This window comes from Streptomyces sp. NBC_01549, assembly GCF_026339955.1.
Lineage (GTDB): Bacteria > Actinomycetota > Actinomycetes > Streptomycetales > Streptomycetaceae > Streptomyces.
This window is the reverse complement of sequence record NZ_JAPEPW010000004.1, coordinates 510,386-735,839: the sequence shown is the minus strand read 5'-3', so window position 1 is coordinate 735,839 and position 225,454 is coordinate 510,386. Positions and strand designations below refer to the sequence as shown.

The 225,454-nt window shown below is 68.2% G+C and carries 212 protein-coding genes, 1 tRNA gene and 42 pseudogenes (2 of these 255 cut by a window edge); 127 read left to right on the top strand and 128 right to left on the bottom strand.

The genetic code is table 11. The annotated features are described in order from the left end of the window. Together OG819_RS54305 and OG819_RS54300 are read left to right on the top strand one after the other, a co-directional pair. Positions 1-114: the 3' portion of a hypothetical protein gene (locus OG819_RS54305; protein ID WP_266635662.1), read on the top strand. Its footprint begins 117 nt before the window's first position; 114 of the gene's 231 nt are visible here — the last part of the coding sequence; its start codon lies beyond the left edge, outside the window; its stop codon occupies positions 112-114. After that, on the top strand, positions 92-385 hold the full coding sequence (locus OG819_RS54300) for a DUF6879 family protein (RefSeq protein WP_331760805.1): 294 nt from the start codon (positions 92-94) through the stop codon (positions 383-385). The genes OG819_RS54305 and OG819_RS54300 overlap by 23 nt, the downstream gene beginning before the upstream one ends. A gap of 903 nt (positions 386-1,288) precedes the next feature. On the opposite strand, the gene OG819_RS54290 is transcribed toward OG819_RS54300, so the two are convergent. Together OG819_RS54290 and OG819_RS54285 are read right to left on the bottom strand one after the other, a co-directional pair. Beyond that, a complete protein-coding gene (locus OG819_RS54290; protein WP_266657310.1) occupies positions 1,289-3,196 on the bottom strand; it encodes a hypothetical protein in 1,908 nt (635 codons plus the stop codon). Positions 3,197-3,273: 77 nt separating this feature from the next. Then, positions 3,274-3,711, bottom strand: a complete 438-nt coding sequence (locus tag OG819_RS54285) for a transposase (protein WP_266657308.1) — start codon at positions 3,709-3,711, stop codon at positions 3,274-3,276. 1,328 nt (positions 3,712-5,039) lie between these two features. On the opposite strand from OG819_RS54285, the gene OG819_RS54280 reads away from it, so the two are divergent. Together OG819_RS54280 and OG819_RS54275 are read left to right on the top strand one after the other, a co-directional pair. Beyond that, positions 5,040-5,177, top strand: coding sequence for a hypothetical protein (locus OG819_RS54280; protein WP_266635676.1), 138 nt, complete (start codon positions 5,040-5,042; stop codon positions 5,175-5,177). Positions 5,178-5,989: 812 nt separating this feature from the next. Continuing rightward, on the top strand, positions 5,990-6,295 hold the full coding sequence (locus OG819_RS54275; RefSeq protein WP_266635678.1) for a hypothetical protein: 306 nt from the start codon (positions 5,990-5,992) through the stop codon (positions 6,293-6,295). Positions 6,296-6,667: 372 nt separating this feature from the next. Here the strand turns inward: OG819_RS54275 and OG819_RS54270 are convergent, their stop codons facing one another. From OG819_RS54270 to OG819_RS54245, 6 genes are all read right to left on the bottom strand, one after another. Then, positions 6,668-8,461 (bottom strand): RICIN domain-containing protein, encoded by a 1,794-nt coding sequence (locus OG819_RS54270; RefSeq protein WP_266657306.1) that lies wholly within the window; start codon positions 8,459-8,461, stop codon positions 6,668-6,670. A gap of 129 nt (positions 8,462-8,590) precedes the next feature. Next, positions 8,591-10,348: a trehalase family glycosidase gene (locus OG819_RS54265; RefSeq protein ID WP_266657304.1), complete on the bottom strand. Its 1,758-nt coding sequence runs from the start codon at positions 10,346-10,348 to the stop codon at positions 8,591-8,593. 108 nt (positions 10,349-10,456) lie between these two features. Then, the gene (locus OG819_RS54260) at positions 10,457-11,299 is read right to left on the bottom strand and encodes a carbohydrate ABC transporter permease (protein ID WP_266657302.1); all 843 of its coding nucleotides are present in this window, start codon (positions 11,297-11,299) and stop codon (positions 10,457-10,459) included. After that, the gene (locus tag OG819_RS54255) at positions 11,296-12,267 is read right to left on the bottom strand and encodes a carbohydrate ABC transporter permease (RefSeq protein ID WP_266657300.1); all 972 of its coding nucleotides are present in this window, start codon (positions 12,265-12,267) and stop codon (positions 11,296-11,298) included. Before OG819_RS54255 ends, OG819_RS54260 begins: the two co-directional genes overlap by 4 nt. A gap of 20 nt (positions 12,268-12,287) precedes the next feature. Beyond that, positions 12,288-13,535, bottom strand: a complete 1,248-nt coding sequence (locus OG819_RS54250; protein ID WP_266657298.1) for an extracellular solute-binding protein — start codon at positions 13,533-13,535, stop codon at positions 12,288-12,290. Positions 13,536-13,685: 150 nt separating this feature from the next. After that, on the bottom strand, positions 13,686-14,717 hold the full coding sequence (locus tag OG819_RS54245) for a LacI family DNA-binding transcriptional regulator (protein WP_266635690.1): 1,032 nt from the start codon (positions 14,715-14,717) through the stop codon (positions 13,686-13,688). Positions 14,718-15,144: 427 nt separating this feature from the next. Here OG819_RS54245 and OG819_RS54240 point away from each other — a divergent pair. Continuing rightward, positions 15,145-15,384, top strand: a pseudogene (locus tag OG819_RS54240) (transposase); the annotation flags it as partial. Here the strand turns inward: OG819_RS54240 and OG819_RS54235 are convergent. From OG819_RS54235 to OG819_RS54220, 5 genes are all read right to left on the bottom strand, one after another. After that, complete coding sequence (locus tag OG819_RS54235; RefSeq protein ID WP_266657296.1) at positions 15,369-15,779, bottom strand: hypothetical protein; 411 nt, start codon at positions 15,777-15,779, stop codon at positions 15,369-15,371. The pseudogene OG819_RS54240 and the gene OG819_RS54235 sit on opposite strands and share 16 nt — an antisense overlap. After that, positions 15,683-15,961, bottom strand: a complete 279-nt coding sequence (locus tag OG819_RS59445; RefSeq protein ID WP_353963277.1) for a hypothetical protein — start codon at positions 15,959-15,961, stop codon at positions 15,683-15,685. The genes OG819_RS54235 and OG819_RS59445 overlap by 97 nt, the downstream gene beginning before the upstream one ends. Continuing rightward, a complete protein-coding gene (locus tag OG819_RS54230; protein ID WP_266657294.1) occupies positions 15,870-16,061 on the bottom strand; it encodes a hypothetical protein in 192 nt (63 codons plus the stop codon). Before OG819_RS54230 ends, OG819_RS59445 begins: the two co-directional genes overlap by 92 nt. A 179-nt stretch (positions 16,062-16,240) precedes the next feature. After that, entirely contained in the window at positions 16,241-17,143 is a 903-nt protein-coding gene (locus OG819_RS54225) for an NmrA family NAD(P)-binding protein (protein ID WP_266657292.1), read from the bottom strand. A 187-nt stretch (positions 17,144-17,330) separates the two neighbouring features. Further along, entirely contained in the window at positions 17,331-18,920 is a 1,590-nt protein-coding gene (locus OG819_RS54220) for an MFS transporter (RefSeq protein ID WP_266657468.1), read from the bottom strand. Between the two features lie 241 nt (positions 18,921-19,161). Between OG819_RS54220 and OG819_RS54215 the strand changes: the two genes are divergently transcribed. Next, complete coding sequence (locus OG819_RS54215) at positions 19,162-19,785, top strand: TetR family transcriptional regulator (protein WP_266657290.1); 624 nt, start codon at positions 19,162-19,164, stop codon at positions 19,783-19,785. 633 nt (positions 19,786-20,418) lie between these two features. Here OG819_RS54215 and OG819_RS54210 read toward each other — a convergent pair. Continuing rightward, a complete protein-coding gene (locus OG819_RS54210) occupies positions 20,419-20,634 on the bottom strand; it encodes a DUF6243 family protein (RefSeq protein ID WP_266635700.1) in 216 nt (71 codons plus the stop codon). Between the two features lie 871 nt (positions 20,635-21,505). On the opposite strand from OG819_RS54210, the gene OG819_RS54205 reads away from it, so the two are divergent. From OG819_RS54205 to OG819_RS54195, 3 genes and pseudogenes are all read left to right on the top strand, one after another. Continuing rightward, positions 21,506-21,844 carry a thioredoxin domain-containing protein gene (locus OG819_RS54205; protein ID WP_266657288.1) on the top strand — a complete coding sequence of 113 codons (339 nt, stop codon included), beginning with the start codon at positions 21,506-21,508 and terminating at the stop codon, positions 21,842-21,844. Positions 21,845-21,891: 47 nt separating this feature from the next. Then, positions 21,892-22,287, top strand: a complete 396-nt coding sequence (locus tag OG819_RS54200) for a hypothetical protein (RefSeq protein WP_266657286.1) — start codon at positions 21,892-21,894, stop codon at positions 22,285-22,287. After that, positions 22,229-22,549: pseudogene (locus tag OG819_RS54195) on the top strand (glycerol-3-phosphate acyltransferase); the annotation flags it as partial. The gene OG819_RS54200 and the pseudogene OG819_RS54195, both read left to right, overlap by 59 nt. 1 nt (position 22,550) lies before the next feature. On the opposite strand, the pseudogene OG819_RS54190 reads toward OG819_RS54195, so the two are convergent. Together OG819_RS54190 and OG819_RS54185 are read right to left on the bottom strand one after the other, a co-directional pair. After that, a pseudogene (locus OG819_RS54190) lies at positions 22,551-22,859 on the bottom strand (transposase); the annotation flags it as partial. An 85-nt stretch (positions 22,860-22,944) separates the two neighbouring features. After that, positions 22,945-23,823, bottom strand: a complete 879-nt coding sequence (locus OG819_RS54185) for a patatin-like phospholipase family protein (RefSeq protein ID WP_266657284.1) — start codon at positions 23,821-23,823, stop codon at positions 22,945-22,947. A gap of 396 nt (positions 23,824-24,219) precedes the next feature. Here OG819_RS54185 and OG819_RS54180 point away from each other — a divergent pair, with 396 nt between their 5' ends. Both OG819_RS54180 and OG819_RS54175 read left to right on the top strand, forming a co-directional pair. Further along, on the top strand, positions 24,220-24,369 hold the full coding sequence (locus OG819_RS54180) for a hypothetical protein (protein ID WP_266657282.1): 150 nt from the start codon (positions 24,220-24,222) through the stop codon (positions 24,367-24,369). Positions 24,370-25,271: 902 nt separating this feature from the next. Continuing rightward, positions 25,272-25,978, top strand: a pseudogene (locus OG819_RS54175) (IS6 family transposase). 129 nt (positions 25,979-26,107) lie between these two features. On the opposite strand, the gene OG819_RS54170 reads toward OG819_RS54175, so the two are convergent. The 5 genes from OG819_RS54170 to OG819_RS54155 all read right to left on the bottom strand — a co-directional run bounded on the left by OG819_RS54170 (position 26,108) and on the right by OG819_RS54155 (position 30,288). Further along, the gene (locus OG819_RS54170) at positions 26,108-26,596 is read right to left on the bottom strand and encodes a DUF5134 domain-containing protein (protein ID WP_266657280.1); all 489 of its coding nucleotides are present in this window, start codon (positions 26,594-26,596) and stop codon (positions 26,108-26,110) included. 208 nt (positions 26,597-26,804) lie between these two features. After that, the gene (locus tag OG819_RS54165; protein WP_266635712.1) at positions 26,805-27,206 is read right to left on the bottom strand and encodes a cupin domain-containing protein; all 402 of its coding nucleotides are present in this window, start codon (positions 27,204-27,206) and stop codon (positions 26,805-26,807) included. Positions 27,207-27,600: 394 nt separating this feature from the next. Further along, on the bottom strand, positions 27,601-28,074 hold the full coding sequence (locus OG819_RS54160; RefSeq protein ID WP_266635714.1) for a carboxymuconolactone decarboxylase family protein: 474 nt from the start codon (positions 28,072-28,074) through the stop codon (positions 27,601-27,603). 188 nt (positions 28,075-28,262) lie between these two features. Further along, a complete protein-coding gene (locus OG819_RS59440) occupies positions 28,263-28,538 on the bottom strand; it encodes a WD40 repeat domain-containing protein (RefSeq protein ID WP_353962888.1) in 276 nt (91 codons plus the stop codon). A gap of 418 nt (positions 28,539-28,956) precedes the next feature. Continuing rightward, positions 28,957-30,288 carry a hypothetical protein gene (locus OG819_RS54155; RefSeq protein WP_266657278.1) on the bottom strand — a complete coding sequence of 444 codons (1,332 nt, stop codon included), beginning with the start codon at positions 30,286-30,288 and terminating at the stop codon, positions 28,957-28,959. Between the two features lie 50 nt (positions 30,289-30,338). On the opposite strand from OG819_RS54155, the gene OG819_RS54150 reads away from it, so the two are divergent. Beyond that, on the top strand, positions 30,339-30,509 hold the full coding sequence (locus OG819_RS54150; RefSeq protein ID WP_266657276.1) for a hypothetical protein: 171 nt from the start codon (positions 30,339-30,341) through the stop codon (positions 30,507-30,509). 25 nt (positions 30,510-30,534) lie between these two features. On the opposite strand, the gene OG819_RS54145 is transcribed toward OG819_RS54150, so the two are convergent. Further along, positions 30,535-31,308: an IclR family transcriptional regulator gene (locus tag OG819_RS54145; protein ID WP_266635722.1), complete on the bottom strand. Its 774-nt coding sequence runs from the start codon at positions 31,306-31,308 to the stop codon at positions 30,535-30,537. A 136-nt stretch (positions 31,309-31,444) separates the two neighbouring features. Here OG819_RS54145 and OG819_RS54140 point away from each other — a divergent pair, with 136 nt between their 5' ends. Further along, positions 31,445-32,638 carry an FAD-dependent monooxygenase gene (locus OG819_RS54140; protein ID WP_266657274.1) on the top strand — a complete coding sequence of 398 codons (1,194 nt, stop codon included), beginning with the start codon at positions 31,445-31,447 and terminating at the stop codon, positions 32,636-32,638. Here the strand turns inward: OG819_RS54140 and OG819_RS54135 are convergent. The 3 genes from OG819_RS54135 to OG819_RS54125 all read right to left on the bottom strand — a co-directional run bounded on the left by OG819_RS54135 (position 32,628) and on the right by OG819_RS54125 (position 33,697). Then, entirely contained in the window at positions 32,628-32,909 is a 282-nt protein-coding gene (locus OG819_RS54135; RefSeq protein WP_266635726.1) for a nuclear transport factor 2 family protein, read from the bottom strand. The two genes, OG819_RS54140 and OG819_RS54135, sit on opposite strands and share 11 nt — an antisense overlap. A 62-nt stretch (positions 32,910-32,971) precedes the next feature. Then, positions 32,972-33,376, bottom strand: coding sequence for a hypothetical protein (locus tag OG819_RS54130; RefSeq protein WP_266657272.1), 405 nt, complete (start codon positions 33,374-33,376; stop codon positions 32,972-32,974). 27 nt (positions 33,377-33,403) lie between these two features. Beyond that, positions 33,404-33,697 (bottom strand): DUF3500 domain-containing protein, encoded by a 294-nt coding sequence (locus tag OG819_RS54125; protein ID WP_266635730.1) that lies wholly within the window; start codon positions 33,695-33,697, stop codon positions 33,404-33,406. A gap of 136 nt (positions 33,698-33,833) precedes the next feature. On the opposite strand from OG819_RS54125, the pseudogene OG819_RS54120 reads away from it, so the two are divergent. Next, a pseudogene (locus OG819_RS54120) lies at positions 33,834-34,023 on the top strand (DDE-type integrase/transposase/recombinase); the annotation flags it as partial. Between the two features lie 84 nt (positions 34,024-34,107). Here OG819_RS54120 and OG819_RS54115 read toward each other — a convergent pair. Next, positions 34,108-35,814 (bottom strand): MFS transporter, encoded by a 1,707-nt coding sequence (locus OG819_RS54115; protein WP_266657270.1) that lies wholly within the window; start codon positions 35,812-35,814, stop codon positions 34,108-34,110. A 269-nt stretch (positions 35,815-36,083) separates the two neighbouring features. Here OG819_RS54115 and OG819_RS54105 point away from each other — a divergent pair. Together OG819_RS54105 and OG819_RS54100 are read left to right on the top strand one after the other, a co-directional pair. Next, positions 36,084-36,299, top strand: a pseudogene (locus OG819_RS54105) (amino acid transporter); the annotation flags it as partial. 83 nt (positions 36,300-36,382) lie between these two features. Next, positions 36,383-36,492, top strand: a pseudogene (locus tag OG819_RS54100) (site-specific integrase); the annotation flags it as partial. A gap of 71 nt (positions 36,493-36,563) precedes the next feature. Here the strand turns inward: OG819_RS54100 and OG819_RS54095 are convergent. Continuing rightward, positions 36,564-37,052, bottom strand: a pseudogene (locus OG819_RS54095) (TetR family transcriptional regulator C-terminal domain-containing protein); the annotation flags it as partial. A gap of 1 nt (position 37,053) precedes the next feature. Between OG819_RS54095 and OG819_RS54090 the strand changes: the two are divergent. The 3 genes and pseudogenes from OG819_RS54090 to OG819_RS54085 all read left to right on the top strand — a co-directional run. After that, positions 37,054-37,302, top strand: a pseudogene (locus OG819_RS54090) (indole acetimide hydrolase); the annotation flags it as partial. 4 nt (positions 37,303-37,306) lie between these two features. Next, positions 37,307-37,591 (top strand): annotated as a pseudogene (locus tag OG819_RS58985) (hypothetical protein); the annotation flags it as partial. A 140-nt stretch (positions 37,592-37,731) separates the two neighbouring features. Then, positions 37,732-38,478: a phosphotransferase family protein gene (locus OG819_RS54085; RefSeq protein WP_266635734.1), complete on the top strand. Its 747-nt coding sequence runs from the start codon at positions 37,732-37,734 to the stop codon at positions 38,476-38,478. Positions 38,479-38,748: 270 nt separating this feature from the next. On the opposite strand, the gene OG819_RS54080 is transcribed toward OG819_RS54085, so the two are convergent. From OG819_RS54080 to OG819_RS54070, 3 genes are read right to left on the bottom strand one after another with little or no spacing between them, the layout of a single operon-like run. Further along, a complete protein-coding gene (locus OG819_RS54080; protein WP_266657268.1) occupies positions 38,749-41,502 on the bottom strand; it encodes an alkaline phosphatase family protein in 2,754 nt (917 codons plus the stop codon). 4 nt (positions 41,503-41,506) lie between these two features. Continuing rightward, entirely contained in the window at positions 41,507-42,862 is a 1,356-nt protein-coding gene (locus OG819_RS54075; RefSeq protein WP_266657266.1) for an ABC transporter permease, read from the bottom strand. Continuing rightward, positions 42,859-43,800 carry an ABC transporter ATP-binding protein gene (locus OG819_RS54070; RefSeq protein ID WP_266635740.1) on the bottom strand — a complete coding sequence of 314 codons (942 nt, stop codon included), beginning with the start codon at positions 43,798-43,800 and terminating at the stop codon, positions 42,859-42,861. The genes OG819_RS54075 and OG819_RS54070 overlap by 4 nt, the downstream gene beginning before the upstream one ends. A 300-nt stretch (positions 43,801-44,100) precedes the next feature. Between OG819_RS54070 and OG819_RS54065 the strand changes: the two are divergent. Continuing rightward, a pseudogene (locus OG819_RS54065) lies at positions 44,101-44,999 on the top strand (leucine zipper domain-containing protein); the annotation flags it as partial. A gap of 136 nt (positions 45,000-45,135) precedes the next feature. Here the strand turns inward: OG819_RS54065 and OG819_RS54060 are convergent. Then, positions 45,136-45,216, bottom strand: a pseudogene (locus OG819_RS54060) (transposase); the annotation flags it as partial. A gap of 249 nt (positions 45,217-45,465) precedes the next feature. Between OG819_RS54060 and OG819_RS54055 the strand changes: the two are divergent. After that, complete coding sequence (locus OG819_RS54055; protein ID WP_266657264.1) at positions 45,466-46,086, top strand: hypothetical protein; 621 nt, start codon at positions 45,466-45,468, stop codon at positions 46,084-46,086. Positions 46,087-46,582: 496 nt separating this feature from the next. On the opposite strand, the pseudogene OG819_RS54050 reads toward OG819_RS54055, so the two are convergent. Next, positions 46,583-47,047 (bottom strand): annotated as a pseudogene (locus OG819_RS54050) (IS5/IS1182 family transposase); the annotation flags it as partial. A gap of 634 nt (positions 47,048-47,681) precedes the next feature. Here OG819_RS54050 and OG819_RS54045 point away from each other — a divergent pair. From OG819_RS54045 to OG819_RS54010, 8 genes and pseudogenes are all read left to right on the top strand, one after another. Beyond that, positions 47,682-48,206 (top strand): PadR family transcriptional regulator, encoded by a 525-nt coding sequence (locus tag OG819_RS54045; protein ID WP_266635744.1) that lies wholly within the window; start codon positions 47,682-47,684, stop codon positions 48,204-48,206. Next, positions 48,203-48,895 (top strand): ABC transporter ATP-binding protein, encoded by a 693-nt coding sequence (locus OG819_RS54040; RefSeq protein WP_266635746.1) that lies wholly within the window; start codon positions 48,203-48,205, stop codon positions 48,893-48,895. Before OG819_RS54045 ends, OG819_RS54040 begins: the two co-directional genes overlap by 4 nt. After that, positions 48,892-51,237, top strand: coding sequence for an ABC transporter permease (locus tag OG819_RS54035; RefSeq protein ID WP_266657262.1), 2,346 nt, complete (start codon positions 48,892-48,894; stop codon positions 51,235-51,237). The genes OG819_RS54040 and OG819_RS54035 overlap by 4 nt, the downstream gene beginning before the upstream one ends. Positions 51,238-52,158: 921 nt before the next feature. Further along, a complete protein-coding gene (locus tag OG819_RS54030; RefSeq protein ID WP_266657260.1) occupies positions 52,159-52,926 on the top strand; it encodes a hypothetical protein in 768 nt (255 codons plus the stop codon). Between the two features lie 483 nt (positions 52,927-53,409). Continuing rightward, entirely contained in the window at positions 53,410-54,480 is a 1,071-nt protein-coding gene (locus OG819_RS54025) for a ferritin-like protein (protein WP_266657258.1), read from the top strand. Beyond that, positions 54,477-55,202, top strand: coding sequence for a CDGSH iron-sulfur domain-containing protein (locus tag OG819_RS54020; protein ID WP_266637675.1), 726 nt, complete (start codon positions 54,477-54,479; stop codon positions 55,200-55,202). Before OG819_RS54025 ends, OG819_RS54020 begins: the two co-directional genes overlap by 4 nt. Further along, positions 55,201-55,374 (top strand): annotated as a pseudogene (locus tag OG819_RS54015) (transposase); the annotation flags it as partial. The gene OG819_RS54020 and the pseudogene OG819_RS54015, both read left to right, overlap by 2 nt. Positions 55,375-55,500: 126 nt before the next feature. After that, the gene (locus OG819_RS54010; protein ID WP_266657256.1) at positions 55,501-55,791 is read left to right on the top strand and encodes a DUF6233 domain-containing protein; all 291 of its coding nucleotides are present in this window, start codon (positions 55,501-55,503) and stop codon (positions 55,789-55,791) included. Between the two features lie 53 nt (positions 55,792-55,844). On the opposite strand, the gene OG819_RS54005 is transcribed toward OG819_RS54010, so the two are convergent. The 3 genes from OG819_RS54005 to OG819_RS53995 all read right to left on the bottom strand — a co-directional run bounded on the left by OG819_RS54005 (position 55,845) and on the right by OG819_RS53995 (position 57,923). Continuing rightward, entirely contained in the window at positions 55,845-56,030 is a 186-nt protein-coding gene (locus tag OG819_RS54005; RefSeq protein ID WP_323139479.1) for a hypothetical protein, read from the bottom strand. Between the two features lie 171 nt (positions 56,031-56,201). Then, positions 56,202-57,047: an SDR family oxidoreductase gene (locus OG819_RS54000; protein WP_266635755.1), complete on the bottom strand. Its 846-nt coding sequence runs from the start codon at positions 57,045-57,047 to the stop codon at positions 56,202-56,204. A 99-nt stretch (positions 57,048-57,146) separates the two neighbouring features. Next, on the bottom strand, positions 57,147-57,923 hold the full coding sequence (locus OG819_RS53995; RefSeq protein ID WP_266657254.1) for an SDR family NAD(P)-dependent oxidoreductase: 777 nt from the start codon (positions 57,921-57,923) through the stop codon (positions 57,147-57,149). Positions 57,924-58,100: 177 nt separating this feature from the next. Here OG819_RS53995 and OG819_RS53990 point away from each other — a divergent pair, with 177 nt between their 5' ends. The 3 genes from OG819_RS53990 to ltrA (OG819_RS53980) all read left to right on the top strand — a co-directional run bounded on the left by OG819_RS53990 (position 58,101) and on the right by ltrA (OG819_RS53980) (position 62,629). Further along, a complete protein-coding gene (locus OG819_RS53990) occupies positions 58,101-58,985 on the top strand; it encodes a helix-turn-helix transcriptional regulator (protein ID WP_266657252.1) in 885 nt (294 codons plus the stop codon). Positions 58,986-59,239: 254 nt separating this feature from the next. Beyond that, positions 59,240-60,808, top strand: a complete 1,569-nt coding sequence (locus tag OG819_RS53985) for a hypothetical protein (RefSeq protein ID WP_266657250.1) — start codon at positions 59,240-59,242, stop codon at positions 60,806-60,808. A 564-nt stretch (positions 60,809-61,372) separates the two neighbouring features. After that, complete coding sequence (gene ltrA / locus OG819_RS53980; RefSeq protein ID WP_266649880.1) at positions 61,373-62,629, top strand: group II intron reverse transcriptase/maturase; 1,257 nt, start codon at positions 61,373-61,375, stop codon at positions 62,627-62,629. A gap of 68 nt (positions 62,630-62,697) precedes the next feature. Here ltrA (OG819_RS53980) and OG819_RS53975 read toward each other — a convergent pair whose 3' ends face one another. Continuing rightward, on the bottom strand, positions 62,698-63,348 hold the full coding sequence (locus OG819_RS53975) for a hypothetical protein (RefSeq protein ID WP_266657248.1): 651 nt from the start codon (positions 63,346-63,348) through the stop codon (positions 62,698-62,700). A 40-nt stretch (positions 63,349-63,388) separates the two neighbouring features. Between OG819_RS53975 and OG819_RS53970 the strand changes: the two genes are divergently transcribed. The 3 genes from OG819_RS53970 to OG819_RS53960 are packed head-to-tail and all read left to right on the top strand — an operon-like array spanning position 63,389 to position 64,953. Then, positions 63,389-63,928, top strand: coding sequence for a hypothetical protein (locus tag OG819_RS53970; RefSeq protein ID WP_266657246.1), 540 nt, complete (start codon positions 63,389-63,391; stop codon positions 63,926-63,928). Then, on the top strand, positions 63,925-64,362 hold the full coding sequence (locus OG819_RS53965; RefSeq protein WP_266657244.1) for a hypothetical protein: 438 nt from the start codon (positions 63,925-63,927) through the stop codon (positions 64,360-64,362). The genes OG819_RS53970 and OG819_RS53965 overlap by 4 nt, the downstream gene beginning before the upstream one ends. 48 nt (positions 64,363-64,410) lie before the next feature. Continuing rightward, complete coding sequence (locus OG819_RS53960; RefSeq protein ID WP_266635765.1) at positions 64,411-64,953, top strand: GNAT family N-acetyltransferase; 543 nt, start codon at positions 64,411-64,413, stop codon at positions 64,951-64,953. A gap of 242 nt (positions 64,954-65,195) precedes the next feature. Here OG819_RS53960 and OG819_RS53955 read toward each other — a convergent pair whose 3' ends face one another. The 4 genes from OG819_RS53955 to OG819_RS53940 all read right to left on the bottom strand — a co-directional run bounded on the left by OG819_RS53955 (position 65,196) and on the right by OG819_RS53940 (position 66,994). Then, positions 65,196-65,489, bottom strand: a complete 294-nt coding sequence (locus tag OG819_RS53955) for a hypothetical protein (protein ID WP_266635767.1) — start codon at positions 65,487-65,489, stop codon at positions 65,196-65,198. An 11-nt stretch (positions 65,490-65,500) separates the two neighbouring features. Beyond that, positions 65,501-65,644: a hypothetical protein gene (locus OG819_RS53950; protein WP_266635769.1), complete on the bottom strand. Its 144-nt coding sequence runs from the start codon at positions 65,642-65,644 to the stop codon at positions 65,501-65,503. Positions 65,645-65,782: 138 nt separating this feature from the next. Further along, positions 65,783-66,148, bottom strand: a complete 366-nt coding sequence (locus tag OG819_RS53945; protein WP_266657242.1) for a hypothetical protein — start codon at positions 66,146-66,148, stop codon at positions 65,783-65,785. Between the two features lie 54 nt (positions 66,149-66,202). Continuing rightward, the gene (locus tag OG819_RS53940) at positions 66,203-66,994 is read right to left on the bottom strand and encodes a TetR/AcrR family transcriptional regulator (RefSeq protein ID WP_266635773.1); all 792 of its coding nucleotides are present in this window, start codon (positions 66,992-66,994) and stop codon (positions 66,203-66,205) included. 106 nt (positions 66,995-67,100) lie between these two features. Here OG819_RS53940 and OG819_RS53935 point away from each other — a divergent pair, with 106 nt between their 5' ends. Both OG819_RS53935 and OG819_RS53930 read left to right on the top strand, forming a co-directional pair. Further along, positions 67,101-67,559 carry a nuclear transport factor 2 family protein gene (locus tag OG819_RS53935; RefSeq protein WP_266635775.1) on the top strand — a complete coding sequence of 153 codons (459 nt, stop codon included), beginning with the start codon at positions 67,101-67,103 and terminating at the stop codon, positions 67,557-67,559. 267 nt (positions 67,560-67,826) lie between these two features. Next, the gene (locus OG819_RS53930; protein ID WP_266647505.1) at positions 67,827-69,530 is read left to right on the top strand and encodes an IS1634 family transposase; all 1,704 of its coding nucleotides are present in this window, start codon (positions 67,827-67,829) and stop codon (positions 69,528-69,530) included. 114 nt (positions 69,531-69,644) lie between these two features. Here the strand turns inward: OG819_RS53930 and OG819_RS53925 are convergent. Beyond that, positions 69,645-70,489: pseudogene (locus OG819_RS53925) on the bottom strand (IS982 family transposase); the annotation flags it as partial. A gap of 419 nt (positions 70,490-70,908) precedes the next feature. On the opposite strand from OG819_RS53925, the gene OG819_RS53920 reads away from it, so the two are divergent. After that, positions 70,909-71,313, top strand: a complete 405-nt coding sequence (locus OG819_RS53920; RefSeq protein ID WP_266657236.1) for a hypothetical protein — start codon at positions 70,909-70,911, stop codon at positions 71,311-71,313. An 11-nt stretch (positions 71,314-71,324) separates the two neighbouring features. Here the strand turns inward: OG819_RS53920 and OG819_RS53915 are convergent, their stop codons facing one another. Beyond that, the gene (locus OG819_RS53915; RefSeq protein ID WP_266635783.1) at positions 71,325-71,711 is read right to left on the bottom strand and encodes an integral membrane plasmid transfer protein; all 387 of its coding nucleotides are present in this window, start codon (positions 71,709-71,711) and stop codon (positions 71,325-71,327) included. 359 nt (positions 71,712-72,070) lie between these two features. Here OG819_RS53915 and OG819_RS53910 point away from each other — a divergent pair, with 359 nt between their 5' ends. Next, a complete protein-coding gene (locus OG819_RS53910; protein ID WP_266657234.1) occupies positions 72,071-73,033 on the top strand; it encodes a pentapeptide repeat-containing protein in 963 nt (320 codons plus the stop codon). Positions 73,034-73,109: 76 nt separating this feature from the next. Here OG819_RS53910 and OG819_RS53905 read toward each other — a convergent pair whose 3' ends face one another. Further along, a complete protein-coding gene (locus OG819_RS53905; protein ID WP_266635789.1) occupies positions 73,110-73,448 on the bottom strand; it encodes a hypothetical protein in 339 nt (112 codons plus the stop codon). A gap of 140 nt (positions 73,449-73,588) precedes the next feature. On the opposite strand from OG819_RS53905, the gene OG819_RS53900 reads away from it, so the two are divergent. From OG819_RS53900 to OG819_RS53870, 7 genes and pseudogenes are all read left to right on the top strand, one after another. Then, on the top strand, positions 73,589-74,803 hold the full coding sequence (locus OG819_RS53900; protein WP_323139478.1) for a tyrosine-type recombinase/integrase: 1,215 nt from the start codon (positions 73,589-73,591) through the stop codon (positions 74,801-74,803). Between the two features lie 13 nt (positions 74,804-74,816). Then, positions 74,817-75,746 (top strand): hypothetical protein, encoded by a 930-nt coding sequence (locus OG819_RS53895; protein ID WP_323139477.1) that lies wholly within the window; start codon positions 74,817-74,819, stop codon positions 75,744-75,746. Positions 75,747-75,779: 33 nt separating this feature from the next. Beyond that, a complete protein-coding gene (locus OG819_RS53890) occupies positions 75,780-76,373 on the top strand; it encodes a hypothetical protein (RefSeq protein ID WP_266657232.1) in 594 nt (197 codons plus the stop codon). A 231-nt stretch (positions 76,374-76,604) separates the two neighbouring features. Further along, positions 76,605-76,781 (top strand): annotated as a pseudogene (locus OG819_RS53885) (IS630 family transposase); the annotation flags it as partial. Between the two features lie 106 nt (positions 76,782-76,887). Continuing rightward, complete coding sequence (locus tag OG819_RS53880; protein ID WP_266653077.1) at positions 76,888-77,718, top strand: IS5 family transposase; 831 nt, start codon at positions 76,888-76,890, stop codon at positions 77,716-77,718. Then, the gene (locus OG819_RS53875; RefSeq protein WP_212726660.1) at positions 77,715-78,137 is read left to right on the top strand and encodes a hypothetical protein; all 423 of its coding nucleotides are present in this window, start codon (positions 77,715-77,717) and stop codon (positions 78,135-78,137) included. Before OG819_RS53880 ends, OG819_RS53875 begins: the two co-directional genes overlap by 4 nt. Positions 78,138-78,440: 303 nt before the next feature. Further along, positions 78,441-79,133 carry a transposase gene (locus OG819_RS53870; RefSeq protein ID WP_266657230.1) on the top strand — a complete coding sequence of 231 codons (693 nt, stop codon included), beginning with the start codon at positions 78,441-78,443 and terminating at the stop codon, positions 79,131-79,133. A 53-nt stretch (positions 79,134-79,186) separates the two neighbouring features. Here OG819_RS53870 and OG819_RS53865 read toward each other — a convergent pair whose 3' ends face one another. After that, complete coding sequence (locus tag OG819_RS53865; protein WP_266647905.1) at positions 79,187-80,524, bottom strand: IS110 family transposase; 1,338 nt, start codon at positions 80,522-80,524, stop codon at positions 79,187-79,189. A gap of 286 nt (positions 80,525-80,810) precedes the next feature. Here OG819_RS53865 and OG819_RS53860 point away from each other — a divergent pair. Together OG819_RS53860 and OG819_RS53855 are read left to right on the top strand one after the other, a co-directional pair. After that, a pseudogene (locus OG819_RS53860) lies at positions 80,811-81,203 on the top strand (transposase); the annotation flags it as partial. 10 nt (positions 81,204-81,213) lie between these two features. Then, positions 81,214-81,513: pseudogene (locus tag OG819_RS53855) on the top strand (transposase); the annotation flags it as partial. 326 nt (positions 81,514-81,839) lie between these two features. Here the strand turns inward: OG819_RS53855 and OG819_RS53850 are convergent. Both OG819_RS53850 and OG819_RS53845 read right to left on the bottom strand, forming a co-directional pair. Beyond that, positions 81,840-82,232 carry a GntR family transcriptional regulator gene (locus OG819_RS53850; protein ID WP_266635799.1) on the bottom strand — a complete coding sequence of 131 codons (393 nt, stop codon included), beginning with the start codon at positions 82,230-82,232 and terminating at the stop codon, positions 81,840-81,842. Between the two features lie 2 nt (positions 82,233-82,234). Then, positions 82,235-83,179 (bottom strand): DUF1648 domain-containing protein, encoded by a 945-nt coding sequence (locus OG819_RS53845; protein ID WP_266657228.1) that lies wholly within the window; start codon positions 83,177-83,179, stop codon positions 82,235-82,237. Positions 83,180-83,489: 310 nt separating this feature from the next. Between OG819_RS53845 and OG819_RS53840 the strand changes: the two are divergent. Next, positions 83,490-83,667, top strand: a pseudogene (locus OG819_RS53840) (transposase); the annotation flags it as partial. Between the two features lie 185 nt (positions 83,668-83,852). Here the strand turns inward: OG819_RS53840 and OG819_RS53835 are convergent. After that, positions 83,853-84,788: a LysR family transcriptional regulator gene (locus OG819_RS53835; protein WP_266635803.1), complete on the bottom strand. Its 936-nt coding sequence runs from the start codon at positions 84,786-84,788 to the stop codon at positions 83,853-83,855. 140 nt (positions 84,789-84,928) lie between these two features. Between OG819_RS53835 and OG819_RS53830 the strand changes: the two genes are divergently transcribed. Both OG819_RS53830 and OG819_RS53825 read left to right on the top strand, forming a co-directional pair. After that, the gene (locus tag OG819_RS53830; RefSeq protein WP_266657226.1) at positions 84,929-86,173 is read left to right on the top strand and encodes an MFS transporter; all 1,245 of its coding nucleotides are present in this window, start codon (positions 84,929-84,931) and stop codon (positions 86,171-86,173) included. Between the two features lie 100 nt (positions 86,174-86,273). Next, positions 86,274-86,873 (top strand): cysteine hydrolase family protein, encoded by a 600-nt coding sequence (locus OG819_RS53825; protein WP_266635807.1) that lies wholly within the window; start codon positions 86,274-86,276, stop codon positions 86,871-86,873. A gap of 246 nt (positions 86,874-87,119) precedes the next feature. Here the strand turns inward: OG819_RS53825 and ltrA (OG819_RS53820) are convergent, their stop codons facing one another. Further along, positions 87,120-88,376, bottom strand: coding sequence for a group II intron reverse transcriptase/maturase (ltrA, locus tag OG819_RS53820; RefSeq protein WP_266649880.1), 1,257 nt, complete (start codon positions 88,374-88,376; stop codon positions 87,120-87,122). 1,592 nt (positions 88,377-89,968) lie between these two features. On the opposite strand from ltrA (OG819_RS53820), the gene OG819_RS53815 reads away from it, so the two are divergent. Continuing rightward, a complete protein-coding gene (locus OG819_RS53815) occupies positions 89,969-90,499 on the top strand; it encodes a hypothetical protein (RefSeq protein ID WP_266657224.1) in 531 nt (176 codons plus the stop codon). On the opposite strand, the gene OG819_RS53810 is transcribed toward OG819_RS53815, so the two are convergent. Then, positions 90,451-90,987: a 2'-5' RNA ligase family protein gene (locus OG819_RS53810; RefSeq protein WP_266635812.1), complete on the bottom strand. Its 537-nt coding sequence runs from the start codon at positions 90,985-90,987 to the stop codon at positions 90,451-90,453. The genes OG819_RS53815 and OG819_RS53810 overlap by 49 nt on opposite strands. A 158-nt stretch (positions 90,988-91,145) precedes the next feature. On the opposite strand from OG819_RS53810, the gene OG819_RS53805 reads away from it, so the two are divergent. After that, complete coding sequence (locus OG819_RS53805) at positions 91,146-91,559, top strand: YrdB family protein (protein WP_266635814.1); 414 nt, start codon at positions 91,146-91,148, stop codon at positions 91,557-91,559. Between the two features lie 122 nt (positions 91,560-91,681). On the opposite strand, the gene OG819_RS53800 is transcribed toward OG819_RS53805, so the two are convergent. Further along, entirely contained in the window at positions 91,682-92,110 is a 429-nt protein-coding gene (locus tag OG819_RS53800; RefSeq protein WP_266657222.1) for a DUF4240 domain-containing protein, read from the bottom strand. A gap of 406 nt (positions 92,111-92,516) precedes the next feature. Continuing rightward, a complete protein-coding gene (locus OG819_RS53790; RefSeq protein ID WP_266657218.1) occupies positions 92,517-93,404 on the bottom strand; it encodes an NAD(P)H-binding protein in 888 nt (295 codons plus the stop codon). A gap of 63 nt (positions 93,405-93,467) precedes the next feature. Here OG819_RS53790 and OG819_RS53785 point away from each other — a divergent pair. The 4 genes and pseudogenes from OG819_RS53785 to OG819_RS53770 all read left to right on the top strand — a co-directional run. Then, positions 93,468-93,633 (top strand): annotated as a pseudogene (locus tag OG819_RS53785) (TetR family transcriptional regulator); the annotation flags it as partial. 548 nt (positions 93,634-94,181) lie between these two features. After that, positions 94,182-94,346: pseudogene (locus OG819_RS53780) on the top strand (SAM-dependent methyltransferase); the annotation flags it as partial. A gap of 399 nt (positions 94,347-94,745) precedes the next feature. After that, positions 94,746-96,227 carry an IS1182 family transposase gene (locus OG819_RS53775; RefSeq protein WP_266652810.1) on the top strand — a complete coding sequence of 494 codons (1,482 nt, stop codon included), beginning with the start codon at positions 94,746-94,748 and terminating at the stop codon, positions 96,225-96,227. A gap of 255 nt (positions 96,228-96,482) precedes the next feature. Further along, positions 96,483-96,827: a hypothetical protein gene (locus tag OG819_RS53770; protein ID WP_266657216.1), complete on the top strand. Its 345-nt coding sequence runs from the start codon at positions 96,483-96,485 to the stop codon at positions 96,825-96,827. Positions 96,828-97,201: 374 nt separating this feature from the next. Here the strand turns inward: OG819_RS53770 and OG819_RS53765 are convergent, their stop codons facing one another. Continuing rightward, positions 97,202-98,227 (bottom strand): PIN domain-containing protein, encoded by a 1,026-nt coding sequence (locus tag OG819_RS53765; protein WP_266657214.1) that lies wholly within the window; start codon positions 98,225-98,227, stop codon positions 97,202-97,204. A 188-nt stretch (positions 98,228-98,415) separates the two neighbouring features. On the opposite strand from OG819_RS53765, the gene OG819_RS53760 reads away from it, so the two are divergent. Continuing rightward, entirely contained in the window at positions 98,416-98,916 is a 501-nt protein-coding gene (locus tag OG819_RS53760; RefSeq protein WP_266657208.1) for a hypothetical protein, read from the top strand. On the opposite strand, the gene OG819_RS53755 is transcribed toward OG819_RS53760, so the two are convergent. From OG819_RS53755 to OG819_RS53720, 8 genes are all read right to left on the bottom strand, one after another. Further along, complete coding sequence (locus tag OG819_RS53755) at positions 98,831-99,790, bottom strand: IS5 family transposase (RefSeq protein ID WP_266657206.1); 960 nt, start codon at positions 99,788-99,790, stop codon at positions 98,831-98,833. The two genes, OG819_RS53760 and OG819_RS53755, sit on opposite strands and share 86 nt — an antisense overlap. Before the next feature lie 40 nt (positions 99,791-99,830). Next, complete coding sequence (locus tag OG819_RS53750) at positions 99,831-100,571, bottom strand: caspase family protein (protein ID WP_266657204.1); 741 nt, start codon at positions 100,569-100,571, stop codon at positions 99,831-99,833. A gap of 5 nt (positions 100,572-100,576) precedes the next feature. Beyond that, positions 100,577-100,957 carry a hypothetical protein gene (locus tag OG819_RS53745; protein WP_266657202.1) on the bottom strand — a complete coding sequence of 127 codons (381 nt, stop codon included), beginning with the start codon at positions 100,955-100,957 and terminating at the stop codon, positions 100,577-100,579. Positions 100,958-101,497: 540 nt separating this feature from the next. Then, entirely contained in the window at positions 101,498-102,502 is a 1,005-nt protein-coding gene (locus tag OG819_RS53740) for a HEAT repeat domain-containing protein (RefSeq protein WP_266635829.1), read from the bottom strand. Positions 102,503-102,900: 398 nt separating this feature from the next. Then, positions 102,901-103,467: a dihydrofolate reductase family protein gene (locus OG819_RS53735; protein WP_266635831.1), complete on the bottom strand. Its 567-nt coding sequence runs from the start codon at positions 103,465-103,467 to the stop codon at positions 102,901-102,903. A gap of 56 nt (positions 103,468-103,523) precedes the next feature. Further along, positions 103,524-103,718: a hypothetical protein gene (locus OG819_RS53730; protein ID WP_266657200.1), complete on the bottom strand. Its 195-nt coding sequence runs from the start codon at positions 103,716-103,718 to the stop codon at positions 103,524-103,526. Between the two features lie 43 nt (positions 103,719-103,761). Then, positions 103,762-103,902 carry a hypothetical protein gene (locus OG819_RS53725; RefSeq protein ID WP_266635833.1) on the bottom strand — a complete coding sequence of 47 codons (141 nt, stop codon included), beginning with the start codon at positions 103,900-103,902 and terminating at the stop codon, positions 103,762-103,764. Then, entirely contained in the window at positions 103,899-104,174 is a 276-nt protein-coding gene (locus tag OG819_RS53720) for a hypothetical protein (RefSeq protein ID WP_266657198.1), read from the bottom strand. The genes OG819_RS53725 and OG819_RS53720 overlap by 4 nt, the downstream gene beginning before the upstream one ends. Positions 104,175-104,279: 105 nt before the next feature. On the opposite strand from OG819_RS53720, the gene OG819_RS53715 reads away from it, so the two are divergent. Both OG819_RS53715 and OG819_RS53710 read left to right on the top strand, forming a co-directional pair. After that, entirely contained in the window at positions 104,280-104,840 is a 561-nt protein-coding gene (locus OG819_RS53715) for a hypothetical protein (RefSeq protein ID WP_266657461.1), read from the top strand. A gap of 135 nt (positions 104,841-104,975) precedes the next feature. Continuing rightward, a pseudogene (locus OG819_RS53710) lies at positions 104,976-105,143 on the top strand (Tn3 family transposase); the annotation flags it as partial. A gap of 100 nt (positions 105,144-105,243) precedes the next feature. Here OG819_RS53710 and OG819_RS53705 read toward each other — a convergent pair. Next, positions 105,244-106,329, bottom strand: coding sequence for a helix-turn-helix domain-containing protein (locus tag OG819_RS53705; RefSeq protein ID WP_266657196.1), 1,086 nt, complete (start codon positions 106,327-106,329; stop codon positions 105,244-105,246). A gap of 99 nt (positions 106,330-106,428) precedes the next feature. Here OG819_RS53705 and OG819_RS53700 point away from each other — a divergent pair. Further along, positions 106,429-106,689: pseudogene (locus OG819_RS53700) on the top strand (MFS transporter); the annotation flags it as partial. Between the two features lie 96 nt (positions 106,690-106,785). Here the strand turns inward: OG819_RS53700 and OG819_RS53695 are convergent. The 3 genes and pseudogenes from OG819_RS53695 to OG819_RS53685 form a co-directional block, all read right to left on the bottom strand. Next, a pseudogene (locus OG819_RS53695) lies at positions 106,786-106,973 on the bottom strand (IS5/IS1182 family transposase); the annotation flags it as partial. A gap of 210 nt (positions 106,974-107,183) precedes the next feature. Further along, positions 107,184-108,200 carry a hypothetical protein gene (locus tag OG819_RS53690; protein WP_266635838.1) on the bottom strand — a complete coding sequence of 339 codons (1,017 nt, stop codon included), beginning with the start codon at positions 108,198-108,200 and terminating at the stop codon, positions 107,184-107,186. A gap of 35 nt (positions 108,201-108,235) precedes the next feature. Next, positions 108,236-109,072 carry an oxidoreductase gene (locus OG819_RS53685; protein WP_266657194.1) on the bottom strand — a complete coding sequence of 279 codons (837 nt, stop codon included), beginning with the start codon at positions 109,070-109,072 and terminating at the stop codon, positions 108,236-108,238. Between the two features lie 146 nt (positions 109,073-109,218). Between OG819_RS53685 and OG819_RS53680 the strand changes: the two genes are divergently transcribed. From OG819_RS53680 to OG819_RS58980, 6 genes and pseudogenes are all read left to right on the top strand, one after another. Further along, the gene (locus tag OG819_RS53680; RefSeq protein WP_266635841.1) at positions 109,219-109,890 is read left to right on the top strand and encodes a TetR/AcrR family transcriptional regulator; all 672 of its coding nucleotides are present in this window, start codon (positions 109,219-109,221) and stop codon (positions 109,888-109,890) included. Between the two features lie 141 nt (positions 109,891-110,031). Further along, a pseudogene (locus tag OG819_RS53675) lies at positions 110,032-110,541 on the top strand (IS6 family transposase); the annotation flags it as partial. Positions 110,542-111,050: 509 nt separating this feature from the next. Further along, a complete protein-coding gene (locus OG819_RS53670) occupies positions 111,051-111,995 on the top strand; it encodes a hypothetical protein (protein ID WP_266657192.1) in 945 nt (314 codons plus the stop codon). Positions 111,996-112,066: 71 nt separating this feature from the next. After that, positions 112,067-112,495 (top strand): hypothetical protein, encoded by a 429-nt coding sequence (locus OG819_RS53665; protein ID WP_266635845.1) that lies wholly within the window; start codon positions 112,067-112,069, stop codon positions 112,493-112,495. Between the two features lie 206 nt (positions 112,496-112,701). After that, positions 112,702-112,824: pseudogene (locus OG819_RS53660) on the top strand (GNAT family N-acetyltransferase); the annotation flags it as partial. A gap of 86 nt (positions 112,825-112,910) precedes the next feature. After that, positions 112,911-113,162: pseudogene (locus OG819_RS58980) on the top strand (hypothetical protein); the annotation flags it as partial. A gap of 275 nt (positions 113,163-113,437) precedes the next feature. Here OG819_RS58980 and OG819_RS53655 read toward each other — a convergent pair. The 5 genes and pseudogenes from OG819_RS53655 to OG819_RS53635 form a co-directional block, all read right to left on the bottom strand. Next, positions 113,438-114,172 (bottom strand): G1 family glutamic endopeptidase, encoded by a 735-nt coding sequence (locus tag OG819_RS53655; protein ID WP_266657190.1) that lies wholly within the window; start codon positions 114,170-114,172, stop codon positions 113,438-113,440. Between the two features lie 706 nt (positions 114,173-114,878). Beyond that, a complete protein-coding gene (locus tag OG819_RS53650) occupies positions 114,879-115,034 on the bottom strand; it encodes a hypothetical protein (protein ID WP_266635849.1) in 156 nt (51 codons plus the stop codon). A 16-nt stretch (positions 115,035-115,050) separates the two neighbouring features. After that, a pseudogene (locus OG819_RS58975) lies at positions 115,051-115,263 on the bottom strand (transposase); the annotation flags it as partial. A gap of 101 nt (positions 115,264-115,364) precedes the next feature. Then, positions 115,365-115,586 (bottom strand): annotated as a pseudogene (locus OG819_RS53640) (hypothetical protein); the annotation flags it as partial. 142 nt (positions 115,587-115,728) lie between these two features. Beyond that, on the bottom strand, positions 115,729-116,112 hold the full coding sequence (locus tag OG819_RS53635; RefSeq protein ID WP_323138297.1) for a hypothetical protein: 384 nt from the start codon (positions 116,110-116,112) through the stop codon (positions 115,729-115,731). A 243-nt stretch (positions 116,113-116,355) separates the two neighbouring features. Here OG819_RS53635 and OG819_RS53630 point away from each other — a divergent pair. Continuing rightward, positions 116,356-116,429, top strand: a tRNA-Met gene (locus OG819_RS53630). Positions 116,430-117,376: 947 nt separating this feature from the next. Beyond that, positions 117,377-118,006: an antibiotic biosynthesis monooxygenase gene (locus OG819_RS53625; protein ID WP_266657188.1), complete on the top strand. Its 630-nt coding sequence runs from the start codon at positions 117,377-117,379 to the stop codon at positions 118,004-118,006. 131 nt (positions 118,007-118,137) lie between these two features. Here the strand turns inward: OG819_RS53625 and OG819_RS53620 are convergent, their stop codons facing one another. From OG819_RS53620 to OG819_RS53595, 6 genes are all read right to left on the bottom strand, one after another. Further along, positions 118,138-118,533, bottom strand: coding sequence for a transposase (locus OG819_RS53620; protein ID WP_266657186.1), 396 nt, complete (start codon positions 118,531-118,533; stop codon positions 118,138-118,140). Positions 118,534-118,611: 78 nt separating this feature from the next. Beyond that, positions 118,612-120,405 carry a group II intron reverse transcriptase/maturase gene (gene ltrA / locus OG819_RS53615; protein ID WP_266657172.1) on the bottom strand — a complete coding sequence of 598 codons (1,794 nt, stop codon included), beginning with the start codon at positions 120,403-120,405 and terminating at the stop codon, positions 118,612-118,614. 609 nt (positions 120,406-121,014) lie between these two features. Beyond that, positions 121,015-121,293 carry a transposase family protein gene (locus OG819_RS53610; protein ID WP_266657170.1) on the bottom strand — a complete coding sequence of 93 codons (279 nt, stop codon included), beginning with the start codon at positions 121,291-121,293 and terminating at the stop codon, positions 121,015-121,017. A 1-nt stretch (position 121,294) separates the two neighbouring features. Beyond that, positions 121,295-121,666 carry a transposase family protein gene (locus OG819_RS53605; protein ID WP_266635857.1) on the bottom strand — a complete coding sequence of 124 codons (372 nt, stop codon included), beginning with the start codon at positions 121,664-121,666 and terminating at the stop codon, positions 121,295-121,297. A gap of 71 nt (positions 121,667-121,737) precedes the next feature. Further along, on the bottom strand, positions 121,738-122,235 hold the full coding sequence (locus OG819_RS53600) for a DUF6234 family protein (RefSeq protein ID WP_266635859.1): 498 nt from the start codon (positions 122,233-122,235) through the stop codon (positions 121,738-121,740). An 89-nt stretch (positions 122,236-122,324) separates the two neighbouring features. Continuing rightward, on the bottom strand, positions 122,325-122,459 hold the full coding sequence (locus OG819_RS53595) for a hypothetical protein (RefSeq protein ID WP_266635861.1): 135 nt from the start codon (positions 122,457-122,459) through the stop codon (positions 122,325-122,327). Between the two features lie 299 nt (positions 122,460-122,758). Here OG819_RS53595 and OG819_RS53590 point away from each other — a divergent pair. The 4 genes and pseudogenes from OG819_RS53590 to OG819_RS53575 all read left to right on the top strand — a co-directional run. After that, positions 122,759-123,292, top strand: a pseudogene (locus tag OG819_RS53590) (IS6 family transposase); the annotation flags it as partial. A 232-nt stretch (positions 123,293-123,524) separates the two neighbouring features. After that, positions 123,525-124,148, top strand: coding sequence for a histidine phosphatase family protein (locus OG819_RS53585; protein ID WP_266657168.1), 624 nt, complete (start codon positions 123,525-123,527; stop codon positions 124,146-124,148). Positions 124,149-124,356: 208 nt separating this feature from the next. Further along, positions 124,357-124,530, top strand: a complete 174-nt coding sequence (locus OG819_RS53580; RefSeq protein ID WP_266657166.1) for a hypothetical protein — start codon at positions 124,357-124,359, stop codon at positions 124,528-124,530. Positions 124,531-124,563: 33 nt separating this feature from the next. Continuing rightward, positions 124,564-124,926 carry a hypothetical protein gene (locus OG819_RS53575; protein ID WP_266657164.1) on the top strand — a complete coding sequence of 121 codons (363 nt, stop codon included), beginning with the start codon at positions 124,564-124,566 and terminating at the stop codon, positions 124,924-124,926. A gap of 173 nt (positions 124,927-125,099) precedes the next feature. Here OG819_RS53575 and OG819_RS53570 read toward each other — a convergent pair whose 3' ends face one another. After that, on the bottom strand, positions 125,100-125,768 hold the full coding sequence (locus OG819_RS53570) for an HD domain-containing protein (protein WP_266635877.1): 669 nt from the start codon (positions 125,766-125,768) through the stop codon (positions 125,100-125,102). 73 nt (positions 125,769-125,841) lie between these two features. Between OG819_RS53570 and OG819_RS53565 the strand changes: the two genes are divergently transcribed. The 4 genes from OG819_RS53565 (at position 125,842) to OG819_RS53545 (ending at position 129,904) form a co-directional block, all read left to right on the top strand. After that, complete coding sequence (locus OG819_RS53565; RefSeq protein ID WP_266635879.1) at positions 125,842-126,798, top strand: GlxA family transcriptional regulator; 957 nt, start codon at positions 125,842-125,844, stop codon at positions 126,796-126,798. Positions 126,799-127,728: 930 nt separating this feature from the next. Further along, complete coding sequence (locus tag OG819_RS53555) at positions 127,729-128,196, top strand: nuclear transport factor 2 family protein (protein WP_266635884.1); 468 nt, start codon at positions 127,729-127,731, stop codon at positions 128,194-128,196. Positions 128,197-128,261: 65 nt separating this feature from the next. Beyond that, positions 128,262-128,930, top strand: a complete 669-nt coding sequence (locus tag OG819_RS53550) for a winged helix-turn-helix domain-containing protein (RefSeq protein WP_323139487.1) — start codon at positions 128,262-128,264, stop codon at positions 128,928-128,930. Between the two features lie 677 nt (positions 128,931-129,607). Continuing rightward, positions 129,608-129,904 (top strand): DUF4158 domain-containing protein, encoded by a 297-nt coding sequence (locus tag OG819_RS53545; protein WP_266657162.1) that lies wholly within the window; start codon positions 129,608-129,610, stop codon positions 129,902-129,904. Here OG819_RS53545 and OG819_RS53540 read toward each other — a convergent pair. The 7 genes and pseudogenes from OG819_RS53540 to OG819_RS58970 all read right to left on the bottom strand — a co-directional run bounded on the left by OG819_RS53540 (position 129,886) and on the right by OG819_RS58970 (position 137,634). Beyond that, complete coding sequence (locus tag OG819_RS53540; protein WP_266657160.1) at positions 129,886-130,545, bottom strand: monooxygenase; 660 nt, start codon at positions 130,543-130,545, stop codon at positions 129,886-129,888. The genes OG819_RS53545 and OG819_RS53540 overlap by 19 nt on opposite strands. A gap of 324 nt (positions 130,546-130,869) precedes the next feature. Beyond that, the gene (locus OG819_RS53535; RefSeq protein ID WP_266637310.1) at positions 130,870-131,685 is read right to left on the bottom strand and encodes a class I SAM-dependent methyltransferase; all 816 of its coding nucleotides are present in this window, start codon (positions 131,683-131,685) and stop codon (positions 130,870-130,872) included. A gap of 285 nt (positions 131,686-131,970) precedes the next feature. Further along, a pseudogene (locus OG819_RS53530) lies at positions 131,971-132,558 on the bottom strand (NADH:flavin oxidoreductase/NADH oxidase); the annotation flags it as partial. Positions 132,559-132,626: 68 nt separating this feature from the next. Beyond that, the gene (locus OG819_RS53525) at positions 132,627-133,436 is read right to left on the bottom strand and encodes an alpha/beta hydrolase (protein ID WP_323139476.1); all 810 of its coding nucleotides are present in this window, start codon (positions 133,434-133,436) and stop codon (positions 132,627-132,629) included. A gap of 127 nt (positions 133,437-133,563) precedes the next feature. Next, positions 133,564-134,262 (bottom strand): alpha/beta fold hydrolase, encoded by a 699-nt coding sequence (locus tag OG819_RS53520; protein ID WP_266635894.1) that lies wholly within the window; start codon positions 134,260-134,262, stop codon positions 133,564-133,566. Positions 134,263-134,403: 141 nt separating this feature from the next. Next, a complete protein-coding gene (locus OG819_RS53515; RefSeq protein ID WP_266657158.1) occupies positions 134,404-136,638 on the bottom strand; it encodes an XRE family transcriptional regulator in 2,235 nt (744 codons plus the stop codon). 369 nt (positions 136,639-137,007) lie between these two features. Further along, positions 137,008-137,634 carry a transposase gene (locus tag OG819_RS58970; protein WP_323138317.1) on the bottom strand — a complete coding sequence of 209 codons (627 nt, stop codon included), beginning with the start codon at positions 137,632-137,634 and terminating at the stop codon, positions 137,008-137,010. Positions 137,635-138,017: 383 nt separating this feature from the next. On the opposite strand from OG819_RS58970, the gene OG819_RS53500 reads away from it, so the two are divergent. Together OG819_RS53500 and OG819_RS53495 are read left to right on the top strand one after the other, a co-directional pair. Further along, the gene (locus OG819_RS53500; RefSeq protein ID WP_266657156.1) at positions 138,018-138,320 is read left to right on the top strand and encodes a 4-oxalocrotonate tautomerase family protein; all 303 of its coding nucleotides are present in this window, start codon (positions 138,018-138,020) and stop codon (positions 138,318-138,320) included. Positions 138,321-138,376: 56 nt separating this feature from the next. Further along, a complete protein-coding gene (locus tag OG819_RS53495) occupies positions 138,377-138,892 on the top strand; it encodes a cupin domain-containing protein (protein WP_266635900.1) in 516 nt (171 codons plus the stop codon). A gap of 65 nt (positions 138,893-138,957) precedes the next feature. Here OG819_RS53495 and OG819_RS53490 read toward each other — a convergent pair whose 3' ends face one another. The 4 genes from OG819_RS53490 to OG819_RS53475 form a co-directional block, all read right to left on the bottom strand. Then, positions 138,958-139,944, bottom strand: a complete 987-nt coding sequence (locus tag OG819_RS53490) for a zinc-dependent alcohol dehydrogenase family protein (RefSeq protein WP_266657154.1) — start codon at positions 139,942-139,944, stop codon at positions 138,958-138,960. Positions 139,945-140,207: 263 nt separating this feature from the next. Next, a complete protein-coding gene (locus tag OG819_RS53485; protein ID WP_266635904.1) occupies positions 140,208-140,387 on the bottom strand; it encodes a hypothetical protein in 180 nt (59 codons plus the stop codon). Then, positions 140,369-140,659, bottom strand: coding sequence for a YciI family protein (locus OG819_RS53480; protein ID WP_266635906.1), 291 nt, complete (start codon positions 140,657-140,659; stop codon positions 140,369-140,371). Before OG819_RS53480 ends, OG819_RS53485 begins: the two co-directional genes overlap by 19 nt. Before the next feature lie 55 nt (positions 140,660-140,714). After that, on the bottom strand, positions 140,715-141,122 hold the full coding sequence (locus tag OG819_RS53475; protein ID WP_212726445.1) for a nuclear transport factor 2 family protein: 408 nt from the start codon (positions 141,120-141,122) through the stop codon (positions 140,715-140,717). A 343-nt stretch (positions 141,123-141,465) separates the two neighbouring features. Between OG819_RS53475 and OG819_RS53470 the strand changes: the two genes are divergently transcribed. The 8 genes from OG819_RS53470 (at position 141,466) to OG819_RS53435 (ending at position 148,814) form a co-directional block, all read left to right on the top strand. Further along, positions 141,466-141,768 carry a 4-oxalocrotonate tautomerase family protein gene (locus tag OG819_RS53470; protein ID WP_266635909.1) on the top strand — a complete coding sequence of 101 codons (303 nt, stop codon included), beginning with the start codon at positions 141,466-141,468 and terminating at the stop codon, positions 141,766-141,768. Between the two features lie 32 nt (positions 141,769-141,800). Continuing rightward, on the top strand, positions 141,801-142,235 hold the full coding sequence (locus OG819_RS53465) for a heme-binding protein (RefSeq protein WP_266435075.1): 435 nt from the start codon (positions 141,801-141,803) through the stop codon (positions 142,233-142,235). An 85-nt stretch (positions 142,236-142,320) separates the two neighbouring features. Then, a complete protein-coding gene (locus tag OG819_RS53460; RefSeq protein ID WP_266657152.1) occupies positions 142,321-143,154 on the top strand; it encodes an alpha/beta hydrolase in 834 nt (277 codons plus the stop codon). Positions 143,155-143,260: 106 nt separating this feature from the next. Further along, positions 143,261-143,539 (top strand): WhiB family transcriptional regulator, encoded by a 279-nt coding sequence (locus tag OG819_RS53455; protein ID WP_266657150.1) that lies wholly within the window; start codon positions 143,261-143,263, stop codon positions 143,537-143,539. Between the two features lie 237 nt (positions 143,540-143,776). Then, a complete protein-coding gene (locus OG819_RS53450; protein WP_266657148.1) occupies positions 143,777-144,646 on the top strand; it encodes an aldo/keto reductase in 870 nt (289 codons plus the stop codon). Between the two features lie 236 nt (positions 144,647-144,882). Continuing rightward, positions 144,883-145,047, top strand: a complete 165-nt coding sequence (locus OG819_RS53445) for a hypothetical protein (protein WP_266657146.1) — start codon at positions 144,883-144,885, stop codon at positions 145,045-145,047. A 45-nt stretch (positions 145,048-145,092) separates the two neighbouring features. Continuing rightward, positions 145,093-145,920, top strand: coding sequence for an alpha/beta fold hydrolase (locus OG819_RS53440; RefSeq protein ID WP_266657144.1), 828 nt, complete (start codon positions 145,093-145,095; stop codon positions 145,918-145,920). 71 nt (positions 145,921-145,991) lie between these two features. Next, positions 145,992-148,814, top strand: coding sequence for a LuxR family transcriptional regulator (locus tag OG819_RS53435; RefSeq protein WP_266657142.1), 2,823 nt, complete (start codon positions 145,992-145,994; stop codon positions 148,812-148,814). A 116-nt stretch (positions 148,815-148,930) separates the two neighbouring features. Here OG819_RS53435 and OG819_RS53430 read toward each other — a convergent pair. Next, positions 148,931-149,089, bottom strand: a pseudogene (locus OG819_RS53430) (TetR/AcrR family transcriptional regulator); the annotation flags it as partial. Between the two features lie 135 nt (positions 149,090-149,224). On the opposite strand from OG819_RS53430, the pseudogene OG819_RS53425 reads away from it, so the two are divergent. The 5 genes and pseudogenes from OG819_RS53425 to OG819_RS53405 form a co-directional block, all read left to right on the top strand. Further along, a pseudogene (locus OG819_RS53425) lies at positions 149,225-149,614 on the top strand (carbohydrate ABC transporter permease); the annotation flags it as partial. Between the two features lie 55 nt (positions 149,615-149,669). After that, positions 149,670-151,365, top strand: a pseudogene (locus OG819_RS53420) (class I mannose-6-phosphate isomerase). Then, a complete protein-coding gene (locus OG819_RS53415; RefSeq protein WP_266657140.1) occupies positions 151,362-152,345 on the top strand; it encodes an ROK family protein in 984 nt (327 codons plus the stop codon). Before OG819_RS53420 ends, OG819_RS53415 begins: the two are co-directional and overlap by 4 nt. A gap of 401 nt (positions 152,346-152,746) precedes the next feature. Continuing rightward, the gene (locus OG819_RS53410) at positions 152,747-154,090 is read left to right on the top strand and encodes an endonuclease domain-containing protein (protein WP_266657138.1); all 1,344 of its coding nucleotides are present in this window, start codon (positions 152,747-152,749) and stop codon (positions 154,088-154,090) included. Between the two features lie 112 nt (positions 154,091-154,202). Next, positions 154,203-154,472 (top strand): hypothetical protein, encoded by a 270-nt coding sequence (locus OG819_RS53405; RefSeq protein WP_266657136.1) that lies wholly within the window; start codon positions 154,203-154,205, stop codon positions 154,470-154,472. Between the two features lie 382 nt (positions 154,473-154,854). Here the strand turns inward: OG819_RS53405 and OG819_RS53400 are convergent, their stop codons facing one another. Next, positions 154,855-155,226 carry a calmodulin-binding protein gene (locus OG819_RS53400; protein WP_266657134.1) on the bottom strand — a complete coding sequence of 124 codons (372 nt, stop codon included), beginning with the start codon at positions 155,224-155,226 and terminating at the stop codon, positions 154,855-154,857. A 618-nt stretch (positions 155,227-155,844) separates the two neighbouring features. Here OG819_RS53400 and OG819_RS53395 point away from each other — a divergent pair. Then, entirely contained in the window at positions 155,845-156,615 is a 771-nt protein-coding gene (locus OG819_RS53395) for a glutamate ABC transporter substrate-binding protein (protein ID WP_266657132.1), read from the top strand. A gap of 78 nt (positions 156,616-156,693) precedes the next feature. On the opposite strand, the gene OG819_RS53390 is transcribed toward OG819_RS53395, so the two are convergent. Further along, a complete protein-coding gene (locus OG819_RS53390; RefSeq protein WP_266657130.1) occupies positions 156,694-157,434 on the bottom strand; it encodes a hypothetical protein in 741 nt (246 codons plus the stop codon). 105 nt (positions 157,435-157,539) lie between these two features. On the opposite strand from OG819_RS53390, the gene OG819_RS53385 reads away from it, so the two are divergent. From OG819_RS53385 to OG819_RS53375, 3 genes are all read left to right on the top strand, one after another. Further along, positions 157,540-157,863 carry a hypothetical protein gene (locus OG819_RS53385; RefSeq protein ID WP_266657128.1) on the top strand — a complete coding sequence of 108 codons (324 nt, stop codon included), beginning with the start codon at positions 157,540-157,542 and terminating at the stop codon, positions 157,861-157,863. A 53-nt stretch (positions 157,864-157,916) separates the two neighbouring features. Further along, the gene (locus tag OG819_RS53380) at positions 157,917-158,060 is read left to right on the top strand and encodes a hypothetical protein (RefSeq protein WP_266657126.1); all 144 of its coding nucleotides are present in this window, start codon (positions 157,917-157,919) and stop codon (positions 158,058-158,060) included. Positions 158,061-158,221: 161 nt separating this feature from the next. After that, positions 158,222-158,806 (top strand): GNAT family N-acetyltransferase, encoded by a 585-nt coding sequence (locus OG819_RS53375; RefSeq protein ID WP_266657124.1) that lies wholly within the window; start codon positions 158,222-158,224, stop codon positions 158,804-158,806. A 237-nt stretch (positions 158,807-159,043) separates the two neighbouring features. Here OG819_RS53375 and OG819_RS53370 read toward each other — a convergent pair whose 3' ends face one another. After that, positions 159,044-159,202 (bottom strand): integrase core domain-containing protein, encoded by a 159-nt coding sequence (locus OG819_RS53370; protein ID WP_266657455.1) that lies wholly within the window; start codon positions 159,200-159,202, stop codon positions 159,044-159,046. 865 nt (positions 159,203-160,067) lie between these two features. On the opposite strand from OG819_RS53370, the gene OG819_RS53365 reads away from it, so the two are divergent. Continuing rightward, positions 160,068-160,484 (top strand): DUF2809 domain-containing protein, encoded by a 417-nt coding sequence (locus OG819_RS53365; RefSeq protein WP_266657122.1) that lies wholly within the window; start codon positions 160,068-160,070, stop codon positions 160,482-160,484. Positions 160,485-161,004: 520 nt separating this feature from the next. Here the strand turns inward: OG819_RS53365 and OG819_RS53360 are convergent. Continuing rightward, on the bottom strand, positions 161,005-161,574 hold the full coding sequence (locus OG819_RS53360; RefSeq protein WP_266635970.1) for a TIGR03086 family metal-binding protein: 570 nt from the start codon (positions 161,572-161,574) through the stop codon (positions 161,005-161,007). A 205-nt stretch (positions 161,575-161,779) separates the two neighbouring features. On the opposite strand from OG819_RS53360, the gene OG819_RS53355 reads away from it, so the two are divergent. Then, positions 161,780-162,361, top strand: a complete 582-nt coding sequence (locus OG819_RS53355; RefSeq protein WP_266657120.1) for an alpha/beta hydrolase fold domain-containing protein — start codon at positions 161,780-161,782, stop codon at positions 162,359-162,361. A 161-nt stretch (positions 162,362-162,522) separates the two neighbouring features. Here OG819_RS53355 and OG819_RS53350 read toward each other — a convergent pair whose 3' ends face one another. Further along, positions 162,523-163,860, bottom strand: a complete 1,338-nt coding sequence (locus tag OG819_RS53350; RefSeq protein ID WP_266647905.1) for an IS110 family transposase — start codon at positions 163,858-163,860, stop codon at positions 162,523-162,525. 393 nt (positions 163,861-164,253) lie between these two features. Here OG819_RS53350 and OG819_RS53345 point away from each other — a divergent pair, with 393 nt between their 5' ends. Next, entirely contained in the window at positions 164,254-165,333 is a 1,080-nt protein-coding gene (locus OG819_RS53345) for a PP2C family protein-serine/threonine phosphatase (protein WP_266657118.1), read from the top strand. Positions 165,334-165,504: 171 nt separating this feature from the next. Continuing rightward, positions 165,505-165,723: pseudogene (locus OG819_RS53340) on the top strand (GNAT family N-acetyltransferase); the annotation flags it as partial. 52 nt (positions 165,724-165,775) lie between these two features. Here OG819_RS53340 and OG819_RS53335 read toward each other — a convergent pair. Then, positions 165,776-166,372 carry a nucleotidyltransferase family protein gene (locus OG819_RS53335; RefSeq protein WP_266657116.1) on the bottom strand — a complete coding sequence of 199 codons (597 nt, stop codon included), beginning with the start codon at positions 166,370-166,372 and terminating at the stop codon, positions 165,776-165,778. 32 nt (positions 166,373-166,404) lie between these two features. Continuing rightward, on the bottom strand, positions 166,405-166,674 hold the full coding sequence (locus OG819_RS53330) for a transposase (protein WP_266635974.1): 270 nt from the start codon (positions 166,672-166,674) through the stop codon (positions 166,405-166,407). Positions 166,675-166,713: 39 nt separating this feature from the next. On the opposite strand from OG819_RS53330, the gene OG819_RS53325 reads away from it, so the two are divergent. Next, positions 166,714-166,878: a hypothetical protein gene (locus tag OG819_RS53325; RefSeq protein ID WP_266635976.1), complete on the top strand. Its 165-nt coding sequence runs from the start codon at positions 166,714-166,716 to the stop codon at positions 166,876-166,878. A 154-nt stretch (positions 166,879-167,032) separates the two neighbouring features. On the opposite strand, the gene OG819_RS53320 is transcribed toward OG819_RS53325, so the two are convergent. After that, positions 167,033-170,710: a S8 family serine peptidase gene (locus OG819_RS53320; RefSeq protein ID WP_266657114.1), complete on the bottom strand. Its 3,678-nt coding sequence runs from the start codon at positions 170,708-170,710 to the stop codon at positions 167,033-167,035. Positions 170,711-171,536: 826 nt separating this feature from the next. Further along, on the bottom strand, positions 171,537-173,267 hold the full coding sequence (locus tag OG819_RS53315; protein WP_266657112.1) for an FAD-binding protein: 1,731 nt from the start codon (positions 173,265-173,267) through the stop codon (positions 171,537-171,539). A gap of 300 nt (positions 173,268-173,567) precedes the next feature. On the opposite strand from OG819_RS53315, the gene OG819_RS53310 reads away from it, so the two are divergent. Together OG819_RS53310 and OG819_RS53305 are read left to right on the top strand one after the other, a co-directional pair. Beyond that, a complete protein-coding gene (locus OG819_RS53310) occupies positions 173,568-176,375 on the top strand; it encodes a LuxR family transcriptional regulator (RefSeq protein WP_266657110.1) in 2,808 nt (935 codons plus the stop codon). Between the two features lie 158 nt (positions 176,376-176,533). After that, positions 176,534-177,226: a sigma factor gene (locus OG819_RS53305; RefSeq protein WP_266635984.1), complete on the top strand. Its 693-nt coding sequence runs from the start codon at positions 176,534-176,536 to the stop codon at positions 177,224-177,226. Between the two features lie 82 nt (positions 177,227-177,308). Here OG819_RS53305 and OG819_RS53300 read toward each other — a convergent pair. Then, positions 177,309-177,431, bottom strand: a pseudogene (locus tag OG819_RS53300) (IS5/IS1182 family transposase); the annotation flags it as partial. Here OG819_RS53300 and OG819_RS53295 point away from each other — a divergent pair. Beyond that, positions 177,372-177,518 carry a hypothetical protein gene (locus OG819_RS53295; RefSeq protein ID WP_266657486.1) on the top strand — a complete coding sequence of 49 codons (147 nt, stop codon included), beginning with the start codon at positions 177,372-177,374 and terminating at the stop codon, positions 177,516-177,518. The pseudogene OG819_RS53300 and the gene OG819_RS53295 sit on opposite strands and share 60 nt — an antisense overlap. 349 nt (positions 177,519-177,867) lie before the next feature. On the opposite strand, the gene OG819_RS53290 is transcribed toward OG819_RS53295, so the two are convergent. Further along, complete coding sequence (locus OG819_RS53290) at positions 177,868-178,218, bottom strand: hypothetical protein (RefSeq protein ID WP_266657108.1); 351 nt, start codon at positions 178,216-178,218, stop codon at positions 177,868-177,870. A gap of 705 nt (positions 178,219-178,923) precedes the next feature. On the opposite strand from OG819_RS53290, the gene OG819_RS53285 reads away from it, so the two are divergent. Next, complete coding sequence (locus tag OG819_RS53285; protein WP_266635988.1) at positions 178,924-179,472, top strand: GNAT family N-acetyltransferase; 549 nt, start codon at positions 178,924-178,926, stop codon at positions 179,470-179,472. 382 nt (positions 179,473-179,854) lie between these two features. Here OG819_RS53285 and OG819_RS53280 read toward each other — a convergent pair whose 3' ends face one another. Next, entirely contained in the window at positions 179,855-180,142 is a 288-nt protein-coding gene (locus OG819_RS53280) for a hypothetical protein (RefSeq protein WP_266657106.1), read from the bottom strand. Further along, the gene (locus OG819_RS58965) at positions 180,136-180,648 is read right to left on the bottom strand and encodes a hypothetical protein (protein WP_323139475.1); all 513 of its coding nucleotides are present in this window, start codon (positions 180,646-180,648) and stop codon (positions 180,136-180,138) included. The genes OG819_RS53280 and OG819_RS58965 overlap by 7 nt, the downstream gene beginning before the upstream one ends. 157 nt (positions 180,649-180,805) lie before the next feature. Between OG819_RS58965 and OG819_RS53270 the strand changes: the two genes are divergently transcribed. Next, on the top strand, positions 180,806-181,360 hold the full coding sequence (locus OG819_RS53270; RefSeq protein ID WP_266635992.1) for a hypothetical protein: 555 nt from the start codon (positions 180,806-180,808) through the stop codon (positions 181,358-181,360). Positions 181,361-181,463: 103 nt separating this feature from the next. Here OG819_RS53270 and OG819_RS53265 read toward each other — a convergent pair. Further along, a pseudogene (locus OG819_RS53265) lies at positions 181,464-181,601 on the bottom strand (transposase); the annotation flags it as partial. Positions 181,602-181,639: 38 nt separating this feature from the next. On the opposite strand from OG819_RS53265, the gene OG819_RS53260 reads away from it, so the two are divergent. Beyond that, the gene (locus OG819_RS53260) at positions 181,640-182,089 is read left to right on the top strand and encodes a MarR family winged helix-turn-helix transcriptional regulator (protein WP_266635993.1); all 450 of its coding nucleotides are present in this window, start codon (positions 181,640-181,642) and stop codon (positions 182,087-182,089) included. Between the two features lie 492 nt (positions 182,090-182,581). Here the strand turns inward: OG819_RS53260 and OG819_RS53255 are convergent, their stop codons facing one another. From OG819_RS53255 to OG819_RS53245, 3 genes are all read right to left on the bottom strand, one after another. Next, on the bottom strand, positions 182,582-182,785 hold the full coding sequence (locus tag OG819_RS53255; RefSeq protein ID WP_266635994.1) for a hypothetical protein: 204 nt from the start codon (positions 182,783-182,785) through the stop codon (positions 182,582-182,584). 91 nt (positions 182,786-182,876) lie between these two features. Beyond that, complete coding sequence (locus tag OG819_RS53250) at positions 182,877-183,572, bottom strand: hypothetical protein (protein WP_266657104.1); 696 nt, start codon at positions 183,570-183,572, stop codon at positions 182,877-182,879. A gap of 143 nt (positions 183,573-183,715) precedes the next feature. Then, entirely contained in the window at positions 183,716-186,961 is a 3,246-nt protein-coding gene (locus OG819_RS53245; RefSeq protein WP_266657102.1) for a Tat pathway signal protein, read from the bottom strand. Between the two features lie 34 nt (positions 186,962-186,995). Here OG819_RS53245 and OG819_RS58960 point away from each other — a divergent pair, with 34 nt between their 5' ends. Continuing rightward, on the top strand, positions 186,996-187,361 hold the full coding sequence (locus tag OG819_RS58960; RefSeq protein ID WP_323139474.1) for a hypothetical protein: 366 nt from the start codon (positions 186,996-186,998) through the stop codon (positions 187,359-187,361). A 294-nt stretch (positions 187,362-187,655) separates the two neighbouring features. Further along, on the top strand, positions 187,656-188,180 hold the full coding sequence (locus tag OG819_RS53235; protein ID WP_266657100.1) for a hypothetical protein: 525 nt from the start codon (positions 187,656-187,658) through the stop codon (positions 188,178-188,180). Positions 188,181-188,811: 631 nt separating this feature from the next. Here OG819_RS53235 and OG819_RS53230 read toward each other — a convergent pair. Next, positions 188,812-189,516: a response regulator transcription factor gene (locus OG819_RS53230; protein WP_266657098.1), complete on the bottom strand. Its 705-nt coding sequence runs from the start codon at positions 189,514-189,516 to the stop codon at positions 188,812-188,814. Then, positions 189,513-190,799, bottom strand: coding sequence for a sensor histidine kinase (locus OG819_RS53225; RefSeq protein ID WP_266636001.1), 1,287 nt, complete (start codon positions 190,797-190,799; stop codon positions 189,513-189,515). The genes OG819_RS53230 and OG819_RS53225 overlap by 4 nt, the downstream gene beginning before the upstream one ends. 132 nt (positions 190,800-190,931) lie before the next feature. On the opposite strand from OG819_RS53225, the gene OG819_RS53220 reads away from it, so the two are divergent. Further along, positions 190,932-191,498, top strand: a complete 567-nt coding sequence (locus OG819_RS53220) for a methyltransferase domain-containing protein (protein ID WP_266657096.1) — start codon at positions 190,932-190,934, stop codon at positions 191,496-191,498. A 415-nt stretch (positions 191,499-191,913) separates the two neighbouring features. Next, positions 191,914-192,321, top strand: a complete 408-nt coding sequence (locus OG819_RS53215) for a hypothetical protein (protein ID WP_266657094.1) — start codon at positions 191,914-191,916, stop codon at positions 192,319-192,321. On the opposite strand, the gene OG819_RS53210 is transcribed toward OG819_RS53215, so the two are convergent. Further along, complete coding sequence (locus OG819_RS53210) at positions 192,303-192,755, bottom strand: hypothetical protein (protein WP_266657092.1); 453 nt, start codon at positions 192,753-192,755, stop codon at positions 192,303-192,305. The genes OG819_RS53215 and OG819_RS53210 overlap by 19 nt on opposite strands. An 89-nt stretch (positions 192,756-192,844) precedes the next feature. Here OG819_RS53210 and OG819_RS53205 point away from each other — a divergent pair, with 89 nt between their 5' ends. Beyond that, positions 192,845-193,639 carry a hypothetical protein gene (locus OG819_RS53205; protein ID WP_266657090.1) on the top strand — a complete coding sequence of 265 codons (795 nt, stop codon included), beginning with the start codon at positions 192,845-192,847 and terminating at the stop codon, positions 193,637-193,639. Between the two features lie 379 nt (positions 193,640-194,018). Here the strand turns inward: OG819_RS53205 and OG819_RS53200 are convergent, their stop codons facing one another. Continuing rightward, positions 194,019-194,849 carry an alpha/beta fold hydrolase gene (locus OG819_RS53200; RefSeq protein WP_266636011.1) on the bottom strand — a complete coding sequence of 277 codons (831 nt, stop codon included), beginning with the start codon at positions 194,847-194,849 and terminating at the stop codon, positions 194,019-194,021. Positions 194,850-195,042: 193 nt separating this feature from the next. Continuing rightward, the gene (locus tag OG819_RS53195; RefSeq protein ID WP_266637316.1) at positions 195,043-195,708 is read right to left on the bottom strand and encodes a DUF4097 family beta strand repeat-containing protein; all 666 of its coding nucleotides are present in this window, start codon (positions 195,706-195,708) and stop codon (positions 195,043-195,045) included. 238 nt (positions 195,709-195,946) lie between these two features. Between OG819_RS53195 and OG819_RS53190 the strand changes: the two genes are divergently transcribed. Then, positions 195,947-196,702, top strand: coding sequence for a helix-turn-helix domain-containing protein (locus OG819_RS53190; protein ID WP_266636013.1), 756 nt, complete (start codon positions 195,947-195,949; stop codon positions 196,700-196,702). A 122-nt stretch (positions 196,703-196,824) separates the two neighbouring features. Here OG819_RS53190 and OG819_RS53185 read toward each other — a convergent pair whose 3' ends face one another. From OG819_RS53185 to OG819_RS53165, 5 genes are all read right to left on the bottom strand, one after another. Further along, positions 196,825-197,028 (bottom strand): hypothetical protein, encoded by a 204-nt coding sequence (locus tag OG819_RS53185; protein ID WP_266657088.1) that lies wholly within the window; start codon positions 197,026-197,028, stop codon positions 196,825-196,827. 224 nt (positions 197,029-197,252) lie between these two features. After that, positions 197,253-197,630, bottom strand: a complete 378-nt coding sequence (locus tag OG819_RS53180; RefSeq protein ID WP_266637318.1) for a toxin Doc — start codon at positions 197,628-197,630, stop codon at positions 197,253-197,255. After that, positions 197,627-197,878 (bottom strand): YlcI/YnfO family protein, encoded by a 252-nt coding sequence (locus OG819_RS53175; RefSeq protein ID WP_266636017.1) that lies wholly within the window; start codon positions 197,876-197,878, stop codon positions 197,627-197,629. The genes OG819_RS53180 and OG819_RS53175 overlap by 4 nt, the downstream gene beginning before the upstream one ends. Before the next feature lie 389 nt (positions 197,879-198,267). After that, on the bottom strand, positions 198,268-198,696 hold the full coding sequence (locus OG819_RS53170; protein ID WP_266636019.1) for a VOC family protein: 429 nt from the start codon (positions 198,694-198,696) through the stop codon (positions 198,268-198,270). Positions 198,697-199,008: 312 nt separating this feature from the next. Then, on the bottom strand, positions 199,009-199,419 hold the full coding sequence (locus OG819_RS53165; RefSeq protein ID WP_266636021.1) for a hypothetical protein: 411 nt from the start codon (positions 199,417-199,419) through the stop codon (positions 199,009-199,011). A gap of 80 nt (positions 199,420-199,499) precedes the next feature. Here OG819_RS53165 and OG819_RS53160 point away from each other — a divergent pair, with 80 nt between their 5' ends. Both OG819_RS53160 and OG819_RS53155 read left to right on the top strand, forming a co-directional pair. Beyond that, complete coding sequence (locus OG819_RS53160) at positions 199,500-199,706, top strand: hypothetical protein (RefSeq protein WP_266636023.1); 207 nt, start codon at positions 199,500-199,502, stop codon at positions 199,704-199,706. Between the two features lie 118 nt (positions 199,707-199,824). After that, complete coding sequence (locus OG819_RS53155; RefSeq protein WP_266657086.1) at positions 199,825-200,259, top strand: hypothetical protein; 435 nt, start codon at positions 199,825-199,827, stop codon at positions 200,257-200,259. A gap of 54 nt (positions 200,260-200,313) precedes the next feature. On the opposite strand, the gene OG819_RS53150 is transcribed toward OG819_RS53155, so the two are convergent. From OG819_RS53150 to OG819_RS53115, 8 genes and pseudogenes are all read right to left on the bottom strand, one after another. Next, a complete protein-coding gene (locus tag OG819_RS53150) occupies positions 200,314-200,589 on the bottom strand; it encodes a hypothetical protein (RefSeq protein ID WP_266657084.1) in 276 nt (91 codons plus the stop codon). A gap of 297 nt (positions 200,590-200,886) precedes the next feature. Then, positions 200,887-201,531, bottom strand: coding sequence for a dihydrofolate reductase family protein (locus OG819_RS53145; RefSeq protein WP_323139473.1), 645 nt, complete (start codon positions 201,529-201,531; stop codon positions 200,887-200,889). A gap of 23 nt (positions 201,532-201,554) precedes the next feature. Then, on the bottom strand, positions 201,555-202,061 hold the full coding sequence (locus OG819_RS53140; RefSeq protein ID WP_266636034.1) for an SRPBCC family protein: 507 nt from the start codon (positions 202,059-202,061) through the stop codon (positions 201,555-201,557). A gap of 3 nt (positions 202,062-202,064) precedes the next feature. Continuing rightward, a pseudogene (locus OG819_RS53135) lies at positions 202,065-202,397 on the bottom strand (ArsR/SmtB family transcription factor); the annotation flags it as partial. A 208-nt stretch (positions 202,398-202,605) separates the two neighbouring features. Continuing rightward, the gene (locus OG819_RS53130) at positions 202,606-203,085 is read right to left on the bottom strand and encodes an SMI1/KNR4 family protein (protein WP_266636036.1); all 480 of its coding nucleotides are present in this window, start codon (positions 203,083-203,085) and stop codon (positions 202,606-202,608) included. 1,052 nt (positions 203,086-204,137) lie between these two features. Next, positions 204,138-204,482: a hypothetical protein gene (locus OG819_RS53125; protein WP_266657080.1), complete on the bottom strand. Its 345-nt coding sequence runs from the start codon at positions 204,480-204,482 to the stop codon at positions 204,138-204,140. Positions 204,483-204,667: 185 nt separating this feature from the next. Next, positions 204,668-205,606, bottom strand: coding sequence for a tetratricopeptide repeat protein (locus OG819_RS53120; protein ID WP_266657453.1), 939 nt, complete (start codon positions 205,604-205,606; stop codon positions 204,668-204,670). Between the two features lie 759 nt (positions 205,607-206,365). Then, positions 206,366-206,752 (bottom strand): VOC family protein, encoded by a 387-nt coding sequence (locus OG819_RS53115; RefSeq protein WP_266657078.1) that lies wholly within the window; start codon positions 206,750-206,752, stop codon positions 206,366-206,368. A gap of 357 nt (positions 206,753-207,109) precedes the next feature. Between OG819_RS53115 and OG819_RS58955 the strand changes: the two are divergent. Continuing rightward, positions 207,110-207,298, top strand: a pseudogene (locus tag OG819_RS58955) (DUF4265 domain-containing protein); the annotation flags it as partial. A gap of 143 nt (positions 207,299-207,441) precedes the next feature. Here OG819_RS58955 and OG819_RS53105 read toward each other — a convergent pair. Both OG819_RS53105 and OG819_RS53100 read right to left on the bottom strand, forming a co-directional pair. Continuing rightward, positions 207,442-208,433, bottom strand: a pseudogene (locus OG819_RS53105) (IS5 family transposase). A 141-nt stretch (positions 208,434-208,574) separates the two neighbouring features. After that, positions 208,575-208,808 carry a DUF5958 family protein gene (locus OG819_RS53100; protein WP_266636046.1) on the bottom strand — a complete coding sequence of 78 codons (234 nt, stop codon included), beginning with the start codon at positions 208,806-208,808 and terminating at the stop codon, positions 208,575-208,577. An 11-nt stretch (positions 208,809-208,819) separates the two neighbouring features. Between OG819_RS53100 and OG819_RS53095 the strand changes: the two are divergent. The 6 genes and pseudogenes from OG819_RS53095 to OG819_RS58950 form a co-directional block, all read left to right on the top strand. Next, positions 208,820-209,281, top strand: a pseudogene (locus tag OG819_RS53095) (transposase); the annotation flags it as partial. A 507-nt stretch (positions 209,282-209,788) separates the two neighbouring features. Continuing rightward, positions 209,789-210,094 (top strand): hypothetical protein, encoded by a 306-nt coding sequence (locus OG819_RS53090; RefSeq protein WP_266657484.1) that lies wholly within the window; start codon positions 209,789-209,791, stop codon positions 210,092-210,094. A gap of 104 nt (positions 210,095-210,198) precedes the next feature. Continuing rightward, positions 210,199-210,330, top strand: a pseudogene (locus OG819_RS53085) (IS630 family transposase); the annotation flags it as partial. A 255-nt stretch (positions 210,331-210,585) separates the two neighbouring features. Next, positions 210,586-211,230 (top strand): dihydrofolate reductase family protein, encoded by a 645-nt coding sequence (locus OG819_RS53080; RefSeq protein ID WP_266636048.1) that lies wholly within the window; start codon positions 210,586-210,588, stop codon positions 211,228-211,230. A 37-nt stretch (positions 211,231-211,267) separates the two neighbouring features. Further along, a complete protein-coding gene (locus OG819_RS53075; protein ID WP_266636050.1) occupies positions 211,268-211,444 on the top strand; it encodes a hypothetical protein in 177 nt (58 codons plus the stop codon). A 486-nt stretch (positions 211,445-211,930) separates the two neighbouring features. Continuing rightward, positions 211,931-212,230, top strand: coding sequence for a hypothetical protein (locus OG819_RS58950; protein WP_323139472.1), 300 nt, complete (start codon positions 211,931-211,933; stop codon positions 212,228-212,230). Between the two features lie 230 nt (positions 212,231-212,460). On the opposite strand, the gene dnaE is transcribed toward OG819_RS58950, so the two are convergent. Then, positions 212,461-216,054 carry a DNA polymerase III subunit alpha gene (dnaE, locus tag OG819_RS53065; RefSeq protein ID WP_266636051.1) on the bottom strand — a complete coding sequence of 1,198 codons (3,594 nt, stop codon included), beginning with the start codon at positions 216,052-216,054 and terminating at the stop codon, positions 212,461-212,463. Positions 216,055-217,573: 1,519 nt separating this feature from the next. On the opposite strand from dnaE, the gene OG819_RS53060 reads away from it, so the two are divergent. Together OG819_RS53060 and OG819_RS53055 are read left to right on the top strand one after the other, a co-directional pair. Further along, entirely contained in the window at positions 217,574-217,819 is a 246-nt protein-coding gene (locus tag OG819_RS53060; protein WP_266657071.1) for a hypothetical protein, read from the top strand. A gap of 256 nt (positions 217,820-218,075) precedes the next feature. Further along, on the top strand, positions 218,076-218,528 hold the full coding sequence (locus OG819_RS53055) for a hypothetical protein (protein ID WP_266657069.1): 453 nt from the start codon (positions 218,076-218,078) through the stop codon (positions 218,526-218,528). 283 nt (positions 218,529-218,811) lie between these two features. Here OG819_RS53055 and OG819_RS53050 read toward each other — a convergent pair whose 3' ends face one another. Continuing rightward, positions 218,812-219,369 carry an XRE family transcriptional regulator gene (locus OG819_RS53050; protein ID WP_266636054.1) on the bottom strand — a complete coding sequence of 186 codons (558 nt, stop codon included), beginning with the start codon at positions 219,367-219,369 and terminating at the stop codon, positions 218,812-218,814. Between the two features lie 6 nt (positions 219,370-219,375). Next, positions 219,376-221,637 (bottom strand): helix-turn-helix transcriptional regulator, encoded by a 2,262-nt coding sequence (locus OG819_RS53045; protein WP_266657451.1) that lies wholly within the window; start codon positions 221,635-221,637, stop codon positions 219,376-219,378. 216 nt (positions 221,638-221,853) lie between these two features. Between OG819_RS53045 and OG819_RS53040 the strand changes: the two genes are divergently transcribed. The 3 genes in view from OG819_RS53040 to OG819_RS53030 are tightly spaced (each overlapping or abutting the next) and all read left to right on the top strand, a layout consistent with a single transcriptional unit that may run on beyond the window. Then, positions 221,854-222,717 carry a TnsA-like heteromeric transposase endonuclease subunit gene (locus tag OG819_RS53040; RefSeq protein ID WP_323139348.1) on the top strand — a complete coding sequence of 288 codons (864 nt, stop codon included), beginning with the start codon at positions 221,854-221,856 and terminating at the stop codon, positions 222,715-222,717. Continuing rightward, positions 222,683-224,767 carry a transposase gene (locus tag OG819_RS53035; RefSeq protein ID WP_266649865.1) on the top strand — a complete coding sequence of 695 codons (2,085 nt, stop codon included), beginning with the start codon at positions 222,683-222,685 and terminating at the stop codon, positions 224,765-224,767. The genes OG819_RS53040 and OG819_RS53035 overlap by 35 nt, the downstream gene beginning before the upstream one ends. Beyond that, a protein-coding gene (locus OG819_RS53030) for an ATP-binding protein (RefSeq protein ID WP_266649863.1) crosses the window boundary here: on the top strand, positions 224,758-225,454 show its 5' portion. 359 nt of this gene lie beyond the right edge of the window; only the first 697 of its 1,056 coding nucleotides appear in the window; the start codon lies at positions 224,758-224,760; the stop codon falls past the right edge of the window. Before OG819_RS53035 ends, OG819_RS53030 begins: the two co-directional genes overlap by 10 nt.

The following is a 225,454-nucleotide window of genomic DNA, read 5'->3' as shown; positions in this document are numbered from 1 at the left end:
GAGCGCCTCGGGCAGATGGACATCCCCGGCCACGAATCGGTGGTGGAGATCCCCCAGCGCATGGTGCAGTTCTTCCTGGAGGTGAAGAAGGTTGACGAGGACCCCGGCGTTTGAGGATCTGTTCCGCGACTGCCAGAGGACGGCCGTCCATCTGGAGATGCGTGACGCCTACATGAAGTCGGATCCGGCTTTCATCGACTGGAAGGCCGGCATGACACTCGACCCGGCCGAGCGCTGGGGCGACTGGCACGGCATCGTCACGAAGGCGACCTCGCGAAGCGTCGAGGTCCGCCGGTCCCCCCGTGCGACGGCAAAGCACTCCCCACGGACAACCCCCTCCATCATGATCAACCCGAAGATCATCCCAACCGGTCAGCCAACGTGACAGCGCTCGAAGTTAGGCTCGCTTAAAGCTCTGAGGCGAGAATCCGATCTTTGCGTCCATGTCGGGGTAATTACCCTTTGATAGGACGCCGGTTCGTCCTTTACAGCCAGGGAGCGCGTAAAAACGCACCTTCTTTTTGAAGCGGATCTTCGCTGACGCCAACAATTCGTCGCCGGAGTCATAAGATTCGAAGCAGATTCCTCGATTTACGGCCGTATAGGTCGTGTTCCCCTTGTATTTGTCGCGCATCCAGAAACACATGTTGCTAGTGCAAGTCGCACTGGCGGATCCGTGGACTGCGGTCGGCGCATGGCCCTCGGCTGAGGCGGGAGATGCAATGCCGCATGCCGCAACCGCAGCAGCCGACATCGCGAATGCTTTCATGCCGCGATACATCGTGCCTCTCCATTCTGATTGGGCGACATTCATGACCCGGCCTCACACTCGCTACGCCGGGAGTAGGTACCGGGGTCACCATCAGACTGACGGATGGATGGTGGGGACGTCGTTAGCGATGAATCCACGAGTGCTTGGCGATGCGTCTACCCGATGGGGCGCTGGGCTTCGTGGCGGTATTCGCTGGGCGGCATGTCGTAGGCGGCGCGGAAGGCGCGGGTGAAGTCGGTGGCACGGGGGAAGCCCCCAGTGGGCGGCGATGGCGTAGATGGGGATGGTGCGCAGGCTGGGCTCTGCGCGTTCGCGGCGGGGAGCCCAAACCCAAGAGCCAGACCAACCTAAAGAGTCCTATTAGTGGGGCCGGCTCGAGCCGCCCGGGTGGGGCCACCGAACGACATCGCAGCCAGCCCCGCAGGCGCGCCGGAGGCGCACGTACGACCGGGGTACGGCGGGTGGTTTGCGGGGTCGGCGTAGGGGTGACTGGCTGAGGTGTGCCGGAGTCCAGCGTCAGACCGCCCCGGCCGCCGCGGCCAGGATGCGGTGCAGGACGGGGACCGGGATCGCCGGGTTGGTGACCGCCTCGCATGCCGTGGCACGGTCGTGCAACAGCCCGGCCAGGACGCGGGCCGGCAGCTGCGGATTGCGTATCGCGGTCCCGCGGACGTGGGCCGCCGGGTCGTTCAGCAGCCGCACCGCGTCGGCCGGTGGCAGCCGGGGGTCCTCGGCCGCGCGGCGGCGCACCTCGGCTTCGGGATCGCGGGCGAGTCGCGCGACGTCGGCAGGTGTGGACTCCGGATCGTCCAGGGCCAGGCGGCGCATCCGCCCGCCGGGGTCGCCGGCGTAGCGCAGCAGGCCGGTGCGGGGGAAGTTGGGGTGGCTGCGGGGGCGGCCGGGATGGCTGAAGCTGCCGTCCCACCAGCGCCAGACCTCGAGCAACATTTCGGCCGGCGCGTCGTCGCACGATTCGGCGAGGAACAGGCGGACCGTCCGGTCCTCGTCCCACGCCAGACGCTCCACGACGTCCGGTGGAAGATGCCGGGCACGAGCCACGCTTCGGCGGATGAGCGGATGGGACGATACGGCCAGGCGGCGCATCGCGTCGGCGTCACCGTGCAGGCCCTCGACCCAGGGCAGAGTGCGCGACATCGACGTCGGGTCGAAGTCGTAGCGCACCGCGGCACGCTGCTCCTCGTTGAGGTCAGGTCGCAGCGCCACCACCGAGCGGATGTCGTCGTATGGGTCCTGCGCCAGGACGGCGACACTGTGCGCGCCGAGCCGTGGATTGGCGGCCAGCGCCCGGCGTACCCCCGCGTCCCCGTCCCGGACCAGCTCCGCCTCCAGCTCGGGCGCGAGACGGCACTGTTCGAGCGCGCGCCGGGGCGCAGGCAGCGCGGCAAAAACCTCGCGAGGCATCGGGACGCTGGTGTGGTGGGCGAGCAGCGCCGCCGTACGCACCGCGTCGTCGGTGTCGGCCAGCAGCCGCTCCCGCAGCGCCGCGGCGAGGTCCTCCCACCGGGCGCAGGCAGTCGCCCGCACCCGGGGATCGGCGTCGGCCGCGAGGCTGGGGAGGTGGTGCGCGGGGAGCCCCGGGAGTTCGGCGGCCTGAGCGCGGGACGGGCCGGCGAGGAGGTCGTCGTACGTGTCCCCGGGGAGTTCGACGCCCCCGGCGCAGGCATGCTCGGCCCAGAGCACGCGCCGGCTCGGCGACGGTTCGGCGCGGACCAGGCGTACCCACTGATCGGACGTGAGCTTGGGCCGGAAGGTGTCCGCGGGCCTCGAGCGCACCCGCGGATCGGGATGCGCCACGGCGGCGTCGAGTACGGCGGGCCGGTCGCAGCCGTGCAGGAAGCCCACCTCCACATCCAGCAGCCGGATCAGCAGCTCGTCCGGCGCGGCCGGATTGGACCCGATCCCCTCCGCCCAGTGCAAAGGCCATGCCGGCCGGCCGGGCACCGCCGCCCACACCTCGGCGCGCTCGACCTCCGTCTCGCGCCCGGCGGCCGCGGCGGCCTCCTCCAGCCGCTCCGGCAGTCGGTCGAGGGCCGTCACCCGAGACCCGTCCGCGCCGGGCACCTCCGCCAGCAGCACCTGCCCGTCGAGGGAGAGCGCCACGAACCCGGGGTCGCCGGTCAGCCCCGGCACACCGCCGCCGGCGTAGCGGACCCGGGTCCACCAGGAGTCGTTGCCGCCGATCCGATGTCCGAGGACGGCCACCAGGAACTCGCCGTCGGCATCTGCAAGGCGGCGCCACCACGCGGCGTCGAGCGCTTCCCGGACCGCGCCGTCCGGCGCCGCGATCCCCCGCGCGATGCGCCAGCCGGCCTCTGGCGGGAACAGGCTGCCCGGGCGCATGTCTTCGACGACCGTGAGCCCGACGCGTGGAAGCAGTTCGTGGAGTTCCTCTCGGTGTTGCACGCGGTCATGATCCCCGCCGACTCGCGGTGGGACAAGGCCCTCAGCCCAGGCGCAACCAGCCCTCACCCGCGTACACGTCATTGGCTGCGATGCGTTCGGACGCAAGTTCCGTGACGTGGCGACGCCTTGTAGTTGTTGATCTTCCTTTCGGTAATATGCAAGTCGCCTCGAAATCGCTCCTGGCGCGAGTGGAACGGCCGACATTCGGTAGCCGTGGACGAGGTGCTGTCCCAGCTGCAGGAGTTGTTGTTGTTCTTCTCCGACATCTCCCGCCGCAGCCGCTCCAGCTCGGCGCGCTCGGCCTCGCGCATCCGTCCACCCGGCGGCGCGGGCTCGGTCGGCCGGTCGGACGACGCCGACCCGTTGCGCCGCCACCGCGACACCCAGCTGTGCAACGTGCCGGAGTGCACGCCGAGTTCCTCGGCGACCTCCGGGATCGGCCTGCCGGTCTCGATCACGATGCGTACAGCCCCCTCACGAAACTCAGGCGTATACGTCCGTTGCTTGGACCCCATGAACCCCAACTTCCCCTGCAATCACGGACTCCACGCTACGAGGGGAGGGACAGTCCCGCCCTGGTTGGAGGGCCACGGCGGGCAATCCGAGGGCTACTGCCACCGACACATGCTCAACGCGGTGCGCTAGCTGACTGACAACGGAATCAAGTGGAAGGCGGTGCCCGCGGACTTCCCAGTCTGGGACCGGGTCTAACGCCTTCACTCCGCCGCTGGCGGGTGGCGGGCCCGCTCGCCGAACTGCACGACCGGCTGCCCGGCTTGGTCCGTGAGGACGCAGGCCGGGATCCGGAGCCGACCGCCGCAGTCATCGACGCGCAGTCACTGCGGGCCGCGCCGACCATCCTGCCCTCGATGTCCGGATGGGACGGCGGGAAGAAGGTGGGCGGGCGCAAGCGGCTCGACTGCCTGGGACTGCTGCTGGTCGTGATGGTCACTGCGACCGGTGCTGTCCGGCATGCAGGCGTGCCGTCCGTTCCTCGGGCGGGGCGTCTGCCGTCCGGTCGCCCGGCTGGCCCCGGCCCGCCCTCTCGAGATTCTCTCGTGCTGCAGGCTCCCGCGCCTCCCGTGCCACCCCGACGGCCCAACCGGCTCATCGCGACAACCGGCTCTCGCGGCCGTGTCCCTGCATCAGCTGGAAACCCCGAAGCCACCGACCCGGGTGGCGCCACCGCCACCCCCTGCAGACAGTAAGAAACATGAACCGTCACCGACGCTCACCCCGTCGAGCCCCGTGGATCGCGGGCGGTGCCGCCGTGCTGATCGCCGGTGGCGTCGGCATTTGGGCGTTAGTGACGTCCGACCATGAAGCCCCTCGGCCCACGCCGTCGGGCGTAACACAGCCCACGTCGACACGCACTCCGAGGCCCAAGCCGACAGCGACGGCTCGTCCCCGGCCATCGGCACCCTCGAGCAACCGGCCTCAGCCGACGCCCCGCCAGACGGCGACGGCCCCCTCGTCCGGGCCAAAACCGAAGCCACCAGCAACACGGCTCCCCGTGCCCAAACCGTCGGCGACAGCAGTACCGAAGCCTACGCCGAAACCGCCTGTACCGTCCCTGCACAAGCCCACGCCCACGCAGCCTCCGGCACCCAAACCACCGACAACAGCAACAGCAACAAAGCCCATACCGACACTGACCGCGCCGCTCCCGCCCATGCCCACACCGATACGGCCTTCTGCGCCCAAGTCGCCGACGACAACACCGAAGCCCGCATCAACGCCACCTACGCCCAAGTCCACGCCGCCCCCGCTGCCCCCGCCGCCCGTGTCGCCGTCGCCGACACGGTGGTACACAAGCGCGGAAGCAACGGCCGCTGCTCAGCGCATGGCCACCGCCGGAGTGGTCGGCGATCCTGCCTGTTCGCTGGCGGCCGTCGGCAAGCCGGACCCGGCACTGCTTCCAAAGGGCCTCACGTCGGTCGGCGCCGGCCATGCCGGCAACTACTGGTGCCTGATCTGGTAGCGGTCGTGCCAGGTGTCCTCGCGGCCCGAGCGCAGCACTCACGGGAACGGGGAGACCTTGCCAGACGAGATCTCCACCTTCGGGTGCTGCGGACGCGTTCATGGTCGGCTGCGGACGCCGACAGCAGCCAGACGGCGGGCGGTGGCAGAAGCGGAAGGGGGCAAGAAGTCCCCCTGATGGTGCGGGCACCCTGCCCGCAAGCGGCCTTCGCGGTCGCCGTGGGGACAGATGCGGTGTGCGGGTGACGGCCGGTCGACCGCACACACTCTGTCCACCTCACGGTGTGTGGGTCGACGGCGGACGGGATAGGAGCTGGGGAAGGTGGTGGGTACAGGACACTCCGAACCTTCTGTAAGGGGGGTAAAGATCGCGCTAAGAACCTGAGCGGTTCATTCCGGCCGTATGACTGGCCTGACACGCTCTCTGCGTTGCGGGAACGAGTCGCAGTGATGCCGTGGGGGGACTGGGGTGTCGGTGGACGTCATGGACTGGATCTGTATAGCGATCGCATGGCTCCTAACCTTTGGGTCAGGAGCTGTAGCGATCTTGCGTGGCCGGCTGCCCTTCCCATGGCGCAGGCCCATCGCATCTCCGCGCATTTGGGGTATCGGGGCGATCGTGGTGGGTCTGGCGGCCACGATCGGGATCACCACGCATGGACGTTCTTACGCTGATGCGGCCACGGCTACGTGCCTGGTCATCACTGGCCTTTGCCTCATGGCCTGGGCTGCCCCCTAGGCACCGACGGACAGGTCACACAACCGACACGTACGGGAGATTCGTGCCGACGAGGGGTATCGATGCTCAGGTTCATGGACTGGTCCGTCGTTGTGATGGGCTGCTTGCTGGTTCTTCTCAGCTTCGGCTGCCGCTGGTGGGAGCAGGCGAAGATTCGCAAAGGAGCGAGCCCCCGCCAGGGCGTGCGCTTCTACTCGATATGGCTTCCCCTGCTCATGGGTCTTGGCATGCTCATCGCCAAGGTGCCGCACATGGTCGGCGCACCGTTCGCCGTCGTCATGATTGCTGACTCGTTGAATGTTGTGCTGGCGGTCACGGCGGTGCTGGTCTTGGCTGTACAGGCAAGGCATCGGGCCGGCTCTGGGCCATCCGTTGAGTGACGGCAATGCTTGTCAGGGCCGCGTACGGCGGCTGACACCAACAAGCGCGAATAGCGGCGGTCGACGCCGAACCTCCGCACACGATCAGCCGAGGTGCAAAGCCGGTTGGTCGACGTCGAAGGTCCGGCAGGATCGACCTGGTGGAGATGAGGCCAGATCCCAAAGACTGAACCGCCCCGGGTTCGGTAGAGATCTCAGATTGTGGTCGTGACCTGGGGCTTCGTCAGCGGGCCACGGCATGCCCCTGCCGGCTCAGCTCGCGCCAGATCTTCCGGGCCCCATAGACGCGGTAGTTGGACGAGAACCGTTCCGGTTGAACGATGTGGAGGGGCATGTGGACTACCCCCTCCACATCGTCATGGGTGACGGCAGTCAGCTCTTGCCCAGCAGACGCCAGATCTGGTTCTTCTTGGTGCTCAGTACGCTCGCCGCGTCGCAGGTCCACTGGTGGATCTGCGCGCCGGCCGTGGTCGAGACGTTGCTGACGTCGACGCACTTGCCGCTGTGGACGGCGACCAGCTGGTAGTCGTGGCCGTTGCCGAGCGCGGTGACAGGGTTGAGGGTGAACTGCTGGTTGGTGGCGCCGTTGCAGGTGTACTGGATGACGGCGGCGCCGTCGGTGGTGGACGCTCCCGAGACGTCCAGGCACTTGCCGCTCAGTTCGTCGACCACGCTGTACGTGTTGGTCTTGCCGCTCACCGGCTTGAGATCGAGCATCTGCTGGTAGCCGCCCTCGCAGTAGTACTGCTGGTACTGCGTGCCGTTGGCGGTGGAGCGGTTGGTGTCGTCAAGACACTGGCCGCTGTTCTGACTGACGGCGACCGTGGAGACGGTGGTGTTGGACGGAGGCAGCAGAGTGACGGTGTAGCCGTCCTTGGCGTTCGTCCACGGGAGGCTCACCGAGGCGGCGTTGCCGCTGACCGTGAGGGTGGTGTCGGTGATCGTCTCCGGGCCGGTCACGGCGGCCCCGCTGTTGTAGGGGATGCGCTGGACGACGGCACGGACCTGGCTGTTCTGCACGACGGAGGTGGTGTTGAGTCCCGTCAGGTTGACGGTGACAGTGCCGGTGTTGCCGCTGCTGCCGAGCAGCACCTTGGCGTTGCCCGCCGAGTTGTCCTTGGTCGCCAGACCGTCGGTGCCGGTACCGGCGGTGAGCTTGACGATGTTGCCGGTCTGGGAGCCGTAGTAGCGGTACATGAACCACTCACCGAGCGGCAGGTACTGGCCGGCGCTGTTCTTGGTGAGCAGGTTGGCCTCGTTGTCGTGCAGGGCGGTCCCGGAGGCCCAGTTGCCGCGCAGACCGTCGGCGCCGGCCCGTTCCAGGCGGCCGATGAACCATGCGCCGCCGCCCGGGGACTGCATGGACAGGGTGGCGTACTCGTTGATCTGGTAGGCCCGGGTGTTGGTCAACCCGGCTGCGGCGAGAGTGGAGTTGGCACGGCCGACGTCGGTGGCGGGGTCGCCGGGTTCGTCGTGCCAGCTGTAGATGTCGGGGGCGACGTTGTTCGCCTTGACGTAGGCCAGGTACGTCGTCCACCAGCTGTTGGAGGAGTTCGGCTGGCCCGCGATGCTGGGACCGACGATGAGCTGGGCGGGGAAGGCTGCGCGCACCTTGGCGTAGAAGCGCGACCACATCTGCAGGTACTGCGTCTGCGACGCGCCCCAGAAGCCGCTGCCGTCGGGCTCGTTCCACAGGTCCCACTGGACCGTCATGTTGTTGGCCTTGACGTCACTGATGAGCTGGGTGGCGAAGGCGTCGAACTGCGTCCAGTCGCCGTTGTCACCGGGCCAGCCCTGACTGGTGGTGCCGTCGGCGCCCCACAGGTCGTGCGGCAGGAGGACGAACGTGCCACCGAGGGCGGCGGTCCGCTTGTACTGGGCCAGGGTGGAGGCCCACCGGGTCTGGTAGTCGGCGAGGCTGGTGGCGTAACCGCCGCTGTTGAGCTGGGCGCCCCCTGCCCGCATGAAGTGCCACTTGATGTCCGTGAAGAAGTGGTCCTGCGGCAGCGAGCCGTCCGGGGTCATCCCGTAGATCATCCCCGAGGCGTGGTACGTGGGGGCTCCTCCGGCGGTGGAGAAGTCGACGGTGACGGAGGTGTCCGCGGCGTGGGCCGTGGTCGCGGGGAGCGTGACGGCGGCGAACGAGGCGAGGAGCGCCGCGATCACGGCGGTCCTGCGGCGTCTCGGAACGGCTGGTCTGCCGGGGCGTCCGGCTGGGGAAAGGATGCGAGATATGCGCATGTGCGGGTCTCCCGAAGGGGGTGCTGCCCGGGCGCGAGTCGCCCAGGGGGTCTGTCAGCCGCCGACGGCCTCGGCGGTCTCGGCGCGCCTCAGCTCGTGGGCCTCGGCGAGGAGGAGGTAGCCGGCGGCGGTCCAGGTATAGGCGCGGTCGCGCAGACCTACGCCGGTGAGGGCGTCGAAGTTCTCCGCGAAACCCGAGGTCTCGCACAGGGCGCGGAAGCGGGTGCTGATCTCGTCCGCGAGACGGTCGTGGCCGGCCCGGCGCAGGCCGTCCTCGATCAGGACGGTGGACGGGGCCCAGATCGGCCCGCGCCAGTAGCCGTCGTCCAAGTAGTGCGGTGAGGTGGGCAGTTCGGTGGCGAGACCGTACGCGGTGAGGTGGGACTCGATGCGGTCGGCCAGTGCGTCGCCGATGCTCTGGGGCAGGTGCTCGCCGAGCACGACGGGCATCAGGTCGAGCAGGCTGGAGCTGGTCCAGGTGGCCCCGCCGTGTGCCGAGCGGGCGACGAACCGGTCGCCGGTCCACAGCTCGTCGAGCAGCGCCGCCTGCGTCGCGTCGGCCACTCGGGTCCACTTGCGCGCGTCGGCGGGCAGCCCCAACTCGTTTGCCAGACCGGCGAGTTCGCGCAGTTGGAGGACTAGGAAGGCGGCCAGGTCGGCGCTGACGATCACGCGTTCGGGGTCGAAGGTAGTGGCGTTGTCCCAGCCGCTGTCGTTGCCGTGCTGGTAGTGGGGGAGGGTGGCCCCGGGTGCGCGCCGCATGGTGAGCCAGAAGTCTGTCCAGCGGGCCAGCCGGTCGTACGTCTCGGTCAACTCCGCCTCGCCGAACGGGTCGGGGAGCCGTCGGCGCAGGTGGCGCAGGGCCCAGCCGTGGATGGGGGGCTTGACGAAGTTGTAGAGGATCTCGGAGTGGGCCACCGAGTCGGGCAGCGCACCGGTCTCGTCCTGGTGGTCGAAGGGCAGCGAGAACTGGTCCAGGGCGAGTCCGGGGCTTCCGGAGGCCAGGGCAAGGGCGTTGAAGCAGTGGTCCCAACTCCATACCTTGTCCATCCAGTGCTTCGACATCAGCACCGCGGGCCGGGTGACGAAGCCTTGCGGCCGGACGGTCGCGGACCACAGGACATACGCGGCGAGTTCGGCGGCGGGCGTGCTGGACGAGCGCCAGGGCGCGATGGTGTCGGCGAAGGAGGAGAAGGCGCTGTGCGCGGCGTCCACGACCTGGCCGAAGGGTGTCGAGGACGCGTACGGGCGGCGCGCGGTCTCGTACTCCTCGACCGCGACCTCCCAGGCTGCACCGGCCTCGGCGCCGATCGTGACACCTCGCACGGCGCTGCCCAGCGTCTGCGTGCCGGACGCTTCGGCCAGGGTCCCCGACAGCACGGTGACGCGGTAGCGCCGCCCGGTCTCGTACGAGGTGAACACATGCGCCCCTGTGCCGGGTTCGCGGTAGAAGTAGGTGCCGCTGAACGGGGTCAGCGCGGTCGCCGACGCGCCGATGTGCAGGCCCAGCCCGTCACCGCGCAGGCGTACGGTGTCCGGCGATTCGTAGGCGAGGTCGATGCGGCCTTCGCCGCCGGTCCAGCTGAGCAGGCTCGGTGTCGCGTGCGGGCTGGTGGCGGCGCGGTCGCCGGTGGCCATGTCGAGCGGAACGAGACACAGCACGGCGTGCATGCCGTTCTGGTGCGAAACGAGGTGAAGATCTTCGGCGTACGTCTTCTCCGCCACCACGGGCGAAATACCGAACCATGACCCGCGGGTGCTGAACGGGATGTCGTGGACGGAGAAGGCCGGGCCGAACGGGGCGGCGGTCATGAAGCGGGACTCGTTTCTGGAGCAGGGGTGATCGACTCATGGGCATGCAGGAATGACAGGCCGGCCGGCAAGCGGCCCGTGGGTGGACCGTGACGGGGCGGGGAGGAGTCAGTCTTTGACGGCGCCGGCGGTCACGCCTGCGGCGACGTACCGCTGGGCGAGGACCAGGATCACCGCGGCGGGCAGCGAGGCCACGACGGCGGTGGCCATGATGGCGTTCCACTCCTGGTTGTTGTTGCCGATGTAGTGGTAGATGCCGAGGGTGATCGGCTCGTGCGGGCCGCCGTTGGCGAGGGTGCTGGCGAAGACGAAGTCGGACCAGGACCACAGGAACGCGAACAGTGACACCGTGACGATGGCGTTGCGGCTCATGGGCAGCACGATCGACCAGAAGGTACGCATGGGCCCCGCGCCATCCGTCTTCGCGGCCTGGAGCAGTTCGCCGGGGATGCCGGACATGAACGCGGTGAAGATGAGGACGGCGAAGGGGACGGCCAGCGTGGAGTCCGCGACGATCAGGCCGGGCACCGACTGGAGCAGGCCGAGGCTGAGGTAGATGGCGTAGAAGCCCATGGCCATGATGATGCCGGGGATCATCTGGGCGACCAGGAAGAGGAAGCTGAGCACGCCGCCGCCACGCGGGCGCAGTTTGGCGAGTGCGTAGCCTGCGGGCGCGGCCAGTGCCACGGTGAGGACCACGGTGCCCAGACCGATGACGAGGCTGGTGCCGAGGTACGGCAACTGCTGGTCCAGGACGGCGCGGTACCCCTCCAGGGTCCCGTGCAGAGGAATCAGGTCCGGAGGGCTCTTACGCATGTCCTGGTCGCGAGTGAAGGACACGTTGAGCATCCAGTAGACCGGGAAGAGCATCACCGCGGTGAACAGCACGCCGATGGCCGTCTGCCACCACGTACGGCGGCGGGGGCCCGCGGCGATTCCAGCACTCGTCATGACAACCCCTGCTTCCGCTGGACCCTGACATAGACCAGTCCGAACACCAGGGCGGCGACCACAAGCAGGTTGCCGACGGCCGCTCCCGGACCGAAGGCCGGCAGCAGGTTGCCGAAGCCGAGCTGGTAGGACCAAGTGGCGAAGGTGGTGGACGAATCGGCCGGGCCGCCCTTGGTCATGATCCAGATGATGTCGAAGACCTTGAGCGTGTAGACCAGGCCCAGCAGCAGGGTGATCGCGGACACCGGGCGCAGCAGCGGGAAGGTGATCCGCCAGAACCGCTGCCAGGCGTTCGCCCCGTCGAGGGCTGCGGCCTCGTACAGACTCGCGGGGATGGACTGCAGGCCGCTGTGGAGGACCACCAGGTTGAACGGCACGCCGATCCAGATGTTCGCGATGATCACCGAGGCCAGCGACCAGCCCGGTGCGGTCAACCAGTTCACAGGCCCAACGCCGACAGCGTGCAGGACGGCGTTGACGACACCGGAGTCGCTGTTGAGCATCCACGACCAGGTGGACGCCGACACGATCAGTGGGAGGAGCCAGGGCACCAGGAAGAGGGCTCGCAGGGTCGCGGAGAGCCGAAAGCGCTGGTTGAAGAAGACCGCGAGGGCCAGGCCGATGGCGTACTGGGAGAACAGACACACAGCGGTGAAGACCACGGTGTGGACCAGGGCTGGGGAGAAGGTCGGATCGTCGAGGACGGTGCGGTAGTTCGCGAGGCCCGTGAAGGGAGCATCGCCCTGGACGAAGGACCGGACCGTGTAGTTGCGCAGGCTCAGGTCGATGTTGCGGTAGAGGGGGTAGGCGTAGAAGAGGACGAGGTAGAGGGTCACCGGGGCGAGGAAGCCCCAGGCGGCCCACTGCTGGGACGTGAGCCGGCGCCGTGCCCGGGGCGGTGCGGTGGGGGCCGCACCGCTGTGGTGGCGCACGGCCCGTCGGTGTGGCACTTGGGTCATGTGACTCATCAACTGGCCCTGATTTCCGATTACTTGACGGCAGATTGAGCGGCGGACAGCGCGTCCTTCGGCGACTTCGAACCGCTGAGCGCGGACTGGACTGCCTTCCACAACTGCTCGGAGATCTTCGGGTACTTGGTGCCCAGGTCGTCGCTGGTGCGTCCCTTGGCCGCCTTGACCGCGTCGACCCAGGGCTTCAGTTCGGCGTTCGCCGCGACCTGCTTGTCCTGGACCTCGGTGGTGGGTGCCACGTAGGACAGTGTGGTGTCGGTGTTGAGGAGGTTGTCGGCGCTGGTCAGGCAGGTCACGATCTTCTGTGACGTCGCGTAGCGGTCGGTCTTGCCCTGGACCGGGATGGTGACGAACTCGCCGCCGGTCGGGGCGGCCGCGTTGCCGCCGGCGGCTGCGGGAACGGGGATGACCCCGTAGTCGAAGCCGGCCTTCTTGGCGTTGGCGAGCTGCCAGGTACCGTTCTCGCTGAACGCGTAGTCGCCGGTCGCGAACTCCTGCCAACTGGTCGTCTGCGTGTTGTTGAGGACCGAGTTCGGGGCGTAGCCGCTCTTCAGCCAGTCCTTCCACAGCGTCAGGGCGGAGACCGCCTTGTCGGAGTCGAGCGCGGTCAGCTGGGCGCCCGATCCCCAGTACCAGGGCAGGAATTGGAAGGTTCCCTCCTCCGTGCCGATCGCGGAGAACGTGATGCCCTTCTTGCCCGCCTTCTTGACCTTCGCGAGCGCCGCCGTCAGCGACTTCCAGTCCTTGAGCGAGGCTATGTCCACCCCTGCCTGCTTCAGCACCGCCTTGTTGTAGTAGAGGGCGAGGGTGTTGGCACCGATCGGCATGCCGTACGTCTTGCCGCCCGCCTGTCCGGCCGCGAGGAGGTTGGTGTTCACCTTCGAGGTGTCCAGCTTGTTGTCCTCGGTCGTGGTGAGGACGCCGGCCTCGGCCAGGGTCGACACCACCGGGTTGTCGACGATGAGGACGTCCGCGGAGTTGTCCTGCTGGGCTGCCAGCAGTGCCTTGTTCGCCAGGTCGCTGGTGTCGAGCGCGGTCCGCTTGATTTTCACCCCGGCCTTGGTGCCGCAGGCGTCGAGCAGCTTCGCCCACGCGGAGCTCTTGTCGAACTGCGGGTACGGGTCCCAGATGGTGTACGTGCCGCTGTCCGCGGCCTTGGTGCCGGTGCCGCCCGCACCGGAGGAACAAGCGGTGGCGGTGCCTGCGACGGCGAGGACGGTCACGGTCGCGGCGGTGAGGCGGAGCCGTCTGACGGAGCTGTGCATTGCGCGTTCCTTCGTTTTCTGGCACGGGTGTGCCGAGGGTGGGTGACGAGGGGGGAATCGGGCATGCCGAACAGCCCGGGCGGTGCATACGGTGAGGGGGACGCACGCTGCCCGTGATCCGTGGTCAGAAGGTGGTGTTGATGGCCGACGTCAGGGGGCGTCGATGGACGGTGTGCCGGGGCCGGGCCCCGTGCTGGCACGTAGCGAGATCGGCGGCGCGAGCAGGTGGTGCCGGGGCGGCGCGTCAGGGTGGTCGATCCGCTCGACGAGGAGGTCGACGGCGTATCGGCCCATCTCCTCCGCCGGTACGTCCGCCGCGGTGAGCTGCGGGGTCACCGTCTCCGCCCACCGGCCGGCCACGACTCCGGTGACGGAGAAGTCGCGCGGTACGTCACGGCCGGCCTGGGCCAGTCCGCGGTACAGGCCGCCGAGGGCAGCCTCGTTGAGGGTGACCAGGGCCGTGGTGGTCGGGTCGTCGTGCAGGATCTGTTCCAGGCACGCCTGGCCGGACGCGGCGTCGTCCCCGCAGCAGTACGTCCGGACGGTCAGCCCGCGCTCGGCCGCGGCCTTGGTGAAGCCGTCAAGGCCGCGGTGGGCCGACTCGTATCCGGCCCGCAGCAACTGCTCGGGCCGGTTGACGAAGGCGACCCTGCGGTGGCCGAGGTCCGCGAGGTGATGGACGCACGCCGCTGCCAGCGCGGTGTGGTCCAGGCCGACCCACCAGGTGCCCTCGGGATGCGCGGTCCGGCCGATGGCTACGGAGGGGAAGCCGAGGGCTGCCAGGTGGTCGACCCGGTCGTCCTCCAGTCTGATCTCCATCAGGATCGCGCCGTCGACCCTCCGCTCCCCCAGCAGCCGCTGGAACGAGCGGTCGCTGTCAACGCCGCTGGGAGACAGCAGCACGTCGTAGTCGTGGGCCGCGGCCGCCTCCACCACGCTGCCGATGAAGTCGAGCTGCATTCCGGTGTAGTGGTTGCCGGCCGGCGGAAAGACCAGGCCGATCGTGTTGGTCCGACCGTTGGCCAGGGCGCGCGCACTGGCGTTGGGCCGGTAGTCCAGTTCGTCGATGACGCGCTGGATCTTCCGGCGGGTGTCCTCCGACACGGCGCGCTTGCCGCTCAGCGCGTAGGACACGGTGCTCCGCGAGACACCGGCCCGCCGGGCGATCTCACCGATGTTCACGGGCACTCCTTGGACGGATCGAACCGGTTCGATGTGCGGAACCAGTTGTCGAACCGGTTCGCGTGAAGTGAAGGTAGGAACAACCCCGGCGGCTGTCAACACATCTCGCCGCACTTCTCGTAACGGCCCCGAGATCCAGGAGGAGCTGCCGCAACTCCCCGTGTCGGAGGTATTGCTGGTGGATTTCCGCGGTGCTAGCTTCCCTCGAACCGGTTCGATAGAGCTCGGGTTCCCCCTCTGCATGAGCTGTGTCCTGCACCGGGGGCATCATCGAACCGGTTCGATCCGTCTCTTCCAGCGTCCGAACCCTCAGGGAAACCACGGAGATCTCAGTGCGACGAACGAGAACGACGGGAGCCGGCGCCCCGGTGGCGGCGATCCTCGCCACCCTGCTCGCCGCCCCCTTCTCTGGGCCGGTGGCGGTGGTGAGGGGGCCAAGTACTGGCTGCACGTGTTCACCGAGCTGAAGAACCGCGGCCTGGACGACGTGCTGGTGCTGGTCTGCGACGGGCTCAAGGGTCTTCCCGATGCTGTGGAGGCCGTCTGGCCTCGCACGATTGTCCAGACATGTGTGGTTCACCTGCTGCGCAATTCGTTCCGTTATGCCGCCCGTCAGGACTGGGACAAGGTCGCGGGGGCCCTCAAGCCCGTCTACACCGCACCCAGCGAGGATGCGGCGACGGAGCGGTTCCTGGAGTTCCAGGAGTCCGCTTGGCGACGCCGCGCGCCTTCGGCCCGGCGGGCGAGGGCGGCCTCCCGGTGAGGATTTCCCATCGCGTCCCAGAGGTTGTGCCGGTCCTCACGGCCGAAGCGCCAGAACGCGGGCCCGGCCGGGCCGTGCTCGCGCAGCAACTCCAGAGTGGTCGCCACGATCGGCATCTTCTCCTCGTAGATGCGGAAGCCGCCCTCTGCCCACCGGCCCTGCCAGTGCTCGCGGGTCAGTGCGGCGACCCGCTCCATCTGCTTCAGCGCGGACCGCTTGCCGACCTTGTGGACGACGAGCAGGACCGGCGGGTGCGACGCGTCGCCCCACCGGGGATCGGGCGCGGACCAGCGCGCCACATCGGCTTGTCCAGGCCGTCGGTGTCCTTGACCTTGCGGCGGTAGTGACGCATGTACTTGTCGAACTTGGCCGCGATGACGCTCGCGTCCTCAGTGCAGTTGTCGGCCTCCATGAAACAGCAGCGGCAGCCCGGCCTCCGGGGCGATGAGGACGATGTCGGCCCACGCGCATCCGGCGCCAGGGTTCTTCCACGTGCCCGTCGACGGGAGGGCAACTTCGGTGGCGTAGGAGGTGATGATGCCGATCCCGTCGGAGGCGTCGACACAGGCCTGCGGGGCCACGATGGCCCCAGGTACCGCGGTGAAGTACACAAACGCCGCACACCGGAACAGAGCGCTGCTCCGAATCCAACTGACGGGGCGACACCGCTCACGGCTACCTGACCGAACGTGGCCTTGATGCCAAGACGAGCCTCGGACATACGGGCACCTGCCCAGGACGGCGGCTGATCGGGGGTGGCTCAGCCCAGGTAGAAGTTCTTGCGGGCGGCCACGAACGCCTCGATCGACTGAGGAGGGACGCCCGTCACGCGCTCCACGCCGTCGGTCGTGCGGTCGTAGCGGTTGTCGCGGTGCAGCTTGGCCATGGTGATGACGTGCTGGACGACGTGCGGTGGCAGGCCCAGCTTTGGGAGCTGTTCCTCCCACCTCTGCGGGGGCAGGTCTACATAGGAGACCTCGCGGCCCAGCGCCCGGGAGAATTCCGTGGCCAGTTCCGTCATGTCGACCGAGCGCGGCCCGGTCAGCTCGTAGACCTGCCCGATGTGCAGAGCTGGATCGCGGAGCACGGTGGCGAGGACCCGTGCGACATCGTCCACGGCGACCGGTGAGGTGCGTCCGGTGCCGAACGGCAGGGCGATCGTGCTGTTTTCCTTGATCGTCCGGGCCGCCAGATCGGTGAACAGCGGAGTGTCCAGGAACACCGTCGGCCGGATGTGCACCACGGGCAGGCCGGACCAGTCCAGCACCTGCTCCGCCAGCCAGTGCAGCCGTTGCTGGTGGGACTCCTCGGTGCTGGTGGCGGTCATCTGCGAGACGGTCATCTGCGACAGGTCGACCAGGGCTTCCAGCTGTCCGTACTCCCTTGCTACGGAGGCCACCATGGTGGCCGCCAGCAGGTGATGCGGCGACACAGCCATCCCGAAGTACATTCGCGTCACACCCTGCAGTGCGGCCGCCACCGTTTCGGGCCGGGTCAGGTCGCCGACGACCACCTCCGCGCCGAGCGCCCGCAGCTCGGCCGCACGCTCGTCCTCGCGGCGCACCATGAAGCGCACCGGCACGTCCTGAGCACGCAGTTGCTCGAAGACCGTACGGCCCACGCCGCCAGCACCGGGGATGAGCACAAGGTTGTTGGTGACCATCAGTGGATCTCCTTCGTATGAGGTGAATGTCGGAGTCGAGGTGTGATCGGACCTGTCGGCGACGCGGCACGGGCTTCGCCCCCGCGAGAGCGCTCTTCGAAGGTTGTCTCGACCATCGCCTCGGGCGGTTGCGCGGGACGGCATTGGTCGGGCGGTCGCCTGCGGTGTGTCGCAGGCTGACGGGGGATCACTGCTGGGCTTCCAAGGTCTGGCGCTGGGATCTGTCGGCGCCGGCAGCCGCGGCGGCGGCCTTGCGCGGCAGAAAGACCAGCACGACGACGGCGCCGAGCAAAGCGACGGCCGCGGAACCTATGGCGGCGATGTGCATGGCGTGGATGAAGGCGTCGTTCGCGGGCCGCACCAGCGCTCGGCCAGCCGGTCCCATCTTCTCGGCGACAGCCAGGGTCGCCTGGACGGATTCACCTGCGGCGGGCCGGTCGGAGGGCGGCAACATGTCCAGGTGGCCGTTGATGCCGTTGCGGTAGCTGGTGGACAGCAAGGATCCCAGCATGGCGACGCCCATGGCCCCGCCGACCTGCCGGAAGGTGTTGTTGATCGCGGATCCGGAGCCGGCCTTCTCCCGCGGCAGCGACGACATGATCATGACCGTGGCAGGCGGCATCACGTGGGCCATCCCGGTGCCCATCAGGAAGAACAGCACTTCCAGCACCCAGATGGGAGTGTTCTGGCCCAGGAGCAGGAAGCCGGCGAAGGCCGCGGCGGTCAGGACCAGGCCCGTGGCGCACACGGCTCGGGCACCGAAGCGATTGACGACCAGCCGCGCGCGCGGGGCGAAGAACATCTGGGACGCGGCCAGCGGCAGCACAAGCAGCCCGGACTGCAGGACGCTGTAGCCGCGGACGCTCTGGTTGTAGAAGACGCTGAAGAACGTGACACCCATGAGGGCGAAGAAGACCAGCCCGATGGCGGCGACGGACGCGGAGAACCGCCGGTTGCGGAAGTACGTGACGTCGAGGGCCGGGTGGTCGCTGCGGGCCTCGTAGACCACGAAGCCGGCGAGGACCGCCAGGCCGGCGAGGATCATCGCCCAGGACTCGGGCCGGGTGAAGTCGCCGTACTGGCCGCCCTTGATGATGCCGTAGACCAGCAGCGCCAGACCGACGATCGACAGCAGCACGCCGAACGGGTCGAGCCTGCCGGGCTTGGGGTCCTTGGAGTCGGGGACGATCGCGGCCATCGCGGCCATCGCCGCGACCACGATCGGGACGTTGACCAGGAAGACCGAGCCCCACCAGAAGTGCTCCAGCAGGATGCCGCCGGTGATGGGGCCAAGAGCGATGGCGAAACCAACCACACCGGTCCAGATCCCGATGGCCTTGGGCTGCTCCTCGCGCTCGAAGACATTCATGATGATCGCGAGCGTGGCGGGCAGAATGAACGCGCCGCCGAAGCCCATCACGGCCCGGAAAGCGACGAGTTGCCCGGAGGACTCCGACATCGCGGAGAGCACGGAACCCACGCCGAACACCAGCATGCCGAAGAGCAGCACCTTCTTGCGGCCGAGGCGGTCACCGAGCAGGCCCGCGGTGAACAGCAGTCCGGCGAAGACCAGCGTGTAGGAGTTCACCGCCCACTCCAGCTGACTCTGGGTGGACCCGAGACCGGTGGGAGCGGGCTGGGCGATGGTCTTCATCGCCACGTTGAGGATCGAGTTGTCCAGCATCACCACCAGGAGGCTGAACAGCAGCACGGTCAAGATCGCCCAGCGTCGGCGGTGGACCGCCTCGGGAACCCTTTTTCCCTGGCTCGGCGGCACGGGCGGCGTGGACGCGGCGGGCGTCGAGGACTTGGTGGGGCCGGGCGGTGATGACACAGGAATTCTCCAGTGCTGTCAGTGATGATGCGATTTCGGAGCGGAGCACGCGGGCCTCGGATGGTGGAGGCGGCGCCAGGCCCTGCTCGGCCCGGCGGGCGATCCGGTTAATTAGATTTCGCATGACATCTAAACAAGAGCTACGATAGATGTCAAACGACATCCATCAGAGGAGAGTGATCCCATGGGGCGCGTGTCCCAGGCGCAGGCACAGGAAAACCGGCAGCGCGTCGTCGCCACCGCCTCCCGGATGTTCCGCGAGAAGGGCACCGCGGTGAGCGTCGCCGATCTGATGAAGGCCGCCGGGCTCACTCACGGCGGGTTCTACAAGCAGTTCGCATCGAAGGAAGACCTCGTCGATGAGGCCATCACTCACGCCTTCGAGAATCCGGCGCCCTACTCTGCGGCCGCAGCGGTCACGCCGGAGGAAGGTGAGGACCACGAGGCCGCCCGCCAGGCGATGATCGACGACTACCTCTCGATCTGGCACCGCGATCACGCCGCAGAAGGCTGCCCGGTCTCCGGATTCGCCGCCGACCTCGGGCGCGAGCCCGACCAAGCCGCCGGCGCCCGCGAGGTCTACATCAACGGGGTACGGAACCGCGCCGCCCGGTTGGCCACCGGCGACGACGACGGCCTGGCCCAGTTCTGTACCCTGGTCGGCGCCCTCGCCCTCGCCCGCGCCACCCGCGGCAACCCGCTCTCCGAAGAACTCCTGCAGGCCGCGCGAACAGCACTGACGGAGATTGACACCAAGGGATCCGAAGGGCCAGTTCCGGGGGCCAGCTCTCCTGCCACCACCGGATGACGATCCGGGCGTCGGCGCCGGCGTCCCGCTCTCCGACATAGCGCCCCCTCGATGAGGTCGAGCCCGCTGTGCGACCTCCTGGGTTTCGGTCAGTGGCCGCTCCGAGCCGCCGGTCTCCGGCTCCTCGTTGTAGATCCGGTAGGGGATGGCGACGGTCTCGCCCTGCACCTCAACAACCTCGAATGACTCCGCTGGCGCTAGCCTGGCATCCGGCATGACCGCCAAGACGCTCTGCACGGCACCGGCAAGATGTGCCGGAAAGGCTGCCACAAGGACATGCGTGACGTTCGACGGATCCCGAGGCAGCTGCATGACACGAGGAGGGCGGCGAGCCCTCGCTCCCTCAGCCGCCCGCCTCAACGATGCGGGGCAGGCTTTAGCTGCGGTGTCGCCCGGGCTGGGCACGGGGAACGCGCTGAGGTGCTGGTGCAGCTCGGGGTGGTGGCGGTGACGGGGCTGCCGAATCTGCGGCTGCCCCGGGTGGTCAGCCGAGACGCGGGTGGTCGGCCGAGAGCTGAGCGGGACCGGCCGCGCCCGGTACGGCAGCAGGGCCCCGATACGACAGCAGGGCCCGGACCGCGCGTCGCGGTCCGGGCCCTGCCTCGTGCGGTGCCGCCCTACGGCGGCGGTGCGTCAGCTCTGTGCGGTGTCGTCGCCCGCCTGCCCGGCGCCCTCAGCTGCGCCTGTCCTCTCGCGCATCTTGCGCACCAGCTCCGCCTTCTGGTCGGCTGCACCCTGGCGGTCGCGGTTGCGGTGCGGACCGTTGTTCTGCCGTTCGGCGCGGGACAGCTTCTTGCGCTGGCCGCCGCCCATGCCCACGGGGTTGTTGATGTTCTTGCTCACGGTCACGGATTCTCCCGGTAATGATGTGAAGTGATCTACGGATTCATCGGTGGAGGACGGGCGGCGACGTCGAAGGACGTCAGCAGGGGCCCATCACGCTCTCACTCGTAAATCGGCGTCTGGAAGAACATGACAAAGACATTACCCGCTTCCGTCGGCCCCGCACACCAACCTTTTCGCCGTCCCGGCGTCGGCCGGGCCTTCGGCGAGCGCCCGGGGTCAGCCGTTTCCTTCCGGGAATCTCAGCACCGCCAGCACCCGCCGGTGGTCGCCGCCCGCCCGGGCAGGTCCAGATGGGCGTTACTGGGCCGCCGCGGGCGTTGTCAGTGGTCGCGAGCACACTGACGGCATGAGAGATCATCTCACTTGCGCCCCGCCGTTACGGGACAACCTTTACACCACACTCAAAGTGCTCCAGGACAGCGGAACTCCGCCAGTTATCCCAGGGCAAAGACCGGCAGAAGGTCGACCAGCTGAAGGAGCCGATCGCTGAGCACGGCCTCGAAGAGCCGATTCTGCTCTGAATCGAACCGCGCTGGCGCGACATCTACGTGTCACGACAGCCACCACCGGTCCATCACCGTCATGGAGTTGGGACTCCTGATGACAGTCTCCGACCACCGCGCCGAGATGACCATCCGCTTCGCCATCCGGGACCAGATCACCGGCGCTGCCAGCCGGCCCGCCACGGCCTGAACACAGGCCCTGACCGCGGGCCCACCACGCCCCGACGCACCATCAGACAGTCACGTACTCAACAACGTGACAACGCCCTCACGCGCCCATCGGTCAGCCAGACGACCGACCGGACTCAGCCTGCCCCACCTCGCGGGGGAAGATGGGGATGAAATGACGGAACGCGAGGTCAGGAGCTTCCATGGCGAAGCGGATTCACCAACCCCGTGAGGACGCGGAGTTCGATTTCATCCTCGGGATGAGCGGAGTCCCGGTCCTCGCATACTTCACCGGGACATGGCCCAAGGCAATCGAGCCTTGCCGGGCGATGGACCTCGTCGTGGGTGACATCGCAGACGAATACACGGGCCGCCTGACGGCCGTCCGCACCGACATGACGCGCTGTCCGTCCGCAACCAAGCGATACGGGATCACCGGAGCCCCGTCCTACGTCCTGCTGAAGGAGGGGGAGGCGGTGGCCCACGGCACGGGGCCTATGACCATCGCCGAGGTACGGGAGTTCCTGGACGGCCACCTCTGAGCGGTCGCCGCGGCACTGCGGCCGCCACGTCCCTCACGCAAGCCGTAGTGCCCGGGCTGCGGGCGTCGGTGGTGGAGCAGGCGCGCGCGGCCGGGCTCACGGTGGAGTACATCGACGAGCGGCCGGACGAACCGGCGATGGGGAGGCGCTTCTACCCGCTGCGGCAGCCCCACGAAGCGGAGCTGCGCCGGGAGCTCGGTGACGACCAGGCGGCGCGGGAGGACGAGCTGGTCCTGCCCCGGTTGGCGACGCGCGAGGCCGTGGCCGTGACGCTGAGGAGGCCTTCGGGCGGCGGATGGGGTCACCAGGGTCAGGGCTCGCGAGGTGGACGGGGTGTCGGGTGGCTCGGGTTGCGTGCTCTCCGCAGGGTCATGGGGAACGACGATGGCGAAGGTGTTCGCCGACGCCGGCAGCGACGTCACGATCCACGCCAGACGGCCTGAGGTCGTCGCCGAGACCAACGTCCGGCACCAGAACGCCCGGTACCTGCCCGACGTTGTCTTGCCCGACCGGCTCCGCGCGACAGTAGACCCAGTCGAGGCGCTCGCCGGGGCCCGGCATGCCGTGCTGTCGATCCCGGCGCAGGCGCTGCGGGCGAACCTCGCCGCCTGGGCCCCGCACATCGAGCCGGACGCGGTCGTGGTGAGCTCGATGAAGGGTGTCGAGACGTACTCCGGGATGCGGACGTCGGAGGTGATCCACCAGGTCACGGGCATCTCGTTCGAGCGGATCGCGGTGCTATCCGGGCCGAACCTGGCCCGGGAACCCCGGCCGCGGCCCTCCGCAGGATCTCCCGCTCGAGCTCGAGTTCCTTCACCCGCGCCCGCAGCTGCCGGTTCTCCTTCTCCATCGCGGTGGCCTCCACCGCGCCAGGGCGGGCGGCCTGCTCGGCATTCCGCACCCACGTGCGGAGCGTCTCGTGGTTGACGCCCAGATCCTTGGCCACCGACGCGTACGTCCCACCCGGGCTCGAGCGATACAGCGCGACGGCATCGACCCGGAACTCAGACGAGTACTTCTACGTCCCCAACGGGAACTCCTGTCCTATAGATCATCACGATCCAATGATCAGGGTGTCCACGATCAAGGGGAAACGCCCTTCACAGGCTGCCCCCCGATATGGAAGAAGTGGATGCCTCGCCCGGACTGGCGGGTGTCGAAGGTTCGTCGACCCGATACAGTCCCGGACCGCTGATGCGCAGTCCGTCGAGAAAGCGCCCCGCCGTGCGGGACGCGGTGCTGATCAGGCGCTGAGTCTGGCGGAAGTCCCACGGAGCGGGCCAGGCCTCGATGCCGGTCGGCAGCACAACGGTCGGGATGTGCTTGGACACCTCGTCCAGGTCACGCTCGATCTGATGGTGCAACAGCACCAGCCCGGCCCTGGCGGCGATCGCGCTGGCACGCCGGCGCGTGGCGGTGGGGCGCAACGGCGAACTCTCCGGCCCGGTCGGCACCACCACCACGCTGGCCGCCCCGGCCTGCAGGGCCGCCAGTACCGGGACATAGGCGGTCACTCCGCCGTCGACGAGCACCCGGCCCTCACGTTCCACCGGGGGCAGCATCCCGGGAACGGCCGCGCTGGCCAGCAGCGCGGACTCGAGGTCTCCGTGGTCGAGCAGTACCGGATCGCCGGTGTCCAGGTCCGTGGCCACCGCGGTGAACGGGACCGGCAGCTGCTCGATCCGTGACGGCAGCCCAGCCCCAGCGATCAGTCGACGCAGGCCGCGATCGGTGAAGATGCTGGCCCGTGAGAACAGGCGGTAGCCGAGCGGATACACCTCACGTCGATGCAACTGGGTCCACACGTGGTCCAGCCACGGCGCGGCCTTGTCGGGGTGGGCGGCCGCAATGGCCCCGTTGAGGGCACCCACCGAGGTTCCGATGATCATGTCCGGGACGAATCCGTGCTGTTCCAGCGCGTACCCGATACCGACGTGCGCCGCTCCGAGTACCCCACCGGCGCCCACCACCACTGCCACGGGACGGGGAAGAGCGCGCAAGCCCGCCGACGTCGGGTTCCCTGGCGGCCGGCTCGATGACGAGGGAATCGTCCCCCTGTCGCCCGTCATGGTTCGACGTCTCTCACGGCTACTCGACGACTTGCCTCCGCCGCAGCGCATGCCCATGAGGTTGGTCTTTGAGGCAAGTAACCCTCCGCTTTTCTGATCATGGCGCCGAATCGGATCGGTTTTCCAAGTAAGACCGGGTGGCCACGCGGTTTGTGACACCGCCGACCAGGCGTGTCCCGGTGAGGCCCGTTACTGAGACCCGTGACAACGCACTGCATCCGCAGGCCTGGAGGTGCATGCCGTCTCGCGAGACCTGTGGCTCCGGTGGTCTGTCAGCACTGTCAAGCGGAGAGGTCGAGTACGCCGGTGACCTCGAGCCCCACGCCCCAGGCCGTGAGCTACGTCATCGAGTTGTTGCCCGAGCAGACCGGCGGGCGCGGGATCTCCGTTGTCTACCGATACAGCCAGAACCTGGACTCGGCGCTCATTCTCTGGTTGATCGCCGGCCGTCCGTAGCGACCGCGGTCACCGAGGCGCCCGCCGTGGGGGTGCAGGTACTTCCCTGTCCTCCAGGGGCCTGGTCGACGACGGGTAAGAGCCGAGGTGCGCGACCCGCAGGCCCGAGGGAGGCCAGTCGTAGGTGCGGACCAGGACCCGGTCGAGCCGTCGAGGCCGACGCTCACCTCGTACGCGATCCGACCGTCCGGCCGGTCCTGCTGGGCCATCACGGTGGCCGTACCCTTGCCAGCGGTGGCGACGACACAACCGCGCGCCTGTGGGACCTGCCTACCTCATCCTGGCTCCCGATGGTGTGAATCACTTCGGATCACCCGCCGCGGCCGGTCGACGTCACCGCGGTCTTTCCTCAACGCGTCACCATGAGCGCCGGGTTGAGAGGGCGGACGGAACGGCGCAGCCGCTGTGGGCCTCGCGGGAGCTGTCACATTGGCTGGTTCCCGAGATGATCTCGGGGTTGGTCATGGTGGAGGAGGGTGTCCGTGGGGCCCGGGTTCGACGTAATTCGGAGCCTCTGGAGCAACGGCATGCCCGCTGGCCTGCGGCTTCACCTTCTCGGCTGCCGCAGGTCGTTTCTCTGGGCGTTCGCGTTTCCGCAGGTGGCGGGGCCTCCGGTGCGGCTTCCGAGGACCTGGCCGAAGACCGTCTCGAAGCCGCTGCGTGATCGACGATAGAGCGTCGATCACGGACCCCATCCTGAGGCCGCCAACTTGCCCCGTTTCAGAGGGGTTTATCTCCACCGTCCCTCGGCTCATTGTTGGCCCATCGGCCTGATCGGCCAAGCCGCTTACCTGCCCGTTTCTCTATGCCCAAAGAAACGGGCGATTCGGGGCGCAAGCGGAGAGTCCGCAGGTCAGCGGGCACCTCGCGCCTCCAGGCGAGACGAATTATGTCGAACGCGAGTGGGGGACGCGTCGCCGTCGCACAAAGGGCACCGGTACCCGGTCGAGGTCATCTCCCCCTGTGCGTGGCTGTACTTCCGCTTCCCGCTGTCGTTCCGCGAGGTAGCGGAGCTGATGCTCGAGCGCGGTCTGATCATCTCGCATGAGACGGTGCGGCGGTGGTGTGGGAAGTTCGGCCAGGACTACGCCGACGTGCCGCGCCGCAGGCAGTCCCGGCCTGGCGACACGTGGCATCTGGACGAGGTCTTCATCAAGGTGACGGGGAGCGGAAGTACCTGGGGCGGGCCGTGGAAAGAAGGGACGGTGCTGATGAACATCCTGGTTCAGAAGTGCCGGGACACCGCCGCGGTCAGGAGCTTCTTTCGCCACCTGCTGACGACGCGTACGGTGGCGCGGGTGGTCGTCACGGACAAGCTCCGCTCCTACGGCGCGGCCCACAGCGGGGTCATGCCTTCCGTGGAGCACCGCTCGCACAAGGGGTGAACAACAGGGCAAAGAACAGTCACCAGCCCACGAGGCAGCGGGAACACGCGATGAAAGGCTTCCGCTCAGCGCAGCGGTTCCTGTCCGCGTTCAGCGGCATCTCACCCTACTTCCGACCCCGCCGCCACCTGATGAACGCCCCTGAATACCGCGCCGAGATGACCATCCGCTTCGCCATCTGGGACCAGGCCACCAGTGTCGCCGGCCTGCCTGCTGAAGCCTGAGCACCGACCCCAAACCCGACTTCCGCCACAACCCGCGGGCTGCGTGCTGACGGCAACAGGAATACGCCCCTGATCCGTGCTGCCGGGCCGTGCGTCGGCCACATCCTGCGGTCCGGGGGCTGTCGGCGGTCAGTGGTGCATGAGCAGCATGATGACCGTTCCCAGGGTCATCGATCCGTCCCAGAAGTGGCCGAAGGGCTCCGCGATGCGGGTGGAGATGCGTTCGGCGTTCGAAGTTCTGCGTAGCGCGGGCATGTCACGGGTCAGTGACCGAAGAGCGCACACAAGGAGGTACAGCGACAGAGCTCCGATGACCGCGTTGCCGGCCGTCGATTCCCCTGCGGAGTGACCGAGATGCGTGGCCTGGTGCGCCGCTGGGAGACCTTCGGCCAAGGTCTCGTGCGAGGCGGAAGCCATGGAGTGCGCCATCCAGGCCATCGTGGCCATGCCGGCCGTGTACTGCAGCCTCTGTGCGGTCGCAGTCAGTACCGACTTCTCGCAGCGGCTGACGGCGCTCAGCGGAAACCACAATGCTGCGGCTGCGAACAAGGCCGTCAGCGGCGCCTCCGGCAGCATGCGCCCCCAGCTCCAAGGCATCATCGCCATAGTCAGAGCCATGGCGGTGTGTGTGCAGGAAATGGTCAACTCGACTGCGCCACCTGGCACTCCGCGACAGGACGCCATGCCGCAGCGCGCGGATGGCCGCTGCCGCGAACAACGCTGTCAGCATGCCGTACACAACATCAGTGGCGCTCATGCCTCATTGCGCCCTTTCCCGGAGCAGACGAGCTCCGTTCGGACCCGGACTGTTCGAGTAAGCGGCAGGTCAGTCGGTGGGCCGCGGGGCGCGCAGGTGAGCCCGCTTCTCGAACTCCTCTTCGTCGACCATCGTGAGCATCGGCTGGCCAGGGACGCACATCATGAACACGATGTACTTGGCCGGCGCGTCCGACAGGGCGTTGCCGTTCTGGTAGCGGATCACGTCACCGCCCGGCTCCCAGAACGTCTCACCGGCCTTGATCACGCGCTCCGGCTCACCCTCGAACTCCCACCGGAGCTCGCCTTCGATCACGTAGCCGAAACACGGCCCCGAGTGGCGGTGCGGAGGCGTCCCGGGGTCACCGGGAGGCCACTTGACGAGGACGGTCATCCCCGAAGCCCCCTCGGGAATGAAACGCGGCTTGACGTCCGCCAACATCGCGGGACCGAACCCGTCCGCTGAGTCCATCTCATGCACTGTGCCAACTCCGTAAGACCTGCCCGGATTGGACGTTCTCGCGTCGGCGATTCCGGGCTCAATCAGCTTTTTTCACGGTGAAGACACAGCACGGCCCGCATCGGTGTCCCGCCGTCTGTCTTCTGCCGTCTGTCTTCTGCCTCTGCGCAGAGTCTCGAGACCACCCAGCCTCTTGCCGGCCTCCACAGTCCGGGAGGCCGCGGCAACGAGACCGCGGCCCGCACTCGCGTTTGACGGCGGCCTCGGGGAAAACACGGTCGATCCTCGATAAGTACCGTCGCGTGGTTGAGCGTGGACGGCTGGCACCCGAAGTCCCTCTCTCCGCCGGAGGCCGGGGCGACACGGAGACGGATCATGTGCGTGCGGTCGGGCCGGACGCCCTGACTCAGCCGAACTGGCCCACTTGGTAACTGCCTGCGGGCTCCTGGTTGATGATGTTGATGCGGTTGTAGCTGTTGATGACGGCGATGAGGGAGATCAGCGCGACGAGCTGGTCCTCATCGAAGTGCTTGGCGGCGTTCGCCCAGGCCTCGTCCGTGACCCCGCCGGCCGCGTCCGCGATCCGGGTACCCTGCTCGGCCAGCTCCAGTGCGGCGCGCTCGGCCTCGGTGAAGACCGTCGCCTCCCGCCAGGCGGCGACCAGGTTGAGCCTCACCGAGGTCTCCCCGGCGTGGGCCGCGTCTTTGGTGTGCATGTCGGTGCAGAAACCGCAGCCGTTGATCTGGCTGGCGCGGATCTCCACCAGATGCTGAATGGCGGTCGGCAGCGTCGAGTCCGACAACACCTTGCTGGCCAAGTAAAAGTGCTTCAGCACCTTGGCCGCCAGGCCATTGCCGTAGTAGTTGAGACGCGCATCCACGGGTCCTCCTAGCAGCGTCGGCGTTACGCACTACTGACCGGGCAACCCGGCAAGGTGTGACACCGAGACGCTGTGTGCTGTGAGTCTCCGCGACCACGTCATCGCCGTATTGACGGCACCCTCGACGCACGTGCCGATCGAACTGGGGCGTGACGCGGGCATTCGGCGTTGTCTCCACGCCTTTCCTGTCATGGGCACGGGGGGTGGTAGGGCAGGTTGCCGACGTAGCGTCTCCACTCACTCTTGGTCAGGGTATGAGCAGTAACGGCGCAAACGCGGCGGGTTGTGCGCCCGGCGTCAAGTGCCCAGAGGCGGATCACACCGTCTTCACCCCCCGTGGCGAGGGTCTGGCCGTCGGGGCTGAACAAGAGGCTCTCGACGGAGGACGCTTGGCCGGAAAAGGAATGCCCTTTGGCGGCGGGGTGGACTGGATCAGCCGTGTCCCACAGCTGGATCTCGCCCATCCGGGGTACTGGTATCCCACAGCTGAATCGTCTCATCGCCGCAGGTCGTGGCCATTGTTCGGGCATCGCTGCTGAACCCGGCCGGGGTCAGGTCGCCGCAGTCAAGAAGCATGACCGGCGGCAGACGCCATACACGAAGCGTCTGGGTATCCTCCACGATCAGACTCTGACCGTCAGGCCCGAACGCCATGGCCGTCTCTCCCTGCGCCTGTGAACGGCTGCTCAGCGGCTGTCCCAGGCGTCTGGGTGACTCGGGCACGGTGGTGTTCCACAGTTGGATTCCGCTGGGTCCGATGACGGCGAGGAGTCGGCCGTCCGGGCTGTAGGCGACGGCGTCAGCGCGTGTCCCGCCGGGAGCGCTCACCTGCTGATTCAGGTTCTCATCCAGGGCATACGGATGCCGAGGATCGGTGATGTCCTACAGCCACACTTGTTCGTGGTCGGCGCCGCCGGTGGCTAGAGTCTGTCCGTCTGGGCTGAAGACAAGAAGGTCCCCGTCAACCACCCGTCCGCTGAGCACCGAGAGCGCGGTGGGACGATTGCGTCGGGAGATGTCCCAGAGTTGCACAGTGCCGTTGTCGGTGTCGCGCGTCGCCAGCAGCGGCCGACGCGGGCTGAAAGCCGCAAGGTCACATGGCATGGACCGGACGAGCTCGGGGTGGCTGATGTTGTGCACGTTCCACAGGGAGGAGGTGCGCTCGCCGCCTACGAGAAGCATGCTGCCATCGTGGCTGAAGGCCATGAACTGCCCAGGGGCGTCTCCGGGCGGAGGGAGCGTGCCGAGCTTACGAGGGTGGGACAGGTCAGAGGTGCTCCACAGGCCGACGGTCAGGTCATAGTTCGCAACGGCCAGGACTTGTCCGTCGGGGCTCAGTGCCGCCTTCCACCCCGCCAACGCCCTGCCGACAGGCTTGGGGTGCGTGAAGTGGCTGGTGTCCCAAAGCCGTATGAGGTTGTTTCCGGTCAGAACCAGGACGCGGCGCGCGGAATCGTAAGCCACTCTTCCATTGCCCGGCGTGTAGCCGCTGGAGTTTGCGTCCTTGTTCCGCTCCCGTACCTCGGTGAAGAGCGGTGCGGTGGCTTCGCTGATGAGATTCGTGTACGTCTGCGGCGAGGGCCGCATGCGGTAGGCGGTGATGTCGAGTTGCGCCGCAAGCGCTTCATTTTGATATTGAGTGGGAAGGTCTGCGGCACGCAGCCGGTCTGCCTCAGCGGCGATTTGACGGGAGATCGCAGTGGTCCGCTCGTTGCGCGCCGTGGCACGCTGCTGGAGGGAGATGGCCACAGCTGCACAGGAGACCAGGAGGAGGGCAGATAGGCCTGCGACAAGGGAGCGCAGGCGTCGGGTGATCCGCACTGCAGCCCGCCGTTCATCCGCGCGCGCGGCAGTACTTGCGGCGAGAAACTCCTCCTCCAGCACGGTCAGTTCGCGTCCGCGACCCGGGGCGGCGAACGCCTCCTCTGCGGTGTCCAGCCGAGCGCCACGGTAGAGCGCGCCAGGGTCACGGTCCAGCGCGTCCCAGGCCTGCGCCGCCTCGGTGAGCCGACGGTGCGCACGCAGCCGTTCGCGGTCGGTGTCGATCCAGCCGCGTAGCCGAGGCCAGGCGGTGATGAGCGCCTCGTGCGCCAGGTCGACGGTGTCGTGGTCCAGGGTGATCAGCCGGGCGCGGGCCAGCCGCTCCAGTACGGTCGCGACGTCGCCGGGGCCGTCCGCAGGGCCTGGCCCAGCAAGGATGCGTTGCTGCTGCACCTACTGGAACGCCTTGAGGCTGAGACCGAGGAAGGGACGGACCTCACCGAGTGCCGCCGCGGGACGGTCTGTTCCGCGTCGAGGAGAGCATCCGGCACACCTACCTCAGCGAACACTCCGACACCAACCTCGGCGTCCTGACCGCGGAGATCCGCACGCTGCCCGAGCTCAACGCCGTCTTCCTCCGTGCGGTCATCGGCCCACGCCGACCACCAGCCTGAATATCCAGGCCTCAGGAGAGCCGGCCTATCGGACTCCGGCCGAGGGATGCCAGCCCAGCCTGCGAGACACGGCCAGACCGGAGGCGATGACCGCCGGCCGTATCGCCCGGAGATCGACCGACCCGGCGCCCACGACGACCGACAGGGCCGCGACCACCTCACCATCGGCGTTCAGGATCCGGGTGGCCACCGAGTCAACCCCAAGCGTCGTCTCCTCACGGACGACAGCCACACCGGTCTCGCGGCACTCCGCCAGCATCGACCGCAGCCGCGCCGGATCGGTGACGGTGCGCTCGGTGTACGTCGGCAGGCCCTGCGCAACAACCTGCTCCACCAACTCGGGGCCGGCGTGCGCGAGCAGCACCTTGCCCACGCCGGAGCAGTGCAGCGGCAGCCTCCCGCCGAGCCTCGACATCACGTCGACCGCCTTGCCCGCCGACAGCCGCTCGACGAGAACCGCTTCTGTGCCCTCCAGTACCGCCAGCTGTACGTGCTGGCGCAGTGCGGTGTGCAGGTCGTCCATGAACGGGAGTGCGGCGGTGCGCAGCGGGACACTCAGCGGTGCCAGCGTGCCCAGCTGCCACAGCTGGATGCCCACGGTGAACCCGCCGTCCGGTGCCCGGTCCAGCAGCCCGGCCTCGACGAGTTCCAGCGCCAGTCGGCGCACTGTGGCATGGGGCAACCCGGTCTGTCGGGTCAGGTCGGCAAGGGTGAGCCGGGACCGGCCGGGCCGGAACGCGAAGAGAACGTCGAACAGCCGTGAACTCACGCTGCGACCGGGCTGACCGGAACGGGGCATCAGACGTCAGCTCCTCGTGGCGGCCGCCGAAAGGGGGTGTCCATTGAATGAACATAGATGTTCTCGGCGGTGATGGAGGCCGGTGAGAATCGAGTTCTTACCAGGACGTTCGCCTTCGAGGCAGAGGAGTGGCTCCATGCCCGACCTTGTGCACGGCCCGCGGATCGCCATCATCGGGGGTGGCATCGGCGGTCTGGCCGCCTGCGCCTTCCTGCGCCGCGCGGGGCTGACCGCCACCGTCTACGAGCAGGCTCCCGCACTCGCCGAGGTCGGCGCCGGACTCGTCGTGGCCCCCAATGCCGTACGGCTGCTGCGTCGGCTCGATGTCATGGAGCGGTTCCTGCGCCGGGCGGTGCCGCTGGACTGGGGCTGGGAGTTCCGTCGCTGGGCGGACGGGGGCGTGCTCTCGGTGGAGAAGCTGAGCGGTGTGTGCGAGCGGCTCTACGGCGAGCGCACTTATGCCGTTCACCGGGCGGATCTGCTTGGCGCCGTCAGGAGTGCCGTGCCCCATGAAGGGATACGGCTGGGCGCACGGTGTACGTCGGTCGAGCCGCGCCCGGACGGCGCGCTGCTGCGCTTCGCCGACGGCAGCCAGGTCGAGGCCGATGTCGTCATCGGCGCCGACGGCGTGCACTCCGTCGTGCGTGGCGCGGTGGCCGAGCCCGCCCCGCCGGAGTACTCCGGCATCTGTGCCTTCCGCACCGTCGTGCCCGCCCATGCCGCGCCCGAGTTCGCGCTTCGCCCTGCTCAGACCCTCTGGCTGGGGCCCGGACGGCACTTCGTTCACTATCCGATCGCCGACGGGAGCGCCGTCAACATCGTGGCCTTCGCGCCCGCCGGGGACTTCACCGACGAGTCCTGGAGCGCGACGGCCACGATCGAGGAGTTCCATGCCGAGTTCGCCGGCTGGGATCCGCGGGTGACGGACCTCATCACCTCCGGCGGGGTTCCCGGCCGCTGGGCACTGCTGGACCGGACACCTCTACGGCACTGGAGCCGGGGCCGGATCACGCTGCTCGGGGACGCCGCGCACCCCATGTTCCCCTTCTTCGCCCAGGGTGCGGCCCAGTCCATCGAGGACGCGGCCGTGCTCGCTCGCTGCCTGGCCGCGTCCGCGGACGACCCCGAACAGGCGCTGAAGCGGTACGAGTCGGCACGCATCGAACGCACCACGCGCCTTCAGCAAGTCAGCCGCGCCCGCCGGGACATCAACCACCTGCCCGACGGGCCCGACCAGCAAGCCCGGGACGCGGCACTCGCCGCAGCCGACCCCCTGGTGAGCAACGGCTGGATCTACGGCTACGACGCCGAGGAAGCACTCACCTCGTGAACGACCTCACCGGCCGCAGAAGCCGCTGCGCGACGGCGCGCTCCCCCGCCACGTCCGAGGTGTGCCCGCCCAGGAAGTGCAGGATGCTGACGCCGTTGTCGAAGCCCTCCTTGCTGGCGGCTATGAAGTCCGCGGCCGGGCCCTGGAACCATGTGGCGCTCATCCAACCGTCCGGATGCCAGGTGGTGGCGAATCGGTTCCAGTGGCCGGCGTCCCGCCACAGCGCCCAGTTCTCCACGAGCTGCCTGATCTTCGTCTGATCCGCGTTCATCGAGACCTCCGCCTCATTTGATTGCCGGCAGCGATCGACGGGTGCGTGCGTTGACCGTGTGGTCAGGCACCTGGCTGCTCGGCGGCTTCTTCTTCGGACCGGTCCGGGTGGAGCCGGTCCAGCAACCGCAGTCCCTCCCGTGCCCACTCGACCTCCGCGCGGGCGCGGGCGATGAGGCCGCTGTACGCGAACGCCCTGAACTCCACGACCGCGTCCTGCTCGCTCGCCGGTGTGCGCTCCAGGCGGGCCAGGAGCAGGGGAACACGGCGGGCGAGGATGTCCTCGCGCTGCTTCTCGTACGACGCCCGGGCGTCTTCGTGGAACCGCACGTGCGTCTCCAGTCGGGCACGCGCCGCCTCCGGACTCGCCCATTCGAAGTAGGCCGCCTTGAGACGCTGGGGGTCCCGCTCGCGCCGTGGTTCCTCGACCTCGTCCACCCAGGACCGAAGCTGATCCCGGCCGGTCAACGCCTGCGCCGAACTTGGATCCCGCATTCAGACGGACCGGTGTTCCTGCCAGGCGCGTACGTAGGCGCGGCCGTAGTCGTTCCCGTGGGGAGTCCGCAGCACGGTGTGGATGTGGAACGGTTTCGGGGTGTCGTAGTCGAGGAAGACGCCGCAGTGATGGTCGAGTTCGGCGATGAGCACCGGTGACTGGACCCGGTAGTAGAAGACGTACGGTCGGCGGCGCCGACATACCCGTGCCCTCCGCCGAAGACGGTCTGGACTGGGAGGGCGAGATGCCTCCGCTTGGTGGTGTAGCTGCGCGACCTCGCGCGAATCGTCCACGCCTGTCTGCGGCTCGGGCAACCCTGTCGGCCCGAGCTGGCTGTGTTGGGGACTTCGGGGCACCTGAGACCGGGCCTGCCGACGTCAGGTCCGCCGGCGGAACAGGCCGCGGAGCCCGCCGGGTTCCTACCCGTCGACCTATGTACGGACCTGGTCCGGCTGGGTCTGTGTCGCCTTCGTCCGTGTACTCGCGGATGATCGTCGGATGGCAGCTTGCCACCCACATGCGCCTCGAACTCCCGCTGAATGCCCTGGAGATGGCGCTGTGGCGGCGCGGCATCAAGAAGGGCTCCGGCCTGATTCATCACAGCGACAGGGGCAGTCAACCCGGGGTGCGGGGCTTCGCTGCCCCGATACACGCGACCGCGGAGACGGCCGGCCCGCCCACGGCCGGCCGGCTCCGCGTCCGGTCACTCCTCGGCGGCGGCGAGGGCGGCCAGTTCGCGGTCGACCGCTAGCTGGTGCGCCTCGGCGTCCTCACGCGCCTTCTTCGGGCTCCAGCGACCTGCCATCACGAAGACGAAGGGTAGGAAGAGCACCTGGCCGCCGACGCAGATCCACCACCAGTTGCGCCACTCGCCAGGCCCGTCCTTCGACGCCTTCTGGACCTCGGGGCCGTACTCCTGCAGCAGCTTCAGCTGCGGCGCCGCCTTCTGCACGACACCCAGGTTCTCCGCACCGACCTCCTTGACGGCGCGGGCGCCCAGCGCGGGCGGCACCGTGGTCGGGGTGTACTTGTTCAGCTCGGCGAAGAGCTGAGGGTGCGCGTTGACGATGGCCAGCGCGGGCGCAGCCTGCACCGAGGCGGCCTTGACCTCGGTGCCGTGCTCCACGAGCGGGGTCACGGAAGTCACCAGCACCGGGATGAAGGCCGCGGAGACGGCGACCACGATGCGCACCGTCCAGCCCCACACCGCCAGGCCCGCCGCGGTTGCCGCCGGGTTGTGCTTCTCCACGGTCTCGGTGAAGCTCGCCATCCAGGGCGCGTAGGCGATGCCGCTGAAGACGCCGATGCCGATGAACAGCCAGGCGAAGGTGTAGTAGTCGGTCGTCAGGTGGGTGGCGCGGGTGGCGAAGATCGCGGTCACCACGACGGAGCCGACCGCGCCGACGATCATGAAGGGCTTGCGCACCTTCAGCCGGTCCGAGAGCAGGCCGACCAGGACCAGGGCGATGGCGTTCGCCCCCCAGTACCAGTTGGCCAGCGCGTTCGTGCGCTGCTCGCTGTAGCCGAAGGTGGTCGCGAAGTAGACGACGAAGTTGCCGACCGCCGCGTAGTACAGCAGCAGGAACACGGCGATGGCGAAGGCCGAGCCCAGAACGTCCAGGCGCATCATCTGCCGCCACTCGCCGCGGCGCACCGCCTCGGTGTCCAGTCCCTTGGCGCGCGCCTCGACCAGTGCCCGGTCCCGCAGCGACACCATGATCTGGTCGCGCAGCGCCGGGGACAGCTCGCGCAGCGCGAAGATCGCGACGACGAAGACGACGAACCCCGCGATCGCCGAATAACGCAGCTCGTCCTGCCAGGTGGCGCTGTCGAGGGTGTTGCTGGTGACGGTGGTGACCACCAGGGAGCCGATGACTGGGCCCATCGTCCAGTACCCCATCGCGGTGGCCCGACCGAGCTGCGGGGAGAAGTCCCTGATCAGCGCAGGGGTGGCGACCAGCACGATGCCCTCGATGAAGCTGACGAGCGCGAAGAGCACCAGATAGGTGGTCTTGTTCGCCGCGTTCGGCAGCCCGAAGAAGACCAGCAGCGCGGCGATCAGCAGCCCGTAGACCACCAGATTCGCCCGACCCCAGCGATCCGCAAGACCGGCCACGAGCGAGGCGAAGGCCCCGATCGCGTTGCCGATCACCGAGACCCAGACGAAGTAGCGGTATGTCATGTCGAAGTGCGTGATGATCGACGTCGCCACCGCGTACTGGATGTACAGCATGTAATACAGGACGACGGTGGTGATGACCACAATCGCGAGATACGCCATACGGCGACCGGTGGGCGGGTAGTCCGCCAGGTCGCGGCGGTACAGCCAGGCCAGCGGGCCGCGGGCGTCCACGGCGGGCCCATCGGGCGTGGGTCTGTCGGCGTCGAACGCCGTCGAAGTGGCGGACATACGGCTCCTCCTGGGATACGGAAACCGGGTGTTTGCGTCGGGGCGACGGGAGCGCGCTGCGCCCGGCTCCGAGAGCGTGGCCAGAGGCTAGTACCGACTAGTCGGTACGCCTAGGGGTCTGCGCAAAGTCATTCACCCCGTTCATCACCCGGCCGCCGACGGACCCCAGCGAAGCCGTCCAGAGCGACGAGCAGATCCGCAGCCGCACCATGACCCTGCTCATCGCCGGCCACGACACCACCGCCGGCGCTCTGGCCTGGGCCCTGCACCAGCTCGAACTCCCGCTGGTCTTCGCCGACGACGGCTCGGCAGTGCAGGCGTCACCCGAACCCGAGCGTCCATTCACCTACCCGTCCTCATGCTTCGTGACGGGCACCATCCATGGGACGTCAGTCCCGTGCTCGTCCGCCGAACAGCAGGTCTACTTCCACCAGGGCTACGAGCCCTCGGAACGCGATCGTCACGACATGGCACAACTCCGCCGCCTGAACTTATGGATAGCTCGGTGGCTCGTCATGGGTTCTGATCTGGTGCTTTGCGTGGCGGACATGTCCGTGACGGGTTACGCCGGCCGCTGGCCTCGGTCGCGGACGACGAGATCGGCGAGGCTGCCCTGGAACTGCTGTGGGGCACTTCTGCGGTGAACACCTGAACTCCCGCCGGGCGTCGGTGCTGTCCGCCCCGGTACAGCCGACGCTGATCGCAGGCGGCCCGATTCGCCTGTCGCTTCCCGCCTCACTTGGTGCGGTTCACGGAAGTGGGGAGTCTGGGGAGGGGGTGCGCGTGATCGGTTGGTCCCAGAGGCCGGCCAGGTGCGTGTGGAGGACGTCGTGTGCTTCGTGCGGGGTGAGGTGGCCGACGAGGACGTGCACGGTGAGGCCGTCCGCGAGGGCGAGGAGGGTGCGGGCCTCGAGTTGCGGATCGAGGCGCACGGCGCGGTCGGCGCCGTCGCCGGCTTCCGAGATGAGGCGGGTGAACGCCTCCTGCAAGGTTGCGTAGTTCGCCGTCAGCGTCCCTGCAAGCGCCTTGCTCACAGCCGCCTGCGCAACGAAGGCGAGCCAGACCCTCGCCTCGGCGCGGTGCTCTTCCCGGAGCAATGAGATCTCGGTGGCCGCGTGGCCCAGGGCGGTGCCGGCCGACTGGGCCGGGCTCCTGAGGAGGCGGGCCTGTACGCGCTCGCTGATCCGCTCGCTGATGTGCCCGAGAGCGAACACGAGCATCTCTTCCTTGGTGCGGAAGCTGGAGTCGCGTGACAGGTCAGGTAGGGACCGTGTCGGGTCGGGAATGCGTCTGTGCACCGTGACCAGCTTCGTGGGCGTACCCGGCGTGGCCATACCGACCGGGATGGTCGACGGGCTCCCCTGCGGAGTACAGATCGTCGGGCGCGCGTTCCGGGAGGACCTGTGCCTGGGCGCAGCCCAGGCGATCGAGGACCGGCTCGGCGTTCTCACACCGGTCAACCCGCGACTGGGAGGCCGGGTTGATTGAGCCCTTGGGCCATAGAGGGCGCGCGCGGCGCCCCCTCTACCCCTCACGCTCCTGCCCCGGCGACTTGGTCGGTCTCCTCGCCCAGACCGACCGGCGCGCCGCCTACGCGGGCCTCGCCCTCGGCGCGACCTCCTTGGCGGAGGTCGCAGAACTGGCCAAGCTCCGCCCACCGGCCGCTGCCGCGGCTCTGCAGAAGCTGACGGACGGCCGGATCGCCGCCTTCGACAGCGAAAAGCGCACGTACACGCTGCTCGACGACACTTTCCGGCTCGCAGTCCAGGCCGAGGTTCCTAACAAAAGTGGTGGGCTTGACCTGGTCAGAGGTCGGTGTCGCGCACGAGGCCGCCGGGTAGCGGGACGCGGTCAGCCGCGTAATCGCACGCGATAAACCCGGCGACTCGGCGATGATCCCCGGGATACTGGTCGCCCATGGATGAGGTCAAAGTCGTCGTCGCCCATTCCGAGCGCGCGACTCTGCGCGTCGGCGACGTGTTCTTGAAGGTGGACGCCGATCAGGCGCGCATCGACGCCGAGGTCGAGGCGATGTCCCTCGCGCCGGTCCCGACCCCGGAGGTTCTGTGGCGCAAGCCGCCCGTGCTCGCGATCGCCGCACTCCCGGGGACGACGCTTGGGCGCCTCGGCGGGCCGTCGACCGGGTCGCCTGCGGCGTGGGCTGCGGCGGGCGCCGCCATCCGGAAGCTGCACGACGCGCCCCTGCCGCCCCTGCCGGGCCGGGCCGGCCGGAGCATCGTCGCGCTGGCGGCGGAACTCGACGACGAGTGCGAGTTGCTCGTGACGAACGGTGTCCTGCCCGCTGATCTGGTCACCCGCAACCGCCAGGTCGCCGAGGCCGCGCTCCGGCCGTGGACTCCGGCGTTCACGCACGGCGACCTGCAGATCGCGCACGTCTTCGTCGACGGCGACGAGGTAACGGGCATCATCGACTGGTCCGAGGCGGGCCAGGGTGATGCCCTGTACGACCTCGCCACCTTCACGCTCGGACACGAGGAGCACCTCGACGACGTCGTCGCCGGCTATGGCACCGACATCGACCTCGACGTGATCCACGCGTGGTGGTCGTTGCGAAGCCTGCTGGTGGTTCGCTGGCTGATCGAGCACGGCTTCGACCCGTTCGCGCCGGGCTGTGAGGTCGACGTGCTGAGATCCCGGATGTGAGGCTGCGCGGGCCCGACTGCCACGAATGCGTGCTGAGGCATCGAGCAGGCCATCCCCTGGGGCGCGTCGCCTGCCCTTACTCTCGACAAAGTGCGGTGCGCAGTCGTCGCCAACAGATGTATGAGTTTTTCGGCAGGGGCAGGTCCTCCGCTTGGGCAGACGTCGATGGTCCAACAAGTCCGCATCCTGTATGTGCCGCACAGGGGGACGGAAGGGGCCCCTGGACGGCGGTGACGCCGCACAGGGGGCCCTTGACGAGGTGAGCCTGCGTCAGCCGTCGGACTCCGACGAGGGGATGTAGGCGCCCGGGACGTCCTTGGGCGCGAAGATCTTGTTCTCGCCGGGGTAGGGCTTCGTCCACTCGTGTGTCTGGTACCACGTGAAGTGGTTCATCTGTGCGGGGTTCGCGAAGTCGGGAATGGCGCCCGGCCCGGTCAGCCGCTGGTGCGACTTCCACTCCTCCCACTTCGCCGCGAGTGCCCGCTTGCTGGCCGGCACCTTTGCCGAGGGCACGGCCGCTGCGCTGGGGTCCTGCGGCGCCGGGGTGTCCAGGCCGCAGGCAGGCGGGGTCTTCAGGCCGTCGGTCAGCGAGGTCCGGTTGGGCAGCACCTTGAACGGCGTGAAGTCGGCGTGCCGGGTGAACGCCCCACGCATCGGGCTGGCCGCGCTGTCCTTCTGGTTCATCGGGTGGATCCCGAGGATCTGCTCGATGGTCCGGATCATCGTGATCTGCGAGTAGTAGCGGCTGTCGACGGTGCCGTGCTGGGCCCAGGGGCTGATGATCTGGATCGGGGCACGGTGGCCGTCGACGTGGTCGAGGCCGGCCTGGGAGTCGTCCTCGACGACGAAGATCGCGGAGTCCTTCCAGTACTTGCTGTGCGAGATCTCGTCAACCATCCGGCCGACCGCGAGGTCGTTGTCCGCGACCTGAGCGGCCGCGTTCGCCGGACCACCGGTGTGGTCGTTGGAGAGCCAGAACATGTTCAGGTTCGCCGGACCGTTCTTCTCGAAGTCCTGCTTCCAGATCTGCTCCTTGTAGATGTCCGGGATGCTGGTGTCGAACAGCGGGAAGCCGGGCACCGACACCTTGTTGAGCGATGGGATCGCCGAGCCCGTTTGAATGGGGTAGGCGGTGTCCTGCCCGGTCGCCTCCATGTTCTTGGTGTCGCAGTAAAGGTTCTGCCAGGACGCGCCGGCCGGCTTGCTCTCGAACGACTGGAACTCACCGAAGTCCTTGACGGACTTCCCAGCCGCCTGCGCACCGGTCCAGATGAAGCCGGACTTCTGGTGGCCGAGAGCGTCGTCCTCGGTGTCGTAGCTGCGCGTGTACTCACCGGCCGAGGACTCGGTGTACTCCGGGTCATCGGCCTGCATCAACCAGTTGTGACCCTCAGCGGAGTTCGTGCCGATGTCGTACGTGTTGTCGTACAGCCCGAACTGCGAAGCCAGCGCGTGCTGGTTCGGCGTCACGTTCTCGCCGAACTGCGTCACCGACGGGTCGCCGTTGCCCTGCGGCATGTCACCGAAGACCTGGTCGTAGGTCCGGTTCTCCTTGACGATCATGAAGACGTGCTTGATCGTCGAGGGAGCGCCGAGCCGCGCCGGGACCGGCACCGGCCTCTGGTTGCCCTTCCCATGGGCCAGCGAGACCGAGCCGCGGGTCCAGCCGTTCTGTTGGAAGACCTTGCCCGTCTGGGACCTGATGACGCTGTCGTCCGGCAGCGTGAACTGCGTCAGGCTCGACGTCGTGTCGTGGGTGCCGTGCCCGGCCTTGCTGGTGGGGCGGCGGGCGTCGATGCCACGGGTGTTGGAGACGACCACCTTCTTGCCCACGGTGGTGATCTCCGCGGGGAAGTAGTCCGTCGGGAGCAGGCCGACGTAACTGGTCGGCTCCTGCGGGGACTTGTACCGGTAGACGGCGACGGCGTTGGCGCGGCCGAGCGTCACCAGCAGACGACCGTCGTCGGTGAGCGTCACCGCGTCGGGCTCGTAGCCCACCGACGCCTCCGGCCACGGCTGGGTGGCGATGGTCTGCACGACCTTGTTCTTGCGGGTGTCGATGACCGACACATTGTTGTCGGCGGTGTTGGTGACGAACACCGCCCCGTTCTTGGCGTACAGGGCTGTCGGGTGCAGACCGACGTCGATGCTCCCGACGGCTGCGGTCGGGTCGGCCAGGTCGATGACACTGACCGTGCCGGTGGTGGTAGCACCGGTCTCCGGGTTGGCCGGAACCTGGGTACCGTAGGAGTTGATCGTGGTGTCGCCGGCCTTGGCCGGACGCCCGCCCTCGTTGCTGACGTAGAGCTTGTTGCCGGCCATGGCGATGCCACGGGGTGCGTTGCCAACGGCCCAGCTCTGCTTGATGGTCCCGGTCGCCGCGTCGATGGCGGCCACCCGGTTCTGGCCGTTGACCGCGCAGTACACGGTGGAGCCGTCGGCCGAGAACACCGCGGCACCCACGAGTGCGTGCTTGGAGCCGTCGGCCGGGATCGGGATGGCCGTCGGGCTGGCGAGGGTGCCGTCCGGGTTCACGGTGAACTTGGTGTAGCCGTCGCTCTGGCCCAGCCACAGCTGCGAACCGTCGGGCGAGTACGTCGGGCCCTCCTGGCCGACGGCGCCGCTCGGGATGCGCAGGTCGTCCGTCGAGGCGGTGCCGACGCGCTGCTTCACCTGCCCGGTCTTGAGGTCCATGACGACCAGCGACGCGTCACCGTCGGTGATCGAGGCCGCGAGATGGCTGCCGTCCGGGCTGACCGAGGACGACATGATCTTGCCGTTGTTGATGACGGTGCGGCTGCCGTACGGGGCGATGTACTGGTCGCTCGAGATGACCTGACCGTTGGCGGTGACTTGGCCGACCTGCTGGGTGGCGAACTGGCTCGTCGAGGCAACAGCGGTGCCCGTGACGGCGAGGGCCACAGCGATGCCCGCCGCTACCAGAGTGCTCCGGCGGCCGACGCGTCTGCCAAAGAGGTTGATCTGTTCCTTCTCGTTGCTCCGACGTTGCCGTGCTACCTGCATGGAGTTATCCCTTCGGGGTGGCGAGCAGGTCGACGTTGCCGTCGAACTGCCACAGCGGGTTGGGTGCGTCCCCGGTCGGGGTGCGGACCAGGAAGTAGCCGTTGACTTCCTTCGGTCCGTCGCCGTCGGCCATGTAACGACCGTCAGGTGTGAGGTCGAGCTGATAGATCGCCGTCCCCACGACCTCGATGCCGGGCAGATGCCAGGACACGACGCAGCGCCAGTCGTTGCCCGGCCCCTCGGCGGCGACCTTGACGCTGCCCTTGTCGCACGTCGCCGTGGCCTTCAACTGCGCTTCTGTGACGGCAGGGCGGTTGAGCTGCTCGGTTTGCAGGCGATAGAGGTGGGCGAACGCCGTGGCGACCGAGCGCTGCACTTTGTCCTGCTCGATCCCGGAGCCCGAGGCCCCGCTCGCCGAGGCGAGCACCGCGACCGTGACGGCGACCAGCCCGGCGAGCGGCAGGCCTGCGGCGATGACCGCGCGGCGCCCCGAGCCGTCGTAGGTCGGGTTGGTGAAGTCGCGCCGCAGGAAAAGCACGTAGGCCAGCGCTGTCGCGGTCACGGCCCACAGCAGGCTGACCCCGATGCCGATCAGGAGCGGGCCGAGCTGCATGGGGCTGGTGAACAGACCGTTCCAGGCGATGAAGGCGTAGCTGGGCAGGGCGAGGCGTACGGCGACGGGCAGCGGCATCATCTGGGCGAGCTGCATCGCGAGCGCGACGAGCGCGGGCAGCAACAGTCCGATCGGGGACCGCCCCAGCGTGACGGACCCGAGCAGTCCGATCGCGGCGAGGGCCAGGGTCGGGGCGAGTACGCAGATCCAGGCGAGCAGGACCTTGCCGGCGGCGTCCGCCGGGCTCAGCAGGTGGCCGTCGAGGCCTGCCAGCGGCTGGTTGCCGACCGCTACGATCCCGCCGGCCGTGCTGGATGCGGCCAGTCCGGCCACGAGCAGCAGGATGACGGTGAGGCTGGCCAGTGCCTTCGCGGCGAAGATCCGCCTGGGTGAGCGGACCGCCACGAGCAGATGGCGCCAGGTGCCGAGCCGGTCCTCGGAGGCGAACACGTCGCCGGCGACCACCGAGGTCAGCAGCGGGAGCGCCCAGGTGCCCGCGAAGCCGAGCATCACCAGCGTTCCGGCCCACCCGGTGGTGTGCATCCAGCGGCCGAAGAGGGTGTCGGAGGGGAGTGTGCTCTGCTGGCTCACCGCGGCGACGAAGAGCGCCGGCGCGATCCAGCAGGCGAGGACCAGCAGGCGGATCCGCCATTGCGAGACCAGCTTGACCAGCTCGAAGCGGTAGGCGCGCGGAACGGAGACGCGGCGGGCTGCGGCAATGTTGTCGTCGGCGATGGTCGCGGTCACCGGCCGTTCTCCTTCTGCTCGGTGAGGGCGAGGAACGCGGCTTCGAGCGGCGACACCAGGGGGGCGAACTCGCGCAACGCGATGCCCGCCTGCACGAGCCGCACGACCAGTTCATCGAGGGCGGGCACCGGCGCACGTACGACGAGCGCCTCGGCGTCGTGCCGTGCCCCGATGTCGTCGACGATCCGGATTCCGGCCGTGTCGAGGGCCAGTTGACGGGCCGCCTGCGGGTCGGAGGTGAGCAGCCGGTAGTCGAGTGCACGGTTCTCGGCGGCCAGCTTGCTCAGCGGGCCGGAGAAGACGACCCGTCCCGTGGCAACGATGGTGGCCTCGGAGCACAGTGCCTGGAGGTCGTCCATGCGGTGGCTGGAGAGCACGACGCTGGTTCCCTCCGCCGCGAGCCTGGTGAGGACACCGTGTACGTGTTTTTTGCCGGCCGGGTCGAGGCCGTTGGACGGTTCGTCGAGCACGAGCAGCCGGGGCTTGGTGAGCAGGGCGGCGGCGAGCCCGAGCCGCTGACGCATGCCGAGGGAGAAGCCGCGGGCCTGGTCGTCGGCGACATCGGTGAGCCCGACCTGGTCGAGCACGTCGTCGACTCCCGCTGTCCGCGCGTCGTGGCCTCGCAGAGCGGCCAGCGCGGCGAGGTTCTGCCGGGCGGTGAGCGAGGGGTAGAGGCCGGGCCCGTCCACGAAGCCGGCGACGCCGTCGGGAGCGGCGAGCGCGCGCCTGAGCGGCGTGCCCAGGATCTCGAGGTGGCCGCTGTCGGCGACGGCCAGGCCCAGCAGGAGACCGAGCAGCGTCGTCTTGCCGGCGCCGTTCGGTCCGACCAGGCCGTGGATCTGGCCCTGCGCCACGTCCAGATCGACGCCGTCGAGTGCCACGACGTCACCGAAACACTTGGTGATCCCGCGAGCCTGAACTGCGAGAGGTGTGTCCATGAGCCCCTTCTTCCGAAACACTCAGGGACCTTAGGGACGGCACACAACGCAGGCACAGGCGGCTGGCTGAACGTGCAGGAAACGGATCGTCAAGGCGTGGGCAAGTCCGGGTGCACAAAATGGCCAGCATCGAGCCAGAGTTGGGCAACCCCTGAAAGCACCGGGTCGGCGCGAACACCGTCCGCTTCGAACCCGTCGAGTCCACTTGAACCCGCGACCTTCATCCGGGGCCTCGCAGAACGTCTCACTCATCGTCACTGGCGCACGGCACCACGCGTCCCGTACAGCCTCGACCACACCATGACCCACGCGAACGCACCGGTGTCCGTGGAGGGTCGCCGCCGATTGATCGAGCGTTGCAAGACTCGTCCGATCGCGCATGTAGCCGCAGAGATGGGGATTTCCCGAGCAACGGCGTCGAAGTGGATAAACCGGCACCGGCGACATGGCGAACTCGGGTTGATTGATCGAAGCTCGACGCCGCATCATCAGCCAAGTGCGACACCAGTCGACGTGGTCACACGCATTGAGGAGATGCGGCGTGCCCACAAGTGCTCGGCCACTCGCATCGCCCGCGAGCTCACCGTCGACGGGATGGTGATTTCGCGCCGCACGGTCACCCGCCACCTGGCCGTCCTCGGTCTGAACCGACGGAAGTTCATCGACCCCAACGGCAAGACCCACCGAGAGCCGCGGACGATCACTGCTCGACGGCCCGGCCACATGGTGCACGTCGACGTGAAGAAGGCCGGCCGGATCCCCGACGGTGGTGGCTGGCGTGTCCACGGTCGCGGAAGTCAACAGGCAAAGGCAGTCGCGCGCCGCAAGGGCAAGAGCGAGTGCGGCGGCTACGTGTACCTCTATTCCGCCATCGACGGGGCATCACCCACATCGAGCGAGTCGTGCCCGCCAATGGTGCCTGCTACCGCGCTGACGCATTCGCTCGGTCCCTGCTCGGGTCACGCCACCAGCGGATCACCCCGTACACGCCTCGACACGACGGGAAGGTGGAGAGATACAACCGCATCCTTGCCGAGGAGTTCCTCTACGCACGCACATGGCTATCCGAAGACCAGCGTCGAGAAGCACTCGCGATCTGGAACATCCACTACAACTTCCACCGCCCCCACAGCGCCGCTGATGGAGAACCTCCTGCGTCGCGGCTACGCCAAGGCGTCAGCAATGTCCTGGCCTCCTTCGACTCGAAAGGCGGACGGTGGCAGTCCCGGTCTTCGCCCTCGCGGCGGGGCCTGGAAGGGTAGATCTTCTGACTGACGGATCCTGAGTGGGAGTTCATCGGGCCGTACCTGCCCATCGCCGAGACCGACCAAGGCTCACGCCTGCATCACGCCACTGCCGAAAGCGGTTGTGCACGGTCGACCAGGCGCCGAACTCCTGCGGCATCTCCCGCCACTGCGCTACTGCTTCCTGGCGAAGCTGCCGGTGTCGATCTCCGTGCGGCCACGCTGTTCGCGTCCCGGAAGACGGAGGAAGTCCATCTGACGTACGTCTACCTGAAGTTGCACGTACGTTCACGGACGGATCCGACGCGGCTGCTGACGGCGGCGGATTTGGTGGACTGGCGGTCGCTGGTGAGCTGATGTGCTGGTGGATTGAGTACGGGTACTCATGTGGGCGGTGGTCGGCAGCCTGCATGGTATGGACATGCGATCGATATTCCTCCCGAAGTCCTTGCTGGCAACCGCTCTTGGCGGCGTCGTCGTCCTGGTCGGCTTCGGCGCGCAGAATGCCACCGCCGATCAGACCTCCGTGGTCAGCACCGTCGCGGCGACAAGCGACGACGGCGCGGAGGCGCGGTTCCTCGAGATGGCGGACCTCATCTCGCAGAGTTGTGCCCCGGACGCCTCCAGCGGCGTTGCTGCCGTGGCATCGGCCTCGGCCGACACCACGGCAGCGGAGCCGACCCCCGACTCCACCCTGCCCGTCCTGGTCGACCCGGTGCCGCTGACTGTGACAGAGGAGTGCGCCGCCCAGAGGCATCAACTGCGCATCAGCAGGGCGTTCTCGGGGAAGGACACGGCCACGTACGGGGAGATGCGGGACACGCTGACGAGCCTGAACTACCCGGCGGCGCGGATCCACCGCATGCCGGACTTCTCGGGTGAGCCCGTGGCAAGGCTCGACGTGCGTGTGGGGGCCGAGCACTTGGCTCTGGAGGTCACCGCCATCAGCAACGGCGTGATGGTTGAGGCGTTCGGCGCTCCGGAGGGCGTGAGCGTGACCGAGGTACGGCTGGAGCCGCAGCTGGACCCGCCCACATCATGAGGCACCTGCCGACGCCCCGCCCGGGCTGTGCCACCGGGTCACTCCGAAGGCGTCGGATCCGGCGGGGTGGTACCACTGCCGGCGTTTCCTCTTCCCTGCTTGGTGAGCGCGCCGAGGTCCGGGGGGGCGTAGTGCGCACGGGGATCTTCAGGCCCGCGTCGGCAGCCGTGGCCGGCGCGGAGGCGATTCGGCAGCGGTTCGTGGTCGAGGGCTTCGCAGACATCACGGGCCCGCAGCGGGCGCCTGTGGCCTCATTGAAGACGGCCAGGACTACGGGGGTGGTCCGGGTGATCGAGCAGGCTGGGCGAGACTGGGTGGGCGGGGAGCCGTTCGCTGAGGGTGGTGACGGTCTTCCGGGTGATGGCCAGGCGCTCGAGGTGGGGCTCGGTTCCCCGCAGCCGTTCCTACAGTTCGGTGATCTGTGTGCGGAGGTCGTCGGCCCGGGCCCGGGCGGCGTCCTCCTGGATGCCGAACGTGTCGAGCAGGGGCTGGATGTTCACGCGGTCACCATCTGAGGGTCGCGCCAGGTGGGAGTGTTCGCGCCGGTGAGTTGGCGGGCCATGACCTGGGTCCATCGCCCAGTAGACGCGGGAGGCGGAGGAGGCGGGGCGGTGTTCGTAGTCGCGGACCAGGCGCCGGTGCATAGGATCCCGTAGGTCTGCTCGACCCTCCATCGCTTCGGCTGCGGGACGAACCCCTTGTCCTGCGGGTTGCGTGCGACGGTTTTGACGTCGATACCCAGGAGGGTGCCGTGGGCGGCAACCTGGTTCTTGAAGCCCTGGTCGACCAGGGCTTTCTCGACGGTGCCTCCGGCGTTCCCGGCGACCTGGTCGAGTGGGGCGATACCCGCGGCGTTGGCGTGCGTGCTCGCGGCGAGGACAGTAACGGCGATGACCAGGCCCAGCACGTCCACGGCCAGTCCCCGCTCGCGGCCCGGCACCCGTTTCGCCGCATCCCGGCCGGCGCACGCAGTTCAGCCGGCCTCGGCCTTGCCGATCCCCGGCCGGGCGGAAGGGGCCGTAACCACCCGCCGGACGGCGCGTTGCTCAAGTGAGCCTGGCGACGTGCCCACCGTACGGCGCCGGGCTTCCCACTACCCTCCGGCCAAGCGCCGCCCTTACGATGATCACCCTGACCACCCGCCGCACTCTTGGCACCGGCCCCGAGGCTCCCTGCAGAACATCCGCGCCGCCCAGACCGACCTTCTCGACGCACTGCCCGGCGTCCATCTGCCAGACCTCGGCGAGTTGCGAGCCCGCCAAGTCCTCGGAACCCACCCCACAGAGCTGCCCAGCCCGCGACGATCCCTCGGCGCCGGCCACACGGACGACGCAGTGCCGGATCCCTCCGACCCGCGGCCAACCGACGGAATGCGCTGACCTGCTGAAATACGGCCGCTGCCGAGTGAGGGTCCCGCGTAGATACGTGGAGATCCCCGGTGAACTTCTATCGGGGTGGTCAGTTCGGGCTCGACCCGTTTCGGAATCGTGACAAGTGGCGGCTTCCCCTCCCTCACCTGCACGACCGTACGCCCCGCCATGAGCTACACACTCGACGTATACATGCAGCGTATACATGGTGTGTATAGTGTGCTCATGTCCATCGGTCACACCCTTTTGGGGCTCCTGGAGTCCGGCCCGCGACACGGTTACGACCTGAAGCGGGCCTTCGACGAGACGTTCGGTCACGACCGGCCGCTGCACTACGGCCAGGTCTACTCGACGATGTCCCGGCTGCTGAAGAACGGCCTCGTCGAGGTCGACGGGATCGAGGCCGGCGGCGGCCCGGAGCGCAAGCGCTACGCGATCACCGACGCCGGCATCACCGACGTAGAGCAGTGGCTCGCGACACCGCAGAAGCCGGAGGAGTACCTCCAGTCGGCCCTCTACACCAAAGTCGTCCTCGCGCTGCTCACCCACCGGAACGCCGCCGACATCCTGGACACCCAACGCTCCGAGCACCTGCGCAGCATGCGCATCCTGACCGACCGCAAGCGCAAGGGCGATCTGGCGGACCAGCTGATCTGCGACCACGCCCTCTTCCACCTCGAGGCCGACCTGCGCTGGCTGGAACTGACCGCCGCCCGACTCGACAAACTCCGTGAGGCTGTAACCCCATGACGACTTCTCCCCCTGGTTCCCTGCTCACCGCGCGGGACCTGCGCAAGACCTACGGGCACACCCACGCCCTCGACGGCGCCGAGTTCTCCATCCAACCCGGCGAGGTCGTCGCCGTCATGGGCCCCTCCGGCTCCGGCAAGTCGACGCTGCTGCACTGCCTCGCGGGCATCCTGCCGCCCGACTCCGGGTCGATCACCTACAACGGGCGCGAGGTGACGACGATGAGCGACGCCCAGCGCAGCGCGTTACGCCGCTCCCAGTTCGGCTTCGTGTTCCAGTTCGGGCAGCTCGTGCCGGAACTGACCTGCGTGGAGAACGTCGCCCTGCCACTCAGGCTGAACGGCACCTCCCGCAAGGAAGCCGAGCGGGCGGCGCTCGGCTGGATGGAACGCCTGGAGGTCGACGACCTGAAGGGCAAGCGGCCCGGCGAGGTCTCCGGCGGCCAGGGCCAGCGCGTCGCCGTGGCACGCGCGCTGGTCACCGGCCCCCGGGTGCTGTTCGCCGACGAACCGACCGGCGCGCTCGACTCCAACAACGGCGAGCGCGTGATGGAACTGCTCACCGACGCGGCCCGCTCCACCAACGCCGCCATCGTCCTCGTCACCCACGAGACACGGGTGGCCGCCTACTCCGACCGCGAGATCGTCGTACGCGACGGCAAGTCCCGGGACATGGAGCACGCCATATGAGTCCGCGCCGGTGGTCCAGAGACCTCGCCATGGGAGCCCGGTTCGCCGTCACCGGCGGCCGCGAGGGCTGGGTCCGAATGACGCTGACAGCGGTCGGCGTCGGCCTCGGCGTGGCGCTGCTCCTGCTGTGCACCGCGATGCCCAACGTGTTCGCCGCCCGCAGCAAGGTGGAAGACGCCCGCTATGCCAACGTGTACTCCCGGACGGTCCCGCCCAAGGCCGACAACACTCTCCTGATCGCCGACGCCGACACCACCTGGCACGACGACGACATCCAGGGCCGGTTCGTCCAACCCGAGGGCAGGCGGGCGCCGCTGCCCCCGGGGGTCGACCGCTTCCCGGGCAAGGGCGAGATGGTGGTCTCCCCCGCACTCAAGGACCTGCTGGACTCGGACGACGCGAAACTGCTGCGGGAGCGCCTGCCGTACAAGATCACCGGCACGATCGGCGAGAGCGGACTGATCGGCTCGCACGAACTGGCTTACTACGCGGGCGCCTCGGGGTTGAAGCTCACGGACTCCTCCCTGGTGGCACGGCTGACCAAGTTCGGCAAACCGGACGCGACGCCCGAGAAGACCGACCCGGTGCTGCTGCTCATGGTCTTGGTCGTGTTCGTGGTGCTGCTGACGCCGGTCGCCGTGTTCATCGCCGCCGCCGTCCGCTTCGGCGGCGAACGCCGCGACCGCCGCCTCGCCGCGCTGCGCCTGGTCGGCTCCGACCGGGGGATGACCCGGCGGATCGCGGCGGGCGAGGCGCTGGCCGGAGCCCTGCTCGGCCTGGCCGTGGGCACCGGCTTCTTCTTGCTCGGCCGCCAGAAGCTGGGCACCGGCGAGTTGCTGGGCGTGAGCGTCTGGCCCAGCTACCTCGACCCCACTCCCGCGCTTGCCGCGCTGGTCGCGGTGGCGGTGCCGGTCTCCGCGGTGCTGGTCACGCTGCTCGCGATGCGCGGCGTGGTCGTCGAACCCCTCGGTGTCGTGCGCGCGGCCAAGCAGAGCCGCCGCCGGCTGTGGTGGCGGCTGCTGCCGACTCTGGCCGGCCTCGGGATGCTCTACCCGATGATCGGCCAAGGCCACAAGAACGGAAACTTCAACCAGTACCTCGTCATCGGCGGCGTCCTGATGTTGCTGATCGGCATCACCGCCCTGCTGCCCTGGGTCGTGGAGGCGGTCGTCGTCCGGCTCGGCAAGGGCCCCCTGTCCTGGCAGCTGGCCGTGCGACGGTTGCAGCTGAGTAGCGGCACTGCCGCCCGCATGGTCAACGGCATCGCCGTGGCGGTGGCCGGGGCCATCGCGCTGCAGATGCTCTTCACGGGAACGCAGAGCCAGTACACCGAGAACACCGGCAAGGACCCCAGCCGGGTCCAGATGCAGGTCGACTTCAGCGGCCCCAAGCCGCTGTCCGGAATCGAGCGCGAATTCACCGGCACCAAGGGTGTCCGGGCCGCGGTGGCCCTGGCCCGCTCCCAGTACGGGGACTCACGTCGCAACCCGAAGAACAGCAACGGCCTGACCGTGGGTGACTGCGCCGCCCTGCGCGAACTCGCCACATTGCCCTCCTGCAAGGACGGTGACGTGTTCATCACGCGAACGCGGAGCGGCTACTCGGCCCCCAGCAACGCATCCGAAATCGCCCTGGTGAAGCCCGGTCGGCAGCTCTACATCGACCCGTCGTACGACGGCGCCGAACGCGGGCTCGAGGTGCCCTGGACCGTTCCGGCGAACGTTCGTGAGGTGAACGCGCGCAAGGACTCACTGCAGGACTACACCAGTCTGCTGGTCACCCCCGCCGTCCTGCCCCACAAGGCCGCGCCCGCGGTGTTCTCGGACGGTGTCTACCTGCGTCTGGACCCCTCGGTGCCGGACTCACGGGAGTACATACGCAACGTCGCCGCCCGCATCGACCCCCTGGCACAAACCTACGGCTGGTCGGCGACCCAGGAGGACGTCAAGTACACCTCCATCCGCACCGGCCTGTTCGTCGGCTCCGCCTTCGTGCTGGCACTGATCGGAGCGAGCCTGCTGGTCTCCCAGCTGGAACAGCTGCGCGAGCGCAGGAAGCTGCTCTCCGCGCTGGTCGCCTTCGGCACCCGGCGCCGCACGCTGAGCCTGTCGGTGCTGTGGCAGACAGCCCTCCCGGTCGGACTCGGTCTCGTACTGGCCACGACGGTGGGCGTCACCCTCGGCGCAGTACTGCTGAAGATGACCCGTACACCGGTGACCATGGACTGGGCGAGCGTGCTCACCATGACCGGCGTGGGCGCGGCCGTGGTCGGCATGGTCACGCTGCTCAGCCTGCCGCCGCTACTGCGCATGATGCGCCCAGCGGGCCTGCGCACGGAATAACCCCTCACACATCCCATGAAGTGGGCTCCTCCTACCAGGAGGAGCCCACCCCTGCACGCAGGCAAGCCCGGTCGGCGTCAGCACAGTCACCGTCAGGGCGCCCTCGGCGCACAGCAGGATCCTCAGCCGAGGCCAACACGCCACCAGTCGGCGTCGTCCGGACGACTCCGACGCAATCAGCAACTGCGGGTCCTTCAGGTCGCTGCCGAAGTCGCGGCGCTGGTCCGCGGTCCAGGTGTCGGCGCCGGAGCGCCAGGCTTCCGCGAGCGGGACCATGTGTTATCCGCACCTTGTTCGCGGTGCCGCTCACGTCTGTGACATAAGTGATGTGCACCGTGTCAGCTCCCTGAGCGATGCGATATCCGGTATGCGGTGAGATGTCGCCGACAGTGATGACAGAGGGGGCACGGTGGCAAGTACCCAGCGGGGGGTCATGGGCGAGGCCGTGACGCGATCGGGGTCACTGAACTCGGTACGTTCGTAGGCAAGTTGCGTCGCGGAGGCGTGGCTGAGGACGTCGTGGCGCTCTACGGACGGCCGACGCGACCGTGGCCAGCCGGGTCCACGCGGTCATGGGCTTCTACCGCTATCACGCCGCACGCGGGGCCGGTCGCGGGCCGGCCTGTCCGCGGGACGCCAACACCCCACACGAGGCGAATGACGACGGACTGGCAGGACGAACCTCGGGTGCAGCGTGGTGACATCAAGTTCCCCCCGTGACGTGATCTGTGGCGGAAGCGTAGCTGTACTGCGATGAACCGCTGAGGAGTTGAGGGGTAAACGTAAGAGCCCCGACCGTGGTGGTCAGGCCCCTAGAAGCTGTGTCTCATCACGCATGCCCATGGCGAAGGGGTCACCTCACGAGGGCCCGGTGGCTGGAGCCCGGCGGGAAAACACTGGGGTGATCGCCAAGGAGGTTAAGTGGTTCAGGATCAACAGTCTCAGCAAGGACCGCAACCAGCGGATGACGGAACATCGGATCAGACTCAAACCAACGACTCCTCCACCCAGCAGCCGCGGCGCATCGACTGGATGCAGATCAGCACTGTGATCGCGGCGCTCGCAGCCTCCGTAGGTCTGGCCTTCTCCGGCTGGACCAGTTACTACAGCGTTCGGACTGCACAGGCCCAGCTCGACCAGTCACGCGAGGACGCCGACCGGGAACTCCGTCAGCAGGCTGTACAGGTCTCGACCTGGACCCAGATCGACGGCACCAACGCGCCACGCGGAGAGCCGGGCAAGATCACTGGTTTCGTCATGAACCGCTCATTGGATCCGGTCGCTCAGGTCATCATCGGCATTACCACGGAAGCCGATATCGGTATCGTCAACGAAAGAGCGCACAACTTCACGCTCGACCTGGGAGAACTGCCCCCATGCTCCAAAGTGACCATCCCAGCTGAAGTTGTGCATGCCGTAGGCATCAGAACGGAAGTCAACTACAGGATCGTTGGTGTGTCCCTCGTTGACGTCTACGGTCAGCGGTGGACCCGCCTCGCGTCTGGCCCTCTGCTACCGATCAAGGAGGCGTCAGCCAAAGACACGGATGGGTCCATCCAGTACCAGATGGCGATCAACAAAGCGCTATTCGGGAACATGAACGTCTCAGGCGCGAGTGGCACCCCAGGAGCGGGCAACTCTCCAGTGGATGCCCCGGAGCCGCTGAAAGACTGCGGGACAGACAAGTAGGCAACTCTTCGCCCCCAAAATCACCTGCCCGTCGTACGGTGCCCGTAACGGGCAGGGACGGCGCGTCGCCACTGCCGTTCGGCTACCCGTCCATCGACACTCGTCCGAACGGCAAGCGGTACGCCACCGTGCTTCAAAACCCGACCTCCGGAAAGAGGCTGTGTAGCAGCTCCTTTAACGGGTGTGGTGTCCTTTCACCCACTTCTGGCACGCATCGAAGGCCCTGGGCACGGTCTCATGCTGCTCGTGCACCACTGACCGCCGTGTGACCATCACGCCGTCACGCCAAAGCATCGCTGTGGAGACCCCCAGGCGCGCGGAGTTGTCACAGATCGTATGGCTGCGCGGTCTTGGTTGATGATCTGACAGCAACGTATGCCGCGGCGAGCAAAACGGTGTCCCTGCCGTCATCACCGCGCGGCAACGCTTCTTGCGCGCCGACGTACTTGCCCGACCCCCTCGACAGCTGAAGTGAGACCATCCATGAATCACCCGGAACAGCTCGAGATCGCCGAGGTGCCTTCGACCGCACGGATCGCCACGCTCGAAAGCCTTCGGGAGCATATGCAGTGGGCGATCGAACTGGAACACGCCACTTTGCCGCCCTATCTCTGCGCGCTCTACTCGCTCGAACCGTCGCGGAACCCGGATGCCGTTCAGGTGATAGCCGGCGTCTTCGTCGAGGAGATGATCCACCTGTCGCTGGCGGCGAACCTCCTCAACGCGGTCGGCGGGCAGCCTCGCCTGGACACGCCGCAGATGCTGCCTCGCCACCCCCGGTCCCTGCCGCACGGCGACCGCTCCCTGGAGTTGTCACTCGTCCCGTACGGCGCGAAGGCACTGGAGATGTTTCTCCGCCTCGAACAGCCGGCGCTGCCTGGTGCTCCGGCCGAGGGCGACAACTACGAGACGATCGGGCAGTTCTACGACGCGATAGAGGAAGGACTGCGTCACCTGTGCGCCGAAATCGGCGAGCGGGAGGTCTTCTGCGGTGACCCGGCTCGCCAGGTCACCGCCGGTCCCTTCCTCCACACCGGCGGACAACTGGCTGCGATCACCGATCTCGCCTCGGCTTTGACGGCGCTGGAGGAAATCGTCGAGCAGGGCGAAGGTACGGCACGCGGCGAAGTCTGGGACGGCGACCAGGACATCTTCCACCCCGAGCGCGACGAGGTCTCGCACTACTACCGCTTCCAGGAGCTCAAGTTGGGCCGGCGATACCGGCGCGGTGACACGCCGCAGTCCGGCCCCACGGGTACAGCGGTCGCGGTCGACCTCGCCGACGTCCGCCCGATGCGCCCCAATCAGCGCATGGCGGATCACCCTGTGGGCAGTCCGATCCGTACCGCCCAGGAGGAGTTCAACCGGACGTACTGCGGACTGCTCCATCTCCTGGATCAGGCCTTCAACGGCAGTCCGAAATCGCTCGGGGCCGCGACCGGCATGATGTATGCGCTCAAGGCGCAGGCGCAGGGCCTGATGGAGATGCCCGACGCGGACGGCACCACAGCCGGCCCGACTTTCGAGTACGTCGCCCCCGAGTCCCGCCGGTGAGCGGCGACGAGCGGCGCCGGATCGTCGTACTCGACAATGGCCCGTACGTGGTCTACGGGCGGATCCCGCTGAGACGCAAACGCAAGATCGTGTCCGAGCAAGACGATTCACTGGGCTGGGAAACACGTGAGACCCTCCAGACCGAGGAAATCTACGTGCTGTGCCGCTGCGGACGCTCGGGCTCGAAGCCGTTCTGCGACGGGACTCACGCCGTGATCGGCTTCGACGGCACGGAGTCGGCGGATGTCCGTCCCTACGAGGAAGTGCAGCACGTTCACGACGGAGTGGGCATCTCAGCCAAGCGAGTCGGCGAGCTGTGCATCCACGCCGCCTTCTGCATCGGCCGCACCAGGCCGATCGCCGAGATGCTCGCCGACACCGACGACAGCGACGTACGTTCCAACGTCATGGGACGGATCGGCGACTGCCCGTCCGGGTCGTACAGCTACGCCCTTCAGCGCGACGGCAACCCGATCGAGCCCGACCTTCCGCAGGCGATCTCGGTCCTCGAGGAGGAGAACGGTCAGGCCAGCGCGTTGTGGGTCACTGGCGGAGTGCCTGTGTTCAGGGCGGACGGTCAGCCACTGGAGACCCGCATCAGGATGACGCTGTGCCGCTGCGGCCACTCAGACAACAAGCCACTCTGCGACGGGACCCACCGCAAGATCGGGTTCCGCGATGAGAACACCGTGTCGGGAGGCACGCCCGAGTCCGACACATAGGTTCGGTCCGAACCCGGTTGACCGTGCGCGGCCGAGCTCGAAGCATCATGTGCTGACCGACGCGCACGGCACCCCGCTGCGGGTGTCGCTCACCAGCGGCCACCGCAACGACATCACCCGGCTCCTGCCACTGATCGACGGGCTGCCGCCGGTGCGGGGCAAGCGGGGCCGGACCCGGCGCACGCTCTCGGGTGTGGTGAAGCAGTGTTGGACAGCCATCCGCGCCGCAGCAGGGACCAGCCGCCCTCATCTGGCTGATACGCCACAGAGTTGACAAAGCTGATTCCACAGATTGCGGGTGTGGCACGCCATGTGGCTGCAGCGCATCGACACCAAGATCGCCGACCTTCAAGAGCAGGAAGCCGAACAGGAACGGGTCCTGAAGAACCGGCCACAGGAGCCGGACTGGATCGTCGAAGTCGGCATCGGCAACGGACGCCCGCCCATCGAAGTGCACGTGGGCAACTGCTACGCCGCAGGCAAACGACGACGCCCCGTCCCGCGCAACGAAGCACGCCGACTCCTCACCTCCGGCGTGCGCGCCCGTACGCACTGCAAGCCCGACGCGCAGCTCCACATCCTCGACTGACCCGCCACAGCCGACGCCGCACCTCTACTCCCCCACCTGCACGGGACTTCGGGCTAGGCGCCCCGCTGCCGCCGGGCCGGCTTCTTCGCCGCCGCGGACTTCTTCGCGGTCTTCTTGGCAGGCGCCGCCTTCCCGGCCGTCTTCTTCTTGGCCGTCGGCATCTCGTGGACCTCGGCATCGCCCGTGTCCTCGCCGCGCGCAGCCTGCGCCTTGCGGACGCTCTCCTGCAGGACGGCCATCAGGTCGACAACCTGGCCGCCCGGCTGCCGGTCACGTGGTGCTCGGTTCCGATGGGTCCCGTTGATCCCGAGTAGCCCCACTTCAGGGATCGGGAGGGGGCTACGTTCGCTTTCAGTAGTCATCGGGCGGGCCGGGCCCGCCCGATGCGTGACTCTGCCACTGGCTGGTGCTCAGGCGTTGTCGTCGCCATATGCCAGGTCGCCGCCCAGTTGGCGGGATGCCTGGGCCTGTGCAAGAAGTTCTCTGGCCTTGGCTTCGACGCCTTCGATGGCATCGGCACCGGCGACGAAGCGCAGCAGCGGCTTCTCCTGGTCGGCGATGGTCAGCAGGGCGCGGGCGAGCTTGGCGGGGTCGCCGGTCTGCTGGCCGTTCATGCTCTTCCAGGCCGTGATGGTAGCCGTGGTGCGTTCGGTGTAGTCGTCGATGGTGGGCTCGGGCCAGGTGGTGGAGCCGTCGACCAGGAGTTCGGTGCGGAAGAAGCCGGGCTCCACGACCGTGGTGTGGATGCCATAAGGCTCGACGTCGTAGCGCAGCGACTCCATCCAGCCCTCCACGCCAAACTTGGAGGCGGCGTACGCGACACAGAACTCCTGGCCAATCAGACCGGCGGACGAAGAGAGGGTGACGACGTGCCCGGCGCGCTGCTTGCGCATCACAGGCAGGACGGCACGGGTGACGTTCATCGGTCCGAAGAGGTTGGTCTCGATCTGCTGGCGCATCTGCGCGGGCGTGATCTCCTCGAAGTAGCCGGCGAAGAAGTTTCCGGCGTTGTTGATGAGGGCGTCGATGCGACCGAAGCGGTCGACGGCGGCCTGCGCGGCGGCCTCGGCGTCCTCCAGGCTGGTGACGTCCAGCTTGGTGACCAGCAGATTGCCCTGCGGCCCGCCCAGGGTCTTCTCGACCTGATCGGGGCGGCGGCCGGTGGCGACGACCTGGTGGCCGGCAGCGAGGGCCTCGCGGACGATGTCCGTGCCCAGGCCGCGTCCGGCACCGGTGACGAGAATGACCTTGCTCATGGGGGGTCCTTTCAGGTGCCGTGCTCCGGCACCCGGTGTTGTTCGGTGATGTTGTGTGGCGTCCCGCGGAGGCCGAGCAGTGGATGGGAGGAGAGGAGGTCAGGCTTGGTCGGTGGGCATGATCCACAGTTCGCCGACGGAGGCGTGGCGGGGGCGGGTGACCATGTAGACGACGCCGTCGGCGATGTCGTCCGGGGCGAGGACCTCGGTCGTCTCGTAGAACGGGGTGATCATCGCGCCCTGGATCTCGGGCCTGTTGTGCGAGCCCAACTCGGTGTCCACACCGCCCGGTTCGAGGACACCGACGCGCACGTGGCGCTGGGTGACCTCCTGGCGCAGGGACTCGGTGAAGCCGTTCACACCGAATTTGGTGAGGTTGTAGACGCCGTATCCGTTCCACGCCACGCGGCCGGCGATCGAGCTGATGTTGACGATGTCGGCGACCCGGCGCGGTCCCTCGTCGGCGGCCTCGATCAGGTGTGGGAGGGCGGCGCGGGTCATGTGGAGGAGGCCCCGGACGTTCACGGCGATCATCCGCTCCCACTCTTCGGCGTCCGCGCCCACGACCGGGCCCAGGAGCATCAGGCCGGCGTTGTTGACCAGGGTGTCCAGCCGTCCGAAGTGCTCGACGGACTGCTGTACGGCGGCCTCGGCCCGGGCGCGGTCGCTGATGTCCGCTTCCACCACCAGGGCCGTGCCGCCCGCCTTCTCGATCTCGGTGGCGAGGTCGTCCAGCCGGTCCTTGCGGCGGGCCACGAGCGTCACGGAGGCACCGTGCTCGGCCAGTAGGCGGGCGGTGGCGGCGCCGATACCACTGCTCGCGCCTGTGACGAGAGCGACGGTGCCGGTCAGATTCGATGCGGTCGCGGGAGCCATGGGGGTGTCCTGTTCTCTGAGCCAGGTGGGGTTGGGCGTGCGGTGCGGTGGGCCCGTAATCCAGGCAACCACCCGCCGACCCCGCCCGGGACGCCGTAAAGGGCACCCCTCCACCGGGGGTCCCGCAGTACCCCTTTCCCGGCAGCCGACGGTCCGGGGCGGCCGTACCGTGGATTCATGGACCGCAGCACCGAGATCCGGGAGTTCCTGCGCACCCGCCGCGCCCGGGTCACCCCCGAACAGGCCGGCCTCACCCCGCAGCCGGGCGCCCGCCGGGTCCCGGGGCTGCGGCGCGAGGAAGTCGCCCAGCTCGCCGGGGTCAGCGTCGACTACTACGTCCGCCTGGAGCGCGGCCGCACCCAGAGCGTCTCCCACGCCGTACTGGAGGCCGTGGCCGGCGCCCTGCAACTGGACGACACCGAACGCGCCCACCTCTTCGATCTCGCCCGGCCCACCGAGACCCGGGTCCGCCGCAGGCGACCGCTCAGCCCGCAACGGGTGCGCCCCGTCCCGTACCGGGCCCTGGACGCACTCGACACTCCCGCGATCGTCCTGGGCCGACGTATGGACGTCCTGGCCGCCAACCGGCTCGGCTACGCCCTCTTCACCGACTTCCAGGCCCGGCCCCACCGCGAGCGCAACTTCGCCCGCTACGTCTTCCTCGACGAAGCCGCCCACGCCCTGTACGCCGACTACTGGGACACGGCCGCCGGAGACTGCGTCGCCACGCTGCACCTGTACGCCGGACGCCATCCCGACGATCCCCAACTCACCGAGCTAATAGGGGAGCTGTCCGTGCAGAGCGATGCCTTCCGCCGGATGTGGGCCGACCACCATGACGTCCTCGCCCACACCACCGGCACCAAACGCCTCCACCACCCGCTGGTCGGCGACCTCACCCTCGACTACGTCGTCCTGGCCGTCGAGGGCGACCCCGACCAGAACCTCACCATCCTGACCCCCGAACCCGCCTCACCCTCCGTAGAAGCCCTCGCCATCCTCGCCAGCTGGACCCACACGTCCGGCGGGCAGGTGAGCGAAGGGAACATGCGGAAAAGCTGAGCTCGACGTGAGCGAGCCATCGCCAGGTCAATTCGTGGCCCGCGCGCGCCGCACAGAACTCGGTGGACGGCTGCAGCACGGAAACCTCCAGGACCGTCCATCCAGGAGCATGAGGGTTGCTGCACGAAAGAGTGCGGCACCCCTGACTGGACGGACAAGGCAAATGGCACTGTTTCCCGTTTCATCTCTCCATGGTTTTGCGGTGTCTGACTGCAAAGGGTGGTTTGATCATCGGCCTCTAGATCATTTGCGGTTTGTCCTGTTCTTCTCTGTTCTGGGCGATGTTCCAGGGAGGGAAGTTGGACCTGTACTTCGTGAAGCGGCCTCTGGTGGAGAGGTACGCGGAGGGACTGCCGGAAGCGTCGGCGGGGGCGGTGTCGCTAGTGGACCGGCGGGTGCTGCCGGACGGGATGCCGGTGGTGCTCGGGGCGGACATGAACCCGGTGGAGCCGCTGTGTTCGTGGTTTCGACATCTGGCCTATCTGGGGCGGGACCCGGAGACGATGCGTTCGTACGCGTACGTCGTGCTGAGGCTCGCCGACTATCTCGCCTTCCGCGGGCGGGACCTGCTCTCGGCAACCGAGGGCGACCTGGTGGCCTATCGCCGTCAGCGGCTCGAACTGCGAGCGGTCCCGATCGGCCCGGAGACGTGGGACCGGGAGTCCTCGACGGTCAACGGGCTGTTCGCCTGGCTGCGTAAGGCGGGGCACCTGACGCATGGGCCGCTGCGGATGCCGAAGGCGTACGGCTCGGGGATGTTCCACGGGATGCAGGTCCGGCACCTGGCGCTTGAGCAGTACCTGTTCTTCCGCGATGTCGGTCTGGGCGGACAGCGTCCGGACGGAGAGGTGGACTCCGCCTTCCGGGGCGGGTTCCCGCACCGCAACCGGGCGGCGGCCGAGCTGGCGCTGATGACCGGGATGCGCAAGCGGGAGTGGTCCACGGTTCTGCTTCCGGAACTGTTCACGAGCGCCGAACTCACCCGTCCCAAGGACGACCATCCGGGCGGTGAGCTGATCTTCGCCCCGTTCGACACTCACAGGATCGGCGGCGTTTTCGCCGGCTGGCTCAAGCGGCGGGGCGTCACGGTCGGCGGGAAGCAGGACATCCGCCGGTTGAGGAACCGCACACGTGGAGTTCGACTCATGACCACCGCCGACTGGGCACACAACTCCGTACACCACGCGCCGCCCGCACCCGAGTCGAAGCTGTTCCGCCCCGACGAGCCGGTGCTTCAGGGCCGTCCGCTGCGGTCCGGCATCGAGGTCCCCGCCTTCGGCCGCAGCGACCGCTGGCCCTTCGACGCCGTCCGTCGCCCCGCGAACGTCGCCCCGGCCCACTGGGTGGCCATCTTCAAGCTGTTCCCCGGCGAGTGGAACATGCGCATCCGGGAACTGCTGATGGTGGTGCTCAACCCCCAGCACCCCGCGCTGCTGGACACCGGGGTCGACCTGGGACGCGACCCGATGGACCTGCGCACCATGCCCAAGTTCCTCTCCGGCTTCCGGACTCTGATCGCATGGACCACCCAGGAAAGCCTGGGGCCGCATCCCCTCGCCTGGACGTCCAGCGACATGCACCGCTTCCTCACCAGCAAGGAAGACGCAGACCGGTCCCCGGCCTCCCTGCGTCTCTACGCCAAGTCCGTCCGGCTCCTGCATAAGCTGTCGCCCGCCCTGACGGGCGGCGGCCTGCCGGCCGACCCCTGGCCGGGCCGCACCATCCGGGCCATCGCCAACGACACACGCGACACCAGCGAACTCACCACCCCCAACATCCGGCCCGAGACGTGGTTTGCGCTGGTCGTGTGTCACGAACGCTGAAGGAGGCGTCGATGTAGGAGCTTCTGGAAGCGGTGCTGTGCAGGAGATGGAGGTAGGTCCTCCGGGGTCGCCCTGCAGGGGGAGGCTTCAAACCACCGCAGGCTGCGTCGGTTAAGTGCCGTTCGTGGTGAGCGCTGCGGGAAAAGGCGCGACCTGATCGCGTCAGGTGTGGGTCAGGAAGGCGAGCGGGAGCGAACCGCTGATGACGTGTCGTAACAAATTCCAGTGGCGTCGAAACCAGGGCGAGACCAGGGCTCTGGGACAAGTCCGGGGGGAGCCTGCTGACTGCCCGGATGGCGTCCGGCATGTAGGCGGCGCGAGCCTGACCTGGGCTCTTGCATGGAACGTGAGAACCTGTCGCCCCGATACTGCTGCCGGCCCGTGGGGCCGGCGCCGAGAGGGAGATCCCCAAGCGGCCAACACCGCAAGGGGCGGAGTACTGACGCGGGGCACGGGGGCAGACCGTCTCGTAGTAGTGACGAAGCCCGGTAATGCGGGTGGAGCGAAGGGGACGGATCATCCAGGTCTGCTTGGCGGTCAACCGGAGTTCCCGGGAGGAGCCGGATGAGTGGGCTGAAGTCGTTCGAGATTTCGAAGCATGTGGTCTGGGAGGCGTATCTCAGGGTCAAGGCGAACGGGGGAGCGGCCGGGGTTGATGGCGAGTCGATCGAGCGGTTTGAGGCTGACCTGCGGGGCAACCTCTACAAACTGTGGAATCGCCTGTCGTCGGGCAGCTACTTCCCGCCGCCGGTGCGGATGGTGGAGATCCCCAAGTCTGGGGGATCGGGCAAGGTCAGGGTTCTCGGGGTGCCGACGGTCGCGGACAGAATCGCGCAGACTGCGGCGGCCATGGTCCTGGAACCGGAGGTGGAACCGATGTTCCACCCCGATTCTTATGGATACCGGCCGCGCAGAAGCGCGCTGGACGCGGTCGCGGCCTGTCGGGAGCGGTGCTGGAGGACGAACTGGACGGTCGATATCGACATCCAGGGGTTCTTCGACAACCTCGACCACGACCTGGTCCTCAAGGCGGTGGCCCACCACACCGACCAGCGGTGGATTCTGCTGTATGTGGAGCGCTGGCTGAAGGCTCCGCTGCGGCACAAGAGTGGCGAACTGGTCGCGCGGGATCGTGGGAGTCCCCAGGGCTCGGCGATCTCGCCCCTGTTGGCGAACCTGTTCATGCACTACGCGTTCGACACCTGGATGGATCGGGTCTTCCCGGGTGTCCGGTTCGAGCGCTACTGCGACGACATGGTGGTTCACTGCCGCACCGAGGCCGAGGCGCACCAGGTGCGTCAGGCGATCGGCCAGCGGCTGGCCGAGTGCGGGGGCTTGCGGCTGCATCCCGACAAGACCCGCATCGTGTACTGCAAGGATGGCAAGAGGCGTGGTTCGTACGAGCACGTCTCGTTCACCTTCCTCGGGTACACGTTCCGCTCGCGGAAAGTCCGGTCGAGGACGGGGAGTTACTTCTTCGGCTTCAACCCGGCGATCAGCGACGAGGCGGCCAAGCGCATCCGGGCACAGATCCGCCGATGGCGGCTGCACTTGCGCAGTGGGTCGTCCCTGGCAGACCTTGCACGGGAGATCAATCCCGTCGTGCGGGGATGGATCAGCTACTACGGGCGGTTCTATCCGTCCGCGTTGGTCCCGAGCCTGAAGGGCATCGATCAGTATCTGATGCGATGGGCCGTGCAGAAGTACAAGCGGCTCCGGCGTCGCCGGAGCCGGGCATGGCAGGGCTTGGAGAAGACCGCCAAGCTCTACCCGGGGCTCTTCGCCCACTGGAAACTCCTCCGGCCTCGAACGACCGGGTGATGGGAGCCGTGTGAATCGAGAGGTTCACGCACGGTTCTGAGAGAGCCGGGAGGTGAGATCCCTCCCGGCTACTCGCTAAAGCCGCCTGGACCTACATCCACACCTTCTCGGCCGACATCATCCGATCCCGCGACGCATTCGTGAACGACGACGAGCCGAGCGCGCTCAACCTCATCGACGATCCGGTGCAGGTGACCCGCCCGGACGACACGACCGGACCCTGGCACCCCGGGCTCAACGGCCGAACACTGGAGGACGAATGCCGGGCCCTGCGGGCCGCCTGCTACATCTTCGTGGCCGCGCTGTCGATGATGCGCGACAGCGAGATCCGGGAGATCAGCCGCGGCGGCCTGGTCGACGAGTTCTTCGGCGCCCCCGCAGTCGTCTCCCGCAAGCGCAAGCAAGATCCCGGCAGGCCGCTGGAGCACTGGTGGATCACGGAACCGGTCGCCCGCGCGATCGTGGTCGCCGAAGAACTCGCGCTCCATCCCGAACTCGTCTTCGCCGACCCCGGCCTGCCCGAAACCGCCGATCGCTTCAGCGCGAGCCAGAAGTTCATCGACCACTACGTCCGGCACGTCAACGCACACCGCCAGGACACCGGACTGCCGGAGATCCCGGACGACCACGTCGCACCGCACCAGTTCCGCAAGACGATGTCCATGCTGGTCAGCAACGAGCCCGGCGCCGAGATCGCCCTGGGACTCCAGCTCAAACACTCCGCGGTCCGGGCCCTGGCCAACCGATCCACCCAGGGCTATGCCGCCTCCGACACCCGTTGGGCCCGCCTGGCTGGACTCCGCGATCGAGCACGCCCGGTTCACCCGCCTGCACGAACTTTACGAACGGCACCACGCAGGCGAGACCATCGGCTACGGCCCAGGCGCCGAGAAACTCGCCGACACCTTCGACGCGGTCAAGAAGGCGGCTGACGAGGCGACCCGCACCGCGAAGAGCGGCGACAAACGGACCGAATACGACTTCCTCCGCAAGACCCGTGTCTCACTCCGCTTCGGCAAGCTCAACCACTGCACCTTCGACCACAACCGGCCCGACGAGGCGAAGTGCATCGAGGAAGCCGTCATCCCGCCCGGCCACACCGGACCCCTGATCGACCGCTGCCAGCCCGGCCGCTGCCCCAACAGCGTGATCACCCCCGAGCACCTGAAGATCTGGCGAAGCGAGGAGACCAGCCTGCTGACCCTGCTGGAGACACCGAAGCTCCCCCGATGCCTCCGAGATCAGCTCAACCACCACCTCGACGACGTCCGATCTGTGATCCGGAGGGCCGAGAAATGACCGGCACCCGCGTCTCCGGCCAAGCCGAGAAAGCCCTGCGAGCCGCCATGGAACGGCTCCTGGCAGGCAAGCCCACCCGCACCGACGGACGCCTGATCAAGGAAAACCTCTACAGAGAAGCCGGCGTCAGCAGGGCCACATTGAACCGGGCCCCCGACATCCTCACCGAGTGGAACGAGCGGACGGCCGCGACCGGCGCACGCACCCCAGGAGAAGCCCGTCGAGACACCGAACTCGGCGAAGTCCGACGCCAGTTGAAAGAACTGAAACGTGAGCGGACCCAGCTCCAGGGCCGCCTTGAGGCAGCAGCCACCGTGATCGCCGCCCTGCACCATGACAACGCGGGCCTCCGCGAGGAAGTGGCCGGACGCGGCGCCGTCATCGCGCTCGACGAACGACGCGCCTCCCGAACCGAAACGATCGGCCCATGCTGATCCCGGACCCACCCAGAACTGTCAGTGCTGGGTGCAAGGATCTCCTGCATGAATAGTGGACCCCTCGACCTGCGACAGGTCACAGCCCCAGGTGACGTCACGCCGGAACTCAGGCAAGCACTCATTGGATGCTGGATTGAGGTCACCAACGCCGGCGGAGCAGCAGGATTCCCCTTCCCGCCCATCGACGCGAGCCAGGCCGCCCCTGCGGTCGACTCCCTCATCGAGGGTCTTGTCCCTGAGACGAGCCGCCTCGTGGTCGCATCGATCAACGGCAACCTCGCCGGGTGGCTGAATGTTCGGCGTGATCCCTTTGAGGTCATCTCCCACTGGGGGACGCTCCACCATGTCCAGACACGGACGGGCCTGCGGGGCCGCGGCATCGGGGCTGCTCTCATGAATCACGTTCGTGACATCGCCCGCGACGAGATGGGGCTGGAACAACTCCACTTGGCTGCACGCGGCGGCGTTGGGCTGGAGGACTTCTACGGCCGCTTGGGCTGGAAGGAGATCGGTCGTTGGCCGGGCGCTCTTCGCCTCGCCCTCGGCGATGATCGCGACGAAATCCTGATGATCCTGGCACCGCTCTGACGCCAAGCATCTGTCTCAACACCATCGCGACAAAAGATCCCGTGTTCGCCCCGATGAACACGGGATCTTGCATGTCAGGCAGACCTCACGATGTCTCATGAGACACCGAAACGGTGGGGAATGTTTCCTCTCCGCAGACGGGAGGCGCTGCTCGCGACGAGAGGGACCCGCCAGGTCGGCTGCCGCCCGACCTGGCGGGGAGCGGATAACCGTGAGCTCATGGCGCGCACCGGATGCGCCGATCAGCACCAGGAGCGCGTTCTTGGGCAGGGGGTAGAGGGGGCGGTCATTCGGCTACTCCTTGGGGCAAGGGCGCGGGCTGCCCAGGTCAGGCGCATCCCGGCGTCGTCGGCGAGCAGCTCGGCGGCCAGGTCGAGGACGGACGGGTCGGCGTTCACAATGAGCTCGCGCAGGATCGCGGCAAGCTCCGCTTGGTCGACGTCGCCGGCATTGAGGTGGTCGTCCTCGATCTGCTGGAGGGCCAGGGAGGCGGTGGCGACCGAGGCGCGGACGCGTTCCAGACGCGTGCGGGTCACCGCGGCCGCCGTCACAGCGCGAGGCCGGAGGCGGCCAGCGCGAGCAGGACCAGGGCGGCGAGCAACAGGTCGACCGCGCACCGCAGGTGGGTGTACTTCCGTACGGCGAGGACGGACAGGACCCGGAGGCGGGCGGCTCGGGTGTCGCCGTCCATGCAGGCGCGGATCTCGTCTTCCTCCAGGCGTGCCCTCTAGATGATCAATTCCAAGGGGCTCAGCAGCGCCGCCCGCGACTCCAAGCACCCCGCAAGCCGAAGCCCTCGCCGTCACCCCGGAGGCATTCGGTGCCTTCGTCACGGCGGCTGCGGACAGTTTCTTCGGTTGATTCGGCCGTCCATGGGTGGTCCGCCGACCAGCATGACGAGCAGCATGACGAGGCAGTAGAGACGGTGCGCGCGGGCCCGGGCGGCCAGCTCGCCGAGTTCGTGCAGGAAGCCGACGGCCCCTTCCGGGTCGGTTTCCGGCGGGAACTCCTCGATCCGGGACCAGGGTTCGGCCAGGTCCCGGGGCCGGTCCGGCGTCGCGGTCGCGAGGGCGTCCCGCAGTTCGTCGGTCAGGGTGAGCAGCCAGCGGCTCTCGACCTCGGGGGCGCTGAGGAGGCGGTTGAAGCGGGGCCATCCGAGCAAGCCGAGTACGAGGACGCCCTTCGCCTTGCACACGCACCGCACGATTCGAAGCCAGCTCTTCGGGACGGCGCGACATCGGACTTGATTCTAGCGAGCGCGCAGCCGATGGGCCTTCTGGCGGCAGGCGTCGCTGCAGTACCTGCGGGGACGACCAGTTGCCGCGACCGGCAGCGGGCTGCCGCACACAGGGCAGAATCCCTCGCCAGTTTCGTTACAGGCTGACGTGTCATTTTCGTTACGGTCGGGTGCGCTCGGTGTCGATTCAGTTTCCGACACGGGTTCCGCTATGGCGGCCGGCAGCTCGGTCGCGGCTGCCGGGCGCAACGCGTCGCAGGCAAGGGCCACCATGCGCCCGGCGGAGCCCCGGCCGGCTTCCATGGCGATACAGCCGGTCGCCAGCGCGACCACGTCGGCGTCGTCTACGTCCGCACGCACCGCCCCTACCTGTTGGGCCCGCAGCAGCAGCGCGGCGACTGCCTCGCGAAACTCCCGCTTCAAACCGGAGGCCACCGCGGGGCGGATCTGCGCTCGGCCGTCCAGCGCTGCAACCAGGGCCTTGTTGAACGTGACTCGCTCAACCATCTCGGTGAAGAACGTGAAGAACGCCGCGCCAGGATCATCAGCTGCGGTCATCGTGCGGGTGTCCGCGGCCATCCGCGCGATGCGGTCAACGATGACGGCCTCGAACAGGGCCTCCTTACTGGGGAAATGACGGTAGACGGTGCCCGCGCCGACCCCGGCTCGACGGGCCACCTCGTCCAGCGGGACGTCAGCCCCCTCAGCGGCGAATGCGGCCTCGGCGGCCCGCAGCACCCGGGCCCGATTGCGACGGGCGTCGGCGCGCGACTGCCGACCGGTCTGAGTGTCTGCGTCCGCCATGGTGGTCGGCCTCTCTTCTCCCGTAAATCCTCGATTGACAACCGGGGCGATCGTTCCGTAACTTCAATCGGGCTGTGCGTTCCGATTCTAAGCTCTGGAGTCCACCATGACCGAAGTCAGCGCACCCAGCCCGCGCGAGGCCGCCGAGCGCTTCCTGCGGGTCGCCTCGGAGGGCACCCCCGACGAACTCGCCGACCTGTACGCCGAGGACTCTGTGATCGAGATGCCGTTCGGACCGCAACCCGGCGTCCCGCTGCGCTTCGAGGGCCGCGAGGGGCACCGCGCGCGGTTCAAAAACTTTGCGCCGTCGATACGGGTCGAACGGATCGACCCCGTCGCCCTGCACGTGACGGCCGACCCGGAAGTCGTGATCGCCGAGTACGACTACCACGCCACAGCGGTCCCCACCGGACGGTCGTTCACCAACCGCTACATCATGGTCATGCGCATACGGGACGGCCTCATCGTGCATTCCCGCGACTACGCCAACCCCCTTGGCAGCGCTGCTGCTTTCGGCAACCTCGACCGCCTGCTCCAGGCTGCCCGGCAGTCCACCGCCAGCTAAGACATCAAGTCCAAAACTTCTTCGGATGAAAGGGGTCAGTGGTCGTACGCGGTGAGCGAGCGGAGGGTGGCTTGTCCCGTCTGGTCGTTGTGCCAAATGACGGCGGTCACCTGCGTTCCACAGTTGAGCGGGGTTCTCGGGGGTGTGGCAGGGCATCGGTGCAGGTCAGGCGGTTGCACCTAGCGCGAAAGGCCGAAAACGCCTAGTGGCACGATGTTGTCACCCCCATGCCTGTGACATGGAATGATGTGCGTATCGTCTAGCGGCATGTATGTGAAGACGACGTCCCGGCGGAACAAGGACGGGCAGACGGTCCGGTATCTGCAGCTGGCCCACAACGAGTGGGACCCGGCCGTGGGGCGTTCGCGTACGAAGGTGCTGCACTCCTTCGGCCGGGAGGACGAGCTCGACCGCGAGGCGGTGCGCCGACTGGTCGGCGCGCTCTCGAAGCTGCTGGACCCCGCGTCCGCGCTGGCCGCGACCGGCTCGGGAGACCTGTCACTGATCAGTTCCAGGCCGTGCGGCGGGGTGCACGCGCTGGACGGACTCTGGCACCGGCTCGGCCTCGACGGTGTCGTGCACCGCCAACTGGCCGGGCGGCGGCTGGATCCGCGCGTCGAACGGGTGCTGTTCGCGCTGGTCGCCAACCGGGCCCTGGCCGCCTCCAGCAAGCTCGCCGCGACCGAGTGGATCGCCGACGACGTCCACATAGACGGCCTGGAGGCGATCAGTGACGAAGCCTGCTACCGAGCCATGGATTACCTGCTGACCATCGAGCCGGCCCTGGCCAAGGAGACGTACTTCCAGGTCACCGACCTGCTCAACCTGGAGGTGGACCTGCTGTTCTTCGACACCAGCTCCACGTACTTCGAGACCGAGGACGCCGACGAACCTGTCGCCCGCGACGAACACGGCGAGCGCCTGGCCGCCGACGCGCCGGCCGAAGACGCGGTGCGACACGACGGGTTCCGCACCCACGGCAAGTCCAAGGACTCCCGCGACGATCTGCCCCAGGTCGTCATCGGCATGGCCGTCACCCGCGACGGGATCCCGGTGCGGGTGTGGTCCTGGCCCGGCAACACCGGTGACCAGGCCCTGATCCGGCAGGTCCGCGACGACCTGCGCGAGTGGACGCTGTCGAAGATCGTGTGGGTCGCCGACCGCGGCTTCACCTCCGCCGCCAACCGCCGGGCGCTGATGCGCGGAGGCGGCGGCTACATCATCGGCGAGAAACTCCGCACCGGATCACCCGAAGTACGCGCCGCCCTCTCGCGGCAGGGCCGCTATGCGTCCGTGCGCGACAACCTCCAGGTCAAGGAGGTCAACATCGGAACCGACGACCGGTTCGTGATCTGCTTCAACCCCGACCAGGCCACCCGCGACGCCGCGATCCGTCAGCGGATGGTCACCCAGCTCACCGAGGCGATCGAGGCCACGGACAAGCTGCCCAGGCCCGAACGCGACAAGCTGGCTGGGGTGTTGTCCACCAAGCCCGGTCTGAAACGGTTCTTGCGCACCACCCCGAGCGGGCTGCTGCGGGTGGACAAGAAGAAGATCGCCGCCGAGGCCAACCTCGACGGGAAGTACCTCCTGCGCTCCTCGGATCCGAAGCTGTCGGCCGAGGACATCGCCCTGGGTTACAAACAGCTCCTGGAAGTCGAGCGCGGCTGGCGCGACATGAAGCAAATTCTCGATCTCCGCCCCGTTTACCACCGCCGCGAGGACCGCATCCGCGCCCACGTCCTGCTCTGCTGGCTCGCCCTGCTGCTGATCCGCGTCGCCGAGACCTCCACCGGCCAGACCTGGAACCGCCTGCGCGCCGAACTCCAGCGCCTGCACGCGGTCACCTACACCGGCCCGGCCGGCACCTTCCGCCAGTCCACCGACCTCACCAAGCCCCAGCGCGACATCTTCACCGCCCTGAACGTCACCCCGCCCAAGAAGATCATCGATCTGACCGCAGGCCGCTGACCAGGCACTATCCCCCCGCCTAGTGACACGCCATCTCGGCGTGCTCACAGGCGTTTCCGCAGGTCAACCCACGTTTTCGTTCCCTAGTCGACACCGCTAACTGTGGAACTCAGGGGTCAGGGCGAGTATTCGCTGCATGACGCGGGCGATGACACCGCGGGGTGTCCGTCCTCGGTGCTGTTCGAGGTCGAGCTGTCCCTTGAAGGTTTCGTTGATCGACTCGATAACCTGCCGCAACGGCTTGAACAGGGGTCCGCCGGGCCGCTGCCGTTCGCCCTTGCGGGTTGGCCGGAGCAACTGGATGCCGTACTCGGCCAGTTCGCGTTCGAAGTCGCGGCCGAAGTAGTTCTTGTCCCCGATCAGTGTCTGGCCGGGCCGGCGGCGAGGAGGTGCGGTTCGGCCGCGAACAGGTCCAGCAAGGTCTCGCACTCGTCGGCCTTGGCCCCGGTCAGGGTGAAGGCGACGGGCAGGCCATGGAGGGTGCATACCAGGTGCAGCCGCAGGCCCCAGAAGAAGCGGCTGTGGCTGGCGCAGTAGCCGTACTGGGCCAATCCGGCCAGGTCGGAGCGTTTCACGGTCTCCCGAGAGCGGCCGCATTCGACAGGTGTGGAGTCCGCGATCCATACGTCGTCGCTCCACACCGAGGTGCTGGTGGCCAGGATCCGAGTGACTCGGCGAAGCAACTCGGCGGCCTTGCGTAGCCGCTTGTTGTAGCCGGGTTGCTGGGGCAGATACGGAAAGAGGTGCCGCAGGTGGGCCCGGGCATGCCGAAGCCACCTGGCCTCGGAGGTGAAACCGAGCATGGCCTGCATCATCGCGAGGGTGACCAGCTCGGCGTCGGTGAGCTGCGGCGCGATGCCCACGGCCGGCCGCCACGACGCCAGGTCCGGACGCTCTTTCGGCAGGTCGTCGGTCGTCGCATAGAGTGCTGTCGCGAGGGTGTCCAGGTTGTTCGTCACAAAACGATCTTGGACACCCTCATTCTCGTCTCCGCAGACACCCCTTGGAATTGATCATCTAGGGGAAGGACGCCTTGTCGTCGCCGCGCAGGCGGGGCCTCACGACCAAGAGCAACAGTTCGGCTTCGCCAGATCGATGCTGAGCAGGAAGCCCCGGGCGGGGTGGTTGCACGACAGATGCGGCCTATAGGAGCACCACTTACAGCGCAGGATCGCGACCGTGCCCTTGTTGCTACCGGGGCTGAGGCCCATGTCCCGCAACTGGCGCCGTGTGGCCAGGCCTTCGGGGACCGCGCTGCGGTCGTACTCGGAAACCAGCGGGTTCGCGGATTCTGAAGGTCGGCCGGAAGCGAACCTGCTGGTAGTGGCGAGCATTCGGAGGGCTGGGCACTCAGGTTGAGCGCTGCTTGAATGCTCCAGTGATCGAACTAGTGGTTGCCCTGGCAGCGGCCGGGCCGACGGCGTGGCTGTTCCGTCGCAAAGCGAAGCAACGTGCAGACAGTGCCGCTCAGGGAGATTTAATCAAGGTTCCCTGCCTGCTCCGGCATCCTTCGCCTGAAGGGCGGTGGCTCCGTGGGTGGCTGTTGATCGGCCCCTCCGGGATGGCCTGGGAGCCCCGAACCAAGGCCGGTGCGGCACTATCACTTCCGGATGAGTTGCGGCAGATCAGCGTGCGTTCACCGTCGCTGCGCGAAGCAGTGAAGATCAACGGTGGGTCCAGGATCGTTGAGTGCACCTCGTCCGAGGGCGCTCTTCTTGTTGCCGTGATGCCGAATGAGTTGGATCACGTGCTCACGGGCTTGAACAGCAACGGAGCAGAATAGACAGCGTTCCCTCATGCCTGGGTGGGATCGATGGTGAAGCGCTCGGGGTGGACGGTGCCGATGAGAGCGACGCCATCGATGACGATGAGGGCGACGGCGGCCAGCAAGAGGTAGGGGGCGCGCCCCTGCCCCTGGTACTTGCGGAGCGCGATCTGAGACAGGACACGGATGCGGTCCGGTCGGCGGTCGTCGCTCATCTCCGCGCGGATCTGCTGGGAGTCGCACCGGGCCCAGTAGGGGAAGCTCACGTGGTCAGTGCCGCGCAGGCGGGGAAGATTCACGAGCAGGACCGGACGGCGGAGTTCGGCAAGCGCGATGGCGTACGCCGCACAGGAGCCGGAGCTGAAGTCCCGGGCGGGCTCCGGTCGATCCGGTGATGTGGACGCGGACCCAGCCACGCACCGAGGGAATGCGGACGATGTCGCCTGGCCGCAGCCCTCAGTGGGGCAGCCGGCTCGGACTGCAGTGTTCGTCTCCGAGCCCGTTCTCAACCCGTCGCCTTCCAGGCGAGGTCGTGCACGGGCGTTTGAAGACCGTTGCTGAGACGCATCCTTCTGCCATTGCGGCGGGCACTGGCAGGAAGTGGTGGAGGATGGTCAGGTCGTCCAGAGGACAGCGGGTCCTGCCCGGGCATCCCCTGCGCGAGGCGATACCCCCCAGGCTGCGCCGCCCTGGCCGGTCATGGGCGACGAGCCTCGCCATGGTTTGCGGCAGCGTTGCTCTGGTCATCTTCGTCACCGTGGTGGCACCCCGGTATTTGCTGAACTGGGACGCTCCATCGACACCCGCCGCAGACCGGGCGAAAGCGATCAACGACATCCGCACCACGCTGCTGCAGGGCCTGGCGGGCATAGCCCTGCTGATCGGTGGATTCTTCACCTGGCGGCAGCTGGACATCAGCCGCCAAGGGCAAATCACCCAGCGCTTCACAGCAGCCGTGGAGCAGCTGGGCAACACCAGTCCGGAAGTACGAATCGGTGCGATCTTCGCCCTCGAACGTATCGCCCATGACTCGCCGGACGACCGCGGACCGATCGCGGAGGTGCTGTGCTCCTTCGTGAAGCACAACGGACTGGCGACTCCCCTCAGCGAGCGTCCGGTCCCCCATGATCAGGCGCACAAGGGCGAGCTGGCGCGCACCCACGGCGGGGAAGAACCTCTGCCCGTGCGGCACCCCGTCCGGCAGGCGGCGATGACAGTGCTCGGCCGCCGGTCGCCGACGCCGCGCAGTCAGCCGCTGCCCTTGGACCGGGTCGACTTTCGGCGGGGTCTGCTTGCCTTCGCCAACCTTGCCGACGCCGACCTGCATTACAGCGATCTCTCCGGTGCGGCCCTGGCCTGTGCGAATCTACGACGCGCGCAACTGACCGGCATCTGGCTGGCTGGCGCCGTGCTCGTCGACGCCGACCTGCACCAGGCCGACCTGCGCAGTGCAGTCTTATGGCATGCCCGACTCGACAGCGCGGACCTGAGCGCGACGGACCTGACCGGAGCCGACCTGACGGGCGCGGTCGTCAAAGGCACGCGGTTCGAACTGGCCGATCTACGCGGCGCTGACCTGACTGGTACCGATCTGGCTACGGCCAGCCTGACAGGCGCGGTGAGTGACGCCACCACGATCTGGCCCACTGGATTCGACGCCGCAGCCGCCGGCCTGATCACGGCCAGCGACGACGCACCGCCGCTACGCCCGCACTCGTACCACGACCGGTCCCGGTGAGCCAGTGCCTGTCTGCGGCGCCGTCCGGGTGCGAGGCCGTTGTCCGGGGCCGGGGTGGCCTGAGGAGCAAGCAGGGTCACAGGGTGTGTTCTCCTTGCGGGTCAAGGAAGTTGGCAGCCCAGATCAGGCGCTGCCCGGCGTTGTCGTTGATCAGGACGGCGGCCTTGTGCAGCGGGCAGGAGGAGTAGCGGTCGGGCTCGATCTGCTCAGCCCGGCGCGCGGCGGCTGTGACCAGCTGCGCGAGCGAGGGGACGAAGCCACCGGGCGGGTCGGCGTCCACGATGAGCTCACGCAGGATCGCAGCGAGCTCCGCCTGGTTGACGTCGTCCGCTTTGAGGTCGTCCTCGGTCTGCTGGAGAGCAAGCTGGGCGATGTCGACCGAGGCGCGGACGCGTTCCAGGCAGGTGCGGCTCACCGGCGGGCCCGGGTGCGGGTGGTGAGCCAGGTGGTAACGGCGGCGGCGACGCCGATCGCGCGGTGCAGGACCGGGTCTGTTAACTGCACTAACTCGGAGGGCCGTTCGGTCCGGGGGCCTTGAGTTCTGATCATGGGATCGTGCATGAGACTCCTTCGCTTCATCGAGATCTGATTGACGGGCGGGTACGGCTGCCGCAGGTCGGCAGTGTGATCGCGGGTACAACGCCGTCGCTGCCGTGGCTGGTGGTGGACGCCGCCGACCGTGAGATCGAGCCCGCCAGCGCCTACCTGCGGGACCGGATGCTCGGCGACGCCAGTACGGCGACCTGCCGGAGTTACGACTACGCCCTGCTGCGCTGGCACCGCGTGTTCTGGGCCCTGGACGTGGGATGGGAACAGGTCACCGAGGCCGAGACCGCCGCCCTGGTGGGCTGGCTGAGGCACGCCCGCAAACCCCAACGTCAACGGCGACGCCCCGGCAGCCACCCGGCCGGGTCCGTGAACACGAAGACCGGCAAGCCCACCCTGCGGGCCGGATACGCGCCGTCGACAATTGGCCGCAACCTGACGGTGGTCCACGGCTTCTACGCCTTCCACCAGCCCTTCGGCCGTGGTCCGTTGGTCAACCCGGTCCCGGAGAGCGCGGCTCGACGGGCTGCGCTTGCCCACCGGTCGCCGTTGGAGGTCCACCAGCAGTACCGACGGGCCCAGCTGCGTCCGAAGGTGCCCGTCAGGCATCCGCGGTCTATCCCCGATGACCAGTGGGACGAGCTGTTCGCGCAGATGAAGTGCGTCCGGGACAAGGCCCTGTTGTCGAACTACCTCGCCTCCGCTTCCCGGGCGTCCGAGCTGCTGGGAGTCCGCCTCGGAGACATCGACTGGACCAAGGGCCAGCTCTGGGTGATCTCCAAGGGCACCCGGGCCCGGCAGCCGGTCCCGACCTCCCCGGAGGGCTTGGCCTACCTGGCCGCTTACCTGGAGGAGGACGGACTGCCGCCGGAGGGGACACCGGTCTGGCGGACCCGCCGGGGCGAGCCCCGCCCGCTGACCCACTGGGCGGCCCGCCGGATCTTCCAGCGGGCCTGCGAGGTCCTCGGGGCGAACTGGACTCTGCACGACCTGCGGCATATGGCCGCGAAGCGGATGGCCCGGGATCCGGAGCTGAAGCTGCACGAAGTCCAGACGATCTTGCGGCACACGCATATCAGCACCACCGAGCTCTACACGGCCGTCGGCCTCGACGACCTGTGCGACAAGCTCGCAGCCTTCTACTCCCGGCCTGTCCAGCCCACGACCTGGCCGACCCAGTACGCCCAGGACGACATCGAGGCGGTGTTCGGTGCCGGCCAATAGGGTCGGACACAGCATGCGGATCCAGGGACCCACGACCAACCGGGTCCGCCGCCGCGAGGTCGAGGACCTGGTCCCGGAAGGCATGTTCGTACCGACTGCGCTCCTCCCGGCCCCGCCTCCGCCGCCACGGCAGCCGCCGCGGTCGCTGGGTGACTTCAGCACGGCACCGGTCGAGCAAGTCATCACGGTCGCCGCCGATCACAGTGTGCCGCAGGGGTCGCAGAGCGGCCCACGGTCGGCGATCCCTCGGGTACTGGATAGCGTCAGCCTGGTGAATCTCAACCTCTTCAACGATGTGCCCGATGGCCTGACTCAACGAGCCCGGTCATTCGTCCGCGCGCACGGCGTCAAGGTCGACATCCGGCCCATCGAGGAGCACAGGCAGTGGTGGCTTGAGCGAGACATCCCAGCGGCGGTCATCGACCGGATGGCGGCCTATGAAGAGCAGTGGGGTGGCCTGGTACTGCCACCCTCACCGCAGTATGACGGCGGACCCAGGTACCTCGAAGCGGACTCGCCCGAGGGCTCAACCTCCGATGGGTGGTGGTTCGAAGCCGGGATGCAGCGGACCGCTGTCCCGTACTCGTTCATGATCGGGCCGTCCGGTGAGTTCGGCATTCACACAGGTCGGTGGGTGCCCCTCCATGCCACCGTCGCAGGCTGGGTGGAGTCGCTCGCACTGACTCACCACGTGTCCGTGTGCGCAAAGCAGATCGTCAAGGTCACCGGCGACGATGTCGATAGCATCGTGCTGGACGGGTACGAGCCAGTGCGCGAAGTGAAGGGCCTGGCCGACACCTGGTGGCGAGGAGCCGACTCGCTTGTGACGATCTATTCAGGGGAGGCCGAGGCCCTCTCCTTTCCGCGGGGCCGCACTGCGTTGATCTATTCCGGCCTGGATGAGTGGGGCCTGCGAGGAGGCGTCAAGGACAGCGACAGCTGAGGACGTCAGGAGCCCTTGGTCCAGAATCAGGACATGGACGTCCCCAAGCTGCTCGAAGCCGCGACCCTGCTTGTCCCCGAGGAGATCGCCACAGAGAACGACATCACGGTGCGGGACGTCTGGGAGTACCTCAGGGAAGACGAGTGGGAGGTTGCCCTCGGGCTACTGGAGGAACTCGGCGACGTCCATTCGCTCCCAGTCAGCTTCTGGGAGAACCTGGCCACCGCAGCCGAGCAGATGCGACTGGAGAGGAGCGCGGCCTGGTGCCACTGGCGCTGCTACGAGACCCGCAACGGCATCATCCGAGCCGACCTCACCCTGCGGTCGGCCTCCGAAGCTCGACGGCAATCCCCCTTCGACGGTGCCGGTGTTTTGCGTCCGATGTGGAACATCGGAAATCGCACCTCGACCGGCGAACCCGCCCTCAACATCGCGCGGCTCTGGGTGGAGTTCGTGCCCTTCCTGGAGCTCGGTGGGCAATCCTCGGTGCGGCTCGCTCCTCTCGACCCCTCCCAGTGGCAGCACCTTGATCCCGGACAAGTGATCACGATGCATGAGGACCGATCCGTCGCCGGAACGGCCATCATCCTGGAGATTCAACGCCCTGCGACGGCGGCCACCGAGTAGAGCAAAGCGACCGTTGGTGCAGAGAACGTCCAGCTCCATCCACGCGCTGCCCGGGCCGGTCAGCTCCAAAGTGACCTGGTTGTCGACGGTCACGCCGTAATTCCCCACCTGATCGCCAGGCACGGTGCCTCGGCCTGAGGGGGCCGCCGGCTGGCCAATGACCTCTGGCAGACTCCGCGGCATGGGGTTGTTCAAGCGGGCCAACAAGCCAGACAGTGCTGCTAGGGGGCGACTCACGACTATGTGCGCGCCGGCACCACCACCTTGTTCGCGGCCCTGGAGGTCGCGACCGGCAAAGTGATCGGCTCTCTGCACCGCAGGCATCGGGCCGAGGAGTTCAAGAAGTTCCTGATCAAGCTCGACAAAGAGGTGCCTGCCGGCCTGGATGTCCACCTCATCTGCGACAACTGTGAGAGTGCGAGATGTGGCGTTCCGTCGGTCTTGTCATCGCTCGATGGTGTGATGTTGGGGCATCGCTGGTGGTCAGGAGTTCGGGGTTCGCTTGAGTTGTGGCATGAGCATGCGCAAGCCGTACCCGAGTGATCTCACCGACGAGCAGTGGGAGCTCCTCGAACCCGTGATCACGGCATGGAAGGCCCGGCATCCGTCAGTCAGCGGGCATCAGGGGAAGTACGCGATGCGGGAGATCGTGAACGCCATCCTCTACCAGAACCGCACGGGTTGTCAGTGGGAGTTCCTGCCCCATGACATGCCCCCGCCCGGAGCGGTGAAGTACTACTTCTACCTCTGGCGCGACGAGGGCACCGACCAGGACATTCACGACCTGCTGCGCTGGCAGCTGCGGGAGAAGCGGAAACGATTAGCCGACCCGAGCCTGGTGGTCCTGGACACACAGAGCATCCACGCCGCCGTCGGCGTCCCGGCCACGACGACGGGCCGGGACGCCGCGAAAAGGGTGCCGGGCAGGAAGAGATGCCTGGCCGTGGACGTGCTGGGCCTCGTCATTGACTGCGTCGTCCTGCCCGCCTCCGCGCACGAGAACACCGCCGGCATCGCCCTGCTGGACGCTGTCACCGAGCAGTGCGACACGGTGAAAAAGGCCCTGGTCGACCAGGGCTTCAAGAAGAAGGTCGTCGAGCACGGCAAGAACGTGGGTATCGACGTCGAGATCGTCGAGCGCAACCCGGACGACAAGGGCTTCGTTCCACAGGCCAAACGGTGGATCGTGGAGCAGACGAACGGGATCCTAATGTTCTACCGCCGTCTCGTACGCGACTACGAACACCGCCCCGCCTCCTCCCGCTCCCGCGTTCTGTGGGCGATGGCCTCCGTCATGAGCCGTCGCCTCACCGGAGCCACCAGCGCCTCCTGGAGGACCGCATGAGCGAGAACCCGCAGGTCAAAGTCATCCTGGAACACATCGAGACCCGCGAACGCGAACTGGACGACCAGGCCGGGCAGTTCCGGGCCCGCATCGAAGAGCTCACCCGGCAGCTCGGCGAACTCGACGCGGAGAGCGAGAACCTGCGCATCACCCGCAAGACCCTCCTCACTCTCCCGCTGCCCTCACCCTCCACCGGGCCGGACCGCCCCGACATCCCGGACCACCCCGCCTACCAGCAGATCCTTACCGCCCTGACCGACGCGGGCCGGCCGATACGCGCCCGCGACCTCTGCCAGGCCCTCGACCTGCCGATCCTCCCGAAGAACACCGAAGGCATCCGCTGCAAACTGAAACGCCTGGTCAGCCGGGGCATCCTCATCGAACCCGAACCCGGCCTGTTCGCCTGCCCCGGCGCCTGAGGACCACCCCCCACCCGCGACCAGCGGTCCTTCCACAACCTCAACCACGAAACGGACAAGAGCCCACGTTCCGCACTCTGAGACTCACGGGGTGCCGTCGGGGGCCGGAGCCTGACCCGTGTGACAACTGGCCTCAGCTGCCTTGGAGTAGATCTGTCGGCTTCCGGCCCCGGGCGGTGCCGCTGTCGCCGGACCGGCGGGCGTGTCCCGATAGGGGCCTTGCCGTGAACAGGGCACCATCACAGTTCTGACCGCCCACCCGGCCCGGCGTCGGCTACAAGCCCCAGCCGATGAAGGAGCCGCGTGACCGTCACCAGCATGCCCCAGCCGACCCTGCCCGCGCAGCAGGCAGCACAGCCCGCGGAGGACGTGATCCTCGGGGTCGACACCCACAAGGACGTGCACGTCGCCGCAGTGATCACCGTGCTCGGCGCGCTCCTGGCCCACCAGGAGTTCCCGACGACCGCTGCCGGATACCGCCAACTCCTCGTCTGGGCACGCTCGTTTGGCGCCCTGCATCGTGCCGGAGTGGAGTGCACCGGATCCTACGGATCGGCACTGGCACGGTTCCTGCACGGGGAGAACATCCAGGTCATCGAGGTCAACCAACCGGATCGTGCCACCCGGCGCAAGCGAGGCAAGACCGACGCCGTCGACGCGGACGCCGCTGCCCGCGCGGTCTTGTCCGGACGCGCCACCACCACGCCCAAGACGGGCGAGGGCCCGGCTGCCGACATGCGCGTCCTGAGACTGGCCAAGGAATCGGCGGTCAAGGCCCGCACCCAGGCGATGAACCAGCTCAAAGCCGTACTCCTGGGTACCGATCCCGCACTGCGCGAGTCTTTGTCCGGACTCAGGAACCCGGCGCTGATCGCCCGGTGCGCGGACGGCCTGGCCGACAGTGACGACGCGGCCGTGTTCACCCTCCGGCTGCTGGCCCGCCGCATCCAGCACCTGACCGGAAAACTCAACGGTCAGATGGGGATGGCGAGATAGCCCCTCGATGGTGACGGTCGGGGGCTGGTGTGGGGCGGTGGGGTCGTGGGATGTCAGGCGGCTGCCGGGGTGAGGGTGACGTCGTGGCCGAGGGCCTTGAGCTGGCGGACGAGGTCGCGGCTCTTGCGGGCCGGGTCGAGGTTGCGGGTGTGGAAGTCGGGGCCGAGGTCTCGGTAGCGGGCGGTCGGGTCGTTCATGAGGTGCCAGACGGCGACCAGGATGGAGCGGGCGACGGCGACCAGGGCTTTCATGTGGCCGCGGCGTTTGACGATGCGGCGGTAGCGGGCGCCGAGGAAGGTGTCGGTGCGGGCGGCGGAGATTGCTGCTTCGCCGAGGGCGCCGCGGAGCCAGGGGTTGCCTTTGCCGGTGGGGCCGGAGGTGTTCTTGTTTCCGGACTGGAGGGTGCGTGGGGAGAGTTTCGCCCAGGACACGAGATGGCCGGCGGTGGGGAAGACCGTCATGTCCAGGCCGGTCTCGGCGAGGATGACCTGCGCGGTGCTGGGGCCGACGCCGGGGATCTCGTCGAGGCGTTCGGTGTCGGTGATCGGTATGAGGGTGCCCTGTCCGGGGCCTTCGTCGTCCTCGGTGGTGGACAGCTCGGCCAGACGCAGGGTGATCCGGGCGGTGAGCTTGTCGATCTGCACGGTGAGGTAGTCGACGGTGTCCAGCAGCATCCGGCACATGAAGGCGTGGTGTTCTTCGAACCGGCCGGTCAGGGCCTCGGCCAGGGTGCTGTGGCTGGCCTTGATGGTGCCGTGGGCCAGGTCCGCCAACGCCTTGGGGCTGCGTTCGCCCGCGATCAGTGCCTCCAGCATGGCCCGGCCGGAGACGCCGAAGATGTCGGCGATCACGGTGGACAGCTTGATCTGGGCGTCCTCGAGGAGTTTCTCGGTGCGCTGCTTGTGGCGGGTGCGCTCGTGGGTCATGACGGCCCGGGCCCGGGTCAGATCGCGCAGTTCACGGACCGGCTTCGGGGGTACGAACGAGGGCCGGAGCATGCCGCGTTCGGTGAGCTTGGCCAGCCAGACCGCGTCCAGGCGGTCGGTTTTGGGCCGGCCCGGGACGTTCTTGACGTCACGGGCGTTGACCAGCCAGCACTCCAGACCACGCGATTCCAGCAGAAAGAAGTACGGCTTCCAGTAGGTCGACGTCGCCTCCATCACCACCCGGGTGACGCCCTGGCAGACCAGGTGGTCGGCCAGGTCCAGGATCGCGCCGCTGGTCGCGACGGTGTTGAAGACCCGCTGCACGCGCTTGCCGGGCTTGTCCTCGTGCGGCACCCGCACACAGACCATGCCCGACGCCTTGGCGATATCGATCGCCGCGACACGGGCCACGAGCTCCTCGGCCTGCTCGATCTCCTCGACGCCACCGTCGTCGGTGTCCGCCATGCACAACTCCCTGGTATCGATCCGTACGGGCCGACGCCTGCCCAGGGGCCGCGGGGGAGCGAAAATCTGACCGGCGTGCTCGATGGCAACAGTGCGTGGCCCCTCTGCGGCCCCGGCACCAGACTGACCTACGGGCTCAACGTCCCAACGAGCTACCGGCGTCGGCGGGCAGGCGCCGCAGCCATGTTTTCACGCCGGCAAGGCGCACCCGAAGGGAACAGGGGGACTGACCTGCGAGGTCAAGGAACTCACCCGCCGCGTCACCCAAGCCGTCAGCACCCACCGCCCGCAGCTGCTGGAGATCGTCGGTATCGGTCCCGACAGCGCCGCAGCCCTCCTCATTGCCGCCGGCGACAACCCCGACCGGATCCACAACGAGGCATCCTTCGCCGCCTTGTGCGGCGTCAGCCCGGTCGAGCGGTCCTCCGGCAAGACCCAGCGCCGACGGCTCAACCGCGGCGGTAATCGGCAGGCCAGTGCCGCCCTCTATCGCATCGTCATGACGCGAATCCGCTGGGACGAACGCACCCGCACCTACCTGGAACGACGCACCAAACAAGGCATGTCGAAGCGCGAGATCATCCGCTGCCTCAAACGCTACGTAGCCCGCGAAATCTACCGTCACATCCAACCAATGACGGCATCCGCGTTCCATCCTTCACCGCTTGACGAAACATAGGGGCATCTACGCCACCCACAAGACTCCCGCCATCAAGAAGTGGCTGCTGGCCCACCCCCGGTTCCACCTGCACTTCACACCGACTGGCTCGTCCTGGCTGAACCTCGTCGAGCGATGGTTCGCCGAACTGACCAACAAACAGATACGGCGAGGCGTTCACCGGTCCGTCCAAGCCCTGGAGAAGGACATCCGCAACTGGATCGCCGCATGGAACACCGACCCGAAGCCCTACGTCTGGACGAAGACCACAGACGAGATCCTCGAACGCCTCGCCAGCTATCTGAACAGGATTCCTGACTCAGGAGACTAGGTCGAAGACCAGATCGCATCGCGAAGCGACGGCGCTCTGTCGCATCGCCAGGTGCCGGAGTGCCAAGGGCTCATTCAGCCCACATCCCGAGCCGCTCGGCCAGGAAGGCGATGATCTCGTTCCGGGCCTGCATGGTGGGGTGACCGGGCCGCGATCACGCTCATGACCAGGCGCATCACCCGCAGGCAGTCCCGCCGGACAGGGCAGCCCACATCCTGCGAGGGCGACAGGGACTGACGGTCGCCCGGACCACCGACACCCAGCCCTCGCAGCGCTCCCGGCCCCTCAACTCTCCAACGGGAGGCAGAAACCCAAGCCGGAGGCGTTCAGTCTCCAGGGGCCGGTGGCGTGGTGACGAGTTCGCTGGCCAGGCAGTTGTCAACCATGGCCAGGAGCTCCTGGTCCGTGAGACCGAGCTCGCGCGCCTGGGTGATGAGGCCGTGCACGGCCTCAGTGAGCCGGGCCTGGTCCGCGACGCCGGGCGCCGCGGTGATCACCGCGCCCCGGCCACGGCGCAGCTCGATCAAGCCCTCGTCACGCAGTCGCTGGTAACCGCGCAGAACCGTGTGCACGTTGACGCCCAGCGACTCGGCGACCTGGCGGCCAGGCGGCAGTCGCTCACCGGGAGCCGCCGTGCCGTTGGCGATTGCCCCCCGTACACATGCGGCGATCTGCTCGCCCAGCGGCACGGGAGAGCCGGAAAGCACCCGAAACAGCATCCCTACTCACGCTCCACGTGACGATTGACCAAGCCGTTGAGCAGCGCGGCCGCGGTAGTCGAGTCGTCGACGGTGACCACGTATTCGCGTTTCCCCACCGTGCGGACCGAGAGCGCCTCCCCCGAGCGCAACACCACGCCCCGCCGGTTCGGGCGTATCCGATAGCCCCAGCCGCCGAAGTCCCCCATGGCGTTGATCTGGATGCTGCTGGCACTGACGATGCTGCCGAGCGGCAGGGCCAGCCGGGGCCTGGGCAAGACCGTCGAGGCAACCGTGAGTCCGCGCCGGTCGACGGTAACCCGGACACCGACGAACGGTGCGCAGGTCATGCCAAGGACGAGCGACAGCAGTCCTGCCTGCCACGGACCGAGCGCCACGACGAACAGCCCGCTTAGCGTGACGGCGCCGGCCGGTACCAGCAGTGCGCGGGAGATCATGGTGCGGCTCCAGACCGCAGCCTCGCCCTCGGCCAGCGGCAGCGAGGGGGTCGGTGGCGCGGGCGCGGGGCGCTGCCCGGCTCTCATCAGCCACCAGGCCAGCGCGCCGGTAGCCACGCCCGCGAGCAGCAGCACGGCCACATGCCACATCGGCAGTTGCACATCAGCCGGGTCCTGGACGTCCGTGTTGACAAGGACGGTGAGGATCAACGCATAGCCGAGCGTGACGGCAGTGCCAGCGCCGACTGCCGCGGTCAGCCTCGACCCCGAACTCTCCTTGGAGACCAGGGTCAGGACGGTGAACAGCAGTCCGAGACCGAGGAGCAAACCACCGCCGAACCACAGTGCGGCGGTCCGGCTCGTGAAGCCGTCAGCCCCGCCATCCCCCGAGAAATGGGTGGCGATCCGCCCGGGCAGCCGGTCGTAGCTTGCCAGAAAGATACCGATGTAGGCGACAGTAGCGATGCCGAACGGAACGGCCGCCAGGGCGCACCTGCGAGTGGCGGTCACCGACTCCCTCACATCATTGTTCTCATTCAAGTAGAACAATGACACCCTACTTCAACAGAGAGTTCAGAAACAGGCACTAAGAGGTCGTTTTCACCTTAGTTGCTAAGGTATCGACTATCTTGCGAGTCGTGGGGATTCGATGCCGGTGAGGCTGTCGGTGGGGTGGAGGCCCGTGAGTTGGACGGTGTGACGCCTGGGGTGGGACGCGGCTTGTGCCTGTCTCATTCCTAGACGTCCTGGTCCAGGCCGTGCTTCCACGACTGAAGTCGCACGCCTGGGCGCACTCGGCTCGGGACGGTATGCCCAGGTCATGACTGAGCGACGTTCGTATCCGAGTGATCTGTCCGATGCCTGCTGGGAGTTGATCGAGCCGGTTCTGAGGGCCTGGCGCTTCGAGCGTCGCGGGCCGGGACCTGGACTTCGGAAGTCCGCCCGAGCATGAACTGCGCGAGATCATGAACGCGATCCTCTATGTGGACCGCACCGGGAGACCCTCCCGGATGTGGACCGCACAGGAAGACCCTCCCGGCCCGTTCCGAAGCCATGATCCACCTGGCCATGACCGACCTGATGGCCCGCCGCCTCACCGGCGAAGCCACCATCTCCTGGCGCGACCCGACATCACCGGATCAAATCCGCATCACGGGATGAAACAACGGGAGAAAACGACCTCTCAGCGCGGAATCACCCAGCCCGGCCTCCAGGTCCCGGCGGCATTGTGGTCAGCCGCTGTGGCGGCGAGGTGGGCGCGGAGGGTGGCCAGCGCCGGGTGGGGGTTGTCGCGGTGCCAGAGGAGCGCGTGCGGGTAGACGGGTGTCGGGTCGGTCACCGGGATGCGGCGCAGGCCATGGCCGGCGGGCCAGACGAGGCGGGTCTGCTCGGTCGTGAAGGTGGCCAGGGTCGGGGTGTCGGCGACGGTGTCGAGGAGCGCGTCGGAGCCGAAGTTGGGGCCGGTTGCCTCGATGGTGAGGCCGAACTCGGCGACGAGGGCGTCGTAGTAGGCGGCCCACTCGGTTCCGGGAACGATGCCAGGCATCCAGATCCGGTGGCCGGCGAGCTGGGCGACGGTCACCGACCGGGCGCGGGCCAGCGCGTGGGCGGGTCCAGTGAGGAGCTGGTGCGGCTCGTCGAGCACCCGGACGGACTCGATGTCCTCGGGGAGGGGCCGGCCGGGCATGGCGACGGCACGGAAGGAGGCGTCGATCGCACCGGACCGGATGGCGGCGACGGCCGTCTCGACGTCGAACAGCATCACCACGTCGAGGTCGATCTCGGGGTGCGCGTGGTGGAAGCCGCGCATCAGGCCCGATGGCGCGACGCGCGAGGCGATCACGTCGACGCGCAGAGGACGGCGGCCGGTGCGCACGGAGGCGACCGCGCGTTCCCCGACGCGCAGCAGCTCGCGCGCGTGGGGCAGGAACGCCTGCCCGTCGATGGTCGGCTCGGCGCCGCGCGGCGTGCGGGTGAACAGCCGCACGCCGAGGTCGCGCTCCAGCGCAGCCATGCGCTTGGAGACAGCCTGCTGGGTGATCGACAGGTCGGCGGCGGCTTTCTGAAACTGGCCCGCTTCCGCGACGGTGACGAAGGTACGTACTGCTTCGAGATCCACGCCGACCCACCTTAGCGAACAACGGATGGTTGTGGATATCTGGCATGACAGTTGTTTGACCTGCTGTTCTCCAGCCCGCTTAGCTCTCACAGGTCAACGTCAGTTTGTTCGTGTGGTTCGCCAAGGGGAGCGCGCTGAGCATGATGGGCAGGAGACCGTTGGGCCGGCAGTTCGGCTGGCTGTGGGCGGCATACGCGGTGAGCGCGTACGGGTCCGGGCTGGGATTCGGGGCATTGCCGCTGATCGCCGTGCTGGCGTTGCATGCCGGCCCCGCTGAGGTGTCCGCGCTGCCCGCGGTGGGGCCTGCGATGGGCGCGCTGATCGCGGTGCCACTCGCGCCATGGGTGGAGTTCCGGCGCAAGCGCCCGGTCATGATCACGATGGACCTGACCCGGTTTGCGGCCATGGCGACGATCCCCGTCGCCTACGCCTTCGGTCGGCTGAGTTTCGTCCAGCTGCTTGTGATCTCGGCCGTGGTCGCCGCAGCCAAGATCGCGTTCAACGCGGCCAGCGGCGCCTACCTCAAGGCCCTCGTCCGGCCGGACGACCTGCTCGTCGCCAACGCGCGGTTCGAGTCCACGAACTGGAGCTCCATCGCGGTCGGGCCACCTCTGGGCGGGGCGGCGATCGGTCTGTTCGGGCCGGTCACCACCGTGGTGGCCGACGCGCTCAGCTACCTGTTCTCTGCACTGGGCATCACCGCGATTCGCGGCCGAGAAGAAGCGCCGCGAACAACCGATAAGAGCTCGGTCCGGGCGGGCGCGGTGCTTGACGGCTGGCGACACATCCTGCGCCATCCCGGTTTGCGGGCGCTCTACCTCAACCAAGTGCTCGTCGGCGGTCTGATCATGGCCACCGAGCCGCTGCTGGCCGTGCTACTCCTTCGCCAGCTCGGGTTCCCACCTTGGCAGTATGGCCTCGCCTTCGCCGCCCCCTGCGTCGGCGGTCTCATCGGCTCCCGACTGGCCCGCCGTGTCGTGGCCCGCTTCGGCCGGCACTGGGTCTTCCGGACCGTCGGCACCCTGCGCGCCATCTGGCTGATCGGCCTGGCCTTCGTCCGTCCCGGCATCATCGGCCTCGTCACCGTGATAGCCGTCGAACTGGCGATCATCATCAACATGAGCCTGTACACCCCGGTGCTCGCCACCTACCGGCTCGAACACACCCCCAAACATCTCGTCGCCCGCACCCTGTCGGCCTGGTCGATCGGCCAGCAGGCATCCATCGCCATCCTCACCGCGCTCGCCGGGCTGCTCGCCGACGTCACCAGCCCACGCACCGCTCTCACGGTCGCGGGACTGCTCATCCTGACCACCCCGCTCCTGCTTCCCCGCGACGACCACACGCCGCAGCACGAGCCGGAACTGGCTCATAGCCAGTCATGACACACCGCAACTCGCCGCTGAAGCCCCGCAGGCCGCAGCTGGTCCGCCGATACGCGTCCGCCTCGACCAGGCGCACATCACCCGCCAGGAGAACACTCACGTGAGCACTGCCCCCGCACTTGACCCCGCGCACACCGCACTTCTCGTCATGGACTACCAACCCGCGATCCTGGCCGTTCTGCCCGAAGACGGAAACCGCAAAGCCCTGCTCGATCGCGTGGAAGGGGCCATCGCCGACGTTCGCACAAACGGCGGCACCATCGCCTACGTACGCGTCGGCTTCACCGACGCCGACTGGGATGCGATCCCGGCCGCCAACAAGTCCTTCGCCCCGCTGGCCCAACACCGCGTCATGCACCACGAGGACCCTGCCACCGCCATCCACGAGCGCCTGGCTCCCCAGGACGGCGACATCACCGTGCGCAAAATCCGCTACGGCGGCATGTCCACCACCGACCTCGACCAGCAACTGCGCGAGCGCGGCATCACCACTCTGGTCGTCTCCGGCATCAGCACCAGCGGCGCCGTCCTGTCCACCGTCATCGACGCGGCTGACCGCGACTACCAGCTCTACGTCCTGTCCGACGGCGTCGCCGACCCAGACACCGAAGTCCACAACGGCCTGCTCCACAAAGTCTTCCCCTCACGGGCCCACATCATCGACACTGCTGAGCTGCACGCCCTGCTCCGGACTGACTGACCCGAACCACGAGCCGATCCCACCTGCGGTCGCCGCACCCACCCGTGTGGCGGCCCGCCCGCACCCCCGTGCCGGACCAGCAGCAGCCCGGAGCGCTCACCAGCCGCCTACCGCACCCGCCGCCACGCTCTCCGCCGACGTGATGGCTCCCAGCACCCTACGAGCCGGTAGCGAGTAGCCGGGAGGGATCTCACCTCCCGGCTCTCTCAGAACCGTGCGTGAACCTCTCGATTCACACGGCTCCCATCACCCGGTCGTTCGAGGCCGGAGGAGTTTCCAGTGGGCGAAGAGCCCCGGGTAGAGCTTGGCGGTCTTCTCCAAGCCCTGCCATGCCCGGCTCCGGCGACGCCGGAGCCGCTTGTACTTCTGCACGGCCCATCGCATCAGATACTGATCGATGCCCTTCAGGCTCGGGACCAACGCGGACGGATAGAACCGCCCGTAGTAGCTGATCCATCCCCGCACGACGGGATTGATCTCCCGTGCAAGGTCTGCCAGGGACGACCCACTGCGCAAGTGCAGCCGCCATCGGCGGATCTGTGCCCGGATGCGCTTGGCCGCCTCGTCGCTGATCGCCGGGTTGAAGCCGAAGAAGTAACTCCCCGTCCTCGACCGGACTTTCCGCGAGCGGAACGTGTACCCGAGGAAGGTGAACGAGACGTGCTCGTACGAACCACGCCTCTTGCCATCCTTGCAGTACACGATGCGGGTCTTGTCGGGATGCAGCCGCAAGCCCCCGCACTCGGCCAGCCGCTGGCCGATCGCCTGACGCACCTGGTGCGCCTCGGCCTCGGTGCGGCAGTGAACCACCATGTCGTCGCAGTAGCGCTCGAACCGGACACCCGGGAAGACCCGATCCATCCAGGTGTCGAACGCGTAGTGCATGAACAGGTTCGCCAACAGGGGCGAGATCGCCGAGCCCTGGGGACTCCCACGATCCCGCGCGACCAGTTCGCCACTCTTGTGCCGCAGCGGAGCCTTCAGCCAGCGCTCCACATACAGCAGAATCCACCGCTGGTCGGTGTGGTGGGCCACCGCCTTGAGGACCAGGTCGTGGTCGAGGTTGTCGAAGAACCCCTGGATGTCGATATCGACCGTCCAGTTCGTCCTCCAGCACCGCTCCCGACAGGCCGCGACCGCGTCCAGCGCGCTTCTGCGCGGCCGGTATCCATAAGAATCGGGGTGGAACATCGGTTCCACCTCCGGCTCCAGGACCATGGCCGCCGCAGTCTGCGCGATTCTGTCCGCGACCGTCGGCACCCCGAGAACCCTGACCTTGCCCGATCCCCCAGACTTGGGGATCTCCACCATCCGCACCGGCGGCGGGAAGTAGCTGCCCGACGACAGGCGATTCCACAGTTTGTAGAGGTTGCCCCGCAGGTCAGCCTCAAACCGCTCGATCGACTCGCCATCAACCCCGGCCGCTCCCCCGTTCGCCTTGACCCTGAGATACGCCTCCCAGACCACATGCTTCGAAATCTCGAACGACTTCAGCCCACTCATCCGGCTCCTCCCGGGAACTCCGGTTGACCGCCAAGCAGACCTGGATGATCCGTCCCCTTCGCTCCACCCGCATTACCGGGCTTCGTCACTACTACGAGACGGTCTGCCCCCGTGCCCCGCGTCAGTACTCCGCCCCTTGCGGTGTTGGCCGCTTGGGGATCTCCCTCTCGGCGCCGGCCCCACGGGCCGGCAGCAGTATCGGGGCGACAGGTTCTCACGTTCCATGCAAGAGCCCAGGTCAGGCTCGCGCCGCCTACATGCCGGACGCCATCCGGGCAGTCAGCAGGCTCCCCCCGGACTTGTCCCAGAGCCCTGGTCTCGCCCTGGTTTCGACGCCACTGGAATTTGTTACGACACGTCATCAGCGGTTCGCTCCCGCTCGCCTTCCTGACCCACACCTGACGCGATCAGGTCGCGCCTTTTCCCGCAGCGCTCACCACGAACGGCACTTAACCGACGCAGCCTGCGGTGGTTTGAAGCCTCCCCCTGCAGGGCGACCCCGGAGGACCTACCTCCATCTCCTGCACAGCACCGCTTCCAGAAGCTCCTACATCGACGCCTCCTTCAGCGTTCGTGACACACGACCAGTGCAAACGTCACCGCACGGACGGCCCGGCGGTGATGGCTAACCGCACGGGGTTCACATCTCTTCGACCGCGTCCGGTCGCGCAGCGGATGCAGGCCGCCGGGCAGATCGGGGGCCGGCGCCGCGCTCGGGGCCTGGTCCTGCCGTGGCCAATGCGCGGGGCACCTTCCGCGTCGGCGGACTGCTGCCCCGGGGCCTGCGTCGTGCTCCTTGGCGGGCGGCACTGCCCGGGAAGCCGCTTCAACGGTCCCGCAGCCAGCTCTCGGTTGACGAGCCGCATTGACGAGACTGGCCTTACGTCCCTTAGCCAGCCAGCCAAGACCATCTGACCTGGGCAGATACCCTCGGGATCTAGATAAGGACCGTCACCAGACCAAAAGAAATGGCGCCACTCCACAGCGGTCGGGGCATCACAGACCTCCACGACAACCCCGCGCCCCACCAGCCCATGAGCCCCCAGAGCGGCCCACTTCCCGACGACGCCAACGCGCTCCGCGGCGTCTCCCAGCACGCCTCCGACCCTCACCGGAAGACTGCACGTTGCCGGAGTGGTGACGCATGCCTGTGGAGTCACGTACAGCTGTGCGGCGCAGCCGCCGCCCCCGCGGCTGCGGAGGTGCCAGCGCGGGGTGAGGTCTGTGTAGAGGCCGCCGGGCGTCTGGATTCGTGCGGTGATGTTCGCCTGGTGTTTTCCGGGGGCCAAGTTCTTGAAGCGGACGGATCCTGCGTTCCAGGAGGAGATGGTGGGCGACCCGGTGAATTGGCAGGTGGCCTGGGCGAAGGGGAAGGACTCGGTGGTGTGGAAGCGGATGTCCACGTCGTCCTTCTGGCCGCCGCCGTCCAGGTCTGCGACGGAGACGGTGTCGATGATCGTGTCGATTCCTACGGTCAACCGTGTGGGGCTGAGCGTTGTGCCCGAGGGGCCGGAGGCCTGGATCCATCCAACTCGGAGAGGAGACGCGGGCTGAGACGCACTCGCCCAGGCGCCGTCGTGTCGGTCTGGCATGTGTCTCATGAGACACGTCAAAGTCTGGAGAACGACGGCCACAGGACCGTGCTGTGGCGGACCGAGGACGGTGTCCGGCTGCAGTCCAGAACCGGCCGCGACGTCACCGCGCTCTGGAGGGACCTGGCGGTTGCCGCCATGCGCCTGCCTCCCGGCGTGATCCTGGACGGCGAGGCGGTGGTGTACGTCGCCGACAACGACGGCAGCGCGCAAATCAGCTTCGAGGCGGCGCAGTCCGGCGCACTCTCCGGGCCGCGCCGGGCCCGGGAGCTCGCCGCCCGGCACCCCGCGACGTACGTGGCCTTCGACGCCCTGGCCCATCCCGGGGCGGGCACCCCTGACCTGCGGCCGCGTCCATACGTGGAGCGCCGTCAAGCCCTCCTGGACGTGCTCGCCCACGTCGGCCCGCCGATCGAGCCAGTGTGGTCGACCACCTACCAAGGCCCAGCAGAGCGGCCGCTGACCGATGACCAACAGAGGGATCACCGGAGCGCGAACGACGCTCGCTGCTGCCACCTTGTTCCGTCGTGAACCATCAGATCGACCGACGACACACGGCCAGTGACGGGAAGCCGGCTGCGAAGGTCGGTCTCGGCCTCCTCCAGCACGGCATCGTCTTGCCCCTGGGCGATGGTCAGATGCGGGACGACCTCGTCGAACTGCCCGCCGAACGGCGGGGTCTCCGGCCACCGGTCCGCGATCGCCTCGGTGAGCCGACGGAACGGGATGTCCGGTTCGGGGACGAGATACAAGATCCCCGGGAATCGACCGCAGTGCTCGAACCGGGCCTCGAAGGGCCGGTGACGCCCGATCACTTCTCCGATGGCAGCGCAAGCACCGTCGTCGATGCGGCTCTCGTCGAGAAACGGGAAGAGGATGGTGACATGGGCCGGAACACCCGCACGGGCTGAGGGGTCCAGCCGGTCACGCCACGCTCGAACAGCAGGTTCTGCCTCGGGGACCCTCACGATGAGTCCCGACTGCCCTGCCTGAAACGCACCGGAGTCGTCGCCTGCCATCGCACATCTGTATCAGCAAGCCCAGAACGACAGCGACCCGATTACGATCGAGTGATGGCGCTCGTTGAAAGCTCAGGGCTCTGTCCGCAGTTCCATGATTGCCGCGCCTACGCTCTGACCGCGGTGTCATGCTGGGACACGGAGCAGCGGGAGGGAACATGGCGGGGGGCAGTCGTGGTGCAGCCGGGCTCGATGCGCGGCCCTGGTATGCCGCGAATGAAGCCGTGGCGTTTCTGCTGGAACTTGCCGCGCTGGGCTTTCTGGGCTGGTGGGGATTCGGTGCGGGGCATGAGGGTGCCCTCCGGATCCTGCTAGGCGTGGGGACACCCCTGTTAGCCGTCGTGGTCTGGGGGCTGTTCGCGGCACCCCGGGCGCGGTGGCGACCGCGGCTTGTGCTCGTCCTGGTGGTGAAGGCGCTGGTGCTCGGTGGTGGCGCCGCCGCTCTGTACGGAGTGGGGCACCCCGTCGTGGCAGGCGCCATGGCGGTCATGACGGCTGCCAATATCACGGTCGCCGAGACTTTCCGCATCCCCCTGTCGACCGGCGCCAAATCGACTGCACGGACCGGGTAGGCGCGACTGACAACCAGGACCGGTTCACGCAACTGCGGCCAGAGCCTTGAAAGGATCAGGCACATATTCCGTGAGGACAATCAAGGTGGTTCGACTTCGTCATCAAAAGTGAGAGACGGCGTTCAGCCAGTCCAGCCCGCGGTGTTCGAGTACGACTCATAGGAGTAGCGGGTGTTGCGGTCCCATTTCTCGCCGGTGATGCGTTCGTATGCATGGTCCGGTGTGTAGAGCAGATTCTCGGCCCAGATGTCGCCGGTGGCGTACGGGACAAAATCCGCAGGGTCTCGCATGACGCTTTCGAACGCGGTGCGGCCAGCGGCAACGACCGCGCAGCGTGTGTAGAGGAAGGCGTCGCCGGACAGGCCCTCTCCATGTTCCTTGCGGTCCAGACGGTAGAGCGTCCACGAAAGCTGTTCGGCGAAGCCGGTGACCACGAACAGTGGGGACCGGGCAAGGCGGTCGGTCAATTCAGCTGTGAGCCGTTCGGCGTCAGGGTGCGGTCCCGTGGGTCTGCAGTCTTCGATGAGCTGCCAGAAGGCGTCTTCGTTCATGCCGGTGAGCATGACGCACCGGTCTGACACTCGGCTGCGGTGTCCTCCTGTTTCCTGCTGCCGTCAGGAGGACACGTTTGCGGAGCAAGGGGAGCTTGGCTCGTCCCAACATCTGGCGTTTGATCATCTTGATGTGATTGACACGGCCTTCCACCGGACCGGAGTTCCAGCAGGTGGTCAGGCCCTGAACGACAGCGTCCGGGCTCTGTCCCCGAGTGGTGGACACCTCTGAGCCCGGCCCCGGCAGGGGCCGGGTAGGAGGGATCTCTTATGGTGATGAAGGTCTACTCGCCCGAGTTCAAGGCGGACGCCGTCGCGCTGTACCTGTCGGACCCGAGCCACACCTTGGCGGGGGCCGGGGCGACGGCGGACTGAGGGGCGGGGGCACAGGTCGCGGTCGACGAGGTTACGAACCCTCCGAACCCTCCGTGAACGCGGTGACGTGGTCGGCGGCCCACTGGCGAAACGTTCGCGGCGCCGTCCCGAGGATGTCGGCCACCGCAGTGGTGATGTACGCGGGCTGTCCGACCGCCGCGCTCCACGCGGCGAGCAGCATGTCGACGACCGAGCTGGGCGCCGTACCCTCCGACAGGCTTCGGAACTCGTCCGGCGTCATCTCCTCGAATGCGATCAGGCGCTCCAGGGCGTCACCGATGACGTCCACCTGCGCGGCTTGGGTCAGCGATTCGGGGCCCGTAAGGACGTAGTCGCCTCCGGCGTATCCGTCCTGATAGAGCGTCCGCGCCGCGACGGCTGCGACGTCGCGGTCGTCGACCGGTGCCGTCTCGGCAGCGCCGTAAGGCCACTGGACGACCTCGCCGGCCTGGATCGCGGGCGCCCACCAGGCCAGCGAGTTCGACGCGAACATCCCCGGCCGGATGATCGTCGACTCGAGTCCGGTGGCCGCGATGAGCCGCTCGATGTCGGCGTGCAGCATCGCCATGGGATTGGGCTGCTGGAAGAAGGGGTGCGGCGTCTGGTGCGGGGAGGAGAGGAAGACGACCCGCCGCACGTGGGCTGCCAGCCGCTCGACGACTGCCGCGGCGGTCTGAGGCGGGGCGGTCCAGACGAGGAAGACCGCACCGGCGCCATTCAATGCCGGGTCGAGCGACTCGGGCACGGTGAGGTCGCCGGTGAAGACCTCGACCTTCGCCGGCAGCGTTGCCGCCGCCTCGGAGCGATGGGTGAGGGCGCGGACCGGCACGCCCGCGTCGAGGAGTTGGTCGATGACTGCGCGGCCGACCCGGCCCGTCGCCCCGGTTACGAGCACGGGAGGAGTGTCTGTCTGATTCATACCACCCATGGAAACGTTACTCAGTTAAAAAAGCAACCCGGTCATGAACGTTACGGTGGTCAGATGAGCGAGTCGACGGGACTGCGGGCCCCGCAAGAAGGAGCGGACGCGCGACGCCATCAGCGGCGCGGCCGTCTCGCTGTTCCTGGAGCGCGGCTTCGACCGCGTCTCGGTCAACGACATCGCCGCGGCGGCCGAGATCTCCAAGCCGACCCTCTTCCGGTACTTCAGAAGATCGCCGACGGTCGAACCGCCCAGGACGTCCACCCCGAGGCCGTAGCCGATGCCGACCAGGCATTCAACCAACTGCAGTGGCAGGCGACGCTCCCGGTCGAGGAAGGCTCCGCGGCCCGGTGCACGCGTTTCCACGGGCCCGGTCAGGCCGCTTCTGTGGATGCTGGGGGCACCGCCTCGTCGGAGACAGGTCGCCGGCATGGTTCCGATCCGGTAGTCACGGAAGGTGAGGGGGCGCGGCCAGATAGCTCCCTGTCAGGTGGCCGCCGGTGGGGAATCTGAACTGGCCACTGACATTAAGATCCCTCCGACACTCGCGGACGGTCGTCGCCGGAGCGCCGTCATGGATGATGGCGCAGAACGGGCAGTTGGGCCGGGGGTGTTTGCGGGGGACCGGCGGCCAGTCGATGTGGTGGTGTGTGACCGCGACAGCAGCGCCGGCCTCTTTCATGCGACGGCTGATCGCGTCGGCAATGGCCGGGGCACTTCTCCGGACTAAGAAAGTGATCACGTGGGCTGCGGGGCCTCACTAGAGTCGCCCGCATGCCTGATCTCTCCTACCTCGCCGCCGTCCGAGAGTCGTACGACACTGTCGCCTCCGACTACTTCGAACAGGTCAAGCCTCCGGCGGAGCTGGATCCGCTGTCACGAGGGATGCTGAACGTCTTTGCAGAGGTGGTGCGAACGGCCGGCCTCGGACCGGTTGCGCGCACCTACAGCGGGGGCTGGGCCTTCCCCGCTCGGCAGTACAACGGCGTCAGGTGGGCCTTCTACGGGGGCTACATCCGCGCGGTGTCCCTCGACTGGTTCGAGGAGAGGTTGCGTCAGATCGCCCAGATCCCGGCCTCCTACCAGGATGACGAGTACGACGAGAGGCCCCGGGGGCTGTTTCTGGTCAGCCACGACGTCGACGGCATGAGCGAGTGGAGGGTCCACAACGGCGGCCTAGTGATCGGCCTCCCGGATGGGGATTACCACTACCTCGACGCCTAGCTAGATCACGAAGTCGCACTGGAGTAACTAGGAGCGTGTCTCAGTAACGGACACCCCGCTTGCGGTTCGTGATCATTCATGCGGGATGATCTCGGTATGCGTGATCGGGATGGTCTGTTCGAGATCGAGCCGGGTGAGAAGGAGCAGCCGCAGGGTCGTCCGGCGGCGGTGGACAAGACGTTCCGGGCGTTCGACCCGCACCAGGTCCTGCTGCTGCCGCCGTCGCTGGACGACTGGCTGCCCGAGGATCACCTGGCCCGGTTCGTTGCCGACCTGGTCGACGAGGTGCTCGACCTGTCGCCGATCCTGGCGGACTACACCGAAAAGCGCGGCTACCCGCCCTACGATCCGCGGCTGATGGTGCGGCTGCTGATCTACGGCTACACCACCGGGGTGCGCTCCTCGCGGGCGATCACGCGTAAGTGTGTCGATGACGTCGCGTTCCGGTTCCTGGCCGCCGACCAGGCTCCGGACTTCCGCTCGATCGCCCGGTTCCGCCGCCGCCACCTGGACGCGCTCGCCGGCCTGTTCCTGCAGTCGCTGCACCTGGCGCGGAAGCTGGACATGGTCAAGATGGGCCGCGTCGCGCTGGACGGCACCAAGCTGGAGGCCAGCGCATCCAAGCACAAGGCGATGAGCTACGGCCGCCTGATCGGCAAGGAAGAGCAGATCGAAGCCGAGATCGCCGCCCTGGAGGCCACGGCCCGGTCCCTGCTGGACGACGCCGAAGCAGTCGATACCGCCGAAGATGCCCGGTTCGGCGTGGACGGCAAAGAGGCCGACCTGCCCGCCGAGCTGGACCGGCGCGAGAAGCGCCTGGCCAGGCTGCAGGCCGCCCGCGCGCAGATCGAGACCGAGGCCGCCGACAAGGCCCGCGCTCACGCCGAAGACAAGGAACGCCGCCGTCAGGAACGCGCCGGGACCAGCGACGAGCGGGCCGTCACCGACGCGGGCGAGCAGGCAGCAGCCAAGGCCCGGCCCAAGCCCAAGGCCCAGGCCAACTTCACCGACCCCGACTCGCGGATCATGAAGAACAGCGACGGCGCCTACATCCAGGCCTACAACGCCCAGGCCGTCGTCGATGAAGAGCACCAGGTCATCACGGCCGCCGACATCACCACCAACGCCTCGGACGCGCTGAACTACACCCCGATGCTCGACCAGTCCGCGCAGAACACCGGCGTCCACCCGGGGCAGGCCCTCGTCGATGCCGGCTACTGCTCCGAGACCAACCTGCAGGCCTCCAAAGAGCGCCAACTCGCCTGCGGCACCGATACGTTCATGGCCACCGGCCGACTCGGCCACGACGAACAGGTCCCGCCCGCACCCCGCGGACGCATCCCCGCCAGCGCCACCCTCAAGGAGCGCATGGCCCGCACACTGCGGACGAAGCCCGGCAAGGCCGCCTACAGCCGCCGCAAAGCGATCGTCGAACCCGTCTTCGGCCAGATCATGACCTGCCAGAACGGCCGCCAACTCCTCCTCCGCGGCGAGGACGGAGCCCGCGGCGAGTGGCGACTGCTGGCCGCCTGCCACAACCTCCGCAAGATCTTCCGACACGCCGGAACCGCAGGACTCGCCGTCCTGGCCGGCTGACCATCCGGCCACACCGGCCTCAGCGGGCCGAAATCCCCCTCCGACCGACCCGCTCATCGGCCCCACAGGCGCTGACCGAGCGACCACGACCGATCCCGCCCATCACGACCTCCCGGCCAGTTGCCCGTTACTCAGACACGCTCCTAGCTAGACCACGATACCTCGCTATCTGTGGCCACCCTGTCGGGAGTCGGCAGGCTTCAGCCTTGCAGCGGCCGACAGTTGGTTCTGACCCCGGATGGAGGCATCCTCAGCATGAGTAGCACCGAGCCTGTGGGACTACTGCAAGTGGAGATCATGTACGAGCGGCCCTCGGCGCATAGGGTGGTCTGTCACGCCCGCTGCATCAGTCTGGGGCGGAGCGTCTTCCCGGGCGATTCGGTGCTCCCGGTGGACAGCCCACCGGATGACGGGACTCCCCCGGCCCGGGTACTCCGGATGTACCGAGAGCCATTCGGAGAGTTCACCGAGATGACCCCCGGCTGGAGCACCGTCGTCGAACTCGAGGGCATGGACCTGTCCTGGGTGCAGCCCATGGCGAAGCTCCGAGTGGTCCCGCCGGCAACCGGCGCGGATCAGGAACAGGAACAGGCGGGCTGAGCGCCGTCCTCAGCGGCATCCGACCAGAACCTGTGCGGCAGTGATCGGCCCGACGCCAGACATCTCCAGGAGCTGGGAGCCAGCCGGCGGACGAGGCCGAGGATCTCTCCTTCGAGGTCCTCAGCCTCACCTTGCACGGACTGACGAGATCGCCATCACCGGAAATGAGCCCTCGAGGCACTGCCCGCCTTGGGCGCAGGTCAGTACGGCAACTGGCGTGGGACCACACGAGCTTCCCAAGCTGGCTGCGTAGATGAGAACCAAGATCTGTGCCAGAGCCGTTTCCAAGAATCCCCATCAGCTGCGGTGCGGCCACGTCGCTAACTACCGTCAGGTGGCGTCTAGCGCAGTGTTACTGCCGTGGTCCTCGTTTCTCAACTGACCGTAGGAGCCTCGGCTTCGGCCTGTCGGGCGCGCCGCTGCGCGCGGACGCCAGTGCCAGACCCGTCCGGGGCCGACCAGTCCGGCTCGTCCCCGGGGTCCTTCGTCACCACTTTGGACACCTGCAGCCCGGCGGCCCGGCCCCGGGTGTGCTGACTCGTATCGCACGTCAGCAACCGAACGTCGCGGCCAGCCAGGCCCTGGATGGCCACCGTCCGGTCAATGATCTCGACATCGGGGCGGTCCAGGCGCACGTGGCCGGGAGGATCGAGGACGATCTCCACGTTGACCCTGCCGCAGGTCTCGCCGTCCTGAACGGTGTGCTCCCCCTCATGCAGGACCCCGTGGCTGCCGCCGTTGAGGACCCCGTCGAGGAGACCGAGCGTGTGGGCGGCACGCCAGCGGGCCCGCTGCTTGCTGGCGTCCTTGAGGTCGTCCAGCTCGTCGACCACCACGATCGGGAACAGCAGGCGCACGAACTGCCAGCGCGGCACGTCGAGCACCTCGTGCAAGTCGACGTCGGCCAGCTTCACCTCGTTCTGGATGTAGAAGCTGGAGTCGGCCACGACGAACACCTCCCGCTGGCTCCACCGGCCGATCCGCGTGTCCAGCGCGGCCACGGCCGCCTCGAACGCCTCGATCCGTTCGGCGACCTCAAGTTGGACCAGGCCGTTCACGAGGCGCTCCTGGGCGGTCCCGGCGAGCGTGCCACAGCTGCCCAGCAGCGCCCGGTAGCGGTCGGTGAACACGAGCTGGTCGAGGTCCCGGTCGTGCCACAACTGCCGTGCTCGCCGCGCGACTTCGCGGTCACCGTCCGCGATGAGCCCGAGCAGCGCCGCCTGCGCCGTGTCCCGGGTCGGCTCGCGTACGCTGCCGAGCAGCTGCTCCACGAGATGGAGGGAGCCAATGCGTTTCCAGGGCTGGGAGTCGACCACGGCGGATCGCATCTCGGCGAGGCGGTCGACGTCGGCGTGGCGTGGGCTTCGTGCCAGGTAGATCGTGCCCTGGGCGCTGTCCACGCTGAGCGTCGGGGTCTGGCCGGCGATGCGCTGCCGTACCTGCTCGTGGACGTAGTCGTAGAGCTCGTCGACTGAGAGGGCTTCTCGAAACCGAGTGTGGTGGCTGAGTTTGTGCTGTTCAGGCGTGATGCCGGGGCGGGTGAGGTAGGTCCGGTGCGTCCGTGGAGGTGGCGTGCTGGAGGTGTGTGATGGCGTCGGTGTTGGGGCGGCTGGAGGAGCGGGAACGTGCGGCCCGGCAGCGGGTGGAGGAGTTGCAGGCCGAACTGGAGGCGGCGCAGTCGGAGTGGGACGAGTGGCTGATCGCCCGCAGGCGAGTCGGCGAGGTGTGGGACGCGGGTGAGACCGCAGGCCAGGAGGCTGTGGCGGGGAAGACGCCGGAGGAGAACAAGGCCAGGACGCCGTCGGCGGTGAAGCCCGGGTCGCTGGTTCCGGTTTGGCGAGAGGGGTTGTCGGCCGAGGTGCTGGCGCCGGAATATCAGCAGGTCATGGGCCTGCTGGCCGAACGCCGCGTCACCGGCGGTCAGCCACTGAACTGCCGTGAGATCACTGCCTTGTTGGGGTTGGATGTGGTTCCGGCGAAGATCGAGGGCGTGCGGTGCAGGCTCAAGCGACTCGTTGCGCGGGGATGGGCGCACGAGCCGGCACCGGGCCGGTTCGCCTGCGGTGATGGCCGAGACGGCGGGTCATGACCATGGTCATCGACCACAGGATCATCGCTTCCGACGACGCGGGCAGCCGCTCGTAGTCGCGGGCGAGGCGCCGGGAGCGGGTGAGCCAGGCGAAGGTCCGCTCGACGATCCACCTTTTGGGCAGCACGACGAAGCCTTTGTGGTCGTCGCTGCGGCGGATGACGGTCAGTATCAGGTTCAAGGCGGTCGCGCACCAGCCCACGAGCATGCCGGTGTATCCGCTGTCCGCCCACACGCGTCTGAGCCGGTGATGCCGTGTGGTGGCCTGGGCCAGGAGGTTCTGGGCGGCGTCCCGGTCCCCCGTCGAGGCGGGGGTGACCATGACCGCGAGGATCAGGCCGAGGGTGTCCACCACGATGTGCCGCTTGCGCCCTTTGATCTTCTTCCCGCCGTCATAGCCGCTGGTCGCGGCCTCGACGGTGGATGTGCCTTTCGCGGACTGCGAGTCGATCACTCCTGCCGTCGGCTCCGCCTCCCGGCCCTCCGCTTCACGGGTCGCGGTGCGGAGCCGGTCGTGGAACTCGCCGATCAGCCCCTGCTTGCGCCAGCGGGTGAAGAACCGGTGCACCGCCTTCCACGGCGGGTAATCGGCAGGCAGCGCAGGCCACTTCACGCCGTTGTCCACCACGTACCGGATCGCGTCGAGTATGTCTCGGTGGCAGTACTCCTCCGGCCGGCCACCCCGGCCCTCGGCCCACGCGGGCTTCGGGATCATGTCGCGGACCGCCGCCCACTCCGCGTCCCTCATGTCGGTCGGATAGCCGTGCCCGCCGGACGGATTGTCCGCGGCGTTGCCGTACGTGTGGGCGAAGCAGTCGCACGCCCGGGTGTCCCAAATGGACTCTTTCGCAGCAGACAGATACAACTGCGGCAACAGGGCCTCCCGGTGAGCAGTGGCGTAGACACCCTCTGTGCTACCGAGAGGCCCTGCCTTCATGCCCCCACGCGGCCACAATCACCTGAACAGCACACCCGTACGGAACCCCCAACCCAACACTCGGTTTCGAGAAGCCCTCTGAGACCAGGCCATCGCCGTCCAGGTCGGCCGAGCCGTCCCGCAAGCCGTTCACCACGGCCGAGGTGAAGACGGAGGGCTGGGCCGGAGTCCGGCTGTAGCGGACGTCCTGTTCGCCCTCGTGGGCGTACTGGAGAGCCGTTGACGCGGTGAGGACGACCCGGCCGTTGCCCGCGAAGGGCTCGGCGATGTCGACGATGGGCGCCCCGGCGTCGCGGCGCAGCGCGTTCATAGTGAACGCTCCGCTGTAGCAGCAGTCGAGCATGACGACGATGCGCCGGGAGCGGCTCTCGCTCATCCATGTACCGATCGTGTCCGCGGAGATCGCTGTGGAGCCGGGGTAGTCGCGTTCGGTGTCGCACATGACGAAGTACAGGCGGTTTCGGAGGTCCTTCCAGCCGTGCAGTGGCAGGTGCAGCAAGAGCAGGTCGTCGGAACTGGCCTGGGTGAAGAAGGATTCGAGCGCCCGCATGGCCGGGCGCTGTTCGACGTCAACCAGTGTGTCGACCGAGAAGTCGCCGACGGCCGGGTCGCCGAGTACGTTCGCCAGCTCCGCCGCGTCCGCTGCGGCTGCTGGAAGCGCGGCGAAGTGGTCGTCGTCGTAGCGGCTGTTGGCAATGATCAGGGCGCGACTTGCCACGGTATTCACTCCCCGTGGCGTCGGAGGAACTCCTCCAGGGCTCGCTGCCGCATCTCGTCGGAGGTCGCGGTGAGTTCGATCTCGTCGTCGCCGATCTTCAGACGGATTGTGCCGGACCGCTGCCGGTTCAGCCAGTCCTGTACGAGGCCGACGAGCACCGGGAGCAGTGCGCCGCTGCCGCCGAGGCCGATCAGCAGCGCGCCCAGTTCGACGGCATCCCCGCTGCGGGTACCCGAGGGCGCCGGGGCGCGGGAGACGCGGTTGATGCTAGTAAGGTCGATCTGTTGCAACTCGGCAAGCAGGTACTGGAGTTGCTCTTCGGTGTACTCCGGGTCCCCCTCCCCTGTGTCGAGCACCAGCTCGACCGGTATCCGCTTTACCGCCACGACGCCTCCCCGTTCAAGCGAGCAAGGCAGCAAATTTAACGCCCTGCAGGGGCATTGCGAGGAATTGACGGGCACACAGGAACCTCAGCCGGTACGGCCTACCAGTTCCCAGCGCGTTCGCCTCGCACGTCTAACTTCGCTGGCAAGGAAGCCCGAGCGACTGGATTCGTTGTCAAACGCCCGATTGGATGACAAAGGACAACTGCTGTCCCCTGTCATCCTGTAGGGTCTCGCGGCTGATGTCGTAATCTCACGGGCCGTGTCGTACCGATGTCGTATACGACATCACCGTGAGACTAGCGCTGTCCTGTCGCACTGAAACTGTCGGGTTCTCACCGCTTCTCGTTCGCCCTGTCGGATTCTCACTGCGCCGCGTGCTGAGCGACGGTGTTTGCCCCGTACGTGGGGTTTGATCTCATTTCTCTGGTCCAGTTCTCGCTGTACCTGTCACGGTCGTTCTCGGCAGGTACGCGGAGCCGGGACCACAGCGGACTGCGGACAGGTCTTGTTCTTGGACCAGATCAGCCGATGTCCGTGTGATCAGAGCAGGGCTCGGATGGCGTCGCGCTGCTCCGGCAGGCCGGCTTCCCTGAGCCAGCGGAATTTGTTGCCAATGCTTCCCCAGCAATTGTCGTTGGCGGTGATGGCTTGCAGAAGCTCTCGTTGCGTGGCCGACAGCGGCAGGCCAGGGCTGTAGCCGGTGGGGAAGGCTTTGACGAGCAGCGGACCCCAGTCGCGGTCGACGGTGTAGTCGCTGGCGAGCGGTATCAGGGCCATGGCCGCCGGGGCTAGGTCCTCGAAGGCGCCGACGCGGTCAAGGACGGCCTTCAGAAGGGTGAAGCGGAGCCAGCCGTCGATCTGGGGGAGGGGGTCGGGGAACCAGTGGTCTGCCTCGGCCGGGCTTTGCAGGGCTTCGAGCAGGACGGCGGTGGCTCGTGGCATGTGCTCGCATCCGGTGGCCAGAGCGGCGCAGGCGCGCACGGCTGGATCGGGATCGTCGAGGAGGCCGGTGGTGTCCTGGCCCCAGGCGCCCATCGCCAGAGCTGCGGAGGAGCGTTCTCGGCGGCCTCCGTCTGCTGCGAGAACGTTGCGCAGGCGGTGGGCGGCGCGGGGGACGAGCTCAGCGAGGTCGGGTGCCTTCAGAAGCAGGGTGACCGTTCCGAGGGCTGCCTCTCGGATGTCCGGATGCGGATCGTCGAGGAACGGTTCGACCGCGTCGTAGAGCTCGCGTCGGATACTCCGGCATGCGTGGATCGCTTCAAGCTCGTCTTCGTCCTCGCCGTCGTACTCATCCCCGTACTCGTCCTCGCTGCCGGGGTCTTCGCCGTAGGAGGCCGAGTCGGCGATCTGGCCGAGCCAGTCGAGTAGTGCGGCACGCAGGGGCCGGGTCCGGTCATCCCAGGGGAAGAAGCTCTCGTGCTCGGCCAAAGTCTGGGGATGGGTCAGGATCGCTGCGACGAACAGTGCGGCCGGCGGGGTGGAACTGTACAGGGATCCTTGATGCAGCACGGACATATCGAGCATTCCCAGTGCCTCGGCCTGCACCTCGGGATCCTCGTTCAGGAGTTGACACAGGTACGGCGGGGTGTCCTCGGCACTCCCATATGCATGCTGCAAGGCGCCCCATTCAGTTGCGATGAGCAGCTCCCTGGCCGCCGAAGGCAGTCCAGACCAGATGGGGACGCCACGTTCCTCGTTTCGATTCGTCACATGCACACCCTGCCGAACAGCACTGACAACCGGTTGCACCGGGGTGCCGGGGTCCCTGCAGGCATGTCTCACCTGCTGCCGCCTTTGGGCGGTTCTGTGAACACCCTCCACGAAAGCCAGGTCGTTTGAGAACCCCGAGCCCCCTCTTCTCAAACGGCCTGGCATCCCAGCAGGTCAACGGCTCGCCATCTGACAGATGCAATTCGACAGGACTAGCGCGTGGGTGCTGCTGCTCAGCGCCTCGTCTCGTACCTGGTCAGGACCACGCCGCCGGGAAACGTCCGCGTCTCCACCAGGTTCAGGTTCGCCCAGCTGTCCAGCGCGGTGAAGAACGGCGTGCCGCTGCCCACCAGGACCGGATAGGCGGCGATCGCGTACTCGTCGATCAGCCCGGCGCGCATGGCCGCCCCGGCGAGCGTTGCGCCGCCGATGTTCATTGGGCCGCCGTCCTCGGCCTTGAGCCGGGTGATCTCGGCGATCGCGTCGCCGGTGACCAGGCGGGTGTTCCAGTCGACCTTGTCGATCGTCGAGGAGAACACCACCTTCGGCGTGTCCCGCCAGTTCCGCGCGAACTCGATCTCCGCCGGGGTGGCGTTGGGCTGCTGGTCGCCGGTCGGCCAGTAGGAGCTCATCGTCTCCCACAGTTTGCGCCCATACAGCGACAGGCCACTCGCCTGCTCGTGGTCGAGCCACCACTGGAACAGCTCGTCGCTCGGCGGTCCGCTCCAGCCGATGTCGTCGCCGGCCGCGGCGATGTAGCCGTCCAGGGTCAGGTTCATGCCGTAGATCAGTTTCCGCATGGCTCAGCCTTCCGTTCGTGGGTGTCTGGCGTATAGACCAGCGCGGCGCGGGAAACTCATCGGTGCGCGATCTGGGCTCGCCGGTAGCCTTCGCGCTCGGGGCTCAGCGCGATGACGGTGAAGCTGGTCGTGCGAGTGCGGGGTGAGCAGCGCACCTGGGCCTGGCTGGCTATCGGGTGGCCCCGCGCATGGGGGGTGACCCAGACGCCAAAGACCCGCCACGGGATGATCTTGAGGGCTTGCGGACTCATCGCTCGACTTGCCCGGCCCGGGCCCTGAGCCGGGCCGGGGCGGTTACTCAGTGTCGATGTCGCGGCCATCGTCGTCGATGCGTCGGCCACGGAACCGTCGTACGGTCAGGGCACACAGGGACAATACGCAGGCGGCTGCGAGGGAGCCGAGGAACTCCGGCAGCGCGGCGGTGAGGACGGTCATGCCTCACCCCCTCGAACGACGCGCTCCCCCTGGCGACGTGCGTACTCGGAGCCCAGGCGCTTGAGCTTGCGTCGTACCCGTTCCCCGTACGCCGCTTCCTGCCCGGCGCCATCTGCGGTGTCGGCCCAACTGTCCCCAGTGCGGGCCCAGCTGAGTGCGATCTCCGTCTCCGCAGCTGGCAGTTGGCTCAGTACGGTGCCGATCCGGTCATCGATGTCTGTGTCGTTCAGCAGGGCTTCCGGGCTCCGCGCCCCGGGGAGCGCGTCAGCCAAGGTCAGACCCTCGCCGACAGGCCGGCTCAACAGTGCTGTCCGCTTGCCCTGCACCCGCCGTTCCCACAGGGGTTGCAGCCGCCGATGCTCTGTCTTGCGGTGGCGATGCAGCAGGTCGGTGACGAAGGGATCGTGCGCGCTCCCGCCAGAAGCAGCAGCCCTGAGGACTACAACGAGGGGATGACCGTCTTCCTCTGTTCCAAGTGCGGCACCGCGATCACGCGGGAGTTGGCCGAGCTTGCTGCCATCCCTGACGTCTTCGACGACGAGCGTGACCGGGACAAGGAGACACGCCGGGCACCTTCCACCGTTCCGCGAGGCCGCTACGTGATCGATCCCGAGCCCTGGGGACCTCCCTACGTCGTGCAGGACGATCAGGAGGACCCGAAGCCGGCTCAGTCGCGCGGACCTGTGGTCTGCCGGGAAGGAGGCTTCCTCATCTCGGCGGGCAGCCGACAGACAGTGCTGCTGCACCCCGACGACGCCGCCGGCCTTCAGCCACTGCCCAACTGGGAGAACGGCAACGGGTGCTGCGGACCGACAGGCGACGAGGGGCTCAACCGAGCCTGCCCCTGCGGTACTCCAGTCGCGACCCTCGCGGCCGACTGCTTCGGGCCCTACGAACTGCACCTCGACCCCGTCCGGACCTACGCGTTCTCCCAGTAGGACCGCGAAGCGCACGGGGACGACGCGACCGACACGCCCGGCGGAACACGTCCGCCCAACTCCTTCACGACTACTTTCCGTCGTGAGTTTTGGCTCGCAGGCGGACACGTCCCTGAACTGGGCTAGTTCGGATAAGACCAGATCGGCGCGCTCGGCCTGGCCCTCAACGCACTCGTGCTGTTCAACACCCGCTACATGGACGCCGCCGTCACCCAGCTCCGCGAGGACGGCTTCGATATCCGGGACGAGGACGTCGCCAGGCTGTCCCCGTTCGTACGCCACCACATCAACGTGTTCGGCCGCCGAGGACAGCAAGCGGTCGCGCCGGTACTGCACGGCGCCTGCCGAGTTGGACGATGTTGCGAAGGCGGCGGTCGCCCGTGTTCTGGCAGACCGAAGCTACTCAGCGCAGTACGGCCGCCAGCAGGTCGGCCCCCAGCGCCGTCAGATCGGGCAGATTGAGGGCGTAACGGACGTAACGACCGTGCCGCCGGGCCGTGAGCAGGCCCGCGCGGCGCAGGACAGCGAGGTGGCGGGAAACCTCCGGGGGTGAGAGTTCCCAGGCGTGGGCCAGCTCACCGGTGGTGTGCGGGCCGCGGGCCAGGGTGCGCAGCAGCCGCAGCCGTACCGGATGCGCGAGTGCCTCCAGCCGTAGCGTGACCGTTTCCAGCGACACCGGCTCCGATGGACTCGCCTCGGCCACGGGGTACTGCACCACCGGCTGCCACCCGGGCGCATAGACCGCCACCAGGTGCGGGCGGCCGAAGATGCTGGGGAGGAAGGTGACCCCGGTACCGTGCGCGGCGGTCGCATTGTCCTGCAGCTTGTCCACGATGATGCAGTCGCCGTCCGGCGCCAGGGTCACGGCGCCGGAGACCGACGCGAGCGCCGCGCCGATGCCCTGGCGCTTCAGCAGGTCGTTCTTCAGGCGCAGGTCGGTGGCGAGTTGCACGGCGACGCCCGTCCAGGCGGCGTCGAAGAAGGCCTCGGCGCACTGTTCGAGAGTGTCACGCACCCGCGCCCGCACGACGGCCGGGTCCGAGAGCAGCCGTTCCGCGAAGGCTTCTTGGAGCGCGCCGCGGGCCTGGGCCCGGTCCAGGGCCCGTTCGCGCGCCGTCGCGTCGGCGAGCGGCGACGGCGCGGCGAAGTGGACCCGGTTGCTGCCGCACGTGGTGATGAGCGCGGCGGTCACATAGGTTTCATCGTCGATCCGGTCTACATCGTCCAACTCCTCGGCGAGGGTCGGCCGGGGACGAGCGGGGACCAGGAAGTCGGCTCGTGAGGAACGCCAGAGGAACTCCGCTTCCCTGAGCCGCTCGGCCAGCTCCGGCCGCAGCCCGGCCCAGACGTCCCCGGCCCAGCCGGCGAGCTGCGGGTGATGCGCGGGTTCGGCCAGAACGTGCAGCATCGCGGTCAGCTCGGCCAGCGGGGAGGCAGCGAACCGCAGTCGCCCGGACGGCAGGCCGCCGATGTCGATCCTCAACGTCATCCCCTCATCATCGCTGGCCGGACGGCCGACGAACGCGTCGATTGACGGTGTCCGTCAACCGACATGGTCGGCTCTGCGGCCGAACGCACCGTTGACGCCATGGCAACCACCACCAAGCTCCAGCCGCGCGCCCTCGTCCGTGCCTCCGGAGGCCCCCGCTATGCCGTCGCCCTGGCCGTGGACGCGCTCGGCACCGGCCTGCTGCGGCCCTTTCTGCTGCTCTACGGGATGACCGTGCTGAGGCTGTCCGCGTCGGCCACGGGCATCGCCATGACGGTCGGCGTCGTCGTGGGTCTGGTGTGCATGCCCGCTGTCGGCCGATGGCTGGACCGGGGCGCACGCAGCACGGGTCTCGCCTCCCACGGCTCGGCTGCCCTCTGGGGCAGCCTCGCCGCTGCGACGCCCAGCTGAATCCGCCCTGGCAGCCGTGGTCGGCATGATGGAGACGGCCCTTCGGTCGGCTATGACCCGCACGTTCATGCCGTGCCTCTTGTGTTTGCCGGAGCGGAAGGGGCGGTTGGCGGCGATCCGGTCGATCGGCAGAGGGGTTCCGTCCAGGGTCAGGTACGCCTTCGTCGATGCGGCCAGTGCTGCTTCGGCGAGTGTGGGGCGAGGGCGGCCAGGAGTTCGACGGCCTCGGCGATGTTGCCAGGTGTTTCACCTGTCTGCCAGGCCAACTGCCCAGCTGGCGCAAGAGCTTGGAAAGGCGCAGAACCTGAGCCGCCGGCCGGTGTGCCCGAGCCGCTGCCTGCCGTCCGAGGTACGTACTTCCACGCGCCGGACTGCGTCTGGCCGGCGATCGTAGTGATCCAGCCGTGTTGCGGGGAGGCGTGACGGAGGCCGACCCGGCGGGGTCATGTGGTGTGGGTTCGCCGTGTGATCCGGACGAGGTGTTCGGTCTGGGCGTCGACGGACTGGGGTCCGTTGCCGGTCAGCAGAGTGTGCTCGTCGTCCCAGACGACTTTGACGGCGGCGGGGTTCAGGGTGAGGCCGACGTCGTACCCGGCCGCGTCCAGGGCGACGTCGACATAGTAGGGCAGGCGGGTGGCTTCGCCGGGCACCTTGGGGTACTGCATTTCCAGCATCATTCGCTCGCCGTAGCGGGGGACCGTGGTGATCCGTGCACCCTTGAACAGGTGCTGTTCATCGGTGGTGACGTCGCCTTCGTCATCGACGCGGTAGCGGGCGGAGGTCAGCGCGACGGGCGCGTGACAGATGAGGGAGATCGGCACGGCACTCTCCCGGAGGGTGTGCAACAGCTCGCCCATCCACGGGTTGTCGTGGAAGTCGACCATCGGCGCGTGTCCGCCGGGCATGTGGACGAACGCGAGGCCGTCCAGGGAGAAGTCGTTGGCCGGGTCGCGGTGCCGGCGGATCAGTTCGGGGATCGAGTGGTAGCGGCGCTGTGGCAGGGATTCGAAGCTCGCGACGACGTCGCCCCTGATGGAGGCGGCCTCACGGTCGGTTCTGGGCAGGGCCTGGGAGACCGGGATACGTCCGAGGTGCCGCCGCGCAAGGGCCAGTTCGGCGTTACGGCGTTCCAGCAGGGCGGGGTTCTTGGCGCGCATCGACTGGGGGCTGGAGTGCTTCGCCGCGCTCTGGACAGTGGTGCGAGCGGTGGCACTGCCCAGGTTGCCGGCCGCGTGGAAGTTGAGGGCGAGGCCGTTGATGTCGAGCTGGGGCGGGTTGCCGTCGGGAGTGGCGAGGATGAAGTCGTAGTCGTTCTCGAACGCGGCCATGACCGCGGCGAGTTCGACCAGGAAGAAGCCGGTGGGGATCCCTGGGTGGCCGACCGGTCTGCTCAGCGGCAGAGTCCGGGCGGAGGACAGGACGAACAGGGCTTGGGGGCGGGGCTCGACGGGACTGGACACCAGAGGGCCTTTCCTTGTGCTGACGGGGCTGGGAGTCAGGCCGGTACGCCGGAGCCGCGCTTGATGAGGGCGTCGAAGGCGCGGGCGGGCAGGAGCCGGCTGAGCAGGATCAGCGGGCCGGCGCCGAAGCCGACGCGGTAGCGGATGCGCGGGCGGCGGGCCGTGGCGGCCTTGGTCACCGCGTCCGCGATCACGGAAGGGGGAGAGGTCATCCGGGCCCCCTCGCGGGAGCTGCTTTCCAGGGACTTCGCCATGGCCTCGGCCTGTTCGGCGTAGGGGCCATGACCGGAGACGGCGCGCAGCTTGTCGGCCGCGATGGCGCCCCACTCGGTGTGGATCGAGCCGGGCTCGATGAGGACGACATTGACGTCGAACCGATTCAGTTCGAGCCGGAGCGCGTCGCTGAGTCCTTCCACGGCGAACTTGCTGGCGTGGTACCAGACCCCCATCGGGGTGGCGAAGCGCCCGCCCATGGAGCTGATGTTGACGATCGTGCCGCTGCGCCGGCTGCGCATGTGGGGCAGTACGAGCTGGGTGAGGTGGGCCAGGCCGAAGAGGTTGACGTCGATCTGGGCACGGGCCTCGTCCAGGGGTACGTCCTCCAGAGCTCCGTAGGAGCCGTAGCCGGCGTTGTTGACCAGGACGTCGATACGCCCCTCGTCCTCGATGACCCTGTCGATCGCGGACTTCGCCGAGGTGCTGTCGGTGACGTCCAGTGGCAGTGTGCGTACGCCCGCGGCGGTGAGCGCATCCATGCGGTCGACCCGCCGCGCGGCGCCGTAGACGATGAATCCCGCCTCCAGTAACCGGAGTGCGGTGGACTCACCGATACCGGAGGAGGCCCCTGTGACCAGTGCGACCTTGTTCGACATGAGAGTTCCTTCGTTCGTGGCAGGCCCGGTGTGCGGGCCGTCGGCCGGGTGGGCTTCCCGTCGCCACAAACATAAGAGACCGGCGGTCTGAACACAAGAGGACGGCGGTCTCTAATCAAGAGACTGCCAGTCTGTAGACTTCGGACATGACCACGTTCCAGCGGGCGAGGAGTGAGGAACAGCGCCTGGCGCGAAGGCAGACCATCCTGCAGACCGCCGCGGCGATGCTCGCCGAGATGCCGGTCTCCGCGATGAGCCTCAATGAGCTGAGCCGCCGTGTCGGGCTCGCCAAGTCCAACGTGCTGCGCTACTTCGAAACACGTGAAGCCGTACTGCTCGACCTGCTCGACCAGAGCGCCCGTGACTTCCTGACAGAAGCGGGCGAACAACTTCGCTCACTGGTGGACGCGCGCGACCCTCTGGACGTCAGGACCGACGCCGTGGCATCCGGGCTGGCCGCGTCCTTCGCTGCCCGGCCGATGCTGTGTGAACTGCTCAGTGCGCAGGCGGGCGTACTGGAGCACAACATCTCCATCGAGGTCGCGACCCGATACAAGGAAGGCGCCCGCGACAGCCTGCTCGGACTGGCCGAGCTGCTGCGGCGCCTCTTTCCCGAGCTCGACCAACCACGTTCCGAACAGGGCGCCAACCTGATCATCGTCTTGGTCTGCAGCCTGTGGACCCACACACACCCCGCGCCCGCGGTGCGCGCCGTCTATGACGCCGACCCGAGCTTCGCGTTCATGGACTCGAACTTCCCGGACGCCCTGCACCAGACGTTGTACATACTGCTCACGGGTCTCCTCGTCCGTAGCTGACACACTCCGCCCCGTCCGGTGTCCGCTCGCGCCGACTTGCCCGACCTGGACGCCGGCACGAGCGGCTTACGGCCAACACCCCCCGAGTACCGACCCGAAGAACAACTCGCAGGGCGCTGTCACGTTGGCCGACCGGGTGGGATGATCTTCGGGTTGATCACGCTGGGAGCGGTCGTCCGTGGGGAGCACGTCGCCGTCGTACAGGGGCAGCGGTACCCGGTCGAGGTGATCTCCCACTGCGTGTGGCTGTACTTCCGCTTCCCGCTCAGCTTCCGCGAGGTCGAGGAGCTGATGCTCCAGCGAGGCGTCATCGTCTCCTACGAGACAGTGCGCCGCCGGTGCGCCACGTTCGGCCAGGCCTACGCGAACGGACTGCGCCGCCGCCGGCCCCGGCCCGGCGACAAGTGGCACCTGGACGAGGTGTTCGTCAGGACCCACAGGGAGCTGAAGTACCTGTGACGGGCCGTCGACCAGGACGGAATGGTGCTGGACATCCTCGTGCAGAACCGCCGGGACAAGGCCGCCGCCCGACGCTTCTTCCGCAGGCCGATGAACAAGACCCGCGCGGTGGCGCGGGTGGTCGTCACGGACAAGCTCCGCTCCTACGGTGCCGCCCACCGTGAGGTCATGCCCTCCGTCGAGCACCGCTCTTGACGGTCGTGGCGGTGTCATCGAGTTCAACGACGCCGCCTAGTTTTCGAACACGTGTTTTTCGGTCGGTCTGCGAAGCCCGGCGATGTGCGGCTGCTGTCAGGTGCGAGATACAAGGACCCTTGTCCCGCAAGAGCGCACCGGAAGGACTGGTTGGCCAAAACGCCGATGCTCTGTCGGGAGCAAGGCCGACGCCCCTGAGACCCCCGGCTGGGGGGCGGTGGCTTCGGCGAGCGGCATGACGAACCAGTCGTGGGTGGGGCTGAAGTCGTGGACCGGCATGACGTGCGGGTTGCCGCCGAACCGCAGGGGTCGTCACCTCGCGGCGCATACGCCGTGCGTCCCTCTCGCCCCTGCCTGTGCGCTTCTTGAAGGCCACGATGGTGCCGGTCGGTTTGTGTTCGGCGCGGTAGACCTCGGCTTGGCCCTCGCGGGCCAGAGGCAGTCTCTCGAGCCGGTAGTCCTGGCGCTCGCCCCGGGCTGACTGACTCACCGCGTCGTATGCGGCGATGAGCAGCTCAGCATCCGGTCTCGTGCCGGTGCACATCGGCCAGCCTGAGCCCGAATCCAAGCGAGGGCGTGAGCGTCCCGCGCCGATGCGCGTCCCGGCGGACGTGGACTGGCAGCGGCACGGTCTTCAGCCGCGGTGGCTGGGAATGGAGAGCAGCGACTGCTCGACGGCGCTCTCACCGGGGTACTTCCACGACCAGGGCGCCGAGGAGATGAAGCGGCTCGCTGCCGGTGCCCACCAGCGCGGCGAACTCGCCCTCGTAGTCGCGGTGATCGGTCGCGTTGACGAGGACCGTCCGCGCAATCCGCTGTCGTCCGCAGACGCGTCCGTACACGTTGGCGACCTGCTCACGAGCGTGGGCGGCCGGCGTCTTCCTGCCGGGATGCGGCCTGAGATCGCGCCGGGTCTGATCGGCGCCGACCGGGATCTGGCAATCCGGCTGCTGACCCGGCCCGAAGGATCCCCTTGGTGGAGCCTGCACCTGAGCGGTGTCCGCCTGGAGCGCGGCGACGGCTCTGGCTCTGAGGACCGCCCCGCCGAAGGCGCACTGCACCCCATCCTGGTCGACGCTCTGGGAGACCCGGTGGTCGCCGCCTGGACGTCATCCGCGGGCAACCAGCGCTGGTATGTGATCCCCGATGACACCAATTGGGACAACATGTTGGGCTGGCTGGTTCATCGGGCGCTGCCGGAGTACGTGCCCGATGCGCTGCGCCGGGCCCGGTCGCCATTCTTTGTCGACCTTGCTCTGCAGAGCGTCGGCGAGCAGGCCGTCCGGCGGGCCCTTGACGATCTCGAGGAGCGTTACGCCGACGAGAAGCTGCGCCTGGAGCAGGTGTTGCGGGAGGCGAAGCAGAAGGCGGAGCCGGTGCGGTACGGACTGCGGTACGGCAGCGGCTCGGAGCCGGTCGACGCGGTGGCTCACGTACTGACCGAGGCCTGATTGCACGCCGCAGATCTGGACACGGAGTTCGGCGGCACGAAATCGCCGACCTGCTGGTCAGCGCCCAGGCCGTGTCCGCGCGCCTGGTCGAAGTCAAGGGCGCTTCTGGTCCCGCACAGGAGCACCTCGTCGGGCAACTTCACAAGCATCTGGAGACCTGGCCGCGACTGCGGCCCGACGAGCCGGTCTCCGACGGCGTCCTGATCGTCAACCACCAGCACAAGCTGCACCCGTCGGAGAGCACGATGGCGGTGTACTCGCGGCCCGAGTTCGTCGCCGCACTGGATTCGCTGCCGGTGACGGTCATCAGCACGGTGGAGCTGTTCAACTGGTGGCGTGCCGACGATTGGACGGCGATCCGTATGGCCGTACTCGGCGGCACGAACGCGTCGACGGGCGTACCCGTTGAGTCGGCGAAGCCCCAGACCGATGACCACGCCGGTGGTGGAACGACCGCCGCCAGTAGCGGCATGCGTCCGGGCCTGCCGACGTACGGTTGACGGCTCCGTTCAAGGAGGGACTGCGACAGGGCCGGATAGGGTCACCGGGGTCAGGACTCAGGACGTGGATGGGGTGTGTCGGGTGGCCCAGTGCACGTAGTGGTCAACCGGACTGTTCGGCCTGGCCACCGGGCCGTCATTCCACGCAGGCCGCCGCACCGCGACCACCCGCCCCGTCACCCTGTACTTCGTCGCACACGCCGCCTTTGGAGAAGTCCGGACTGGCCTTCCTCCGGAACTACACCGGGGACTGGCCGGAGTCGCTTCCTGGTTCCGAGCACGGCGAGGTCGAGTACGAACTCACACGGGCGGAGTGGGAGCGGCCCTGAAGGAGACAGATCAGCGGATGGCCAAGGTGGACTGAGTAGGTCGCCGCGATGCTGGTGCCACCGGAGCCGCCCGCGCGCTCGATCGGCGTTTCGAGGACCACCTCAAAAGCTCGAGCGCGGTGCGGACCATGCAGGGCTCAGGTTGGGTGACCATACGGCTCGACCGCAACGTAGACGTTGATCCGCTGCTGAGGCTGATGAGCCTCGCCGTGCAGGGCCCACCAGGGGCGGCCTGGTCTGGACGATCCACCGCCGACGTAGTGCAACGGCTACCGCGCCACTGCCCGTCCACGAGAGATTGCCGGCGAGCCCCAAGAGGGCGGTTCGCCCGGAAATGAGTTGGTCTGTCGTTGCCTGATGGTGTGGGTGTGGGGCGGAATCCGCCGATCCGCTACCGGTGGTCTGCTGGTGTGGCGGGGTGAGTGAACTCGGTCAGGAGGCCTCGGCCGGTGCGACCGCTCCGTGCCGTCGCACCAGCCGGTGCCGGAAGCCCTTCGGCAGTGTGCCCAAGTAACCTGCCGTACGCGCACACCCCCCGTGTACGCGTCGGAGTCCATGGCGCCGACCGCGTTCGGTAGATGAACATCCTCAGGTGAGAGCGGGCTGGGCAAGGTCAGTACCGAGGTGCGTACAGGTTGCCCGACTGCGGGTACGGGCTGCCCGACTGCGGGTACGGGCTGCCCGACTGCGGGTACGGGTTACCCGACTGCGGGTACGGGCTGCCCGACTGCGGGTACGGGTTACCCGACTGCGGGTACGGGCTGCCCGACTGTATGGTGAACGAGCCGTTGAGCAGCGGCCCCGGCGTATAACCGCCACTGGGCAGCGCCTGCGGCGCCATGGCATCCATTGACCCTCCGTCCACGGTGACTTGGGTGAAACGCACGCTGTCGAGTTCCGGATAGGCCTGGTTGGGCGACTCGATCACCGCCTCCGCGCTGACATTTTTTGCTTGAAGCGTCTTTTTGACGTGCTCGGTCCAGCCCTTGGTGTTGTTGGTCAGGGCCAGCGAGTAGCCACCCGCGCCATCGGAGGTGACCGACGCGGTCATGCTGTCTCCCTCGGAGACCGGATCCTGCCAGTACACCGGTGGGGCCGGATACATCTCGTACCAAGCGGTTCTCACCGGGGAGCCGCTGGAGCAGTCGGTCTGCACCCCAGCTTGCTCCACCGTGCGTGAGCCCCAGCCGTCCAGCCCGACCCAGGGGGCGAACATGTCGTTGTTGGAATGGCAGACGACATGCGGCTCCGTCCACGAGCCGGTGATTTTGGTGAAGCTGCCCTGGGTCACGTAGCCGGCCCAGTTCGAGTCGCCTGACTGCTGCTGGGCCGTGGGGTCGAACCGCACAGTCGGCATCGCGGTGGCTGCGGAGGCCGCCGGGGAAAGAGCTGTCGCGGCGAGAACCAGCCCTGCTGCCGCGAATGCGGCCGGGGTGCGCCGTGTGGTGCCTGCGCTGCCTATTCGCATAACGATGACCGGTCTCCTTGCGAGATGTGGAACTCAAGTCGGGTGAGAGGGGACCGACCGTGCGGACGGTCTACGGGGACTGGTGGTGACAGTGCCGTCCGAAAGACGTCGTGCTGCGGACCTACGTGACACGAACACGCCGCAGGGGCGGCGAGTTGCCGACGAGCCCTTGGCTCGTCGCGCGGCGTCGTGGGCTCCGGCCCGGCGACGACTTGCTCGGATATTTCATCCCGCTGGTAGCGATGACAAGTGTTTTGTGATGGTCGTCACCACGTCGCTTCGTCACATTGCCGCCGGCGAGCCAGATACGTTTTGGGATAGTTAGCACCGTTTCAATACGGTGTAACCGCCCGCGAGAACCGTCATTTCGGACACCAGGGGGCTGACAAGTCAAGTCCGGACTCCCGATACCCAGAGCGCCACTTGCCGTCGCGCTGGGCAATACCTGCAGGTTGACCGCACCTCTATATGCACCAATTGCCGTAAATATGCAGGAACACTCTAAACAGCTCGCTTATGGACGGTTCGCGAGCTTATGTCCGTTTCAAGGTGATGCTTGAAGCAGGGGTGCTGGCCGCGGCGCGGGCTACTGCTTCGTGGCGAAGTTGCCGGTGTCGGCTTCGGTGAGGATGCCGAGTTTGACCGGGCGCTTCAACTTGGCCCAGGTGCCTTCGACGATCTTCGGCAGCAGGCCGTGGCCGAAGGCCTGGCTGACGTCCTTGGCTCGCAGGGGGCCGGTCACCTCGTTGAAGACAGCGAAGACGCGCCAGCAGGACGATACCCGCGGTGTTGTCGTGGATGTTCGCGGCAAGGACCACGACCCCGATGACCAGGCCGAGGACGTCCACGGCCAGGCCGCGCTTGCGGCCCGGCACCCGCTTGGCCGGATCGTGGCCGGTCGTGGAGGCAGGGACCCCGACGGCCGCGTGGACACTCTGGGTGTCCAGCACCATCAGGGTCGGGCCCTCTAGGTCGTTTCTGATGGCTCTTGCTGGGTGGGTGGATCAGCGCTTGGGCTGGGCAGGTGCGTGTCATGGTGCGGCGACATGAGCTCACGGATGCGCCGTGGCGGACCGTTGCCCTCGTTGATCAGCGACCGCACGCCCCACTCCCAGCGCTCGCAGAACGACTTGAACTCCCCCGTCAGCCCCTCGTGCCCGAGTTCCAGGCCGGAGAGGGCGAGGTCGCCGAAGCCGCGCCCGGCCCCGGCCGTGCCGACCATGCCAAGCTCCTTCAGCTCGCTGAGGGCCTCGGTCAGGCCCTTCGCGATCAGGCCGAGCCCGTCGGTCTTCAGGTCCTTGCCGCCGTCGCCGGTCTCGTCATCCGGTGCAGCCACAACCCGTACGCCACGACGTGATCTGCTCCTGCGTCAGATACAGTCGCCACCGCTTGATCCCGTGATCACACGAGGCCGCCCTGACCTGCTCGCCAGCCCATCAGCCCGCGGCACCCGGAGCTGGCTGGTGAGGCCGACAAACACCCGTAAGGCCGCCACCCGCGACGGGATCAGCTCCACCCGCCTGCCGGTCCGGGGCTGCCTCGCCGGGCGGGGGCTCGGCGCGGGACTGGCCGTAGGTGAGGGTGTCGTGGCCGTACGGCGTCAGGCGGGCTGCCCACCGCACGGGTCGACCCTCCAGAACTGACAGCTCCGCGTGGTCCTCCCGGCCGGCAAGCTCCACCAGGCCATGACTCTCCAGGGCGTTCACCTGCTGCTGGTGTGGTGGGAGGATCCCCGTGTCGAGCGCCCAGCCGTGCCCGGCCGCCTGCCCGCGCTCGCGCAGCGCCTCCAGCACGCACAGCGCCCTCTCCCAACTCCTCATCCCACTCCCCCGCGTTGTGTGCCGCGCCCGTACGCGTTTGCCGACCGTAGACGTGGACGCCGGGCCAGGCAGCGCCAAGGCGGGGAAGGCCAGCCCATCGGGGGAATCCGTCCGCCGCTCGGCGCGCTCTCGGCAAGGCGACGGGGCCGGAGGAAGTGGCAGCCGCGACCGCCGACACCTCGCGGCAGGCAGGCAAGCATGGTCTCCGGGGCGGAATAGTTGGCGTAAGGTGGAGCAATCCGACGCGGGGTGGAGCAGCTCGGTAGCTCGCTGGGCTCATAACCCAGAGGTCGCAGGTTCAAATCCTGTCCCCGCTACTGAAACCTGAGGGGCCAGCACATGGTGCCGGCCCCTCGGGCGTGTCCAGCCCCGTGGAGAGCTGACGACGCTGCCGTCAATGTGCCAGCGCTCCCCGTGCCCGGGTCGGATGCCCTCGGCGTCCAAGACGGCGGCGATCTCGCGGTAGGACAGTTCGTCCTCGTCCCGGAGCCGGCGGGCGCGGGTCCGGCCGGCTTGCTCCGTCTCCTCCTCGGTCAGTTCGTTCTTGTGGGCCTGCCAGCCGTACGGCGGGGCGCCGTAGGCGTACCGGCCCTTCTCCTTTTGTGTGATGCAGGTCTCAAAGAAGTGGTGCAGCAGAAACGGCCACTCCACGCTTAAAGGGGGCAGGAAGGGAGGAGCAGTGCGGCTCTGGCAGCCAAATGGAATTCACTGCCTTCCGAGGCGAGTCGAACCAGTCGGCATGGCCGGTCCGATTCGACGTCGGCCGGAATCGACCCGGGGGAGGATTTCCAGTCCTTCGTCGCGGCCCGCTCGGGGCGCTGTTCCGAGGGGCCCTGGCCCTGACCGGAAGCCGCAGGGCCGCCGAGGATTACGGGACAGCCCTTAGGTCGGAGCAGGCCGCAGCTGAGTTTCAGCTGCGGCCAACCGAAATTCTCAATGGCTAAGTAGCGAGCTCAGTCTCAACTGAGAGTTTTGTAGCAGCCCTGAATTCCTCGCCGCTAATACGAGATATCCAGCCACTCAACGTCTGCAAAATCCGCTCGAAGGCCCTTCCGCGTGGTCCCGCCCAGCCCCGCTCAGCGCTCTTCCAGCTCAACCCTTCCCTTGAGAGGAACCGCACCCATCAGGGATCGGGGGATGGGTCGGCCGGTGGCAAAGGAGCGTCACCATGCGCAGGCGGTCGTGGACATAGTTGCGTCGCTCGCCAGGTAGCGTGACCGGATCATCTTGACCTGAAGTATGGTTGAGGATTCACGATGGTGCGGTGACTGATAACGGAATCACCCTGATCGACGCGTGGGAACTGCCCGAGGACCGGATCGACGAGTCCACCGCACGCTGGCGGGAGCGCGTCGGGCTCATCCACGCCGCCCCCGGTTTCCGGGATGCGCGGCTTCACCGCAGACTGTTCCCGGAGTCCCGGCTCGGCCTGGTCAATGTGGCGCACTGGGACAGCATCGAGGCCCGGGACGATGCTCTGGCGAATCCCGGCTTCACCGCGTCGGCAGCCACCGCGGCCAGCTATGCCACCGTGTACGGCGGATGGTATGAGGTGGCGGCCGAATTCCGCGCAGTGGGAAATGGTTCGGGCGAAGGGCCGGGAATCACCTTCGTCAATGCCTTCGAGCTGCCCGCCAAGCGGATCGATGAATTCCTGCCTCACTGGCTCGGCCGCGCAGAGCTGCTGAGCAAGGCGCCCGGCTTCCGGGACAACCGGCTGCACCGTGCGGTGGACCCGGACACTCGCTTCCAGCTGGTCAGTATCGCGCACTGGGACAGCCCCGACGCATGGCGCACGGCAGACAACGACCCCCGCTTCCAACAGCGCCTCTCCTCCTCCCCTGACTTCGCCATCGCCGACCCCGCACTCTTCCGGGTTGTCGTCGAGTTCTGAGCGCGGGTCGTACGCTCCCGCCCCGTTCGCCCCGGTGGTCGGATCCGCCAAGTAGGCAAGGGACAACCCAACGGGCTGTCCCGTGATTGATTATGGGGTGTGCTGGCCTGAGGGTTCGGCTGGTGGGTGGTTCAGCAGGTGGTCGTGCGGACGTGCACCGGCTCAGTGCTCGGCCGACGGCGGGTGGTGCGTTTGGCGGAGCGGTCGCAGACCAGGGCGGCGATGGCGCGGTGGGTTTCGCCGTAGGTCTCACGGCGCTGGGTGTACCGCTGGAGCGGGCGCCACTGGCGGTGTTCGGCGTTGGCGTGTTCGACGCAGATGCGTCGGGAGGACTGGCGGCGTCTGTGCTCGCGCCAGCCGTATCGTTCGGTCAGCGACGCGGTGTCGTCGTCCAGGCCCTTCGGCTTGCGGGGCGGGGCCAAGACCTGGCCGGGGAACTCGTTCGCGAGACCCCGGTAGCCGTCGTCGACTACGGCTTTCACGGCTGGGTGCTGGCGGAACTGCTCGGTGATGCCCTCGGTGCGCATCGCGGGTCGGGTAGCGGCGGCGCATTGCTGCGCCGCCGCCCCCTCAGAACCCGGCGTGCGCCGTTAAACGCACCGGGCTCAAGCAAGCCCCAGTGGGCTCGCGGACGGGCAGAAATGTGCTGGTCGAGTGCCGAGTCGGCGTCGGCAGTGCGCGTGTACGAGGCTGGGTGCGGCGAGTGTGTCCGACGTTCCCGGTCCGCTGGTGACGATCGCCTGTCGGCGGCCCGCCTTGCGGATGACCTTGAGCCATTGCTCCCACTGGTCTGGGCTCTGCGGCTCATGGTCGGCGTGCAGCAGGAGTTCCCCGCAGAGCGGGCAACGGCCGCGCTGGGCTTGGAGAAGCCACAGTCCGGTCGTGCTCAACGGGGGCTTCCGGCGGCGTCGCCGCTGGGTCCAGTAGTCGGTCAGGGCCGGGTCGTCCGGAGACGCCCTGCCCTTGACCATCTGGTGTCGGACAATCTTCGTCCAGGAGAATTTGGCGAGGTAGGCGCCGCTGTCGCGGTCGCCGAACACCCACCGGTCGCGCCTGGAACGGTCGAACATGCCGAAGTGCCGATCAACTATCCAGTGCCTCGACTTGTTCGGGTGGCTGCGTTTGGCCCACTTGTAGGTGAGCTTGAACGCGTAGTGATCCAGCTGAGCGTAAGTCCTGCTGGACACTGCCGTCCGGTAGTAAGCGGCCCAGCCCCGGATGATGGGGTTGAGCTTGCCGATCACCGCCTCGGCGTTGGCCCCGAGGAGGGCCCTCGTCTCGGCGGCGAGCCGTTTCCGGATGCGCCGCACGGCCGTCTTGCTCGGTTTGATCAGCAGCTTGCCGCTGCGATACCGGCGGATGTTGAACCCCAGGAAGTCGAACCCGTCTTCGAGGCGGACGATGCGCGTCTTGTCCTCGTTGAAGGTCAGCCCCCTGGGCCCCAGCCATGCCGCCAGCCGTGCCTTGACCTGGTTGGCCTGGTCGCGGCTTTCGCAGAGCGCGACAAGATCGTCTGCGTATCTCACCAGCACGGGGCTGCCCGGCACTGCGCTCCCGGCATCTCTGCCGGTTGCGAAGTAGCGGACCCCGGCGGCCTCCTCCATCCCGTGCAGGGCCACATTGAGCAGGACGGGGCTGATCACCCCGCCTTGAGGACTGCCCTCTTCGGTCGGGGCGAACCGGCCTTGGTCGACCACGCCCGCCTTCAGCCACTGCTCGACCAGTCCCCTGGCGGGGAACGAGCCGAGCTGCCGGAGGAGATGTGAATGGTCGATTCGGTCGAACGCCGCCGCCAGGTCCGCGTCGAGCGCCCACCGTCTGCGCGGGTTCTTTCCGCTGGCGGTGTTGAAGATGGCTTCGATCGCGTCGTGGCAGCCGCGGCCCGGCCGAAATCCATAGGATCTCGGTTCGAACCGTGCTTCCCACTCGGGCTCAAGTGCCCCAACCGCAACAGCTTGTAGTGCGCGGTCAGCGATCACGGGAATCCCGAGAGGGCGCCTGCCCTTGGCCTTGGGGATGAACACGCGTCTGACGGGCTTGGGGGTCCACGGCCGGGAGCGGTGCTGCACCCAGTCGGCCAACTCGGCCTGGGACTGGGGCAGCAGTGCCGTCCGTCCGTCGATTCCCGCCGTCTTTCGGCCAGCATTGAGCTCCGTCACGCGGCGCACGCTCAGCAGCGTGTTGGCGCGGGAGCGGAGCATCAGTTTCTGCAGGTTGCGGACCTTCTTGAGGTCTCCCGCCTGCGATGCCGTGAAGATGCGTTGCCGCAGCCGCCGTACGTCCTCTTCGACCTGTCGCCAGTCGATGGACTGCCAGTCGGTGAGGTCGTCCTGGGGTCCGTTCACCACGGCGGCGCCTGCCGGGGCAGCCGCAGTGGCTATGCCCGGTTGCGTCGTCATGGCGTCCAACTTGTCCCTCGGTTCCGTCGTCGTCGGTCATCGTTCTTCACGGGCTCACCCGGTCCACGTCAGCACCCTTTCGGGTCGGGGCAACTGTCCCTGTCCGGCCGGTTATCCGGGACGATCGGCGGAGGAGCCGATCACGCTGTCCCGGTTTCCCGCTTCCTTTCGGCCGCCGGCATTCGCTTCTTGGACCGTCCTGTGCCCGCCGGGGATCTGGGCCTTCCTCGCGGTCGGCTTACCGGCCACCAGCGGTGGCCGGACCCCGTCGGGGTTGTCACGTTGCGCACGTACGAGATGCGACCGGGGTGGGTGCCCCCTCTACTCCGGGAACGGCGGTGTCCACACGGCCGATACCAAATCCTCAGCCGCCGCCTGCCGCCTCACAACGGCCGGTTCCTGAACCCCGGTGGTGCACTCCATCAACCGAGGTGATGCATCACGAAGCATCATCGAGGGTTCACTCGCGTTCACCCGTCCGGTCTTCCCCTCGCCTGTAGCCACCGGATGGTTCGGCGTCCCTTGGGCTTCTTCCCCCGGGCTTCACACCCCGCCGTTACCAGCGGCGCATGCCGGGGTGGGGACAGGCACTCGGACACTGGCCTGGGATTACGCCGCCGACATCAGTCGGCCTCCTTTCCGCGCAACCGCTCGCTGCGTGCGCCTTCGTGTCGCACTCTGGTCGTGCATCCGGCCCGGCCGTTCGGCTCCCGACCACAGGGTGCGGCCCTGCTCGTCGCTGACGGTGGTGGTCTTGATGGTGTTCTGCTTCCGCTTGCCCGAGACGAACGCCCGCCGGCCCGGTCTGCCCGCTTGCGGGCGGCGGACCTGAGTCTCCAACCCGTCGATCCTCAGCGTGATGTCCTCAGCTTCGGCGTAGGCGAACACGTCATCGAGCGTGCGCAGCCGCACCCCGGGCCGGTCCGGGACGGCGAACGCGCGCGGCGAGCAGTGGACGCACCTCGCAGATCGCCCGGCTGATGGTGGACGAGCCCACCTCGTAGATCACCGGGGCCTCGTAGGTGAGTCCGGTTCGCAGGTGGACCAGCGTCACCAGCAGCCGGTCGACGAAGACCAGCCCGTACTTCGGGCCAGCCCCGGCCTTCCGCAGGCGGACACCCTCGTGACGTTCGTGCCGTCCGGACTCGCACCGCGCCTCCCACCGCGGCCCGAGTTCGGCGGCCAATTCACCGAGGTGTAGGCCCGAGATGCCGCAGCAGGCAGGATGAGAGATGGCCGCGCGGGCCTGATTGATCGTCACAACCCAGAGAGTCGCGCCGCCTCCGCCATGTCCCCACCCGTGACGAAGATCATCGATCGCAGGTCAGCCCGTTAGGATCCGCCACATTCGCTGTTGTCGCCGCCGGACCGGCACAGCGCGCCCGGGTTGATGGAGGGAGAGGTCGGGGCGGGCTGTGGGTGCGCTTTGCGGTCTGCGTCGTGAATTCCGATGACGGCCACGAGCACCAGGACCAGCCCGGCGAGGACTTGGACGCCGCTGCTGATGATCGCGCGGGCCATGAACAAAAGGAACGCGGAGACCAGGACGATGCCGCCGACCACGGCTACGTAAGCGAAGGGGCGGGTGAGGGAGACGGACGAGTTGTCGGCTGCGGGGTCGAACATCACGTATCCCGCGGCGTCGAGTCCGAATACGAACGCGATGAGGGGGGCGATGACATCGATCACGAGGAGGCCGATAGCGAGTGCGATGTCTGCGGCCGTGTGCAACCACCTGCGCCGCTGCGGCGGCAGAGGATCGGTGACCCCTGTGTAGCGGGGGTGGCGAGTCGGCCACGGCGGGGTGTTGAGGGGAGGCGGCGTGGTCATGGGCCTAGCGTCTCTCAGAAGCGGACCGGGGGCCTGAGTAGAAGTACTCAGGCCCCCGGCAGGCGGTCGGTGCAGGATCGGCGAGCCGGTCAGCTTCCACGCCTGGCACCCTTGCCGCCGCCCTCGATGTCGTAGATGACGGTGGCGTCCGAGGAGTACCACAGGCCCTTGTCAAGCGTGGCGGACGGAGCCGTGCACGTCCGCACGACGACCTGCTGAATCACCCACCAGCCAAAACCCCAGGCCAGCACACCCAAAAATCAATCGCGGGACAGCCCGTAACGCTCCAACGCCGTGGTCTCAACTGAGACGGCACTCCTTCTGAGACAGTCGAATTGTTCCTAAGGTCCGCAACATCGGGAAGGGCCGACGCTCCCCGCTCGCCGCCCTGGTGAAGGCGAAGGAACCGCTGCCGTGTGAGCGGGCGCCACCCGTGTGATGACAGCCGGGCGGTTCGGCGAGAGGCTCAGCAGAAGGTCGAGAACACCATAGACGGCGCTGTCACGTTGGCCGACCGGGTGGGATGATCTTCGGGTTGATCACGCTGGGAGCGGTCGTCCGTGGGGAGCACGTCGCCGTCGTACAGGGGCAGCGGTACCCGGTCGAGGTGATCTCCCACCGCGTGTGGCTGTACTTCCGCTTCCCGCTCAGCTTCCGCGAGGTCGAGGAGCTGATGCTCCAGCGAGGCGTCATCGTCTCCTACGAGACAGTGCGCCGCCGGTGCGCCACGTTCGGCCAGGCCTACGCGAACGGACTGCGCCGCCGCCGGCCCCGGCCCGGCGACAAGTGGCACCTGGACGAGGTGTTCGTCAGGACCCACAGGGAGCTGAAGTACCTGTGACGGGCCGTCGACCAGGACGGAATGGTGCTGGACATCCTCGTGCAGAACCGCCGGGACAAGGCCGCCGCCCGACGCTTCTTCCGCAGGCCGATGAACAAGACCCGCGCGGTGGCGCGGGTGGTCGTCACGGACAAGCTCCGCTCCTACGGTGCCGCCCACCGTGAGGTCATGCCCTCCGTCGAGCACCGCTCGCACCAGGGGCTGAACAACCGGGCAGTTCATGGCGACGTATCACCCGACCATGATCCACCACTCAAGATCTTTTGAAGACGCGGCCTAGGGGCGGCGGTCTCGACGAAGACGACGGCGAGGATTAGGGCCCGTCTTCCGGACCTTGCGATGCGCTGATCCGGCTTGAAGCCCGACCCCAGCCGTACGTGGAACCGGCCCGCGCTGGTCGGCGTCCCTCCATGAGTCCGTAAGATCGACTTCACCGAAGGACGCGTCCATGACCGGTATGGCTGCCCGCTACCTCTATCTCACCCGCCATGGCGAGGCATCGTCGGACGAAAGTGAACTGACGGATGCGGGCCGCCACCAGGCCGCCTTACTGGGGGAACGGCTCCGTGGGGTTCCGCTGGCGGCAATCCACCACGGGCCTCTCGCCCGTGCTGAACAGACCGCCCGGCTGGTCGCTGAACGGCTCGACGACGTTCCCCACCGTCGCTCCGAAGCGGCTGGCGACTACCTCCCCTACCTGCCGACACGCGAAGAGCTGCCGCCGGAGGCAGCCGACGCCTGGCTCAAGTTCCTGGACCAGTTCACGACTGAGGAACGCGAGCAGGGCCCCGGGCTCGCGGCGGCGGCGCTCGCAGACTTCACCGGACCTGTCGTCGGCGACGAACCGCGCCACGAGCTTGTCGTCACCCACAACTTCCTCGTCGGCTGGCTCGTTCGAGCCGCCCTCGACGCGCCGAAGTGGCGCTGGCTGGGCATTAACCATGCCAACGCGGCCCTGACCGTCATCCGCTACACACCCGACCGCCCCCCGGCGGTCCTCCTCTTCAACGACACCGGCCACCTCCCCACCGAGCTCCGCTGGACCGGCTTCCCGCCAGAGCTCCACGTCTGAGGACCGTAGGTGAGATCGATGTTGATCAATCGGAGGGAGCATCTGATCCTGTCGGCAATCGCGTTTGCCGACAGGAGATACATGCATCCCATGAACCCGGACAATCCAGGGCGCCGGGACGGCGCCGATCCCATCAGATCCGATGGTGATTGATGACAGGGTTTGACGACAGACAGGGTCCGACCCTCCGCATGGAACGGGTCCTTCGGTGGCGAACCTGGTCTACAAACGGATCTCGATCGACCAGCAGTCGACTGCCCGGCAGAACCTCGTCCTGGCCGAGGCCGGGATCGAGGACCCGGTCGTCTTCGAGGAGCAGGCCGGCACCTCCAGCCGCCTCCACCCGCTCCAGCGCCCGAAGGTCAGCGAGCTGCTGACGTAGGCACGGCCGGGCGAGACCGCGCACATCTCCGAGATGTTCCGCCTCGTGCGCGGCACCCAGCGCATCCTCGACGTGCTCGACGTCCTCCATCGCGATCGTCTCCCCCTACGCATCCACGACGGCGCGTTCTCGGCGATGGACCTCACCGCCCACCACCCGCGCACCGGAGAGCTGTTGTCCACCGTGAAGTTCATGGTGCAGACCCTCGCCGCCGCCGGCGAACTCCAGCGCGACCTCCAGCGCGAGCTGACCTACGACGGACTGCGGGCCGCCGAGGCCAAGGGCAGCAAGGGCGGCCGCCGCCCTACCATCCCGACCGGGAACACCGACGCCGTCCGCACGGCGTACCTGGACGGGTCGGTCCATCGCCGCCCTGGCCCGCGAACGAACCGGTGACGATCTCCCGAGCCAGTGCTTCATCGAAACCCGGCTGCGCTCGGAACGTGAACTCCACAAGATCAGACACTGCTTGACTCCGCTTCTCATGGCTGACTCCCCGGCTTTCTCGGGAAGCCAGGAACGTTTCAGAAAAGGAATGGGGACGTGGCACCGGCGGTGAGGGCTCTTCGCTACTCCCCCCACGGTCCGCCGACCACGCCCCGCTCCATGGTGGTGATGCCGTCGGCTGCCCGCTCCTGCGCGAGGTGGAAAGCGAGCGCGTAGGGAGGCGCCGCTGTCTCGGAACGGGCTCCGTGGGCAAGGACTTCCTTGGCCAGATGGTGGGCCATCTGAAGCCGCGGATACGCGGCATGGATCTGACTCTGCTCCGCGGCCACGAGGTCGGCGTTCTTGCCGAAGTCGACCCAGATGCCTTCGTAGGTCAGGTGGGTCAGCAGCCCCATTCGTTCGGGAATCTGCGGAGTGGTGTGCAGAGCGATGGCCTCCCAGACCTTGTCGACATCTGCCGCCGGGGCGCCGAGGCCGGTCAGCAGAGCGGCGGCGAGATCGGCGCTCTCGATCTCGAACCGGAGCAGGCCCGGTGCGTCCGGCCCGGTGCCCAGGTCGTGCAACACGTTGGCGGCGAAGAGGAGTTCCTCGTTGTAGTCCGCGTCGTTCAGAACCCCCTTGTGGGCGGCGAACAGGCGGGACCAGTAGAAGCCCCGGACGCAGTGGTTCAGCACGGACGGATGCACCGCGGCGCGGGCTGCGGCGAGGCTCGCCTCGACCAGCGGCCCGGAAGGGAGAGCGAGTACACCGTCGTGCAGCCTGTTCGAGAGGGCGGGGGGAGTGTTGGTCATGATGTGACGCTACGAGAGCGGATCTCGTGCGAAAAGTGGCACGGGTGCCATGCAGCGCTACTGTCGTGCCACTATGACGAACAGACATCATGTCGCCGTGCTCGTGCTGCCTGGTGTGCTCGCGCTCGAATTCGGCGCGGCTACGCAGATCTTCTCGACGGACCCGCACTACGAGCTGACCGTGTGTGCCGACAACGGGCCCGGACCCGTGCCTGTGTCCGGCTTCGTGATCACTGTCGCAGCCGGCCTCGAAGCACTGGAAGACGCCGACACCGTGATCATCCCGGGTTACGACGACATCGACACGGTCCATTCACCGGGACTCCTGACGGCGCTGCGGGCGGCTCACGCCCGGGGCGCCCGGCTCGTCTCCATCTGCACCGGGGTCTTCGCCCTCGCCGCGGCCGGACTGCTCGACGGGCGCCCCGCCACCACGCATTGGCGGCATGCCGAGCAACTGCGGCGGCGCTACCCGCACGTCGATGTGCTGCCCAACCAGCTCTACGTCGACGACGGCGACATCCTCACGTCCGCCGGCGTGACGGCGGGGATCGACCTGTGTCTGCACCTGATCCGCACCGACCTGGGTGCGGCGGCGGCGAACACGCGCGCCCGAGACCTCGTCGCGCCGCCACGGCGACGGGGAGGCCAGGCCCAGTTCATCGAACAGTTCCGCCCCGAAGCCAGCGGAGACGAACTCGCTCCCCTGCGGGAGTGGATGCTCGACAACCTCGCGGCCACGTTCACTGTGGACGACCTCGCGGAGCACGCCCTTATGTCACGGCGGACCTTCATCCGCCGCTTCCGTGAGGAGACCGGCACCACGCCGATGGCCTGGCTGACCGACGCACGCATCGACCGGGCACGCGAACTGCTGGAGGCGGGCACCTTGCCCGTCGAGCAGGTCGGCCGCCTCACCGGCTTCGGCGCTCCCGCTTCCCTGCGGGCCGCCTTTCACCGGCATCTCGGCACCTCCCCCCAGGAGTACCGGACTCTGTTCCGCCACAAGGCGGAGCCGCTGCAGACCTGATGGTGCGCCCGCCAGTGCCCGGCGGGCCCCCATGGGGCCGGTTCGAAGGCCACCCGAGCATTCTTGACATGCCGTTCCAGAACCCCATAGGGTTCTTGACAAGGCAGTCTAGAACTCCGCCGCCAGTCGCTCTCGACACCCCTCGAAGCCCACGGAACGGAAAGAGACGCATGTCTTCGCAAGATCAGATGGCCCCTCCGCTAGCACAGAGGGGTCTCTTCGTTACGGACAGCCTCGGTGGCTGCCACCGGTACGGGGTTGGTTTGTGCAGGCGCCAAGGGACGGAAGTTCCAAACCCACTCTCACGCACATGCTCATCGCGTGCCAGTGCGAAATTTCTGATGAATAGCTCCGCACCCGCCCTCTGGTCTCGAGCACGGCGAGCCCGACCACGTTCCTATGGTTTCCGCGCACGGTTCGTGCAAAGCCCGATCTGGTAGACCATGACGACGCACACTCGGCCCCCGTGACCGGCGAGATCACCTTGGCCGTCGCCGTCCATATTCAGTCGCCGCACCATTTGGGGCCCGGTCGCAGGGCTCTTTCAGATCCCGGTGTGCACCGTTCTGCCGTGCCAGGCGATATTCCTGCGCAGACCGACATTGACGGAGACGAGTCCGACCGCCATGGCGCACCTCACCGCCTGGCCCCACCACCAGGTTCTTCGCTGGTATGCCTGCAGAGCGTCGGGGTCCCGGTGCTGGCGCGGGTCCTCGGTCCTGGGTCAGTGGGCCAGTACCCGGATCCGCGTGTGCGTATGTCGATTCCGCCGACAAAGTCGGCATCCGGAACCGACGTGTCCTCCCAAGCCAGTGTGGTAAACGGCCTCTAACCTTAAAGGAGGTAACGGCCTGCCCGATAACACACGCCTGGCCCGCGCTATGCCTTTCATGGGCGACCCGCAGATCCCATCATCCGGGAGGAACTGTCATGACCACACGTCCACCCGTGCCACCGTTCACGCGGGAGACGGCGATCGAGAAGGTCCGGCTGGCAGAGGACGCCTGGAACTCACGCGATCCCGAGAAGGTGTCGCTGGGCTACTCGGTGGATTCGCGCTGGCGCAACCGCGCGGAGTTTGTCAACGGACGCGAAGAGATCGTCGCCTTCCTGACCCGCAAGTGGCACCGCGAGCTGGACTACCGACTCATCAAGGAGTTGTGGGCGTATACCGATAATCGGATCGCGGTGAGGTTCGCCTACGAATGCCACGACGACTCCGGCCAGTGGTACCGCTCTTACGGCAACGAGAATTGGGACTTCGGCGAGGACGGCCTGATGAGGGTCCGTCTCGCCTGCATCAACGATCTCCCGATCGCCGAATCCGACCGTAAATACCACTGGCCGCTAGGCAGGCGTCCCGACGACCACCCCGGCCTGAGCGATCTCGGGTTCTGACATCCCGCATCCTCGCCCTCTGCCCACCACTACTGAACTTGAATGGGTGATGTCGGGTCGTTCGGCTGAGCCTTTGGCCCTCTGCGCTGTACCACGGCTGGGCTGACCAGCGGTGGACCCTGGCGCGCGTCAAGAAGCTGATCGGTCGGCTCTTCCGCATCTCGTACACGGTGGAGGGCACGTGGCGACTGCTCAAGCGGCACAGCTGGTCGTGGCACCAGCCCGCGCGCCGCGCGATCGAGCGTATCGACGACGCGGTGGAGCTGCGGAAGAAAGAGGTCTGGCCGCGGGTGGCAGGCATGTCCTGCTACACGACGGGCGAGCGAGCGCGGCTGATCTACGCGGTCCGCGAATACCGCGGACGCAAGAACCAGCCGAAGGGCTTCGGCTCGCGGGACTTTCGCGCCCTGCTGGTTCGCGCCCGGATCCAGGTGGGTGGTCCGATCGTGCTGGTCCGGGGCAACGTCAGCATTCACCTGACTGCAGACTTGCGCGAGTTCTTCGCGACCAACACCGACTGGCTCACGGGGTTCCAGCTGCCTGCCTACGCACCGGACCTCAACCCGCAGGAAGGCGTGTGGTCTGTGGTCAAGCGCGACCTCGGCAACCTCGCCGCCGCAGACCTGGGGCAGATCACCGGGACCGTGAAACGACGCAAGCTCAAAATGCTCCAGTACCGGCCACAGGTGCTCGACGGCTGTCTCGCCGACTCTGGCCTGGCCCTCGACGAGTGACCAGCTTGGGAACCTGACACCCGAACATACGTTCAGTAGCATCGCGTCGCCTGGATCAGGTTCCGCCTGACGAATCGAGTGACACACTCACCGTTGTCGACTGTGGTCAGAATCTGCAGAAGATCGGCTGTCCGTGCTGCGGGGCGTCGATCGACACCGAGCGGTGGGCTGACCTGCTCGAAGCCCACTGCGACGACGGCTTCGCCACCCTCGCCGTGGTGGTCCCCTGCTGCGGAGCCTCGACCTCGCTGGACGCGCTGGACCACGACTGGCCTTGTGGCTTTGCCCGATTCGAGATCGCCATCTGGAACCCCGAGCGTGCCTTGTTCAGCGACGAGGAACTGACCACCATCGGGGACACGCTCGGACATCCAGTGCAGCAAGTCAGGGCCCTCAGCGGCTCGCATGTCAGCTGCTCCCGCAGCCACCGGCCTCGCAGATGCCGTGGTCGGCCGCCCAGCAGGTCCGGAACATGATGCCGGCGCTGCAAGACCGAGCCGACCGCCTCCGGTTCTTGCTGCGCGACCGCGACGGCAGATTCTCCGCCGCCTTCGACATCGTGCTCACCGGCGCCGACATGCAAGTTCTGCTCACCCCGCCAAGACCTCCGAAGGCGAACACCTTCGCCGAACGCTGTGTGCGGGCCGTCCGACGCGACTGCACTGACAGTCCACGAGGTGGAGGTCCGGTTCCCGGAGTCGGTCAAGGAAATGCCCGGGGCGGCGGTGGAGTACGTGGCCCAGCAGATGAAGGTGCCTGCGGAGGCGTGGGCGGACTACGACTGGCATGGCGACCGGATCAAGCATCATCGCAAGAAGGTTCGGGCGGCGTGCGGGTTCCGGGCGAACACCGAGGAGGACCAGGACCGGCTGGCCGCATGGCCGGCCACCGAGCTGTGCACGGTGGAGCTGTCGCGTGACCGGCGCTCGGCTGCGGTCGTGGCCCGGTGCCGCCATCAGGTGGCGATGGCCTGAAGCCTCGCGTTGCGAGCGTCGATCGCTTCCTGCGTGGAGGGCACGATGAGTTCGCCGCCGTCCGTGACGCTGTTCTGGGCGAACTCGACGTAGGGGCGCTGGCGTTGCTCGTAACGCTCGAACGCCACCGTGTGATCGCCGCCTGCGTCTTCGAGTTCCTCGGCCAGAAAGTGCGCGCCGCCGAGGGCCAGTGAGGTGCCGCGGCCGGAGAGCAGCGCCGCGCAGTGCGCGGCGTCGCCGATCAGGGCGATACGGCCTCGGTACCAGGTGGGCATGTGGATCTGGCTGACTGAGTCGAAGTAGAACTCGGGATCGGCGCGGACCGCGTCGAGCAGCTGCGGGATCTTCCACTCGGTGTGTCCCGCAAAGGCGTCCAGGAGGATCTTCTTCTGGGCGTCGAGGTCGCGGTAGTCGTAGTCGAGGAGCCCGGAGCGGAAGAGGAACACTCCGAACGCCTTGTTCTTGTAGCGGGCGATGCTCGCAAGGTGGCCGGGGTAGTTGTACAGGGGGCTGGTCCGGTCGGCTCGGGCTTCGGTGGGCAGGTCGGTGAGTGCGACGTAGAGGCCAAAGTGGCGCAGGTAGTCACGTTCGGGCCCGAAGGCCAGCCTGCGGGTGACCGAGTGCAGGCCGTCGGCGCCCACGACGAGATCGAAGCGTTCGGCGCGGCCGGAGACGAAGTGGACGTCGACGCCGTCGCCGTCGTCGGCGAGTGCATCGACGGAGTCGCCGAAAACGATGTTGCAGTATGCGTAGGAGTTGAACCCGCCCTCACACCGGGTCGGGCCGTTCCCCGTTGAACCCCAGGAGACTCACGAGCCCTGCTTCGTCAGCCTCTAGATGATCGATTCCAAGGGGTTCAGTGGTCGTAGGCGGTCAGTGCGCGCATGACCGGCTGGCCGCGCATGAACCTGGCTCCACTCATCAGGCCCCCTTGGCATCGATCATCTAGGGAACCGGGAGGCGCTCTACCGGCGGACCGCCGAGATCAGTCCGCCGGGCCGCTCCTCGCGCTGCGGCGGGGTGCTGATCGGGCGGCCGTAGGCGGCAGCGCGCTCGCGCAGGGTGTGGCTGTCGGCCTCCCAGCCGTGCCCGGCCAGCCAGCCCACCGGGTCGTCGGGCATCTCCGAAACCCACATGGACGCCGGCGATCCCGGCACGGCGTCCGCGCCGAAGCGCTCGATCACGCCGCGCGAGCCCAACGTCAGCCCCATCCGACTGCCTGCCGCCGACTGCGTGCTGATCCGGGCCAGCAGCAGCTCCACCGCGTCCTCGGGCAGATAGATCAGCAGTCCTTCGGCGATCCACACGGTCGGCGCCGCCGGGTCGTGCCCTGCGGCGGCCAGCGCGCCTGGCCAGTCCTCACGCAGATCCACCGCGACGGTGATCCGCTCGCAGCGTGCGACGGCCCGCTCCTGGCGCAGCACCGAAGCCTTGAAGTCCAGTGGCGCGGCGGTGTCGACCTCGAACAGCCGGGTGCCCTCGGGCCAGTCCATCCGGAAGGCCCGGCTGTCCATGCCGGCGCCGAGCAGCACGACCTGCCGGACCCCGGACGCGAAAGCCTGCCGCAACAGGTCGTCGAGGAACTTCGTCCTGATGACGATGGAGAACGACACGGCCAGCCGGCGGCGTCGCGCGGCCTCGTCATCGGGCAGCGGCGGCGAGGAGGGCCCCAGGCCGCCGGCGGTGGCGAAGGCCTGTGCCAGTGGGTCGCGGAACAGCGCGTTCTCCCGCTCGGTCTCCAGCGCCCGCACCCTGGCCACCCCCACCGCCGTGGCCCACACTCCCGACGGCTGCACCCGCTCCTGCTCATCAGTCACCGCGCCAGCCTAGATGATCGATTCCAAGGGGGCCCGATGAGTGGAGCCAGGTTCATACACGGCCAGCCGGTCATGCGCGCACTGACCGCCTACGACCACTAATCCCCTTGGAATCGATCGTCCAGATCCGTCACACCATCGATCATCTCGGCTCAACGAGTCGTCCACCAGCTCGTCACCGGTCCCAGATCAGAGGTCAGGCCCTTGGCGCATACAGAGTGCCGCCCGGCGGCGCCTTCACAGATGGCCTTATGCGCGGTGGTACTGGATGGGGAAAGTGAGATCGCGGCCGAGTTCTCGGGCTGCGTGGTGCGCCCAGTACGAGTTGCGGAGCAGCTCGCGGGCCAGAAGTACGGCGTCCGCCTTGCCCGTGGCGATGATCTCCTGAGCCTGGACGGGCTCGGTGATCATACCGACGGCTGCCACAGGCATCCCGGATTCGTTGCGGACTCGATCGGCGAAGGGCACCTGGTAGCCGGGCCCTGTCTCGATCTTGGCATTTGGGGCGTTGCCGCCGGTGGAAACGTCCAGCAGGTCCACGCCACGCGCGTGGAGCTCCTTGGCGAATCGGACGGTGTCGTCCGCGGTCCAGCCGTCCCGGTCGTCCGCGGGGTTGTCCGTGAGCCAGTCGGTGGCGGAGATGCGGAAGAAGAGTGGCAGGTCCTCGGGCCGTACGGCGCGGACGGCGTCCACGACTTCAAGGGCGAAGCGGGTCCGGCCCTTGAAGGATCCGCCGTACTCGTCGGTGCGGCGGTTGCTGTACGGGGAGAGGAACTGGTGAATGAGGTAGCCGTGGGCGCCGTGGATCTCGGCTACTTCGAATCCCGCCGCGAGGGAAACCGTGGGCCGACGGCATGCTGTGCCCCGGCCCGTCATCGTGCGGGCCGGGGCAGATGGGCCGGAGATCAGACGGCGGCTTGGGCGGCGTCTTCGACGAGGCGGGCGGTGATGCCCGGGTGGCTCATCATGGCGACATGGGATGCCCCCGGCACATCGACAACCTTGCGGGCGCCTGCGCGCTGGTAGAAGAAGCGTTGCAGGGCGGGCGGGATGGCCTGGTCCGCGTCGGCCACCAGTCCCCAGGACGGGATGGTGTGCCAGGCGGCGGCAGTGGTGACGTCGGTGAAGCAGGCGGCGCTGAAGGGCCGCTGAGTGGCCTGCATCAGGCGGGTGGTGGCGACGGGCAGGTCGGCGGCGAACGCGGCCCGGAAAGAGTCGGCCTCCAAGTACAGGTCGGTGCCGGTGGTGCCGTCGGGGCTCGGGCAGGGCACTGGCCGAGTTCCGGCCTGGATGATGCTGCCGGGGTACTTGTTGATCAGCACGCCGAGTTGCTCGCCATCGTCGGGGGCGAAGGCGGCGATGTAGACCAGCGCCTTGACGTTCGGGATGCCGGCGGCGGCGTTGGTGATGACGGCACCGCCGTAGGAGTGGCCCACCAGCACGATCGGACCACTGATCGACTGGAGGACGCTGGCGAGGTAGGCGGCGTCGGTGGGCAGGCTGCGCAACGGGTTGGCGGGGGCCATGGTCGGGTAGCCGGCGTGCTGGAGTCGCTCGAGGACGCCGTTCCAGCAGGAGGCGTCGGCGAATCCGCCGTGCACCAGCACAATGGTCGGTCTGGTCCTGTCCTTGGAGCGGTCGGCGGCAGAGGCGGCCGAGGAGAGGGGTCCCGTCAGTGCTGCCGTGCCCGCGACGACGGCGCCGGCGGCAAGCACTCAGCGTCGGGTGAGCTCATGGCCCATGAGGGGTTCCTTCACGGTGGGTCGGGATGGGAAGGGCTCTCGCCCGGCTGCAGGCCGGGCGAGATGTGCTGGTGACGCGGTGGGGCAGGGCCCTTCGCTGCTACGCCTGACCGTTGAGTCCTTGGGCGGCGTGGGCGATGACGGCGGCCACGACGGCCGGGCGGGAGACGTAAACGGCGTGGCTGCCGGGGGTTTCGGAGACGGTGGCGCTGGCCCTCTCCGACATGGCGCGCTGGGCGGGCGGCGGAATCATGCGGTCGTCCGTGGCGACCAGGTACCAGGACGGCTTGGTCTGCCAGGCCGGTTCGGAGACGGCCCCTTCGAGGGCCTCGACGCCCCAGGGGACCTGCGAGTCGGCCATGAACGCCGACAGCTTCTCGGGCACATCGGCGGCGAAGGAGGCCGCGAACCTGTCCCGGTCCAGGAACAGGAACTCGTCCTGGGGCGGCAGGATCGGCGGGACCGGCGCCCCGGGCGGCGGGTCGGCGATCAGGGAGCTGACCGACTCGCCCTTGTCCGGGGCGAACGCGGCGATGTAGGCGAGCGCCGCGACGTTGGGGTGGTTGCCGGCCTCGGTGATGACGACACCGCCGTAGGAGTGGCCGACCAGCACGGCCGGGCCGTCGAGGCCGTCGAGGACCTGGCGGGTGGCGGCGACATCGCCGGCCAGCGACAGGGTCGGGTTCTGCACGACGGCCACCTTGTAACCGTCGGCGCTCAGGTGGTCGTAGACCCCCTGCCAGCCCGATCCGTCCACGAAGCCGCCATGCACGAGAACGATGTTCCTGATGGTTGCCATGGTCACTCCTGACCTGGAGGGACAGTGCCTTGGGGTCTGTCCCGGTGCACATCAGCCAAGTCGAAAAGACGCGGTCGGACCACGCAGAACAGCACGCAGAAGTACCCGCCCGATTCTCTGCGGGTAGGACCTTGGACGAGGTCAGGGGGCGGCGGTCGCCAGGGCGTGGCAGCGGCTGCTCGCCACGGGGTCACCGATCGCTTCGAAGACCTGCGCCGCCCTCGCGTAGGCACGGCGACTCTTATTGGACCGGCCTTCGCCGGCGAGCAGAGCGGCCAGTGTCTCCAGGGCGCCGGCCTGCCGGTAGTCGGACATCTGGAACATGTCGATGACGTCGATGCCCTCGCTGAGCATGGTGATCGCCTCCGCACGGCGGCCGAGGCGTTCGAGACAGTGGCCGATGCGGATCAGCGCGAGGGGCTGGCTGACAGTCACGACGCTCGGTGTCATCCCCGACTCCGGGTCCTCCAGCAGAGCGAGCAGTCCAAGGTATTGCTCCAACGCTTCCGTGTAGCGCCCTTCGTCGAGAAGGCAGTTGGCTATGTGGGCGAGGCACTGGACGTAGGCGTCGATGTCGCCCATGGTCTTGAACATCTCCGCCGCCCGGGAAGACGCTGTGACGGCTTCACCGAACCGGCCGAGCAGACGCTGTGCCGAAGCGGCGTACTCGTGTGACCAGGCAATCTGCGCCGTGGCACCGCCCCGGGTGGCCAACTCCAGCGCCCGGGCCGTATACCGCAGCACAGCCTCAGGATCGCTGGGCGGCACCGAATGGACCCAGGCCAGATAGTTCAGCTGGCTCGCCTGCTGCGCCAGGTCACCAAGAGCGGCGGCCGCTTCCGCGCCGAGCGTGAACACCTCGCGCCAGTGCGGGCCGTGCGCCCACAGATCGGAGAACCAGTGCATCGACTCCGCGCAGTCGAGGATGAGGGAGTGCCTGCCGCTGCCTGCCGCGGCCCGCATCGCGCCCAGCCAGTTGTCCACGTTCCCCCGAAGCCACCCTTCTGCCTCCTGCGGAGAGGCCAGGACGGCGAGATCGGGGTCGGGCCGGTCGGGACGGCCGTATCCGGGTTCGAACCACCGCCCGGACAGCGTGGCCATCCGCAGCAGCCACGACGTCACCCTCGCCGTCAGCGCCTCGCGCTCGGTCGCGGCCTCCTCCTTGTGGAGCCGGTCACGGGCGAACAGACGGACCAGGTCGTGGAAGCGGTAATGGCCTGTGGCGCTGTCATACAGCAGGCCGAGATCGACGAGGTCGTCCAGAGCCTCCCAGGCATCCTCGACCGACACCCCGCCGACCACGGCCGCCAGGGCTTCGTCGAAATCCTGTCCCGGTACCACGGCAAGCCGCCGGAACATCCGCCGCGCGGAATCGGTGAGCTGCTCGTACGACATCCCGAACGCGTTGGCGATCTTGAGATCACCGGCCTTGAACTGATCCAGCCTTCGCTCCTCGTCCGCCAGCCGCGCGGCGAGTTCGGCAGCGCTCCATCCGGGCCGGCTGACCAGGCGGTTCCCGATAATCCGCAGCGCCAGCGGCAGACCACCGCACAACTCGGCGAGCCGGCTGAGGGCCGATTCCCCGTCGGACGCGGAACGTTCGCCCAGAATCCCGGTCAGCAGTTGCGTGGACTCCGGCAACGGCAGGGGCCCGAGGACAAGCCTGCGCACCCCCTCCAGACCCGACAGCAACCGCCGGGTGGTGATCAACGCCCTACCCGCGCCCCCTCCCGGCAGCAGCGGGCGCACCTGCTCCTCCGACGCGGCGTTGTCGAGAACCACAAGGACACGCCTGTCCCGCAGCAGCGACCGGTACAAGGAGCCGCGCTCCTGGGTGTCGCCCGGGATCTGCTGGTCCGCGACACCGAGCGCGCGCAGCAACAGTTGCAGAGCCTCGGCGGCGGCCAGAGGCCGCTGGGACATGCCCAACAGATCGAGGAAGAACACCCCGTCGGGAAAGCTCGGCCGTACCGAATGAGCGGCACGGACGGCGAACGTGGTTTTTCCCAGGCCCGCGGATCCGGTGATGAGCCCCACCACACCGCCCCCCGGCGAACTCTCGGCGTACACCAGCTCGCTCACCCAGACCAGTTCCGTGGCATGGCCGGTGAAGTCGTCGACCGACCGGGGCAGTTCACACAGACCGGTCGGACGCGTCCAGTGATCCCGCAGCCGACCCTCGCGCGCCAACTCCAACAACTGCTTGCGGACATCGCCCTCCAGCGCAAGGGCATCCGCCAAAGCGGTCACGGTCCGATGCTGAGGTCCTTTGCTGCGGCCACGCTCCATGTCCGACAGCGTCCGAGCACTGACCCCCGACACCTCGGCCAGCCGCTCCAACGTCAGACGTGCCGCACGCCGATGAGCACGTAACACCTCCCCGAAACCGAGACGTCCAGTGATGGCGCCACACCCCCTTCAGCGGCGAAGGCACCCCACCCGCCGCAACCGAGCAGCGAGCCTGCTCAGACCGTCTTTCACCGCGCACGTTCTACCACCACTGACCCGCACCGAGGCCGGCTCGTCGAGCAGCGCGATTGTCGTGTCGGATATATCGGACACATTCAACCGCCTACCGAGTGTCACTGCGTCGAAGCCGGTCGTGGTCATCGAGTACTGCCCTCGGAAGTCTGGGAAAGCTGGCGGTATGGTGCTCCAATAACGCGCCCCTTTTTTCACCTAATGACCGAATAGCGATCGTTTTTGTGACAGCGCTGCTGCCTTGGCTGATACCGCTCCCGTCCTTCAGGTCGCCGTAGGGCTGCCAGCCAGGTAAAGCTCCAAGCTGTCGACTGACCCACCCCGCCTCCGGGCAACCTTTGCGCGCACCTCGAACTGCAGCAGTCGCGTGACGTCCGTTTCGTGAACATGTGAGTCCGAGGAGGGCGACCGGTCGTCTGGCGTCGCGGGCGTTGTGCCGGAGGCCGGCGGCGATGGCGAGGCGGAGGACGCCGATCGCGAGGTTGCGCCAGGACGCCACGGCGCGGGGGGCGAAGCCGGTTCGCAGCTGAAGGCGTCCTCGGCGAACATCACATCTCTGATGTGATGCAGGGCCTCGGGCAGCGGTTCACCAGCCCGTCTCCGAGGCCAGCGGGCCGCCTTGCGCAGAATCTCCCGTTCCTTCTTCAGCTCGGCGTTCTCCCGCCGCAAGGCGGCGACCTCGGCCTCCAAAGCCAACGGCACCACCGCAACCGCCGGCGGCTTTGCCGTCCGACGGCTGCGCGGACGACTGGTGCCCGCGTCTCGGATCCAGTGGCGCAGCGTTTCCGGGTTCACACCCAGGTCGGCGGCAATCCGCTTGATCGTCGCCTCGGGCTGCGACTCGTACAGCGCGACCACGTCCGCCTTGAACTCGGGCGGATAGTGCTTCATGGCCACGACACATCCATCTCTCAGACCCTCAAGATCCACTATCTCGAGTGTCCACGATCAGGGGGAAGGTTCACACTCTGCGGCGAACCCGGTGTGGGCAAGTCCGCGCTGCTCGACACGGCCGCCGATCTGGCCCTGGCGTACGGCATGCGGACGCTGCGGGCGGCCGGGGCCGAGTTCGAGGCCAATATCGCGTTCGCGGGACTCAACCAACTGCTGGTGCCGCACTCACCGCCCTCGGCCAGCACGATCGGCAGGGCCGGCAGTAACCGGGCGGAAGAAACCAGGTCGGATGACTGGTGCGGGCCGGATGCCCCCAGGATGACGATTCAGTTGTCCCCGCCATTCGGCAGGACAACGCATCCTGATCCAAGGAGCACCCCATGCCGTTCGTCAACGTCAAGCTGGTCGAGGGCGTGTTCACCACCCAGGAGAAGCACGACATGGCCGCCGCCCTGACCGAGGTGATGGTCAAGTTCGAGGGATCCGAGGCCTTCCGCGAGGTCGTCTGGGTCCTCATCGAGGAACTCCACACCGACGGCTGGCACATCGGCGGCAAGCCCTTCGCCGGCCCCGCCAGCCTCCTGGACACCCTCGGCCGCTCCGCCGCCACCTACCAGACCATCGACGGCCACCCCGTCACCCGCCCCGACCTCGCCAAGGCCGCCCCCTACGTGGAGAAGTAACACCACCCCGCACAACGAGAAGTGCACCACCATCTTGATCACACGGGAGCCACTGAATGAGTTTCGTCGTACCCGCATCCGCCTCCGGTCTGGAGCCCGTAGGCGGCGGGCTGCACGTGCCCGCCGCGGAGGGCATCACCACCTGGTTCAACGGCGACATCTACACGACCAAGCTCACCGCGGAGCAGTCCAACGGGGCGTTCGGTTTCGTGGAGGCCAGCGTGCCTCCGGGCGGCGGGCCGGCTCCGCATGTCCACGCGCACACCGACGAGACGTTCTACCTCGTCTCCGGGGAGCTGGAGTTCCTCGACGGCGACAGGGTGTTCACCGCGCGCACCGGCGACCTGGTGTTCTGTCCGCGAGGGAACACCCACCGGTTCACCAACACCGGGCTGCACCCGGCGAAGCTGCTGTTCATGTACACCCCAGGAGGAGCCGAGGGCCTGTTCGTCGAAGGCGGCGACGAGCCCCGGCCGGGGGTGCAGGTGCAGCCGTGGGGGCCCGAGCGTATTGACGAGCGGATGCTGGGCCTGCTGGCCAAGTACGACACGGGCCTGCCCGCCGCGCAGTAGCAGGCGCTGAACAGTAAGGAGCCCGGTAGCGCGATGGTCGCGCTACCGGGCTCCTTGCTGTTGGGTCAGGCGTCGATGTCGACGACAATCTTGGCGTGGGCCGAACCGTCCTCGACGGCCGCGTGGGCCTGGGCGATCGTCTCCAGGTTGTAGCGGCGGGGATCGAGCAGCGGCTTGAGCAGGCCCGCGTCGGCCAGGGCGGCGGCTTCGCGCAGGATTTCGCCGTGGTGGCCGCGGCCGTTACCGGTGAGCATGGGCAGCAGGGTGAAGACCCCGGAGTAGGTGGCGCCGCGGAAGGAGAGCGGGGCCAGGCTGTGGCTGCCCCAGCCCAGGGCGCTCAGGACGTGGCCGGTGTAAGGGCGCACCGCTGCGAAGGAGTTGTCCAGGACGGTGCCCCCGACGGTGTCGAAGACGATGTCGAAACCCTCGCCGCCGGTGTGGGCGGCGACGTACTCCTCCACCTCGGTGGTGGCGTAGTCGATCGCGGTGGCGCCGAGCCGGCGGATGGTCTCGGCGTCGGCGGCCGAGGCGGTGGCGAAGACCTCGGCGCCGCGGGCGCGGGCGATCTGTACCGCGACGTGGCCGATGCCGCCTGCGCCGCCGTGTACCAGGACCTTGTGCCCGGCACCGACCTTGGCCCGGTCCACCAGCCCCTCCCATGCGGTGACCACCGACAGCGGCAACGCCGCGGCCTCGCGCATGGTCAAGGTGGCGGGCTTGTGGGCGAGCAGGCGGGCGTCGGCGGCGGCGTACTGAGCCAGTGATCCCTGCAGGTCGCCGACGCCGCCGCTCAGCCCGTACACCTCGTCGCCGACGGCGAAGCCGGTTACCTGCGGCCCAACCTCCTCGACCGTGCCGGCCAGGTCCAGGCCCAGCACCGCGGGCAGGACAGCACGGGCGTGCGCGGCCAGACCGGCACGGATCTTGGTGTCCAAGGGGTTCACGCCGCTGGCGGCGATCCTGACCAGGACCTGGCCGGGGCCGGGCACCGGTGTGGCGATGTCGGCCAGTTCCAGCGGGGTGGCGAATTGTCTGAGCACGGCTGCGCGCATGGTCACTGTCTTTCGGTGGGTCCGGGTGGTGGCCGCCGTCATGAGGGGCGGTGGAGCTGGGGATGGGCCGGTCGCGCTGGGGTCGCCAGGGCGAGAACTGCGAGAAGCCGGGCCGAGCCGGTGTCGGTAGGAGTGGACGACCACGTCCACATAGCCCTCGTTGGGAAAAGCCTGTGCGGTGCGGTCCAGAAGCGTGTCGTCGAAGTCCCGGTCGGGTGAGTTGCGCCGCCGGATCACCTCGGCGATGTCGCGGCGGTTGCCGGTCAGGCCGCGCCGTCCGCGTTCGCCGCGACGACGTCGGCCCCCAGCGCCGCCTGCTCCCCCGACCGGCCCGTCTCGAAGTAGGCGACGTCCAGGACACCGGCCCGCACGGTGCGCGGGGTGCCGAGCCCGGCAGAGCCCACGGATGTCGTCGCTGCGGGGATCACGGCTGTAGCAGCCACTGGGTCTCGGTGCTCGCGCGTGAGGGGCGCCAGTCGATGACCGTGTGCGTGGCCACCTCGGCGATGCCGAAGGGGTCCAGGGCCAGGATTCGGCCCAGTGCCTCGCGGTCGGCGGCCCGGGCCAGGACGAGGCCGCCCGTCCTGGGTTCCTGGCGGCCCGAGGCGAGGAAGTGGCCGGCCGCGTAGTTCTCCTCCAGCCAGGCGTTGTGGGCTTCCAGGTGGCGGTCGATCTCTTCGAGCGGCGCGGTGTAGTTCAGGATCACAACGAACATGGCGTGCACTGCCGATCTTCGGACGGGGCGGTCAAGGGGGTTGAGGCGGTAGGGGTCAGGCGGGCTGGACCCGGGCCCAGAAGTCGTTGAACTCGACGCTGTCGAAGAACGCGACAGCGCTGACGATCCGCTGGTCACGCATGGTCAGGAACCAGGCGTAGGTGTTGTCGTAGCGCGAGCCGTCCCGCACCGTGGCGCTCGCGTCGAACAGGGCGACCACGGTGTCCCCGTCGGCGTACAGCGCGCGGACGGACGGCACCAGCGGGCTGCTCATCCGGGCGTTGAACGGGGCGATGACCGTGGAGAGGAACGCCTCGCGGGTGGGGTAGGTACCGGAGGCGACGCTGTTGCCGACGATGGTCCAGTCGGCGTCCTCGGCCAGGAGGTCGAACACCCCACCGGTACCGGCGGCCCAGGCGTCGAACGCCTCCGCGACCAGCTGCTTGTTGGATTTCTCGGACATGGGGTTTCTCGTTTCATCGGTGAGGGATTCGGCGGCTGCGCCGTCCCTACCCATGGTCGTCGCCGCCCCACGGCCGGGCATGAGTCATCCGACCCGGGTTTCACCGCCCCGAGCCCACCTGGGCGGATACGGCCACCGGCCCGGTGCGCCCGTCGCAGGCACACGACACACCCGGTGCGATGGTGTTGCCGCGGGCCGCACGGCTCTGGTGCGAGGGCGGCGCCGCACAAAGGCCCTTCGCAGTCAGGTCGGATGACTGGTGCGGGCCGGATACCCCCGGGATGACGATTCAGTCGTCCCCGCCACTCGGCGGAACAACGCATCCCGACCCAAGGAGCACCCCATGCCGTTCGTCAACGTCAAGCTGGTCGACGGAGTGTTCACCCCCCAGGAGAAGCACGACATGGCCGCCGCACTGACCGAGGTGATGGTCAAGTTCGAGGGATCCGAGGCCTTCCGCGAGGTCGTCTGGGTCCTCATCGAGGAACTCCACACCGACGGCTGGCACATCGGCGGCAAGCCCTTCGCCGGCCCCGCCTCCCTCCTGGACACCCTCGGCCGCTCCGCAGCCACCTACCAGACCATCGACGGCCACCCCGTCACCCGCCCCGACCTCGCCAAGGCCGCCCCCTACCAGGAGAAGTAACACCACCCCGCACGACCTGTAGAGGAACGGCCATGCCCATCACGCAGATCTCGCCCGTCATCCTCACCCTGGACGACGCGGCCACGGCCACCGCCGCAGGCGTCCACAAGGCCACTGAGCTCGCGGTCCCGTACACCTTCACGGTCCTCGACGGCGGCGGCAACACCGTACTGGTGACCCGGATGGACGGCGCGGCGCTCGCCTCCATCGACACCTCCGGGGCCAAGGCCCGCACCGCGGTGTATTTCGGCGCCGCGACCGCCGATCTGGCCCCCGCGGTGCAGTCCGGCGCCCCGCTGTCCTCGATCCAGACCGCTACCACGCTCCCGCTGGCCTTCGTCGCCGGCGGCGTCCCGATCACCGACGCCTGCGGGGTCGTCGTCGGGGCGCTGGGTGCCGGCGGCGGGTCACCCGCGCAGGACCACGAGGTCGCCGCCTTCGCGGTCCAGGCCCTGCGCCGGCCCTGAACCGGCGGCCCTCCCCTCCCTCCCCCCTTTTCACCCGCACCACCGCGCCGTCACATCCACCCCTTCCCACTCAGGAAGCGAAGCCATGCCCTACATCACCGTCGCCAAGGAAAACACCACCGACGTCGACCTGTACTACGAGGACCACGGCCAGGGCTCGCCCGTCGTGCTGATCCACGGCTACCCGCTGGACGGCAAGTCCTGGGAGCTGCAGATCCCGGCGCTCCTTGAGGCCGGGCACCGCGTCATCGCCTACGACCGCCGCGGCTTCGGCCAGTCCAGCCAGCCCACCACCGGCTACGACTTCGACACCTTCGCCAACGACCTCCACGTACTGCTCGACGTGCTGCGGCTCAAGGACGTCGCCCTGGTCGGCTTCTCGATGGGTACCGGCGAGATAGGCCGCTACATCGGCGCCCACGGCACCGCCAACCTGCGCAAGGTCGCGTTCCTGGCGCCTATCGAACCGTTCCTGCTGCAGACTCCCGACAACCCCACCGGCCTGCCTGCCAGCGTGTTCGACGGGATCGTCTCGGCCGCGGAGTCGGACCGGTACGCCTGGTTCACCAGCTTCTTCAACGACTTCTACAACCTCGACATGAACCTGGGCACCCGCATCAGCGAGGAGGCGGTGCGGGGCAGCTGGATCACCGCCACGCGCATGTCCCCGTTCGCGTCCTCGGCCGTGGTGCCCAGCTGGCACACCGACATGCGCGCCGACATCGCGAAGATCGACGTGCCGACGCTCATCCTGCAGGGAACCGCCGACCGGATCCTGCCGATCGACGCCACCGGGCGACAGTTCACCAAGGCGGTGCCCGCCGCGCAGTACGTCGAGATCGACGACGCCCCCCACGGGCTGCTGTGGACCCACGCGGACCAGGTCAACGCCGCGCTCGTCGACTTCCTGGCTTCCTAGCCGTCACGCGGGCGGGCGGGAGCCCGGCCACTGCCACCTCCTGCCCGCCCGCACACCGCCCGACTGCCCGCCCGCTACTGCTACTTCCGCGGAGAAGAAATCAACCATGAACGCCAGTTCCCTCGTCCCCCTGCTCGACGCCTGGCAATGGCAGGCAGACGCCGCCTGCCGGGGCATGGCATCGGCCGTGTTCTTCTCGCCTCCCGGCGAACGCGGCCACCGCCGGCGCAGGCGCGAACAGCGCGCCGTGGAAGTCTGCCGGGCCTGCCCGGTCCTCGACAGGTGCGCCGCGTTCGCGCTGAGCACCCGTCAGCCGTTCGGAGTCTGGGGCGGCCTGACCGAACGCCAGCGCGACGTTCCGCGCCCCGTGTCGAGGGCCGCGTGAACGCGGCCGACCTGCCCCACCCCAAGGACGCGCCCTCTCGACCCGTCCCGGGGCTGTGCATCACCGCGCAGCGCACCCACCGAGTAGCCGATGACCACCACCCCCTGAGGCCGCAGCGCCGGCCGACCCACCCCCGGCAACAGAGGCTCCCGCCGCGCTCCACCAGCCGACCCACGCAAGCGTCGGCACCCCGCCCGAACTTTTAGACGAACGTTTATTCGACCAGGAAGGCAGATCATGACACAGGAAACCGCACGCCCCGTCGACGCCTCCGGGGTCTACCGCCTCGGCGGCGACCTGCCCGTCAACCGGCTCGGCTACGGTGCGATGCAGTTGACGGGCCCCGGAGTCTGGGGCGACCCCAAGGACCCCGAGGAGGCCGTGCGCGTGCTGCGCCGGGCCGCCGAACTGGGCGTGAACTTCATCGACACCGCCGACTCTTACGGCCCGTTCGTCAGCGAGCAGCTCATCCGCAAGGCCCTGCACCCGTACTCCCAGCACCTGGTGATCGCCACCAAGGGCGGGCTCTCCCGCTCGGGCCCGGACGACTGGCGCGCGCTCGGCCGCCCCGAGTACCTGCGGCAGCAGACCGAACTGAGCCTGCGCCACCTGGGCGCGGAGCGGATCGACCTCTACCAGTTGCACCGCGTCGACCCCAAGGTCCCGCTGGCCGACCAGGTCGGTGAGCTGCTCCTGCTGCAGCAGGAGGGCAAGATCCGCCACATCGGCCTGTCGGAGGTGACCGTGGAGCAGATCAAGGAAGCCCGGAAGATCGCGGACATCGTCTCCGTGCAGAACCTGTACAACCTGGCCAATCGCGGTGCCGAGGACGTCCTGGAGTACGCCGAGCGGGAAAACCTGGGCTTCATCCCGTGGTTCCCGATGGCCACCGGCCAGCTGGCGCGCCCGGGCGGCCCGCTGGACACGCTCGCCAAGGAGCACGGCGCGAGCCCCTCCCAGCTGGCCCTGGCCTGGCTGCTGCGGCGCTCCCCAGTGATGCTGCCCATCCCCGGTACCTCCCGCGTGGCCCACCTGGAGGAGAACACCCAGGCCGCGCAGGTCACCTTGACCGACGCCCAGTTCCAGGCACTCAGCCAGGCCGTCTGACCAGCGCCCCAACCCTGGCGGGCCCTGTGCACTCCCCTCCCCGCAGCCACCCCCTGGGCCGGGTCGCGCGTCCCCCCGGCCCAGGGGGTTCCATCACGAAAGCGACTTCATGGCACGACCGACCTGATGGACCTCGTCCTGACAGCCCATGGAGGCCTTGACCGGGGGCGCCAGGACAAGACGATCCACGCGACGGGAGCGGTGGGCGGGCCCTGCTGCGCTGCCACGCACGCGCCGTGCGCGAGCGCACCACCGTCCGCATCGGACCCGTCAGTGCCGCGGTCGCCCGTTTCCTCGCCCTCGTGTGTGCCCCGCACCCCCTGCCCGCCGACCTGGTCCAGGAGCACGGGCAACCCGTACCCGCACCGACCTCCGGGCACCTGGCCCTCAGCGCCGCCTGACCCAGTTTTCCCCTCACCCCCGCCCCCCTCCCAAGGAGATCCATCATGTCCATCCCCCGTCCCCGGCTGCGCACCCTGCTCATCACCGCCGCCATCACGGCTTCGGCCAGCCTGTCCCTGATCCCGTTGGCCTCCGCCCACACCACCCCCGCCGCCCCCAAGCCCACGGTGGTACTGGTGCACGGCGCCTTCGCCGACGCTTCGAGCTGGAACGGCGTGGTCGAGCGCCTGCAGCACGACGGCTACCCGGTCATCGCTCCGGCCAACCCGTTGCGCGGCCTGGCCGAGGACTCCGCCTACGTCGCCAGCGTCCTGGCCAGTGTCAAGGGTCCGGTCATCCTGGTGGGCCACTCCTACGGCGGCGCCGTCATCTCCCAGGCCGCCGCCGGCGACCCCCAGGTCAAGGCCCTTGTCTACATCGCCGCGCTCGTCCAGGACAAGGGCGAGAAACTGAGCGCGCTGTCGAACAAGTTCCCCGGTACCAACGAACTGGCACCCGCCCTGCGCCCTGTGCCCTTCAGCAACTCCGACGGCACCGGCGGCTCGGATCTGTACGTCGACCCCACCCGCTTCCGGGCCGTATTCGCGGCCGACCTGCCCGCCTCCCAGACCGTCGTGATGGCCGCGGAACAGCGCCCCGTCGCCGCCGCCGCGTTCGCCTCCTCGGCCACGGCCGCCGCCTGGCACACCATCCCCTCCTGGGCCCTGGTCGCCAGGCAGGACGAGGCGCTGGGCGCACCGGTGGAGCGATTCGAGGCCCGGCGTGCCCACTCGCACACCATCGAGATCAACAGCTCCCACGTCGCGATGATCTCCCACCCCGGCACCGTCACCCACCTCATCGAGGACGCCGCCACGACCACTGCCCCCTAGAGAACAGGACGACGCAGTGCGGTGCGGCGTCGAATAGAGTCGAGACAGACAAGGGAAAGAGGCACCTCCGCATGAGCGCAGAGCACCCGGGCGCCGAGGGTCCGGAGGTCGGGACCGGCCTGACCGGCCGGTCCAGCGAACTGGACCTCATCAGGGCAGTGATCGACGACACCGCCCGACTCGGCGGCTCGTTGACCCTGTTCGGTGATCCCGGTGTGGGAAAGTCCGCCCTGCTCGACGCCGCCGCCGATCTCGCCCGCGCCAGGGGTATGAGGACATTGCGGGCTGCCGGCGCTCAGTTCGAGGCCAATATCGCGTTCGCCGGCCTCAACCAGCTGCTGGTGCCGCTGGTCCCGCTGTTCGCGGAACTCGGCCCGGACCACGAGAGTGCTCTGCGGGTGGCACTGGGCTTCGGCGACGGTGCGACCCCCTCGCGCATCCTCATCTCGACCGCGGTCCTGTCACTGCTCCTGCTCGCCGCACGAGAACAGCCGCTGGTCGCCATCATCGACGACGTCCAGTGGCTCGACGACGCCAGCGCCGACGTCCTGTCCTTCGTGGCCCGGCGGGTCGCCGGAACCCGTGTGCGCATGCTCTCGACAGTCCGCACGACCGGGGAGCCCCTGCGCATTCGCGGCGACGTCAACAGCCTCACCATGCATTCTCTGGACGACTCGGAGTCCGAAGCCCTACTGTTCTCCCGCTACCCGCACCTGGCCGAGCATGTGCGCCGGCGCATCGTCTCCGAGGCCCAGGGGAACCCGCTCGCCCTCGTCGAGCTACCGGCGACGCTGGCCTCGGACCGGTACCCCACGGCGGACGCGCTTCCCACCGTGCTGCCGCTGACCGAGCGGCTCACCCGGATGTTCACCGCCCGGATCGCCACGCTCGCACCGGAGACCCGGGACCTGCTCCTGCTGCTCGCCCTGGACGGTTCGGGCCAGGCAATGTCCGCCGAGAGTGTGGTGGGACCCGATGCCGCCAATCAGCTCGACATCGCCGAACGTGAGCACATCGTCGTCGTCGACAGCCGCCACTCGGTCGTCTTCCGCCACCCGCTGGTGCGCTCCGCCGTCGTCGAACTGGCCCGGCCCGAGCAACGGCGCAGGGCCCACCGGGCACTCGCCGGCTGCCGACGCGCCGATCCGGGACGCCGCGCCTGGCATCTCGCCGATGCGTCCTTCGGCCCCGACGAGGAGGTGGCCACCCTCCTTCAGCACGAGTCGATCCGGGCACTCAAACGCGGAGACCCGTCCGCGGCGGTGGCGGCGATGACACGGTCGGCCGATCTGAGCCCGGATCCCGAGCACCGATCTCAGCGCCTGGCCGGGGCCGCGTACTTCGCGGCCGAGGTGATGGGAGACCTCCAGACGGTCTCGCAGCTGCTCACCGACGCGCGCCGCCTGGACGCCAACGTCGGCTCGCTGGCGACCGCCTCGGCCGCGGCCTCGCTCATGCTGTACTCCGACGCGGACGTCGTCTCGGCCTTCCGGGTGCTCACCACCGCTCTGCGAGCCCCCGAAGCGGAGCCGACCGCGGATGAGATCAACTCCGCGATCTGGGTCCTTTCGGTGATCGCCTCGCTCAACGGGCGCAAGGAGATGTGGGACCCCTACCTCGAACTGGTCGACAGGTACCGCGACTTGCTGCCGGAGGGATTGATCGTCCGCTCCGAGGTCGTGTCCAATCCGGCCCTTGTCTCCCCGGAGGCACTGCACACCCTGGACCAGGAGATCGCGACGCTGGCGACCGAGCTCGACCCCGGGCAGATCATCCGCGTCGGTTATGTCGCCAACGATGTCGACCGCCTCGCCGACCTGCGGGAACCGTTGCTGCGCGTCTGGCAGGACGCTGCCCGCACGGGGGCCGTCGCCTCCGTCACCAACGCGCTCATGCTGCTGTGCGCGGAAAGCTACCTCGCCGGGCGATGGGACGACACCAAGCGCTTCGCGGAGGAGGGACTGGAGCGCGCCGAGTCCTACGGGTACGTCAACTTCGTCTGGTTCCTGCACTACAGCAGGGCCCTCGCCGCAGCCGCGCTCGGGCAGCAGGATGAGGCGGAGGAACCGCTGGAGGGAATGCTGGCCTGGTCGATCCCGCGCCAGGCCTTCATCGTGCCGCAGCACGTGTACCGCGTACGGACCCTCGCGGCGATCGGCCGCGGCGACTTCGAGACGGCGTATACACAAGCGACCAAGATCAGCCCACGCGGACTGGAACCCGGCACCGCCCGGCAACTGCAGCTGTTCGTCGCCTACGACCTCGTCGAGGCAGCCGTCCGGACCGGCCGGTCGGACCAGGCGCGCGATTACGTCGAGGCGATGCTGCGGATGGGCATCACCAAGATTTCTTCCCGCTGGGCGATGCTCGTGGCCGGGGCGCAGGGGTTGGTGTCCGAGGGAGAGGTGGCGAGCGCCCACTTCGAGCGGGCCCTCGCAGCGGCGCCCGAGAATCTGTGGCCCTTCGAACGCGGGCGCGTACTGCTGGCCTACGGCGAGCACCTGCGCAGGGAGCGGGCCACCGTGGAGTCACGCACACGCATCAACGCTGCGCTGACGATCTTCGATCGGCTGCAGGCCGCACCGTGGGCCGAGCGCGCCAGGAACGAACTGGGGGCGACCGGCGTGTCCAGGCGGCAGGCCGGCTCGACAGACGTCCTGCTCACTCCGCAAGAGCTGCAGATCGCCACGCTCGCGGCCTCGGGCCTGACGAACAAGGCGATCGGCGAACGGCTGCACCTGTCCGCCCGCACGGTCAGCGGACACCTCTACAACGTGTTCCCGAAACTCGGCGTCACCGCCCGCGCCGGCCTGCGCGACGCACTCACCGCCCTCACGGCACAGGAGGACCTGCCACCGGGTGCGGTGGTGCGCCGGGACCCCGACGGCCGGTGAGCCATCGGGGTTGGGTGTAGCTCTCTTTCAGGGACGTTCCTGATCAGGCTGTGAGGTCGTAGTTGTGCTGAGGGTGAGGTAGCGGCGTCCGTGCTCGCGAGCGCGGTGGTGGAATTGTCCGGGTAGTGCCGGTACGGCGCATTGGATGACACGCCGGCGCGACGGGCGACTGCGCGCAGCGAAACGGCGGCCTCATCGCTCTCCTCCAGCAAGTCCAAGGCAGCACGCAGGCACGCAGCCCGCAGATCACCGTGGTGGTAGCGGCCACTGCTCAATGTTGACACTGCACACTCCTGTCCCCTAGTGTGTGCAGCGTACACATTTGGGCTTTCTGGCGAGCCATTCCAAGGCCGAATCTCAGCCCTCGCGCTCTGACGTCACTGTGTGGCGCGAGCGTCCAGCCTGCCGAACACTTCGGGAGCAGCCTCCCCAGGGACCTGCTGTCCGCCGCACGGATCGACGGCTGCACGGAGTGGCAGCTCTTCTCCCGCATCGCGCTCCCGCTCGCCAAGCCCGTGGTCGGACTGGTCGCGTTCTTCAGCTTCGTCGGCAACTGGAACAATTTCCTCCTGCCGTATCTCGTCCTGCCGAACAGCGAGCAGTTCCCCGTCCAGGTGGGCCTGAACCAACTGCTGGCCTCGACGCCGTCCTTCAACCCCGTCGCCGGCGCCGGACTGAACGTCACCATCCCCGAACTCGCCCTGGCCATCATCATCGCCATCCTGCCCGTGCTGGTGCTCTTCGTCTTCTCCCAGCGCACTCTGGTGTCCGGGATGCTCGCCGGAGCGAGCAAGGAATGAGCGCCTGCGCGCCGCCTTCCCTCTTCACCCACCCCCTGTCCGCAAAGGAGACCGTGTGTACCGGCTCGATCCGCGCTACGCCCCCGCCCCGCAGGCCGTCCTCCACACGGGATGGCAGGCAGTGGCCTCCCAACTCCCCGACGGCCCCACGGTGGTGGCCATCGACGGGCCCCCTTCCGTCGACTGGTCCCTCCTCGGTGATCGCCTCGCACATGAGCTGACCGGGCGCGGTACCCCCGTCACCCTGCTCGACATACGGAGCCACTACGCACGGCCGGCGCTCGTCAGGAGCCGCACCGAACGGCCGGCAGACGCCGACGACCCCTACTTCCGCGGGCTCGCCGACAATCCCCTCGTCGACCTCTTCGAGATCCTCCCGGTAGCCGCACCGCCGAAGGAAGGGCTGCTCCTCGTCTACGGGCCCGGCGCCGCCCTCGTGGATCACGACCTGCTCTGGTACGCCGATGTGCCCAAGCGATACGCGGAGGCCGCCGTAGGCGCGGGTGAGCCGGGCGCCAACCTCGGTCTGCCGGGCGAGAAGCCCGACTTCAGACGGCTGTTCTACATCGACTGGCCGATGATCGACCAGCACCGCGACTCGCTCGTACGCCGCCTCGACGCCTGGATCGACATGCAGCGCCCCGACCACCCGGCGTGGATCGACGGAGCAGGCCTGCGCGCCACGTACGCCGCCCTGGCCCGCCAGCCCGTCCGCACCCGCCCGTACTTCAACTCCACTCCCTGGGGAGGCCATTGGGCACAGCGCGAACTCGGCTTCAACCCCGACGCCCGCAACACCGCGCTCGGCTACGAACTGATCGCGCCCGAGGCCGGAATCCTCATCGGCACCGGACCGCAGGCCCAGGCCGAAGTGCCGTTCCAACTCATGTGCGTGCTGGAACCGGACAGCGTGCTGGGGGCACAGGTGCACGCCCGCTTCGGCACGTCCTTCCCGATCCGCTTCGACTACCTGGACACCGTCGGCGGCGGCAGCCTCTCCGTGCACTGCCACCCGAAGGAGTCGTACATGCGGGAACGTTTCGGCTGGGACTACACCCAGCACGAGACGTACTACCTGACCCTCGGCAGCACCGACACCAAGGTGTTCCTCGGCCTGCGCGAGGATGCCGACGTCGATGTCTTCCGCAAGGAGGTGGAGCGGGCCGTCACCGACGCAGTGCCCATGGACCCCGAGGACCACGTCCTGGCCTTCCCCGCCGAGCAGGGCCAGCTGTTCATGATCCCGGCGGGCACCCCGCACGCCAGCGGTGCGGGCAACCTCGTGCTGGAGATCAGCGCCACCCCCCTATCTGTACAGCCTGCGGTTCTACGACTGGCTGCGGCCCGGTGCCGACGGCAACCCGCGCCCCCTGCCCTACGAGCACGGGTTCGCCAACCTCGAGACCGGACGACGCGGTGCGGCCGTCGCCCGCGACCTGGTTCAAGAGCCGCGCACCCTGCGCGAGGGCACCGGTTGGCGGGAGGAGGTCATCGGCGCGCTGGACGAGATGTTCTATGAGGTCAGGAGGTTCGTGCTCGACGCCGAGGCCGAGGCGGCCGACGACACGCAGGGACGGTTCCACATCCTGAACGTGGTGGAAGGGGAAGGCGTCACGGTGCACACGGCGGCCGGAGACCGGCACGAACTCGCCTACGCGGAGACGCTCACCGTGCCGGCCGCGGTCGGCCGCTACACCCTGCGAGCGGCCGGTGGCGGCCCGGTGCGTGTCGTGAAGGCGTTGGTCCGTTGATTCCCGTCCTGGAGATCGGCGGCACCCATGTCACCGCGGCGCTCGTCGACCTGCGCGACGGACGTGTCACCAGCCGTACGCGCAAGCCGCTCGACGCGGACGGCGGCGCCGACGACATCCTCGGCTGCCTACGACACTGCGCCGACGGGCTGTCAGTACCTCCAGGTGCGCGGTGGGGTGTGGCGGTGCCCGGGCCGTTCGACTACGCGAGGGGGATTGCCCTCTTCAAGGGCGTGGGCAAGCTCGACGCCCTGTACGGGATGGACGTGCGAGCAGCACTCCTCGACGGACTGCGACAGCGTCCCGGCGACGTCGTGTTCCTCAACGACGCCCACGCCTTCCTGACCGGCGAGTGGTCCGCGGGTACCGTCCGCGGGCACCGCCGCGCCCTGGGCATCACGCTCGGCACCGGTGTCGGCTCGGCGTTTCTCGCCGACGGCCGCATCTGCGACAACGGTCCCGGCGTACCACCCGAGGGGCGGATGGACCTCACCGAGATCGGTGGCCGGCCGCTGGAGGACTCCGTCTCACGCCGGGCGATCCTCGCCCGCTACGGCGACCCCACCGCCGATGTACACGACATTGCCGGACGGGCCAGAGCGGGGGAGGAACGGGCCCAGCGGGTGCTGGACGACGTCTTCACCGGACTCGGCGTCGTGCTGGGCCCGCGCCTGGTGGACTTCGGCGCGACCGCCCTGGTCGTCGGAGGCTCCATAGCCCGCTCCTGGGACCTCGTCGCCCCCGCTCTGTCCACCGGTCTCGTGACCGGAGGCTGGACGCCGGACGACCCACATGCTGACGCGGATTCACTACCTCCCGGAGCCCCGGAGTGCTCCGTAGGAGACGCGCTACCTGGTCCGGGTCACGCCTTGTCGGCCGGCGCAGGGCGTACTCGTGCGATGAAGCCTGCCGGCCCCGCGGGGGACGCCGCACTGGTGGGTGCGGCCCGCGCGGCGGTGGCGCGAGACCGACGAAGCTGACGCATCTCCACTTCGCCGAGGCCGCGATGAAGGTCTCCTCGGCGGAACTGCTCACCGGCGACTTCGTGGGGCTGATCGGGCCGCTTCGGGTGCCTCGTCCCCGCACCGGGGGGTGCCGGTCCAGCGGATCGTGCGGGACCTGAACGCCCTGACCACAGGAGTTGGTGCCGCATCCCGACGTGGGCATCGTGCTCGGCTTCGCACGGGCCGGGCGGGGCAAGCCGGGTGCAAGTGCCCTGCAACTGGGACCCGAAGACTGGGTGTCATGACTTCGAGCAACACTTCCGGCTCCACCATGCTGACGAACCGGATGCTCAGGAATAAGGAGTTGCGGACGGCGGCCCTGCTGACCGAGGAGCTTGGAGACCCGTTGCCGCGTTGCGGGCCGTTAGCCTGTCGGTATGTCAGAGCGTGTCATGCCCGGTCGCACGGACGGCCTGATCACCCTGGGTGCCGCGGACGCTCTGTGGGTCGATTTGACGGCCGACAGTGCTGTGCCGACGGCTTCTGGGGCATTCACCTGCTCTCCTGCCCATGCCCGGGTGGGGTACGTCCTGCTCGGCAGCCATGTGGTGGCGACGGTGAGGGCGAGCGGCGGTCAGTGGAGTGTTCCGGAGGCTCAGGTGCGCCGGGCGGCCGCGGAACTGAACGCGGTGGGAATGGACCGGCAGGACCTCCTCCGCATCGGTCCGTTTCGTGGGGCGCCGAGGCAGGAGTACGACGAGGAGACGCCGTTGCGTTGGCGCCGGCGCATCACGCGGGAACTGCAGGAGCCGGGCGGCCCCGCGCGGGCAGCACGACGCGAAGTCGGCCGGCCGTACCATCTGGCGGGGATCGACTGGCGACAGATACTCGTGGAGCAGACCCGCGACGGGACGCAGCGGACGTGGTGGCTGCCGCGCGCTGTGGTCAGGCTGCTGGATGCGGCCGAGCACACCGAAACGCAGTGGGTGCAAGCCGCACGGACCCGCCAGGCAGGCGCAGCCGTCACCGAGCCGCCCTCCTACCCCCGGCAGGCCCGAGACGCCGACGGTCGGCAGCCGACGAGCCCCGACGGCCCCACCACCTCACTGCGCCCGTACAACGCAGAGCTGCAAGGCCAGCTGTACTCGGTGCTCAGCAGGAAGCCCGGTACCTCCCGCAGGGTGGCTGGGTGGGCGTGCGCTGTCTGCCGCACTGCGCCCGCCACAGTCCTCGACCACTGCCACGAACACGGCTACGTCCGCGCCCCCCTCTGCCAGTCCTGCAACACACTGGAACGCCCCGACCACCTGTACAGCAACGACATCCGCGTGGCGAACCGCTACACACGCCTCTTCCACACCGACACCGACGACTGGCTCCGCCACTGGCACCGCTGCCCCGGCTGCCGCGCACGCACCACCCTGCCCCTGCCGCACCTCGCCGCATGGACCGCCCACACAGCCTGCCGATCACTGCGCCCGACCCACCGCGCTCCCCGCGGGCGCAAGCCCTGCGGTGTCCTGCGCGTGTCCTGGACGGGCAGTCACCAGGCGCCCCGTTCCTGCCTGTTCACGGTCGCCGTCGACTTCTGCCCCTCCGGCGAGCACCGTGTCCTGGCGCGAGTCCCCTACCGCGAAGCCGCCGAGCGGTTTCGCATCTGGCTGGCCGAGACGGCCCCTGCCCTGGCCGCCGCGGCCGGTCCTGACCGCTTGGACGACCTCCCTGCCCAGTTCCGGCCCATCATCGTGGACACCAGCGGCGAGGGCCCAGCACTGTTCTGAGCGAGCACCGGAAAACCTGACGCCCCCACGTCACCTCGCAGCTGCCGGCCCCGACACGGTGACCCCGCACGCCCCAGCGAAATGCGCAGCAGAGTCGAACGAACTCGGCCCCATGCCGACGCTGGGCTCCCCACCACGCGCGGGTACCGCTCTGTTCAGGTCCAGGAATCGCGAACCCGCGCGCTTCCAACCGGTCCAAAGCCGACACGGACCCCAGGGACTGGATGCCCCCTATGCCGGATACTGGTGCCAGTACCTCACCGACTGGGTCGCCGACAAAACCCGCTACCACCTCACCGTCGCCCCCACCGAACAAGCCACCCTCGCCGAGGGCCTGGCCCACTGCCCCGACCAGCCCATCCACGTCACCCTCGCCCGCTAGGGCCTGTCCGGCGGATCAGGCCGGAGGGAAGCGACGGTGCCTTATCGACGCTGGTGAGCGGGGCTTGGTGCGTGCAGCTGCAAGGCGGAGGAGGGCGTCGACGCGATGAGGGTCCCCCCGCTCGAGCGAAGTCGAGAGTGGGGGAGTCGGCGAGTGACGACAACGCCGCTGGGGGTACCCCCTCTGGGGGAGGGCGTGCCAAGCCCCGCGTCTGCGGCATGTCCGCCGGACAGACCCTAGCCTCCCGGGCCACGCTGCACAGCGGCCAGGCGCCGCTGCGGCGTGGGCACCCGGACAAGGGAGCCAGCCGACCGGCGGTTGAGCGTCAGATCAAGCCCCCCCCGACAGCACTACCGTTCGCAGCTGGGGGCATGGAACGGGGTTAACGAGGCGTGACTTCTGCGGTGAGGCGGCCGGTCCAGGGGCACCAGTAGAGGCCGGGGAGGAAGGGGCCGCCGACTTCGTCCAGGTGGTCCTCGACGTAGGGAATGGTGGCGTCGCAGACCTCGATGGCCGCGTCGGCGAAGCTGATGGTGTCCGGGTTGTAGTGGAAGTCCCACTGGGGGTTGTAGCTGGCCGCGCGCTTGATGATGCGGCCGATGACGACCTTGGGTTCCCCGCTCCTGACGATGCCACCGGCTTCCTTGATGACTTCTGGCCTGGTGATCTCGATGACGAAGTTGTGGCCGGTGATGTCCCGCATGTTGAAGTACGCGGCGTCGCCGGCGGCTCCGGCCTGTCCGCTCTGCCCCATGGTCAGAGCTAGCGTGCCGATCGACACCCACACCGCCTGACTTCCTTGACCTGACTCCTCAACCGGAGCCAGAGGACAGCCAGTTGGCCGCACATACCTGGTGTTCTGCGCGACGGAGGGAACCGCGAGTCGACGTGAACGCGTCACCGCCGACGAGTACGTGCGGGACCAGGGCGCCGGACGGCGTCTTCGGATGGGTTCCGAGGGCTGCGGGGCAGTGTGAAGGAACTTCGGGGAAGTGGAGAAGAGGGACAGCTGCCCGGCGGGGCATCGGCGGCGGACACCGAGCAGGACTCCGGAGCGTCGGCCGGAGGACCCTCGGGGATGTCGTCGGATGCCGCGGGGACCAGGTGTCCGCCACCGCCCGCTGCTCGCCGGTGCGGGGGTGCACGCGGGCAAGGGGTGCCTGGCCGGGCCCCGTTCCGCCACCGGCTCCTTCCCGCGGTCGTGGCGTCGCTGGCCGCGATGACGCTGACGGTGTCCTGCACAGACTCGTCCGCCCCGCACCGTCGTTCACCCGCCGGGCAGCACGCGCCTGCCGACAGTGCGTCCGCGGGCACACGAGCCGGGACCGGCGAGGATTGCGATCGGCTGCGGTCACTGAAGCCCCCGGACCGCATGCCGGAACCGGGCGGCCGGATGCCGAGCGGTACGGCGATGGAGCGGATCGTCGCACGCGGTCGGCTGATCGTGGGAGTGGACCAGAACACCTATCTCTTCGGCTATCGCGACTCCGTCACCGGACAGCTGAACGGGCTCGACATCGACCTGGTGCGGGAGATCTCCCGCGCCTTGTTCGGGCGGCCGGACCGGGTGCAGTTCAAGACCGTGCCGTCCTCGCGGCGCATCGAGATACTGGAACGCGGCGAGGTCGACCTGGTCGCCCACTCCATGACGATCACCTGCGAGCGCATGGAGCGGGTGCTGTTCAGCAGCGACTACCTCGATTCCGGCCAGCGCGTCCTCGTCCCCGACACCTCCACGGTGAAGAACCTGGCTGATCTCGCCGGGCAGAAGGTGTGCACGGCCCAGGGCACCACCTCACTGGACGAGTTGCGCCGCGCCCGCCCGAACGTGCGGCCGGTGACCGTCGCCGACTGGACCGACTGCCTCGTACTGCTGCAACAGGGCGCCGTGGCCGCCGTGTCGACCACCGACAACGTCCTCGCCGGACTGAGCGCCCAGGACCCCACCACCCGCATCACCGGCCCGCGGTTCACCTACGAGCCGCACGGAATCGCCGTCGCGAAGAAGACGCCGGAGCTCGTCCGCTTCGTCAACGGCGTGCTCGCTCGCCTGCGCGCCTCGGGCAAGCTCCGCGCCCTGCACGAACGGTGGTTGGGCAGGTACGGGGATTTCTACCCGCCTGCGCCCCGCTATCGCGAGTGACACCGCCCGAGCCCGCCGCGGCAGGTCGACAGCCGTCTCCCAGGGCGGCCGGCAGCGATCACACGCAGTCGTCAGCGGTCAGAGGTCCCTGATGTCGTCGTCACCTTTGCCGGATCCGCGCCGGCCGCCGGTCCCGACCCGGATCCGCCAGCCGTGCCCGTCACGGGGCGCGTCGATCACCACCAGCATTCCGGGAAGCAGTTTCAGCCTCTCGCGTCGGAGTCGGCCCGACAGGCCGCCCATGGCGAGGACCCATTTCTGCCAGAAGAGCTCGGGGGTCAGAGTGCGGACCGAGACCATGCCGGACCACTTGTGCCACGACCGGCTGATGACCCGTGCGGTGGCGGGCGGCCCCGTGTAGCGGAGCACCTCCCCGGCCGTGCCGCTGATCTCCTGGTCGAAGGTGCGCAGTTCGTCGAGTGGGGTGACGTGCAGTTCCCAGCCCCCGTCACCCGTGGTCTGGAGCAGCGTAGGCCCGGGGCCGATTCCGATGATGCCACCGCCCTCGGACGGGCTGTCGGAATCGGCGAACAAGGTCGCCTTGTATTCGCGTGACTCGATGCTGAGATCCACCCTGGAGTGGCGCTCCGCATCCCGCGCGCGCCGCAGCGTGAGCGCGCCCGGCACCCCCGTTTGGACGAGGACTTCCGCGCCGGTCCCGGTCGTGGTGCTCTCCACCGGGCGGGCCGCGGACAGTGGCAGTATCCGCAGCAGCCACTCGCAGTTGTCGGCCTTGCTGACCTCGACCCGGCCGGACGCCGACCAGATGGGCGGCGTGTCGTGGTCGAACAGGAACCTGGCACGGTCGATGTCGCCCACGGACCAGTGGACCTGGTCGCGACGTCCGTGCGCAGCCTGAGGCACGGGCGAGCGGGGCGAACGCAGACGATCTTGGTGAACTCAAGGATCGCTGCTCCCCGCGGGTTGGGCCTGGCGATCTCGGTGTTCGTTTGCCTTCACCCGCCGATGATCAACGGTGGTAAGTCCTGGCGCCACAGCCAGGTGCCGTCGGTGACCAGCGAAGAGCATCCCAGAGAGTGCCGGTGGGCGCTTCCGGTGATGACGTCGTGTCCGGCCCCGCACTACGTGGAAACGCACCACGTCTCGCTGTCCGGCGCGTTCATCGAACACTTCCATGACGTCGATGAGGACGTGGCCGGCGTCCAGGTAGGCCACCAGTTCCGCCTCATCCGGCTCGCCGACGGGCTGGAGGAGTGCCGCTCTCATATGTGCTTGACAAGCCGCTGATCGCCCGCCCCAACACGGAGCACGGCTCTGGTCTGGGCACCCAACACTGAGTCATGAAACGCGCGTTCGCCCAGCTGCGCTGGTTCCGCCGTCTGCGGATCCGCTGGGAGATACGCGACGGCACCCACAAAGCCTTCCTCACCCTGGGCTGCGCACTGATCTGCTGGAGACGTCTGAACTCAGCTGCCTCCCGCTAGAGATCTTTAACGGTGTGGGTTACTTCGGGTCGTGACGGGATGGTGTCCCGCCGGGTGGTGTAAGCCGTGAGGATCTGCGCAGCGGCTCCGGAATGGACGAGCACCATAGGGTTCGACATAACCGATCGACACCCTGATCCTGTTCGGGTTGGCTGGGTGGCATGCCAGAGCTGCGAACCGATCGTCTTCTGCTCCGCCGGTGGCGGGAGTCCGACCTCGAACCGTGGGCGGCTATGAACGCCGATCCCGAAGTCCGAGAACACCTGGGGGAACTGCTGACGCGGGAGCAGAGCGATGCCGCGGTGGCACTCATGCAGGCCGAGTTCGACGAGCGAGGTTTTGGGTGGTGGGCGCTCGAAGCACGGGAGACCGGTGAGTTCATCGGCCGCGCCGGCTTGGACGAGGTGGGTAAGGATATGCCGTTCGCGGGAGTGGATATCGGTTGGCGGTTGATGCGTTCGGCGTGGGGTCACGGTTACGCCACCGAGGCCGCCCTGGCCTGCCTGGCTTTCGCCTTCGAGGCCCTCGGGTTGCCGGAAGTGGTGGCGTCGACGACCGTCCACAACCTTCGTTCCCAGGCAGTGATGCGCCGGATCGGCATGACCCGGGACCCGGCCGACGACTTCGAGGATCCGAGCGTGCCCCAGGGGCCGCTTCGCCCGTGTGTGCTGTACCGGATTCCCCGCAGAGAAGCCCACGGGCTGCACCACGCGGCGGACACGACCCCGCTGTCAACAATCGCATGAGCTGCGGTGTCCCCTGGGAAACTGGCTGTTTCGGCCGCAGACTCGCCAAGTACCGCGAACAGCACCCCATAACGCTTCAGATTGGCTTCACCGCCTGTGAGCTGTGGCTTTGCCGGACGATCAGCTGGCTCGGTGGTACTCATTGATCAGTCCGACGACGGCTTGCCGGCGTTCGGTCCGGGCTGGTGGCAGTGGGATGACGTTGGCATCGTCCAGCGGCGCGAGTTGGCCCCGGCCTTAATGCGGCCAATGCCGGTTGAAGTGGCGTGCGTAGTCGTTGAGGATCTTCTCGGCGTGGCTGCGGTCGAAGATCAGGAGCCGGTCGGTGCACTCCTCGCGTGCTGAGCGTACGAACCGCTGGGCGTGGGGATTGCAGTGGGGAGGGCGCGGAGGGATTTTTGGGTGACGTTGATGCCCTCGCTGGCGAAGACGGTATCGAACGCGGCCGTGAACTTCGCGTCCCGGTCGCGGACCAAGTGCGTGAACTCACCCGTGCTTTCGCCGAGTTGCCAGAGCAGGTGGCGGGCGTGCTGGGTGGCCCAGGCTGCGGTGGGGTGTGCGGTGACCCCCGGGATGTGGATGGTGCGGGTGCGGACCTCCATGACGAACAGCGCGTACAGCCGCTGCAGGCTGACGGTGTCGACGTGGAAGAGATCGGTGGCGAGCAGGCCGTGGGTCTGGGCCTTGAGGAAGGCGGCCCGTTCGCCGCGCGCGGGATGCCGGCGCGGGGCTGGGCCGAGGCCGGCGGTGCACGGGGTGCGGGGGACGGTGGCCGGGCTGACCTTGTGCCCGAGGCGGCGGAGTTCGCCGTGGATGCGCCGGAAGCCCCATCGTGGATTCTCGGTGCCGAGCCGGACGATCAGGTCGCGCAGCTCTTCGGGTATCGGCGGGCGTCCCGGGAGGGGCGGGTTGGCGACTTCGTGCCGCACGATCAGTATCTCGACCTCCTTCGCCGCGGAGGATCGGGAGAGCAGGACCAGACACGCGAAGATCCGCGTGGCGATCCAGTAGAGCATTCGTACGACCACAAGGTCCGATGGTGCCCGATCGGCCCGCGGAGCGTCGTCCCAGGTCACAGGCTGCGCAGCCATTCTGAAGCGGTACGGGCAAGGGGCGCGTCGGCTCTCGTGCTCGGGCTGATGGTGGCCACGGCCTGCCTGGCTCTCTGCCACCGTATCCATCTCCGGCCCAAGAGCCGGCGCTCGCGCGAGCACGACGAGAGCGGCTGAGCCCCGACGCGGCCGGATGAGAGGGTGTCCGCATGACAGATCCACTGGTGACCGACGGCGGCCCGGTGCGCACCCGCCTCATGGCGGCCGGGGCGGCCGTGCTGACAGTTGCCGTGGGGCTTGGGGCCAGGGCCGGGATGGAAGGAGGCATCGCCAAGTACGCCGGGGACACGCTCTACACCACCCTCGTCTACGCCCTTGTCGTCCTGGCCGCGCCCCGGGCGAAGCCCGTGACGGCTGCCGGCATCGCGCTGGGGATCAGCTGGTCGGTCGAGTTCCTCCAGATCAGCGGGGTGCCCGCGGAGCTGTCCCGGCGGAGCGTCGTCGCCCGCCTCGTTCTGGGCTCCACTTTCCACACGCCCGACCTGTTCTGGTACGCCGTCGGAGCCACGCTCGGCTGGTTCGTCCACACCGCAGGCCGAGGTCAACCAGCGAAGCGGCGCACATAGCGCCGCTGCCAGGGGTCGCGGACCAGTGCTTGCGGTTCTTGGCGTCGTCGGCCCCGCACACGCGGGGTAGCTCCGACATCGAGGATCGAGCGGCACGAAGGCGACAGTCCCACCGCAGCACAGGCAGCAGCCGGCGTCCACGCCCTGACTCACCGTCAGACACTGACGCGCCCAACAACGTGACAGCGCCCCGAAGACCCCCAACCGACGCGTACTCATCAACGCCAAGACCGCCCTGGGGACCGGGCCCGTCAGCGCCGAATACCTCAAGCGGCACCTCCTGCACCGGGGCGTCTACCTCGAACGCATCCGCGGCGACCGGCTACTGCACGGAGCTCTGACCGTCGGCGCCGACCCGCTGCACCTCGCCCTGGTCTTCAACCTGTCCCACACCACCGCGAGCCGCTACGCGACCATCGCCCAGAGCTTGCTGGACGACCAGATCGAGCGGGGCGCCTGGAACGAATGAGTAACCTGCCAATCAGGCGCTCGGGGGGCGGTCAGTTGCCATCGATCGGTGTCACAGCTGCGGTGGAACCGGCCGGCCGAGAAACGCGGCAAGCCGATCGATGGCCGGAGCGGTCTCCTCGACGGGTTGGGGCTCGGCGAATCGTCCCGTTCGGGACTGAGCGGAGAATTGGACCTGAACGAACGCCAGGCTCTGCTCGGCAAGGTCTTCGGGCAGCAGGGCAGGGATTCCGGTCGCCTGGGCGAGGTCCCATCCGTGAGCGAGCAGATCGTACAGGCGGATCTGCAAGCGCTCGGCGCCCGTGGCACTCCCCAAGGGTCCGCGATAACTCCGCTCGAGTACCCCGGGACGGGCGAAGGCGGCCTGCAGCGACGCGCTGGAGGCCCGGTAGGCTCCGACCGGGTCGTCACCGAGGGGGTCTGCTCCGCGCTCGGGCATTGGGCCACCCTCGAGCATGGCTGTGAACACCAGGTCCATGCCGACCAGATGGCGGACCACCCCGCGCACGTTCCATTCCGTGCACGGCGTCGGCGCCTTCCATTGCTCGGGGCGGACCTCGGCGATCAGGTCGCCCACGGTTTCGGATGCACGTGCGAGATCTTCAACAGAAACGGTAGTCATCCGGGGAGACTACGGCGTCATCTGCCCGGCTGCCCACGGGTTTCGCGTCGGTGCGGAAGCCCTGTCGAACCGAGATACCGCGCGATCGTTCGACGTCGATGAGTGGCACCTTTCGCAGGTACCTCCTCCGCCCACCAAAATCAGCGATGAGGAACCCACCACACTTCCGAGCACGCCTACAGCGTGAGCTGGTGCTCGCAGTCGCGTGGAGGAGCTGCGGGAGGAGGCCGGCCGTATCCAGGCCGAACTGGCCCTGGCCGAACTGGCCGTGGCCGAACTGGCCGTGGCCGAACTGGCCGTGGCCGAGCGGGAACGGCAGGAGTGGGCCATCGCCCGCTCGCGGGTCGGCGAAGTGCTGGCCCCGGCGGACGAGACCGGGCAGGACCACGCCCGGGCCGACCTGACCGTGCCGGCTGCCGAGGAGCAGTCCGGAAAGACCGCGCAGGTGCCGGAGGCGGCGAAGTCGCAGGTGCCGGTGTGGGGTGCCGCTTGCTCCGCCGCCTGCTCCGTAAGCATCTGCGAGAGATGCCCCCACCGCAGGTGGCGACACGGACGTCGGAGAGGTTCAGGCCTTCTCGGCGACGTGCTTGCCGAGGTCGAGGTCGGCACTCTGGACCTCTTCCGCGATGAGGACATCGAGTACGCCCGGCGGTTGAACGCCGCGGCCGTGCCGACCGAGCTCCACGTCCACCCCGGAGTACCCCACGCGTTCGATGCGCTTGCACCTGCTGCTGACGTGTCCATGCGCTCGACCGCCGACCGCATCCGGATCATCACCTCGTTCTGAGAGGGCGCGACGGGCCGTTCGCTTGTTCACCGCGGCGGCTGCCACTGAACGTCTGGAAGTGAGCCGCTGACCGGAAAACTCAACGGTCAGATGGGGATGGCGAGATAGCCCCTCGATGGTGACGGTCGGGGGCTGGTGTGGGGCGGTGGGGTCGTGGGATGTCAGGCGGCTGCCGGGGTGAGGGTGACGTCGTGGCCGAGGGCCTTGAGCTGGCGGACGAGGTCGCGGCTCTTGCGGGCCGGGTCGAGGTTGCGGGTGTGGAAGTCGGGGCCGAGGTCTCGGTAGCGGGCGGTCGGGTCGTTCATGAGGTGCCAGACGGCGACCAGGATGGAGCGGGCGACGGCGACCAGGGCTTTCATGTGGCCGCGGCGTTTGACGATGCGGCGGTAGCGGGCGCCGAGGAAGGTGTCGGTGCGGGCGGCGGAGATTGCTGCTTCGCCGAGGGCGCCGCGGAGCCAGGGGTTGCCTTTGCCGGTGGGGCCGGAGGTGTTCTTGTTTCCGGACTGGAGGGTGCGTGGGGAGAGTTTCGCCCAGGACACGAGATGGCCGGCGGTGGGGAAGACCGTCATGTCCAGGCCGGTCTCGGCGAGGATGACCTGCGCGGTGCTGGGGCCGACGCCGGGGATCTCGTCGAGGCGTTCGGTGTCGGTGATCGGTATGAGGGTGCCCTGTCCGGGGCCTTCGTCGTCCTCGGTGGTGGACAGCTCGGCCAGACGCAGGGTGATCCGGGCGGTGAGCTTGTCGATCTGCACGGTGAGGTAGTCGACGGTGTCCAGCAGCATCCGGCACATGAAGGCGTGGTGTTCTTCGAACCGGCCGGTCAGGGCCTCGGCCAGGGTGCTGTGGCTGGCCTTGATGGTGCCGTGGGCCAGGTCCGCCAACGCCTTGGGGCTGCGTTCGCCCGCGATCAGTGCCTCCAGCATGGCCCGGCCGGAGACGCCGAAGATGTCGGCGATCACGGTGGACAGCTTGATCTGGGCGTCCTCGAGGAGTTTCTCGGTGCGCTGCTTGTGGCGGGTGCGCTCGTGGGTCATGACGGCCCGGGCCCGGGTCAGATCGCGCAGTTCACGGACCGGCTTCGGGGGTACGAACGAGGGCCGGAGCATGCCGCGTTCGGTGAGCTTGGCCAGCCAGACCGCGTCCAGGCGGTCGGTTTTGGGCCGGCCCGGGACGTTCTTGACGTCACGGGCGTTGACCAGCCAGCACTCCAGACCACGCGATTCCAGCAGAAAGAAGTACGGCTTCCAGTAGGTCGACGTCGCCTCCATCACCACCCGGGTGACGCCCTGGCAGACCAGGTGGTCGGCCAGGTCCAGGATCGCGCCGCTGGTCGCGACGGTGTTGAAGACCCGCTGCACGCGCTTGCCGGGCTTGTCCTCGTGCGGCACCCGCACACAGACCATGCCCGACGCCTTGGCGATATCGATCGCCGCGACACGGGCCACGAGCTCCTCGGCCTGCTCGATCTCCTCGACGCCACCGTCGTCGGTGTCCGCCATGCACAACTCCCTGGTATCGATCCGTACGGGCCGACGCCTGCCCAGGGGGCCGCGGGGGAGCGAAAATCTGACCGGCGTGCTCGATGGCAACAGTGCGTGGCCCCTCTGCGGCCCCGGCACCAGACTGACCTACGGGCTCAACGTCCCAACGAGCTACCGGCGTCGGCGGGCAGGCGCCGCAGCCATGTTTTCACGCCGGCAAGGCGCACCCGAAGGGAACAGGGGGACTGACCTGCCGGAAGAGACTCGCTGCTCGTCGGGCCGCTCCGGGGGCCCGGTCAAGCGGCTGGTATGCCGAGGGAGCCCGCATCGGGGCAAAATGGGCGCATGGATATCCGGCGTGGGCGTTTGTCGCGGGATCGCCTCCTGGAGGAGCCATCGAACCGCGGGCTGGTGGCGATCCCGCTCATACTGATCGTGGTAATCACCGTGCTGGATCTCTACACGCCAGCCGATGTCCATCTTGGGCCTCTGCTGGTCATCGCGCCTGCGCTCACTGCCTCTCTCTCCGGGACGCGGCTGACCGCTCTCGTCGGGGCCCTCGCGGTGGCGGCCCTGGTGCTCGTAGCCGTGCTCGAAGGCGGACTGACCACGGCCAACCGCATGGCGCAGATCCTCGCGCTGCTCGTCCTCTCCGCCCTGACAGTTTTCCTGCGATACGTCACGGAGCGGCGTGAGCGTGCGCTGAGCCGGGCACGCTCGGTGGCGGCGACCACGCAGCGGGTTCTGCTGCGGCCTCCGCCGCGCCGGATCGGGCCGTTGCGGGTGGCGTGGCTGTATCTGTCCGCGGAGGACGAGACGGAGATCGGGGGTGATCTCTTTGCGGTCGGCCGGGCCGGGCATGCCGCGACCCGGGTGGTGATCGGCGATGTGCGGGGCAACGGCCTGGCCGCGATCGGTGAGGCTTCGCTGGTGCTGAGTGCATTCCGTGAGGGCACTCACCGCTATGCCTCTCTGCTTGAGCTGGTGGCTGCCCTTGACGACAGCGTCTGCCGGAACGTGGAGGACGTGGCAGACAGCAGGCACGATCCCGGCGAGCACTTCATCACCTGCCTCGTCCTGGAGATCCCCGACGAGGGCCCGGGGGCCCACATGGTCAACTGCGGGCACCCGCCGCCGCTGCTGGTGACCGATCAGCAGGTGACGGTTCTGCACGCCCGCCGCCCCCTGCCGCCGCTGGGCATGGGCGAACTGCCCATCGAGGCGCGCCGCACCGACCCGTTCACCTTCCAGGCCGGCGACATGCTCGTGCTCTACACCGACGGTGTCATCGAGGCCCGCTCACCGGCCAGAGCGTTCTATCCGCTCGCCGAGCGGGTCGCATCCTTCCCCGCCGCAGGCCCCGACGATCTGCTGGACCGGATCCACCGCGACCTGCTCGCCCACATCGGCGGCCCTCCCGCTGACGACGCCGCCATCCTCGTCATCGAACACACCCCCGCGCACCACCTCCTTCGGCCCCGCACCCACTAAGGGCTGTCCCGTAATCCCCGGCGGGCGCACGACGACAGCTACGGCACCTCGCCGCGTTGTCGGATCGCCCGAATACGCCCAGTATGAGGACGACCCTCCGCCTTGCGATGCACCGCATCTGACGCCGCGCGCTGATCCACCGAGGATTACGGGACAGCCCTTAGAAAAGCCTCAGTCGATCCAAGCAACTACCGCGCGGTCTGGAAGACGGTCGTCGATTCGTATGCAGATGCCGCCTTCACCGAGAGGTGAACGTTCGAGAGCTTCCTCGCCACTGCCGACCCGACCTGCTGGCGGGCGGCTTGGGATGGGGAAAGTATGGCCGGGGTCGCCCTGTGCTCCATCCCTCGGCACGACCCGACTGTGGGCGAAGTCGAAGAACCGAGCGTTGATGGCGATTCTTGAAATCGGCTCTGTCCGCGGTTTCGTTTCGTGAAGGCCATCAGTTTGGCCATGGCAGGATGGTGAGCTCCGGCCACTCGTCCTGCCAGCGTGCCGCCTTGGTCTCATAGACCTCCCGTGGGGCAAGGACCGGGTTGGGCCGCACGACCAGGTTGAACACGTCGGAGAGCCCGTGAGGTGCATAGACGCGCCACCCTGTATCGGGGCCCAGCCGGACGCCCAGACAGCACGTCGTCGCAGCGAAGCAGTCGATTGCAGTTTCGGTGGACTCATGCGGCGGACAGGGCACTCCGAACTTCTCCTCGTACCAAAGATGCACGCGGGCTTCGTTGCGGATCTCCACCTCGGCCGGCAAGTCGGCGAATAGCTGGCGACCCGCTTTGATCACAGCGTCCTCTGCTTCCCATGAGAGGTCGCTGCTGTCGAAGTAGAAGATGTCGTAGTCCTTGATGCCGTTGGTCGGGGGTCGGCCGGTGACCACGTTCCACACGGTCTGGAACAGACAGCCCGCCGTCACATACCAGCCGGGCAAATCCAGTGTTGCGGCCCTGGTCATCACGTCAGTCAGGATTTTGTTTTCGGAGAGCACGGAGCGCAAGCCGTCGAGTTGCTCATCGAGAGGAAGTCGGCCAAGCATCCGCCTTGCCTACCACGATCACTGTCAGAGCATCACGGCCGAGTGAGGATGCGGGTTCGGAGGAGTTCGAACGAAGCCCGGCCATACATCGCTCTCTTGAGTGTTTTCACCCGGTTCACACGGCCTTCGACCACGCCGGAACTCCATGGGAGGGTGAGTCCGGCCGTGACGGCGTCGAGGTCCTGGCGCAGGAAGCCGGCGAAGCCCTTCATGGGCTTCGGTGCGTCCTGCTCGGCCTGGCGGATCCACTCCAGCAGCGCTCCTGGCGAGTCGGTGTCGAAGGACGCGACCACGGTCACCATGCCCCGTACCGGGATACCAGTTCCGGCGGTCAGGACTCGATGACGCCGTACGTCTTCGCCACCAGGATCGCGGTCCGACCGGCCAAGCAGGTCGTCTCGGTGACGCTCTCGGCGGCGGACGACGGTACCAATCACGTCTTCGCCGTCGGCTTCGGCGGCCAATCCGCCATCGGCGATGCCAGCCGCACAACTGACGCCATGTGAAGGTTCCGTCCCGGTCTTCGCGGACCGGGACGGAACCTCTTGTTCGCGTGCGAAGCGGCGTCGTCGACCCGCCCGTCGAGCGACACCGGCCACCGACCGCAACTCCCAGCCCTGCGGACCGTCGTGCTGCAAGCGTGGTCCGAAGCGGACGGGGCTACTTCAGGCCGAAGGCCCGGACCACCGTCTGGCTGACGCTGTTGCCCCGGGAGTCCCGGGCCGTGGTGCGCAGCGTCACGAAGCGGGCACCGGGCGGGGCGTCCAGCCGCCCATGCCAGTCACTGCCGTTGTGGCGCAGGTCGATCGGGTGCCAGGTGGTTGCGTCGTCGTAGGAGACCTCTACGGTGACCTTGTCGATGGCGCCCGCCCCGGTGGCCCGGGCCGGCTGAGACGGAGTGACGGACAGCTCGGTGTGCCGCTGTGCCCGGCCGGAAAGGTCGGTCGGCACGCCGTAATCCAGCTGGATCAGCGGCAGCGGCAGCTGCGTTGTGTAGTCGGTGAAGGCGGAGGTGAACCCCCACTCGGTGTGCGTGCGGGGCGAGTACGGCCGGCCGGGGATCTCCTGGGTGCCGTCCACCACGAGTCGGTACGGCAGCGGATCGGGGGTCACGTCCGCGAAGAGGGAGGAGTCGCCCTGGCTGAGCAGCTTGTCGCCCTGGTACAGCGACACGTCCGCGGCCGCGTCACCGTCGTCGATCGTGCCCACGTGCCTGCGGGCGTCGCCCCAGGCGGGCATGTCGTAGACGGCGAGGATGTCACCGACCCGGGAGGGGGCGGTGACCAGGGCGCTGTCGCTGAGCAGCCGCGGGCGCTGGACCGGCGCGAACCATGTTTCCTCGGTGGTGCTGCCCGGCCGGTACGAGACCGACGCACCGATCTCGGTGAGGTCCAAAACCGCTTCCTCGCTGACCCACCGCACACCGGGATCGGCGGTGACCCAGGCCGTGTACTTCCCCTGGGCGTCGACCGGGGTGACGGCGGCGGACATCGGCCGGCCGGTGTCGACCGACACGTCGTAGCGGATGTCCAGCGCCTGGCCGGGCCTGGTGTCGCGGACGTCCTCGTCGATCCGGGCGAGTTCGCCGGGGCCCGGCCGGTAGGTCAGCGCCGCGGGGACAGCTCCGTGATGGTGCTGCACCAGGTCGTAGAGGTACTGGGCGTAGGGGTGGGAGACCGTCCTCAGTGCCGCCGTGCCGCGCTGGATCCGGCGTATGAGCAGCGCACCCTGGTCGGCGTCGAGAGAGGCGACCGGCAGTGCGGCGGCGTCCTCCGGCGGGAGGTCGGCCCAGGCGTCGAGCCGTCCGTAGCCGTCGTTCACGATCAGCAGCAGCCTGGCGCCGGCCTTGGCGGCAGCGGCGGCCTGGTCGGTGGCGGCCACGGTGTCATTGCGGCGCACCACCGCGATCCTGTTCCGCAGGTGGAGCCGGGCGAAGTCCGTGGCGGCGCCGTCGCCGGCGTAGACCGCCCCGTAGACAGCCGTTCCCTGCGGTAGCGGCGGCGAGTAGCTCTGGATCTGCGCGTCGCCGTACGACGTTCCCGCGAAATCGAGCGTCAGCGGCGGCTGCACCTGGCGCCAGCGGGTGGTGAAGGTGTAGGAGCCCTGGGTCACCTTGGGCGTAGGAGTGGCCCACAGGCTGTCGTAGCGGGGCTCCAGCTGGTAGCTGTCGGTGAAGGGGACCAGCTTGCCGTAGGACCGGTACTGGTCCACCTGCATCGTGCTGTTCGTGGTGCGCTGCGGGGTGCGGGCGCTGACCTTGCGCAGGTCGGCGGCGTCGAACACGACCGTCCGGTCGGTGTCCAGGTCGACCTGGGGTGCGCTGAGCACCGCGCGGCCGAGCGAGTGCGAAGCCTCGATGCCCGGCACATCGGCGTACATCCAGGCGGAGTACGTGCTCGCGGGCAGGCTGAGGTCCAGGTTGCCGGTCCCGTCGATGTCGTAGACCTTGGGCATGGTGTTGTGGGCACTGTCCTTCAGCACCAGGGTTCCCGAGAGCCCCCCGCCCTGCCGGTCCTTGGCCTTGATGGTGAGTTCGACCCGCCGGCTCTGCTTGGTGACGCCGATGGGCGTGTGCGTCCGCAGCACTCCGTCGGGGCCGGTGGCGGTGAGCACGGCACTGTAACCGGCGTCGTCGGCCGCCGCGTCCAGGTGGCTCACCACCCCCACCGTGCTGGTGCCCTGCGCGGGCACGGTCACCTGAGAGGTCGTCAGCGTGAACAGACCGGCCGCCACACCCGGGGCGTTCAGAGCCAGGTCCAGAGTGACCGGCTGCGACCCGGTGTTGGTGTAGGTCACGTCCTTGCGGACCGTCTGGCCCGCCGTGTACGGCCAGTGGACGGAGGCGAAGGCGGTCCCGGTGGCGAACACCGTGCCGTTCACTGCGGCGGCGACGTCGAGCCGGCCGCTCCCACCCGCGTACGGGCTGTACTGCGCGGTGGTTTTGGTGGTGCTGACCAAGGCGTCCTTGAGCTGCTGTCCGCTCCAGCCGGGGTGTGCGTGGGCGAGCAGGGCGGCGGCACCGGCGGCATGGGGCGTCGCCATGGAGGTGCCGCTCATGGTGAGGTAGGAGCCCTCTCCTTCCGGAGAGTACTGCGAGCGAGCCGCGGTCACGTCGACGCCTGGCGCGGTGAGCTCGGGCTTGAGGGCGTTGTCGCCCGTGCGCGGGCCGCGGCTGGAGAAGGACGCAAGTCGGTCCGAGCTGTCCACCGCGCCGACCGTCAGCGCCGCGTCCGCCGTTCCGGGCGTGCTCACACTGTACGGAGCCGGGCCGGAGTTGCCGGCGGCGATGACGAACAGCGTCCCGGTCTCCGCGCTCAGGCTGTCCACCGCCTGGCTCAACGGGTCGGGGCCGTCGGTCGCGTCGGAACCCAGGCTCATGCTGACGATCTTGGCGTGCTGGTCGCGGGCGGCCCACTCCATCCCGGCCAGGATCCAGGAGTCCTGTCCGCTGCCGTCGTTGTCGAGCACCTTGCCGATGTGCAGCGAGGCGCCGGGGGCCACGCCCTTCTCCTTGCCGTCCGAGGCGGCCCCCGTGCCGGCGATGGTCGAGGCGACATGGGTGCCGTGGCCGTGCCGGTCGGTGACGTCCTCACCGGGCACAAAGCTGGCCGTGGCGGCGATCCGGCCCGTGAAGTCCGGGTGGGCGGCGTCGATGCCCGTGTCCAGGACCGCCACGTCCACGCCCTGGCCGGTGTCTCCGCCCTGCCATACCTGCGGAGCGCCGATCTGCGCCGTGGTGTCGGACAGCGCGGCCTTGGCCTTGCCGTCCAGCCAGACCTTGGCAATCCCGTCCGCCAGGGCGGGGGCGGTCCCGGCGGTACGAGCGGACACGGACCCGCCGCCGGTGACGGATGCCCAGAAGTCGGCCGCACGGGCATGGCTCTGGGACAGCGCCGCACCGCGGATGCTGCTCAGGGCGAGCGTCTGGTGCGCACCGGCCGGCACAGCCGTCTTGCGCGAGCGCACGGCGGTGTCGGTGTACGTGACGATCAGCGGCAGGTGGTCGCTGTGCACGTCGTCATAGCCGTCCGCGAGGAGCTCGGTGACGTCGAAGAGGTGCTCGTCGAGCACGCCCGACGCGAGGAACGGCAGGGCCGAGTCGGGATACGCATACGTGTCCTTGCCGACCGTCATGACATGGGCAGCCACCGGGCCACCGCCGGGGCCGCGGACGGTCGCGGCGACATGCCCGTCGCCGGTGTGCGTCACCGTGACCTTGTCACCCGTGATCAGGGTGACCGTATGCGGCCCTCCAGTAGGGGCGTCCGTCGGTGCGGGCAGGGCGGCGGCAGCAGTCGGCTTGGCTGCCGACGCGGCGTCAGCCGGTGCCGAAGCCACCGACGTCAGCACAGCGAACGCGGCACCGAGGACTGCGAGCCCTGGTCGCCGGGAGCGGGGAAGAGGCAACTGTAGGTCCTTCTTTCCAGGCGTCGGCGCATACGAACGTTCCGAACGGCACCGACGCGTGATCATTACCTCCCCGCCCCACCCGGGTCTCCCTGGGTGGGGCGGGCGTTTTCGGGAGGGGGGTGCCTCGGTAGGCGCCGGCGCCCTCGCGGCCTACGACGGCCGGGTGCGATCTCTCGGGAGCCCTCCTCCTGAGCGGACACACCAGCATTGCCGCCGGCCTCCGCCACTACGCCCGCGATGTCACCCGACCGCAAGGATCAGCTATGAGCGCGGAACCACTGTTCAATTGACCGCCACCACGGCCGAGTTGTGACACTGCCTCCCCCACATGTTTGTGTAGATCATGTGAACGCGCCCCGACGGGTTGGTCGCTGGGCGGTGCGGGGGCGGAGGCGGGTGACGCGATGTCGTGGCTGACAGGCGGTGGTTGTCGCGGTAGGTCGGTTCCATGAGGTGCCCGCAAGGTGGTGGGCTGACCGCGGAACGACGGGAATGCGGCGCGGGTGGCGGGAAACCTTCGGTGATGCGACGTCGTTCAGGCAGGATCCGGCAGTTGGCCGAACACGTTCCTCGGCGCGTGTTACAAACGCCTGGTCAAGCGCCGAGGCCACGGGAAGGCACTGGTGGCAGTCGCCCGCTCGATGCTCGTCATCGTCTGGCACCTACTCAGCGATGCCGACGCCCGTTCCCTCGCCGACCTGGCCGACACCGTGGTGGCCGGTGACGCCATGCCTCCCGCGCCGAGGACCGTCTCCTACTCGAGCGGCTTGCCGTCGGCCGAGTCGTCGTGCATCAACTCAGCGATGTCGGTGGGGATGGGAGGGATGGGCTCGCGGCGCACCCCGGTCTCCGGCGACCACACCAGGTTGACTTTCAGGTCCGGATTGAGATCGGGGTAATCGGAACGGATGTGACAGCCTCGTGTCTCCCGCCGCTCCAACGCGCACTCGAGTGTCGCTCGAGCGGCGAGAACGGAGGACCTGAGGTTGAAGGCGTACGCGAGGTCCTGGAAGCCACCGATGTCGACGTGCACGCCCACGTCCACCATTCGGGTCTCGATCTCGTCGAGTTTGGCGAGCCCGGCGGCGAGCCCGGCCTCGTCTCGCACGACGCCGGCGTGCTCCGTCATCAGGTGGCGCACTGACCGTTGCAGCGCGCGGACGTTCTGGTCGCCGTCAGCAGTCAGAAGCCGGTTCACGTCCGCCTGTGCGGCGCGAATCGCTCCTAGCGACCGTTGCTGGCCGGTGAGTCTGGCCGAGTACTCCGTCGCGGCCCGGCCGGCGATTTGACCGTAGACGAGTAGTTCGATCAGCGAGTTTCCTTCCAGCCGGTTCGCGCCGTGCAGACCACTGGCGGCCTCCCCGATCGCGAAGAGCCCGTTGACATCGGTGCTGTGGTCCTCAGGCCGGACCCAGACACCGCCCATGGAGTAGTAGGCAGTCGGTGCGACCTCGATCGGGTCGCGGGTGACATCGACCATCTGCAGGTCCAATAGGGTCTGGTGCACTCGCGACAGCCGCGCCAGGACCATCTCACGCGGCAGGTGGGACAGGTCGAGCCACACGCCGCCGGCCTGGGTTCCGCGCCCCTCCTTGATCTCGGTGTAGCAGGCCCGCGCGACCCTGTCCCGGCCGGAGCGTTCCATTCGCTCGGGTTCGTAGCGCATCATGAACCGCTCCCCGAGGTTGTTCAGCAGGATCCCGCCCTCGCCGCGTGCGGCCTCGCTGAGAAGCGTGCCGGCCGCGTTCTCCGGCTTGATCAGCCCGGACGGGTGGAACTGCACCAGTTCGGTGTCGCGCAACCGGGCACCGGCCTCGGCGGCGAGGCGGAAGGAGTCACCGGTGTTCTCGTCGCGACGCGAGGACGCACGCCGCCAGATGCGAGTGTGCCCTCCTGTCGCGAGGATCACGGCGTCGGCATGCACGAGGTAGCGCGAGCCGTCGACGAGGTCGAATCCATAGGCACCGAACACCGTCCCGTCGTCGACCAGCAGTCGGGTGACGTACAGGTTCGACAGGACGGGGATGGAGAGCCGGTTCGCGCGTTCGCTGAGCACTCGTTGCACCTCCAGGCCGGTGTGGTCGCCGGCGAACGCGGTGCGTCGGTACGTGTGGGCGCCGAAGTGTCGCTGGGCGATCCGGCCGTCGTCCTGGCGGTCGAAACGCATGCCGTAGCGCTCCAAGTCGTAGATTCCTTGGGCGGCGTTGCGGGTCACCGCCAGCACGGTGCGTGGGTCGGCCAGCAAGCAGCTCTCCTGCAACGTGTCAGCCGCATGCTGCTCCCACGTGTCGGCGGGGCCGGTGGTGGCCAGCGCCGCGTTGATACCACCGGATGCCATGACGGGGCGGGTATCGGCAGCCGGGCGTTTGCCCACTGCGATGACCGCGACACCGGCCTCGGCGACTTCGATGGCTGCTCGAAGGCCCGACCTACCGGTTCCCACCACGAGGACGGACGTGGCGAGTTGGCGCTCGAGCGATGACATGGGACCTCCTGTGACGGCGGACGGACGATAGGCAGTGCTCGACCGGATAGCGGCGCCGTTTGTGACAATCCCCGAGCATTTCTCGGTGTGGAGTCCGTCACAGCCATTGAGATATCAGGCTGTCTGCGTGATGTGTGGCGACTAGCGGCTTTAAGTGCTTGATCCGCCCTGTTTTATTGCATAAGAACTCATTCGTCCCATGCCTCAAGTAGTCCGGCATAGAGGGAGAGAGCCGTCCCAGGTATCGTTGCAGCCATCGTCCTGGGAGCCGTCCCAGGCGTTCCCTAGGAGCCGCGCTGCATGGTCGCCAGCCCGCTTCCCGACCTGGTTGGCCGGCATCGCGAGTGCGCGGCGCTCGACGATCTGCTGGTCGGCCTGCGTGAAGGTGGGTCCCGAATACAGGTGATCCGTGGCGAAGCAGGCATCGGGAAGTCGGTGCTTCTGGAGTATGTGGCCGCCCAGGCGTCACGGGTGACGGTGACCCGGGCGCAAGGCATCGAGGCCGACATGGAGTTGCCCTACGCGAGCCTGCACCAGCTGTGTGCGCCGTTCCTGGCCGAGGTCGGAGCGTTGCCGGGACCCCAGCGCGATGCCCTCCGCGTGGCGTTCGGGATGGCGGCCGGAGACCCGCCTGACCGCTTCCTGGTCGGCCTCGCCGTGCTGACTCTGCTCACCCGGGCCTCAGAGACCCGACCGGTGCTCGTCGTGGTCGACGACGCCCAGTGGCTGGACCAAGTGTCCTTGCAGACACTGGAGTTCGTGGCTCGGCGACTGCTCGCCGAGGCAGTCGCGATGGTGTTCGCGGTACGCGACCCTGAGGGGCAGGACGCACTCGCCGGTCTGCCGGAGATGCGGATCGGCGGTCTCGATGCCGCCGCGGCCGGAGAGCTCCTCGAGGCCGCCGTCGGCGGACGGCTGGAGAAGCGGGTCCGGGACCGGTTCGTGGCCGAGATGCACGGCAACCCACTCGCGCTGCTCGAGTTCTCCCGCGGCCGCAGCGCCGCCGAGCTGGCATACGGCTTGCACTCGATATCCCCGAGTGTCCAAGGGACGGTGTCGAGCCGCCTCGAACGGGACTTCGCCAGCCGGCTCGGTTCGCTGCCGGCGCCGACCCGGACGCTGCTGCTGATCGCCGCGGCGGAACCGGTCGGTGACCCGCGTCTGCTGGTCCGCGCAGCCACCTCTCTGGAGATCACTCTCGATGCCGGACCGGCCAAGGTGGCCGGCCTGATCGAGTTCGGTGAGTCCGTTCGGTTTCGACACCCGCTGGTCCGTTCGGCGGTCTACCACCAAGCCGCCCCCGAAGAACGCCGAGCGGTGCACCGGGCGCTGGCCGCGGCCACGGACCCGGTCCTGGATCCCGACCGGTGTGCCTGGCATGCCGCGCAGGCCGTCGACGGGCCGGACGAGGAGGTCGCCGCGGGGCTGGAGCAGGCCGCCGGCCGAGCGCGGCAGCGCGGCGGCATGGCCGCCGAGGCGATACTTCTCGAGCGCGCGGCCGAGGTGACGCCGGACTCCTGGCAGCGGGGGCGCCGAGCTCTCGCGGCCGCCGAGGCGCACTTCTCGGCCGCCTCGCCTGACCGCGCCACGGGGCTGGCGACGCTGGCCGAACTGTGTCCCCTCAGCCCCTTGGACCGCGCCCGCTTGGCGCGCCTGCGTGCCAGGATCCTCTTCGCCCGCAGCCGCAACGACGAGGCGGCACCTCTGCTCCTCGATGCCGCCGCACAGTTTGCTGCCGCCGGGTCGCCACTGGCACGGGAGACCTACCTCGGGGCGATCAGCGCGACCATCTTCGCAGACAGGGTCCACGGTCCGACAGGTGCCCGCGCTACAGCGATCGCGGCCCGCGGGTCCGGGGCGCCCTCCTCGGGCTCCAAGGCCGCCGACCTGCTCCTGGACGGTGTAACCACGCTCCTCGCAGACGGTTACGAGACCGGTGGCCCGGCACTGCGCCGCGCGCTGGAGCCTCTTGCGCACGAGGACCTCGGCACCCGGGAGGCAACGATGCGTTGGCTTCTCATGGCCCCGGTCGCACTGGAGGCGTTCATTCACTACGCCTGGGACCTGACCGCGTGGAACACGCTGGCGACTCGTGCCGTGCGCCTGGCTCGCGACATCGGAGCGCTCAGTGAGCTGCCACCGGCACTGGTCTACGCAGGCGGGGTGCACATACACACCGGCGACTTCGCCGAGGCAGCCCGGATGATGGACGAAGCCGACGCGCTCGCCGCCGCGACCGGCCACGCCCCTCACAAATACGCGACGCTTGTCCTGGCCGCGTGGCAAGGCGACGAGGACGCTGCCGTCGGCATCATCGAAGACGCCAAGGCGAGCGCCGCACACGGTGGCGAGGTGTCCCTCCTGGGCGTCACGGGCTACGTCCAAGGCCTGCTGTTCAACGGCCTGGCACGCTACGACCAGGCCCTCGTGGCCGCTCGCTCGGGCATCGAGCACGACGGATTCAACTTCACCGGCCTGTCGCTGGTCGAACACATCGAGGCCGCGACCCGGTGCGACGAGCTCGACCAGGCCCGCGCCTCGCTTGCCCAGCTGGTCGAACTCACCCGCGCCGCCGATACCGGATGGGCCCGTGGCGTCACCGCACGCAGCCAAGCTCTCCTCACCGACGGTGACGAGGCCGATGATCTGTACCGGATCGCGCTCGAGGAGCTCGGCCGTGACCGCGTGGCCGTGAAGGTGGAGGTGGCACGCACCCACCTGCTGTACGGCGAGTGGCTGCGCCGGACCCGCCGCCGTTCGCTGGCCCGAGAGCACCTTCGCACGGCCCACGAGATGTTCGACGGAATGCGGGCCAACGCGTTCGCCGAGCGAGCTCGCCGCGAGCTGCTCGCCACTGGCGAGCGCGTCCGAGCGCGGGAAACCGAGCCGGCGAGCGCCCTGACCCCACAGGAGTCGCAGATAGCGACTCTCGCCGCGCGCGGCATGACGAACCCGCAGATCGGTGCGGAGCTGTTCATCAGCCCGCACACCGTGGAGTGGCACCTGCGGAAGGTGTACACGAAGCTCGGGATCACCTCACGTCGCGCGCTGCCGGGTGCCCTCGCGATCGCCCCGGCCTCGGATACCAGGGGCGCGGGCACGGTGTAATCCGGCTGAGAGCCGGTGCGGGGGGGGAGGGTGCGGGGGAAACCCCCGGGGGTCCCTACGGACTCGACCACGGACTTCCAGGGCGCGGTGAGCGGTGCCGCGGACCGAGGGTGGAGCCATCGCCCTCGATGGGCGCCATCCACAAAGAGGAGTCCCCGATGTCCGCGCCCACCCTGGAGATGACAACGCCGGCCGAAGCCCCGGTCGCCCGGTCGGCCGAGGACGACCTGGACCGCGCCCTCGACATCTTCCTGGCCCATCGGACACGACTGTTCCGCATCGCCTACAAGGTTCTCGGCGACGTCTCGGGAGCCGAAGACGTGGTCCAGGAGATATGGCTGCGCTGGCAGCTCACCCACCGCCCGAAGATCGAGAATCCAGAGGCGTTTCTGACCACGGCCACGACCCGTCTGGCGATCAACGTCATCCAGTCCGCGCGACACCGCCGCGAAACCCCGGCCGAGTCGCAGTTGGTCGAACTGGTCGACCGGGCCTCCCAGGATCCCGTGCTGCGTGCCGAGCAAGCCGTGGCGATCGAGGAGGCCCTGGCCCTGCTCATGGCGAGGCTGACGCCGGATGGGCTGGCCGCCTACGTGCTGCGGAAGGGCTTCGATTTCGCCTATGCCGATCTTGCGGGGTTGCTGCGGATCAGCGTCCCGAACGCACGGGTACTGGTCCACCGCGCGCAGGCCCGCCTCGCGGGTAACCGCGAGCGGCCAGTCCCGGCTGAGTCACACCGTCGCCTCGTCGCCGCCTTCCAGACCGCGGCCGGCACCGGTGACCTCAAAGGCCTCACGCAGTTGCTCGCCCCCAACGGCCATGCGCACCGCTTGCCGTCGCGGACCCCTTGATCGTCTCGTCCGGGTCCGGGTCCGGGTCCGGAGATGGAGGACCTTGAAGTTCCCGGCATTGGATCTTGGCTTACTGATCGTTTCAGAATGAGGTTCGGAGTCGTCTCAAGCAGATGATGCTGCAGGCGAGTTGGAGTAGGCCGAGGTGGAGGTCGACGCGTATCTCGTAGTGGATGCGGAGTCGTTTGAATTGGTGGAGCCAGGCGGATGGGTGGGCCGCCACTTCCTCGCTCTCCTCGGCCTCGCGGCCGCCCTCACCTGCTGCGAGAAGCCCGCGAAACTCACCACGTGAGACATCCTCATAGCTTGACTCTGCCGGGGATCTTGGGGATCCCCGGTCGACCAGCCTGATCAGCAGGCAGGCTCGTTGCTGTGGTGCAGGCCGACCCGGTTGACGAGGTGCGCGTCGTCCGTTCGTCCCCGTTCCGGTGAGCAAGTTCCCTCTCTGAGCACTTCAACGTTCGTAGCCGGGGCAGGGGTTATGCCAGGAAACTTCCATGCCTGCAGTTGATGGCGGCCGGGGTGCGGGAGGCGCCGCTGGACTGAGCTGGCATCAGAAGGCTTCTCGAAACCGAGTGTGAGGCTGGGTTTGTGCTGGTCAGGCGTAGTGCCGGAGTGCGGGAGGTAGGTCTGGTGCGCAGTCAGCAAGCTTGGCGAGCTTTGTTGCGGCGTATGACGAGGCGGCCGAGGACAAAAATCGCCTTCGCCAGGATCACTGCCAGGACGGTTCCGACGACCCAGTGCCTCCACGGACCGGACACCAGCAGAAGTCCACCCAACCCCAGGTGGACGGCCACGACCAGGGCGATGACGGCTATGAGGCCGAGCTTCGCGCCGCGTCGTGGACGGGGCACGGTTTTCTGCGCCGGGGCGGGAGCAGCGGTGGCGGGATCATCGGCGGCTTCGGCCTGTTGCCGGGGAACCTGCAGTGCCTCGCGCTTGCCGATCTTCTTCGGCGACGGCGGAGTCGTAGTGGAGTTTTCGGTGCTCACGATGAGGAACCTCAACTTCTAGGATGGTTAATGCTTGTCTATGACGACAATGCGGAGCGCTGATCTGTGACAGCCAGATCAGCTGGATCAGCCTGTCAAAGCGGCCCTCACCTGGGACATTCCTTCGCTCGGCCCGGTCCGCGACGACCCGCAAGCCGCCCATGGGCCGGGCTTCAAGAAAGTGGCCGGGCTTCAAGAAGGAGGACTTCCACATCCACTGAAAGAACCGCACCCTCACCTGCCCGAACGGCATCACCAGCCCACCCTCGAAACCCACCCTGGGCGACGGACAGCCCCGACTGTCCGTCCTCTTCCCGCGCAAGTTCCCCCGCAAGGCATGCCGGGAATGCGAGGACCGCGTGAAGTACACCGGCAACGCCGATGGCACAGGACGCCACATCCACCTGCTGTCCGAGACGGCGGGGCGGATAGGCGGGGTCTCCCCGGTGCTTCTCCCAGAAGAATTCCAGCGGGTGGACGGCTGGGTGGCGGGCTGCGAAGTCGTGCCAGGCGTGGAAGTCCCGGGCGGCCTCGGCGGCCACGGGCCGACGGGCGGCGCCGAAGTCCAGGAGCCCTCGGGGGCCGCCGTCGCAGGTGCCGGCGCAACCCGCCTCATTGGACCGAGTCCTACGGTCCGGGAAGCGGTTGATCTTTGTACCGGAGTCTGACGCCTCTGCCCGGCGGGCGTGCGATAAGTTGCCCGCCATGACTGAGCTTGGACCTGTCGCCTGGCCGCCTGCCCCGATCAGGACCGAGCGGCTCGTGCTCCGCGAGTCCGAGGCTCGGGACCGTGCGGCGTTCATCGAGTTGTTCGCCTCACCGGAGGTGCATACCTACCTCGGTGGCCCTCGACCGCATGATGAGCTCGAGCGCACGGCGCCTGAGGTGCCCGGGCGGCGCCCAGGCTTTTTCGTGATCGATCTCGACGGAGCGATGATCGGCATGGTCAAGCTCGATCGGCACGACGCGGAGAGTCCGGGGCGCGTCCGTCCGGATGTCGGGGAGGCCGAGCTCGGCTACCTGCTCCTGCCACAGGCGTGGGGACGCGGGTACGGCGCCGAGGCATGCGCAGCGGCACTCGACTGGTTCGCCGACGCGCTTCCCGGCAAGCCGGTGGTGCTGCGCACCCAGACCGCCAACGAGCGCTCGATGCGCCTCGCGGCAAAGCTGGGGTTCACCGAGGTGGAGCGGTACGAGGACTATGGCGCCGAGCAGTGGTTCGGCGTGTGGTCCTCGGTCACGCCGTCTGGTTGAGCTCGAGCTCGACAGCACGGGTCCACGAGGCCATCGATCGGTCGTCGGCTTTCGAGCGGCTGCGACGACGGCTGTTCCGGTTTCCAGCGGCGGGGCAGGACGACGAAGCCCTGGACACCATCGGGCCGGAAGACGATGCGCACGGTGAGCCAGAGGCGTTCGCGGGCCCAGTCCACGAGTTCGCCGGTGTAGCCGCGGTCGGCCCAGACCTGGGTGATCTGCGGCTGGGTGAGACGCAGCCGCCAGAACTACCGCAAGCCGATCGCCGTTGCGCATCGTGCTGCGAGTCCCGCATGCGGGACTGATCGTTCGAGCCGCGTTCGATGAATGCGCCGTATCGGGGCGCCGATTCGCCGTGTCTTCGAGGCGACACGGCGAATCGTCAGTGCGCACTGGATGTGGTCACGGACGCCCCCCGGGCCCCGGCGGGGTCCCGGCTGGTGCGCGCTCTGCTCGTCCTGCGAGTGCGCACGCGGTGCGGGTGGTGCGCCATCGGACTCCTGGTGCGCAGCGCGGCGACGTCGACGGGGCCGGCCTTCTTCCGTACGGGCTCCTCCTTCTGCTGGTCGAAGAGGAACAACTGCTCGGGCAGCGCGGCTTGCCGGTGCGCGAAGCCGTCATACGGGTCACGGTTCGAGCGGCGGGCGGTGCGCAGGCGCGCGCTCAGCACGGCACTGGCGATGACGGCACGGTCGTAGCGCAGCGGGTCGCATGGGACGGGCCACTCCCCCTCGTCCAGCGGAAGGTGCGACGCGGCCGGGTCGGGGCCAGCTTGTGGTCGGGGTCGGGACCGGTTGGCGGTCGGCGTCGTGCGGGTGGTGGGCCGGGTGGGGCCCAACGTGTGGTGTAGAGGCGGTACTCCGGGCTGCGGCCACGCTGGGTGCGGGGCTCAGTGATGTCCGTGCAGTGCGCGGCGCGCGCGGCGTCGACGATCCGCTCGTCCAGGCCCGGCTCGCGCGGGCGGCCGCGCAGTACCAGGGCGAGGTGGCGGCGGGCTTCGGCGAGCAGGTGACGACGGTGGAAGAAGCCGTCGCGGTGCATGACCCACGCGATGGCAGCGATGTCGACGGCCGCCAGGCCGATGTCGGCCACTGCGGCGACCCGGGCCCAAACCGCCCGGGCCGCGGCGCGGGCACGCTCGAGGAGCGAGGTCACCACGTCGACACCGACGGCCAAAATCGCACTCTTCCTCCAGTCGGCGCAGCTGCTCAGCGACGAAGTAGGCGTGCACGCCGGGGATCCGCGCCCGCGTCGAGCACGCCTTCGCGCCCGCACGATCGCTGCAGCTACGCTTCCACGGCACAGTCGATGTTGAGCGAGACCGGGGGAGATCGTGAACCGACCACTGCTGTTCCTCGACGTGGACGGCCCACTCAACCCCTATGCGGCCAGGCCGGAAAAGCGCCCCGATGGCTACACCACGCTCAGAGTGCCCCAGGACAGCGCAACTTCAGACGAACACAGAGGACTCTCGGCCCGGCGGCGCCCCCTGCGGGTCTGGCTCAACCCAGAGCACGGGCGATCCCTGCTCCAGCTCGGCTACGAGCTGTGCTGGGCCACCACATGGATGGACGACGCCAACCGGTGGATCGCCCCGGTACTCGGCCTTCCCGAACTCTCCTTCGTGGACTTCGGCGACGCACTGCTCCAGTACCGGCCCGACGGGGTCCACTGGAAGACCGGTCCTCTGGTGGACTACGCCAGCGGCCGTCCCTTCGTCTGGGTGGACGACGAACAGAGCGATCTGGACCGGGCATACGTGACCGCCCACCACCACGGGCCTGGGCTTCTGCACCACGTCAACCCGCGAATCGGTCTGCGCGCGGACGACTTCCGTACGCTCGCCGACTTCGCCCGATCCCTGGACACTCCACGAGCCGCCGGCTGAGCACGTCACCAGTCCTTCAGAGTGCGTCGCTGAACTCCGGCGAGGCTCTCTCAAAGATCGCGATCGAGCCGGAATCGGAGTCAGAACTGGGCTAGAAAGGTCAGAACGCCAGCAGCTCGGCCTCGTCATCAACGATCGTCTTGACGGCCTTGGGGAACTTCGCGCCGTACTGCTTGGCGAACGCGGCGACGGCTTTGGCCGCGTGCTCGCGGTCCTCGGCGTTGTAGATGTCTTGGATGGCGTTCTTCGCCGCGGCGCAGATATTTAGCGAGGGTGTGCATGCTGATGGACGATCTCCAGCTGGAGTCCCGCCGCTACCTGGCCTCCTACGTCATGTTCAACCAGGCGGTCGCGGACCATCTCAAGCTGCACCCCACCGACGTCCAGTGCCTCAACCTGCTGACCGTCGAGCCCGGCCCGTTCACCACCGGCCGGATCGCCGAACTCACCGGCCTGACCAGCGGATCGGCGACGCGGCTGGTCGACCGTCTCGAGAAGGCCGGCTACGTGGTCCGGCACCGCGACAAGACCGACCGCCGCCGGGTCCGGGTGGAGCCTGTCCCGGAGGCGATGCGGGATCTCATGGAACTGTGGTCCGAGTTGGGCGAGGGATGGCGGGCGATGTTCTCCGACTACACCGAGGACGAGCGCGCCCTGCTGTACCGGCACATGCGGCGCACGGTTGAACTCTCCCGGCAACAGATCGCCCGCCTGCGCGGCGAGGAATGACGGCCGCCCACGCACAACGCTCGGCCGGCAAACCCCGGCCGAGCGCCTGCATGAACTGCTCCCGGCGGCGCCACTGGTGGAACCCAAGATGATCCGCTTCCGTGGCAGCCCGCCACGACTTCCCACCGCGCGCGGCATGCGGGAACGTGAGAACCGGGCCAGAGCTCGGGCCCGGTTGGCGTTGCCGTTCCACGGTGCCGTCAGATTCGCCTGAAGGACGTAAGAGTTGAGCGCGACGTCGTACTCGAAGCGTGGCGAAAGCAGGAACGGCAGGCCGTCGGGCAGACCTATTCTGAAATCGGCCAGAGGTACTCGCCATTTCTCTGGTTGATCGAATCTTGGATGATGTGTTGTGGTGCGGAGTACGAGCGGTGGCGGGATCGGCGGGGTCCTGGTCAGGACGGTTACGGAAGGCTACTCGTCACTCTGCCGTAGCTTCGGGGATACCAGGGCGCGGAACGGCCGCGGGGAGCGTCGCCGGAGCGGCCCGGTTCAGGAGGTGTCGGCTCCCACCTTCGCCGCTGCGGCCAGGTAGGCCGGTACCAAGGGGCGCGGGCGAGTTTGACCTGGCCGGGGGCCGAGCTTGGGTTTCTGGCCGCCGGTGCGGGCGCGGATGGCCGCCAGGCCGTCCATGGTGCGTTCGGACATCAGGACCTGTTCGAACTCGGCGATGACTCCGAAGACTTGGGAGAACATGCGGCCGTGGCGACGGTCTTGGAACTGTCCCGGCCTGGGCCAAGACGGTGGCCGGCGACCAGGACGGACAGCCCCCGGGACCACGCGCCGCTCACTCGCGCTGCGTCGGTAGGCCGGGGCCGATCCAGGTGCCTTCCGGGGGCTGGCCCAACAGGTACTCGGCCCCGTAGGGGTAGCACTTGAAGGCAGGCGACCGGTACGTGGCGTGCCCGCCCTTCCTCGGCGGCGGCAGGACGGGCGGGTCGCGCAGCGCCTCGAAGTCCTGACGTACAGAGGTGGGGAGCGTGTCGTCGGCGAGGTGGTGCGACGCCAGCCGTCGAACCAGCAGTCGGGCGAGTCGTCCGCTGTCGGTGGCGTCGTCGAAGAGCAGGGTGAGGCGGTGGCTGGTGCAGGTGCTCTCCGTACCCTCCTGCTGGGTCTCGACCACCACCTCGCAGTCGTTGAGGAAGCTCTGTTTGGGGCGAAACCCGATGGAGTTGACCCACGGGTAGCGGAGGTGTCCGGCGATCCTGCGGGCTTTGGCGTCCGGCTTGTCGGACACCAGGACCAGGCGGGCGTCAGTGATGTACAGGCGCAGACCGAAGATCCGCCACTCGGTGCTCCTGGTGGCGCGAAAGGCGGCGAGGTCCAGGTCCTCCCGCGTCCACACGGCGCCGCGCACGGGTACGGGACCGACCGCCTCGCCGTCGAAGGGCGTGAACCTGACCTGCCCGTCGGGCCCCAGGCACGGGTACAGGACGTCGTCGCGACTGCCCGACCCGTCCGGAGCGTGCCTCTTCATCATCATGAACGGCTCGTGCGGGGCGCGCCTGGAGGGCTGGGGGCGAACCGGCTTTCCGGTGGGGGCGGTCGGCGCCGACCGGGACGAAAAAAAGGGGGGCAGCACCGGGATACCGGGCTCCCCCCTTCCGGCGCATCAACCTCGACGGCTCACTTCACGACCGCCTTGGTCGCCTTGCTTACCGCCGAACCGTCGTTGTGACCAGTGCGGTGCGCGATCACCTTCACGGTGATCTTCTTGCTCTGCTGTGCCGACTTCAGCACCAGCGAGGACTTGGTGGCCCCGCTGATCGCCTTGCCATTCGCGTACCACTGGTACGCATACGACGTCGGACTGGTGCTCCACGTCCCCTTGGACGCCTTCAGCGTCTTTCCGATCTTCGCGGTCCCGCTGATCACCGGTGGCTTGGCCGACTTGGGCGCGTCTCCCCTCGCGACGGTCACCGCCGCCGAGGTCTCCGACCCGCTCTGCCAGCCGCTCCGGAGCACCGTCACGGTCACGGTGAGCTTCTTGCCGAGCACCGGCGCCGGGATCGTGTACGTCGACGCGGTCGCACCGGAGATCGCCTGCCCGTCGGCCTTCCACTGGTATGTGTATGAGGACGGGACCGCCGACCAACTGCCCGGCGCCGCTGTGACCTGGGCGCCCACCTTGGCCATACCCGTCACCTTGGGCGCGGCGGTGTTCGTCAGCTGGGGCTGGGTCACTGTGAACGTGCCGCGCGGGTACTCGCAGCAGCGGGTGAACACGCTGACGTCCCAGGTGCCGGCGGCTGTGCCCGTCAGGTCGACGGTCGCCGTCACCGACCGGTTGTCGGCGGCGACCGAGTCCGTGGTGGCGGTCAGGGTCCTGCCGCTCCGCGTCAGCCGGACCTCGGTGTCCGGGCCGAGTGCCGTGCCGGTCACGGTCAGCTTGACCTTGCTCCCGGCCACTCCGGTCGAGGGGCTCACCGCGGTGACACCCACCTTGTCCGGGCCGCAGAGCGTTGAGGAACAGGTCAGCTTGGCGCTGTAGGAGGTGCTGGACGCCTTCTCGGGCAGGCTGAGCAGGAACAGGCTCGGGCTCGCCGCCGAGGACGAGCCCCCGGCCGAGCACTGGGTGCCCGATGTCGACAGCGAACAGCCGTTGGTCCAGCTGCTGTTGTAGAGGGCCGCAACCGCCGTCGTGGCGGCGCCGGTGCTGTCCGTGATCTCCAGGCCGAAGCGGTCGAATCCGGCTGTCGGCAGCACCGCGCACACCGCGCTGTGCTGCTCGTCGAGCGTGCCGGTGACCGGCCCGTATCCGTAGGACACCGACGGCACCTTGGTGCACTCAGGTGCCGGACCGTTGGCGGTCGCGATACGCAGGGCGTCCAGGTGGTAGTCGGGCGCGGCCTTCAGGGTGGCCGGAGTCTGCACGAGGACCTCGTGGGTTGTGGATCCTGTGACCGCACAGGAGCGGTTACTGAAGGAGCACTCGGCGCCGCCGTCACCGTCGAACACTGCCAGGTTGGCGGTGCCCAGTGCGTCCCGCACGTTGACGTGTACGACGTCGCCGGCCGCGTCGGTGGTCACCTGGTGGCAGGTCAGGGTGCCGGGTTCACCGTACGGTGCGGACAGGGACGGGCCGCCGACCTTGGCCGCGGCGGTCCTCGCGCAGCCCGCCGAGGAGGCGGTCGCGGTCACGTCACGCCGGGTCAGCGTGTACGTGGCAGCCTGGTTGCGGCCGGTGACCAGCACGGTGTGGGCCCGGCCTGGAGTCAGGCCGCAGGCGGTCCAACCGTTGGTGGTGGCGGTGCGGTCGCAGATCTTCTTGCCCGTGGCGTCCAGCACGGAGAACCTCGCCGGTACGCCGCCGGAGGTGGCGATCAGCTGGAAGACCTCTGCGCCGGTGTGCGCGTGGGCCGGGATGCTCAGGCACTGCGAGAAGACGCCGTCACCGGTGGTCAGCGTGGCCTTCGCGCCGTCGTCGGCGAAGCTTCCGGCGGGCAGCACCGGGCAGTCGTTCGCCTCGTCGGTGCGATGGAAGGCGATCGTGTAGGGGCCTGTGGCGTCATCGCCGGTGTCCTCGGTGTGCACCAGCGCCCGATAGGGAGCCGTACCGGTCAGCGCGCAGTCGCCGCCGGCCAGTTCGGTCGCGTTGCACTGGGCGGCGCCGTCCGCGTCGAAGACCTCCACGTCGACGTCCACCCCGGAGCCGGCGGTCGGGGTGAGCGCGGCGATCCGGGCGCCCTGAGGCGCGTCCAGCTTCAGGCAGTCGTACTGTCCGGATGTGCTCAACTCGCCCTGGTACAGGCCTGTTCCGGTGGCCACGCATCCGGCGTCGTAGGTGCGGTCGAGGACGATCAGGTCGTCCTTGAAGTCGTGGAAAGGGTAGGTGTCGTCGAGGGCCGCGGTGTAGGTGCCTGCGGCCGGCAGCCGGCAGGGGTCGGATGCCCGGCAGGCGATCTTCCCGGCCGCGTCGTACACGAGGACGGGGCTCGTGGATTGGCCGTCGGTATTGTGGACCAGGTGGGGTCCGGCCTTGTCGACGGTGAAGGCGAAGCAGGGGTTGGCCTGGAAGTCCAGGTCCTTGAGCGTCCCGAAGGGGCGCACGGAGGCGCTCCGGCAGCCCTGCGGGTCACTCAACGAGCGCACCTTGACCGCGTACTCGGCGGGGTATCCGCTGCCCGCGTCGGTGACCTGGGAGATCACCCGGTAGGGGCCCTCGCCCGGCAGCACGCAGCTGCGGGTGTCCTCGTTGTCCTCCGTGACGCGCGGACAGATCCGGGTCCCGCTCGCGTCCGTGATCCACGCGACCGTGCCGCCGTAGACCTTGGTGCCGCTGGTGAGCCGGACACGCTCGCCGGGCTTGCCTTCGAAGGCCTGGCAGTCGACCTCCAGCGAGCTCGCCGAGGTCCGGCTCACCGTGGGCTGGTCCCAGGCGGTGCCGGCCGACTCGAAGCAACCTTGGGTGGCCGCGGCGAGCGGGACGACGGTGACGGAGGTGTTCTCCAGGTCCGCCCAACCGCTGTTGACGACCTTGAGGGTGTAGCTGCCGGGCGCGGGCACCTGGCAGCGGCCGCTCTCAAGGAACCGCTCGTCGTAGCAGTCGAGCTCGGTGCCGTCTTCGGCGTACATCTGTGTGTAGGCGTTGGCGCTGTCCTTCAGTGACACCAGGTACAGGCCCGCCGCCGGGGCCGTCACCGTGAAGCAGGCGCTGTCTTGGGGCGGGACGGCCGCCGTGCCGACGGCGGCCTCGGGGTCGCCGAAGGACGCGAGCGCGAGCGGTGTGCACTCCGCGTCGGCTGCGACGGCGGGGCTCGCCCCGGTCAGGGTCAGTAATGAGGCGAACAGCGAGAGGAGTACGGCGAGGACGGCCGCGGCAGCGGCCGGCCTCCCCCGTCTCGCGCGCGGACAGGAGTCGGCGTCGGGCAATGGATCCCCCCTGGATCATGGGTAGTTGTAGGCGATGGTCGCACGGGGGTGTGACAACGCGCTGGTCGCGGGTGCGCGCGGCGTCGCCGATGGCACGGACCCGGTCGACGCGGACCTCGTGGACGCCGAGAGCCCGCATCTCGGCGCAGGCCTGCTCGGCGCGGCGGCCGCCGCCCACATCGACGATGCCGACCGTCACCCGTACGCCGCGGCGTACGGCTTCGACGACGTTGGCGCGCGTCGCCGTGTGGGAGCCCCGGCGTCCCGTGAGCGCGTCGTGCTCGGCGTGCTCGGCGTGCTCGGCGAGGTCCGGGTGCAAGGTGGTCTCTCCCCCGATGAGCTGCACGACCGCCCGCCTCGACATACGAAAACGCGACCGACTCGGCGGCATCCTCCATGAGTACCAACATGCCGCGTGACCTGCACGGACGAAGTTTTCGGCAAGGACAACGCTACCGGCCCGCGCCTCTGAGGAGGGGGAGCTGACCAGTCATGGACGGGGGGCACAGCGGCATGGTCGGGGTAGTGGTCGGGGGGCTCTGGCGGGACGTGCAACTCCAGGATCTCCACCCAGCGGTGCAGACGATGAAGCTGGCTGGCCTGTGCCTGGACCAGCCCTATCAGCGCATCGATGGGTTTCAGGGGTTGGCGGAATCCAGCCGAGTGTCGATGAGCACGCCATAGAGTCCGGCTCATGGATGACTCGTTCGAGACGGTGTTGACGAACCACTGTCCGTTCCAGGGGCGACACGCTCTTCCTGAGGGAGCGGCTGGAATGATCACAGGGGACGAACACGGCATCACAGAACTGCTCTCAGGGGTCTACGCCGACTGCGAATACTGCAAGGAACATGCGGACGCGCGCTTCCAGTGCGATGCCGGGAACGGATACGTCCTTCTCTGTACGATGACCGCCATCTGGCTGTGCTCGCATGCACAGGTGCGCGCCTCTCAGGGGCTGCCCCCGGTCGATACTGCGGACTTGCTGTTCCCTCCTGCCATGCTCAGAGAGTTGAGTCCGCGGACGCGCCGCGTTCTCCGCAGAATCCTGTTGTTCCCTTGCGAGGCTCCCGGTGGCCGGCCTGCCGCTCAGCCGGATCCCTTGGATATGGCTGACGTGCTGATCAACCACACCAACGGACTGGATCGCTGGGACATTTGGCTGGATGCGCTCGATGGAGCTGTGTCGATTGTGATGATGGAGGCATCTCGGGGCTGAAGCGCCGTCGCGTTGTGCTGGCAGGCGCGGCCGTTCGCCATTCTTGGCTCCCCGCGCCGACGGCGAGCGCGCCCGTATCGTCTGTAACGCTGAGAAGCGCGCATGAATGATCAAGTCCGGTCCTCTTCATGGCTGTTCTCAGGTTTCACGCAGGCAAACCGGAGGCCCGAACACCTTTACGAGCTGATCCTCGCGGCGCTCCACACACGGCAAAACCCGATGTGCGTGGCCTCCCCACCGGCCGCGAAACACCGGCTTCGGAGTCGATCCCACCCCCAAAGGACAAGACCGTGCACCGCTTCCCTGCCCATGTCCACCAGATTTGAGCCGGTTCTACGCTTACCGGGCGTCAACCACTGGTTCACTCTCGTTGTGCCTTCTGGCACTGCTTGCCGAACCCGGCCCGTCTGGTGATTCCGGGCCGTCCCGGCGTTGTCGGGGCTGCTTTCCACCCTTCCCGGCGATCCCCGGGTCAGGTTGCCCCCAGCTTCTTCGTGCCCCAGCCGGCGCTGAACGACCGGCCTGGCCACGGATGCTCGTTCGCGGCGGAAGCCGGAGTCGGCCGGTGGGCGGCCGCGACCCCACTCCGCGATCAGGGATCCGGGCCACCCTGCGGGAAATCCGTCGCTGTTCAGTCCCCGACCCGTACCAGCCCGCTCTCGTAGGCGAAGATCACCGCGTGGATGCGGTCCCGGAGGCCCAGTTTGGTCAGGATGCGGCCGAGGTGGGTCTTGACGGTCGTCTCCCCGACGAAGAGGCTGTCGGCGATCTCGCCGTTGGCCAGTCCCCGGGCGACCAGGGCGAGGACTTCCCGTTCCCGCTCGGTGAGAGCCGCCAGGCGGCTGCGCTGGGCGGGCACGGACGCGGGGGCGTGCAGGACGAAGCGTTCGACCAGCCGCCGGGTGAGCGAGGGCGCCACCATGACCTCGCCCCGCAGCACCGCACGGACGGTCACCAGGATCTCCTCGGCGGGGGCGTCCTTGACGAGGAAGCCGTTCGCGCCGGCACGCAGGGCGGCGTAGGCGTACTCGTCGAGGTCAAAGGTGGTGACGACGAGGATCCGGGGCCCATGGGGCTGCGCGCAGAGGTGTTCGGTCGCGGCGAGTCCGTCCAGACCGGGCATGCGTACGTCCATCAGGACGAGGTCCGGCTCCAGGGCGGCCACGCCCGCGATCGCCGCGCCGCCGTCGGCGGCCTCGCCCACCACGGTGAGATCGGGCTGGCTGTCGACGACCATGCGCAGCCCTATCCGGATCAGCTCTTGGTCGTCGCAGATCAGCACACGGGACCGTGACGGAGTGGGAGTTGGGGTCGGGGCCGGGGTCGGGTCGGTCATGGGGTCGCCGTGGTGGACTCGGGCTCGGTGGGGCGCAGGGTGGCGGCGACCCGGTAGCCGCCGTCGGGTGTGGGCCCGGCGTCGACACTCCCGCCGTACAGGGCGGTGCGTTCGCGCATGCCGGTGAGTCCGCGGCCGGAGGAGAGCAGCGGGGCGGGGCGCGCTGCGGCGGCTTCCCCTCCGGCTCCGGCCGAGTTCTCCACCCGGACGCGGACCAGCCGCCCGGGCCCATGGGTACCGGTGTCGACCCGTACGTGGATCGTGGCGTCCGGCGGCGCGTGCTTGACGACGTTGGTGAGCGCCTCCTGCACGATGCGGTACGTCTGCACGGTGAGATCCGCAGGAAGGCCGCCCCGCTCTCCGCGGAGGTCCAGCCGGGCGCGTGTGCCGCTCGTGTTGAGGCGTTGGACCAGCCGCCGCAGATCGGCCGAGAGCGACTCGGTGGCCCCCACGGGATCGCAACCAGAGCTGGGGTCGGGGGCGGGGCCGTCGGCCGAGGCGTCCGCGACGGGAGTACGCAGCACCTCCAGCAGCCGGCGCAGTTCACCCAGGGCCTCACGGCCGGTCGCACTGATGACGCCAAGGGTGCGGTCGACGACGGCGGGGTCGACATGCCGCATCAGCCTGCCACCCTCGGCGTTCAGCACCATCACGCTCATACTGTGCGCGAGGACATCGTGGATCTCGCGGGCGATGCGCGCCCGCTCCTCGGCGACGGCGACCTGGGCCAGGGCAAGGCGCTCCGACTCGGCGAGCGCGGCCCGCCGCTCGAACTCGGCGATGTAGGCGCGCCGGGCACGGACGTACTCGCCGAACACCCAGGCCCCGGCCAGCAAGAGCCCCACCGCGAGCGGGGTGAGCCAGGCACCACGAGCGCCCGGACCCAAGGATTCCCGCTGCCACGAGGGAATCCACAGCAGTACGCAGACGGCGGCACAGACCACCGTCGCCGCCGCTGCGCGGCGCAGGCCACGCACCGTGAGGGTGGCCAGGACCGCGGCCAGGGCGACGGCGCCGCGCCCCGGTTCCTGTCCCCACACCTGTCCGAGATACTGCGCCCAGAACGCCGCCGTCACCAGGGCCGCGACGAGCACCGGCCGACGGCGGCGCCACAGCAGAGGCAGCACCAGGGCCACGTACACGCCCGCCTGTACCCAGACCGGCCGCCATCCCGGCTCCGGGCGGATCACCGGGGGCACGGCCACCAGCACGACCAGCAGGAGGTCCGTCAGCCACGGGTGGCCGCGCCGCAGGCGGGGCAAGGTCTCGATCAGCCGATGCATCGCCTCACGCTACGGCCGGGGCCCGCTCCCCCGCATCGTCCTGGGGGGCGTCATGAGGTCCTACCGCGGTCGTACACGCTCCGGCCGGGGATACGACGTGCGGCTCCCCGGGGCACTTCCAGCATGGCCGCCATGTCAATCACCACCGAGTTCCTCAGACGGCCCCTCATGACCGGTGCCGTGGCGGCCAGTTCACGGCGGCTGGCGCACGCGATGACCGAAGGCATCGGTCTGGAGCGGGCCCGGATCGTTGTCGAACTCGGCCCGGGAACCGGGGTGTTCACCGACGCGATCCTTGCCCGGCTAGCGCCCGACGCACGGCTCGTCGCCGTCGAGCTCAACCCGGTGCTCGCGGCACGGCTGTCGGCCACCCGGCGCGACACACGGCTGACCGTGGTAGCGGGCTCGGCCGCCGAGCTGGCCGCCGCGGTGGGCGAACCGGTCGACGCGGTGGTCTCCGGGCTGCCGTGGACGGTCATGCCGCGGGAACGGCGCGGGCAGATCCTGGACGCCGTGACCGAAGTCCTCGCGCCTGGCGGTCGGTTCACCACCTTCGCGTATCTCCACGCGGCCTGGACTCCTCCCGCCCGTCACTTCACCGCCGAACTGGGGTGCCGTTTCGACCGGTTGGAGCGCTCGGCCGTGGTGTGGGGGAACCTCCCGCCCGCCTTCGCGCACCGGGCCACCCAGAACCCATGACCATGAGTAGGCCGGTGGTGGACCACTTCCCCCCCGTCCGGCAACGAGGCAGCCTGGGTGTCGAGCACAGGCTCATGGCACCCCGCTATGAGTGATCAAAGGCATCCCGAGATCAGCCGCCTGGCAGCCCACTCCGCAGCCACTGATGACCGGGATCGCCAGTACTCCGCAAGGCCCTGGAGCGCAGCAGCAAGGCCGCGGTCGCGAAGTTCGCCCGGTACGGCCGTGAACGCCTCGCTTGCTGAGGATCCGCGACGACGCTGTCGGCAGGTTCGGATATGTGGTCGTGCGGAATAGGGGGGCGGGGCAGCCGGTTCAGCTCGACCGGACCGCGGGAGGTGCAGAGTGGCCCAGGGCCCCCGCATGCCCGCCGAATCCCGTAGCAACGCCTGCGTGCGCTCCCTACAGTCACCGCATGGCCACCGAGGACGAGCACCCAGGTCGGCCCGACATCGCCCCCGACATCGCCGCGATGCTCACCGACCAGACCCGCGCCTGCAAGGCAGCACGCGACGCCATCGCCGCCGGCGGCCAGGTGGTGGTCTGGGACAACGAGGTGCCCCATTGGAGGGTCGCCGGCATCGCCGCAGCGAGACTGAGATGGTCGTTGAAGCGCGGCCTGACGACCATCGGCCTCGACGAGACCGTTGAGATCCTGGCTCAGCACCGCGACGGGCGGTTGCGCACCGGCATCATCGACGCAGCAGACCGGTCGTGGCACTTCACGCTGTACCTCAACGCCGCCGGGACCGAGCTGTGGGCCTGCAGCGGCGTCAAACGCGAGTCGCCTTCGAAGGTGGGCGATCAGAAGCTCCAGCTGTAGAGGCCGCCACCCGTGTTCACCGCAGACGCCGCGAGCCGGGCAACTCCCCGCAGGACCGCCAGTAGATCATCGTCGGTCATGTCGTCCCCGTCCTCGGACCAGAGCCGCGTGGTCCAGCGGCCTGCGAGCTTTTCGAGTTCGGCGGAGCTCGCGTTGGCCAGCGCCCGGGTCAGCCGCTTCGGCAGAGCGAACACCTCAACGCCATCGTTCAAGGGGGCGGTGACCCACTCCGGCCACGCCCAGCCAAGGAGCTGCTCAAGCGGCGGGGCCTCGGCCGAAGGCTCCTCGAAGTACATGTCCCACTCGGCGATGGCACTGTCCGGCTCAATATAACGGCAGGTCACAGACTCAAAGGCCTCACCAGGTCCCCGCAGGCGCGTCGCGGCGGCGGCCTCGTCGTCGGGGGCGAGGAAGAACACTATGTCGTGGGCCATCTGAGCATGATGGCAGCCCGCCGAACTGACGCCGGTGAAGCCACGTGACAGCCATCTCGACCAGTCGCAGGACCAGGACCCTGCCGTCCTTGGCGGCGGCCACTGCGTCTGCAGCCGGCCCGTACGAGGGCGGCTCCCGGCTGTCCTGGCAGCCCACCCGCTACCTTCCTCACATGGAACGGGCCTTCATCCTGAGCAGCCTCGCCGCGAGCGGAACTGGCACCGCCCCGCAGCGACTCACCGAACTTGCCGCCGAACTCGACATACCGGCCGCCGACCTTCTCGTCGTCGCGGGCCACCTGGTGCCGGCGGAACTCCTTCCCCCGGAGCGCGACGCCAGGGTCATGAGGCAGTTCGCATACCGCGTCAGTCACTGCAACCACTCGCAGCTCGCCGCGCTGGAGGCTTTCGTCCGCTCGCTGCCCCGCGTCGCCGCTCGAGAACCCCTCGTGCAGCCGACGTGGCCGGGCCGCCGTCCCGCCCAGACCAGGTTCGCCGCCATGCTCGGCGCGCTGATCCGCAATCGCGGCTTCGGCATCCGCGAACTGCCGTTCATGGGACTGTCCCTCAGCACGTTGCACGGGATGATGTGGCGCTGGGACCCAAGTCCGCACCGCCGACAGCAGCTGTCCGCCGTAGCAGGTCCGCTGGGCTGGACCCTGCCCGATCTCTTCGCGGTCGCCGATGAGCCGTACTCGGAGGGACTCCGCCCGATGCTGCACTGCCGCCACCTCGGGCGGGTCTTCGCGGCGGCCGTCCCCTTGACCACCGCTCAGCTGATCGAGACCGCGGAGGAAGCGGATCGACTGAGCGTGCGTGAGGACCACGGCGTATGGCAGCCCGTCTCGCAGGGCTTTGCCGAGGAGTGCCCGGACTTCCCCTGACAGCAAGCGCCGCCTTGGTGCTTCATGAATCTGAGCTTTCGCCGACAAGGCCATCGTTGTTCTTGCCGCTTTTACCGGGACGGGCCGGGGCTGTCGGCCCGCTTCCGCTTTCCTCCCATTTCCTCCAAAGCGGTTGGGGAGCGACCGGGAGCTGTTCACTGTGGAACCAGTCCAACGTGTGGCCAGGCCACGCGGTCCGGTATTGGCAGCAGTCCACGCGCGGGCTTCAGCCGGGGTCATGATGTCGAGCCGCATGTGGGGGCCCCGAATGGACCGTTCACCGACGTTGATTTCCGATGCGAGTTGCCGACGCTCGGGTCTCACCGTGACACCGGCGAAGGCCGCTGCCTGACTGATCGTCACTGCGCCGGTCGTGTCTTCAGCGCCGGCCGCGGTCGAGGGCGGCGACCTCGCGTACGGCCTCCGCGACGGCCGGGGCGTCCTTCTTGAGGATCGCATCGTGATTGCTGGCGACCTTCGCGCTGATCTTGATGTTCGTGTTGCGGGCGACCACTCCATCGAGGCTGGCGCGGATCCGCTCCTGCTCGTCACCCTTGCTTCCGAGGGACGCCCCCGAAGCGACCACATAGCGCGCCGGGACGGTGATGTTGTCGAGCACGGGGCCCAGCTCGCGCTCGCGGGCGAGCCTGCCGAGCTCGATGTTGCTGTCCGCCATCTGTTCGGCATTCATCCGCGGGGTCAGGCCCGTCGGGCGCAGCAGCGGCAGGAACCAGCTCATCCGCCGAAACGTCTTCCGGATCCGCTGTTCCATGGCCTCGTCCAGCCAGTCGTACGGCTGCGCGCCCTCGACCAGGACCGCGCCCAGGGTGCGCTCCGGATTGCGGCTGGCCCAGTGCGCTGCGACGAACGCCCCGTAGGACCAACCCACCACCAGCGCCCGGTCCACCCCCCGAGCCGCGAGGACGGCATCGACATCCCGGACGGCGGCCTCGAAGGAGTAGTCCGCGGAACGCTTCGATTTCCTGCCGCGGGCCCGCTCGTCGTAGGTGATGTGCCGCCACCCCGTCCCCAGTTCAGCGATGACCCGCTGCCAGTACCCCTGAGTGGCGAACTGACCATTGAGGTAGATCACAGGGATGCCGGGACCGTCGGTGTCGGTGACGGCCAAGGCCGTATCGTCGACCGGCACCATGCCGGTCCACTGCGAACCGGTCTTCGATCCGGTCAAGGAAGTGCTGTTCTTCGTCATGTGTTTCCCCCTGGTCGCGTGAGAGCGTCTTGTCCTACTTCTCCAGGCCCTGCAACTTCTCCAGGCCCTGCGACTTCTCCAGGCCCTGCCATGTCGTTCGCGGGCTCCTCGGGACGGGCGGCCGGGTCCTCGGCGACGACCGACAGGATCTCGATCGCGGTGGGCCCGGCCGGATGGTCCTGGTCCTGCTCGTTCAGAGGCTGCGGGCGGTGATGTCGCCGCGGGAGGTGGTGGCGCGGATGTCGAGTTCGGCGGTGCCGTCGTTCTTGAGGGCGTTGCTGACGCGGCCGTGGTCGGTGCCGGCGTCCAGGGCGGCCGAGACGCCGGCGGCGGCGACGACCGAAATATCGCCGGACTGGGTGCGGAGCACGACCGTGCCACCCACGGCCTCGGCGATCCGGATGTCGCCCCTCGCGGTGCTGATCTCCGCGGAGCCGCCCAGTCGGCCGACCTCGACGTCGCCGTCGACCGCGGTGAGGCGGACACTCGCGGCCTCGTCGATCTTGATCTGGCGGTACGCGCCTTCGAAGGCGACGTCGCCGAGGCGTCCGACGCCGCGGAGCTCGGCGCTGGCGGCCTTGGCCTCGATGCGGGAGCCGGCGGGCAGCTGGACGGTGACCTCCAGGGATCCGGAGGGGCCGAAGAGCTGGTTGTCGGCGGCCTTGGCCGTGATCCGCAGGACGCCGTCGGCGTAGGCGACTTCCGTCTGCTCAGCGGCCTTGGTGTCGCGGCTCTTGGAGGGGTCGGCGGGCAGGACCTCGACGGTGGTGTCGGCGCGGTCTGCGGCGATGAACTGGACGCGTCCGGCGGGGATGTCCAGGACGGCGGAGATCGGGGCGGGGGTGTCGAACTTCTGCATCATGCTCTCCCGTACTCGCTCATTGTTTCTGACTCCGGAAACGCTACGTTGCCTTTCGGAATCCGACAACATGCTGGTTGCGTAGTATCGACATCGATGCAGGTAGAGACCAAGAAACTGTTGCAACGGCCTTGAAGGTAACGCAACGACGGACGCTCTGGTCATTGCAATGGATGAGAGGTGAACGCTATAGTCGGCGGATCGGGGACCGCCACGAAGGATCACCAAGGAGATCGCGATGCCGGGAGGCAGACTCACCCAGCAGGAACGCCAGCAGATCGCGCTGGGGCTGGCCGACAGCCTCCCCTACGCCGAGATCGCCCGACGCCTCGACCGTCCGACCTCGACGATCACGCGTGAGGTGATGCGCAACGGAGGCCCCACCACCTACCGCGCCGACCTGGCCCACCGCGCCACCGAACGCCGCGCCCACCGGCGCAAGCACACCCCGCCTCGAGGGCAGGGGGCGCCGGCGCAGGGCCACGGGCGCGACGACGAGGCCGTGTTGGAGTACGAGGAGGCGTTCACCACCCTCCTGATGCAACAGGGCCTGCCCAAGATGACAGCTCGGGTGCTGACCTGCCTCTTTATCGCCGACGCGGGTAGCCTCACCGCGTCCGAACTCGTCCAGCGCCTCCAGGTCAGCGCGGCGTCCGTCTCCAAGGCGATCGCGTTCCTCGAAGATCAGGGCCTCGTCCGCCGGGAACGCGACGAACGCCGCCGCGAGCGCTACTTCGTCGACGACGACGTCTGGTACCAGTCGACGATCGCCAGCGCCCGCGGCATCGCCCAGGTCGCCGAGATCGCACGGCAGGGCGTCGGTATCCTCGGCCGCGACAGCCCGGCCGCCGCCCGCCTGGAGAACATCGCCCGCTTCAGCGACTTCATCAGCGAGAGCATCCTCCGCGCCGCGGAGCAGGTCCGCGAAGTCCTCTACACGAAACCCGAAACGAAGCCAGGTGACACCACCACACCAGGTTCGGATCGCGGATAGACAGCCGTCTTGATGGTCACAGCCAGTGGTGCCCACCCCGGCCCCTTCAACCTGAGCCGAACCCATCGCGCGCCCGCCAGGCGGCCTCGTTCATGCAGGGGCCGGTGAGGTCGGCAAGTCCCTCATCGCAGCTCCCTGGCTGACCGGGTGGCGGCATCTGCCGAGGTACGGGGGCGGGGCACGGCCACAGTCGGCCCCAGGTCGAGCCAGGCGTCCATGTCCAGACGGAAGGTGCCGTAGGGGTTCACGTTCCACAGGGAGTTCCACGGGGAGTTCCACAGGGAAGCGACAGCCCGTCGGCTGTACGGGTTACGGTGCCGGGCCACCCGGGCAGGTCCTCGCAGTGCGCGGGGCACGGCGGCAGGCGGTTCGCCATGTTCGGCTGAGCCGCACGTACGGCCCCTCCGCAACGGCCTGGGCAGGCCGGCCTTCACGTGTCATCGCTCTCCGGAACAAGGCGGCACCCCACCACCCCAAGGCAGCGCCGTGCAGCGAAAAGCAGCAGCGCCCCGGACCAAGGAAGTCCGAGGCACTGCACGCCGGGGCGCGTTCAGATCCGCCAAGAGCGGATGCGGTCAGCTGCGTCGTACCCGTCGGCGCGGCCGGCGTCGATGTCGCGGGCAAGGTCGATCAGCGCACCGTACGGCGGGTCGACGGTCTCGCCCGCGGCGTCCATGTACGCCGTGACGATCGCGGCGCCGTACAAGGCGTTGCGTGCCGGGAGGGGGCGCAGCCGGATGATGGCATGCATCAGGGCCGCCGCGCGCCAGGCGTTGTCGACGGCGACGCCGACCTGGGGGGTGTTGACCCGGTGGCGGGCGACGGCGGCCACCAGGTTGGAGAAGTCGTGGACCGAGGGGTGCTTGGGCAGCACTTCCGCCTGGCGCTCAAGCAGCCAGCGGATGTCGATGTGGAGCTCCATGGTCAGGCGGCAGCCCGTCCGGAGGCGTCCAGCCGTGCGGGAGCGTCGTCGGGGAACGCCGCGTCGAACGCGGCCGCGTTGTCGGCGACGAACGCGCGGAAGACGTCAGCGGCGCTGTCCAGGCGGGGGTCGCGGAGCGCGTTGTGCGCGGCCTCGGTGATGAGCGCGGTGACCGTGGTGCCCTCGGCTTCGGCCCGCTCCTGCAGCTGCGCGTGGAGTTCTTCGGGGACCCGGATTGTCACTGACTTCGACATGTTCCGACCGTACAGCATGGCGTACAGCACGGGGAGGGGTATGGCGGAACCGGACCCGACGAGGACGCCCTCCCGCATCGCGCCTCGGGTGCCAAGGGCACAGCTGATCAGTGACACAGGTCGGCCCGGCTGCCTGGGAAGACACGGGAGTGAGGACACAGACCGGCGCCGATGACACAGACCCCGCACCCACCTGGACAGGCACCCGGCCCCGCGTGCGCGGCGCGGATCCACCCAGGAAAACGCCGGACCCAGGAGGGGAGCACCCTGGAGGCATCCGCACCGAGGACATCAGGGCGGGGCAGACATACCGCTGCGAGGTGCCGTTCGAGCTCCTGCTCCTGCCCGGTGCCGTCTCAGTTGATCTGGGAGGGCACGTTTCGCGGCTCTCAGTCGATACAGAACTCGTTGCCCTCGATGTCCTGCATCGGGATGCATGAATCATTGCCGTCATACAGCGTTCGCACGTGTACCGCGCCGAGCGGGACCAGTCGCGCGCATTCGGCCTCAAGTGCGGCGAGGCGCTCTTCACCCACGAGTCCGGTGCCGACCCGCACATCAAGATGCAGCCGGTTCTTGGCGGCCTTCCCTTCGGGGACGCGCTGGAAGTACAGGCGCGGGCCCACACCTGAGGGATCACTGCAGGCGAACCACGAATCCCGCTGCTCTGGTGGCTGCGAGGACTTGAAATCGTCCCAAGTGGCAAACCCCTCCGGGGGCGGCGGTACGACGTACCCCAACACCTCGCACCAGAAACGAGCGAGGCGCTCAGGTTCTGCGCAGTCGAAGGTGACTTGGAACTGCTTGATCGATGCCATCGGTCCACCATATTGGCGCGTACTGCTCACCGGGACCCCGGGTTTCATCGCCGTGCGGGTCGAGGTCTCGCGTGACATGAGTAGCGCCAACGGACCAGATCGCATGAGACGACGAGCGAATCGGGCCAGATCACCTGCTCAAGTCAGTCCGCCCAGGTCAGCCGCCTGCCATCGACTGGGTTCGTTGAGAACGGACACTCACAGAGGACCAGGTCGAAGCCGCCGGTGTCCCGTCTCAACGGAGTTCGACCAGTCTCATCGAAGTTTGATCGGGGTGTGGTGGGTCGGTGCGAGGGGGGATCGGATCACCCCCTACGGGCCTTCGGGGCCGGCGTCCCCGGCTTGCGCGGCGGCCGCCGCCTCCAGCAGGGGCCAGCCGTCGACCTCCGTCGACTGCGGCTCCCCCGGCTGCCACCCGCGGGCCGACGCCGCGTCGAGCAGGGCCCGGACAGCGCCCGGTTCGTGCAGGTTCAGGGAGCCTCCCCGGACGTACCCCACATCCCCGGAGCCCATGGGGAACCCGCCCACGTACCGGCCCGGGCCCTCGGCGAAGACGATGCGCAGCGGGCCGCCGGTGCCGGCTGGCTGCGGGTACAGCGTGAGGGTCTCGCGGCAGTCCGCGTACCGGCCGCCGTCCAGCACGCGGTGGCTGTGGCGAAGCGTCCACAGGTACGCGAGCCCGTCGGCGATCAGTCGGCGGGGCTTCTTCGAACGGCGGGGCACGGAGCCGAGGGTACGCGGCCTGATCCACGAGACACCCCCTCAGACCTCGATGAGACGAACAGGACGGTCGTCAGGCTTCGGTGAGACCGGTCAACGTCCGAGGAGACGGGACAGTCCGCCTGCCGCCCGGCCACTGCTACCAGGTCACCGGCATGCTGCTCGATGCCGACGGCGAACCCGTGAAGCTCCCCCGCGTCCCCGTGCTCACCATTCCGGTCCGCCGGCTGCACCCCATGGACACGCCCGTCTCCGTCGGCGACCACGACGCCTCGGTCCAGGACGGCTGACCTGTCTCAATCCGGTCGGCCTTCGGTGAGACACACCCCGGACTGGTAGTTGGCCGGATGCCCACACCCGGTCGCAGGAAAGGACTTGTGGTGGCCGGTACCCACGTAGGGTGCTCGGGTGTTCAATCGGCTTGAGGTCAGTGCGTTGCCACCGGGCCCCCGTTGGGCTGCGCAGTTGCAGTTCCGGATCGACGGCGAGGAAGTGGTGGCGGAGGCGGTTGGAGAGGGAGGCCGCGGCCCGTTTGCGGAGGAGGCGCTGCCCGCCGACGGTCACGGTTCCCTCTGGGCGACCGGCGAGGGGCGACGTGTAGTGATGGGCGAACCTGAGTGCACGGGTGGCTGCTGTGGCTACCTGTCCGTGTTCGTGCAGCGTCACGGCGGGATGGTGGAGTGGTCCGATTGGCAGGTGCCCATAGACAAGGTGCGGCCTCCAGCGTTTTGTTTTGACGCCGATCAGTACGACGCCGAACTGACCCGAGCACTGACAGACCGGCCGTGGCAGGTCTACAGGAGTGATGGACGCGCCGCCGGTCCTGTCCCTGGTGGCGCGTGACCGTCAGGCTGTGCGGGTGGCTGAATGGCTACGCGTCCGTGAGATCGATGACGGCTAGGGCCGGCGGTTGCTGCGGACTGTCCGCCGCGGCACGGGCCGCTCGCCGTCGGGGTCGACGGCGATACCCGACGGATTCCTGCCGACCAGGATGCGCGCGACTTCCGAGCGCGCGTGCGGGTCGACGACCGTCACAGTGCTGCGGGGCCTACGCAGATTCCGCAACGATCCGGCGACGCCCGGATTGGCCAGGTAGACGCGGTCCCCGAACGGGCTCACCGCGATAGCACGAGGAGCCTCCTTCAGCATCATCGGCTGCGAGTTGATCCGCACCGGCGCCCCCTAACGGCACGAGTCCGGGCCCGAATCCTTCCATCGCCGCTTCGGTAGTGCCGGAACCCCGGCGCGGACAGTTGGGTGGATGGTATGCGCTTCAGGCGATCGCTGCGGCGTCAGGTGCGTGCTCTCGGTGTGCCGGGCACAGACCCTCGTACTGGATGTACTCGGGTCTGTGCCCGGTGCGGCGAGTGGGGGCACCTCCCATGCCCTTCAGGCAGTGGGGCAGCGTGCATGGCATCGCAGGGCAGACGGGAGTTTGACGACAGGGCCTAGGGTGGAGTGGTGGCGCGGCTACCGTGGGTGCACGGCGTAGGTCAGGTGCGTCACCCGCGACGACGGCTCCGAACGGACCGGCTCCAGCGCGACCCTGGACGCGTCCACGCCGTCGAACAGGCGGGTGCCGGCGCCGAAAAGCACCGGTGACAGCGTGATCGAGAACTCGTCGACCAGGCCGGCGTTCAGGTACTCCAGGATCGTCGCGCCGCCGCCGGCGATGCGGACGTCGCGGTCACCGGCGGCCTCACGGGCCTGGTCGAGGGCGTGCTCGATGCCGTCGTTGACGAAGTGGAACGAGGTGCCGCCGGGCCGCTCCCACGGGTCACGCTTGGTGTGCGTCACGACGAAGACCGGGGTGTGGAAGGGCGCCTCCTCCGGCCATGACTGCTCGCCGAGGTCGAACATGCGCCTGCCCATGACGCTCGCGCCGGTGCGCTCGAACGTCTCCCGCGCGATGTCGTTGTCGCGGCCCTCCTCGCCGCCCTCGCCCAACTTCAGGTTCTCCCGGAAGAACCGCAGCGGGAACACCCACTGCTGCAACTCCGTCCACTGCGCCATCCAGCGCTGAACGTCCGGGTCGTCCTGCTTGTCGGGCGCGAAGAGCTCGTCTTCAACGGGCACGGACTCGGGCGCGATGAAGCCGTCCAGCGACAATGACACGCTGAAGAACACCTTCCCGGCCATCAGCCCTCCGCCCCCTTCCGCGCGAGGTCGGTGACGTAGTCCGCCAGGCTGCTCAGGGTCTGCTGCCCGCCCTCGATCGCGTGGTACTTCTCGACCGCCTCGTCGCGCAGTTCCTTGGTGGGGAACACCGTGCGCATCACGATCCGGGTCGCCGTGCCGTCCGGCGCGAAGGTCAGGACCGACTCGAAGGCGTTCGGGTCGTCGCGGGACTCACCGTGCAGCAGCTCGATCCGCTCCGGCGTGGCGATCCGCAGCCAGCGGATCCACTCGGAGTAGTCGGTCCCGTCCGGCCCGTGCAGTACGAAGTCCCACTCCCCGCCCTCGCGGAACTCGAAGGACCGCGTGGTGGTGGTGAACCCCTCCGGACCCCACCACCGCGACAGGTGCCGGACCTCGGTGAACGCCTCGAACACCAGCTCCCGCGGGGCGTCGATGACCCGGGAGACCACGATCTCCCGGTCGGCCGTCGCCGGCTCCCCCCGCGCTTCTTGTCTTGCCCCTGCCATCGGTCATTCCTCCTGCCGTGTCTGCTTGAGGTCCTGCACGTAGGTGTCCAGCCGGTCGAAACTCTCGTTCCAGAACCGCTCGAATCCGCCGGTCCACTCGTGGACCGGCCGCAGCCCGCGGGCGTCCAGGCCGTAGAGGCGCTGCTTGCCCGCCCCGCGGACCCGCACCAGCCCCACCTCCCGGAGCACCCGCAGGTGCTTGGACGCCCCCGGCTGGCTCATCCCCAGCTCCTGGGCCAGGTCGGTCACCGGCCGCTCACCCGCCCGCAGCAGCGCCAGGATCTCCCGGCGCTGCGGCTCCGCTATCGCGTTGAAGACGTCCGACGTCGTCGCTGCTAGTGCAGTTGGGCTGTGCCTGAGTGTCTAACTGCGTGACAACGCCAACGCACAGCAGCGGACAACCGCGCACACCTATGGACCATCGCAGCAAGTGAGAGGCGGACTTGCCCAAGGTCAAGGGCCCGCCCAAGTTGCTTCGGGACGAAGCGGCTGCGGGTTCAAATCCCGCCACCTCGACAGGGAAGTACCAGCTCAGGGCAGTGGGTCAGCTGATTTGCGAAGCGGGTTGGCTCTCCAGCAGTGCTTCCACTGCCAGGGTTCCTACCAACGCGCCAGTCAGCCATTCCGCGAGGTCGATGCCCTGGGGCCAGAGCTCTCCTTCATGGGTGCACCACATGGCGCCCGCAGGATCGCGGAAGTCGACCAGCGACCAGACGGTGCAACCCCAGTCGTAGATCAGCACCAGGCCGGCGGGGATGCAGCCGGACGGATCCGGACCGTCCTGGTACAGCTCGGCAATGTCCCAAAAGTTGCCCTGCGCACGCCCCCCGCATACTCCCAGGATTCCTTCGGCCGGGCCGAACCCGCCGTTGGCGACTTCGAGGTACAAGCGTCGCAGAAGGGGAGGCAGCGGGAACCCGATGACTTCTTCCGCTTCGGCGACAGCCTCCCGTGTCGCGGGCGCTGGCAAGGTCCCCGCCCGGGCTACGGTCCGCAACGCCTCGACAACCTCATCATCAGTCACCGGCTCAGCCTCTCAATCCGGAGCGGTGGAGGCCATGCCTTCGAGTGCTGGAGTCAAGCGGTCACTCGCCGCTGTGGGCCGACACCGATCGCTGGGCCGTCCCTGGGCCGTGCGAGGCCGCTCGGCAGTGACCGGCGGCGACAACCAGTGACAGGTCAGCTACCAGCGCGGCCGGTGAACGGCCAGGTCACGGGCGCCCGGCCGAACGGGTTTCCTTCGAGGGATAGCCGTCAGGCAAGATGGGGTGTCTCTTGCCATATAGGCCAATCAGTCGATATCCGGCACTGACTGCCTCTCCGAGCCGTCAAGGCCAGCCCTGCTACGTGGCAGCGCAGTGGCGCGCTGCGGCAGCAACAAATGAGTCCATGGCCGTTCTGGACACCTCTGCTCTCTGCTCCAACTCCGCAGCATCGGAAGCCTCTTCGATGATGATGGATGCCTCGAACGCAACCACGGCCAGGTCTACGACTGAGTCAGGAACACCCGCGAGCCGAAGGCGGAGGAGGCAAGCTCGGCTCGAAGTGCGTGCCTCGAAGCAGGCGTCCTTGGCCTCGCGGTACGTGTCGTTTCCAGTGCCGTAGTCGCGCCTAGTGGACCAACGCCAGATCTGCCGGCGGCGGAGCTCCACTAACGCCTCCGCAAGATCGTAAATGGCCGTTCGCTGCTCTTGCCTATTGCGCTCCCGTCGGGCCAGTTCAGCAGCACGGTCAGTATGTCGGCGTTGGAGAACTCCTGTCACGATGGATCCGCCTAGCGTCCCGAGGACAGCGATGAGCGCAACAAGCACGGCCTGCATAGCAGCAAGTTCAGCAGTTATGGCCCAGCCTGGCGAGACCGCGACCGCCACCATGTTCTGCTGCGGGTGATGCCTGTCGAATGCGTGGCGGCGCATGTATCATCTGCCACTTCCGTGAGCCTGTCTTCGCTGGTCAGGGCAGGAGAGACGCTGGTGGGCATGAGCGCCTTCTAAGCGCTAGGCCGCAGGTTCGGACTTCTCGGTGCTAATCGTCGGGGTAGGTCCATTCCTCAATGACCCAAGTATCGGCCGCAGTTTAGCGCCGGGCGACGTATCCAGGCGGCATGGTGGCCAGCTGGGCAAGCGACGGGTCCGAGTCCACGACGTGTTGGAGGTGGAGGACCGATGAGGCCCCACCGTTGGGATCGTGTACGCCGTCGCTCACGAGCCAGTCATCCTCGTCATCATGGATCACTGTCAGGGCCGGGAACTCCCCCGCTGAGACGGACCTTTGGATGATCGCGAGCAGGCCTTGAGGGAAGACCTCACCCTCAAACGGCCAGCTCAGCTCAGGCTGCATAGATCCCATGCGGGTGATTCTGCGTACAGCAGCGAAGTACAGCAACCACAGCAACTGCCCCCGTTCAGCAATGGTCGCCATGGGCTCAACTTCGGCCGGTATGACCTGACCGACCGTTCTCTGTAGAGCTGCGGATCAGCAGGTTGCAGGTTCGAATCCTGCCGAGTGCACACAGGTTAAGGACCCTGGAAGATCGTCCCCGGGCCCTTTTCGTTGTACTTCGTGCTGAAGATCAGCCCCTGAGCGTCCTGCCAGAGGGCGCGTGTTCAGTTCTCGCGGATACGGCGGGCCTTGACCACGAGTCCCCGTGGCAGCCCCGGTCCCGCGCATGCGTAGTCGATCAGCAGCTTCCGGTAGGAGATGTTCGCGAGTTCCGGCGCCAGGACGATCAGGGCCCGCAGGTCGTCGGACGAGCCAGACAGGCGTGTGCGGTAGGCGGCACCCGCCGCGCGCAAGGAGATTTCGTGCGGTGCGTATGTCAGGCCCCGTTCGACGAGGCCCACCGCCGTGGCGAAGTCGCCCTGTTCGGCACTCACGTCGGCAAGGTCCAGGTAGAGGGACCAGTTGGCAGGGTCCAGGCGTAGGGCGTCTTCGAAGGCTGCCGCAGCCTGGTCCAGGTTGCCCATCACGCGCCAGGTGGCCGCTCGTGCGACCGCGGTCCACATGACCCGATCAGTGGCATCGGCGCGGTCGCACAGGGCGAAGGACAGCTCGTAGCGGCCGCAGGCCCGGGGCAGCCGGGCCATGGCGGCCAGCGACTCCGGCGCGGGACTCCGTTCGGACACCACGTCGATGGCATGAAACCAGGGCGCGAATCGCTCACGCATCTCGTCGGTGTCCAGGTCGTGGCCGTAGTCCAACGTCCGCAGACATGCCTCGGCCAGCGCCTCGGAGCTCACCGCGCCGAGAAAGCGCGCATCGCCGAACCATGGGGCAGCGCCCCACGCCACGTCGGCCCGTACCCCCGTGACCGAACCCAGGGCCATCACCGCGTCGTCCATGTTTCCTTCGAGGAATAGGAAGTACGCCTGCGCCAACACAGCGCTCAAGGAGCCGTCCCCTTCGAGGCCCTCCTCCAGTTCCGCGCGCCGGTCTCGCCACAACTCGGCGAGGGCCGTATAGGGCTCCGGGTCCGCCGGTGCTGAGGCTATCGCCCCCACTAGAAACTTCACGGCGCTGACCGGGCTTCCGCCGCAGTGCGCCATCACACGAGCGAGACCGACTCCCGCTGCCACTGACTGGTTCGACATCACCAGAGCATAGCCACGGCCAAAGGTGCTGTGGGCCCTTCCGCTTGCGCGGCACAGCCATCGGTGATCCGTGAGTGACGGCAACCCTGACGGCAACGACGGCACGCAGAGGCCGGTGATCACCACGGTTGGCAGTCAATCCAGGGGAGGGCTGACCACCCTCCCAACAAGCTGCCCGATCCTACGGATCAGAAGGTACCCGTGCCCCTGTCGTGCCCGATCGACCGGTAACTGACGGGGAACCACGGTGCTTGACGGACAGCGCACACGAGAACGACCCCCAACCGATTCAACTGGTCAGGGGCCGTTCACCTACGGTGGGTGTGGGATTTGAACCCACGGTGACATCGCTGCCACGACGGTTTTCAAGCTTGTGGCCAGCCTGACCGCTCAGGAGCAGCCGCAGGACAAGGCGTAGGCGACGAATACAGCTGCCACGGCAAACGTGCTCCCGCTACACCAGCCAGCCGGCAACGCCGCCCTCGCCTGGCGGGAGAAGCAGCTCCCAGCCGCCATAGCCGAAGGAGGTCAGCACGGCACCGCCTACACCCCCGGTGACGAGCGGGCCGCGCCCCATCCCCAGACAAACGCCAGGCGAGATCACCGCGCACCGGGACGGGAACTCGGGTCTGTGTTAGTGGAGTCGTGGTCCGAACGGTGCCCTGGGCACACGGTCGCCGAGGGGCGTCCGGCTCCCGGCACCGCTCCGGGGTATCAGTCCTCGCCGCTGCCGTACGGCCTGGTCAGAATCTCCAGGTTGTGTCCGTTGGGGTCGTCGAAGTACGCCCCGCGGCCGCCATCGTTGTGGTTGATCTCGCCGAGGTGGTGGTGATGCGGGTCCGCCCAGTAGGTCAGGCCCGCCTCGCGGACACGGGCGAAGATCGCGTCGAAGTCGTCCTCGGAGACGAGGAACGCATAGTGCTGTGGGCTGATCGACTCGGCCGTGTCCATGTAGTCCAGCGTCACGCCGTTCGGTATCTGCACCGGGACGAACGGACCGTACTCCGGTGCCACCTCCAAACCCAGCAGATCCGCGAGGAACCGTGCGGACGCCATCTTGTCGTGCGCGGCGACGATCGTGTGGTTGAGTTGGACTGCCATCGGTCGGCCTCCTTCCCTCTGGGTGCCAGAACCACTTTCCACGCTAGCAACCGCCCGGGCCGGCGCCATCCGTCTCTGGTCCCGTCCAGCTCCGACCTGCGACCGAGACCGAGAACCAGGGGAACGAGGACCCTTCCTGGACCCCTATGGACCGGGGTCATCACCGATGAGCTCGTTGTCTTCCACCCACAAGCGCACACCCCGCTCCTGGAGCGCATACAGCGGAGCCAAGAGACCTTCGACGTGACTCGCCCCGGTCGTCCGGATGGCTTCCCATACCCGTCCCAGTCTCAGCCCGGCGGTCTCATCTCCTGGGGCTACGACTACTGCGGGGACGAGCACTTCTTCCTCCCTGGAGCTGCACGGCAGAGCGTGATCAATGCGTTTCAGGAACTCGGATTCGACGGCGAGGGCATAGAACGGTTCGGCATGGTCGCCCTGGACGTCCCGCCCGCCGCTGATCTCGCCAAGGTGCAAAGGCTGCTCAACCACGGTGTATCCGAGGAGTGGTGGGACATGGAAGAGGGGTGCATCACCGCGCATTGACCGGCCGCTTCCGCCGGCTGACGCCGTTCAGGTGGGCCACGGCTGGGCCGTCCCTGGGCCGTCCGAGGCCGATCGGCGGCGGCCAACGACGACCAATGACGACCTCTGTGAAGGGGCGGACTAGGGTGCGTATTGAGTTGTGATCAATGGGCGGTTCTCGTGAGTTCTTTGAGCCAGATCATCGAGGCACGCAGGTGGAGGCCGGCGAGGTAGCTGGCCGGGGTCTTGTCGTATCGGGTGGCGATGCCCCGCCAGGCCTTGAGCTTGTTGATCAGGCGCTCGACGGTGTTCCTCTCCTTGTAGAGGTCGGCGTCGTGACTGACGGGCCGGCCGCCGCTGGAGCCCTTCTTCTTCCGGTTGGCGGCTTGGTCCCTCTTCTCCGGGATGACTGCTTTGATGTGGCGTTTGCGCAGGTGGGCTCGGTTGCCGCGGGAGGAGTAGGCCTTGTCCCCGGCGACCGCGTCCGGGCGGGTGCGGGGGCGGCCGACGGGCCTGCGGACCCGTACCTTGTTGAGCACAGGGATGAATTGCGGGCTGTCCGCGGCCTGGCCCGCGGTCAGGACGATTGCCAGCGGGCGGCACTTTCGGTCGGCGGCGAGGTGGACCTTGCTGGTCTGCCCGCCCCTGGAACGTCCCAGGAGAGCGGCCTTCAGACGGACTCTGCGTCGGCGCCGGATGCGTCGCCGCTCTTCCCGTTCGGGATCCTGCCCGTTTCGTTCTTCGCAGTCGCCCCCTTTGACCTGGCCCTCTCCTCTTCGACGGCGGCCTTCTCCAGGACGGTGAGGAGGTCCTGGTCCAGGTGCATCCCGGCGGCGTCGTGATGGGCGCGCGCGGTGGTGGAGTCGATGCTGACCAGGGACAGATCCACCTCGCCGCGCTTCGCGGCTTCCGTGATCAGACCCTCCAGCAGAGCCTCGAAGACGCCCGCGTCACGCCACTGCCGAAAGCGGTTGTGCACAGTGGACCAGGCGCCGAACTCCTGGGGCATCTCCCGCCACTGGCCGCCGGTCTTGAACCGCCAAATCACGCCTTCGAACTGCTGCCGCAGCCGCGTGGGGTACGGGCCGTACTCGCCGATCGGCAAGTACGGCTCGATGAACTCCCACTCCTCATCCGTCAGTTGCACTCGCGTCACACAAGAAGATCTACCGCTCCAAGCCCTGCCGCGAGGACGAAACCCGCAGATTGATCGCGACTCGATACAGGCCCTAGGGCCCTGACCAGCGAAGCCCCAGCTCACCAAGATCCCCGACAAGACCCAGGGCAAGAAGTCACCTCAGGTTGCGTCCCGCGGGGGATCAGGCAGGTTGTGACACGCGTGAGTACATCCCCTGGCGCAGTACAGCGACCGCCTGCGGGTATCCGCGATGGTGAAGAGGGCAACCAGCAGGCGGAAAGACTTGGTGAGTTCGTAGGCTGGAAGTGCTTCCATCCCGAAGCGCCACTTCGTGAGCATCACCGCCGGCGTGTGAGTGAGACGGATACCGGAACGCGCGATGCTCTCCGGCACGTCCTCCTCGCAGGCGCGGGCCTGTGACGATCCACTCGGACCGCGGGTCCCCGATGGTCGCGCAGAACGTCGCCCAGATGATGGCCGGTCTCGGCGTCACCAAGTCGCATTCGCGGCCGAAGACGTCGAACGACAACCCGTACAGCGAGAGCCAGTACAAGACCCTGAAATACCGGCACGACTTTCCCGAGCGTTTCGGATCTCTCGAGGACGCCCGGGCGTGGTGCACCCAGTTCTTCACCTGGTACAACGAGAAGCATCGGCACTCCGGAATCGGCCTGCACACGCCGTACCACGTGCACTTCGGTCTCGCCGAGCAGCTCCGCGAGATGCGTGCCGACGTCCTCCAGGCGGCCTACGCGCAGCACCCCGAACGCTTCGTCCGCAAGCCACCGGAGCCCCCGAAGGTCCCCGCAGCGGCCTGGATCAACCAGCCGGCACCAGATGGCCCACTGATCCCAGCACAGCGTTAGAACGATCTACCTGCCTTGATCGCTTTGACGGGTTCCGCTACAGCGCCACGTTCGACAGCCGAGACTCTGGGGAGCGGGGGCGCTGCTGGCATCAAGGAGACAGCGATTCGCACCATGCCCAGGTGATCGTTCCAGGGGTGGTGTATGAGGCTTCGCCGATTCCGTCTGCTGCCGTGCCGCGTATCGTTGCCCAAGCGTTCCCTCGGGCGGTGGATCGTGGTCGCGCTCGGTCTGGGTGTTGCTTGTGACGGCGCTTGCCGGCGCCGCTGACCCGTATCGGCAGACCCGGGAGTTCCGCAAGGTCGTGGCGTGCGAGCGGGGCGCCAGCTAAGTTTCGGCAGCGAGGTGGGCTCCATCGTCGGCCGGCGCACCTACCCCACGACCTCGACGACGACGCACACCGACGGCACCGGCCAGACGTAGACGAGCACGACCACGACCACGACCACCCACTACGAGGTCAAGGTCACCTGGCGGCGGGCCGACGATTCCCGGCAGGCCCGCGGCATGTCGTCGAGTTTCTACTCCAAAGCCAAGGAGGGACAGTCGGCCACACTGCGGCTCTGGCGCGACGAAGTCGTTGGCGTGGAGGTGATGGGTGACGCGCAGTGGTTCCTGCCGAAGTCCGGCGCAGCACTCAATGCCTGGCTGTACCTGGCTTTTTTCGGCCTTGGGGTTCTGCTGTGGGGACTGCTGTTCGGCCGGTGGCACCAGTCGTCGAGCGAGGCGAATGGCATCCTTCCAGCGACCCCGGTGAAGAAGAGGGCGAACACGATCTCTACGACGAGATCAGCCCTGGTGGCCACGCCATAGGCCAAGGCATCCGTCATCATGCCCACCGGCAGGAAACTCACGAACATCCAGGTGAACGTACGGAAGGCGAACGACCGGCCGGTCGGTCACCTTCCGAAGTCGGCAACCACACCGTGCGGACTCGGGCCCTGTACGCCTACCTGCGCTGGCACAACGCCAACGGCCGCCACCCCGATGTCCTCGCCGCCCAGCGCCGCGAACGCGCCCGCATCCGCAGCGAGAAGGGCATTCGCTAGGGCGGACGCCCCCTTCAAGCCGCTGTCTGATGGGCTGCCCGCACGTGACCGAAAGTTCCATCCGCGCACCCTTGCCGACTCGACGCCGCACTGGTGGACACAGGGATGCCGCCGAACGACGCACGTGAACTCTCACGCCGGGCACGCCTTGGAAAAAGTTACGGGTCACTGTCGATCCGGCCACGTCCCGTTCGACGTCCTGATGTGGGGCACTTCGCTACACGAGGTTGCGAACAGGATCTGATGAGGAAACACATGGATCAGCTACTGAGAGTCATGAACTTCAACGTCTCAAGTGACGGAATCGGTGCCGGTGAGCACCAGAGTCTCGAGCGGCCGTTCGGCCACGACCATCCCGAGAGGCTGTTCGCCTGGGCCGGCGCCACGGCGAGCTGGCCTATGCGCACCGACCCCGAAGGGAGCCGTGGCCTCGACGACTACTTCACGCGGGACTTCGCACGCAACATCGGCGCCGAGATCATGGGCCGCAACAAGTTCGGCCCCCAGCGCGGGCCCTGGCACGACCATGACTGGCGCGGCTGGTGGGGTGACGAGCCCCCGTTTCACACCCCGGTGTTCGTCATGACCCACCACAAGCGTCCTTCGATCACGCTCTCCGACACCACGTTCCACTTTGTCGACGGCAGCCCGATCACGGTCTTCGAACGGGCCCGGGAGGCGGCGCAGGGCAAGGACGTCCGACTCGGCGGCGGGGTCACCACCATCCGGCAGTTCCTTGATGCCGACCTCGTCGACACCATGCACGTAGCGGTCTCGCCGGTGAAGCTCGGGTCCGGCCGGCGTCTCTGGGAGTCGCCCGATGAACTGCTCGACCGGTTCCATCTCGAGGTCGCGCCCAGCCCGAGCGGCGTGACGCACCACCTGTTCTGGCGAAAATGACACGAGGGACCACTTGGGAATCTCAGCGCAGCCATGGATGAGCGCTCTGCGCACGGAAGCTGGGCAGTTGGCTCTGTCCCGCTTCCTGCAGGACGTGCCCGTCCTCGCGGCTTCGCTGGCCGACCTGCTCCGTCACGGTCCCTCCGCCCCGCGCCCCGTCCGTGAACCCGACCAGCGAGTCCGCTGGACCGTATCCGGGCATCGGCAGGCGTGACGAGGCCGCCGCGGCTGACACCCCTCCCGGCGGTGCTGACCAGTCGTGGTCGCGGTGAGAGCGGCGCGGCCAGACCCGTGCTCGGGCTCATCGTCGGGGTCATGCGGTCGCCCCGACCGTGACGGCGCGACCAGAGCTTCACGGGGACGTCCGGGCGAGTGCTGGTGTAGACAGCTTGACGGTCTCGGTTCCTCTCGGCCTGACAACCTTGACGGGTTGGAGCCGCCCCGGCGTCGACTCCTGTCCGATGGCGATGGGCCTGGCGAGGGGGCCTTGCGGCGGTGTTCGGGATCAGCCCTGGCGCTTTCGGTACGGGAGTCCCGGCGGATCGCCGCGAAGAACTCAACCTTGGTTCTCGGGCCATCCATGCGGGCCACCTGACTGTCAGAAGCACATTGATGCTCCCACTGCAAGACCGCCCCTGGGGCCACTTCTGACGAACACTCGAACCGAGATCAAGCCCCTGGGGCCCAAAGGTTCGTTCTGTTGGGGCCGGAGAAGCCGTTCACAGCCATCTGGTCCCTGGTCAAGCGCGACATCGGCAAAGCGGCCGGCGTCGACGGCGAGTCGATCGAGCAGTTCGAGGCGGACCTGAAGGGCAACCTCTACAAGCTGTGGAATCGCTTGTCGTCGGGCAGCTACTTCCCGCCGACGGTGCGGATGGTGGAGATCGAAAAGCCGCAGGGACGTGTCATAGACAGACATGGAGTGGGGATCGGCCTCTCGCCGCTCAGCCGCCGATCTCGTCAACCGGACCGGCGTAGTGGCGGACCTCCTTGGTGCTGAACTCGTGGTCTCGGCCTGGCAGGGGCAGTGCCGCCGCTCAACTCTGGCGGGTTGAACGCCATTCGTACGTCGTGGGCTTCGGCACGCTGGCCCGGCGACGCGGGTTTCGTGAGTACCTGGCCGGGCTGCTGCTGCCCCCGCGATCGCAGCAAGACGCTGACCTCCCTGGCCGGCCCCGAACCGGTGGCCGGTGCCCGAGTCGTGCGGCTCGCCTGTACTGGCTTCCTCGCTCACGCCACCCCTTGCCACGCCTCCGGGCCAAAGGATCCCTTGATGTCTGAGGCGATGGTCGCGGCGTTCACCAGCGAGGGAAGCTGGTAGACGATGGTCTTCTGCGGGCCGCGCACCGCGAGTTGAACGGGATTCTGGCCGGGGTGGGCGCCCATGATGCGTTTGAGTTCGTTGATGCACAGCTCGTTGATGCGGTGATAGGGCAGCCGAAGCTGGACGGGGGCCGCGCCGTCGCGTTCGACGGAGGTCACGTCGAGGACCTGCAGTTCCTGCCCGAAGATGCTGATGGCGCCGTCGCGGTCGTTGACGCGGCCTTGCACGGTGATGACGCTGTCCTCCACCAGGGCGGCGGCGACCATCTGGTAGGTGGCAGGGAAGAAGAGGACCTCGATCGTTCCGTCACGGTCGGCGAGGTTGACGATGGCCCAGGCGTTGCCTTGTTTGGTCATCTTGGGCTGGACGCTGGTGATCAGGCCGGAGAGGCGGACCATGCCTTCGGTGCGCCCTGAGGCCAGCAGGTCCACGATGGTGGTGTCGCGGTTGTTGGACAGGATGTGCTCGGTGCCGTCCAGCGGGTGTGCGGAGACGTACATGCCGAGCATCTCGCGTTCGATGGACAGCAGTTGTTTGCGGGGCCATTCGTCGTCGCTGACCGGCACGTCCAGGCTGAAGCTGTCGTCGCCGGCTGCGTCGCCGAGGCCGGCGAAGAGATCGTCCTGTCCGTAGGCGGCTGCCTTCTTGAGCGGGACGACTGCGTCGATGGCGCTCTCGTGGGCGGCGGACAGTCCCTTGCGAGTGTGTCCGAGGGAGTCGAAGGCGCCGGCTCTGATGAGGGATTCCACGGCCCGCTTGTTCAGCGCGGGCAGGTCGACCTTGTCGAGGAAGTCGGAGAACGAAGTGAACTTCCCCTTGGACTTGCGGGCCGCGATGATCGATTCGATGACGTTGTCGCCCACGTTGCGCACCGACAGCAGTCCGAAGCGGACGTCGTCGCCCACGGCCGCGAACTCGGCAAGCGACTCGTTCACATCCGGCGCGAGGACGGTGACGCCGAGCTTGCGGGCATCGGCGAGGTAGATGCCGGCCTTGTCCTTGTCGTCACCGACAGAGGTGAGCAGGGCCGCCATGTACTCGGCCGGGTAGTTGGCCTTGAGGTAGGCGGTCCAGTAGGAGACGAGTCCGTAGCCCGCGGTGTGGGACTTGTTGAACGCGTAGCCGGAGAACGGGAGCATGACGTCCCAGATCGCCTTGATGGACTCTTCCGAGTAGTCGTTGTCGGCCATGCCGTCGTGGAACTTCTGCCACTCGGCGGCCAGCACCTCGGGCTTCTTCTTGCCCATCGCGCGGCGCAGCATGTCGGCGCCACCGAGCGTGTAGCCGGCCAGGGTCCGGGCGATGGCCATGATCTGCTCTTGGAAGATGAGCAGGTGGTGGGTGGAGCCCAGGATCGGGTCCAGGACTTCCTTCAGCTCGGGGTGGATCGGGTCCGGGTCCTGCTTGCCGTTCTGCCGCAGCGCGTAGTTGGTGTGCGCGTTGGCGGCCATCGGGCCGGGCCGGTACAGGGCGAGGGCGGCCGCGATGTCTTCGAAGCGGGAGGGCTCCATCAGCTTCAGCAGCGCGCGCATGCCGCCGCCGTCGAGCTGGAACACGCCGAACGTGTCGCCGCGGCCCAGAAGCTCGAAGGTCTTCTTGTCATCCAGCGGGATCACGGTGACGCGGGTGTCGCCGTTGCCCGGGTCGACGGTGGCCAGCTTGACGCCGCGGTTGTCGCGGATGTTCGTCAGCGCGTGGTCGATCACGCCCAGGTTGCGCAGGCCCAGGAAGTCCATCTTGACCAGCCCCATGTTTTCGCAGCTGGGGTAGTCAAAGCCGGTGATCTTGACGCCGTCCTTGGCGCGCATGTGCAGCGGGATGCGCTCGGTCAGCTTCGTCTTGGACAGGATGACCGCGGCCGCGTGCACACCGGTGCCGCGGGTCAGGCCTTCGACACCCTTGGCGGTGTCGATGACCTTCTTCACCTCCGGCTCGTTCTCGTACATCGTCCGGATTTCGCCGGCCTCGCCGTAGCGTGGGTGCGCGGAGTCGAAGATGCCGTCCAACGGGATCGACTTGCCCATGATGTCCGGCGGGAGCGCCTTGGTGATGCGCTCGCCGTGCTGGAAGGGGTAGCCGAGGATGCGGGACGAGTCCTTGATCGCGTTCTTGGCTTTGATCTTGCCGAAGGTGTTGACCATGGCGGTGTACTCGTCGCCGTACTTCTCGGTGACGTAGCGGACCATGGCGTCGCGCTGGCGGTCGTCGAAGTCGAGGTCGACATCGGGCGGGTTGATGCGCTCAGGGTTCAAGAAGCGTTCGAAGAGCAGGCCGTGCTCGAGCGGGCACAGCTCGGTGATGCGGGTCGCGTACGCGACGATCGAGCCGGTGGCCGACCCGCGGCCGGGCCCGACCGGGATTCCGTTGTCGCGGGCGTGGCGGCAGATGTCGGCGACCACGAGGAAGTAGGAGGAGAAGCCCATGGGGCCGATGACCGTCATCTCGGTCTCGAAGCGCTCCATGACCTCGGCCGGGATCGGGGCGCCGTAGCGCATGGCCAGGCCCTTGAGGCATTCCTTGCGCAGCCAGGACTCCTGCGTCTCCTCCTCCGGCACGTCCGGGTACTGCGGCATCTCGTCGACGTTCTCGAAGACGGAGTCGTAGGACTCGATGCGCTCGGCGATCAGGAGGGTGTTGTCGCAGGCCTCCGGCAGCTCCGCGAACAGCTCCCGCATCTCCGCGGCGGTCTTGAGGTAATAGCCGCTGCCCTGGAACCGGAACCGCTTGGGGTCGTCCTTGTTCTTGCCCACCCCGATGCACAGCAGGTTGTCATGCGCGTCGGCCTGGTCCTCGTGCACATAGTGCGCGTCGTTCGTGGCCAGCAGCGGAATGTTCAGATCCTTGGCCAGCCGCAACAACCCGTCGCGGACGTCCTTCTCGATGGACAGCCCATGGTCCATCAGCTCCAGGAAGTAACTCTCCCTGCCGAAGATGTCCTGGTAGGCGGCGGCGACTTCACGGGCCTCGTCGTACTGGTTCAGCCGCAGCCGCGTCTGGATCGCCCCGGACGGGCAGCCCGTCGTGGCGATGATGCCGCCCGCGTGCTCGCTGATCAGCTCCATGTCCATCCGCGGCTTGCCCGCGGGGAACTGACCGGTGTAACTGGCCTCGGTGGACAGGTAGAAGAGGTTCTTCAGACCCTGGACGTTCTGCGCCCACATCGTCATGTGCGTGAACCGGCCACCGCCGGAGACGTCCTTCGAGCCCTCGCCGTCGTCCGACATGGCCCGCTGGCCGCCCGGACCCCAGAACTCCTGCTTGCGGTTCCGGCGCGAGGACGGCGCGACGTAGGCCTCGATCCCGATGATCGGCTTGACGCCGTCGACACCCTTGGACACCTGATGGAACTCGTACGCACCGAACATGTTTCCGTGGTCGCTCATGGCGACGGCCGGCATGCCCTGACGCTCGACTTCGGCGAACATCGGCTTGAGCTTCTGCGCGCCGTCGAGCATCGAATATTCGGTGTGGTTGTGCAGGTGAACAAAGGAATCCGTCACCGGGAGGGCACCTCCGGAGCAGTCGCAGGAGACTTCACCCTAGCCCCCGAACGGTGACCAGATCCTGCCCTGAAACGACCTCAAAGCCGTCTCGGCCAAGCCCTTCCCGGGTGACCTCGCACTCTTGCGGAACGAACTCGAAACGCTTCTCGGCGTGGCGGCTCGTCGCGTGTCGACGGCGATCTTCAGAAGCCCGACACAGCCCGGAACGCCTCAGCCAGTGAGCGCTGCGAGGGTGCCGCCGACATCTCACGAGAGTGGCCGATTTCAGCCGTCCTGCCAGATCTTTCCAGGTTGCTTCACCATCTGTAATCAGGCGGGGTGCATGCCCGATCTGCGTACCTGCGGACGCTCCACCTGCGGTCTCGGACAGGGCCTACGCCGACCACAAGGACTCCCGCACCACCCAGCGCTACAACCGGCGCAAGGAACTGCTGGACGACAGCCCCGGCTACGCCCTCGCCACCGACGCCTGGAGCACCGTGCGGCCTGAGCCGACCTCTGAACTGGCAAGCGGAGACCTCGAGGCTATGGCACTGGGACTGCGACTTCCTGGGCCTGGCCCTCCCAAGAGACCCACACTTCCCGCGGCACGGGAGCGCCGACGGAGTCAGCCATGAGGAACTCGACGGACTCATAAGGCCGCACCACAGCCGCCTCGGGAAGGTTCCTCACGGTAGGGGGCAGGTTGGACGGGTTGATGCGGACGTTCCACAAGGTCGCGCCGCCGGAGTTGACCAGGGCGTATGTGTGGCGGTTCGAGCGCCGCAGAAACCACGGGGAGCGGGCATGTGGGGCCGGGTACGGGGACATGCGCCGCGGGGCAGCGGGCTGATATGACGGAGGTGGCGGCGGGGTCGCAGATTGTTGCGGATATCCGTAGCCGCCAACAGAGGGGGGAGCTGGATGAGCGGGAGCTGGAGCTTGAGGAGCGGGCGGCGGCAGGGTCCAGTCGTCCTCGTCGCTGATGTCCAAGGCCGCGTGCGGCGCGGAGCCTTCGGGTCCCGGGCTGGCAACAGCTGGTTGCGGATATCCGTAGCCGGGGCCGGGAGTGGGGTCTTGAGGAGAAGGCTCCGAGGTCCCGTCGGGTTCCAAGTCAGGCGCGGGGGGCTGTTCCGGAACGCTGCCTCCGTCAGGGGCACCGTTGCCGTGTGGTCCCGTCTCCCATCGGGCCGGAATCTGCACGGCGGATGGGGCGTCGTTGCTGCTTGGATACGGGGCCAGCGAAGCTGAAAGGCGCTCCAGCATATGTTCCACGGCCAAGGCACGGCGTTCGGATGCCTCGATCTGGCGGCGTTGGAGCTGCGATGCCTCGGCCTGCAACTCGTTCTGCCGCTCTAAGTCTCGCTTCAGGTCCCGCTTCTGGCTGCGGGCCTGGTAGAGGGTCAAGAAGATCGAAGCCAGGGCAATCACCGTGCTACCCCAGGTGGCAGCGTCGCCCGCTTCGAAAGCCATGCTGACCATGCCAAGACCATAGCGCTTCAAGAGCTGCACGTACCGGGCCGGTGCATCAACTGCGATGCCTGGCGCGCTTCTCGGCGCAGGCCTTGGCAAGGGCGGCTCTGTACGTCTCCTCCGGCGGCGAGGTGGCCAGGAGGCGATCGATGCGACGGCGCTCCTCCATCTGCTCCTAGGCCCTGTCGTCCCCCTAACCCCGCCCGTCAAGCACGGGCTGGAGGAGTTGGCGGCACGGATGCGGCTGACGCCGAGCTGGATCCGGCAGGTGCTCAACGGGAAGAAGCCGGGGGTGGAGGAGGCCGCATAGGCAGACAGTAAGAAGTCCGAACCGGCTGATGTCCAACGACTGGAGAAGCCCCCGGCCAACTGGCCGGAGGCGATCCGGCGTATCCCACAGCGTAGTCATCTTGCGCCGCGTTCCTGCACGTCGAACGGTGGGACGTCCTGGGAAGGCGTCACCTGCCCGGCATCGCTGGTTCTCCTGTCCGCGACCGCCCATGGTGGTCATCGGCTGCGGGGCGGTGTCGGGAGCCCCGGGCCCCAACAACGGGAGGAAACAGAGCATGAGTATCCGCAGGCGCGTTACCGCGCTCGCCGCGACCACGGCACTCGCCGGACTGGCCACCCTCGGCCTCACCACATCCGCCGGCGCTGCAACGGCCGCGGCGATACCCCAAGGGGCGCAATCCGTCACCGTCCACCCCGATGGCTATGAGCCGACCTCCCGCATCCAGCGAGGACGCTGCACCGGATGGGTCACCACGAAGAAGATCAGCGGCCGCTGGAACGCCCAGGGGGTACTCCGCTCCAACAACGCCCACTGCCAGATGTACCTCGCTCGCAAGTACGGCAGCGGCAGCTACACGCCGGTCTCGAACGACTATCTCTCGCAGGCGGGCGAGGACCAGACATGGCGCACCGGTTTCCACCGGGATGACCGGGGATACAAGGCGCGAGTCTGCATTTCCAACATCGATCGGGGCGACCAGAAGTTCTACTGCGGCAAGGGCGTCTGATCGCGTGAGCCCCCGGCTGACCGGCCGGGGGCGTCGCGCTGTTGCCGCGGGTTTCGGAACGCCGGGACAGCGGCGATCCGCCGCCGGAGCCGGTCATCGAACTGCCGGACGTCGGACAGGCAGCCTGGACGCAGCATGACGCCCCAGGTCCGCCGTCCGAGCCTGGGGCGTCGGTCACTCGCCGCCTTTCTCGAGCGGCCGACGCCGACCATCCCGCCCCACGCGGATACGCGAGTGGGCCCCGGACCGGCGGTCCGGGGCCCACAGCGTGTTCGGGGCGCGCCTACAGGTCGAAGTCGAGGTGCTGGATGTCGGTGAAGCGGACCTCCTCCAGCTGGCCGGCGCGGCGGCCGCCGTCCTGGAAGTACACCTCCTTGAGCGCTTCGGCGGCGATCTCCCGCAGGCGGTCGTCGCCGGCGCCCTGTTCCTGGGCGTCGAAGAGGCGGGCGGCGTAGCGGGGCGGCAGTGCGACGGTCAGGTGCCGGATGCGGTCCTGGTCCGTGGACCCGATCGGCGCGGTGTAGCCGAGGCGGGCGCGGGTGTCGATGATGATGCCGCCGGTGGTCGCCGCCTTCTCGCGGGCCTTCGCCCGGATCTGCGGCTGCCACCGCTTTTTCACCTCGCTCTCCAGCCGGGCGGCAAGGTCCGGACGCGGCTTCTTGATCTGGTTCTTCACGTACCGCTCGACGGTGCGCTGGGAGATCCGCAGCAACTGGGCGACCGCCTTGGTGCCCTTGAGCTGTTTGACCAGGTACCGCATCTGCGCGCCCGCGCTCTTGGGCGCCGGGCGGGTGAACGCCTTCTGCACTGCGGCTTCCAGGCCGTCCCCGAACACACTCATGCCTGCCTACTCCCCGCTGTCGGCGTTGGTGACGGTGCCGTCCTTGATGTACCGGGCGAGGTTGAGCTCGGGGGCGTCGAACTGCTCGCGGACGCCCTCGCCCCACAGCACGCTCTGGGTGCCCTCCCACTTGACCAGGCCCGGGTTCACTCCCAGCTTGAAGCCGCCCGGCAGCGGCTTGCCGTCCCGGTAGGGCAGGAAGTCCAGCGGGCTCTCACTGTCGGCCGCGTACACGACGCAGTCGGAGAGGATCGCCACCGGGTACTGGCCGGTGAACGCCGCGTGCTTGAGCAGCTTCCGGTGGAGGTTGATCCGTGTGCGGGAGATGACCGCCGCACGGATGTCCGGCCGCCAGGTGGGCCGGGACAGCGCCCGCCACGGCTCGCCGGGCTTCCAGCCCTCGCCCCGGGGCCGCTCGCGCAGCTTGCCCAAGCCGCCCTTGACCGTCGCCTTGACCGCGGAGACCACGATCGCCAGCTCCGGGTCACGGCTTCGGTAGCCGTCCATCGCCACCAGGAAGTCGGCCGGGGACGACAGGTCCGCGTCGACTCCGAGGTCGGCCATCGTGGCGAGGTAGGCGTCGCGCAGCCGGTTGTACCAGGCGTCCAGGTAGCGGCCGTTGTCGTAGCGCACCCACGCCTCGATCGGCGCGACGTCGTACCCGAGCTCCAGCGCGTACGCCACGGTGGGCGTCGCGTACCAGGCCGGTCCCGTCGGGCGCTCGCCCTTCGGCGTGAACGGGCTCGGCAGCAGGCTGCCGTCCAGCTCCACCCACTCCTTGCCGACCTTCACGCGGGACAGGTCGACGTGGGACAGGTCGACCAGCCACGAGCCGGGCAGCTTCGGGTCGAACACCGGGTTCTTGACCTGCGTCGGCTCACCGAGGCCGACGGTCAGGCCGTTGGCTCCGGCGGCAAAGGCCATGTTCACGTCGATGCCCACCAGGTGCCGCTTGGTGCATTCGGCGTCGGTGAGCGGGCGCGCCCAGTCGTACGCCTCCTCGAACAGCTTCTCGCCGGGGCCGCGGACGTGGAAGCGCGGCAGATCCTTGAGCACCGGGTGCCCGTCCGGGGCTTCGCACGGCGCGCAGTCCACCGGGTGCTCGCCCAGGGAGCCCGGCGTCTTGACGTCCGCTTTCCGGAACGCGCCGGTGGCTTCGTCGCGGACGGCGTGGGTCGGCGGGTGCAGGGCGGTCATCAGCTCCAGGCCGGTCACGGCGGTGGAGCCGCGCGGCGTCATCACCCGGGACGCGTACACACCCAGGAGCCGGGCGAGTTCGGCCGGCGGGAGCTGCCCGGCCTCGCCCCAGTGGCGGGTGTCGAGCGCGTTCCATGAGGGGATGCACAGCTGCACGCAGGCCCGCTCCGAGCCCTGCGCCGGACGGTAGATCCGCGCCCACGGCCCGAACCCGCGCTTCGTCAACTTCCAGTCCGCGCGGACCAGCTGCTTGATGACCTTGTGGCCCTCCGGGATCCGCCCGGCGAGCCGCTCTTCCTCCGTGAGGGCGACCGGCAGGCCGTAGCGCTCCAGCGCGGCCTCGGTGAGTACGAGCAGCGGGTCGGCGTCCTTGCCCGGGCCGGACAGTTTCGGCTGCCCGAGCCTGGCCTCCTTGAGGGTCCAGTCGACCAGCGCCGGGATCGACTTGGCGGGCACGTCCAGAACCAGGCCGCCTACGCAGTACGCGAGGACCTGGCCGTCTTCGACGTCGACCACGGCGAGCGGGCCGTTCTCGAAGCGCGGGTCGACGCCTGCCGGAGTGTTCGCCGGGGCCGCCTTCTTCACGCCCGGGCGGCGCGATGTCGCCGACGGCCTGACGGCGCGCACCGGAGGGGACGCGGCGGCCGGAGCCGCGGTCTTGGCGGGGCGGGGCCGGGTGTTCTCTTCAGCCGGCAGGGCCGCAGCCCCGGGCGCCGGATGTGTGGACACAGTCCGCGCCTCCGCCGGGGCGGGGACGCCGGTGAACGTCTCGCGCACCGCCGTGTCCCGCACGGGCGCGGCCGCGTCGGGGACCATCGGGAAGCGCGCCGCCAGGCCGTCCAGGAGCCGGGCGTAGGCGGCTCGCTTCGGAGGTCGGGGTTCGCTGCGGCCGGTCTCCCAGTTGCCGACGGATTCCCGCCGGGCATCCAGTGCCTTGGCGATCTGCCCCTGGCTGAGACCTGCGGCTTCCCGTAGACGCTTGCGCTCTGCCGGGGGCGGCAGGGGGTCCTGGGCGACCCGTTCCAGCAGTGCGTCGACCGCGCCGAAAAGCGCCTCTTCCTCGTTGGGCACAGCGCTCACCTCCGCACCCCATCCTACTTCAATCACTCATGAATTTCCCCTTGATTTAACGTCGATCGCTCACCCGGCACCTCCAGCACCGACAGCGCCCTCTCCCAGTCCGTCGCCCCGCTCCCCCAGCTGTCCTGTCTCTGTGATGTCCGGGCAGTCTCGGAGATCTCCGGGCAAGTGAGCTGACGTCTCAGTCATCTCCGGGCATTTGGTGGGGTGTCTCGGTCTTCTCCGGGTACGCCGTCTCTTCGCTGTCTACGGTCGTCGTGGCTGGTCGACGTCGTACCGGAGGCCCGGGTGAATGTGAACGAGGCGTCGGCAGAGGACGTCGAGCTGGAGTACGTCAGCGCGGCTGGGCTTCGTGAACGCGGGTCTTTGGGGCTCCTGTGGTCGGTTCCGTTTGAGTCGGTACGGCCCGAGCGGCGGTTCCCGGCTTTCCGGGGGCAGGGCAACTGGTGCGGCTGGTACTGGTCGGCGACGTGTGACAGGCATGTGGGATATGAGTCGTGGTTAGAGCGCGATCACCTGATGCTGCTCGACTTTGACCCGCTGGTGACGGGCATGTCCTCACAGCCGTTTCGGCTGTCCTGGGCAGGGCCGGACGGGAAGCGGGTGCGGCACACGCCGGACTTCTTCGTCCGGCGCGCGGATGGCACGGCCCTGGTGGTGGATGTGCGCCCGGATGAGCGAATCGGGCCGGGGGACGCAGTGAAATTCGCAGTGACTGCGGCGGCATGCCGGTCGGTGGGCTGGGACTTCGCGCGGGTCGGCACGCCGGAGGCCGTGTTGATGGCGAACGTGCGATGGCTGGCCGGCTACCGGCATCCGCGGGTGCACCGCCCGGGCGTCGCCGAACGTCTGGTGGAGGTGTTCGTTGACGGCGCCGGTCTGTTGGACGGGGCTCGGGGAGCGGGCGACCAGATCGCGGTGCTGCCGGTGCTGTTCCACCTGCTCTGGCGCCGGGTTCTGACCACGGACTTGGAGACCGGGCTGCTGTCGGCGGACACGCAGGTCCGGCTCGGCCTGGTCCAGGAAGGAGGCGGGGATGCCGTCGCGTCCGCGACTGCTGCGAGCGGGTGACCTGGTCCGCTTCGACGGGCGGCTGCATACGGTCGCCGCTCTGGAGGGGACTGCGGTCCGGCTGGTCGACGAGGGCCAGTCGGCGAGCGTGGTGATGCTGGCCCATCTGCTGTCCTCGGACGGCTTCGAGGTGGTCACACCGGCCTCGGTGCGGACGGTGGTGCCGGCGGCCGGGGTGCTGGAGGGGCTTCCGGCCAAGGCGGTTGAGCGGGCCGAGTGGTGGCAGCGGCATCTGGTGGAGATGCTCTCCGGGCGGCCATTGGACGATCCGCACGGGCCAGCAAAACCCGAGTACGACCCGGCGGTGTGGTCCCTGCGGCAGCGGGAGCTGGCGAAGGCCGCCGAGCTGGCGGCGGCGGGGACGGCGGTGTCGCTGACCGTGCTGCAGGACATGCGGGCCCGCTTCGAGCGGGAGGGAGTGCTGGGGCTGGTCGACCCGCGGCTGCGGACCGCCTCGGACGGCACAGGTCGTGCCGACCGGCGGGTGGTCGAGGCCCTGCGGAAGGTCGTGGAGGGGCAGACGGGCCGGTCCACGGTCTCCGCGCAGGTGCTGCGGCGCCGGATGGAACGCCTCCTGGAGGCCGAGCACGGACCGGGAGTGGTGCCGCTGCCGTCGCGGGCGGCTTTCTACCGGCTGTTGAAGGCGGTCAGCGCCGGGCGGCACACGCTGGGCTCGGCCCGCACTCGCCGTTCGCTGGCCAAGCAACCGGACGGCATGTTCGGCCAGCTCACTGCGGCCCGTCCGGGTGAGGTGATGGAGATCGACTCGACTCCGATGGATGTGCTGGTCGTTCACGATGACGGCACGGTGGACACCGTCGAGCTGACCGGAATCGTGGACATCGCGACTCGCACGCTGTCGGCGGCGGTGCTACGGCCGTCGACGAAGGCGGTGGACGCCGCGCTGTTGCTGGCGCGGGCGATGACTCCGGAGCCGATGCGCCCAGGCTGGGCGGACGCTTTGCGGATGTCCCGTTCGGTGCTGCCGCACGCCTCGCTGACGGCGCTGGACGAGCGGCTGGCCCAGGCGGCGGCCGTTCCCGTGATCACGCCGGAGACGATCGTCTGCGATCGGGGCAAGGCCTATATCTCCGACACGTTCCGCTCCGCCTGCCAGTCGCTGGGCATCTCCTTCCAGCCCGCCCACCCCGACACCCCGACGGACAAGCCGCACATCGAGACGACGCTCGGGTCGGTGGCCTCGATGTTCGTCCAGCACCTTCCCGGCCACAAGGGCCGCAGCACCGAACACCGCGGCACCGATCCGGCTGCGGAGGCAGTCTGGACAATCCACCAGCTTCAGGAACTGCTGCAGGAATGGATCGTGCACTGGCAGAACCGGCCGCATGACGGTCTCCGCGATCCGCTGATGCCCGGCAAGGCGTTGAGTCCGAACGAGAAGTACGCCGCTCTGGTCGCGGCGGCCGGGCACGTCCCGGTCGCGCTCAGCCCGGACGAGTACATCGAGCTGCTGCCCCGCTGTCGGCGGAGAATCAACTCCTACGGCATCCGCCTTGGCCACCGCACCTACGACAGTGCTGAGTTGACCCCTTTCCGCCGTCAGCCGTCCGGCGCCGGAGTGGACGGGCGGGGCTGGGAGGTCCACTACGACCCCTACGACATCTCCCGCGTCTGGGTACGCAACCACCGCGGGGGCGGCTGGATCACCGCCATCTGGCGGCACCTTCGCACTGCTCCGATGCCGATGGGCGAACTCGCCTGGGACCACGCCCGCCGCATCCTGGCCCAGCGCGGCACCGACCCGGCGACCGAGGACGAGATCGCCCGGGCCGCCGTCGCCCTGCTGGACCGCGCCGCCGACGGCCCGGAGGACAAACCCGCGAAACCGTCTCGCGCATCGCGCGGCAGCGGCCGGGACCGCAAGGTCGCCGCCCGGACCCGGGCCACCGCCGAACCGACCTGGCCCCGGCCGGACGCACCGGTCGAAGCGCCCGCTGCCGAACCGATGGAGACGGACGAGGACGAACTCGCCGACGTGATCCCGCTGGAGATCTTCGACGCACGCAAGGAGGCCGAACGGTGGTGGTGAACACGCCGGAGCCTGACGGTGAGGAAGTGCCTGAGCTCGGCGAGGACCGCACGGACCCGTCCACGCGGCTGGAGGGCTGGCGCCGGTTCATCGACGAAGACCCGGCCGTCTTCGACCTGCTGCCCGAACAGCAATGGCAGGCCCTGAGCCCGCCGATGCGGGACGCCTACGACGAGGCCCGCATCGCCTACCACTCCGAACTCCAGGTCGTTCGCACGTCCACGGTCAAGGACATCGCCCACCAGGGACGGCTGCTGACCCTGCTCAACCAGCGCGAGCACGGCGCCCGTCGCGGACTCATCGTCTCCGGGGAGTGGACCACCGGGAAGACCACCGCTCTCAAGCAGCTCGGCCGCCTGCACGAACTGCGTGTCCGGCAACGCTTTCCGGGAAGCGACCGCATCCCGGTCGTCTACATCACCGCCCCGCCCAAGGGGTCCCCGCGCAAACTCGCCATGGAGTTCGCCCGATTCCTCGGCCTGCCTGTCATCGGCCCGAGGCACAACACCATCGACGTCACCAGCGCCGTCTGCCAAGTGCTCATCGAGGCCCGCACGGACCTGGTCCTGGTCGACGAGATCCATCTGCTCAACCACGCCACCATCGCCGGTGAAGACCTCTCCGACCACCTGAAGTACTTCACCGAGCACCTGCCCGCGACCTTTGTCTATGCCGGGATCAACGTCG

Coding starts and splice junctions, on each gene's coding strand:
- OG819_RS54285 (WP_266657308.1), bottom strand. CDS start 3,711: ATGGGGTCCAAGCAACGGACGTATACGCCTGAGTTTCGTGAGGGGGCT.
- OG819_RS54280 (WP_266635676.1), top strand. CDS start 5,040: ATGGCCACCGCCGGAGTGGTCGGCGATCCTGCCTGTTCGCTGGCGGCC.
- OG819_RS54275 (WP_266635678.1), top strand. CDS start 5,990: ATGGACTGGTCCGTCGTTGTGATGGGCTGCTTGCTGGTTCTTCTCAGC.
- OG819_RS54265 (WP_266657304.1), bottom strand. CDS start 10,348: ATGACCGCCGCCCCGTTCGGCCCGGCCTTCTCCGTCCACGACATCCCG.
- OG819_RS54260 (WP_266657302.1), bottom strand. CDS start 11,299: ATGACGAGTGCTGGAATCGCCGCGGGCCCCCGCCGCCGTACGTGGTGG.
- OG819_RS54255 (WP_266657300.1), bottom strand. CDS start 12,267: ATGAGTCACATGACCCAAGTGCCACACCGACGGGCCGTGCGCCACCAC.
- OG819_RS54250 (WP_266657298.1), bottom strand. CDS start 13,535: ATGCACAGCTCCGTCAGACGGCTCCGCCTCACCGCCGCGACCGTGACC.
- OG819_RS54225 (WP_266657292.1), bottom strand. CDS start 17,143: ATGGTCACCAACAACCTTGTGCTCATCCCCGGTGCTGGCGGCGTGGGC.
- OG819_RS54215 (WP_266657290.1), top strand. CDS start 19,162: ATGGGGCGCGTGTCCCAGGCGCAGGCACAGGAAAACCGGCAGCGCGTC.
- OG819_RS54205 (WP_266657288.1), top strand. CDS start 21,506: ATGGCGAAGCGGATTCACCAACCCCGTGAGGACGCGGAGTTCGATTTC.
- OG819_RS54170 (WP_266657280.1), bottom strand. CDS start 26,596: ATGGCTCTGACTATGGCGATGATGCCTTGGAGCTGGGGGCGCATGCTG.
- OG819_RS54165 (WP_266635712.1), bottom strand. CDS start 27,206: ATGGACTCAGCGGACGGGTTCGGTCCCGCGATGTTGGCGGACGTCAAG.
- OG819_RS59440 (WP_353962888.1), bottom strand. CDS start 28,538: ATGGGCGAGATCCAGCTGTGGGACACGGCTGATCCAGTCCACCCCGCC.
- OG819_RS54145 (WP_266635722.1), bottom strand. CDS start 31,308: ATGCCCCGTTCCGGTCAGCCCGGTCGCAGCGTGAGTTCACGGCTGTTC.
- OG819_RS54140 (WP_266657274.1), top strand. CDS start 31,445: ATGCCCGACCTTGTGCACGGCCCGCGGATCGCCATCATCGGGGGTGGC.
- OG819_RS54135 (WP_266635726.1), bottom strand. CDS start 32,909: ATGAACGCGGATCAGACGAAGATCAGGCAGCTCGTGGAGAACTGGGCG.
- OG819_RS54115 (WP_266657270.1), bottom strand. CDS start 35,814: ATGTCCGCCACTTCGACGGCGTTCGACGCCGACAGACCCACGCCCGAT.
- OG819_RS54085 (WP_266635734.1), top strand. CDS start 37,732: ATGGATGAGGTCAAAGTCGTCGTCGCCCATTCCGAGCGCGCGACTCTG.
- OG819_RS54080 (WP_266657268.1), bottom strand. CDS start 41,502: ATGCAGGTAGCACGGCAACGTCGGAGCAACGAGAAGGAACAGATCAAC.
- OG819_RS54070 (WP_266635740.1), bottom strand. CDS start 43,800: ATGGACACACCTCTCGCAGTTCAGGCTCGCGGGATCACCAAGTGTTTC.
- OG819_RS54055 (WP_266657264.1), top strand. CDS start 45,466: ATGCGATCGATATTCCTCCCGAAGTCCTTGCTGGCAACCGCTCTTGGC.
- OG819_RS54045 (WP_266635744.1), top strand. CDS start 47,682: ATGTCCATCGGTCACACCCTTTTGGGGCTCCTGGAGTCCGGCCCGCGA.
- OG819_RS54040 (WP_266635746.1), top strand. CDS start 48,203: ATGACGACTTCTCCCCCTGGTTCCCTGCTCACCGCGCGGGACCTGCGC.
- OG819_RS54035 (WP_266657262.1), top strand. CDS start 48,892: ATGAGTCCGCGCCGGTGGTCCAGAGACCTCGCCATGGGAGCCCGGTTC.
- OG819_RS54025 (WP_266657258.1), top strand. CDS start 53,410: ATGAATCACCCGGAACAGCTCGAGATCGCCGAGGTGCCTTCGACCGCA.
- OG819_RS54005 (WP_323139479.1), bottom strand. CDS start 56,030: ATGGCCGTCCTGCAGGAGAGCGTCCGCAAGGCGCAGGCTGCGCGCGGC.
- OG819_RS54000 (WP_266635755.1), bottom strand. CDS start 57,047: ATGAGCAAGGTCATTCTCGTCACCGGTGCCGGACGCGGCCTGGGCACG.
- OG819_RS53995 (WP_266657254.1), bottom strand. CDS start 57,923: ATGGCTCCCGCGACCGCATCGAATCTGACCGGCACCGTCGCTCTCGTC.
- OG819_RS53990 (WP_266657252.1), top strand. CDS start 58,101: ATGGACCGCAGCACCGAGATCCGGGAGTTCCTGCGCACCCGCCGCGCC.
- ltrA (WP_266649880.1), top strand. CDS start 61,373: ATGAGTGGGCTGAAGTCGTTCGAGATTTCGAAGCATGTGGTCTGGGAG.
- OG819_RS53970 (WP_266657246.1), top strand. CDS start 63,389: ATGCCGCCTCCGACACCCGTTGGGCCCGCCTGGCTGGACTCCGCGATC.
- OG819_RS53965 (WP_266657244.1), top strand. CDS start 63,925: ATGACCGGCACCCGCGTCTCCGGCCAAGCCGAGAAAGCCCTGCGAGCC.
- OG819_RS53960 (WP_266635765.1), top strand. CDS start 64,411: ATGAATAGTGGACCCCTCGACCTGCGACAGGTCACAGCCCCAGGTGAC.
- OG819_RS53950 (WP_266635769.1), bottom strand. CDS start 65,644: ATGGACGGCGACACCCGAGCCGCCCGCCTCCGGGTCCTGTCCGTCCTC.
- OG819_RS53940 (WP_266635773.1), bottom strand. CDS start 66,994: ATGGCGGACGCAGACACTCAGACCGGTCGGCAGTCGCGCGCCGACGCC.
- OG819_RS53935 (WP_266635775.1), top strand. CDS start 67,101: ATGACCGAAGTCAGCGCACCCAGCCCGCGCGAGGCCGCCGAGCGCTTC.
- OG819_RS53930 (WP_266647505.1), top strand. CDS start 67,827: ATGTATGTGAAGACGACGTCCCGGCGGAACAAGGACGGGCAGACGGTC.
- OG819_RS53895 (WP_323139477.1), top strand. CDS start 74,817: ATGCGGATCCAGGGACCCACGACCAACCGGGTCCGCCGCCGCGAGGTC.
- OG819_RS53890 (WP_266657232.1), top strand. CDS start 75,780: ATGGACGTCCCCAAGCTGCTCGAAGCCGCGACCCTGCTTGTCCCCGAG.
- OG819_RS53880 (WP_266653077.1), top strand. CDS start 76,888: ATGAGCATGCGCAAGCCGTACCCGAGTGATCTCACCGACGAGCAGTGG.
- OG819_RS53875 (WP_212726660.1), top strand. CDS start 77,715: ATGAGCGAGAACCCGCAGGTCAAAGTCATCCTGGAACACATCGAGACC.
- OG819_RS53865 (WP_266647905.1), bottom strand. CDS start 80,524: ATGGCGGACACCGACGACGGTGGCGTCGAGGAGATCGAGCAGGCCGAG.
- OG819_RS53850 (WP_266635799.1), bottom strand. CDS start 82,232: ATGCTGTTTCGGGTGCTTTCCGGCTCTCCCGTGCCGCTGGGCGAGCAG.
- OG819_RS53830 (WP_266657226.1), top strand. CDS start 84,929: ATGATGGGCAGGAGACCGTTGGGCCGGCAGTTCGGCTGGCTGTGGGCG.
- ltrA (WP_266649880.1), bottom strand. CDS start 88,376: ATGAGTGGGCTGAAGTCGTTCGAGATTTCGAAGCATGTGGTCTGGGAG.
- OG819_RS53810 (WP_266635812.1), bottom strand. CDS start 90,987: ATGGCAGGCGACGACTCCGGTGCGTTTCAGGCAGGGCAGTCGGGACTC.
- OG819_RS53805 (WP_266635814.1), top strand. CDS start 91,146: ATGGCGGGGGGCAGTCGTGGTGCAGCCGGGCTCGATGCGCGGCCCTGG.
- OG819_RS53800 (WP_266657222.1), bottom strand. CDS start 92,110: ATGAACGAAGACGCCTTCTGGCAGCTCATCGAAGACTGCAGACCCACG.
- OG819_RS53790 (WP_266657218.1), bottom strand. CDS start 93,404: ATGAATCAGACAGACACTCCTCCCGTGCTCGTAACCGGGGCGACGGGC.
- OG819_RS53770 (WP_266657216.1), top strand. CDS start 96,483: ATGAGTAGCACCGAGCCTGTGGGACTACTGCAAGTGGAGATCATGTAC.
- OG819_RS53760 (WP_266657208.1), top strand. CDS start 98,416: ATGGCGTCGGTGTTGGGGCGGCTGGAGGAGCGGGAACGTGCGGCCCGG.
- OG819_RS53735 (WP_266635831.1), bottom strand. CDS start 103,467: ATGCGGAAACTGATCTACGGCATGAACCTGACCCTGGACGGCTACATC.
- OG819_RS53730 (WP_266657200.1), bottom strand. CDS start 103,718: ATGAGTCCGCAAGCCCTCAAGATCATCCCGTGGCGGGTCTTTGGCGTC.
- OG819_RS53725 (WP_266635833.1), bottom strand. CDS start 103,902: ATGACCGTCCTCACCGCCGCGCTGCCGGAGTTCCTCGGCTCCCTCGCA.
- OG819_RS53715 (WP_266657461.1), top strand. CDS start 104,280: ATGCAGCAGGTCGGTGACGAAGGGATCGTGCGCGCTCCCGCCAGAAGC.
- OG819_RS53705 (WP_266657196.1), bottom strand. CDS start 106,329: ATGACGTTGAGGATCGACATCGGCGGCCTGCCGTCCGGGCGACTGCGG.
- OG819_RS53685 (WP_266657194.1), bottom strand. CDS start 109,072: ATGTCGAACAAGGTCGCACTGGTCACAGGGGCCTCCTCCGGTATCGGT.
- OG819_RS53680 (WP_266635841.1), top strand. CDS start 109,219: ATGACCACGTTCCAGCGGGCGAGGAGTGAGGAACAGCGCCTGGCGCGA.
- OG819_RS53670 (WP_266657192.1), top strand. CDS start 111,051: ATGAGCAGCTCAGCATCCGGTCTCGTGCCGGTGCACATCGGCCAGCCT.
- OG819_RS53635 (WP_323138297.1), bottom strand. CDS start 116,112: ATGAGGAGTTGGGAGAGGGCGCTGTGCGTGCTGGAGGCGCTGCGCGAG.
- OG819_RS53620 (WP_266657186.1), bottom strand. CDS start 118,533: ATGCGCACCGAGGGCATCACCGAGCAGTTCCGCCAGCACCCAGCCGTG.
- ltrA (WP_266657172.1), bottom strand. CDS start 120,405: ATGACGACGCAACCGGGCATAGCCACTGCGGCTGCCCCGGCAGGCGCC.
- OG819_RS53600 (WP_266635859.1), bottom strand. CDS start 122,235: ATGACCACGCCGCCTCCCCTCAACACCCCGCCGTGGCCGACTCGCCAC.
- OG819_RS53585 (WP_266657168.1), top strand. CDS start 123,525: ATGACCGGTATGGCTGCCCGCTACCTCTATCTCACCCGCCATGGCGAG.
- OG819_RS53575 (WP_266657164.1), top strand. CDS start 124,564: ATGTTCCGCCTCGTGCGCGGCACCCAGCGCATCCTCGACGTGCTCGAC.
- OG819_RS53570 (WP_266635877.1), bottom strand. CDS start 125,768: ATGACCAACACTCCCCCCGCCCTCTCGAACAGGCTGCACGACGGTGTA.
- OG819_RS53565 (WP_266635879.1), top strand. CDS start 125,842: ATGACGAACAGACATCATGTCGCCGTGCTCGTGCTGCCTGGTGTGCTC.
- OG819_RS53555 (WP_266635884.1), top strand. CDS start 127,729: ATGACCACACGTCCACCCGTGCCACCGTTCACGCGGGAGACGGCGATC.
- OG819_RS53520 (WP_266635894.1), bottom strand. CDS start 134,262: ATGGCAACCATCAGGAACATCGTTCTCGTGCATGGCGGCTTCGTGGAC.
- OG819_RS58970 (WP_323138317.1), bottom strand. CDS start 137,634: ATGAAGCACTATCCGCCCGAGTTCAAGGCGGACGTGGTCGCGCTGTAC.
- OG819_RS53500 (WP_266657156.1), top strand. CDS start 138,018: ATGCCGTTCGTCAACGTCAAGCTGGTCGAGGGCGTGTTCACCACCCAG.
- OG819_RS53495 (WP_266635900.1), top strand. CDS start 138,377: ATGAGTTTCGTCGTACCCGCATCCGCCTCCGGTCTGGAGCCCGTAGGC.
- OG819_RS53490 (WP_266657154.1), bottom strand. CDS start 139,944: ATGCGCGCAGCCGTGCTCAGACAATTCGCCACCCCGCTGGAACTGGCC.
- OG819_RS53480 (WP_266635906.1), bottom strand. CDS start 140,659: ATGTTCGTTGTGATCCTGAACTACACCGCGCCGCTCGAAGAGATCGAC.
- OG819_RS53475 (WP_212726445.1), bottom strand. CDS start 141,122: ATGTCCGAGAAATCCAACAAGCAGCTGGTCGCGGAGGCGTTCGACGCC.
- OG819_RS53470 (WP_266635909.1), top strand. CDS start 141,466: ATGCCGTTCGTCAACGTCAAGCTGGTCGACGGAGTGTTCACCCCCCAG.
- OG819_RS53465 (WP_266435075.1), top strand. CDS start 141,801: ATGCCCATCACGCAGATCTCGCCCGTCATCCTCACCCTGGACGACGCG.
- OG819_RS53460 (WP_266657152.1), top strand. CDS start 142,321: ATGCCCTACATCACCGTCGCCAAGGAAAACACCACCGACGTCGACCTG.
- OG819_RS53455 (WP_266657150.1), top strand. CDS start 143,261: ATGAACGCCAGTTCCCTCGTCCCCCTGCTCGACGCCTGGCAATGGCAG.
- OG819_RS53450 (WP_266657148.1), top strand. CDS start 143,777: ATGACACAGGAAACCGCACGCCCCGTCGACGCCTCCGGGGTCTACCGC.
- OG819_RS53440 (WP_266657144.1), top strand. CDS start 145,093: ATGTCCATCCCCCGTCCCCGGCTGCGCACCCTGCTCATCACCGCCGCC.
- OG819_RS53435 (WP_266657142.1), top strand. CDS start 145,992: ATGAGCGCAGAGCACCCGGGCGCCGAGGGTCCGGAGGTCGGGACCGGC.
- OG819_RS53410 (WP_266657138.1), top strand. CDS start 152,747: ATGTCAGAGCGTGTCATGCCCGGTCGCACGGACGGCCTGATCACCCTG.
- OG819_RS53405 (WP_266657136.1), top strand. CDS start 154,203: ATGCCGACGCTGGGCTCCCCACCACGCGCGGGTACCGCTCTGTTCAGG.
- OG819_RS53400 (WP_266657134.1), bottom strand. CDS start 155,226: ATGGGGCAGAGCGGACAGGCCGGAGCCGCCGGCGACGCCGCGTACTTC.
- OG819_RS53395 (WP_266657132.1), top strand. CDS start 155,845: ATGCCGGAACCGGGCGGCCGGATGCCGAGCGGTACGGCGATGGAGCGG.
- OG819_RS53380 (WP_266657126.1), top strand. CDS start 157,917: ATGAAACGCGCGTTCGCCCAGCTGCGCTGGTTCCGCCGTCTGCGGATC.
- OG819_RS53375 (WP_266657124.1), top strand. CDS start 158,222: ATGCCAGAGCTGCGAACCGATCGTCTTCTGCTCCGCCGGTGGCGGGAG.
- OG819_RS53365 (WP_266657122.1), top strand. CDS start 160,068: ATGACAGATCCACTGGTGACCGACGGCGGCCCGGTGCGCACCCGCCTC.
- OG819_RS53360 (WP_266635970.1), bottom strand. CDS start 161,574: ATGACTACCGTTTCTGTTGAAGATCTCGCACGTGCATCCGAAACCGTG.
- OG819_RS53350 (WP_266647905.1), bottom strand. CDS start 163,860: ATGGCGGACACCGACGACGGTGGCGTCGAGGAGATCGAGCAGGCCGAG.
- OG819_RS53335 (WP_266657116.1), bottom strand. CDS start 166,372: ATGCTTGGCCGACTTCCTCTCGATGAGCAACTCGACGGCTTGCGCTCC.
- OG819_RS53330 (WP_266635974.1), bottom strand. CDS start 166,674: ATGGTGACCGTGGTCGCGTCCTTCGACACCGACTCGCCAGGAGCGCTG.
- OG819_RS53325 (WP_266635976.1), top strand. CDS start 166,714: ATGACGCCGTACGTCTTCGCCACCAGGATCGCGGTCCGACCGGCCAAG.
- OG819_RS53315 (WP_266657112.1), bottom strand. CDS start 173,267: ATGTCATCGCTCGAGCGCCAACTCGCCACGTCCGTCCTCGTGGTGGGA.
- OG819_RS53310 (WP_266657110.1), top strand. CDS start 173,568: ATGGTCGCCAGCCCGCTTCCCGACCTGGTTGGCCGGCATCGCGAGTGC.
- OG819_RS53305 (WP_266635984.1), top strand. CDS start 176,534: ATGTCCGCGCCCACCCTGGAGATGACAACGCCGGCCGAAGCCCCGGTC.
- OG819_RS53285 (WP_266635988.1), top strand. CDS start 178,924: ATGACTGAGCTTGGACCTGTCGCCTGGCCGCCTGCCCCGATCAGGACC.
- OG819_RS53260 (WP_266635993.1), top strand. CDS start 181,640: ATGCTGATGGACGATCTCCAGCTGGAGTCCCGCCGCTACCTGGCCTCC.
- OG819_RS53255 (WP_266635994.1), bottom strand. CDS start 182,785: ATGTTCTCCCAAGTCTTCGGAGTCATCGCCGAGTTCGAACAGGTCCTG.
- OG819_RS53250 (WP_266657104.1), bottom strand. CDS start 183,572: ATGATGATGAAGAGGCACGCTCCGGACGGGTCGGGCAGTCGCGACGAC.
- OG819_RS58960 (WP_323139474.1), top strand. CDS start 186,996: ATGGTCGCACGGGGGTGTGACAACGCGCTGGTCGCGGGTGCGCGCGGC.
- OG819_RS53235 (WP_266657100.1), top strand. CDS start 187,656: ATGGATGACTCGTTCGAGACGGTGTTGACGAACCACTGTCCGTTCCAG.
- OG819_RS53230 (WP_266657098.1), bottom strand. CDS start 189,516: ATGACCGACCCGACCCCGGCCCCGACCCCAACTCCCACTCCGTCACGG.
- OG819_RS53225 (WP_266636001.1), bottom strand. CDS start 190,799: ATGCATCGGCTGATCGAGACCTTGCCCCGCCTGCGGCGCGGCCACCCG.
- OG819_RS53220 (WP_266657096.1), top strand. CDS start 190,932: ATGTCAATCACCACCGAGTTCCTCAGACGGCCCCTCATGACCGGTGCC.
- OG819_RS53215 (WP_266657094.1), top strand. CDS start 191,914: ATGGCCACCGAGGACGAGCACCCAGGTCGGCCCGACATCGCCCCCGAC.
- OG819_RS53210 (WP_266657092.1), bottom strand. CDS start 192,755: ATGGCCCACGACATAGTGTTCTTCCTCGCCCCCGACGACGAGGCCGCC.
- OG819_RS53200 (WP_266636011.1), bottom strand. CDS start 194,849: ATGACGAAGAACAGCACTTCCTTGACCGGATCGAAGACCGGTTCGCAG.
- OG819_RS53195 (WP_266637316.1), bottom strand. CDS start 195,708: ATGCAGAAGTTCGACACCCCCGCCCCGATCTCCGCCGTCCTGGACATC.
- OG819_RS53190 (WP_266636013.1), top strand. CDS start 195,947: ATGCCGGGAGGCAGACTCACCCAGCAGGAACGCCAGCAGATCGCGCTG.
- OG819_RS53175 (WP_266636017.1), bottom strand. CDS start 197,878: ATGTCGAAGTCAGTGACAATCCGGGTCCCCGAAGAACTCCACGCGCAG.
- OG819_RS53170 (WP_266636019.1), bottom strand. CDS start 198,696: ATGGCATCGATCAAGCAGTTCCAAGTCACCTTCGACTGCGCAGAACCT.
- OG819_RS53140 (WP_266636034.1), bottom strand. CDS start 202,061: ATGGCAGGGGCAAGACAAGAAGCGCGGGGGGAGCCGGCGACGGCCGAC.
- OG819_RS53125 (WP_266657080.1), bottom strand. CDS start 204,482: ATGGCGACCATTGCTGAACGGGGGCAGTTGCTGTGGTTGCTGTACTTC.
- OG819_RS53120 (WP_266657453.1), bottom strand. CDS start 205,606: ATGGCGCACTGCGGCGGAAGCCCGGTCAGCGCCGTGAAGTTTCTAGTG.
- OG819_RS53115 (WP_266657078.1), bottom strand. CDS start 206,752: ATGGCAGTCCAACTCAACCACACGATCGTCGCCGCGCACGACAAGATG.
- OG819_RS53090 (WP_266657484.1), top strand. CDS start 209,789: ATGTCGTCGAGTTTCTACTCCAAAGCCAAGGAGGGACAGTCGGCCACA.
- OG819_RS53080 (WP_266636048.1), top strand. CDS start 210,586: ATGGATCAGCTACTGAGAGTCATGAACTTCAACGTCTCAAGTGACGGA.
- OG819_RS53075 (WP_266636050.1), top strand. CDS start 211,268: ATGAGCGCTCTGCGCACGGAAGCTGGGCAGTTGGCTCTGTCCCGCTTC.
- OG819_RS53060 (WP_266657071.1), top strand. CDS start 217,574: ATGCCTGGCGCGCTTCTCGGCGCAGGCCTTGGCAAGGGCGGCTCTGTA.
- OG819_RS53055 (WP_266657069.1), top strand. CDS start 218,076: ATGAGTATCCGCAGGCGCGTTACCGCGCTCGCCGCGACCACGGCACTC.
- OG819_RS53050 (WP_266636054.1), bottom strand. CDS start 219,369: ATGAGTGTGTTCGGGGACGGCCTGGAAGCCGCAGTGCAGAAGGCGTTC.
- OG819_RS53035 (WP_266649865.1), top strand. CDS start 222,683: ATGCCGTCGCGTCCGCGACTGCTGCGAGCGGGTGACCTGGTCCGCTTC.